Origin of the sequence: Curvibacter cyanobacteriorum (assembly GCF_028649475.1) — a bacterium.
Lineage (GTDB): Bacteria > Pseudomonadota > Gammaproteobacteria > Burkholderiales > Burkholderiaceae_C > Curvibacter > Curvibacter cyanobacteriorum.
Genome location: NZ_JAQSIP010000003.1, coordinates 170,035 through 394,950 on the forward strand (window position 1 = coordinate 170,035; position 224,916 = coordinate 394,950).

The following is a 224,916-nucleotide window of genomic DNA, read 5'->3' on the forward strand; positions in this document are numbered from 1 at the left end:
CAACTTCGGCTTGCCGATGAAGGCCGAGGACTACACCCACCGCATTGGCCGCACCGGCCGTGCCGGCCGCGATGGCCTGGCTGTGACCTTTGCCGAATTCCGCGATCGCCGCAAGATCTTCGACATCGAAGGCTACAGCAAGCAAACCTTCAAGGCCGAAGTGATCCCGGGCATGGAGCCGCAACAGCGCTTCCAGGACAGCCGTCCCCCGCGCGGTGACTTTGGTGGCCGCGGCCGTGGCGGCGAGCGTGACTACGGTCCGCGCGGCGGCAAGTTCGGCGGCGGTGGTGACCGTGGTTTCGGTGGCCCGCGTGGCGGCGACCGGGGTGACCGCGGTGGCTTCGGCGGCAACGGCGGTGGTTTTGGCGGTGGTTTCGGTGGCGGCTTCGGCGGTCAGGACCGCGGCGGCGACCGTGGCGCTCAGCGTCCGTTCCGCGCCGATGGCTTCCAGGGCCAGGGTGACAGCTTCGGCGGTCGCCGTGAACCCCATCGCGACAGCCAAGGCTACGGCCGCAAGGCCGGTTTCGGTGACGTGGGCGCCCCCCGCCGTGACCGTGAGCAGCGCGAAGCCTTCGCGGGTGCCCCGCGCGGTGATTTCGCCGCCCGCAAGCCCGCGGCTGGCCCGCGTCACGCCCCGGCAGGCGCCGGTCCGCGTCCTTACGTGCCGCACGGCAAGCGTCCGGCCCGTTGAGCCCGGCTCCGACCAGCTCGGACCGGTCGCGGCCAGGCTGAGGCCTGGCGGCTGACTGCTGTCAGACAAAGCGCAAGCCCCTTCTTGGGGCCTGCGCTTTTTTTTCGCCTGAGGGGCGCTGGGCCAGTGCGGACGGCGCCCATCGGGGGAGTCGGTTGGCGTGGCTTGGCGCAACCTTGTTCAGCGCAGACCAGCCCGGCGGAGTCCAGTGCGGCGAACGGCCTGGGGGGGGGGGGCGAGTACGCCATGTCACCATCACGCGATGGCATGGCATGGCATGGCAGCTCATGGCAAGCGCGGTCCCATCGCCTCGGGCCGGGGCTGACGGGGCTGGCGGGGCCGCACGGACGGCTGGCTTGGGTGTGCTCGGGTGGGCTTGGTGTGGGGCTCGGGCCCTGGGCTGCGGGCGGCGCGGTGGTGGGTGGGGCGGGCCGAGTGGGGGCGGTGCCTCGCCGCGTGTCAGCCGCCGCTGGCGTGCTGGCCGATCTCCGGCCAACGGTGGTGCAGCCAGATCCAGGCCACCAGGCCCAGCGACATCATCAGCAGCGAGGTCAGGGCCAGCAGCAGCGTGGACTCCATCACCAGCGGCGCGATCACCCCAGCCACCAGGCCGTTGGCCGCCGACCCGATGAAGGCCTGCATCGACGAGGCCATGCCGCGGCGTTCGGGGTGGATGTCGAGGGCCAGCAGGGTCACCACCGGCACCATCAGGGCCCAGCCGAAGGCAAAGACGGCGATGGGCGGCAGGGCCCACCACGCCTGCGCCGGGAACAGCGCGTTGGCCACCAGGTTGAGCACCGAGACGCTGAGCATGATCACAAAGCCATGTCGGATCTGGCGCTTGGGGGCGATGCGCCCGGCCAGCCGACCGCTGCACCAGGCGCCGGCCATGATGCCCGAGATGGTCAGGATGAAGAACCAGAAAAACTGGGTGGGCGCCAGGTGCAGGTGATCACCGAGAAAGGCGGGGGCCGACAGCACGTAGAGGAACATGCCATTGAAGGGCACGCCGCTGGCCAGGGCCAGCAGCAGGAAGCGTGGGCTGGCCCCCAGCTGCAGGTAGCCCGCCATCAGGTTGCGCACCTGAAACGGCTGGCGCTCGCTGGGGTGCAGGGTTTCGGGCAGCAGGCGGAAGTTGGCGGTCCACAGCAGCACGCCCACCGCCGTCAGGAACCAGAAGATGCTGTGCCAGTCGAGGTGCACGAACAGCCAGCCGCCGATGATCGGGGCGATGGCCGGGGCCACGCCGAAGAAGATCGTCACCTGGCTCATCATGCGCTGGGCTTCGGCGGGCTCGAACAGGTCGCGGATCACCGCGCGCGACACCACCGTGCCGGCCCCGGTGGACAGGCCTTGCAGTGCGCGGAAGAACACCAACTGCCCAATGCTTTGCGACAGCGCACACCCGGCCGAGGCGAGGGTGAACACGGCGATGCCCCACAGCACCACAGGGCGGCGCCCAAAGCTGTCCGCCAGCGCGCCATGGAACAGGTTCATGAAGGCAAAGCCAAACAGGTAGGCCGAGAGGGTCTGCTGCATCTCGACCGGTGTGGCGCCCAGGGCCCGTGCGATGCCCGTGAACGCCGGGATGTAGGTGTCGATGGAGAATGGGCCCAGCATCCCGAGCACGGCCAATAAGATGGCCAGCGCCCAACGCGGCGCGGTCCAAAGGGTTTGTGCGTGGGGGTGCATGGGGGTCTCGGCAGCTTTCGGGGCGGGGGGCTGGCGCGTGTCGCGCCGCAACCGGTCATTATGCGGCGAGCTGCCTTTTGGGCGTGCGGCGCGCGGCGTTGGGGACAGCGGCCAACGCGGTCTTAGGCGGGTTTGGCCCCCGGGCGGGGCGGCGCTGGGGGCCGGGTCTGGCGCGTCTGGGTGGGCAGAAGCTGGCCTGAAGGCGGGCTCAAAAGCCTTATTTTTCAGTCTTTCGGCCCCGACTGTGCAATTTCTGGCCCCTGAAGCGTCCAAGCGCTTGGCCGTTTCCCTACAATCCGCCCCTTGACCACCCGAGGCCGAGGCGCCTCATATTTTGAGAATCACATGAACAAGACAGAACTGATCGCCAAGCTGGCCCTGGACACCGACCTGAGCAAGGTGCAAGCCCAAGCCGCTTTGGACTCGGTCATTCAGACCATCACCGAGCAACTGCAACAAGGCGAAGCCGTCAACATCCTGGGTTTCGGCTCCTTCGTGGTGACCGAGCGCGCTGCCCGCACCGCCCGCAACCCGCGCACCGGCGAAGCCATCGAAGTCGCCGCCGCCAAGGCCCCGCGCTTCAAGCCGGGCAAGGCCCTCAAGGACGCGCTGGCGGCCTGATCGCTGCCGGGCAGCGAGGTCCGGCCGAGGGACTGACAAAGACCTGACGCGACCGGACTTTACTTTTGAAAGGGCTGCCTTGGGGCAGCCCTTTTGTCATCATGCGGGGTGAATCCGCGTCTGCCGATGGCCTGGCCCGGCGGGGTGCGGAAGTGGCATTCGTTCATTCGGCATGGGGGCTGCTGTGGCCCCACCGACCCAACAAGGACCGTCTCGTGAGTCAAACACCGGGAACCAGACTGAAGCTGGACCATGAGCACATCGCTTTGGTGCTGCAAGGCGGAGGCGCCTTGGGGGCCTACCAGGCCGGCGTCTTTGAAGCCATTGCCGAGTTGCCCCACGAGCCGCATTGGGTGGCGGGCATCTCGATCGGGGCCATCAACGCCGCGCTGATCGTCGGCAACCCACCCGAGCGCCGCGTGGCCCGTTTGCGGGCCTTTTGGGAGCGGGTGTCCTCGCATGTGAGCACGGTGTTCCCCTGGATGGATCCGCAGCGTGCGGCTTTTCACCAGTTCAGTGCCGCGGTTTCGGCGACCGTGGGGGTCAACGGTTTTTACGCCCCCCGTCTGTGGCCACCGGCCTGGCAGTGGCCCGGCAGCGACGGGGCCCTGAGTTATTACGACACCGCGCCGCTGCGGCAGACGCTGGAGGCGCTGATCGACTTCGACTTGATCAACCAGGGCGGCATTCGCCTGTCGGTTGGGGCGGTGAATGTGCGCACGGGCAACTCGGTGTACTTCGACAACCGGCAGCAGCGCATCGGGCCCGAGCACATCATGGCCAGCGGGGCTTTGCCACCCGCCTTCGCGCCGGTGGTGATCGATGGCGAGGCCTATTGGGATGGCGGCATTGTCTCCAACACCCCGCTGCAGTACGTGCTGGACCAGCGCGGACCGGGGCGCCTGCTGGTGGCGCAGGTGGACCTGTTCAGCGCGCGTGGTGCCCTGCCACAGACGCTGGGCGAGGCCTTGTCGCGGCAGAAAGACATCATGTATTCCAGCCGCACCCGCTTCAACACTGACCAGGCGGCCCAGTTGCAGCGCGACCGGCAGCTGATCCACAGCCTGCTCCAGCGCCTGCCCGAAGCGGTGCGTCAGGAGCCCGAGGTGCAGCAACTGGCGGCGCGCTGCCAGCAAAGCCATGTGGACATCGTGCACCTGATCTACCGCCAAAGCCGGTACGAGCAGGAGTCCAAGGACTACGAGTTCTCGCGCTCGACGGTGCTGGAGCACTGGGCGGCAGGTCGACGCGACATGCTCAACACCCTCAACCACCCCGACTGGCTCGAGCGCAGCGAGCCCGATCACGGTGTGGCGGTGTACGACCTCAACCGCGATGCCGAGGGCGTCTGGCCTGCCGCGACGCCCCGCGCGTGACGGCATTTGACGGTACGGTACAGTACCGACACGGGTCGTGGTGTTGCCGCGGCCGCACGCCCACGCAGGCTTTGACCCCAGCCCGGGCGGTCACCGGTCTTGTGTGGTGAAATCGCGGACTTTGAGCCTCTTGAGCGCCGTCGCCAGGCGCCTGGCGCCGCGAGTTCGGCACCGCCTGGCTGTCACACCATGAACCTGTTGAACCTGCAGCCCAGCACTTTGGGATTGAGTGCCGTGGTCTGGGCCCTGCTGCTGGCCATCACCACCTATGGCTTGGGCCGTGCCGCGGCCGTCAATGCCCGCGCGACCCGGGTGTGGGCGGCCACGCTGCTGTCGATGGCGGCCGCCTTTGTCTGCTGGTCGGCCGGTACCGCGGGGCGGGGCTGGATCGACTTCTTGCTGGGCAACGCCCTGGCGGTGTTGTGCAGCGTGCTGTTTCTCAACGCCATCTGGATCTTGGTGGGGCGCTCCATTCCCTGGGGCTGGTCGGTGGGCCAATTTGGGGCCGGGGTCAGTGGCGTGGGCTGGGTTTATTTTTTGGGCGCCCCCCATGGCTGGGCGGTGGTGACCATTGCCCTGGCCATCCTGGCGACGGCCATGGGCTCGATCGTGGTGTTGTTGCAGCACCGCCGCATCCGCTCCAGCGTGGCGGGCTGGACCTTGATTGGGGTGCTGCTGCTGGTCTGCGTTTTCTTTGTCGCGTCCCGCCTCGCGGTGCTGGTGTTCGGGGGCGGTGCCCTGGCCGTGCGGCCGCTGGCCGACCACCAGGTGCAGGTCATCAGCTTGTGGCTGACCCACCTGATCATTGGTGGCGCCAGCCTCGGGTTCCTCGCGGTCCTGATGCAGCAGCGGCGCGATGCGGCGTTGGCGCGCTCCCGGCTGGACCGGGTCACGGGCGTGCTCACGCAGCAGGCCTTTGCCGAGCAGGCCTTGGCTCACCTGGCGCACGCTTCGGTCTACTCGGTGCTGCGCCTGGAAGTGGATCATTTTCAGCGCCTCAGCGAGGCCCATGGGCGCGAAGCTGGCGACGCGGTGATGCAGCAGGTGGCGACGCAGTTGTTGCGGGCTTTGCGCGATCCTGATGTGGCGTGTCGTTGGGGCGCTGACTCGTTTTGTGTCCTGCTGCCCCACTGTGATGAGACCGAGGTCCATGGCGTGGCCAGCCGGATCTGCCAGTCTGTGGCCAGCCAGGACCTGGCCTTGCCCGCGCCGGTGGGCCTGGCCTGGACGCAGGCGGCGCCGGCCTCGGTGGCTTTGTCGGCCTCGGTGGGTGTGGCCACCGCTTGGGTGCCCAGTGAGGTGGCGCTCGTCACGCGCCAGGCCTTGGACGCCTTGATCCGGCGCGCCGATGAGGCCCTGTACCTGGCCCAGTCCATGGGGCGCAATCAGGTGCAGGTGGTGCACACCGGGGCGTTTGACGCGTCTTGGGCTGAGCCCTTGCAAGCCGCTGGGTCTGGCGCACTGCGCCGGGTGTTCTGACGGTTTGCCGCTGTTGGCTGAAGGCGGGGCGGTCTGGCGTTGCCTTCGACTTCAGTGGGGGGGAATCCAGGGCCTGTTTGTTTTTTGTTTGTGCGCTGGGCGTGACCTTGGCCGAGGCTGAAAAGAACAAAGCCCGCATTCGTTAGAATGGCAGACTTTGCGGTGCCTTGAGGGCTTGTGATTGATGGGTCCTGAGTGACTCGAACACTCGACCTACGGATTAAGAGGCAAAGAAACGCAAATGAACAGATGATCTTCCGGTGCAGCGAGCCAACGGCGCTCGCTTCGAGCCAGGAGATGATTTTGAGTCGGAGCGTAGAGATTCGCCGGGATGCCGGCCAGGTGGTGTCGGGGGATGCCGTCACCAACATTCAAAAGTTGGTGATACCGATGCCGGCCCGAAGTCAGGGTGGTGCGCATGCTTTTTTTAGGCATGTTGAGTGTTGGCTTGCTGCTGTCTGTAGTGTGCTCTGGGTGGCACCTGGCTGCTACGCGAGATGGCGGTACCGATCCATGGCTGTGTCACTACCAAGGCGAGGCTTACTCACTGGTCAGCGTGATCAAGATGGTCGGTGAAGTGGCGAAGGCGTGCCTGTTTGGGACCGATAGGCTGTTCTCGACGGACATGTTCTGCGACTCGCGCTCGGCCATGCCAATCACCTCGGCACATTCGACCGGCAACAGTCTTATCGGAATCGGTTTTACACCTTGGTCCGCCGAATCCCTTTCGTCAGAAGACACCGCTCCTTTGGTCAATTCCCACGCAGCAACATACGAAGACCGGGCGGTGACCCGAAGGGTGCGTTCGCTGGTGGCGAAACAGACGTAAAAGCGTGCCTGAGTGTTGGGTGTCTTGGCTGGGCTGTGCCTGTTGGATAAGCTGGCCCAGACGCCGGTTGCTTGGTTTGACGACCGTGACTAGTGGCTCGCGGCGTACTGGCTGCATCTAGTGCCTTGGTGCTTGAGCCAAGCCTGTTAGCCGGGCCTATGGCCACTCCAATCGGCGCTTGCATGGACGCTTTACACTGCCAACTGCAACATGGTGGCTGTGAGGTCTGGCTCAGGGAGAGCAAGAATATTAAGCACTATGCATAGAACGATGTAAAGGAGCCGTTATGTCAGACAAGAAAAAGATCCCAGCAATTTTTTGCAAGCAGTGGCTTGCTGATTGGAGTCAATTTTCCTTTCCTGAGGAAAATCAGCGACGCCAACCGCCAGAGAAGCTTTTAGTTTTTTCTATGTCTGCCCAGCAACTTCGCAAGTTGTCGGGTGTTTATGTTCGTAGGCGTGATGGTGCTGATGCTTCTGGCATTCAGAGACTTCATGAAAAAGACCGCTCGCAAAAGATTCGTGAATACGTCAGGAATGGGTATCCCTTTGGTGATCTATCTCAACGGCAAAAAGCTGATCCAGATTCTGACTCGCTAAAGAAGCCTGGCTGGCTTCCAACTGCTATTGTGGTAAATTTTTTAAAGTCTGGGGATGAGCGTCGAAAAAAAGTGCTCGATTCCTCTGATGCTTTAGACGTTGTCTCAACTGCAGGGAGTGCAGAGATTTATTTGCCAGAAGGAATCGATGAGGTGGGATGGGAGCCCAAAGGGCTACCGCCAATCGAGGTAATCGATGGTCAGCATCGTTTGTTTGCGTTTGGCGACGATTCGGACTTGCCGGACGATTTTGAATTGCCTGTCGTGGCGTTTCATGGTTTGGATATTGGATGGCAGGCATATTTATTTTGGTCTATCAATGTCTCGCCTAAGAAAATAAATCCTAGTCATGCCTACGACTTGTTCCCATTGTTGAGAACTCAAGATTGGCTCGAAAGAGTTTCATCTGTTCACGTTTATCGAGAAGCTCGGGCGCAAGAGTTGGTGGATCTTCTTTATCGCCATGAGAGTAGTCCGTGGCGAGGTCGTGTAAACATGCTTGGCGAACGAAAGTCTGGCTGGGTGACGCAGTCTGGCTGGGTTCAGGCGGTATATAACTCCTTCTTGAGTCCCGGCGCAGGCAGAAGCCGGAAAGGACTATTTTCTGCTAATCTTTCAACAACCCAAGGTCCTCTGCGTTGGAGTCGTCCACAGCAAGCTGCTTTTTTGATCCTCTTGTGGAAAATTCTACGCGATGCTGTTTCTGAGATTAAACATGGTTGGGCTGAACCTCTTCGGACTGTCGAAGGTGGTCAATTGGATTTTGGTGATAATCATGATTTGGCATTCTCTGGTCCGAAAACATTGTTAAATCAAGAGCAGGGTGTTCGAGGTTTTTGTCTGGTCTTGAATGATGTTCTGTTCAGGGCTTGTGCTGATTTGAAGTTGGATGAATGGATTAGTGATTCTGTCGATGTCGGTGAGACACGCTCTGAAGATGTGAGTGCATGCATCGCTGAATTAATGAAATATTCTTTCATTGGTGAAATATCTCGCGCAGTCTCTAAAATTGCCGAATTCGATTGGCGTTCCAGTGATGCGCCAGGCTTGTCAGATCAAGAGGTACTGATGAAATCGGCACTCCGTGGAACTGGTGGCTATAGTCGTATTCGTACTGAGTTACTTGGCTTCCTTGCTGGTGATGCAGGTGTTTTGGGGGTGACTGCCTCTCAAATTATTTCTAGCGAGAGGCTGTAAATATGGCAATCTCTCTGAATCCTTCTGAAGAGGCTGTTCTTCTGCAGGCGAATCGGGCAGCGGTCGTAGATGCCCTGGCGGGGATTAATTTAACTGGAAATAATCAGTGGCTGCCGCCTGGGCATCCAGCTGCGTCAGGAATTGATAATACACATAAACCAAGTGGAAGTAACCCTATTTCAGGGCCTGATCTGGCTGTGTATTTTGCTGCAGCTGCTCCTACACACTGCGCTGATGGCTGGAGTTACTTGTCTCGGGCTCTTAATGCGTATTTGCTTGGGGATGCGCATTCCTCGTGGCATTTTGCGTACTATGCCGAACTACGTGCTGCGCAATCTATATTGTCTGCATCAGGGTGCGGTGCATTTGATAAGTGGAACTGCGTAATAGACGCCGGAGGGGTTGTTCATTTGGCAGTTAAACAACCAACACACGTAATGGTTTGGCTGGCACTCGCTTTGTTTGCAAAATCCTCGGAAAGCATCAGCGCCAAAATCGCTTCTGCTACTAGTGTTTTCGGGGTGCCTATACAGGAGATCGTCAATCTTGGGTTTCCTGGGAGTGGATTTTCGGCCGGATCAGCAACATGGATAAAAGAGTGGATATATGATCTTGAGACTTCATCTGCCGATAAAAGCTTTCGAAATCGCTGTAGTTACAATCCTCATTTGGTTACGCCACACTACTCATTTATGAATGAGAGCACTGCATGGGTATCGGCGCTTTGGGATGCTCTTAGGCCAACTCCAGGCGCGGACTTCATGGAGATTGATAAATATATCATTCGAGTTGCTTTGAGAAAGATCGCCAAAATGCAGCTTGAGGCTAGTCTTGGTCTTGGTAATTTTACGGATCTGAATGTTGAAAACGAACTAAGTCTTGCATATGACAGAATAATTTCTGCCGAGCCAACTATCGGGAATATTTCCCGAGATTTTATTGTTGATGCAGTTGCTCCTGATCATCCATTGTTGACATATGCAAGTGATCCTAATCCTGCGCCTAGCACGCCGCGGCCGGCTTTGGCCCGAGCGACACTCCTGCTGCGGATCGCGACTGGAATGACAAAGAATCTTCTTCATGACGCCGGAAAAGACACAGAGTTGGAATTCTGGTTGAATGATTTAGCGAACAAGCAAGGTTTAGTTTCCGGCGCTGATGGCGTGCCGAATCCAAGATCGGATTATTACGAGGATTGCGCGATTGCTGTTCAGGATATGAATAATGTAATCGAGAGGGGTAATGCCGGGCTTGCTGATTTGATTAATAATGTTAGAATAAAGCCACATTTGCTTGCGCAAGCCGAGCGCGTTGTTCAGTGGAGTTTTGTCTCGTGAAATATATGGGGTCCAAGCGGTCGATGCTTCGCAATGGCCTGGGTTTGATGCTTGATACGCTGGTGCCCCAAAAGACAGGGTTCTACGATCTTTTTTGTGGCAGTGCCTCTGTAGCAGGTCACGTGGCTCAGAAGTACAGCATTCCTGTATTTGCGGGTGACTTGCAAAAATATGCCGTAGTCATGGCCGCGTCACAGGTCGAGCAGGTTGGGGCTTTTGATGCTGCCGCGGTGTGGTGTCAATGGATTAATCGGCGCAATGTGTGGCTCTTGGGTAAGCTTGACCAATTGGCCCCGCCACCTCAGCTTCCTGGGCTTGATGAAGAGCTGGGCAAATGGCGGGTTGCGGTTGAGCAATCTCGCGCTTATTGCGCACAGCTGCCAGAGTGCTTCCCGATCGCTAGGGCCTATGGGGGCTACTACTTCAGTCCTGCGCAAGCCTTGGCGATCGACGCACTTCGGTCAAGCTTGCCAGACAAACACGATACGCCAGCCTTGGCAGCTTTGATTGATGCAGCCAGCTCGTGTTCAGCTTCGCCTGGGCATACTGCGCAGCCTTTTAGCACTAAAGATTCTGCTTTGCCTCACCTCGCTGCTGCATGGAATCGGGATGTTTCAGACAATACCAACGTCACTTTGCAGCGCTTAGCGCTTTGCAAAGCCAAGGTGAAGGGGCAAGCCTACCAAAAGGATGCTTTGGCATTGACTGAATTCTTGACAGAGCGAGATTTGGCCTTTGTTGATCCACCCTATTCGGAGGTTCAATACAGCCGTTTTTATCATGTATTGGAAGCAATTGCATTGGGTACAGTTGGGCCGGTTACTGGGATCGGTCGGTATCCAGATTTGAGTGAGCGCCCTCAGTCGTTGTTTTCACTAATTACCCAGTCGGCTGAAGCATTTGATGCATTAATGCTTAGCATAGCTGCAGTTGGTGCTGAAGCGATCGTGACATTTCCGTCTGGAGATGCATCAAATGGCTTGTCTGGTGAGTTGGTCGAGGCGATTTCCGACCAATACTTCAACGTGAAAACGAAGAAAATAGCTTCTCTGTTTAGTACTCTGGGCGGCAACGCAGTAACGAGAACTGCACGTAAGTCAGCGACTGAACTCGTTTTGCATTTAGCGCCAAAGTGAGCATGGCCTTGTCTGCGCTTTGGTGACCAACTCTGGTCAAGAGGGCGCTTGTTGGGCTGCTGCCGGTTCAGTGGACACCAACCTAAGCTTCTTGAGCTTTCTCGAACTGTATCGGACTGACGTAGCCCAGCGTCGAATGACGCCGCCTGGGGTTGTAGAAGCGCTCGATGTAATCGAACACATCCGCCCGGGCCTGCTCTCGGCTGCGGTAGACCTTCCTGGCAATTCGTTCCGTCTTCATTGAACTGAAGAAGCTCTCCATTGCCGAGTTGGCCCACACCTCGCCCGCACGACTCATGCTGTGGAATTGCCCCCGTATGACCGGACACGGTCTATTCGCAATTGAGCGCCTGGCCGTTTGACTGGCCCAGGCGCTGACGATGTTGCCTGAATTCACGCGGTGAGCGCATCTTCAAGCCCGAATGGGGATGAACCTCATTGAAGTGCTCGAACGCCGCTGGCAACTGGTGTATTGACCCAGCACTTTCTGCACAGGTCAAGCCGCTAACGCATAAGCCTCAGCGGGGGTTTTCATTTTCAGCGCCTGGTGAGGGCGCCGATGGTTGTACCAACTGATCCAGTCAGCAATCACTCGGCTGGCGTCGGTGCGTGTCAAGGTAGTTGTCGCCTAATTCATGCGCGCCGAGGCGCTTTATCCAGTGCTGGTGCCGTCGTGCTGATAGCTTCTGAGTCCCTCTCCGGATTGAGCTTGACCACCGCAATGTGATCCCAGTTTCGGGTGTGTCTCGCCCACCTAGCCGGATGGCATTGGCGGGCCTGCTGGTACAGCTCATCGCGGCGTTTCAATATCTCCACGTCCTGCCCACTGTGGCGCTGCGCTGGCGTCACGTATCGAATCCCGCTGTGGCGGTGCTCCAGGTTGTACCAATGCACGAACCTCGCAGCCCAGGCCCGCGCGTCCCTCAGCTCCGCAAACCCGCTCTTGGGGTATTCGGGGCGGTATTTGGCCGTTCTGAACAGCGCCTCCACAAACGCGTTGTCGTCGCTCACCCGGGGCCGCGAGTAAGAGGGTTTGACCCCCAGCCAGTGCAGCATGGCCAGCACCGTTGTGGCTTTCAGCGTGGCGCCGTTGTCGCCGTGCAGCACGGGCTTGCTGTCTTTGGCGGCAATCCCTTCGGCCAAGGCCGTGCGCTGCACCAGGCGAGCCGCGTGGTCCGAATCATCTTCGGCGTGAACCTCCCAGCCCACCACCTTGCGGCTGTACAGGTCCACGATCAGGTACAGGTAACGGTGCGTGTCAAGGTAGTTGTCGCCTAATTCATGCGCGCCGAGGCGCTTTATCCAGTGCTGGTGCCGTCGTGCTGATAGCTTCTGAGTCCCTCTCCGGATTGAGCTTGACCACCGCAATGTGATCCCAGTTTCGGGTGTGTCTCGCCCACCTAGCCGGATGGCATTGGCGGGCCTGCTGGTACAGCTCATCGCGGCGCTTCAATATCGCCACGTCCTGCCCACTGTGGCGCTGCGCTGGCGTCACGTATCGAATCCCGCTGTGGCGGTGCTCCAGGTTGTACCAATGCACGAACCTCGCAGCCCAGGCCCGCGCGTCCCTCAGCTCCGCAAACCCGCTCTTGGGGTATTCGGGGCGGTATTTGGCCGTTCTGAACAGCGCCTCCACAAACGCGTTGTCGTCGCTCACCCGGGGCCGCGAGTAAGAGGGTTTGACCCCCAGCCAGTGCAGCATGGCCAGCACCGTTGTGGCTTTCAGCGTGGCGCCGTTGTCGCCGTGCAGCACGGGTTTGCTGTCTTTGGCGGCAATCCCTTCGGCCAAGGCCGTGCGCTGCACCAGGCGGGCCGCGTGGTCCGAATCATCTTCGGCGTGAACTTCCCAGCCCACGACCTTGCGGCTGTACAGGTCCACGATCAGGTACAGGTAAAACCAACGCCCAGCCACCGTGGCGCTCAGGTAGGTCATGTCCCAGCACCAGACCTGGCCTGGTGCTGTGGCGATGTGCGTGGTCGGTGGTCGTTGCGCTCTCGGTGCTCGGGATCGGCTGCGGTGGGCGTTTTGCCCAGCCTGACGCGGCACCCGCGCAAAGCTCGATTCGCTGGCCAAGTAACGGCCTTCGTCGGCCAGCAGGGGAACGATGCGCGCAGGTGGCAGGTCTGCAAAGCGCGGCTCATTGGCCACTCGCAGCAGTTCGGCGCGCTCAGCGGCACTGAGGGCGTGTGAGGGGCTGGGGCGTTGGGCATGGGGGCGTTGGTCGCACCCCAGCGTGGCTCCTGTTGCCCGGCTTCGCCAGCGCTGCAGGGTGCGTTCGCTCAGGCCGCACAGCTCGCAGGCCAGGGCCAGTCGGGCCCCGGCGTTGCAGGCCTGGGTGATGAGTTCAGACATCTGTTGACGATCTTCAAGCGAGGTCATTCGTCCTCGTCTCTGTCCTTTTGGAAGATCGTCTCTAACTTTTTTGACAGCACCAGCAAGGCTGCGGTTTCTGCCAAGGCTTTCTCTTTGCGACGCAGGTCGCGCTCGAGCTCTTTGATGCGGCGCCGGTCCTGGGCGGTTTGTGAAGGGCTGGCCCGTTGATCCTGAGGGTCGGCCAGCGACGGGGCTGCGGTTTGCCGCCACAGTTGCAGGTCGTGCAGCAGCACTCCGTTGGCTCGGCACCAGGCACTCTTGGCAGCCTCGTCCATGGCGGCTGTGGTCAGCAGGGCATCAAAGCGGGCAGCAGCGCTCCAAACCTTGCTGTCACTGCGGGGCTGGTTCAACGCATCACTGCGCCAACGCTCCAGGGTGGAGGCGCTCACTCCGACCTCGGCTGCCACTTGGTCCAGTGGGGCGCTCTCGGGTGGCAACAGCTTTGCCAACGCCTTGTTCTTGAAGTCTTGTCCGTATCGGGCCACGTCGTTCTCTCATCGTCCTCACCCCCTAGTTTCTATGGTTTTAAGGAGGCGACAAGTAATCTGACACGGGGGGAACTCGCGGTACTTGACGCAAAAGCTGGTGTACTTGTAGGCCAGTGGGTTGCCGGTGGCGTACTCCTCCCAAAGCAGCATCAGTGTGACGCCGGGTCGCTTGAGTTCTTGGTGAACGAGGGCGAAGTCGGGAGCCAGTTGGTGGCTCGCCCGGGGTACCGCCGGACGGTACAGGCGTGACTCCAGCTCAACGTCATCCAGGCCGTCGGCCACGGTGCAATCGACGCCAGCCACCTTGGCCAGCGAGACGTACTTGCCAACCACGCTCTTGGAGATCTTGAGCGCGCGGCCCACCTCGTTGTAACTCAACCCTGCCTGCAGGTGCAGGCGTAATGCCTCTCGGATACGGCGCATGGTGACTCTGTTTGTTGGCATTGACTGGAACCGCAAAAAACGGCCAGCCTATCCCGGTCAAAAATCACCTGCGCGCAACCCCTAATCGTCCACGATGGCGCTGAAACAGCGTCCACGATCAGACTGAAACGCCGTCCACGACTACGCTGAAATCCCGTCCACCATCAACCTGAAATGTCGTCCACGATGGGCTGAAATACGCATTGATGGGCTGAACCAGGTGTTCCTGAACCTTGGGCGCTGATTTGGTACTGCGGTAGTACACCGTGCGTCGTGGAATCTGGAACCACTGGCACAGCTTGACCAGGCTGACCGCAATCCCGTCTTCGGCCAATCCCTGCTGAAGGCTGAGGATCATTTCTCGTCCTCGTTGCCCAGCAGGGAGGCCAGCTTTTTTCGAGCACGCAGCTCCAACATGGCTTCGCCGTAGGCTTGCTGCAGATCGCTGAGCTGGCGTTCGTACTGCTCTTTGATCTCCAAGGGTTTGCTGCGCAGGGCGTTCTCCATGCCGCGCTTGCCCTCATCGACCCACTGTTCAACCTCAGATGGGTTGAGGTCGTAGGCCCGACTGGCCTCTGCGACCGTGGTCTTGCCTTGAATGATGTCCAGGACCAGGGCCGTCTTTCTCTTGGCCGTCCAACGCTTGATGTCGTCTTCCATCAGGGTGCTCATCTGTGTTTCCTTTCAACGATAACACCTGAGCAGGAAAGTTCTGGGTCAATACAGGGCGCCGAAGGGGGAGTTGATCGTGGGGAATTTCCCATTCGGTTGACCATCAGCTGTGATCGCCCAGTTTTTCAGCGGCCTTCTTTAAACATCTCCGCGAACAAGCTGTCCCTGTCTGCGAAGTTCTGTCGCTATGAAGGGCGCTCGATGTTCCAGATAGGTAATGTCGATGCCTTTGGCGCCTGGGCCTCGCCGGTATTCTTCAACATACCGGCGGCGCTGAGCGCAGCAATCGCGCGTGTTCAACATGGGAAGCGTCCTATCAATTTGGTCGTGGCGGTCGTTAGGTGCAGTTGCTCCACGGACGATCCGATAAAGAATGAGATCTAAGGCAAACCATCCAACTTTTGCTTCCATCGGGTCCACCAGCCCTAAGAGCGCGCCCTTATGAGCATTGACGACGCCGGCACATAGCCGGTAATTCTTCCACTCGTATACAAGGTTCCAAGCTACCGACTTCGGGATCACATGATCAACCGTTGGCCCGCCAGTCTCTTCGATATACATCGCGAGATAGGAACAGCGATGTTCGTACAAAGTCATCATGTCGTCGATTGCTTCGCGCCAGAAGGCCGGAAACTTCTCTGGCGGGATGTCAGTCTCCACGGCAGCAATTTTTTTGCGCCCACGCCCGGGGTGTTTGACTCGCGGAGGCCTGCCGACCATTTCGTCGATAGCGGATAAGCCTCGGTTTCGGATGCGCGAATCAAAGAGCGCCGGTTCCTTTGCTAGCTTCAGTCCAATCAAGACTTGGCTCCCGGCTTTGTGGGGCGTATCGCCTTGATTGTGGGCTTAGTGGCGCGCGCTTTCTTAAGGGGGGGGGAGTTAGCAGCGCGCACGACCTCACTTTTATCAAGTTTGTGCTTTTGCATGAAATAGCCCCAGGACACCCAGAAGGGATCGATGTCAGGTATTCCTGCCCGCCGAAGGCCTTTGTCTGCAGCCTCGATAGCCTTTGTCGTGGGCTTGGACTCATCCAGCACTGCCTGCGCTGCCCTTATCGCCTGCTCTCCTTCCAGCGAGCGTGGCTCCTTAAGATCGAAGGCCTCACTCACCAACCAGTTACCTATTTCGCCACGTGGAAAATAGGGGCGCTTTCGGAGAGTCACTTGCTTCTGCTCAAGGTCGAGGTCGAACCAAGTATCCTTTTCGGCATCGAACTCCGACTCGACCGATGCCAGGACCAGAGGCGAGTGCGTCGCTGTTATCAATTGAACTTTAGAGTTGTGCGAGCTTGTCAGAACATCCATCACTTTAAGCAGTGCGGGCACAATGCAGCGCTGCCACCGGGGGTGTAGGTGCCCTTCGATTTCGTCCACTAAAAAAATGATCTCGCGAGTTGGGTTCTCACTGCGTAGTTTGGCGCTTTCGACGTGCTCCTGCCAGGCCCAGGTAAGCAGATAAGCCAGCGCGATGACCCGCCGCATGCCAGCCGACGCATGTATGACCGCGACATCCTCTCCATAGGGCATTCGCAGTGTTGGATACCGCTGCGGGTCTTTAACAGAAAGCTTGCGAAGATCACCGGGGATCAGCAACTCATCTGCAGATGGAGACAGCGCTCCGAGGACCTGTTTAAGGACTTTGAAGGACATGTCGTTGCCAGCTTGCCAGAGGGCCCAATCGTCAAGCAATCCCTTGCAGAACTCGTTGCCTCGCCAGACTTCATCCGGCTTGAACAAGAATGCATTTGGCCTGTCCGGTGCATCGTCAGTCCAATAGTTACGCATCGGATCCCAAACCGAGAAGCCTCCATCGACCTGGGCATACAGGATGAGACCAGGGATTGCCGGTCGACTCTGTTTCACAGTCCATCTGGTGCGTCCTGCGTCGTAGGTACTCTTGAACTCGTAAGGCGGCTGCGTCTTTTTGGTATACCTAAAGAATATTTCCGCCTTAGATCCTGGGAGAGGAATGATCGTTTCTCGCGCCCATGTTCGGGTCAGCGTCCACCATGCTAGGTCAAGAAGGAAGCTTTTTCCGAGGCCGTTATCCCCTGTTATCAGATTCAGCCGAGGGGCAAAATCCATCGCCAACTGGGGTACTGGTCCCACATTCTTCAGACGGATGGTCTCGAGCATGCGTTGCTTCTTTCGCTAAAAATTTGGGTCGACCACTATCGGGCCAGTCCCTGGCTTGAGCCCACGTCCAGCCACGGGCAAAAGAATACATCAGATATGCGGGGCTCAAACCTCTCCGCGTCAAGACCGATGGCGCGCGGTCGAGACCCCGCCGCGCCCTCGGTCTAAATAGGCCTCTTTTAACGGCTCTGCCGACCCTGGGCAGCGCAAAGCCTGATGCTGCCCCGCGGCTGATTCCCCACCCATTTCAGATGACGGAATTCGACGGCCTTTTACGCCGGTTCGATGGGGCTGCGTGGCATCTAGCGGGTGGTGGGGTCTTGGCCGGCCAAAACGCTGGATATGAGACGCGTCTCATAAAGTGTCTCATTTCGATCCCGAAATGAACAAAGCCCGCTAGCGTTTCCGTAGCGGGCTTTGTAGTGCCTATAAGGCTTGTGAGTGGTGGGTCCTGAGTGACTCGAACACTCGACCTACGGATTAAGAGTCCGCTGCTCTACCAACTGAGCTAAGAACCCACTCTTTGTTTCTTGCTGCTTTGCTAAGTGCGCTGCAGCAAGACCGCTATTATGCACAAGAAATTGGGCTTGTAGCAAGTTCCCGGAAAATTTTTCAAAAATCTGAGTTTGATTCAGATTTGAGTCCCTGGCCCCCAGTCCCGTCGCCTGCCGGCTTGGCTTGCGCCAGGGCGCTTCAGCTCATGCCGTTGCGGCTGGCCAGCTCGACGAACAGGCCCGAGTGGTCCAGGTCGGTCAGGCCATGCTCAATGCCACTGGCGTACAGGGACTCGAACAAGGCGGTGACGGGGGCGTCAAAGCCAATGTCGGCGGCGGTGTCCAGCGCATTGCGCATGTCCTTCAGTTGCACCGACATGCGCGCCCGTGGCGCGAAGTCGCGTTCCACCATGCGCTGGCCGTGCAGTTGCAGGATGCGGCTTTCGGCAAAACCACCGCCAATCGCCTCGCGCACCTTGGCCATGTCGGCGCCGCCCTTGGCCGCGAACAGCAAGGCTTCGGCGACGGCCCCGATGGTGATGCCCACGATCATCTGGTTCGCCAGTTTGGCCAGTTGGCCTGCGCCGTGCGGGCCAACATGGGTGGCCCGGCCCAGCACCTGCAGTGCTGGCAAGGCGCGCTCAAAGTCGGCGGCCCGGCCGCCAGCCATGATGGCCAGCGTGCCTTGCTCGGCCCCCACCGTGCCGCCCGAGACCGGCGCGTCGAGGTGGGCCACGCCGCGCTCGCTGAGCCGCGCCGCATGGTCGCGGGCTTCGGCCGGCTTGATGCTGGCCATGTCCATCACCAGGGTGCCCGGGCGCATGGCGGCGGCGGCACCTTGCTGGAACAGCACGTCGCCGACCACCGCGCCGTTCTCCAGCAGGCTGATCACCAGATCGGCCTCCCGCACGGCGTCGCCTGGCCGGGTGTGGATGGTGGCGCCCAAGGGGCTCAGGCGTTCGGCCTTGCCTGGACTGCGGTTCCAGGCGTGCACGGTGAAACCGGCTTCGCACAGGCGGCGCGCGATGGGGAAGCCCATGAAGCCGATGCCCAGCACGGCGATGGTTTTCAGGGGGGCGGTAGGGGTGGGCAAGGCGTCGGTCGTCATGGTCGGCAAAAGCAAAAAAGCGGGGCCCACGCAGCGCGGCCCCAGAGAACATCACAAGGTGTCGGACAGGCGTCCATGATGGCGCAGTGTGGCTGGGGCAGTCTGTCAGTGGGCTGTCGTCCCTTGGGGCTTTCAGGGCATGCCAAACAGGTCTTCCATGGCGCGGCGCGTGAGCCAGGCCGGGGTTTGGGTGTCCATGGCGACGTCGTCCCAACTCAGGCATTGGCCTTTGGCCACCGGACGGATGACTTTGACCTGGTGGGCCAGGCCCAGGGGCAGGCCGCCGAGGCGACGCGAGGTCTCGGCCGGCAGCAGCTTGCCCCAGACGGTGTAGCCACCCTCGCCGTCGAGCAGGTCGCCGGGGCGCAGGTCACGCTTGGCGGTGGCCACCACGTCAGCGTGCCAGCCGGTGGCCACGCCCGTGGCCTCACGGCGCAGCGCCACGCTGGCCACGCTCATGCCGACCTCGAGCCCAATCAGGTGCCAGCGCTTGTAGAGCGTGAAATAGCGGCCGCTGGGGTCGGTGTGGGCGTTGTATTCCTCAAAGCAGTGCTTGATGTAGTCGGTCTCGGCCTCCACGGTGACCCACACGCCCATGCGGATGTCATAGGGGATGCGGCGGCCGTCGGTCTCCAGCGAGGAGATCACTTCGACCATGCCCTTGCGCTCCAGCACCCCGCCTTCGCTGCGCGGGCGGGTCACGAAGGGGATGTCTTCAATGCTGGCCGGTGGGTAGAGCAGGCCGTTGCTGGGCACGCCCAGGCCCGTGGCATTCGCCACGGCGCTGCTTTCGATGGCCGGCTTGGAGCCATCCAGGAAGCTGTTGAACATCTTGGGGTTGAGGCCTCCGCGCTGCGCTTGCTCGGGCGTCAGGCCGTAGTAGCCCCAGACGGTCTCCGGTGTCGATTCGCTGAAGTGCGGCAACCACTTGTGGCCGCGCCCTGCCGCCACCACCGGGAAGCCGCAGGTGCGGGCCCAATCCACCAGGTCGCAAATCAGGGCCGGTTGGTCGCCAAACGCCATGGAATACACCACGCCGGCTTCGGCGGCGCGGCGCGCCAGCAGGGGGCCGCAAAAGGCGTCGGCCTCGACCGTCACGTTGACCACATGCTTGCCGTGCGCGAAAGCGTCCAGGCAGTGTTCGACCGCGGCGATCGGGTGGCCGGTGCATTCCACCACCACGTCGATCGCGGGGTGGCGCACCACGGCCTGCCAGTCGTCGGTCAGCCAGGTCTGGCCGGTCTGCAGGGCCTGGTCTAGGCTGCTGGCTTGCGCCTGTTCGGCCGACCAGCCCACACGGGCCAGGTTGTTGCGCGCCTGGTCCGGCGACAGGTCCGCGATGGCCGCCAGGTGCACCCCGGGCGTGCGCGGCACCTGGGCCAGGTACATGGAGCCAAACTTGCCCGCACCGATCAAGGCAATGCGGATCGGGCGCTGTTCGGCGGCGCGTTGCAGCAACTGGGCGTGCAGGCTCATCAGGGGGTCTCCGGGTGATCAAGGGGGGGTTGTGGGCAAGGGGGGTAGCGGCGGCAGCGGCGGCAGTGGCGGCGTGGCCGGTTGCAGCAGCCGGCTCAGGCGGGCGGTGATGTTTTCCCGCGCCCGCTGGCTGTGTTGGTAGACCAGGGCGAGCGCGGTTTCCGCCTGGCCCTGGGCGATGGCCGCCGCCATGGCCTCGTGTTCGTCACACACCGTTTCGTGGATGGTGCTGCTGCGCAGCACCACGCCCATGGCCCGGCGCAGGTGCTGCCAATGCAAGGCCGCACTGCTGGCGATCAGCGGGTTGCCCGAGGCGTCGTAGAGGGCCATGTGGAAGGCCATGTCGGCCTCGATCATGGCGGCGATGTCGCCACTGGCAAACGCCTTGCGTCCCTGGCTGAACACCGCTTCGGGCAGTTGGGCATGGCGCTGGGCGGCCAGGCGCACGGCCAGGCCGTCGAGGGCCTGGCGCACCTCGTAGACCTGACCGATGCGCTCCACATCGAGCGGTGCGACCAACAGCCCTCGGCCTGGGGCATCGAGCAACAGGCCATCGCGTTTGAGCATGCGCAAGGCCTGCAGCACCGGCTGGCGCGAGACCACCAGGCGCGTCGCCAGTTCTTCCTGGGTCACGCGTTGGCTGGGCGCCAATGCCCCGCTGGCGATGGCGTCCTGCAAGCGCCGGTAGACCTGGTCCACCAGATCGGGCGCGCTGGACAAAGGGCTCAGTGCTGAGGCGGAAGGACGTTGGTTCATGTCTGTATACAGAATACAAAAATGTTCAAAGGGCTTCATCAGGGTTTGTCCGCAGCTCGGCGGCGCTTGGGCTGGGTCCGGGTCCGTGCCAAGATGCCGCAGCGTCGACCTGCTTGATCCACCCCGGGCTCACTGTCGCCCTCTCAGGCCTTTTTTGGAGACCCCATGGCCCCTGCTCGCCCCTCTGCCGCCGCTTTGTTGGCCCGTTTTGATCCCGATTGGCTGGACCTCATGTACAACAACCGCCGCCGGGTGCCTGAGCACGGTGCGTACTTGGCGCGCTGGGCGGCGGCGTCGCAGCAGGCCCGCACCGGGCCGGTGGCGCTGGACCAGCGCTTTGGGCCCGGTCCCCAGGAAACGCTCGATGTGTTCCCCGCCGTCCCCGGGGCCGCGCCGGACGCACGGGCGCCCGTGTTGGTGTTCATCCATGGTGGCTACTGGCGTTCGCTCGACAAGGCAGACCATTCCTTTGTCGCCCCGGCCTTCACGCGTCAGGGCGTGTGCGTGGTGGTGCCCAATTACGACCTCTGTCCGGCCGTGACCGTGCCCGACATCGCCTTGCAGATGGTGCGGGCCCTGGCCTGGACCTGGCGCCACATCGCGCAGTGGGGCGGCGACCCGTCGCGCATCACCGTGGTGGGGCACTCGGCGGGCGGGCACCTGGCGGCCCAGTTGCTGAACACCCGCTGGACCCAGGTGGGGGCAGACTTGCCGCCGAACCTGCTGCGCCAGGCCTTGTCGGTGTCGGGGCTGTTTGACCTGGAGCCCCTCATGCACACCCCCTCGCTGCGCGACGCGTTGCGCCTGACGCCTGAGCAGGTGGCGCGGGTCAGCCCGGCCTGGCAGGTGGCGCCGGCGCAAGGCACCCTGTACGCGGTGGAGGGCGGCGATGAGAGTTCGGAATTCAAGCGCCACAACCAGCTGATCCGCCGTGCCTGGGGGCGCCGCGTGGTGCCGGTGTGTGAAACCCTGCCTGGCTTGAACCACTTCAGCGTGCTCGATGCGCTGGTGCAGCCCGGTCACCGCCTGAATCAACTGGCCGGGCAGTTGTTGCAGCGCCCCGCCTGAAGGCGCTGGTGGCTGGCGCGCCCCGGCCCTGTCAGCCCGCCTGTGGGGGGCGCCGTCCGTGGCCGGCGGTCAACCCACCCGCCTGAGCGCTGGCGGGTCGTAGCGCTGCGCCACGATCTCGGCCGACGGCATGTAGTTGCGCATGGTCAGGTTGAAATTGCCTTCCTTGGGGGCGGGCAGCCAGTTGCTCACCAGCGCGTCCGCGGGGCGTTGGGCCTGGATGGCGATGCGCAGCGTGCCGTCGGCTTCCCGCTGCAGCCCGCGGGTGTTCTCGCGGATGGCCCAGCGGTTGATCTCGTTGGGCACCAAGTTGAAGTCCTGGTACAGCGTGAACGACCAGAACGCTTCGACCCGGGGCACGTCGGTCGGGCGCATCACCAGTTCGTAACGGCGGCGGCTGTTGAGCCGCTCGCCGTGCTGGTCCACCGACGCCCACAGGTAGGTGCATTCGTGTGGGGGATGCGCCACGATGCCCCACAGCGACTGCCATGCGGAGCGCATCAGGTAGTCGTTGGTTTTGGCCTGGCCGATGTGGGTCGGGAAGTAATACCACCCGTTGACCGCGCGTGCCCATGGCCTCTCCACATGCGCGCGCAAGGTGCGCAAACCATCGCGCGCGGCGCGGGCCAGGCCTCGGTTGACCGTGGCCGGGTTGGCCGACAGGTCCAGCCCGGGGCCGACACCGATGGTGCGAAACGCCTGCAGCAAGGCCGCGTCGTCAGCGTCGGGTGGGTTCTCGGTCAGCATGTGGTTGAGGGTGGCGAACGCCCGCAGCGGGTTCTGAGCCAGTCGATTGACATCGAACACCTGGTGGTCCGACGCCACAAACTCGCGCCCGGCCAGGAAGTCGCCCAGCGGGGTGATGCGGTTGCGGGCATAGAGGGCCTTGGCCTGCGCCACCTCCGCGGGGTCGTCTTGGTCGATGCGCATGCGCACCAGCACAAACAGCCAGTGCTGGGGCACCTGCAACACCCGCTGGAACCGCCCCTCGGGCAGGGTCCCTTGCCAACCGGGGGGGACCAGCACGAAGTCGCCCCACAACGGGCCACCGGCTCTCTGGCTGATGTAGGCCAGGTTGTTGGTGTAGAGGTCAGAGATCTGCACCGAGAAGTAGCGCGGGCCGGGGTCCGTCAGCGACAGCACGACCGGCCCTTGGCGCAAGTCAATGAAGGCCGATGTGTACACCGTGTCGGTGTTGAACGAACCGCCATTGCGGTAGTGGGAGGTGGCCACGAATTCGCGGGTTTGGATCCACGAGTTGAGTGGTCGTCTCACGCCCTGCGGGTCCAGTGTCCAGCGCGTGCGCAGGGTCGCGAAATAGATCAGCGGCCAGCCGTATTGGTAGGCCTGCAGGCCCAGTGAATAGGCATGCAGTTCCGTGGGGTCCATGCCCTCGGTTTCCTGGCCCTTGAGGAGGTCGATGTCCTGGCGCGGCGCACCGGTGTGGGGCGGTGTGCCGGGGTTGGCATGGGCGTGGTGACCTTGCGCCAACAGCACACCGGCGGTGGCCAGTGAGCGGGTGAGAACAGATCGGCGGTCCATGGTCTGCGCCTTCATTGGGCTTCCACCTTGGCGAACTTCATCATCTGCTCCGTCTGGTCCACCTCGGCGCGCAAGGCGTCCAGGTAGTCCTGCGGGGTGCTGGGGGTGACACGGCCGCCCAGGCTCTCCAGTTTGTGGATCAGCTCCGGCCGGGCGAGCGCCTGTTGAAGGGCCTCGCCAATGCGTTGCGTGATGGCGCGCGGTGTGCCCGCCGGCACCGACAGGCCCCCAAAGGAGGTCAGCGTCACGCCCACCCCCGACTCGGTCAGGGTGGGCACGCCGGGCATCAGGGGGTTGCGTGCGCTGCCCGTCACCGCCAGCGGCGCCAGCTTGCCCGACTTCACGTGGGGCAAGGACACCGAGGTCACCGTCACGGCGAAGTCCACTTGCTTGCCCATGACCGCATTCACCGACTCGGACGCCCCTTTGTAGGGGACATGAAGCGCCCCTGCTTTGGCCGTCTGCAGCAGCAACTCACTGGCCATGTGGGCCGGCGACCCGATGCCGCCCGAGGCGTAGGTCAGCGTGCCGGGGCTTTTGCGTGCGCGATCCAACAGGTCCTGCACCGATTGGATGCCCGTCGCCGGGCTGGTGACCACCGTCAGCTCGGAGGTCCCGATGCGGCCGATGTGCACAAAGTCCTTGAAGGCATCAAAACCGGGCTTGCGGTACATGCGCATGCTGTTGGCCATGGGCGAGCCCGAGTACACCCAGGTGTAGCCGTCGGGTGCTGATTTCGCTGCGGCCATGGCGCCCAGGTTGCCCGCCACCCCTGCCTTGTTTTCCACCACGATGGGCTGCTTCAGGAGGTCGCTCATGACCTCGCCCACGAGGCGTGTGGTCAGGTCGGGCGAGGTGCCGGCCAGGTAGGGCACGATCCATTTGATCGGGCGGGTCGGGTAGTCTTGCGCTTGGGCGGTCGCGCTGGCCAGCAAGGCCAGGCCCAGCAGGTTTCGACGGGTCAGTATCGGCATGGCTTGTCTCTGATTGTGGGGGGGTAGCGTGCGGTTGGCACGCGGGTTCAATGCGTCAACGTCCGGTCACGTTGCTGGGGTTCAGAAGCTCTTTCGCGATGGTGTTGCGCTGGATCTCGCTGGTGCCGGTGAGGATGCGGTACATGCGCAGCACGCGGAACAGAAACTCCACCCGGCTGCCTTGGACAATCCCCTCGCCCCCCAGCACCTGCACCGCCCGATCGGCCACCCGGAAGGCGGTCTCCGAACAAAACAGTTTGGCCATCGCGGTTTCGGCGCGTGGGTCGGCGCCGGCGTCCAGGCTGCGTGCCGTCCAGAGCATCAGGGCACGGGCGGCGGCCAGTTCGGTGGCCATGTCGGCCAACTGGTGCTGAATCGCCTGGAACCCCGCAATCGGTTGACCGAACTGGCGCCGTCGCAGGGCATGGGCTTTGGCGTCTTCCAGCGCGACCCGGGCCAGCCCCACCATGGCGGGGCAATGCAGCAAACGGTTCACGCTGATGCGCCCGAGCGCCAGGCCCAGCCCTTTGCCACGTTCGCCGATCAGGTTGGTGGCGGGGATGCGGCAATCGGTCAGCACGATGTTGGCCGTGTGCGACTGACCCGCCATGGTCTTGTATCCGCCTTCGATGTGAAAGCCGGCCCGCTCGCGCTCGACCAGGAAGGCCGAGGTTTCGCGTTGCCGGGGGTCCTCGGACGTGGACGCGATGATGACGGCCACATCGCAAAAGGGTGAACCGGAAATGAAGCGCTTGGTGCCGTTGAGCACCCAATGATCGCCATCGAGCACCGCCTGGGTTTGCACCGCCCCCGCATCCGAGCCCGCCTCGGGCTCCGTGATGGCAAAGCAAATGGCTTTCTCGGCACGGGCCACCGGCAAGATGATGCGCTGCATCTGCTCGGGCGTGGCCTGCTTGATCAGCGCGCCCAGCCGGGGGGGGCCCGACAACTCGCCCAGCACATGCGGTGCAAAGGGCGAGCCGGTGGCATAGATGGCCTCTTTGATCAGCACATGGTCCAGCACGCTGAAGCCCGCGCCGCCCAGGGGTTGGGGCAGGGTCATGCCGTAGAAGCCCAACTCGTGAGAGCGCCGCCAAACCTGCTGCAGCAGCGCTCGGCTGGGACTGTGGTCTTCGTGCGTGCCGTGGGCTTGCGCCAGGTCCGCCAGCTCGCCGTTCAGGAACGCCGTGACGCGTTGGATGAACTCAGCGGCCTGGGCCGAGCCCTCGAAGCCGTTGGGGACCGCCGTGGCGGAGGGGGTGGGTGATGGGGAGGTCATGGCCTGTCCTGTTCAGTTCACTCGGCGCTCACGGCCGTGCCAATAGGGCTCGCGCACGTCTTTGCGCGACAGCTTGCCGTTGCTGTTTTTCGGCAGCTGGTCGACAAAGTCCACCGAACGTGGGCGCTTGAAATCCGCCAGGCGGCTGCGGCAAAAGTCCATCATGTCTTCGGCGCTGGCCTGCTGTCCTGCGCGCAGCACCACCACCGCCTTCACGGCTTCACCCCAGTGCTCATCGGGCACGCCGATCACACACACCTCGTACACGCTGGGGTGTTGGGCCAGCACCGCCTCCACCTCGCTGGGGTAGACATTGAAGCCCCCCGACACCAGCATTTCCTTCTTGCGGTCGACGATGAACACATAGCCTTCGTGGTCCACACGGGCCAGGTCGCCGGTGCGCAGCCAGCCTTGGGCGTCGATGGCCTGGGCCGCGAGTTCGTCGGCCCGCCAGTAGCCCGCGAACACATCGTCGCCGCGCACGCAGATCTCGCCCACCTCGTCCCCCTGCACGGCCTGGCCTGCGTCGTTCAGCACCTGCACGTCGCTCTCGCCCGCCGGGCGTCCGCAGGAGGCCAGCAACTCGGGGCGCTCGCCGCTCATCGCGCGTTGGTGGTCTTCCGTGGTCAGGGTGATGACGCCGCCGGTGGTTTCTGCGGCCCCATAGCCCTGCGCCAGGACCGGGCCAAAGGCCTGCCAGGCCTCCCGGATGCGCGACGGCGACATGGGGGCCGCGCCATAGCTCACCAGCCGCAGGCTGGACAGGTCCCGGGTGCGGAGGCTGGGTTCGGCCAGCAAGGCGTGGATCATGGCGGGCACAAAGAAGCAAATGCTCACCCGGTGCTTTTCGATGGCCTCCAGCATCTCGGCGGGGTGAAAGCGCTCCATCAGCAAAATGGCCGCACCCTGGAACAGCATCGGCTGAATGAACATGCCGCTGGCGTGGGTGATGGGGCCACACAGGGCCAGCACATCGCCCGGGCCGGCATGCATGCGACCCAGGATGATCTTGCGCAGTGACGCACGGCGGTTGCCCACGGTTTGCATGGCCGCCTTCAGCTTGCCCGTCGAGCCCGAGGTGAAGTGCAGCACCGCCAGGTCCTGGGGCTGCAGGTCGATGGCGCGGTGGGCCGTGCTGTGGGGGGCCAACAGGGCTTCGTAGTCGATCCAGTCGGGCTCCTGTGCAGGGTCGACGTCAAACCCGATGTGGTGTTGCAGACCGTTCAGGTCAGCAACGGCCGCCTGGACCATGCGCCGGTGTTCGGGCCCGGCGGCAACCGCCACCGGTTCCGCATTGCTCAGGGCATCGGCCAATTCGCTGGGGGCCAGACGCGCGTTGAGCGCCACTTTCACCAGGCCCAGTTTGTAGAGCGCACATTCAAACTCCACGATCTCGGGGCGGTTCGGCGACACGATGGCCACCCGGTCGCCACGCTTCAGGCCCAAGGCCGCCAGCGCGTGGGCCAATTGGTTGGAGCGGGCTTCCAAGGCCTGGTAGGTCAGGACCTGGTCACGGAACAACACGGCTGGCTTGTCGGGCCAGAACCGTGCACTGCGTTGGAGGAAGGTGCCAAAGTTCATGGACGCACTGTAGGCAGCCCGTGCGCTGTTTAGGATGCTGGAGTCGCCGGGATTGATAACATTTGGTTATTCTTGAACCGTTCAAAGCATTCAAACCATGGCTCTATCGCTCGATGATCTGGATTACTTTCTGGCCGTGGCGAAGCACGGTCAGGTCAGGAGCGCCGCCGCGGCGTTGGGGGTGTCCCAACCGGCGCTGACCAAGGGCATTCAGCGCTTGGAGCGTGAACTGGGCTTTGCCTTGTTCAACCGCAGCCGGCGTGGCATGGCGCTGACCCCCGTGGCCGAGCGGTTCCACGAGCGCACCAAGGGCCTGCGCAGCGGCCTGGCAGAAGCCATCAAGGAAGCGGCGGACTTGCACCTGGGGTCCATGGGGGTGTTGCGCGTGGGGGTGTCGCCGCTCTACACCCAGCGCCTGTTTGTCCCCGCGCTTCTGAGGCTGCATGCCCAGCGCCCGGCGGCCCGGGTCCAGGTGCAGTTCCACCTCAACGATGCCTTGTTGCTGGCGCTGCGACAGGGGGATGTGGAGCTGACGCTCAGTGCCTTGCCCGCCACCGTGCCCGATGACCTGCAGGCCCAGGTCCTGCTGCGGGATGATTTGTGCTTGGTTGTGCGGGTGGGGCACCCCTTGCTGGCCAAGCGGCGCCTGAAGCTGTCGGACCTGGCCGAGGCGCACTGGTTGATGCCCGGTCCCAGCGTGGCCGCTCGGCGCACGGTGGAAGGCCGGCTGGCGCAGGCTGGCCTGCCGCCGCCCAAGGTGGCCGTGGAGGTCAACAACTCCGCCACGCCCCTGGTTGAACTGATCGAGCGCAGCGACCTGATCGCCCTCATGAGTGACACTTTGTTGACCCCCGAAGCCCGGACCCGCATCCTGCCCTTGCCACTGGCCGAGGCCCGCTTTTCTCGCGAGGTGGGCATCCTCCGGCGCCAGGCCGTGCCTGCCACGCCCTTGGCCGAACGGTTCATGGAAATCCTGGTGAGCCAGCGTTGATGGCCCCCTCGGGCCGGTGCCCGCTCCGGCCACTGCGGGCGACACGGCGGGCCCGGACAGGCCCGCCTGGGCGGGGCGTCAGAGGGGCGTGTCCGCCGGGGCTGGATCGGCGCCGTCGCGGTCCAACAGGCAGTCGATCAAGGCGCTCAGCGCGGGCTGCTGGTGGCGCCGGTTCGGGTAGTAGAGAAACAGCCCTGGCCGCGTGACCGACCAGTCGCCCAGCACCTGCACCAGCCGCCCCTGGGCCAGGCCTTCGTCGACCTGCCCGCGGTCAAAGGCGTAGGCCAGTCCCAGCCCTTGCAAGGCCGCTTCGATGCCGACCTCCGAGTGGTTGGTGACCAGGGGGCCGTTGACGGCCATCTCGAGGCGTTGGCCATTTTTCTCGAATTCCCAGCGGTAGGCCCGACCGTCCAGCTGCAGGCGCCAGTTGAGGCAGGCGTGCCGGTGCAGGTCGGCCGGTGTGCGTGGCGTGCCGTGTTGCGCCAGGTAGTCGGGCGACGCGACCACGACCATCTTCACGTCCGGCGTGAGGCGCACGGCAACCATGTCCTTTTCCAGCCGCTCACCGACACGGATGCCCGCGTCAAAGCGACCCGCCACGATGTCGCTCAGACCGTCATCCACCACGATGTCCAGCACCACCTCGGGGTGCGCACGGTGGAACCGACCCAGCCGGGGCGCGATGAGCTGCCGTGCCGCCATGCCCAGGGTGTTGATGCGCAGGGTGCCCCGGGTCTGACTGGCCGTCGCACTGGCCTCGGCCACCGCGTCCGCCATCTCCTGGAACAAGGGGGCGATGCGGCGATACAACTGATCGCCCGCCGCCGTGGGCGCCACGCTGCGTGTGGTGCGGTTCAACAACCGGGCCCCAAGCCGGGCCTCGAGTTGCCGGATGGTCTGGCTCAGCGCCGAGGGCGACAGGCCCAGCGACGCGGCTGCCCGCGCGAAGCTGGCCCGCTCCACCACGGCGGCAAAGGCTTTCAGTTCGGCAAAGTCGGAGCCGCGCATTCTGTATTCATTTCTACATAGATCATCAAAATTCTAGGTGATTCACTGATGACTGAATGGCTTGCATCCTCGGGGCTTCATCACCACGGAGTTCGACATCATGACCGCACTGACCCTCCCCGAGCCGCTGGCCACCTATTTCACCGCCGCCCCGTCACTGGACGGTGCCGAGGCCATCGTCCGCTGCTTCAGCCCCCAGGCCCTGGTCAAGGACGAGGGCCGATCCCACGTCGGCCACGACGCCATCCGGGCCTGGCAGCGGCAGGCCAGCAGTCAGTACCGCTACACCAGTGAGCCCTTTGCCGTGGCACCCACGGACGGCGGGTGCCTCGTCACCAGCCGCGTCACCGGCAACTTCCCTGGCAGCCCGGTCGACCTGCGGTACCACTTTCAACTGGCAGGCGGATTGATCACGTCCTTGGAGATCACGCTGTGACCGTTGATGGAGCGCCCACAGAGCGCCCACCGGGCGCAGATTGGGCGGGCGCCCGGGGGACCCCGGGGCACGCGGTGCTTCGCGATGACGCCCTGGTCATGGGGGGCGCCCTGAGTGGGGCTGGGGGCGATTCGCTGGGGCGGGCGCGCGGGCGGTGCGCGGCCCGTCAAAGCGCGAGGCACCCTAGGGCGCCTCGCGCGGGGGGCGATCACATCAGCAGGTGTTCGCCCGCGTTGTCTCCGCCCAGGATGACGTAGTTGACGCGGCGGATGTCCATCAGCTGGGTGCCGCCTGCGTAGCTGATCGAGCTTTGCACGTCCTGCTCCATTTCGATCAGGGTGTCGGCCAATTTGCCCTTGACGGGCTCGAGGATGCGCTTGCCTTCCACATGGCGGTACTCGCCCTTGTTGAAGTCGGAGGCCGAGCCGTAGTACTCCTTGTAGAGCTTGCCATCGACCTCGACGGTCGCACCGGGCGACTCTTCGTGGCCCGCCAGCATCGAGCCGATCATCACCATCGTGGCGCCGAAGCGCACGCTCTTGGCGATGTCGCCGTGCTCGCGGATGCCGCCGTCGGCAATGATCGGCTTGGTGGCGACGCGGGCGCACCACTTGAGCGCCGACAACTGCCAGCCGCCGGTGCCAAAGCCGGTCTTGAGCTTGGTGATGCACACCTTGCCCGGGCCGATGCCGACCTTGGTGGCGTCAGCGCCCCAGTTCTCCAGGTCAATCACCGCTTCGGGGGTGCCCACATTGCCTGCGATCACAAAGGTGGCGGGCAATTTGGCCTTGATGTGGGCGATCATGTGCTGCACGCTGTCGGCATGGCCGTGGGCAATGTCGATGGTCACGTACTCGGGCACCAGGCCCAGGGCGGCCAGCGTGTCCACCGTCGCGTAGTCGGCGTCTTTGACCCCCAGCGAGATCGAGGCGAAGCTGCCTTGCGACTGCATCTCGCGCACGAATTGGACGTTGTCGATGTCAAAGCGGTGCATCACGTAGAAGTAGCCGTGCTGCGCCATCCACAGGCACAGTTCCTGGGTGATGACCGTCTTCATGTTGGCTGGCACCACCGGCAGGCGAAAGCGCCGTCCGCCCAGGGTCACGCCGGCGTCGCATTCGGCGCGGCTCTGCACGCGGCACTTGCGTGGCAGCAACAGGATGTTGTCGTAGTCGAAAATTTCCATGAGAAAACCAAGCTTCAGAAGGATCGTTGAAAAACGAGTGAGCGCTTGGCTTGAGACCGGCTTCGGGCCGCCTGCCGCAGGGTCAACCCCCGCCGCCAGGCCCAAAAAAACCGGGCGCAAGAATCTTGGGCCCGGTGGCTTATTCTATCGACTCGACCCCGGCGTGGGGGCCTTTTCGCATACGGTTTCATTTATGGCCACCATACGTCCCTGCCCATCCTGCAGCCAGCCCACCAGGGCCAGGCGCTCGGGCCGGGCACCCTCGGGCAGGCGCATCGTGCGCAGCTCTTTCCAGCCGCGGTGGGGCGCCGTGGGGCCGGCCAGGCTCAGGCTGTTGCGCACCAGCTGGCGCGCGATGGGCGACCCTTCGGTGCCGGCTGGCAGGCGTTCCACCAGCAGCAACCACGCGGTCCAGGGTCCGGGGGCGCGGGTGGCGGCGGCCGCGCGGCGCGACCGGTCCTGCGGCGGCTGCCATTCGATCGATACCCCCAGGTAATCGGCCACCGCCACGCCGTGGGCCACCCGCAGGCGGCCGGGCACGGGCGCCGGGGCTGCGCGGCGCTGGGGGTGTTCAAAGGTGCGACCGGCCAACTCGGTGGGCCAGTCCAGGGCGTTGAGCCGCATCAGGCTGTCCCGGGTGGCCGCGGCCGACAGGGCCGCTTCGTCGCCCAGCGCGGCCGAGGGCACGATCCAGTCCACCGCCACGGACCCAGCCGCGGGCAGCGGGCCCGGGGCCGTCCAGCAGGCCTCACAGTCGGCGCCCATGAAGCGTTCGAGCACGCCCTGGCGCGGGCGCAGCCCATCGCTGCTGCACAGGGATTGGGCGCTGGCCACCGTGGCCAGCAGGCTGGCGCTGACCAGCAGGGCTGTGCGCCAGCGCACGAGGCGGGAGGAGAGGGGGGTCATGGTCGGGGCCTGAGAAGTTCAGACCCCATCGTCCCACAAGCCTCAAGACCCGGTGGCGCGCTGGGGTCTGGGCCCCGGTGCATCACTCCGGCTTGACGTTGGCGCGCTTGACCACGTCGCCGTACAGGGCCAGGCGGTCGCTCATCATTTTTTCAAATGCGGCCGGGGTCATCTCCTCGGGGGCGATCACGCCGCGTTGCTTGAGCGTGTCTTGCATCGCGGCGCTGGTCGCCACTTCGCGGATGCTCTTGTGCAGCAGTTGCACCACGGCAGCCGGGGTGTTGGCCGGGGCGGCAATGCCGGTCCAGGACGTCAGGTTCAGGGCCGGCTGGCCCAGCTCGGCAAAGGTGGGCACGTCCGGCAACTGGGCCACGCGGGTCGGCGAGGCCACGGCCAGCGCGCGCAGCTTGCCGGCCTGGATGTGCGACAGCACGGTCACCAGGTTGTCCAGCTGAAACTGCACTTCGTTGCTGAGGATGGCGGTGATCAGGCCCGAACCGCCCTTGTACGGGATGTGCGTGCCCTTGATGCCGGTGGTCAGTTGTAGCAGCTCGACATTGAGCTGGCCCATGCTGCCGGCGCCGGCGCTGCAGAAGTTCAGCTGGCCAGGGCGGGCCTTCACATAGGCCACGAACTCGGCCAAGTTGTTCACCGGCACGCTGGGGTGCACCACCAGCACATTGGGCTGGCGACCCAGGATGGCAATCGACTCAAAGTCCTTGATCGGGTCATAGCCGAGGTTGGGTTGCACCAGCGGGTTGGCCAGGTGGCTGCTTTGCGAGGACACCACCAGGGTGTAGCCGTCGGCCTTGGCGCGCGCCACGTACTGGCTGCCGATCGAGCCGCCGGCCCCGGGGCGGTTGTCCACCACGATGGGCACACCGAGCAGGCGCGACAGCGGCTCCGAGTAGGTTCGGGCCATCACGTCCACCGAGCCCCCGGGCGGGAAGGGCACCACCAGGGTGATCGGGCGCGAGGGGTACTTGTCGCTCTGGGCCAGGCCAGCCAGGGGCGACAGGGCGGCGCTGGCGCCTAGGCCGGCGGCCAGCCATTGGCGGCGGTTCAGGATCGGGGGGCTTGCTTGGGTCATGGCGGGGGTTCTCCGGTCTCAGGTCAAACGGTTGGGGATTCAGTCAACCAACAAAGGTCAAAGCGGGGGCTGTTGGACGCGGCCGAGTTCAGGCCGGGTCCAGGATGGTCAGGGCCAGGGCCTGGGCGCGCGGCACCAGGGTGTCGATCTGGCAGAACTCGCGCTCGCTGTGGGCGTAACCGCCCACGGGGCCGAGCGCGCACAGCGTGGGGATGCCCATCGACGAGGTGATGCCGCTGTCGGCGGCCCCGCCGGTGAACTCGCCCTCGACCTGGAAACCCAGGCGCGTGGCGTGGCGCTGGTAGCAGGCCAGCAAGGCGGGCGGCGTGGGGGCCATTGGCAGCGTGCTGTGCTGGCTCAGGATGCGGCCTTGGGTGCGCGGCAGCGATTCGGCCTCGATGATCTCGCGCACCCGCTTCAGCAGGGCGTCGAGGTCGGTGGCCGCGGTGTAGCGCAAATCGAGCTGGGCCTTGGCCAGCGGGGCCACCACGTTGGCGGCCATGCCGCCCTCGATGTGACCGACATTGAGCGTCACGCCTTCCTCGCAACCATTGAGGGCATGCAGCGCCAGGATCTTGTGCGCCAGGGCCTCGATGGCGCTGGCGCCCTGGGCCGGGTTGATGCCCGCGTGCGCGGCCACGCCCTGCACCTCAAAGACCGTCAGGCACGATCCCTTGCGCGCGGTCACCACGTTGCCGGTGATGCGCCCCGGTTCGGCGTTCAGCACCACCTGGGCGCCCTGCGCGGCCTGGCGGATGGCGTCGCGCGTGACCGGCGAGCCGATCTCCTCGTCGCAGCTGAAGAACAGGTGCACCGGCCGCGAGGCGCCGCCCACGCGAGCCAGGGCCTCCAGCACAAAGGTGTTCAGCACCAGGCCCGACTTCATGTCGGCCACGCCCGGGCCAAAGGCCTTGTGGCCCTCAACGCGGTAGGGCCGGGCTGACGCGGTGCCGGCCGGGAACACGGTGTCCATGTGGCCCAACAGCAGCACATGGCCGGCGTCTGTCGGGCCCCCCGGGGCGGCCGGCAGCCGGGCTTGCAGGCAGCGACCATAGCCTTCAAACACCTGCGTCTGCACGCTCAGGCCGGCGCGCTCGAGGTGGGCGCCGATGACGGCGGCCACCTGGTCCACCCCGGCCGCCTGGCGGCTGCCGCTGTCGATGTTGACGATCTCCTGCAGCAAGGCCTCCATGGCGGCTTGTTGGGTGCCCAGCCAGGCGATGACCTGGTCGGCGAGGGCGGTGGGGGGCGTGGCGGTGAGGCTCATGGCAAGGGGCGCTGGCAGGCGGTGGGTTTGGGTTTGAAATAAATGTTTCATAAATCATAATTCATGCAACAAGCATTGCAAATGCAGCCGCTATGCTGCGCCACTGGCTGTTTGCCGCACGCCACGAAACACCCCACGAGACGCCCATGCCCTTGACCGACCGCTTGCTGCACCACGCCGCCACCCTGACCACCAGCGAGCGCGCCTTGGCCGACGCCTTTATGCGGCGTTACCCCGAAAGCCTGCTGGATTCGGCCAGCGTGATGGCGGCCCAGGCGGGCACCAGCGCGTCGACCGTGGTGCGCCTGTTTGCCAAGCTCGGCTATGCGAGCCTGGACGAGGCCCGGCGCGAGGCCCGGGCCGAGCTCAGCGCGCGCCTGCAGACGGCCGCCCAGCGTGCCCCGGCCACCCTGAGCGGGGAGCGGTCCTTGCAGCAGTGCGTGGACGACGCGCTGCTGCACGACCAGCACAACCTGGCCGCCACCCGCGATGGCCTGGACATGGCCGTGTTCCAGCAGGTGGTGGACGTGCTGGTCCAGGCCCCCGGGCGGGTGTTTGTGCTGGCCGAGAAAAACAGCGCGCCGGTCAGCGCCTTTTTGGCGGCCCACCTCAACCTGTGCCGCCCCGGGGTGCAGGACCTGGGCCTGGGCGCGCCTGCGCTGGTCGACAAGCTGCTCTGGGTGCAGCCCGAGGATGTGTTGCTGGTCTTCACCGTGCGCCGCTACTCGACCGGCGCCTTGCACGCGGCGCGGCATTTCCGGCAGTTGGGTTGTCCGGTGGTGGTGCTGACCGACAGCCCGGCCTCGCCGATGCTGGAGCACGCCAGCCAGGCCCTGCTGGTGCAGACCGCCAACGCGTCGCCGTTTGACTCCTACACCTCGGCCTTTTTCTTGTGCAACGCCCTGGTCTCGGCGGTGGCGCAGCAGCACCGGGACACGGTGCGTCTGGCGCTGGAACGGCGCGATGCGCTGTGGCAGGACTTCCCGTCCGACGCCGTGGTCGGGCCGCGCAAAGCGCCCGCCTCGCGCCGCTGACCCCCGGCGCCCCAGGCCCGGGGCGGGCTTTCTACAATGGCGCCATGTCCCCGCAAAATTCGCTGTTCGATGCGGCCCCCGTGGCCAGCGCCCCGCCTTCTTCGCCCCTGCTGGCCCACCTCAACCCCGAGCAGCTGGCCGCCGTCACCCTGCCGCCCGAGCACGCTCTGATCCTGGCCGGGGCCGGTTCTGGCAAGACCCGGGTACTGACCACCCGCATCGCCTGGCTGCTGCAGACCGGTCAGGTCAGCCCGGGCGGCCTGATGGCCGTGACCTTCACCAACAAGGCCGCCAAGGAGATGCTGCTGCGCTTGGGCACCCTGCTGCCGGTGAACGTGCGCGGCATGTGGATCGGCACCTTCCACGGCCTGTGCAACCGCTTTCTGCGTGCCCACTGGAAGCTGGCCAACCTGCCGCAGAGCTTTCAGATCCTGGACACCCAGGACCAGCTTTCGGCCATCAAGCGGTTGATGAAGCAGTACAACATCGACGACGAGCGTTTTCCGGCCAAGCAGACCCAGTGGTTCATCTCGGGTTGCAAGGAAGACGGCCTGCGTCCCGGCATGGTCGAGGCGCGGGACGAAGAAACCCGCAAAAAGGTCGAGATCTACCAGCTCTACGAGGAGCAGTGCCAGCGCGAAGGCGTGGTCGACTTTGGCGAGCTGATGTTGCGCAGCTACGAGCTGCTGCGCGACCATGAATCGGTGCGCGACCATTACCAGCGGCGCTTCCGCCACATCCTGATCGACGAGTTCCAGGACACCAACAAACTGCAGTACGCCTGGATCAAGATGCTGTGCGGCGAGCACAACGCGGTGCTGGCGGTGGGCGACGACGACCAGAGCATCTACGCCTTCCGGGGCGCGCGCGTGGGCAACATGGCCGACTTCGTGCGCGAATTCCGCGTGCGCCACCAGATCAAGCTCGAAGAAAACTACCGCAGCTACAGCCACATCCTGGACGCCGCCAACGAGCTGATCAGCCACAACCAGAAGCGCCTGGGCAAGACCCTGCGCACCAGCCAGGGCCCGGGCGAGCCGGTGCGCGTGATCGAGTCGGCCAGCGACTTCGCGGAGGCCAACTGGCTGGTCGACGAGGTCAAGCAGCTGGTGCGTGACCAGGGCACCGAGCCTGGTTTCGAGCGCAAGGAAATCGCCGTGCTCTACCGCAGCAACGCGCAAAGCCGGGTGATCGAAACCGGCCTGTTCAATGCCGGCATCCCGTACCGCGTGTATGGCGGCCTGCGCTTCTTCGAGCGCGCCGAAATCAAGCACGCACTGGCCTACCTGCGCCTGCTGGAGAACCCCAACGACGACACCAGCTTCTTGCGCGTGCTCAATTTCCCGCCGCGCGGCATTGGCGCGCGCAGCGTCGAGCAACTGCAGGACGCGGCCAAGGCAGCGGGGTGTTCGCTGCACGACGCGGTCAGCACCCTGAGCGGCAAGGCGGGCACCAACATCGCGGCCTTTGTGGCCAAGATCGACGTGATGCGCGAGCAGACCGAGGGCATGACCCTGCGCGAGATCATCGCCCTGGTGCTGGAGCACAGCGGCCTGGTCGAGCACTACAAGGCCGACCGCGAAGGCGCCGACCGGCTGGAGAACTTGGAGGAGCTGGTCAACGCGGCCGAAAGCTTTGTCACCCAGGAGGGCTTTGGCCGCGATGCGGTGGCCCTGTCGCCCGAGCAGCAGGTGGCCACCTTGTCGCAGTCACCCGCCAGCCAGGGCCTGGACCTGAGCCGCCCGATGATCCAGGCCGACGACCCGCTGCCGCCCGACGCCGAGACCGGCGAAACCCTGTCGCCGCTGGCCGCCTTCCTGAGCCACGCCGCGCTCGAGGCCGGCGACAACCAGGCCCAGGCGGGCCAGGACGCGGTGCAGCTGATGACGGTGCACTCGTCCAAGGGGCTCGAATTTGATGCGGTGTTCATCACCGGCCTCGAAGAGGGGCTGTTCCCGCACGAGAACTCGATGAGCGACCACGAAGGCCTCGAAGAGGAGCGCCGCCTCATGTACGTGGCCATCACCCGGGCGCGCAAGCGCCTGTACCTGAGCCACTCGCAGACCCGCATGCTGCACGGCCAGACGCGCTACAACCTGCGCAGCCGTTTCTTTGACGAACTGCCCGAGGGCTCGCTCAAGTGGCTCACGCCCAAGCAGCAGGGCTTTGCCTCGCCCGGCCTCGGGGCTGGGGGCCACGGTGGCTATGGCGGCCAGGGCGCTCGCCGCGATGGCGCCTCGTCATGGGGTGGGGGCGGCCGCAGCACGCCGGACTTTGCCTCGTACACCGCAGCGGCCCCGGCCCCTTTGCCACCGCAGAAAGCAGAGCCCCCGCAAGGCCTGCGCGCCGGCATGAAGGTGTTCCACAACAAATTTGGCGAGGGCAAGGTGCTGACCGTCGAGGGCACCGGCAACGACGCGCGGGCCCAGGTCAACTTCCCGCGCCACGGGGTCAAGTGGCTGGCCCTCAGCGTGGCCAAGCTGACCCCGATCTGAGGGGGCGGCCCCGTCCGGCGGCCGCGCGGCCTGACCCAGCGGCGACGCCGTGCGGACGCCGTGGTGGGGGCGGCTGGCCTCAGGGCCGGCGCAGGGGCATGGACGGGCGGCCACAGTGCCGCCGCAGTGCCACCCTCAGCGACCGGGCGCCACCAGGTGCCACCAAGCACCGCCAAGCACCACCTGGGGCGTCGGCTCCGGCGGTCTGGGGGGTGGTGCGGGTGGTGCGGGGTGCGCTGTGGGTCAGGCCGAGGGCGGCGTGTCGTCGGCGGGGGCCTCGGGGCTCAGCGGGGCGGCAAAGCAGTCGCGGAAGGTGAACACCAGCGAGCTGAAGAACATGGCCAGCAGCACCAGCATCGAGCCCATCACCAGGCCGCTGCCAATCACCGGGCCGATCAGCCCCCCGATCAGGCTGGCCACCAACAGGCCGGCCGTCAGCACCCCCATCCAGGCGAGGCCGAACACGGTGAACGCGCCCTTGTTGCGCCAGCACGCCACCAGGCTGAAAAACAGGCTCTTGACGGGGGACAGTCGGTCCCAGTGCACGAGGGCCGGCGCATGCCAGAACAGCAGCGACAGCGGCAGGTAGCCCAGGGTGAAGACCCACATGGCGCCCAGAAAGCCGTCGTCATTGAGCAACTCGGCGCTGACGCGCCCGCCCAGCAGGTACAGCTTGGCAAACTGCCCGCCGTCGAGCACCGCGGTCAGGCCCAGCAGGCCGACAAAGCCGCCCGCGTAAAGGGCCCCCAGCACCAGCATGGCCTGGAGTTGCTCGCGCCCGGCGCGGAACGCCGTCACCAGGATGGTGGGCATCGGGAAGCGCCCGCGCGAGGCCTCGTGGCTGGCCGCCATCATGCCCAGCGTGGCGCCGGGGATCAGCATCAGGGCGATCACGCTGCCGATCACGGGCAGCACGGTGCACATGGAAATCACCGCCATGAACATCAAGAACAGGCCCGACAAGGCGATCGGTTGTCGGACAAAGGTCTTGATGCCCAGTTTGACCCACAGGAGGCCGGTGCGTGCAGGGACGATGTTCAGTTTCATGGGGGTGTGCGTGAGCGCCCGGCCGCCAAGGCCAGGCTGGATCGCGCTAATTTAACCGTTTGGATGGACTGAAGAACCGTGAGGTCTTTTCAGGGCCGCCAAGGGCGCTGCACGCGGTCGCGCAGCACGCGTTCGAAATGGGTCGGGTCGTGCGGTTTGAGCATCGAGGCTTCGCGCGGCAGGTGGAAATCCCACAGGCGCGAGATCCAGAAGCGCAGCGCGCCGGCGCGCAGCAGCGCCGGGAACAGCGCCCGCTCGGCCGCTGTGAAGGGGCGCACCGCCTCGTAGGCCTGCACCAGGGCGCGCGCCTTGGCGTCGTCGTGGCGGCCGGTGGGCCAGTCGATGCACCAGTCGTTGAGGCAGACGGCGACGTCGAACAACCAGGTGTCCACGCCCGCGAAGTAGAAGTCAAAAAAGCCCGTCAGGCGCTCGCCTTCGAACATCGCGTTGTCGCGGAACAGGTCGGCGTGCACCGGGCCCCGCGGCAGGGCGGCGTAGTCGCTGCCCGAGGCGGTGTGGTTCTGGAACGCCAGTTCGGCGCGCAGCAGGTCGGCTTGCTCGGCGGCCAGGTGGGGCAGGACCACGGGCACGGTCTCGTTCCACCAGGGCAGGCCGCGCAGGTTGGGCTGCTCGCGGTCGTAGTCGCGCCCGGCCAGGTGCATGCGGGCCAGCATGTCGCCCAGCGCCGCGCAATGCACGGGCTCGGGGGCCAGCTGGCTTTTGCCCGCCAGGCGGTTGACCACGGCCGCGGGCTTGCCACACACCGTGTGCAGCACATCGCCGTTGGGGTCGCCCTGCGGGTCGGGCACTGGGATGCCGGCCTGCGCCAGGTGCTTCATCAGGTACAGGTAGAACGGCAGTTGCTGGGCGCTGAGGCGCTCGAACAGCGTCAGCACGTAGTGGTTCAGCACCCCGTCCTGCTCGGCGCTGGCGAAGTAGTTGGTGTTTTCGATCCCGCCTTCAATGCCACGCAGGTCTTGCAGCTCGCCCAGGCGCAGGCGGCGCATCAGTTTCTGTGCCTCTTCGAAAGAGACTTCGGTAAATACAGCCATCGGTCAGGAAAAAATCAGAACTTGAACAGGTTCCACACGCGGGCGCCCAGGGGGCCGGTGCCTTCGTCACGCGCCGTCGGGCGGCTGCGCGCACCGTCGTTGGACAGCACTTCGTACTCGGGCAGGCTGCTGCCCTTGGGCTGCACCGTCACGCTTTGGGTCTGGCCGCCGTAGCGCACCTCGTCGACGCGGGTGCCGCTGTCTTCCACGGTGATGTGCTGGATGCGTTGGTCGCCTTTGAGGGCGCCCGAACGCGGCGCCGGCGCTTCGGCGCGGGCGGGGCTGTCCTCGGTGGCCGCGCTTTGGGCCAGGGCTGGGGCGCCCAGGAACAGGGCAGCCGCAGCCGCCAGAGAGGAAATGAGGGAAAGGGTGGTGGCGCGCATGGCTTTCATTGTAGGCAATGCACAATCGAGTCCATGCAAGACGAACCCCGCGACACCGCCGAATCCACCCCTCCAGCCGAGCCCGCTGTGGCTGCGGAGGCTGCTGCCCGCCCGCGCACCCTGCTGCTGGTGGACGGCTCCAGCTACCTGTACCGCGCCTTCCACGCCATGCCCGACCTGCGCGCTGTGCCGGGCGACCCGGGCAGCGCGGCCACCGGTGCCATTCGCGGCATGATCAACATGATGCAGAGCCTGCGCAAAGAGGTGCCGGCCGACTACGCCGCCTGCATCTTCGACGCCAAGGGCCCGACCTTCCGCGACGAGATCTACCCTGAGTACAAGGCGCAGCGCGCGCCCATGCCGGACGACCTGCGCAGCCAGATCGAGCCCATCCACGAGGTGGTGCGCCTGATGGGTTGGACGGTGCTGGACGTGCCCGGCGTGGAGGCCGACGACGTCATTGGCACCCTGGCCGTGCTGGGCGCCCAGCAGGGCCTGGAGGTGGTGGTGTCCAGCGGCGACAAGGACCTGTCGCAACTGGTCAACGAGCGCATCACCATCATCGACACCATGAACGGCAAGAAGCGCGATGTGGCCGGCGTGACGGCCGAGTTCGGTGTACCGCCGGCGCTGATGATCGATTTCCAGACCTTGGTGGGCGACGCCGTGGACAACGTGCCCGGCGTGCCCAAGGTGGGCCCCAAGACGGCGGCCAAGTGGCTGGCGGAGTATGGCTCGTTGGATGCGCTGATCGCGCGGGCCGGCGAGATCAAGGGCGTGGCGGGCCAGAACCTGCGCGACAGCCTGGGCTGGCTGCCCACCGGGCGCCAACTGGTCACCATCAAGACCGACTGCGCGCTCGGCGACTGGGTGCCTGACCTGCCGCGGTTCGACGCCCTGAGCCTGCGCGCGCCCGCCAACGATGCCTTGCGCGACTTTTACGAACACCACGGCTTCAAGGGGCTGGCCCGTGCCCTGGGCGGCGGCGCCAGCGCAGCCACCAGCGCGCCGGCCCCCTCGGCCGTGCCCGCCCCCGGCCCGGGCGACACGGGCGACCTGTTTGCCGAACAGCCCCAGGCCGCCGAGGCCCCGCCCCCGGAGCGCGAGCTGCGCTACGACACGGTGCTGGAGTGGGCCGACCTGGAGCGCTGGCTGGCCCGCCTGCAGAGTGCCCCGCTGGCCGCCATCGACACCGAAACCACGTCGCTGGACGCGATGCGCGCCGAGATCGTCGGCCTGAGCTTCAGCGTGCAGCCCGACGAGGCCGCCTACGTGCCGCTGGGCCACGACGCCACCGACGCGCCGGCCCAGTTGCCGCGCGACGAGGTGCTGGCCCGCCTCAAGCCCTGGCTGGAAGACGCCAGCCGTCCCAAGCTGGGCCAGCACATCAAGTACGACCGCCATGTCTTTGCCAACCACGGCATTGAGGTGCAGGGCTACGTGCACGACACCATGCTGCAAAGCTATGTCCTCGAAGTGCACAAGCCCCACGGCCTGGCGAGCCTGGCCGAGCGCCACCTGGGCCGCAGCGGCCTGAGCTACGAGGACCTGTGCGGCAAGGGTGCGCACCAGATCCCGTTCAGCCAGGTCGACGTGGCGCGTGCCTCGCGCTACGCCTGCGAGGACGCCGACCTCACGCTGGCGGTGCACCTTCACCTGTGGCCGCAGTTGCAGGCCGAGCCCCGGCTGCTCGACATCTACCAACTCGAGATCGCCAGCAGCGAGGCGCTTTACCGCATCGAGCGCAACGGCGTGCTGATCGATGCCCCCACCTTGCAGCAGCAAAGCCACGAGCTGGGTCAGCGCATCCTGCAACTGGAGACCGAGGCCTACGAGATCGCCGGCCAGCCCTTCAACCTGGGCAGCCCCAAGCAGCTCGGCGAGATCTTCTTTGACAAGCTGGGCATGCCGGTGGTCAAGAAGACCGCCACCGGTGCACGCAGCACCGACGAGGAGGTGCTCGAGAAGCTGGCCGAGGACTACCCGCTGCCCGCCAAGCTGCTGGAGCACCGCAGCCTGTCCAAGCTCAAGAGCACCTACACCGACAAGCTCGCCCAACTGGCCTTGCCCCGCGATGGGCGCGTGCACACCCACTACGCGCAAGCCGTGGCGGTGACCGGTCGCCTGTCCAGCAACGACCCCAACCTGCAGAACATCCCCATCCGCACCGCCGAAGGCCGGCGTGTGCGCGAGGCCTTTGTGGCCGCGCCGGGCCATGTGATCGCGAGCGCCGACTACTCGCAGATCGAGCTGCGCATCATGGCCCACCTCAGCGCCGACCCGGCCTTGCTACAGGCCTTCCGCGAGGGCATGGACGTGCACCGTGCCACCGCGGCGGAGGTGTTTGGCGTGGCACCCGACCAGGTCAGCACCGAGCAGCGCCGCTATGCCAAGACCATCAACTTCGGACTGATCTACGGCATGAGCAGCTTTGGCCTGGCCAAGAGCCTGGGCATCGAGACCAAGGCGGCGGCGGCCTACATTGACCGCTACTTCCAGCGTTACCCGGGCGTCAAGCAGTACATGGACGAGACCCGGGCCCAAGCCAAGGCCCAGGGCTATGTCGAGACCGTGTTCGGCCGCCGCCTGTACCTGCCCGAGATCAATTCCCCCAATGGCCCGCGCCGTGCGGGCGCCGAGCGCGCGGCCATCAACGCCCCGATGCAGGGCACCGCGGCCGACCTGATCAAGAAGAGCATGGTCAAGGTCCAGCAGGTGCTGGACCAGGAGGCCCGGGGCACGCGCATGATCATGCAGGTGCACGACGAACTGGTGTTCGAGCTGCCCGAGGGCGAGGTGGACTGGCTGCGTCAGGCCATCCCGGCCCTGATGGCGGGCGTGGCCGACCTGCAGGTGCCCCTGTTGGCCGAGGTGGGCGTGGGCCCCAACTGGGACCAGGCGCACTGAGCCTGAGACCGGGCCTCGGGCCTCGGGCCCCGGACGGAGGCTCGGAGCGCCCGGAGCGGTGCGCGCGGCAGGGCCGTGGCTCAGCGCCAGGCCTGCGCCAGCAGGTCGCGGTAGGCCACGGCGGGCCGGCCCAGCAGGGCCTCGAAGGCGGTGGCATCCCCCACGTTGTCGCTGCCCAGCATGGCCAGGGTTTCGCTGCACCAGGGCACCGAGGCGGGCAGCAGGTCGCCGATCCGCGCGCTGAGGGCGGTCAGCAGGTCGGGCAGGCGCAGCACCTGGGCCGGGCGCTGGCCGTTTTGCTCGCGCAGGCTGGCCACCAGGGCCGCCAGGCTCAGGGCCTGCGGGCCCGCACAGGTCAGCACGCCGCTGGGGCCGGGGTCGCGGCCCAGGCTGGCCACCACCGCGGCGGTCAGGTCGTGCACCGACACCGGCTGCACGCGCGCCGTCAACATGGGCCCGGGCAGCAGGGCCAGCGGCAATTTGGCCAGGTTCATGAACAGGGCACTGCTGTCCCCGCCACGGCCAAACACCACGCTGGGGCGCAGGACCAGGGCGCTCAGCGCGCCCCGGGCGTGCAGGCTCAGCAGGTGCTCGTCGGCGGCGCGTTTGGTGCGCGCGTAACGGGTCGGGCTGTCCGCGATGCCCAGCGCCGACACCTGCACCACGCGGCGCACGCCGGCCTGGGCGCAGGCCTCGAACAGGGCGATGGGCGTGTCGCGGTGCACCGCATCGATCGGGCGCGCCGCGCTGTCGCGCAACACCCCCACCGCATTGATCACACAGTCCACCCCGGCCAGCCGGGGCAGCCAGGCGCCCGGTGTGGTGTCGCGGGCGAAGTCCATCGCGACCCCGTTGGGGCTGCGGGCGGCGCGGGCCGGGGAGACCCCGCCCAGCACCTCGTGCCCGGCCTGTTGCAGGGCTGGTTGCAGGTGCCGGCCAACAAAGCCGGTGGAGCCAGTCAAAAGGATGCGCATGGGGGGCTTTCGGTCGGAAGGGGGCCCGGGCGAGCGGCTCGGGCGATTCGCCTGCATGGTGCCTGCAAGGGCCGCGGTGCGCCACCGAGTCGGTCAAAAACCCGGCGCCGGTGTCGGGTCTGTCACCCGCTCGGCCGCTCAGTCTGGGCGGGTCGTCAGTCAGTCAGGATGCCGGGGTGGCCGCCACGTGCGGGGGCGGGGGCGGCCAGTTTGGTGGGTTCGAGGCGTCCGACGCGGGGGGCAGGCTGGAGGCCAGCACATAGCGCGCACGCCCCGTTTGTTTGGCCTGGTAGAGCGCGGCGTCGGCCGCGTTGATCAGTGCGTGGGGCTGGCTTTTGGCGTCGGGCAGGCAGGCCGCCGCGCCAATGCTCATGGTCAGGCGCGAGCTGGTCAGCGACGCCACATGGGGGATGTTTTCGGTGCGCATGCGCTCCAGGCAGCGTTGGGCCACTTCGCGCGCGCCGTCCTCGGTGCTGCCCGGCAGCAGGATGACGAACTCTTCGCCACCGTAGCGGGCCACGATCTCGCCACTGCGCCGCACATCGCCCACCAACACCTGGGCCACGCGGCGCAGGCAGTCGTCGCCCGCCAGGTGGCCGTAGTGGTCGTTGTAGAGCTTGAAATGGTCGATGTCGACCAGCAGCAGCGCCAGGGGCAGTTGGTGGCGTTGGCAGCGCATCCACTCGCGCGCCATCGCGTCGTCGAAGCTGCGCCGGTTGTGGATGCCGGTCAGGCCGTCGGTCACCGACAGCGTGGCCAGGCGCTCGTTGGCGCTGGCCAGTTGCTGTTCTTTTTGCACCAGTTCGGTCACGTCGACGTGCACGCCCACGGTCATGCGCTCGGCGGTCTGGCGTTCGTGCACGCGGTACCAGCGGCCGTCGTGCATGGGCACCAGCAGGGCTGCCCCCGGTTGCCGGTGCGAGGCCAGCCGCAGGGCCGCCCAGTCGGGCCCCTGGCCCGGGCGGTCGGCGTAGTGGTGCTGCTCTTGCGAGTAACGGTTCAGTTCCTCAAAACTGCGCCCCGGTTGCAGCAGCGGGCTGAGGTCCTTGTACATCTGGCGGTACTGGGTGTTGCACAGCAGCAGCTTGTCGTCGGCGTCGTAGACGGCCAGGCCTTCGGGCAGGGCTTCGATCGCGTCCATCAGCAGCTGGCGGTTACGCAGGCCCTCGCGCTGGGCCGCCTCCAGCGCGTGGCGCTGTTTGACCATGTCGCTGACGTCCAGGCGCACCGCCACGATGTAGTTTTCGGGCGTGCGGGTCTCAAAGGCCTGCACCCAGCGCTCACCGGAGAAGGCCTGCAAGAAGGTGCGGTTGACCAGGCGCTGGCGCTCTTCAAGGCGCCGGGCCAGCCAGGCGTCTTCTTGACCGATGGCCTCCAGCACCACCTGGTGGCGCAGGCTTTCGGCAGCCATGTCGGCAAAGGCCCGCCCCACCGAGGCGGGGTAGTCGATGTGGCTGAACATGCGCTGCAGCGCGCGGTTGTAGATGACCAGCCGGTCTTGCTCGTCAAAGATCTCCAGTGCCACGGGCAGGGCGTCGAGCGCGCGCACCAGCAGGCGCCGCGCTTGCTGAGCGTCGCTGCGGGCCTCTTGCAGGGCCTGCTGTTGTCGCACGAAGTCGGTCACGTCGGTGCGCAGGCCGATCAGGCCGCCATCCGGGGTGCGGCATTCGTTGATGCGCACCCAGCGGTTCTCGCTCAGGGCCTGCAAAAAGTCCTGCCGCGGGGTGCGGTGCTCGGCCAGGCGTTGCTTGACCCAGGCGTCTTCATGGCCAATGGCCTCCAGGATCTCGCCGGCCTGGGCGGCCGTCCGGATGATGTGTTCAAAGGGCACGCCCGGCTGCAGCAGCGGGGCGATGGTCGGGTTCATCTCGCGGTAGCGGTCGCTGGCGATGATCAACCGGTCCTCGGCGTCGAACAGGGCCAGTGCGTCCGGAAAGCAGCGCAGCGCGCCTTGCAACTGCTCCCGGGCGGCACGGGCCTCGTCGCGTTCCGCGCGCAGTTGGTGCGCGGTTTGCAGGCTTTGTTGCAGTGCGCTCCAGGCGCTCAGGGTGCCCACCAGCAAGCTCACCAGGGCCAGCGCGCACACGGCGGACAGCACCGGCTGGCCCGCCATGATGAGCTGCCAGCCCGCCAGCGCCAGGGCGGCCTGGCTGAGGGCGCTGCCCAGCACCAGGGCCGTGCTGGGCCACCAGGCCGGTGGGGTCGCGGTCGACGAAGAAGGCTGGGGCATGGCTGGGGCTGATCGGGCGCCGTCGGGCGCGTCGTGGGCTGGGGTGGCGGAGGGGGACTCGCCGCAGTCTAGCAATCTGCGCGCGCAGCGTGAAGCCCCGCCCGCGGGGTGGTGGGGTGGCAGGGCTTTGCCGACCTGGCGCACCGGGGCCGCGGCGGCCCGGTAAACTTCCGGGTCCGCGATCGGACGCCCTGGCTGTCAGGGCCGTCGCCGCGGGGCGGCGCCTGTTCACGGGTGGCCCGCATTGTTGGTGCGCAGCGGGGCCTGAGGAGGGCGCTGCGCTGTTGGGTTCAAGTTCTATGACATTGGTCGCAATCATTCTCGCCACCCTGGGGGCTGGCATCGGCAGCGTTTGGGTGGCTGCGCTGCTCCTGCGGGTGGGCGTGAATTCGGGTTCGGGTGGGGTCAACGCCCAACACCTGTTGAGCCTGGCCGCGGGCGCGCTGCTGGCCACCGCCTTCATGCACCTGCTGCCCGAAGCCTTCGAGGGCAGCGTGGGCGCGCATGCGCTGTTCGCCACCTTGTTGGTCGGGGTGGTGTTCTTCTTCTTGCTGGACAAAGCCGAGCTGTGGCATCACGGCCACGAACACGGTCAAGGCCACGACCACGGCGATGGTCATGCCCATGACCATGACCATGACCACGGGCACAGCCATGCGCACCCCCCTGGGCATGGCCACGCCCACGATGGGCCGCGCGCCGGGGGCTGGTCGCTGATCACGGGCGACAGCGTGCACTGCTTTGGCGACGGCATCCTGATCGCCTCCGCCTTTGTGGCGGATGTGCACCTGGGCCTGGTGGCCGCGTTGGCCGTGCTGGCGCACGAGGTGCCGCACCACATGGGAGACCTGGTGGTCATGGGGCAGGCCAGCGGCAACCGTCGCCTGGCCTTGCTCAAGGTGTCCTTGGCGGGCGCCGTGACCATGCTGGGCGGCGTGATGGGCTTCTACCTCGTGGAGTCGCTGCCCGACTGGTTGCCGTACTTCCTGACCGTGGCCTCGAGCAGCTTCATCTACGTGGCGCTGGCGGATCTGATCCCGCAACTGCAAAAGCGCCTGACAGCCCGGCAGACCGCGGCCCAGATCAGCTGGCTGGTGCTGGGCATGGGCCTGGTCACCGCGGCCAGCCTGCTGGCGCACACCCACTGAGCCGGGGGCACGGGGTCCCTGCCACGGCGGCCCTCAGGCCGCGCCAGCCGTGTGGCGGGCGTTCGCCCTGGTGGCTGGGCCAGGGGCGCCAGTCAGGCACCGGAGGCGGGTACCGGAGGTGAATACCGACGCTGCGGGTCGCCCGGGATCGCGGGCCGGGCGCCCGTCGGGCCTCAATCGCCTGTCAATCGACCATCAATCGCCCGTCAATCGGGCGTGATGTTGCCGCTGCGGATGGCTTTTTCGTAGCGCTGGTGTTCGCTGCGGATCAGGCGGGCAAAGTCCTCGCTGCTGCCAGGCGTCACCTCGCCCCCGACCGCGGCCAGCTTGTCGCGCACGTCTTTGGACGCCAGGGCTTTTTGCAGCTCGGTGTGCAGGCGGCTGATGATGGGCTTGGGCGTGGCGGCCGGGGCCAGCAGGCCATACCAGACCGAGGCCTCGAAGCCCGGAAACCCGCTCTCCGCAATCGTCGGCACGTCCGGGAAGATGGGGCTGCGCCGGGCGCTCAGCACCGCGATCACACGCAGCCGGCCCGACTTCTGATGCGGCAGCGCTTCGAGCGCGTTCACCGCGACCAGGGGCAGTTGGCCCCCAATCACATCGGTGATCGCGGGGCCGCCGCCGCGGTAGGGCACATGGGTCAGTTGCAGGCCCGCGGCGCGCTCGAACAGCTCGACCGCCAGGTGCGGTGTCGAGCCGTTGCCGGGCGTCGCGTACTGCACGCTGTGGGGCTTGCTTTTGGCGGCCGTGATCAACTGGGCCAGGCTGCTGAAGCCCGAGGCCGGGTTGACCGCCAGCACCACCGGCACGCGGCCAATCAGGCCGATCGGGGCCAGGTCGCGTTCGGCATCGAAGGGGGCAGGCTGGTACAGCGACATGTTGGCCGCCAGCGCGTTGGCCGCCACCATCAGGGTGTAGCCGTCGGCCGGGCTGTCGATGACGCTCTTGATCGCGATGTTGCTGCCCGCGCCGGGCTTGTTCTCCACCACCACCGACTGGCCCAGTGGCCCGGTGAGCGCCTGGCCCACGGTGCGGGCCACCACGTCCACCGCGCCGCCGGCGGGGTAGCCGACCATCAGCTTGACGGGGCGTTCAGGGTAGTTGGCACTTTGCGCCTGGGCCCAGGTCGGGGCCAGCAGGGTGGCACCGAGGCCCAGGCATTGGCGGCGCGTGAAGGGGAGGCGGGGGGGCATGGCGTTTCCTTGTCTCTGCATTGAAAAGCCGGGTCGGGCCCGGCACTGTGACCGGATTCTAGGCAGAAGCGGCCGCCTCTGCTGTGCCCCCGCCAGGCCCCTTGGCGGCCTGGTCGGCCCCGTCAGGCCGCCGCAAAAGCCATGGTGCCGGCCGCGGTGTTGGAGATCGGGATGTGGTAGTTGGTGTGCACCTTGCGCACCGCGCCCGGCACCGCGCCGCGCGTGGCCAGCCACATCAGCAACTCGACGCCCTGGGTGCCGGTTTTCTCGACCAGCTCGGGGATGCTGAACTGGGTGGCCCACTCGGGTTCGTTGAACAGGCTGTCCATGAACTTGAGGTCAAAGGGCTTGTTGATGAAGCCGGCGCGTTCGCCGTCGAGTTGGTGGCTCAGGCCCCCGGTGCCGATCACCACCACCTTCTTGTCGCTGTCCCAGGCCGCAATCGCCTCGCCCACGGCGCGGCCCAGGGCCAGGCAGCGCTTGGCGCTGGGCAAGGGGAATTGCACGGTGTTGATGCAGATGGGCACGGTCAGCACCGGGCAATCGCCCTCGGGCCAGAACAGCTTGAGCGGCAGGGTGAAGGCGTGGTCGACCAGCATCTCCTGGCAGATGGTGAGGTCGAAGTCCTGCGCCACCAGGTGGTTGATCAGGTGCCAGGACAGCTCGGGTGCGCCCTTGAACGGCGGCAGGGTGGGAATGCCCCAGCCCTCATCGGCGTTCTGGTACTGGGCGGCGGCGCCGATCGCGAAGGTCGGCATCTTGTCGAGGAAGAAGTTCAGCCCGTGGTCGTTGTAGAACACCACCGCGATGTCGGGGCGCACGTCGTCAAGCCATTGGCGCACCGGCAGGAAGCCATCAAAAAAAGGCTTCCAGTAGGGCTCGTTTTGCAGGCCTTTGTGCATGGCGCCGCCAATCGCGGGCACGTGGGAAGTGGTCATGCCACCAACAATCTTGGCCATGGGGGTTCTCCGGGGTGTCAGGGTGGGAAGGGGAAGGCTGGGCGCGCGCTCAGGCGTCCAGCGTGTCGGGTTGCTGGTTCTGGGCCACCAGGCGGGCTTTGAAGGCTTCTTTGCTGAGGCCGGTCTGGGCTGCGCCCAGGTCCTGCACATCGAGGCCCAGGATGCCGGCGAACTTGGCCAGGTAGTACACATTGCCGCCCGCGGCCAGCAGGCCCAGCACGTCGCGCTCGCGGATCGCGCGGCTCTGTGCTTCGTTGAGGCCGTAGGCGCGCATGTAGGCGGCTTCGTCGGCCTTGAAGGCCTGGCGCTGTTCGGCGCTGTTGAACGAGAAGCACATCTTGTTGAGGGCATAGCCTTTTTGTGCCTGATCGCCATCAAACAGGGTGGTGCCGGGGATGGCGGGTGTCGCGGAAGTCATCGCGGTCTCCTTCGGTTGATCTGTGTCAGGCCGCGAGTATTCCGAGCTGGGCCTCAAAGATAAACAGATGGATACTCATCTAACCTATGAACAAAATCGATTGGTTGAGCTTGGACGCGCGCCTGCTGCAGCTGCTGGTCACGGTGGTCGACAGCGGCAGCGTGACCGGTGCCGCCCAGCGCCTGGGCCTGACCCAGTCGGCCGTCAGCCACGGCCTGGACCGCCTGCGGGCCATCGTCGGGCAGGCCCTGTTCGTCAAATCGGGGCGCGGCATTGTGGCCACCGCGCAAGGGCAGTTGCTGGCGCGCCGGGCGCGCGGGCTGCTGGAGGAGTTGCAGGCCTTCAGCGTGGCGGCGGGCTTCGAGCCGGCGCGCCTGACCACCTGCTTCACCATCGCGGCCAATGACCTGCAGCGCGACCTGTTGTTGCCCCCGCTGTTGCGGCGCCTGCGCGCCGAGGCGCCGGGGGTGACGCTGCGGGTCATCAAGTCGGGCGCACCAGGGCCCGCCTTGCTGCGCGATGGGGTGTGCCAGCTGATCATCACGCCGCGCCCGCCCGAGGGGTCGGACATCCTGCAAAAGCGCTTGTTCGAGGACCGCTATGTGGTGTTCTACGACGCCGAGCAGCGCGCCGCGCCGCGCCGTCGGGCCGACTACCTGGCGGCCCAGCATGTGTCGGTGCTGTACGAGCCCCGGCGCCCGCTGGACATCGACCAGACCCTGCTGAGCCAGGGCATTGAGCGCCAGTTTGTGGCTCATGTGCCGGGCCTGGCGGCCTTGGGGGCGATGCTGCGGGGCAGTGACTGGCTGGCCACCGCACCGTCCCTGCTGGCCCGCCACAGCCTGCAGGGCCTGACCCAGGCCCCGGTGCCGCTGGCCACGCCGCCGATGCCGATGTACCAGGTCTGGCACCTGCGCTCCCAGGGCGACCCGGTGCACCAGTGGCTGCGCGCCGCGCTGGAGCAGGTGGTGGCCGAGGTGCTGGTTCAGCCGGCCTGAGCCGGTGCGGCCGCGCCCTCGGCCGCGGCCAGGCCCTGGGCCTGCAGCCGATAGGCGCGCGGCGACTGGCCGGTGTGGCGCTTGAAGAAGCGGCAGAAATACGCCGGGTCCTCGAAGCCCAGGTCGAAAGCGATGCGCGAGACCGGCGCCGCGATGTGCACCAGGCGCCGGCAGGCCTCGCGCGCCAGACGGGCGTGCAGCAGCTGCTGGGCGTTGCGACCGGTCTCGGCCGCCACCATGCGGTTCAGGCGCTCGCTGGACAGGCCCAGTTGCTCGGCATAGCGCGACACCGGCCAGTGCTCGCGGTAGTGCGATTCGAGCAGCACCACCCAGCGCGTGTAAAGCGCCTGGCGGCGCGAGGGCCGCGGGCGTTCGCCGGACTCGGCCGCGCCGCGCCGGCCCAGCTGGGCCAGTCGCCAGACCACGGCGCGTGCCAGCCACAGCGGCACCGGCGCCTCGGCTGCATCGTCGGCGCTGTTTTCGGCGTGCAAGGCCTCGAACAGCGGCTGCAGGCGCGACACATCGGGCGAATCGGCGGCCAGGGGCAGGGTGCGCGGCTGGGCGAACAGCTGCTGCAAGGCCTCGCCCATGCCGGCGGCCTCGCCGTCGGCCAGCAAATGGGCGTTGACGGTCAGCACATGGCCGTCGCTGTCGGACGAGAAGCGGAACGCATGGGCCACGCCGGGCGGGATCAGCAGGGCCGCCGGGCCCTCGCAAAGGCTGCGGCTTTCGTCCAATACGGCCTCCACCCGACCCGAGCGCAGCCACAGCACCTGGTGCAAACCCTGGTGCACATGGGCATCGATTTCCCAGTCGTAGAGCCGGCTGCGCGATTCGATGGATTCGATGTGCAGCAGGGCGGCGCCGGGGCTGCCGGCCTCGCCGTACAGCGCGAAGGCCGGCAGGGTGCTGAAGCGTCGGCGGGCGGGGGCGGGCTGGCGGGGCGCGTGGGGCATGTCAGTCGGACTGCGTCAAAAGTGCAAGTATTGGCCGGCTTTCGTCCACTGTGTTTTGCCTTGGGTCAAAACAGAATGCAGCCCAGCCCCCGAGGGCAGCCCAGGAGACACCATGACCTTCAGTTTCGACCCCTATTCGCCAGCCATCGATGCCGACCCCTTTCCCTACTACAAGATCCTGCGCGACGAGCAGCCCTGCTTCTGGAGCCCCGAGGCCCAGATGTGGATCCTCTCGCGCTACGCCGACATCGTCAGCGCCGGTCAGGACTGGCAGACCTATTCGTCGGCCAGCGGCAACCTGATGACCGAGCTGCCGGGCCGCGCCGGCGCCACCCTGGGCAGCTCCGACCCACCGAAGCACGACCGCCTGCGCGGCCTGATCCAGCACGCCTTCATGAAGCGCAATCTGCTGGCGCTCGAAGCGCCCATCCGCGCCGTGGCCCAGCAGGTGTTCGGCCAGTTGCGTGGCGTCGAGCGCTTCGACTTCAAGGAGGTGTCCTCGCAGTTCACCGTCAAGGTGCTGATGGCCGCCCTGGGCCTGCCCATGGGTGACGAGGCCATCGTGGACGAGCAGACGGTGCGTGACAACGCGGTGCTGATGGTGCAAAGCGATGCGCGCACCCGCACCAAGGGCCCCGAGCACATCGCCGCCTACAACTGGATGCAGGACTACGCGAGCCGGGTGATCGCGATGCGCCGCGCCGCGCCGCGCAACGACCTGATCAGCAACTTCGCGCTGGCCGAGATCGACGGCGACCGCCTGGACGACCGCGAGGTGCTGCTGACCACCACCACCCTGATCATGGCCGGCGTCGAGTCGCTGGGCGGCTTCATGATGATGTTCGCCTACAACCTGGCCAGCTTCGAGGAGGCGCGCCGGGCCGTGGTGGCCAACCCGGCCCTGCTGCCCGACGCGATCGAGGAGTCGCTGCGCTTCAACACCTCGGCCCAGCGCTTCCGGCGCCGCCTGATGAAGGACGTCAGCCTGCATGGCCAGACCATGAGGGCCGGCGACTTCGTCTGCCTGGCCTACGGCTCGGGCAACCGCGACGAGCGCCAGTACCCCCACCCCGATGTCTACGACATCACGCGCAAGCCGCGCGGCCACCTGGGCTTTGGTGGCGGCGTGCACGCCTGCCTGGGCACGGCCATCGCGCGCCTGGCGGTGAAGATCGCCTTCGAGGAATTCCACCAGGTGGTGCCCGAGTACCGCCGCCTGCAGGACCAACTGGCCTGGATGCCTTCTTCCACCTTCCGCAGCCCGCTGGTGCTGGACCTGAGCACCCGCTGAACCTGGAGCCCCCTTATGACCACCCTGACCTACCTTGAAGCCTCGGGCACCGCCACCGCCATCGACGTGCCCGACGGCTGGAGCCTGATGCAGGCCGCCATTGCCAATGGCATCGAAGGCATCCTCGGCGAATGCGGCGGCTCCTGCGCCTGCGCCACCTGCCACTGCTACGTCGACGATCAGCTGATGGCGGTGCTGCCGCCGCCCAGCGCCGGTGAACTGGACATGCTCGACAACGTGGCCGCCGAGCGGCGCCCCAACAGCCGCCTCGCCTGCCAGATCAAGGCCAGCCCGGCCCTGGCTGGTGGCTCGCTGCAACTGCCCGAGGTGCAGGAATGACGCTGGCCCGTGGCGCGCTGCCCGAGGCCATGGCGCCCGAAGGCCATCTGGTGATTGTGGGCGCCGGCCAGGCCGGCCTGATGGCGGCCGAGGCCTTGCGCAGCGCCGGCAGCCCGGCCGCCATCACCCTGATCGGTGACGAGCCCCATGCGCCGTACCACCGCCCGCCGCTGTCCAAGGCCTGGCTGGCCGGCGAGATGGATGCGGCCCAGTTGCTGATGCGCGCGCCCGAGATGCTGGCGCGCAAGCAGATCACGCTGCAGACCGGGGTCACGGTGCAGGCCATCGATCGGGCGGCCCAAAGCGTGCGCTTGTCCGACGGCCGCGCGCTGCATTACAGCGGCCTGGTGCTGGCCACCGGCGCCACGCCTCGGCGCCTGTCATGGCCCGGCGCCGAGGCCGCCAACGTGCTGACCCTGCGCAGTCGCGACGACGCCTTGGCCATCGCCGCCGGGCTGGCCCGTTGCCAGGCCGAGGGCCTGCCCCTGGTGGTGATCGGCGGCGGCTTCATCGGCCTGGAGGTGGCGGCCACGGCGCGCAAGAAGGGCGTGGCCGTGACCGTGCTCGAAGCCGCGCCGCGCCTGCTGGGGCGGGTGCTGAGCCCGCAATTGTCCGACTGGTATGCCGCGCTGCACCGCCGCCACGGGGTGGCGCTGGAACTGGGCGTCACCATCGAGCGTCTGGTGGTGCACGACGGTCAGGCCCGGGCCGTGCAACTGGCCGATGGCCGCGAGCTGCCCTGCGCGCTGGTGGTGCTGGGGGTGGGCGTGCAGCCCAACGATGCCCTGGCCCGTGAGGCCGGCCTGGTGGTGGACCGGGGCATCGTGGTCGATGCCTGCGGCCGCACCGCCGACCCCCGCATCGTGGCCGCCGGTGATTGCGCCGCGCGCCGCCTGCCTGACGGCCGGCTGCTGCGCCTGGAGTCGGTGCAGAACGCCTCCGAGCAGGGCAAGGCCGCGGCCGCCGCCCTGCTGGGTCAGGAGCGGCCCTTCACGGCCACGCCCTGGTTCTGGTCCGACCAGTACGAGCGCAAGCTGCAGATGGCCGGCCTGTCCGAAGGGGCTGACCAGGCCGTGCTGCGCGGCCGCCTGGACGACGACAGTCCGTTCTCGGTCTTCCAGTACCGCGGCGGGCGGCTGCTGGCGGTGGATTCGGTCAACGCCGCCAAAGACCACTTGACGGCCCGCAAGCTGCTCGATGCGGGCGTGTCGCCCACGCCCGAGCAGGCGGCGGATCCGGGCTTCAACCTGGCCAGTCTGCTGAACCCGGCCTGAGTCCGCTCACTCCGGCGTGATGCCGGCTCGGCGCACCACCTCGCCCCAGTGCTTGATCTCGCTGTTCAACAGCTGGCTCAGCTCGGCCGGGGTGCCGGCTTGGGGCTTGACGCCGAGCTTCAGCAGCGCGCTTTGCACCGCGGGCTGGGCCAGGGCGTCGCGGGCGGCCGCGTTCAGCCGATCCAGCGCCTGCGGCGGCGTGCCCGCCGGGGCGGCGAGCGCGTTCCAGCTGTCCACCTCGTACTGCGCCACGCCTTGTTCTTTGACGGTGGCGACCTCGGGCAGGCCGCTGAAACGCTGTGCCCCGGTCACCGCCAGCAGGCGCAGGGCCTGCGCCTGCACCTGGGGCAGCAGCGGGCTGAGGATCTCAAAGCCCAGGTCCACTTCGCCCGCGCGCAGCGCCTGCAGCAGGGCCGGCGAGCCCTTGTAGGGCACCACCGTGGCCTCGATGCCCGCGCGTGACTTGAACAACTCGGCCGCCAGGTGCTGGGTGCTGCCCGGGGCGATGCTGCCCAGCGTCAGCCGCCCGGGCTGGGCACGCGCGTAGGCCAGCAGGTCGGCCAGGGTCTTGAAGCGCGACGTGGCGGGCACCGCCAGCCCCAGGTCAAAAAAGCCCAGGGTGCTGATGGGCGCGAGCTGGCGCGTGACGTCAAACGGCAGCTTCTTGAACAGGTGCACGCTGACGGCGCTGGCGTTGCTCATCAGCAGCAGGGTGTGGCCGTCGGGCGCGGCCTGCACCACCAGGCTGGTGGCCACAATGCCCCCCGCGCCGGGGCGGTTGTCGACCACCACGGGCTGCTTGAGCACGCTGCCCATGGCCTGCCCCACGACCCGCGCGGTCAGGTCGGCCACGCCCCCCGCCGCAAAGGGCACCACCAGGGTGATGGGCCGCTGCGGGAACGTGCTCTGTGCGCGGGCTGGGGCACTGAGCAGGCCCGGGCCTGCCAGGCTGGCCAGCGCCCCCAGCGCCACCAGCATTGGCCGGCGGCGCAGGGCCGGGGTCAGCGGGGCGCTCAAGCGCCAAACTCCTCGGTGTCGATCTCCACCTGGTTGCCGGCGTTGTAGCGCGGCCCGTGCACGGTGTGGCGGTTGATCAGTTGGTCCAGACTGGCCATTTGCGCCGCGTTCAAACGGACTTGGAGCGCGCCCCAGTTCTCTTCGAGGTGGTCGATGCGCGTGGTGCCCGGGATCGGGATGATGTGGGGCGCGCGTTGCAGCAGCCAGGCCAGCGCGAGCTGGGCCAGGCTGCAGCCGGCCTCGCGTGCCACCTCGGCCACGCCGTCGAGCAGGCGCAGGTTGGCCGCGTAGGTGTCGGGGGCGAAGCGCGGCATGGCGCGGCGGATGTCCTTGGCGTCGAAGGCGCTCACATCGCGCACCTGGCCGGTCAGGAAGCCGCGCGCCACCGGGCTGAAGGCGACAAACGCGGTGCCGAGTTCGGCGCAGGCGTCGAGCACCGCGATCTCGGGGTTGCGCGTCCACAGCGAGTACTCGGTCTGCACCGCGGTGATGGGGTGCACCGCATGGGCGCGGCGCAGCGTGGCGGCCGACACCTCGCTCAGGCCGATGCTGCGGATCTTGCCGGCGCGCACCAGGTCGGCCAGCGCGCCCACCGAGTCCTCGATCGGCACCTGCTTGTCCCAGCGGTGCAGGTAGTACAGGTCGATCACGTCGGTCTGCAGGCGGCGCAGGCTGTCTTCGCAGGTGGCGCGCAGGGTCTCGGGGCGGCCATCGATGACGCGCTTGACGCCATCGGGAAAGCGCACGCCCTGCATGCCGCATTTGCTGGCCAGGGTGAATTTCTGACGGTGCTTGGCCAGCACCTGGCCGACCAGGGTTTCGTTGGCACCAAAACCGTACAGCGCGGCGGTGTCGAACAGGGTCACGCCGAGGTCGAGCGCGCGCAGCAGCAGGCGCTCGGCGTCCTCGAACGAGGGCGGCTGGCCATAGGCATGGCTCAGGTTCATGCAGCCCAGGCCGATGGGGCTGACGTGGAAGGGGCCGAGGGGTCGGGTCGCGGTCATGGGTGGGTCCTCCAATGAAAACGGCCCCAGCGGGGGCGGGGGCCGTGAAGGGGCAGGGGGTGCTCAGGCGGCGTTGAGTTGCTGTTCCAGGTCGTGCAGCACCTTGTAGCAGGGCAGCACCTGGGCCACGCTGGAGTTGGGCTCACGGCCTTCGCGGATGGCGGCAAAGAACTCGCGGTCCTGCAGCTCGATGCCGTTCATGGACACGTCCACTTGCGACACATCGATTTTTTCCTCCTTGCCATTCACCAGGTCATCGTAACGGGCGATGTAGGTCGAGGTGTCGCCGATGTAGCGGAAGAAGGTGCCCAGCGGGCCGTCGTTGTTGAACGACAGGGAGAGCGTGCAGATGGCGCCGTTGGCGGCCTTGAGCTGGATCGACATGTCCATGGCGATGCCCAGCGTCGGGTGGATCGGGCCCTGGATGGCGTTGGCCTTCACGATCGGGCTGCCGCACTGGTAGGCGAACAGGTCCACGGTGTGGGCGGCGTGGTGCCACAGCAGGTGGTCGGTCCAGCTGCGCGGCTGGCCCAGCGCGTTCATGTTGGTGCGACGGAAGAAGTAGGTCTGCACATCCATCTGCTGGATGTTGAACTCACCGGCCTGGATCTTCTTGTGCACGTACTGGTGGCTGGGGTTGAAGCGGCGGGTGTGGCCGCACATGGCGACCAGGCCGCTGCTCCGGGCCAGTGCCACGACGTCTTCGGCGTCCTTCCAACTGTCGGCCAGCGGGATTTCGACCTGCACATGCTTGCCGGCCTTCAGGCAGGCCAAGCTTTGCGCGGCGTGCATCTGGGTCGGCGTGCACAGGATCACGGCGTCGACTTCAGGCAGGGCCAGGCTGTCGGCCAGGTCGGTGGTGACGTGACCGATGCCGTACTTGGCGGCCACTTCGCGGGTCTTCTCGAGGTCGCGGCTGATCAGCGACACCACTTCGACGCCGTCGATGTTCTTGATGCCGTCCAGGTGCTTGATGCCAAAGGCACCGGCGCCCGCGAGGGCGACTTTGATGGTCTTGCTGTTGCTCATGCTTGGTTCTCCAAAATCAGGTGACCCACGGCGGTGTTGGACGCCGGGACGTGAAAGAAACGGTGCTTGACGAGGGGCGGCTGGCTGCCGCCGTTGACGTCGTCCATCGCGCCACGCGCGATCAGCCACATCACGAGTTCGATGCCCTCGGAGCCGGCTTCACGCACGTACTCGATGTGCGGCACCTGGGACAGGCCATCGGGGTCGGCGATCAGGCGGTCCAGGAAGGCGTTGTCCCATTCCTTGTTGATCAACCCGGCGCGCGGGCCCTGCAGCTGGTGGCTCATGCCCCCGGTGCCCCAGATGTGCACGTTGAGGTTCTCATCGAAGCTGTCCACCGCCTTGCGGATCGCCCGGCCCAGGTTGTAGCAGCGGCGGCCCGAGGGCACCGGGTACTGCACCACGTTGACCGCGAACGGGATGACGGGGCAGGGCCACGCTTCGGGCTGGCCACACATCAGCGACAGCGGCACGGTCAGGCCGTGGTCCACGTCCATCTTGTTGACGATGGTGAGGTCGAAGTCCTGCTGGATCACGCTTTGCGCGATGTGGCTGGCCAGCTCGGGGTGGCCGATGACCTTGGGCACCGGGCGCGGGCCCCAGCCCTCGTCAGCGGGCTGGAACTCGGCGGCGGTGCCGATGGCGAAGGTCGGGATCATCTCCAGGCTGAAGGCCGTGGCGTGGTCGTTGTAGACCAGGAAGATGACGTCGGGTCGGTTGTCCTTCATCCATTGTTTGGAGTACTCGTAGCCCTTGAACAGGGGCTGCCAGTAGGCCTCCTCGGTCTTGCCGAGGTCAATGGCCGCGCCGATGGCGGGGACGTGCGAGGTGAAGACGGATGCAGTGATCTTGGCCATGTCAGGCTTTCTGGTGGGCGCTGCCCTGGGGTTGTCGGTGGGCCTGGGCGTCGCCGTCTTCGCCGATGTAGCGGTTGCCTTCAACCGAGCGGCCGCCCTTGATCATCATGTTGCGGTACTCCTCTTCGGTCATGCCGGTCATCGAGCCTGCCATCTGCTGGAAGCTCTTGCCGTCGGTGGCGCCAATCTTGGCCAGGAAGTAGATGTTGCCGCCCGCGGCCATGCAGCGGTTCAGGTCGCGCGTCAGCACGCCTTGCTTTTGTTCCTCGGTCATCGGCCATTCGTCCAGGTAGGCACGCTCGTTGGCCTTGAAACGTTCGCGGTTCTCGGCCTTCATCAGCGACATGCAGAACTGGTTGAGCCAGTAGCCCTTGCGGCTTTGCTCGGCGTCGAAGATGGTCGTGCCGGGCACGTCCAGGTAGGGTTTATCAAGTGCCATTCAAACTCTCCATTAAAACGGTCCAAATCGCCGCCGGGCCGCCCCAAGGCGATTTGCACCCCCTCGGGGGGCAGCGACCCGCGCAGCGGCGGAGCGTGGGGGCATTGCGATCGCCGGGCCGCCCCAAGGCGATTTGCACCCCCTCAGGGGGCAGCGGCGGAGCGTGGGGGTCATTCTTCCGGCCAGTACAGGCGCATGGGGTTGCTGACCAGCAATTTTTGCTGCAACTCAGCCGTCGGCGCAATGTGCGGGATGAAGTCCACCAGCAGGCCATCGTCGGGCATGTGGTCCTTGAGGTTGGGGTGCGGCCAGTCGGTGCCCCACAGCACGCGGTCGGGGAACTCCTCCACCACGCGCTTGGCGAAGGGGATCACGTCGGTGTAGGCATTTTGTTCGCCGTTCAGGGCCTTGGGGCCGCTGACGCTCAGGCGCTCGGGGCAGCTTACCTTGCTCCACACGTTCGGGTGCTCGCGCATGAACTTCAGGAACAGCTGGAACTCGGGGCCGTCGAGGGGCTTGCTGACGTCCGGGCGGCCCATGTGGTCGACCACCACGGTGGTGGGCAGGGCGGTGAAGAAGTCCCACAGCTCGGGCAGGTCCACCGCCTCGAAGTAGATCACCACATGCCAACCCCATTTGGCGATGCGGCCGGCGATCTCCAGCAGCTCGTCCTTGGGCGTGAAGTCGACCAGGCGCTTGACGAAGTTGAAGCGCACGCCGCGCACGCCGGCGTCGTGCATGGCCTGGATCTCTGCGTCGCTCACGCTGCGCTTGACCGTGGCCACGCCGCGGGCCTTGCCGTTGGAGTGGACCAGGGCATCGACCATGGCGCGGTTGTCGGCGCCGTGGCAGGTGGCTTGCACCACCACATTGCGGGCAAAGCCCAGGTGGTCGCGCAGGGCGTAGAGCTGGGCCTTGCTGGCGTCGCAAGGGGTGTACTTGCGCTCGGGGGCGTAGGGGAACTCGGCGCCGGGGCCGAACACGTGGCAGTGCGCGTCGACGCTGCCTGCGGGCAGTTGGAAGCGCGGCTGGCTCGGGCCGTCGTACCAGTCCAGCCAGCCGGAGGTCTTGGTGAAATCGCCTGTCGTGGGTTTGCTCATGTCAGTCTCTCGGGGTGAGCGCCGGGCCGCTGCCGAAGGGGGGCGGACCGGGCGGGCAATCAGGGGGAACGTGCGCCCAGGGCCACAGGCCCGGGGCGGTGCGCGTGGCGTCAGTCGATGTACTTGAGGCCGGCGGCGGCCAGCGGTTCGCGCATCTTGTACATGTCCAGGCCCAGCACGCCGCTGGCCAGCTTGGCGCGCTTTTCGCCTTCGAACGATTCGCGCTTTTGGGCCGCGGCCAGGGTCTCGGCAGCGCGGGCGGCGGGCACGCAGACCACGCCGTCGTCGTCGGCCACGATCACGTCACCCGGTGTCACCAGCATGCCGGCGCAGACCACGGGGATGTTGACCGAGCCCAGGGTGGCCTTGATGGTGCCCTTGCTGCTGATGGCCTTGCTCCAGACCGGGAAGTTCATCTCTTGCAGCGTGGCCACATCGCGCACACCGGCGTCGATGATCAGGGCGCGCGCGCCACGGGCCTGGAAGCTGGTGGCCAGCAGGTCGCCAAAGTAGCCGTCGGTGCACTCGGCGGTGACGGCGGCGACCACGATGTCGCCGGGCTGAATCTGCTCCGCCGCGACGTGCATCATCCAGTTGTCGCCCGGCTGCAGCAGCACGGTGACGGCCGTGCCCGAGACCTTTTGGCCCGCGTAGATGGGGCGCATGTAGGGCTTCAACAGGCCGACGCGGCCCATGGCTTCGTGCACGGTGGCGCTGCCCAGGGCCGCGAGGCCATCGGCGGCGGCGCGGTCGGCGCGGGTGATGTTGCGGTAGACAACTCCGAGTTCGTACATGTCTTGATTCCCAAGTGTGTTCAGTGGTTGAAGAGGGGGCGGAGGGGGCGGAAGGGGCGGAGGCCGGGGTGAGCGCTTGGCTCCGTGTCCCCCGCCCGCTTGGCGGGCTCCGCCTTGACCTGCGCCAAACGCTCACCCCGGCCTCTTGCGACGACAGGGCGCGCGCGCTCGCTCGAAATTACTTTCCCTTGGCTTTCAACTGCGCGTCCAGGCGCGGGAAGACGCGGCGGGCGTTGCCTTCGTAGACCTTGTAGCGGTCTTCGTCGCTGAGGTTGGGGGTGGCGGCGACGTAGCGCTTGGTGTCGTCGTAGTAGTGGCCGGTTTCAGGGTCGATGCCGCGCACGGCGCCAATCATCTCGCTGGCGAACAGGATGTTGTCGACCGGGATCACCTTGGTCAGCAGGTCGATGCCCGGCTGGTGGTAGACGCAGGTGTCAAAGAAGATGTTGTTCAGCAGGTGGTCTTTGAGCAGCGGCTTCTTGAGTTCTTGCGCCAGACCGCGGAAACGGCCCCAGTGGTAAGGCACGGCGCCGCCGCCGTGCGGGATCAGGAACTTCAGCGTCGGGAAGTCCTTGAACAGGTCGCTGGTCAGGCACTGCATGAAGGCCGTGGTGTCGGCGTTCAGGTAGTGCGCGCCGGTGGTGTGGAAGCAGCTGTTGCAGCTGGTACTGACGTGGATCATGGCCGGGATGTCGTACTCGACCATCTTTTCGTAGATGGGGTACCAGTGGCGGTCGGACAGCGGCGGGCTGGTCCAGTGGCCGCCCGACGGATCGGGGTTCAGGTTGATGCCGACGTTGCCGTACTGCTCGACGCACTTGACCAGCTCGGGGATGGAGGTGGCCGGGTCGACGCCGGGCGACTGCGGCAGCATGGCCGCCGGAACGAAGTGCTCAGGGAACAGCTGGCTGACGCGGTAGCACAGCTCGTTGCAGATGGCGGCCCAGGTCGAGGACACGTTGAAGTCGCCGATGTGGTGGGCCATGAAGCTGGCGCGCGGGCTGAAGATGGTCAGGTCCGAGCCGCGCTCCTTCATCAGGCGCAGCTGGTTGGTCTCGATCGACTCGCGCAGTTCGTCGTCGCTGATCTTCAGGTCCGAGGCCTTGGGGGCCTTGCTCGGGTCCTTCAGGGCAGCGATCTGCAGGTCGCGCCAGGCGCCCAGGGCGGCCGGGGCGGTGGTGTAGTGGCCGTGTACGTCGATGATCATTGCTCTCTCTCCAGTGTGTTCAGTTGGGTTCGGGGGCGGGCAGGCACGCGGCCAGCCCGGTGGCAGAGGCTCAGCGCGCGGGTGCCCAGACGCTGGCGGGCACCATCGCCTCGCCACGCATCAGCAGGCGGGCGGTGCGCAGCAGGGCGGCCTTGGTGACGGCCTGGCCGCCAGGCGCGTCGGCCGCGGGTTCGGTGGCCAGCTCGACGCTGAACTCGCCGGTCGGGTGTTCCACCGACACCTTCTTGCTGGCGCCCTCGGGCACCACGGCCACGCCGTCGCAGACCGAGCCCTGGAGCACGCAGGCGGTGCCCACGGTGACGGCCGCCAGCACGCCGATGGCGTCGTGGCAGACGTGCGGGATGAAGCTGCGGGTGCTCAGTGCCCCGCCGTCGCGCGGCGGCGCGATCAGGGTCATCTTGGGGTAGTTCTTGGGCGTCACGTCGCCCAGGCCCATGGCGTGGCCGGCGGCAATGCGCAGGCGTTCGATGCGGGCCTTGAGTTCGGTGTCGGCGTTCAGCTCGGCCACGCTTTCATAGCCGGTGCGGCCCACGTCGGCGGCCTTGAAGATCACCAGCGGCATGCCGTTGTCGATGCAGGTCACGGCCACGCCATCGATCACATCGCGCACGTTCCCGGTGGGCAGCAGGCCCGGCGCCACCGAACCGGCGGTGTCCAGGAAGTTGATGGTGATCGGGGCCGAACTGCCCGGTGCGCCGTCGATGCGCGCGTCGCCCGCGTACTCGACATGGCGCTGGCCGTTCGGGCCCAGCGGGGTTTGCACCGTGATGTCGCACTGCATGTCGGTGTTCAGGGTCAGCACGCGGAAGGTGCTGGTGTCCCCTTGGGCCTGCACCAGGCCGCGCTCCAGCGCAAACGGCACCACGGCGGCCAGCATGTTGCCGCAGTTGGGGGTGGTGTCCACCGTGTCCTTGTCGGGCTGCAACTGGGCAAACAGGAAGTCGAGGTCCACGCCCGGGGTGGTGCTGGGGCGCACGATGCCCACCTTGCTGGTCAGCGGGTGGGCGCCGCCCAGGCCGTCGATCTGGCGTTTGTCGGGCGAGCCCATGACCGACAGCAGCACGCGGTCGCGCGTGGGCAGGTCAGCCGGCAGGTCGGTTTCCAGGAAGAACGGCCCCTTGGAGGTGCCGCCGCGCATGAACAGACAGGGGATGGGGGTTTGCATGGCCGCGATTCTGGCCATGCCGGGGCCATCGAGCCAGCGGCTGTGGCGTCTAGCTGGTATGCCGGATTGATATAGTTTGACGAAAGTTATACATTTTTCTCGCGGTATGGACCTCAAGCAACTCGAATACTTTGTGCGCGTGGCCGAACTGGGCAGCTTCACCCGGGCTTCGATCGCGCTCAACATCGCCCAGCCGGCGCTGAGCCGCCAGGTGCGGCTGCTGGAGGTGGAGTTGCGCCAGAACCTGCTTGACCGCAACGGCCGCGGTGTCAAGCTGACCGAAAGCGGCAAGCTGCTGCTGGAGCATGGGCGCGGCATCCTGCACCAGGTCGAGGTGGCGCGCGAAGAGCTGGGCGCCGTGCGTGGTGCGCTGGCCGGGCGGGTGTCGATTGGCTTGCCGCCCAGCTTGTCGCGCCTGATCACCGTGCCGCTGACCCGGGCTTTCATGCAGCACCTGCCGCAGGCGCGCCTGACCCTGACCGAGGGCTTCTCGGTGCAGATGTACGAGGGCTTGCGCGTGGGCAACCTCGACATGGCCGTGCTCTACAACCCCAACCACTCGCCCGACCTGGACAGCCTGAGCCTGCACCAGGAGGAGCTGGTGCTGATCGCGGCCCACGACAGCCCGCTGACCCAGGCCCAGCCCTTGCCGCCCGCGCTGAGCCTGCGCGAGGTGGCCGCCTTGCCGCTGATCCTGCCCAGCAGTCCGAATGTGTTTCGCCTGTTGTTGGACGGCGAGATGGCGCGCTTTGGCCTCAAGCCCCGCGTCACCCTGCAGGTCGACGGGCTCAACGCCATCCTGAACCTGGTCAAGGAGGGCCTGGGCCACGCGGTGCTGCCCGCCTACACCCTGAGCAACTTTGACAATGCGGCGCCGTTTGCGCTGCACGCCATCCACTCGCCGCGCGTCATGAGCGAGCTGAACCTGGTGTGGTCGTCCCGGCGCCCTGCCACCGAGACCCACAAGCGGGCTTTGGACCTGATCCGGGAGGTGGTGCAGCAGGCGGTGGGCAGCGCTGCGCGCGCGCCCACCCCGGAGCGCTGACCCGCCCAGAGCGGTGAGCGCAGCGTGACCCAGCGAACGGCCGCTCATCGACGGGGTGATCGGGTGGAGGAGAACAGGGGAGGGGGCGAGGGGCTGAGTGGGGAAGGGGGCGAACGCAATGGGCGCGGATCTCGCGCTGGGGTCCGGCCCCGGGGCGCCCAGCCGGGGGCGGGGCCTCAGTTGGCGGAGATCGCCTCGCGCACGGCCGCCAGTTGCCGGCGCGACACCGACAGGCGTTCGTCCAGCCCTTGCAGGCGCACGGCCCAGCCGTCGCCCTCTTCGGCGTCAAAGTGCTTTTCGAGCGCGCGCACCGCGTGGCGGGCCACCAGGGCGTTGCGGTGGATGCGCATGAACTGGCTGCTGTAGCGGCTTTCGAGTTCGCTCAGCGAGCCGTCGAGGATGTAGCTGCGCACGGCGGTACGCACGGTCACGTACTTGAGTTCGGCCTTGAAGTACAGCACCTCGGCCAGCGGCACCCGCTCGGTGCGGCCGCGGTCCTGGATGATCAGGTGCTCGGTGGGCACCGGGGGCGGCAGTTGCCCCCGTGCGGCCTGCAGGCGACGCTCGGCCTTGGCCAGCGCGTCGCGCAGGCGCTCGGAGCGCACGGGTTTGGTCAGGTAGTCCACCGCGTCGAGGTCGAAGGCCTGCACCGCGTGCTCGGCGTGGGCGGTGACAAAGATCACCACCGGTGGGCGGCGCAGGATGCGCAGGTGGTTGGCCAGGCCCAGGCCGTCGGTGCCCGGCATGTGGATGTCGAGCAGGACCACGTCGATGGGCTCGCGGTCCAGCACCCCCATGGCGGTGACGGCGTTGGCGGCCTCCTGGACGGTGTAAGGCTGGTCGGGCTTGTATTCGCTGAGCAAGGCGCGCAGGCGGCTGCGGGCCAGGGACTCGTCGTCAACGATCAGATAGTGAAGCTCCATGGTGCTTTCGGGACGGAGGGTGGATCAATGTGGCGGTCATATCACCGCGCCCGGCTCACGCTGGAAACGTGATTCGGACATGGTAGTGGTCGTCCCGGACCCCAGCGTTGAACTCAATTTCGACGTCGTGCAACAAACGCAAGCGGTCCCTTACATTTGCCAGCGCAATCCCGTGGCCCGCCGTGCGGGACCCGTCGGTCGATGTTGCGTTTGGTAGCGTGTTCAGGATGTCGATGCGCACGCGCTGGCCGGTGAGCCGGGTGCGCACCTGCACTTCGCCCCCCTCGGTGCTGGGCTCGACGCCGTGCTTGATGGCGTTCTCCACCAGCGGTTGCAGCAGCAGCGGCGGCAGGCGCGCCCGGTCGGCGGCCGGGTCGATCTGCCACTGCACGCGCAGCCGTTCGCCAAATCGCACCTGCTCGATGGCCAGGTAGTGGCGTGCCAACTGCACCTCCTGGGCCAAGGTGGTGGTCTCGCCCTGGTCCAGCAAGGCGGCGCGGAACAGGTCGCTGAGGTCCTCCAGCAGGGTTTCGGCGCGGCCCGGCTCGGCACGCACCAGCGCGATCGCGCTGTTCAGGGTGTTGAACAGGAAGTGCGGGCGGATGCGCGACTGCAGCTCGGCCAGCCGCGCGGTGGTGGTGGCCGGGGTGCGGCCGCGGGCCCGCAGCAGCAGCGCGCCCACCAGCAGGCTGGCCAGCAAGGCGCCGGTCATGGCGCTGGCCAGCCACGGCGGGGCCTGGGTCAGGAACGGGCCCAGCGACAGCATGAAGCAGCCGTACAGCCCGGCCAGCGCGCCCAGCACCGCCCCGGCCAGGTACTGGCCCCCGGTGGGCAGGCCGGCCAGTGGCCGCTTCAGGCTGCACGCCAGCACCAGCCAGGCCAGGGTGCCAGGCAAGCCCGCCATGGTCAGCAGGCCCAGGCCGGTGACCCAGCTCACAAAGTCGTCGGCGCGGTACATCACGGCCACGCCCAGCACGGTTTCGACGAACAACAGGGCGCGCAGGATGACGCCCAGGTGGCAGGCGTCGAACACCAGCGCCGGGGCCCGGGCCGGGGTTGGCGACGGGGGCTCGGTCGGGGTGCCGCCGAAGGTCGATAAAATTTGAGAATCTTTCATTGCCACGCGCCTTTCATGCGCCTCATGGGCAGCGGCCTGACGGCGGCTGCCCGAACCGGATTATTGACCCCCATGTCCACCAGCTCCAACTCTGCAGCCCAGGCTGCATCGGCCTCCGTTAACCAGCTCGACAAAAAATCGGAGGCCTGGTCGGCCCTGTTTTCCGAGCCCATGAGCGACCTGGTCAAGCGCTACACCTCGAGCGTCTTCTTCGACAAGCGCCTTTGGCTGGCCGACCTGACGGGCTCCCTGGCCCACGCCGACATGCTGGCGGCCCAGGGCATCATCAGCGCCGACGACCTGGCCGCCATCCAGCGCGGCATGGCCCAGATCCGCGCGGAGATCGAAGCCGGCACCTTCGAGTGGAAGCTCGACCTCGAAGACGTCCACCTGAACATCGAAGCCCGCCTGACCCAGCTGGTCGGTGACGCCGGCAAGCGTCTGCACACGGGCCGCAGCCGCAACGACCAGGTCGCCACCGACGTGCGCCTGTGGCTGCGTGGCGAGATTGATCTGATCAGCGGCCTGCTGGTCGACCTGCAAAAAGCCCTGCTCGACATCGCTTCGCGCAACGTCGAAGTCATCCTGCCGGGCTTCACCCACCTGCAGGTGGCGCAGCCGGTGAGCTTTGGCCACCACATGCTGGCCTATGTCGAAATGTTCAGCCGCGATGCGGAGCGCATGGCCGACGTGCGCCGCCGCGTCAACCGCCTGCCGCTGGGCTCGGCCGCACTGGCCGGCACCAGCTACCCGCTGGACCGCGCCCGCGTGGCGCAGACCCTGGGCATGGACGGCGTCTGCCAGAACAGCCTGGACGCCGTGAGCGACCGCGACTTCGCGATTGAGTTCACCGCAGCGGCCTCGCTGGCCATGGTGCACATCAGCCGCCTGTCTGAAGAACTGATCCTGTGGATGAGCCAGAACTTTGGCTTCATCCAGATCGCGGACCGCTTCACCACCGGCAGCTCGATCATGCCGCAGAAGAAAAACCCCGACGTGCCCGAACTCGCGCGCGGCAAGACCGGCCGCGTGGTGGGCCACCTGATGGGCCTGATCACCCTGATGAAGGGCCAGCCCCTGGCCTACAACAAGGACAACCAGGAGGACAAGGAGCCGCTGTTCGACACCGTCGACACGCTCAAGGACACGCTGCGCATCTTTGCCGAGATGGTGGACGGCATCACCGTGCGCCCGCAGGCCATGGAAGATGCGGCCAAGCGCGGCTACGCCACCGCCACCGACCTGGCCGATTACCTGGTCAAGAAGGGCCTGCCCTTCCGCGACGCCCACGAAACCGTGGCCCACGCGGTCAAGGCGGCCATCACCCAGCAGGTCGACCTGTCCGAGCTGCCGCTGGCCGTGCTGCAGCAGTTCAACCCCAGCATCGAGCAGGACGTCTACGAGGTGCTGAGCCTGCGCGGCTCGCTGAACGCCCGCAACACCCTGGGCGGCACCGCGCCCGAGCAGGTGCGCGCCCAGATCGCGCGCCACCGCCAGCGCCTGGCCGCCTGAGGGCGGTGCCCCGGCACCTGCCGGGGCTTCAGACTGGCCTAAGTCGGGCCGGGCACACTGCCCGACTTCACCCTCTCCGCCTTGCGAGGCCCCGCCATGAGACTGTTGCTGGTAGAAGACGACCCCATGATCGGCCAGGCCGTGCTCGAGGTGCTGCGCGCCGAGCACTACGCCGTCGACTGGGTGCGCGACGGGGAGATGGCCCAAACCGCCCTGGCCAGCCACGCCTACGACCTCATGCTGCTCGACCTGGGCCTGCCGCGCCGCGATGGCCTGCAGGTGCTGGGCGAGCTGCGCGCGCAGCGCAGCACCTTGCCGGTGCTGGTGCTGACCGCGCGGGACGCGGTAGGTGACCGGGTCGCCGGCCTGGACGCCGGGGCCGACGACTACCTGGTCAAGCCCTTTGACACCGACGAGTTGCTGGCCCGCGTGCGGGCCTTGCTGCGCCGCCAGGCCGGCCAGGCCGGGCCGGTGTTCGAGCAGCACGGCGTGCGCCTCAACCCCGCTACCCACGAAGCCAGCTGGCAGGGCCAGCCGGTCAGCCTGTCGGCCCGCGAATGGGCCGTGCTCGAGCCGATGCTGGCGCGCCCCGGGGTGATTTTTTCGCGGGCCCAGCTCGAAGAAAAGCTCTTCAGCTGGAAGGACGAGGTCAGCAGCAACGCGGTCGAGGTCTACATCCATGGCGTGCGCAAGAAGCTGGGCGCCTCGCTGATCCAGACCGTGCGCGGCCTGGGCTACCTGGTGCCGCGCGAATGAGCGACGCCCCGCCCCGCCCCCCGGCCGGGCCGCTGGTGGCATGGCGATCACCACGCCCGCCCCGGCGCCACTCGCTGCGCGCGCGCCTGCAGGCCTTGGTGCTGGGCGCCATTTTGCTGGCCTGTGCGGTGCTGGCCACCGCGGCCTACCGCAATGCCTTGCGCGAGGCCGACGCCTTGTTCGACGAACACCTGCAACAACTGGCGCGCCAGGTGCAGGAGGGCCTGCCACTGGGCGCGCTGCACCCGGGCCAGTCCGAGGGCGGCGGCATCGAGGTGCAGGTCTGGGGTCCGGACGGGCTGCAGATCTTCCGCTCGCCCCGCTCGGTGCTGCCCGGGCGGGCGGTGCTGGGCTTTTCGGACCTGGAGGTCGACGGTGCCCGCTACCGCGTCTACACCCTGCAATCGCCGCTGCAGACCGTGCAGATCGCGCAGGACATGGGCGAACGCGACGCACGGGCCCGCGGCCTGGCGCTGCGCGCGGTGCTGCCGCTGTTGGGCATCACGCCGCTGCTGATGCTGGTGGTGGGCTGGATCATTGGCCGCACCCTGCGCCCAGTGCAGCGCATGCAGCGTCAGGTTGCACAGCGCAGCGCGGACGACCTGGCGCCGCTGCCGGACCGCGACCTGCCCGACGAGGTGCGCCCGCTGGTCGCCGAGCTCAATGCGCTGTTCGCGCGCGTGCAAACCACGCTGCAGACACAGCGCCATTTTGTGGCCGATGCCGCGCACGAGTTGCGCACCCCGCTGACCGCGCTGCGCCTGCAGCTGCAGGCCCTGCAACGGGCGCCCGACGACGCGGCCCGCGAGCAGGCCCAGCAGCGCCTGCGCGAGGGCATCGACCGGGCCATCGACATGGTGGCCCAGTTGCTGCTGCTGGCCCGCCACGAAAGCCTTGACGCGGCGGCCCAACGCGCCGCCGTGCCAGTCGACCTGCTGGCGCTGACGCGCGAAGGCGTGGCCGATGCGCTGCCGTTGGCGCGCGCGCGCGGTCTGGACCTGGGCCTGGCCGATGGGACTGTTGAAGGCCCCTGGAGCGTGCCCGGCCAGCCCGAGGGCTTGCGGGTGCTGCTGCGCAACCTGCTGGACAACGCCATCAAGTACACGCCGGGGCCGGGCCAGATCGATGTGGGCCTGCAGCGCGACCCGGTGTCGGGCCAGCCCGTCTGGTGGGTGGAGGACAGCGGGCCCGGCATCCCGGCCGCGCAACGCAGCCGGGTGCGCGACCGCTTCATGCGCGGCGACGCGGTGTCCGACATCCCTGGCAGCGGCCTGGGCCTGGCCATCGTCGAGGCGGTGGCCCGCCAGCATGGCGCGCGCCTCGAACTGGGCGACGCGGTGCGCCTGGGCGGTTTGCGCGTCAGCGTGCACTTTGCCCCCGAGGCGGGGTCGCCCACTTGAACCCGGCCCGGGCCTGGCCATGACCAGCGCCGTGGCCTTCCCCATCGCTCGTTCCCCGCGGATTGGCCATGGCCCGGGCCCGGGGTCTCAGTGCGCGGCCAGGTGGGGCAGCAGCAGGGGCAGCAGGCGCTGCACCACGCCATCGGGCAGGTCGTGCCCCATGCCGTCAATGACCTCAAGCCGGGCGCCGGGGATGCGCGCGGCGCAGTCTTCGCCACAGGCCAGTGGCACCAGCGGGTCTTGCCGGCCGTGCACCACCAGGGTCGGGCAGCGCAGGCTGGTCAGGGCCTGGGCGCGCCGTGTGTCGGCCAGGATGGCGGACATCTGCCGCACCGTGCCTTCGGGGTGGTAGCTGCGGTGGATGCCGGCCAGGATGCGGCGGCGCAGGCGCTCGGGGTCGTCCTGAAAGCCCGGGCTGCCGATCAGCTGGTACAGCGCCAGCATGTGCTGCAGGATGCTCTCGGTGTCGCCGCCGGGGCGGCGCAGCAGGGCCTGCCGCACCGAAGCGTTTGGTCCGGGCAGGCCGCGCGCGCCACTGCTGCTCATCACGCTGGTCAGGCTGCGCAGGCGCTGCGGTGCCGCGATGGCCATGCGCTGGGCGATCATGCCGCCCATGCTCACGCCCAGCACATGGGCGCGTTCGATGTTCAGCGCGTCCAGCACGCCCAGGCTGTCCTGCGCCATGTCCTGCAGGCGGTAGGGCGGACGCCCCGGCATGCGCAGCGCCTGGCGCAGCATTTGCCAGGGCAGGTTGGGCACCCCCAACTCGTCGTAGTGCTGGGACAGGCCGATGTCGCGGTTGTCAAAGCGGACCACGCGGTAGCCGGCCTGCAGCAGGCCGTCGATCAGGCTGTCAGGCCAGGCCACCAGCTGCAGGCCCAGGCCCATGATCAGCAGGATCGCGGGGCCGTCGTGCGGGCCTTCGTCGCGGATTTCAAGTTGGGTCGAGCGGGCTTGGATGCGCATGGCGTGAAGCGCCGGCAGGGCCGGCGGAGGTGAGTTGGGCGGTCGTTGGAAGGTGTCTGGCGGCGCCAATTTAACGGCTCGCAACCGCGATGAACGGCGTTTTGGACCGTTTGGAAACCGTTGCTGACCCCCGTTACAGATGCCGCGCGGACTGTTGCGCTTGGGTGCCGCCTCGGCCCCAGCGCCAACGCCGGGGCGGGCTTAAGACGGGCCTAAGGCCCGCGTCGCACAGTCTGGCCATCGCAACCGCTTCTTTCACCAGGAGAACACCATGTCCCAGAGCATCCATCTGCGTCCCTCCCGTCTGCTGCTCGCCTTGCTGGCGGCCGGCACCCTGGGCGGGGCGGGCGTGTCGGCGCTGCAGGGCTTGCAGGCCCATGCCCAGTCGGCCCCAACCGGCCTGACGGCCGCCGCGCCCGCGCCTGCGCTGGCCGCGGCCCCGGCGGCGGGGCTGACAGGCCCTGATTTTTCGCAGATCACCGAGCGCTACGGCCCCGCGGTGGTCAACATCAGCGTGGTCGGCACCGCCAGCGCCGACGACGAGGCCGACAGCAGCCAGGCCGACGCGGGTGCCGGCCTGCCCCCCGGCATGGCCGAGTTCCTGCGCCGCTTCGGCCCCCCGGGCTTGGGGCCGGGGCAGGGCAGTGGCCCGCGGGCGCGGCCCCACGACACCCCGGTGCGCGGCCAGGGCTCGGGCTTCATCGTCAGTGAGGACGGCCTGATCCTGACCAACGCCCACGTGGTCAAGGGCGCCAAGGAAGTCACCGTCAAGCTGACCGACCGGCGTGAACTGCGCGCCAAGGTGCTGGGCGCCGACCCGCGCACCGATGTGGCGGTCATCAAGGTCGAGGCCAAGCACCTGCCCGTGGTCAAGTTCGGCCGCATGGCCGACCTCAAGGTGGGCGAGTGGGTGCTGGCCATCGGCTCGCCGTTTGGCTTCGAGAACACCGTCACGGCGGGCGTGGTCAGCGCCAAGGGGCGCTCGCTGCCCGACGACAGCGCGGTGCCCTTCATCCAGACCGACGTGGCCATCAACCCGGGCAACTCGGGGGGGCCGCTGTTCAATGCGCGTGGCGAGGTGGTGGGGATCAACTCGCAAATCTACAGCCGCACCGGGGGCTACCAGGGGGTGTCGTTCGCGATCCCGATCGACCTGGCCAACCGCATCCGCGAGCAGATCGTCGCCACCGGCCACGTCGAGCACGCACGCCTGGGCGTGGTGGTGCAGGAGGTCAACCAGACCCTGGCCGACTCCTTCAAGCTCGACCGGCCCGAGGGCGCGCTGGTGTCGCGCGTTGAAAAGAACGGCCCCGCCGAGCGCGCCGGCCTGCAGTCGGGCGACGTGATCCGCCAGGTGAACGGGCAGAAGGTGGTGTCCTCGGGGGACCTGCCGGCGGTCATTGCGCTGGCCTCGCCCGGTGACACGGTGTCGCTGGACATCTGGCGCCAGGGGCAGGCCAAGGCACTGAGCGCGCGCCTGGGCAAGGCCGGTGACAAGACCACCGAGGCCGACACCGACGCCGCCGCCGCGGGCCGCCCGGCCGGGCGCCTGGGCCTGGCGCTGCGCCCCCTGCAACCGCAGGAGCACCGGCAACTGGGCTCTGCCGATGGCTTGTTGGTGGAGGACGCGCGTGGCGCCGCCGCGCGCGCCGGGGTGCAGTCGGGCGACGTGTTGCTGGCCGTGAATGGCACGCCGGTGCGCTCGGTGGACCAGGTGCGTGCGGCGGTGGCGGCGTCGGACAAGTCGGTGGCGCTGCTGATCCAGCGCGGCGAAGACCGCCTCTTTGTGCCGCTGCGCCTCGGTTGACCGGCGGCGGCAGGCCCGCGGGTGCGGGCCGCCGTGGGCCGGGTGCCGGGGCTCCGGCACGGCCCTGGCAGTCGTTTTCGCACCACCCGGGGGGCTGTCGATGGGCGTGCATTCGGCTACGCTAGGCGGCTCAGGAGGTGCTTAGCGTGACGAAGTCCAAACAGGTCGGGCGGGCCGTGGGGTGGGTGTTGGCCGGGCTGGCAGGCTGGGCCGCGGTGAGTTCACCGGCCCAGGCGCTGCAGGTCAGCCGCGTGAGCCCCCAGGGCGAGGTGGCCGAGGTGCGTCAGGTGCGCCTGCAGTTCGATGGCGCGGCGGTGCCCGAGGGCCAGCCCCAGGCCCCAGCCCCGGTCAGCGTCAGCTGCCAGGACCCCCGCGCGGCGCGCGGCAGCGGGCGCTGGCTCAGCGCGCGCGAATGGGTGTTCGACTTCGACCAGGACCTGCCCCCCGGTCAGGCCTGCACGGTGCAAAGCCTGCCGGGCTACAAAAGCCCGCAGGGCGGCGAGCTGGCGGCACCGGTCAACGTCCGCTTCAACACCGGCGGTCCTTTTGTGCAGAACGTCTTCCCCTCGACCGACGAGCGCATCGACGAGGACCAGTTCTTTTTGCTGCAGCTCAATGGGCCGGCCACCGTGGCCAGCGTGCTGGCCCGCGTGGGCTGCGCGGTCGAAGGCCTGGGTGAGCGCGTGCCGGTGCGCCTGCTGGACGACGCCCAGCGCCAGGCCTTGCTCAAAAGCCGGGGCCTGGTGCGGGCCGCCGCCGCCGATCCGCTGCGCTATGTGGCGCTGAGCTGCCAGCGCCGGCTGGCCTCGTCGGCCCAGGTCGAGCTGGTGGTGCAGCCCGGCTTGAGCACGCCGGGCGGCCTCAGCAGCCGGCAAGAAAAGCGTTTCCGATTCCAGGTCCGCGAGGCCTTCAGCGCCAGTTTCAGCTGCGAGCGCGAGAACGCGCAGGCGGCCTGCCTGCCGCTGCGCCCGCTGAGCCTGCGCTTCAACGCCCCGGTCACCCGCCGGGTGGCCGAGTCGATCCGCCTCGAGGGCGGGCCCACGGTGCTCAAGCCCCGGCTTGAAAGCGAGGCCGACAGCGGCGAGGCCCAGGTCACGGCGCTGCGTTTTGAGCCGCCGTTCCCCGAGCGCACCCACTACCGGCTGACCCTGCCGGCCGGCCTGTCCGACGTGTCGGGGCGCCCGCTGTCGAACGCGGCCACCTTCCCCCTGGCGGTGGCCACCGGGCCGATACCGCCACTGGCCAAGTTCGCGGCCTCGCCGTTCGGCATCGTCGAGCGCCTGGCCGAGCCGGGGCAGCCGGCGCTGTTGCCGCTGACCTTGCGCCGCGTCGAGCCGGCGCTCCAGTTGCAGACCCTGAGCCCCGGGCAGGTCAGTGACCTGCAGCCCCGCAGCGACGCCGACATCATCGCCTGGCAGCGCAAGGTGCAGGCCTTCGATGCCTTCTGGGTGGCCCGCAAGACGGCCCAGCGCTTGGTCAGCGGGCCCTTGCCCAAGCCGGTGCAGCCGGAGATGGCCGAGCAGGTGGAGTCGCGCAGCGTGTCGCTGCTCAAGGGGCAGACCGGTGCCAAGGCGCTGACGCTGCCGGCCGCGGCCCCCGGCGACAGCCGCCCCTTCGAGGTGGTGGGCGTGCCGCTGAGCCCGGGCTTCCATGTGGTGGAGATCGCCTCGCCGCAGCTCGGCGTGGCCCTGCTGGCGCCGGGTGAGGGCGGCGCGCGGACGATGTACGTGCGCACCACCGCCCTGGTCACCAACCTGGGGGTGCATTTCAAGCTGGGGCGCGACAGCGCGCTGGCCTGGGTCACCACGCTGGACAAGGGCACGGTGGTGGCCGGGGCGGCGGTGCGCGTGTCCGACTGCCAGGGCCGTGAAGTGGCCCAAGGCGTCACCGACGCGCAGGGGCTGGTGGCGTTTCAGCAGGTGCCGGTGCAGCCGCCGGCCTGCGCCAGCGTGGCCGGGCCCGGTGGCGAGGACGACTACCGCCAAGCCTATTTCATCAGTGCGCGGGCGCGCGGCGCCGACGGCGTCGAGGACCTGGCCTTCACCTGGAGCGACTGGACCCGCGGCATCGAATCCTGGCGCTTCAACGTGCCCACCAGCCGCGAGTCCCGCGCCGATCTGCGGGCCCACACGGTGCTCGACCGCCCCTTGCTGCGGGCCGGTGAAACTGTGTCGATGAAGCACTACCTGCGGCTCGAAACCCGCCGGGGTCTGGCCTTGCCCCCGCAGGGGCCCGCCCAGCTGACCGTGACCCACGACGGCACGGGCCAGCAGTTTCAGCTGCCGCTGAGCTGGCGCAAGACCGGCAGTGGCGGCTTCAGCGCCGAGAGCCAGTTCACCGTGCCGGGTGCGGCCAAGCTGGGCCGCTACAGCCTCAGCCTGGACGGGCGCGAAACCGGCGAGTTCCGGGTCGAAGCCTTCCGCCTGCCGCTGCTGTCGGGCAGCATCAGCCCGCTGCAGGCGCAGGCCTTGGTCAACACCACGGCCGTCACGGCGCAGTTGCAGGTGCATTACGTGGCCGGCGGGCCGGCGGCTCAGCTGCCGGTGCGGGTGTCGGCCGCGCTGCGCCCGCGCGCCATCAGCTTCCCCGACTACGAGGACTACAGCTTCAGCCCGCCACGCAGCCGTCAGGCCGGCGCCGGGCTCGGTGGCGACGAGGAAGACGCCCAGGCCGTGCAGGACCTGCGCGTGGTGGCCGACAAGCAGGCGCTGACCCTGGACCGCCAGGGCACTGGCCGCCTCGCGCTGCCGACCCTGCCGCGCAGCGAGCAGGCGCAGGACCTGCTGCTCGAGGCCAGCTACGCCGACCCGAATGGCGAGCTCAACACCCTGCGCAGCGTGTCGCCGCTGTGGCCCGCCGCGGTGATCGCCGGCCTCAAGACCGAGGGCTGGGCCTCCAGCCAGCAGCAACTGCGCTTCCAGGCGCTGGCGCTGGACCTGCGCGGTCAGCCGCAGGCCGGCGTGGCGCTCGAGGTGCGTGCCGTGTCGCGCCAGACCCGCAGCAGCCGCAAACGCATGGTGGGCGGCTTCTACAGCTACGACAACCAGGCCGACACGCGCGACCTGGGCACGGTGTGCAGCGGGCGCAGCGACGCGCAAGGCCTGCTGCTGTGCGAGACGGCGCTGAAGGTGTCGGGCGAGGTCGAGCTGATCGTGCAGGCCAAGGACGGCCAGGGCCAGGTGGCCCAGGCCGCCAGCTCGGTCTGGATCACCCAGCAGGGCGAGCTGTGGTTCGGGGGGGACAACCACGACCGCATCGACGTGCTGCCTGAAAAGCGCAGCTACCAGCCCGGTGAGGTGGCGCGCTTTCAGGTGCGCATGCCGTTTCGCCATGCCACCGCGCTGGTGGCGGTGGAGCGCGAAGGCGTCATCCACACCGAGGTGGTATCGCTGCAAGGGCGCGACCCCACGGTCAGCCTGAAAGTGCAGCCCGACTGGGGGCCGAACGTCTATGTCAGCGTGCTGGCCCTGCGTGGGCGCCTGCGCGAGGTGCCCTGGTACAGCCTGTTCACCTGGGGCTACAAGGCCCCGCGCGAGTGGTGGACCGCGTTTTGGTACGAGGGGCGTGAATACCAGGCCCCCAGCGCCCTGGTCGACTTGAGCAAGCCCGCTTACCGCCTGGGCCTGGCCGAGATCCGGGTCGGCACCCAGGCGCACCGCCTGGACGTCAAGGTCAGCCCCGATCGGGCCAGCTACCCGGTGCGCGGCAAGGCGCGGGTGCAGATCAGCGCCACGCTGCCCGACGGGCGCCCCGCTGCGGGGGCCGAGGTGGCGCTGGCGGTGGTCGACCAGGCCCTGCTGGAGCTGTTGCCCAACCGCAGCTGGAACCTGCTCGACGCGATGTTGCAGCGCCGCGCCTGGGGCGTCGAGACGGCCACCGCCCAGATGGAGATCATCGGGCGCCGCCACTACGGGCGCAAGGCCGTGCCCGCGGGCGGCGGCGGGGGCCGCGGGGCCACCCGCGAGCTGCTCGACACCCTGTTGCTGTGGAACCCGCGCGTCACCCTCAACGCCCAGGGCCAGGCCACGGTCGAGGTGCCGCTGAACGACGCGCTCAGCACCTTCACCATCGCCGCGGTGGCCGATTCGGGCGCCGCCCTGTTTGGCACCGGCAGTGCCAGCCTGCGCACCACCCAGGACCTGCAGCTGATCAGCGGCCTGCCCCCGATGGTGCGCGAGGACGACCAGTTCCGCGCCCAGTTCACCGTGCGCAACACCACCGCCCAGGCCATGAAGGTGCAGCTGAGCCCGCGCGCCACCCTGCTGACCCTGGCCCCCCAGACGGTGGACGTGCCGCCCGGCGAGGCGCGCGAACTGGCCTGGACCGTCACCACCCCGGCCGCGCTGGCGCTGAGCCGATTCGAGTCGCTGTTGTGGGAGCTGGACGCACGCGACACCCTGAGCGGCGCGCGCGACGCGCTCAAGGTGTCCCAGCGCGTGCTGCCCGCGGTGCCGTTGACGGTGCAGCAGTCCAGCCTGACCGCCTTGGACGGCCCGTTCAAGCTCAGTGTTCAGGCGCCGGCGGGCAGCTTGCCGGGGCGCGGTGGCGTCAAGCTGGCGCTGCAGGCCCGGCTCGCCGATGGCCTGCCCGGGGTGCGCGACTGGTGGGCCGCCTACCCCTACGTCTGCCTGGAGCAGCAAAGCAGCCGCGCGCTGGGCCTGCGCGATGTGCGCCGCTGGCAGGCCCTGCTGGCGCAGGTGCCGGGCTACCTCGACAGCGATGGGTTGGCCAGTTACTTCCCGCCCCGCGACGGCGAGGTGGGGCGGGGCAGTGATGTGCTCAGCGCCTACCTGCTGGCCGCCAGCCACGAGGCCATGGGCCTGGAGCCGGCGCTGGCGCTCAGCGAGCCGCTGCGCAGCGCCCTGCAGCGTGGCCTGACCGCGTTTGTCGAAGGCCGCCTGAGCCGCGAGGGCTGGAGCCCCCGCCCCGACCTCGACGCGCGCAAGCTGGCCGCGATGGAGGCCTTGTCGCGCTGGGGCCCGGTGCCCGCGCGCTGGCTCAGCAGCCTGAGCCTGACGCCGCAGCAGTGGCCCACCCACAGCGTGATCGACTGGGTGCTGCTGCTCAAGCGCCAGCCCGACTGGCCCCAGCGCCAGCAGCGCCTGGCCGAGGCCTGGCAGATCCTGCAAGCGCGCCTGGTCTACCAGGGCAGCCGCATCGGCTTCAACAACGAGTCCGAGGACAGTGGCTGGTGGCTGATGCAGAACGCCGACGTCAACAGTGCGCGCCTGCTGCTCGCCGTGCTCGACGAGCCCGCGTGGCAGGACGACTTGCCACGCCTGGCCAAGGGCCTGCTGGGGCGTCAGCAACGCGGCGCCTGGTCCACCACCACCGCCAATTTCTGGGGCGCGGTGGCGCTGGACAAGTTCTCGGCCCGCTTCGAGCGGGCGCCCGTCCAGGGCCAGACCCGCGCGACCCTGGGCGCGGCCAGCGGCACGGTCGACTGGGCCCGCGTCAGCCGGGTGCCGGCGGGCGAAGCCGCGCCCGCCGGGCCGCGCGGCAGCGCCTTGGGCGTGCCCCCGGCGGCCGAGGCCTGGCGCCACAACAGCGTGCTGCTGCCTTGGCCGTCCGAGGCCGGGGCCGCCGAGTTGCAGGTCAACCACCAGGGCAGCGGCAAGCCCTGGCTGACGCTGCAGTCGCTGGCCGCCGTGCCGCTCAAACAGGCGGTCAACGCGGGCTACCAGGTGCGCAAGACTGTCCAGCCGCTGGAGCAGGCGGTCAAGGGCCGCTATTCGCGTGGCGATGTGCTGCGCATCAGTGTGGAGCTGCAGGCCACGGCCGACATGGCCTGGGTGGTGCTCAGCGACCCGGTGCCCGCGGGCGCCAGCATCCTGGGCAGCGGCCTGGGGCGCGACTCGGCTTTGGCCACCCAGGGCGAGAAGCGCGGTGGCGCGGCCTGGCCGGCGTTCGAGGAGCGCAGTTTCGAGGCCTTCCGCAGCTACTACGAGTTCCTGCCCAAGGGCGTGACCCGGCTCGAGTACACGGTGCGCCTCAACAACGTGGGCGACTTCAGCCTGCCGCCGACGCGGGTCGAGGCCATGTACGCGCCCGAGGTCTTTGGCGAGGCGCCCAACGCGCGCCTGCAGGTGCAAGCCGCGCCATGAGGCCCTGGTTCAGGCGCGGCTGCTTGGCGCTGGGCCTGCTGGGCGCGGCGGGCCTGGCCCAGGCCTTGCCGTCGTTCGAGGAGGTGCGGCGTGCGCACCGCCCCAGCGACACCCAGCTGCTGGACCGCCACGGTGAGCTGCTGCAGACCGTACGCACCGATCCCAGCGTGCGGCGCGGCGAGTGGTTGACGCTGGACCGGGTCTCGCCGGCGCTGCGCCTGGCCCTGTTGCTCAGCGAAGACCGGCGCTTCTATGAGCACAGCGGTGTGGACTGGCAGGCGGTGTCGGCCGCCGCCTGGGGCAACCTGTGGCGCCAGCGCACGCGGGGGGCTTCGACGCTGACCATGCAGCTGGCGGGTCTGCTGGACGGTGACTGGCGCGCCGGGCCAGGCGGGCGCACGGTGGTCCAGAAGGTCGGTCAGACCGTGGCCGCCCAGTGGCTGGAGCGGCGCTGGCAAAAAGACCAGATCCTGGAGGCCTACCTCAACCTGGTGCCGTTTCGGGGCGAGCTGGTGGGGCTGGAGGCCTTGTCGCAAACCCTGTTCGGCAAGGCCGCGCATGGCCTGGACGAGCGCGAGGCGGCGATTGCGGTGGCGCTGCTGCGCGCCCCGAACGCAGGGCTGCCCGTGGTGGCCCGGCGCGCCTGTGGCGTGTTGGGCGCGACGCAGCGCCACGCCAACCCCCAGGCCCCGGCGCCCGACTGCCAGGCGCTGGACCTGCTGGCCGGGGCCGCCCTGCAGCGTCCCGCGCTCGAGCCCAGCCGCGGCTGGGCCCCCCATTTCGCGCGCCTGGCGCTGCGCCAGCAGCCGGGCGGGGGGGCGGGGCTGGCCCACCTGCGCACCCCGCTGTGGGCGCCGGTGCAGCGCGTGGCGGTGCAAAGCCTGCAGCGCCAGCTGCGTGAACTGGCGGGGCGCCAGGTCGAGGACGGCGCGGTGGTGGTGCTCGACAACGCCAGCGGCGAGGTGCTGGCCTGGGTCGGCTCGTCGGGGGCGCTGAGCCGCGCCAGCGAGGTCGATGCGGTGCTGGCGCCACGCCAGCCGGGCTCGACGCTGAAGCCGTTTTTGTATGCCCAGGCGCTGGCCGAGCAGCGCCTCACCGCGGCCTCCTTGATCGACGACTCCGCGGCCCAGCTGCCCACCGCCAGCGGCCTGTACATCCCGCAGAACTACGACCACCGCTTCAAGGGCTGGGTCTCGGTGCGCACCGCACTGGCGGCGTCGCTCAACGTGCCGGCGGTGCGCACGCTGACCCAGGTCACGCCCGATGCCTTTCACCGCCAACTGGTGCGCCTGGGCCTGCCGCTGCGCGAAAGCGGCGACTACTTTGGCTACAGCCTCGCGCTGGGCAGCGCCGAGCTGCCCCTGCTGCACCTCAGCAACGCCTACCGGGCGCTGGCCAACGGCGGCCGTTTCAGCGAGGTGCGCCTGCAACTGCCCGAGGCCGCGGCCACCGCCGCTGCGCGGCCGGGCCCGGTGGTGCTGGACCCGCGCGCGGCCTGGCTGGTGGGCGACATCCTCAGCGACGCCCAGGCGCGCAGCCGCACCTTTGGCAGCGACAGCGTGCTGGGCACACGCTTCTGGACGGCGGTCAAGACCGGCACCAGCAAGGACATGCGCGACAACTGGGCGGTGGGCTGGTCGGCCCGCTACACCGTGGGCGTGTGGGTGGGCAATGCGCGCGGGCAGGCCATGCACGAGGTCAGCGGCACCTCGGGCGCGGCCCCGGTGTGGGCCGAGGTGATGGGCTTCTTGCACGCCCAGTTGCCGAGCCGGGCCCCGCCGCCGCCGCCGGGCCTGGTCAGCACCGAGGTGCGTTTTGCCCTGCCCGAGCGGGCCCAGGCGGCCGGCCAGTGGCCCGAAGCCAGCCGCCGCGAGTGGTTTTTGCAGGGCACCGAGCAAAACCTGATGGCGGTGACCGAGGCGGTCAGCCCGGTGACGGGCCGCCTCAGTGCGCGCATTGCCGAGCCCCCTGCAGGCACCGTGGTGGCGCTGGACCCGGACATCCCGCCGCAGCACCAGCGCTTGCTGTTCCGCGCCAGCTCTCTGCCCCCGGGGGCCGGGCAGGATTCGGCCGCGGCGCGCGCCTCGGCGGGCCTGCAATGGCGGCTGGACGGCCGGGTGGTGGCGCGCGGCGGGGCCTGGCATTGGCTGCCCTGGCCGGGTCGGCACCGGGTGCAACTCAGCGATGCGCGGGGACAGTTGTTACACGAAATCACGCTCGAAGTGCGCGGCGCCGGGGTGCGCGCCGCCACGGCCAGCCCCCCCGCGCCGCCCTCGCGCGGGCGCCGCGCCGAGCCCTGAAGCCCCGTCGGAGACCCCTCGGCGCCGGAGGCGGGACACAAATCGCCTACCATCGCTGCCTTTGCGAACAATATGTAAATTGAGATGATGGACCGATTTCAGAGCATGGCCGTCTTTGTTGCCACGGTGGAAACCGGCAGCATGGCAGCGGCCGCACGGGCGCTTGAGCTCCCGGCCGCCTTGATCGGCAAACAGATCCAGCAGTTGGAAGACCAACTGGGCGCCCGCTTGTTCGAGCGCGTGGGCCCCTGGCAGCGCCTCACTGGCGCCGGCCTGCAATACCACCAACAGTGCCGCAGCATCCTGGAAATGCTGCGCGGTGCCGAAACCGAGGCCCAGGTCACGGGCCTGCAGGCCGCGGGCCAGGTGCGCGTGCACGCGCCGGTGTTCTTTGGCCAGCGCACGCTGGCACCGGCCCTGGCGGACTTTTTGGCCACCTACCCCGAAGTGCAGGTGGAACTGGTGCTGGACGACCGCGCGGCCGACCCGCTGGACCCCGCCGTGGACGCCGTGTTCCACCTGGGCCCGGCTCCGTCCGACGACGTGCACAGCCTGCCCCTGAGCGAGCAGGCCCTGGGCCTGGTGGCCGCGCCCGCCTACCTGGCGCGCCACGGCACGCCGCAGCGTGCCGAGGAACTGGTGCGCCACCGTTGCCTGGGCTTCATCGCGCCCTTGCCGCCCGAGCCGGTGTCCGAGGCGCGGGGCGAGGAGGCGGACGCCCGTGACGGGCTCGACCTGGCGCTGGCGACCGAAGACGAGGCCGACTTGGAGGCCGCGGCCGAGACCGATTTCGAGCCTGATTTCGAGGCGGACGCCGACCTGGCGCCCGAGGGGGATGCGGACCCAGAGGCAGAGGCAGCGGCCGAGGCAGCGTCGGATGCGCTGGCCGACAGCCAGTTGGCCCCCGCCATCCGCCTGCAAAGCAACAACGCGCTGGCCCTGCACGCGCTGGCCCTGGCCGGCGCCGGCATCACCGTGCTGCCCACCGCCCTGGTGGCCGACGACCTGGCAGCCGGTCGCCTGGTGGCCCTGCTGCCCGAGGCCCCTGCGGTCAGCGAGCCGCTGAGCCTGCTGTTGGCGGCCCACCGCGCCGAAACCCCCGCGTTGACGGTGTTTGTCGACTGGGTGCTGGCCCGTTTCAGGGGCGCCGAAGCGGCCAGCGAATCCGCGTCCGAAACCGCTTCCGAACCTGCGTCGGCGCTGGTGCCCGAGCCGGACCGCTCGTTCGCGCTCGACCCGCAGACCGAAGCCGAGCCCGACCCGGCGGCCTGAGCCCGGCCGGGGCCCCCCGGCACCCGCTGGCCGCCCTGGCGCCCGATGCCGTGCCGGGGGACCGGCCGGGCATCGGCCAGGCGCGATCGGTGTGATTGGTGTGATTGGTGTGACCGGTGTCACCGCTGAGGTCTGCTCGGCGGCCGCCCCGGTCCGCTGCGAAGCCGGGGGCGGGCCCGCTCCTGGGCCCCTGGACGTGGCGTGGCCTCAGGCCGGTTTGGATTCCGCCCGTTTGGTGGCGATCAGTGATTGCACCTCGGCGGCCGGCAGGCGAGGGCGGTTGGCTTCTTCTTCGCTGAGCGGCTGCACCTCCACCAGCGAGGCCTGACAGCGCCGCGTCAGCGCCTGGTAGGTGCGCGTGCCTTCGAGCTTCCAAGCGATTTCTTCCTCGCGCAGTGGCCGGATCACCTTGGCCGGCACCCCTGCCATCAGGGTGCGCGGCGGCACGCGCGTGCCAGCGGGCACAAAGGCGCTGGCCGCGACGATGGCTTGCTCGCCCACCTCGGCCTCGTCCATCACCACCGCATTCATGCCCACCAGGGCATCGCGCCGCACCACGCAGCTGTGCAGCACCGCGCCATGGCCGATGTGGCCGTTTTCTTCGACCACCGTGTCCTGGTTCGGAAAGCCGTGGATCACACAGGTGTCCTGCACGTTGGCGCCCGCGTGCAGCACGATGCGCCCAAAGTCGCCGCGCAGGCAGGCGCAAGGCCCGACATAACAGCCCGGCCCCACCACCACGTCGCCGATCAGCACGGCAGTGGGGTGGACATGGGCGCTGGGGTGGATCACGGGCACCACACCGTCGATGGCGTAACAGGGCATGAACAGGTCTCCTGGTTGGGGATGGGCTGAGCGCGGGCGCGCCCAAGGGTTTTCACTAGGGGCTTTGACTTGCGTCAGAAGAAGTCTCGATAGTATTATCGACCGACTGGACGGTCAAACATAGACCGAAACCCGACCCAGCCCTGCCGAGCCGATGGCGGCGGGCGCGGGGTCACCCAAGGAGACACGATGAGCGACGCCCTGATCCTGACCCGCCAAGACGGTGCGGTCCGGACCCTGACGCTGAACCGGCCGCAGGCCCTGAACAGCTTCACCACCGAGATGCACGCCCAGTTGCTGGCCGCGCTCGACGCGGTGGCGGCCGACGCCAGCGTGCGCTGCGTGGTGCTGACCGGGGCCGGGCGGGGCTTCTGCGCCGGGCAGGACTTGGCCGACCCCAGCGTGGCGCCCGACGCCACCCCGGGCGCCACGCCCAAGGACCTGGGTCAGGTGATCGACCGCTTTTACCGCCCGCTGGTGCAGCGCCTGCGCAGCCTGCCGGTGCCCGTGGTGGCCGCCGTCAATGGCGTGGCCGCCGGGGCCGGCGCCAACCTGGCGCTCAACTGCGACCTGGTGCTGGCCGCGCGCTCGGCCAGCTTCATCCAGGCCTTCAGCAAGATCGGCCTGGTGCCCGACACCGGTGGCACCTGGCTGCTGCCGCGCCTGGTGGGCCGCGGCAAGGCCCTGGGCCTGGCGCTGCTGGGCGACAAACTGAGCGCGGCCGAGGCCGAGCCGCTGGGCCTGATCTGGCGCTGCGTGGACGACGAGGCCCTGGCTGCCGAAGCCCTGGCGCTGGCCAACCGCCTGGCGGCCCAGCCGTCGCGTGCGCTGGTCGCCACCCGTCAGGCCATGGACCAGGCACAGGGCCTGTCGCTGGACGAGGCGCTGGCGCTGGAAGCCCAACTGCAAAGCACCCTGGGCGCCGCCCACGACTACCAAGAAGGGGTGGCCGCCTTTGGCGCGCGCCGCGCCCCGGTGTTCACCGACCGCTGAGCCAGGAGCCCGCTTTCTATGACCGAGACCTCTTCCCCGCTGAGCCCGCAGCAGACCGCCGACCTGGTGCGCGTGGGCATGCTCGCCAACGACAACGTCACCCTGGGCTTTGGCATGCAGATCCACGAGGTCACCCCAGGGGGGGCCGTGCTCAGCATGACCGTGCGCGAGGACATGCTCAATGGCCACAAGACCTGCCACGGCGGTCTCATTTCCACGCTGGCGGATTCGGCCTTTGCCTTCGCCTGCAATTCCTACAACGAACTCACCGTGGCCTCGGGCTTCAGTGTCGACTTCATGGCCCCGGCGCGAGCGGGCGACGTGCTGACGGCGCGCGCCAGCGAGGTGTCCAAGGCCGGTCGCACGGGGGTTTACGACGTCGAAGTCAGCAATCAGAAGGGCGAGCGCATCGCGGTTTTTCGCGGTCGCTCCTACACCCTCAAAGGCAAGCCGGCCGTGGCCGGCTGAAGCATCAGGAGATCCACCCATGACCGTCAAAACCCCCGCCCCCGGCGAACTCGATCCGATCGAAACCGCCAGCCGCGACGAGATCGCCGCGCTGCAACTGACACGCCTGCGCGCCACCCTGCAACGCGCCTACGACCACGTGCCGCACTACCGCCAGGCCTTTGATGCCAAGGGCGTGCACCCCAGCGACCTGAAGCAACTCAGCGACCTGTCCAAGTTCCCGTTCACGGTCAAGAAAGACCTGCGCGACAACTACCCCTTTGGCTTGTTTGCCGTGCCGCGCGAAGACGTGGTGCGCCTGCACGCCTCGTCGGGCACCACCGGCAAGCCGACCGTGGTGGGCTACACCGCCAACGACATCAGCACCTGGGCCGACCTGGTGGCGCGCTCCATCCGCGCGGCCGGTGGCCGCCGCGGCGACATGGTCCATGTGTCCTACGGCTACGGCCTGTTCACCGGCGGCCTGGGCGCGCACTACGGCGCCGAGCGCCTGGGCTGCACGGTGATCCCGATGTCCGGTGGTCAGACCGAGAAGCAGGTGCAGCTGATCACCGACTTCAAGCCCAAGATCATCATGGTCACGCCCAGCTACATGCAGGTGATCATCGAGGAGTTTGTGCGCCAGGGCCTGGACCCGGCCGACAGCTCGCTGAAGATCGGCATCTTCGGTGCCGAGCCCTGGACCGAAGCCATGCGCCGCGACATCGAGGCCAAGGCCGGCATCGACGCTGTGGACATCTATGGCCTGTCCGAGGTCATGGGCCCGGGCGTGGCCTGCGAGTGCGTCGAGAGCAAGGACGGCCCGGTCATCTGGGAAGACCATTTCTACCCCGAAATCATCGACCCGCTGACCGGCGAGGTGCTGCCCGATGGGTCGGAGGGCGAGCTGGTCTTCACCTCGCTGAGCAAAGAAGCGTTGCCCATCATCCGCTACCGCACGCGCGACCTGACGCGCCTGCTGCCGCCCACCTCGCGCGCCTTCCGCCGCATGGGCAAGATCGTGGGCCGCAGCGACGACATGCTGATCATCCGGGGCGTCAATGTGTTCCCGACGCAGATCGAAGAGATCGTGCTGCAGCACGCCAGCCTGTCGGGCCAGTACCAGATCCTGGTGCAGCGCGACGACAAGCTCGACCAGGTCGAGGTGCGTGTCGAGCTGCAACCCGCCGCGGCCGACCTCAGCGAGGCCCAGGTCCAGGAGATCGCGGGCTGGCTGCAGCACCGCATCAAGACCCTGGTCGGCATCAGCACCCGGGTGCAGGTGCTGCGCCCTGATTCGATTGAACGCACGCTCACCGGCAAGGCCCGCCGTGTGATCGACTCCCGCCCTCGTTGAGGCCACCTCCCACCTTGAAGGATTCCCCCATGTACACCCAAGCAATGGACACCATGGCCCGCGAACCGGGCGACGGCAAGAAGGTCATCCGTTCGGCCGAAGAGGCTTTGCTCGAAGAGCGCTTTGAGGCCCGCATCGACGACGGCGAGTTCATCGAAGCCAAGGACTGGATGCCCGAGCACTACCGCAAGACCCTGGTGCGCCAGATCAGCCAGCACGCCCACTCCGAGATCGTGGGCATGCTGCCCGAGGGCAACTGGATCACCCGCGCCCCGACGCTCAAGCGCAAGGCCATCCTGCTGGCCAAGGTGCAAGACGAGGGCGGCCACGGCCTGTACCTGTATGCCGCGGCCGAGACCCTGGGCACCTCGCGCGACCAGCTGCTGGACGCGCTGCACACCGGCCGCGCCAAGTACAGCTCGATCTTCAACTACCCGACGCTGACCTGGGCCGACATGGGCACCATCGGCTGGTTGGTCGATGGCGCCGCCATCATGAACCAGGTGCCGATCTGCCGCTGCTCGTATGCCCCTTACGCCCGCGCCATGATCCGCATCTGCCGCGAAGAAAGCTTCCACCAGCGCCAAGGCTACGAAGCCCTGCTGACCATGATGCAGCACGGCACCGAGGCCCAGCGCGCGATGGTGCAGGACTCGGTCAACCGCTGGTGGTGGCCGTGCCTGATGATGTTCGGCCCGCCCGACGACCAGTCGCCCAACAGCGCGCAGTCGATGCGCTGGGGCATCAAGCGCGTCAGCAACGACGAGCTGCGTCAGAAGTTCGTCGACGCCACCGTCGAGCAGGCCAAGGTGCTGGGCGTGACCCTGCCCGACCCTGACCTGAAGTGGAACGAAGCGCGCCAGCACCACGACTTCGGCACCATCGACTGGAGCGAGTTCTGGCGTGTGGTGGGCGGTGACGGCCCCTGCAACCAGGAGCGCCTGGGTGCCCGCGTCAAGGCCTGGGAAGACGGCGCCTGGGTGCGCGAAGCCGCCCTGGCCCACGCCGCCAAGCACACCCCCCTGCAGCAAGCCGCCTGAGGCCGCTCTGCGCAACCGACAGCAAGAAAGAAGAACCCCATGACAACGCAAAACGAATGGCCTCTGTGGGAAGTGTTTGTCCGCACCAAGGCCGGTCTGGACCACAAGCATTGCGGCAGCCTGCACGCGGCCGACGCCAAGATGGCCATCCAACTGGCGCGCGACGTCTACACCCGCCGCCAGGAAGGCACCAGCCTGTGGGTGGTGCAATCGAACCAGATCGTGGCCAGCGACCCGGGTGACAAGGGCATGTACTTCGACCCGATGGAAGACAAGGTGTACCGCCACCCGACCTTCTACCAGTTGCCCGATTCCGTGAACCACATGTGAGGGGCCCCTGATGCAAGCCTCCATCCAACCGGGCCGCGACGCGGCCACCCAGTACGTGCTGCGCCTGGCCGACACCTGCCTGATCCTGGGCCAGCGCATCGCCGAATGGTGCGGCCACGCGCCCATCCTTGAAGAGGACATCGCGCTGACCAACATGTCGCTGGACTTGATTGGCCAGTCGCGCGCGCTGCTGACCCACGCAGGCCAGATCAGCGGCCTGGGCCACGACGAAGACCAGCTGGCGTTTCTGCGCGAAGAACGCGACTACCTGAACCCGACCCTGGTCGAACTGCCGCGCGGTGACTTTGCCTTCACGGTGCTGCGCAATGCCATGGTGGCCACCTTCTTGAAACTGATGTGGCAACGCCTGTCGGCCTCCAGCGACGCCGAGCTGGCCGCCATCGCGGGCAAGGCCGTCAAGGAAGCGCGCTACCACCAGCAGCACGCGGCCGACTGGGTGGTGCGCCTGGGCGACGGCACCGACGAGTCGGCCCGCCGCCTGCGCGACGCGCTGGCCCAGCTGTGGCGCTACACGCCCGAGTGGTTCGAGGACGACGCCGTCGACCTGGCTGCCGCTGCCAGCGGCCTGGGCCCGCGCTGGTCCGAGCTGCAGGCCGATTGGCGTGCCGAGGTGGGGGCCATGCTGGCCGCCGCGCAACTCGCCGTGCCGGCCGATTCGGCCTACCGCAGCAGCGGTCGCCGCGGCGTGCACTCCGAGCACATGGGCTACATCCTGGCTGAAATGCAGCACCTGCAACGCGCCTACCCCGGGGGGGTGTGGTGAGCCACGCGGTGCCCACCAGCGCTGCCTTGGCCCCGGTCTGGCAGGTGCTGGGCAGCGTGCTCGACCCCGAGGTGCCGGCGCTGTCGGTGGTCGACCTGGGCCTGGTGCGCGAGGTACTGGCCCACGACGACGGGCTGGAGATCGTGCTCACGCCCACTTACTCGGGCTGCCCCGCCACCGAGCTGATCGAGCGCAACGTGCTCGAGGCCGTGGCGGCGGCGGGCTTCGGTCCGGCGCGCGTGACCCTGCGCCGCGCCCCGGCCTGGAGCACCGACTGGATCAGCGCCGAGGGGCGGCAAAAGCTGCTCGACTACGGCATTGCGCCGCCTGGCCCGGTGGACCCCACCGAGGGCGTGCCCATGCAGTTTGTGGGGCGCACACCGTCGGGCCAGCGCCTGCCGTGCCCGCGTTGCGGCAGCCAGCAGACCGAGCGCCTGAGCGCCTTCGGCTCGACCGCTTGCAAGGCGCTGTACCGCTGCCTGAGCTGCCGCGAGCCCTTTGAACACTTCAAACCGATTTGACCCGCCCGGTGACGCCACGCCTTCACAACGACAAGATTCAAGCGAGCCTTTCATGAGCGTACTCTTCCACTCCCTGACGGTGCAGGCCCTGGAGGCCGACACGGCCGACTCCCTGATCGTTTCCTTTGCCGTGCCCGAGCCGCTGCGCGCGGTCTTTGGCTTCACCCAGGGCCAGTACCTGACCCTGCGGGCCACGGTGAACGGGCAGGACCTGCGCCGTTCCTATTCGATCTGCGCCGGGGTGGACGATGCCGAGCTGCGCGTGGCGGTGCGGCGCGTCGAAGGCGGTGCCTTTTCGAGCTGGATCCACCAGTCGCTCCAGGTCGGTGACAGCCTGCAGGTGATGGCGCCGCAAGGCCGATTTTTTGTGCCCATCGAGCCCACCGCACGTCGCCACCATGTGGGCATCGCAGGCGGCAGTGGCATCACCCCGATCCTGTCGATCATGAAGACCGTGCTGGCGCGCGAACCGCAAAGCCGCTTCACGCTGATCTACAGCAACCGCACCCCGGCCTCGACCATGTTCAAGGAAGAGATCGAGGACCTCAAGAACCGCTACATGGCCCGCCTGGCGCTGCACCATGTGTTCACCCAGGAACACGTCGACGCGCCGCTGTACGCCGGCCGCCTGGACAGTGCCAAGCTGGGCACTTTCCTGGGCCAGGTGCTGTCGCCCAGCGACCTCGACCAGGTGTATGTCTGCGGGCCGTTCCAGATGAACGACGAGGCCGAGGCCGCCCTGCTGGCCGCGGGCGTGCCCGCCGAGCGCGTGCACATCGAACGCTTTGGGGTGGCCCAGTCCGCGGCGGGTGACAAGGCGGTCGGTGCGGTGCAGCATGAGGCCCGTCCCGGCGACGCCGAACAGGCCCGCGTGACCATCATCCGCGACGGTCTGCACCGCGAGATCGAGTTCCGCCGCGAGCAGCCCAGCATCCTCGATGCGGCGTCGGCGGCCGGGCTGGAAGTGCCGTTCTCCTGCACCTCGGGCGTGTGCGCCACCTGCCGCTGCAAGGTGCTCGAAGGCGAGGTCCGCATGGAGCGCAATTTCGCCCTCGACAAGGCCGACGTCGAGGCTGGCTTTGTGCTGGCCTGCCAGTCGCATCCGCTCAGTGCGCGTGTCGTACTATCGTTCGATGAACGCTGAGATGACGAAGACGAGGATGCTCTGATGGGACGAGGACGCGCGGCTGGCTACAACGACCAGCGTGAACTGATTCTGGCGCACGCCGCGCATTTGTTTGCGCGCCGGGGCTACCCATCGACCTCCATGAACCAGGTGGCCGAGGCCTGTGGCCTGTCCAAGGCCACGCTCTACCACTACTACCGCGACAAATACAGCCTGCTGGTGAGCATTGCCGAGGGCCATGTCTCGCGCCTGCAGACCCTGGTGCGCGAGGTGGAGGCCGAAGGCCTGCCTCCCGAGCGCCAGTTGCGCGAACTGATCCGCCGCATCGTCGAGGAGTACGCCGATGCGCAGGACGCGCACCGGGTGCTGACCGAGGACGTGAAGTTCCTGGAAGACGCTGACCGTGAGCGGGTGCTCAACCAGGAGCGCGATGTCGTGAACGGCTTTGCGCGGGCCGTGGGCGGCCTGCGCCGCGAGCTGCACCAGGCCGACCTGAGCAAGCCGCTGACCATGCTGTTGTTCGGCATGATCAACTGGATGTTTACCTGGATGAAGCCCGAGGGGGAACTGGACTACGATGCCATGGCCCCCATCGTGGCCGACCTGTTCCTGGGGGGCTTGGGCGCGGTCCACCCCCCCTCCAACACCACCACCACCGCGGGCTGACGCACACCGGGCACCAAGACCCTGCTTCAGTCCATCAACCCATCCATCACAGAAGGAGACAAGACCATGAAACTGCTCAAACCCATCGCCCTCGCGGCCGCCTTGCTGGTCAGCGCGCTGGCCCATGCCGACATCAACGTCGGCGTCACCCTGTCGGCCACCGGCCCGGCGGCTTCGCTGGGCATCCCCGAGAAGAACACCATCAGCCTGATGCCGCAGACCATTGCGGGCCAGAAGGTCAACTACATCGTGCTCGACGACGCCTCGGACACCACGGCCGCCGTCAGCAACACACGCAAGCTGATCTCCGAAAACAAGGTGGACGTGATCCTGGGCTCGACCACCACGCCCAACTCGCTGGCCATGATCGACGCCGTGGCCGAAGCCCAGACGCCGATGATCTCGATCGCCGCCTCGGCGCTGATCATCGAGCCGCAAGACGGCGGCAAGAAGCGCTGGGTCTTCAAGACGCCGCAGAACGACATCATGATGTCGCTCGCCATCGCTGAACACATGGCCAATTCGGGCGTCAAGACGGTGGCCTTCATTGGCTTCTCGGACGCCTATGGTGAAGGCTGGTACAAGGAATTCGTCAAGGCCGCCGAGCTCAAGAAGATCCAGATCGTCAGCAACGAGCGCTACTCGCGCACCGACACCTCGGTCACTGGCCAGGTGCTGAAGATCATGGCCGCCAAGCCCGACGCGGTGCTGGTGGCAGGCTCGGGCACGCCGGCGGCGCTGCCGCAGAAGACGCTCAAGGAGCGGGGCTTTGGCGGCAAGATGTACCAGACCCACGGGGTGGCCAACGCCGACTTCCTGCGCGTCGGTGGCAAGGACGTCGAAGGCACCTTCTTGCCGGCCGGCCCGGTCCTGGTGGCCGCCCAGCTGCCCGCCGATCACCCTGTCAAGAAGTCGGCCATGGCCTATGTGACGGCCTATGAGGCCGCCTTTGGCAAGGGCAATGTGTCGACCTTTGGCGCCCACGCCTGGGACGCCGGCCTGCTGATGACCGCCGCGGTGCCGGTGGCCCTCAAGAAGGCCCAGCCGGGCACGCCGGCCTTCCGCGCCGCGCTGCGCGATGCACTCGAAAACGTCAAAGAGCTGCCCGGTGCACACGGCATCTTCAACCTGTCGCCCACCGACCACCTGGGCCTGGACCAACGCGGCCGCGTGATGGTCAAGGTTGAAGGCGGCACCTGGAAGTACCAGCCCTGATCCGGGCCCCGAGGCGCCCCCGGCCCCGGCCTGGCGGCGACCTCGGTTCTTGTTTCCCCTTTTTCTGTCTCGCAGTGAACAGACCCGCGCCCTGGGGCGCGGGGCGGTCAAACCACGGGCCGGCCTGGTGCCGACCCTGAACCGGACTTCATCATCATGGATTTGCAGATTGCCCTGATCCTGGGGCAGGACGGCGTCGTCAACGGCGCGGTGTATGGACTGATTGCGCTGGCCCTGGTGCTGGTGTTTTCAGTCACGCGGGTGATCTTCATCCCGCAGGGCGAGTTCGTCGCCTTCGGGGCCTTGTCGATGGCCATGATGCAGGCCGGCAAGGTGCCTGCCACGCTGTGGTTGCTGATCGCTCTGGCCATCATCACCCTGGTGGTCGAAGCCTGGCGTCACCAACGCGGCCAGGCGGTGGACTGGGCCTCGACGGCGATCTGGGCCTTGGCCATGCCGGCCCTGGCCAGCGCCCTGGTCTGGCTGGCCAAGCCCGAGGCCTTGCTGCTGCAAGCGGCCGCCGTGCTGGCCCTGATCGTGCCCCTGGGGCCGCTGCTGTACCGACTGGTGTACCGCCCGCTGGCGCACGCCACGGTGCTGATCCTGCTGATCGTGTCGGTCGCTTTGCACGGCGTGCTGGTGGGCCTGGGCCTGCTGTTCTTCGGTGCTGAAGGCTTTCGCACGCCGGCGTTCTCGGACGCGCGCTTTGACCTCGGGGGCATCCCGGTCAGCGGTCAGTCGCTGGTGGTGATCGCCATGGCCGCGGTGCTGGTGGTGGCCATGTTTGTCTTCTTTGAGCGCTCCATCGTTGGCAAGGCCCTGCGCGCCACCGCGATGAACCGCGTCGGGGCCCGCCTGATGGGCATCCCGACCGAGCTGTCGGGCGACCTGAGCTTTGCGCTGGCGGCGCTGATCGGCGCGGTGTCCGGCCTGCTGATCGCGCCACTGACCACGGTGTACTACGACACCGGTTTTCTGATTGGCCTCAAGGGCTTCGTTGCCGCCATCGTCGGCGGGCTGGGCAGCTACCCGCTGGCGCTGGCCGGTGCCGTGCTGGTGGGGCAGCTGGAGGCGTTTTCTTCTTTCTGGGCCAGTGCGTTCAAGGAGGTGTTGGTGTTCACGCTGATCATCCCGGTGCTGTGGTGGCGCTCGCTCAACAGCCGTCATGTGGAGGACGAGGAATGATCACCGCACGTCAATTCACCCTGGCCTGCGTGGCCGCCCTGGCCCTGGTCTGGGGCCTGCTGCCCGAGTTCACCCTGACCGTGATGAGCTACATCGGCCTGTATGCGCTGGTGGCAGCCGGCCTGGTCATGTTGACCGGGGTCGGTGGCATGACCTCGTTTGGTCAGGCGGCTTTCGTGGGCCTGGGCGCCTACGCCACGGCCTGGGTCTGCACCTCGCCCATGGTGGCCGGCTGGTTGCCGGCCGCGTTCCCGCGGGCCTTGTTGCCCTGGGCGGGCTTGCTGCTGGGCCTGCTGGTCACTTATGGGGTGGCCTGGTTCCTGGGCTCGGTCACGCTGCGCCTGTCTGGCCATTACTTGCCGCTGGGCACCATCGCCTGGGGCCTGAGCCTGTACTACATCTTTGGCAACCTCGACGTGCTGGGCGGCTTCACCGGCATCACCGGCCTGCCGGCGCTGACCTTGGGCAGCTTCTCGCTGGCCTCGCCGCTGTACCTGGGGCCCGTGATCTGGGGGGTGTTGCTGCTGGCGCTGTGGGCGCTGCACAACCTGCTGGACTCGCGTGAGGGGCGGGCCATCCGTGCGCTCAAGGGCGGCCGTGTGATGGCCGAATCGATGGGGGTGGACACCGCGCACTACCGCATCAAGCTGTTCGTGCTGGCGGCCCTGCTGGCCGCGCTGTCGGGTTGGCTGTATGCCCATTTGCAGCGCTTTGTGAACCCGACGCCGTTCAACATCAACATCGGCATCGAGTACCTGTTCATGGCCGTGGTCGGCGGCGCGGGCTACCTGTGGGGCGCGGTGCTGGGCGCCTTGCTCATCACCTTGCTCAAAGAGCAATTGCAGGACTGGCTGCCGCGCCTGCTGGGCAGCAGTGGCAACTTTGAAATCATCGTCTTCGGTCTGCTGATGCTGGTGGTCTTGCAGCGCTTTGCCGACGGCCTGTGGCCGCGCCTGAACCACTGGAGCGCGCGTTGGCTGCGCCCCGACACGCGCCAGGCCGCGCCGTCGGCGCGACCCGTCACGCTGGCCCAGCGCACGCTGCCGCCCGCCGGTGAGGTGATCCTGCAGTCGCGCGACGTGAGCCGCCGCTTTGGGGGGCTGCTGGCCAACGACTCGGTCAACATGACGCTCAAGGCCGGTGAGGTGCACGCGCTGATCGGCCCCAACGGCGCTGGCAAGAGCACGTTCTTCAACATGATCTCGGGCGTCGACACCCCCAGCTCGGGCGAGGTGCGCTTGATGGGCGCGGTCATGCAGGGCAAGCCCTCGCGTGATTTTGCCGCGCTGGGCCTGGGCCGCACCTTCCAGCACGTGCGCCTGCTGGGGCAGCGCAGCGTGCTCGAGAACGTGGCCCTGGGAGCGCACCGCCGTGGCCGCCAAGGCTGGATCGCCAGCATGTTGCGGCTGGACCGCGCCGAGGAGGCCGCCATCCTGGCCGAAGCGCGGCGCCAGATCGAGCGCTGCGGCCTCGGTGAGCTGGCCGACCGGCCCGCTGCGTCGCTGGCCCTGGGGCAGCAGCGGGTGGTCGAAATCGCCCGCGCCCTGGCCGGCCAGCCCGCCGCCTTGCTGCTGGACGAACCCGCCGCCGGTCTGCGGCACCTCGAGAAACAGGCCTTGGCCGTCTTGCTGGACCAATTGCGCTCCGAAGGCCTGGGCATTTTGGTGGTGGAACACGATATGGAGTTTGTGATGAACCTGGCCGATCGCATCACGGTGCTGGAGTTCGGTGCCGTCATTGCCGAGGGCACGCCGGCCGAGGTGCAGGCCAACCCGCGGGTGCTGGACGCCTACCTGGGCGGCAGCGACGACCTGGCAGGAGCCGCCGCATGAGCCACGTCGACGTCAAACCCACGCTGCTCGATCTGCAGCAGTTCAGTGTCTTTTATGGCGAGGTCGAGGCCGTGCACCAGGTCCACCTGACGGTGGGCGAGGGCGAGATCGTCACCGTCATTGGTCCCAACGGGGCGGGCAAGACCACCTTGCTGAGCGCGGCCATGGGCTTGCTGCCCTCGCAAGGTGTGCTGACCCTGGCGGGCGAGCGCATCGAGCGCCCCACGGTTGAGGCCATGGTGGCGCGCGGGGTGGCCCTGGTGCCCGAGAAGCGCGAGCTGTTCGGTGAGATGTCGGTCGAGGACAACCTGCTGCTGGGCGGCTTCTCGCGCTGGCGCAAGGGCCTCAAGGACCAGAAGCAGCGCATGGACGAGGTGTTCGACATCTTCCCGCGGCTCAAGGAACGCCGTGCCCAGCTGTCGGCCACGCTGTCGGGCGGCGAGCGCCAGATGCTGGCCATTGGCCGTGCCTTGATGGCCCGCCCGCGCCTGCTGATGCTGGACGAGCCCTCGCTGGGCCTGGCGCCGCTGATCGTGCGCGAGGTGCTGCAGGTGGTGTCCTCGCTGCGCGACCTGGGCGTCTCGGTGCTGCTGGTCGAGCAGAACGCGCGTGCCGCGCTGCAGGTGGCCGACCGCGCCTACGTGCTGGAGATGGGCGCCGTGGCCCTGAGCGGCGCGGCCGCCGACCTGCTGCACGACCGCCGAATCATCGACACCTACCTGGGCCTGGGCGCCAAGCACTGAGGCCTGCGGCACTGGGCCCCGCGGGGCCGGCCGCGCCCACCCCTTTTTCGGAGAAATTTCATGACGCTTCAAAGTTTCATCGGCGGGCGCTGGATTGGCCAGCAAGCCGCCAGTCCCCTGCACAGCGCGGTCAACGGCGCCACCGTGGCCCACACCCATGCCGAGGCCCTCGACTTTGGCGAGGCCGTGCATTACGCGCGGCGCACCGGCGTGCCTGCGCTGATGGCGCTCGACTTCCAGGAGCGCGCGGCGCGCCTCAAGGCACTGGCCAAGTACCTCAACGAGCACAAAGAGTCGCTCTATGCGATCTCGGCCCACACCGGCGCCACGCGCGCCGACAGCTGGGTCGACATCGAAGGCGGCAGCGGCACCTTGTTCGCCTACGCGGCCATGGGCAGTGGCGAGCTGCCCAGCGGCAACCTGATCCACGAAGGCCCGGCCCAGTCGCTGGGCAAGAAAGGCGCGTTTGCGGGCACCCACATCCTGGTGCCGCGCGGCGGCCTGGCGGTGCACATCAATGCCTTCAACTTCCCGGTCTGGGGCCTGTTGGAGAAGTTCGCGCCCACCTTCCTGGCCGGCATGCCCTGCATTGGCAAGCCCGCCACCGCCACCAGCTACCTGACCGAGGCCCTGGTGCGCCTGATCGACCAGTCGGGCATCCTGCCGGCCGGCGCGCTGCAGCTCGTCATCGGCGGCACCGGTGACCTGCTGGACCGCCTGGAAGGCCCCGACGTGGTGACCTTCACCGGCTCGGCCGACACCGCGGCGCGCCTGCGCGTCAACGCCAACCTGGTGCGCCACAGCATCCCGTTCAACGCCGAGGCCGACTCGCTGAACTGCTGCATCCTGGCGCCCGATGTGACGCCGGACGACGAGGAGTTCGATCTCTTCATCAAGGAGGTGGCGCGCGAGATGACGGTCAAGGCCGGCCAGAAGTGCACCGCCATCCGCCGTGCCATCGTGCCGCGCCAGCACCTGGACGCCGTGGCCGAGCGCCTGTCGGCCCGCCTGGCCAAGACGGTGGTGGGTGACCCGGCCCTGGAGGCGGTGCGCATGGGCGCCCTGGCGTCCAAGGCCCAGCAGGCCGACGTGGCCGAGCGCGTGGCCCTGCTGCGCCAGGGCGCCGAGCTGGTCCATGGCGGGGGCACGGCCGACTTCGCGCCGCTGGGCGAGGGCGTGGCCGAGGGCGCGTTCTTCCAGCCCACGCTGCTGTTGAGCCGCCAGCCGCTGAGCCACGACGCGGTGCACGACGTCGAGGCCTTTGGCCCGGTCAGCACCCTGATGCCTTATGACGGTCTGGACGAGGCGCTGCAACTGGCGGCGCGCGGCCGCGGCAGCCTGGTCGGCTCCCTGGTCACCAAGGACCCGGCCACCGCCGCCCGCGTGATCCCGGTGGCCGCGGCCCACCACGGCCGCCTGCTGGTGTTGGACCGCGAGGCCGCGACCGAGAGCACCGGCCACGGCTCTCCCCTGCCCATGCTCAAGCACGGCGGCCCAGGCCGCGCGGGGGGTGGCGAGGAGTTGGGCGGCATTCGCGCCGTCAAACACTACCTGCAACGCGCCGCGGTGCAGGGCTCTCCCACCATGCTGGCCGCCATCACCGGCGAGCATGTGCGCGGTGCCAAGGTGATCGAAACCGAGGTCCACCCGTTCCGCCGCCACTTTGAAGACCTGCGCATCGGCGAGTCCCTGTTGACGCACCGCCGCACCGTCACCGAGGCCGACATCGGCGCCTTTGGCGGCCTGTCGGGCGACTACTTCTACATGCACTTCGACGACATCGCGGCCAAGGAAAGCCCGTTTGGCCAGCGCATCGCGCACGGCTACTTCGTGCTGTCGGCGGCCGCGGGCCTGTTTGTGTCGCCCGCGCCCGGCCCGGTGTTGGCCAACTATGGGCTGGACACGCTGCGCTTCGTCAAGCCGGTGGCGATCGGCGACACCATCCAGGCCCGCCTGACCGCCAAGCGCAAGATCGACCGTCAGAAGAAGGACGCCAAGGGTGTCGGCCAGGGCGTGGTGGCCTGGGATGTCGAGGTCAGCAACCAGCACGGTGAGCTGGTCGCGAGCTACGACATCCTGACCCTGGTGGCCAAGCGGGGCTGAGCGGTGGCTGTGGGGGCTTGATCGGCCCCCGGCCTGTACCGAGGGGCAGCGCTTGGTCGAGCGGCCCGCTGTCGGGGGGCTGTGTATTGAGAGAATTTGTCGGCGGTGTCAAAAATCTTCACGCGACAAATGCGGCCCAGTCGCTACTATTTGCGCTCCTAAGGAGTTGCCCCGTGGCCGATTTATCCAAGATCACCTGCATTGAAGACCTGCGCCGCATCGCCGAGCGCCGCGTGCCCCGCATGTTCTATGACTACGCCGACTCGGGGGCCTGGACCGAGGGCACCTACCGCGCCAACGAGTCCGATTTCCAGGGCATCAAGCTGCGCCAGCGCGTGGCCGTCAACATGGAAGGGCGCAGCACGCGCACCACCATGGTGGGTCACGATGTGGCCATGCCGGTGGCGATCGCCCCGACCGGGCTGACCGGCATGCAGCACGCCGACGGTGAGATCCTGGGCGCCAAGGCGGCCAAGGCGTTTGGCATCCCGTTCACGCTGTCGACCATGAGCATCTGCTCGCTCGAGGACATTGCCGAGCACACCCAGCGCCACCCGTTCTGGTTCCAGCTTTATGTGATGAAGGACCGTGATTTCATCGAGCGCCTGATCGACCGCGCCAAGGCCGCCAATTGCTCGGCACTGCAACTGACGCTGGATTTGCAGATCCTGGGGCAGCGCCACAAGGACATCAAAAACGGTCTGTCGGCACCGCCCAAGCCCACGCTCAAGAACCTCATCAACCTGGCCACCAAGCCCCGCTGGTGCCTGGGCATGCTGGGCACGCCGCGGCGCACCTTCGGCAACATCGTGGGCCACGCCAAGGGCGTGGGCGACCTGTCCTCGCTGTCGTCGTGGACGGCCGAGCAGTTTGACCCGGGCCTGAATTGGGGCGATGTCGAGTGGATCAAGAAGCGCTGGGGCGGCAAGCTGATCCTCAAGGGCATCATGGACGAGGAAGACGCCCGCCTGGCCGCCAACAGCGGGGCCGACGCGCTGATCGTCTCCAACCACGGGGGCCGTCAGCTCGATGGCGCTCCGTCCAGCATCAAGGCCTTGCCCGCGATCGCCGAAGCGGTGGGCAAGGACATCGAAGTCTGGATGGACGGGGGCATCCGCAGCGGCCAGGACGTGCTCAAGGCGCGGGCCCTGGGCGCGCGTGGCACGCTGATCGGGCGCAGCTTTTTGTATGCCCTGGGTGCCTTCGGCGAGGAGGGGGTCACCCGCGCGCTGCAGATCATCCACAAAGAGCTGGACATCACCATGGCCTTTTGCGGTCACACCAACATCAACACGGTGGACAAGGGCATCCTGCTGCCCGGCACCTACTGAGCCCGGGCCGCCCTGGTGGCGGCCCCGACACGGGCCCAGACGGGGGCGCAGAGGGGGACGCAGCTGAGGCATTGGCACCCCGCCTACCACCCCCCCGCCGGTGCGCGGTATGCTTGGCCGGGTGAGCGATCTTCCCCTTGCCCCCGCGACGGCCCAGGTGGCCGATTTGGCCGCGACTGCGGCCCCAGCGGCCGACAGCGTCGGGGCCTCGGGCACCGCCTCCAAGCCCTCGACCTCGGGCCCCCCCACCTTGCCCGCGCAGCCCGGGTCGTCGGCTTCGGCCTCGGGCCGCCAGCGCCGCATCGCCCACCTCGACATGGACGCGTTCTACGCCTCGGTCGAGCTGCTGCGTTACCCGCAGCTCAAAGGCTTGCCGGTGGTCATTGGGGGCGGGCGCCGTGGCGTGGACTCGGTGCTGGCCGCTGGTGCCGACTTGCCGCTGGAGGCGTTTCCGCGCCTGGCTGGCTACACCGGGCGCGGCGTCATCACCACCGCGACGTATGCGGCGCGACAGTTTGGCGTGGGCTCGGCGATGGGCTTGATGAAGGCGGCCCGCCTGTGCCCCCAGGCAATCCTGCTGCCGGTGGACTTTGACGAGTACCGCCAGTTTTCGCGCCGCTTCAAAAGCGTCATCACCGACATTGCCCCCTGCATGGAGGACCGCGGCGTGGACGAGGTCTACATCGACTTCACCGACGTCCCCGGTGGCCAGCGCGAAGGGGGGCGGGTGCTGGCCCGGCTGATCCAGAAAAGCATTTTTGAAGCCACGGGGCTGACCTGCTCGGTCGGCGTGGCCCCCAACAAGCTGCTGGCCAAGATGGCCAGCGAGTTCAACAAGCCCAATGGCATCTCCGTGCTGCAGGCCCATGAGGTGCACGAGCGCATCTGGCCGCTGTCGTGTCGCAAGGTCAACGGCATCGGCCCCAAGGCCGAGCAAAAGCTCGCCGCTCACGGCATCCACACCCTGGGTGAGCTGGCCCAGCGGCCACGGGACTGGTTGCAGGCCACCTTCGGCAAGGCTTATGGGGCCTGGTTGCACGACGCGGCCTGGGGCCGGGACGAGCGCCCCGTGGTCACCGAAAGCGAGCCGGTGTCGATGAGTCGTGAAACCACCTTCGAGCGCGACCTGCATGCGCGCCACGACCGTGCCGAACTGGGGCAGATCTTCACCCAGCTGTGCGAACGCGTGGCCGCCGATCTGCAGCGCAAGGGCTATGTGGGGCGCACCATCGGGGTCAAGCTGCGCTATGACGACTTCCGCATCGTGACCCGCGACCAGACCCTGGCCGAACCGACCGCAGACGCGGCCCGCATCCGCCTGACCGCCGGTCAGTGCCTCAAGCGGGTCGATCTGACGCGCCGCTTTCGCTTGCTGGGGGTGCGGGTCGGTGGTCTGCAGCGCCTGGGTGAGGATGGTTTGCCGCTGCCTGTGCCAGGCCCAGCCCCGGGCGCTTTGCCACCCCGAGCCCCCATGGACCAATTGTTCTGAGCCCACGCCCGGCGGGCTGCTGTGTGCTTTTGGACACAGGGGCTTACCCGGGGACGGTGGGTTCGGCGCCACCAGGGCGTAGCGCCCGAGGCCCGCGATCGGCTTACCCGGGGGCGGTGGGTTCGGCGCGCGTGGGGCGCTGGAGCGCGCGGCTCGCCCCAAATCCCCAAAGCACCATAGGACAAACGGGTATTTGATTGAACTGAGCGGTATGCGGCGTACAAAGGCGAGGGGTCCGCCCCGCCCACCACCGCCCCTTCAGGAGACCTGCGTTGACGTCCATCCGATTGCGTTTGCTGGCGCTGTGCTGCGCCCTGGCTGCCCCAGCCTTCCCGGTCTGGTCGGACACCGGCAAGCTGCCGCTGACCGGGGGCATCAGCACGGTCGAGGGCACTGCCGGTGGCGGCATCACCCCCTGGGCCTTGATCGGCACCCAGGCCACCGAGGACGAACACGGCCTCAGCGTCAGCGCGAGCCGCCTGCGCACCCGCGACTACGGCCTGGACACGCTGGGCCTGGCCTGGGCATGGGACGACCGGCTCGAGTTGTCGGTGGCCCGACAAGACTTTGACGCCTCGCCCGCGGTGGCCCTCAACGGCCTGGGTTTTGCAGTGACGCCCGGTCAGCACATCCGCATGGACGTGCTGGGCGTCAAGTGGCGCGTGGCCGGTGAGGCGCTGCTCGACAGCGACACCCTCCTGCCCCAGGTGGCGGTGGGCGCGCAGTTCAAACGCACCGATGCGGGCAGCCTGCGCCCGGTGCTCGATTTTGTCGGCGCCAAGACCCAGGGCACCGACCTGTATGTGTCGGCCAGCAAGCTGCTGTTGGCGCAGGGGCTGTTGCTCAACGCCACCCTGCGCTACACCAACGCCAACCAGGGCGGGTTGCTGGGCTTCGGGGCGGCGGCCCCGGGGCGGCCGTCGCGCTCCTGGCAACCTGAGGTGTCGGTGGCCTACCTGCTGCGCAAGGACCTGGCCGTGGGCGCCGAGCTGCGCCGCCACCCCAACAACCTCGAGGCCGTGGGTCGGGCCGCGGGCCTGGGCTCGGCCTTGCGCCAGGACACCTGGCGCGATGTGTTCGTGGTCTGGTCGCCGACCCGCCAGTGGACGCTGACCGCGGCCTGCGTGGACCTGGGGCGCGTGGTGCCGGGCGTGACCCGGGACCGGCGCCAGCGGGGGCTGTTCCTCGCGACGAGCTGGTCCTTCTGAGCCCCGGCCCGGTGCGACCAGTGCCTCACTCAGTCACCACCCCTGCCATTCCCCGATTGGAGTTTTCAGCATGAAATCCTGCGTTGTTCTTCTGTGCCTTTGGGGGGGCCTCGGTCTCAGTGCCTGGGCCCAGTCCAGCCCTGCCACCCCACCGACTGCGGCGTTGTCGGCGTCCCCAGCCTCGGCGGACAGCGCGCTTTACCGCAGCCTGGGGGAGAAGGCCGGCATCAGCCGCCTGATGGATGATTTTGTGAACCGGCTGGCCGCAGATCCGCGCCTGAGCGAGGCGTTTCGGGAATCCAACCTGCCCCACCTCAAAGAGCAGCTGACCGAGCAGATCTGCCAGGTGGCTGGCGGGCCCTGTGTTTACCAAGGCGTGGACATGCGCACCGCCCATGAGGACATGAACATTCGCCGCGCCCAGTTCAACGCCCTGGTCGAGGACCTGCAGGCCGCCATGGACGCCCAGGGCATTGCCTTCCGGGTGCAAAATCAGTTGCTGGCGCGGTTGGCGCCGATGCACCGCGAGATCATCGCGCGATGAGGAACTGTCGTTTGATGCAAACCAAGATGTCGATCGCTTTGAGCGGCGCCGGGCCCGTGCGGGCGCGCGCTCGGGCGCCGCAGCGTGGCCCGTCGCGGGCGGGCTGGGGGCCGTCGTGGCGCCTGCTCGGCCTGCTGGCGTTCGCCTGGGGCAACTGGGCGGCCCAGGCCAGCACCTTGCAGGTGCGCGTGGTGGACCGCGAGGGCCAGCCCGTGGCCGACGCGGTGCTCGAGGTCTTGCCCGCACAGGGGCCCGAGTCCCGGCCCGCGGGGGCGGCGGCCAGCCCGGCCCTGGTCGCCCAGGAAAAAATGCAGTTCATCCCGCGCGTCAGCGTGGTGCAGGCGGGCACCCGGCTGCGCTTCACCAACCAGGACCGCTGGGACCACCATGTGCGGGTGCTGCCCGCCAGCCTGAACCGCCTCAGCGAGGGCGGCGGCATGGAGTTTCGCCTCAGTGGCCTGGTGGACGGCCAGGCCCCCAGCAGCCAGGAACGCGCTTTTGACCAGGCCGGCGTCTACGTGCTGGGCTGCCATCTGCACAGCTCGATGCGCGGCCATGTCTATGTGGCCGAGTCGCCGTGGGTCGGCAAGACCGGTGCCGACGGCACCCTGACCCTGCAAGGCCTGCCGATGGGCCCGGCCTCGGTGCGCCTGTGGCAGGCCGACGAGGTGCAGGCCCTGGCGCCGCGCAGTGTGACGCTGGGCACGGCGCCGTTGAGTCTGGACTACCAGCTCAGCGTGGTGCCTCGCCGACGCCGTTGAGCCCGCGGTGCGGGCCCGGCGCCCTGGGGGACTGAGCCGGCCCCATTGGGAGGGCCTGGCCCGGTGTCGGTGCGGGGCGGTGCGGCAGGTCCCGGGTTTGTCGCCTGTTTGCCTGATCGGCGGGACGGAGAGCGCTAAATTGGCTGCCGTACCCCCCAACCCAGAGGCCCCTTTGCGGCCCGATCAGGAGACCCCCATGCACTGCTTCACCCTTAGCCAGACCGATCACGTGGCCCACCTGGTGCTGAACCGGCCCGAGGCCATGAACACCATGAACCCGCAGTTCTGGCGCGAGCTCGACGAACTGCTGGCCCAGCTGCACCGCGAGGGCAGCGCCCGGGCGCTGGTGATCTCCAGCACGGGCAAGCATTTCAGTGCCGGCATGGCGCTGGACACCTTCGGGGGGGCCATCACCATGGACGACCAGAGCCCCGAGGGCCGGGCCGCGATCTTCGACCTGTTGACCGACATGCAGTCCACCTTCAGCCGCCTGGAGTCGCTGCGCATGCCCGTCATCGCGGCCATCCAGGGCGGCTGCGTGGGCGGCGCGGTGGACATGGTGACGGCCTGCTGCATCCGTTACGCCAGTGCCGATGCCTTCTTCTGCATCCAGGAGATCAACATCGGCATGGTGGCCGACGTCGGCACCCTGCAGCGCCTGCCCAAGCTGATCCCGCTGGGCCTGGTCAAGGAACTGGCCTACACCGGACGCCGCCTCGGGGCCGCGCGGGCCCTGGGTTGCGGCCTGGTCAACGAGGTGTTCGACAGCGCCGAGGCCACCTTGGCGGCGGCCTTGCAGTGCGCGCGCGAGATCGCCGCCAAACCCCCGGTGGCCATCTGGGGTAGCAAGCAGGCCATCCACTATGCACGCGACCATTCGGTGGACGACTCGCTGCGCCAGATGGGCTGGTTGCAAGGCGCGATCTGGAGCAATGCGCATGTGGGCGAGGCGGTGCAGGCGCAAAAGCAGAAACGCGCAGGTGACTTCACACCGCTGTCGCCGCTGACCCCGTTCCGCGACTTGGCCTGAGGACGGGTCACCTCCGACTCACCCGCTTGATGCAAGTCAATTTCTGCGTCAAATAGACCCCGCGCGTCCAGTACGGGTGTTACATTTTTAAGCATTAAACAAAGCAGTCGTGCCCCTGCGGCGGGGGCTCAGGCTGTCAGAGTGCGTGGGGCGCTACTGGGGGAAACACCGCCCTGGCGACCGTGCAACTCAGGGGAGGATCGGTGGGAACAGGCACAGGGCCGTGACCCCGCGTCGGGGTGTGTGGGGCCTGGACACCGATTCATTGTGGGCATTCCTGTCAGTGTTGATGGCGAGGTTCAAGATGAGAGTTAATTTGCCGGTCACGCAGCAAGAGTTCCTTTTTCCGGAGGATGAGCTGCTGGTTTCCACCACCGACACCCGGGGCGTGATCACCCACTGCAACCCGGCGTTTGTGCATGTCAGCGGTTTCTCCTACGAGGAGCTGATCGGGCAGCCGCACAACCTGATCCGCCACCCCGACATGCCCGCGGCGGCCTACAAGGACATGTGGGCCACCATCGGTCGCGGGCGCCCCTGGACGGGCCTGGTCAAGAACCGGCGCAAAGACGGCAGCCACTATTGGGTGCAGGCCAATGTCACGCCCATCATGAGCCACGGCAAGCCCTCGGGCTACATGTCGGTGCGCATCAAGCCCAGCCGCGAGGCGGTGCAGCAGGCCGAGGCCCTGTACGCGCAAATGCGGACCGAGGCCGAGCAAGGGCGGGCCACCCTGGTGCTGCACGGCGGCGAAATCCGGCCCACCGGCTGGCGTGGTCTGCTGGCGCGGCTGGGGCGCCTGGACCTGCCTGCGCGCCTGGGGCTGATGCTGCTGTTCATGGGGCTGGCCACGCTGCTGCCGGATGCCCTGGGCCTTGTTGGCGCCACGGCGGTCTGGGCCCGGGCGGCGATCCTGCTGTTGGCGGGGTTGGGCATTGCAGCCTGGTTCCGCTGGCGCATCACCGCCAGCCTGGATGAGGCGGTGCGCTTTGCGGGCGACCTGTCAGGCTGCAACCTCAGCACCTCGGTGCAGGCCGACCACCCCGAGCCCATGGCCTCGCTGATCAAGCGCCTGGTGCAGATCCAGGTCAACCTGCGCGCCGTGGTGGGCGATGTGCGCAACGAAATTGAAGGCTTCACCCAGTCCGCCAGCGAGATTGCGCAGGGGGCCAACGACCTGTCGGCGCGCACCGAGGCCCAGGCCAGCGCGCTGGAGCAGACGGCGGCCTCGATGGAGGAGATCTCCAGCACGGTGCGGCACACCGCCGACACCTCGACCCAGGTGTCGGGCGAGAGCGACCGCAGCATGGAGATGGCCCAAAAAGGCGGTGTCGCGATGCAGCAGGCCGCGCAGGCGATTGGCGCCATCGAACGCTCGTCCGACAAGGTCAGCGAGATCATCGGCGTGATCGAGGGCATCGCGTTCCAGACCAACATCCTGGCGCTCAATGCCGCGGTCGAGGCCGCGCGCGCGGGCGAGCAGGGCCGGGGCTTTGCGGTGGTGGCGTCCGAGGTGCGCGCACTGGCCCAGCGCAGCGCCAATGCGTCCAAGGAGATCCGCGAGTTGATCGTGGGCTCGTCGCAGCAGGTGCATGACGGGGCCCGCCAGGTGCAGGGCGTGGGCCACACGATCGAAGAGGTGGTGAGCTCGGTGGCGCGGGTCGGCGCCCTGGTCAATCAGATCAGTGCCGCGGCGCGCGAGCAGTCGACCGGGCTGTCGCAGATCAACGAGGCGGTGGTCCAGCTCGACAGTGCGACCCAGCAGAACGCAGCCCTGGTCGAACAGTCCGCGGCGGCGGCCCAGTCGCTGAGCAGCAGCGCGCGATCGCTGGAGCGCTCGGTCAGCGTTTTTGTGATGCCCTGATGAGGTGGCCCCCGGTCCGAGGGCCTCACCTCATTGGCGCGCGGTGCGCACGTTGGCGGGCAGCGCCTGCGGGTGGCTGGTGCGGAAGGGGTTGATGTCCAGACCACCGCGCCGCGTGTAGCGCGCGTACACCGACAGCTTGATCGGTTGGCAGCGCGTCCACAGGTCCATGAAGATGCGCTCCACGCATTGCTCGTGGAACTCGTTGTGGTTGCGAAAGCTCACCAGGTAGGCCAGCAGACCGGCCTGGTCGATCTGAGGGCCGCTGTACTGGATCTGCACGCTGCCCCAGTCGGGCTGACCGGTGACCAGGCAGTTGCTCTTGAGCAGTTGGCTGGTCAGGGTTTCGGTGACCGGGGCCTCGCCGGTGGCGGCGCTCAGCAGCGCCGGCGCCGGGGTGTAGTGCTGGCACTCGATGTCCAGTCGGTCGAGGTTGAGGCCGTCGAGTTCGTGCACTGGCTCGCGGTCAAACAGCTCAGGCGACAGCAGCTTGACCCCCACGCTCGAGGGCTGGGCCGCGCCGCGCCAGGCGGCTTCGCTGAGGTCCTGGCGCAGGCGGGCCTGCACCTCGCTGGCGTCGGCGAAGCGGGTGTTGTTGAAGCTGTTCAGGTAGAGCTTGAAAGACTTGCTCTCGATGATGTTCGGGCTCTCGCACGGCACCGTGATGTGGGCCAGGGCCACCTGCGGCTTGCCGCGTGGGTTGAGCCACGACAGTTCAAACGCGGTCCACAGGTCGGCACCAAAAAAGGGCGGCGTGCCGGTGACACCGATTTCGGCGCGCTTGCCCAGGCGCGGGATCGGGAACAGCAGGCTGGCGTCGTACTGGTCGACATAGGCCGAGGCCTTGCCGAGCTGGGATTGTTCTGGGGTGTTCATGAGAAGGGATGGTGGGCTGTGGGGGGGGCGGCCTCAGGGGCCGCTGGGGCAGGGGCGTTGTGGCGCCTGGGGCGCCGGTGGCGGCGTCGGCAGGCTCAGTGAAATTCACCTTCCCGCAGCCACTTGGTGGCCACCCACTTCTCGCCCTTGAGCACCGGGGCCCCGCCATGCAGGGTCCGGCTCGACGGGTGGGCTTGCGCGTAGCTGAAGAAGACCGCATTGCCGCGGCGCGGGCCGACCTCCAGTTGCAGGTCGGGGAAGGTGGTGCCGCCGCCTTGTTCGGGGTCGTTGAGGTACATCACCAGGGTGCCGACGCGCTGACCTCCGCGCTTCAGGATGGTCGGCGTGCCGGGCTCGTGCGGGTCGAAGTAGTCGTAGTGCGGCTTGTACTCGGCGCCTGGGCCGTAGTGCAGCACCTGCAGCCCTTCCCCGTGCAGGACGGGCCAGTTCAGCAGGCGGGCGATGCGCTGCTCGATGCGCCGGATCAGCTCGCTTTCGCCGCGGCTGAAGAACATGCCGTCGCTGGTGCGGTCGACGCTGACCTCTTCACCGCCGGTCTGGGTCATCACGGTGCGCGAGCGCGCCAGGCGCGGCTCGGCGGCGGCGATCAGGGCCTCGCACTCCTCGGCGCTGAGCAGGTCGCCAAACACCACCAGCCTGGGGTGTTGGACCTGCATCAAGACGGCCACCTGGCGGTCGCCCGCGTCCAGGTACAGCGGCGAACCCTCGAGCTCGGGGCCCGGCAGGGGCTGCTGGGGCGGCACGCGGGTCGCCACCGCCTGGTGGCTGGCGAGGTCGAGCTGCTGGTTCAGGGTCTGCTCGAGCGCCAGCAGGGCCACCGCCTCGTCCCAGCCGGCCGCCTGCATGGCCTGCAGCACGCTGGCCGGGCCGTGACCGGCCTCACTCTGCTCGGTGATCCAGCGGGTCAGCTCGGGGGTGATGGATTGCTGCAAGCGCGACGAGGGGTGGGCGGCGTTCGTCATGGCAAGGTCAGGAACAGTGAGGCTGTCAATGCTAAGCGCAGTCGTGCCCTGGGTGAACAAAGCGGGGGGGCGCTGGGCCAGGCTCACGCCTGCCGGCGTCGGAACACCAGCCGATCGGGTTCGCTGCTGGCGGGCACGAAGGCGTAGCCCTCCAGTGCAAAACCTTCCAGTTGCTGGGGCAGGTTCACGCGTTGGGTGATGGCGTAGCGGGCCATCAGGCCTCGGGCGCGCTTGGCATGAAAGCTGATGATCTTGTATTGGCCGCCCTTCCAGTCCTCGAACACGCATTCGATCACGCGCGCCTTGAGCACCTTGCGCTGCACCGACTTGAAATACTCCTGCGACGCCAGGTTGACGATCACCGGCGTCACGTCGGCTTGCAGGCGTTGGTTCAGGTGCTCGGCGATGCGCGCGCCCCAGAACTGGTAGAGGTCCTTGCCTGCCGGCGTGGCCAGTCGGGTGCCCATTTCAAGGCGGTAGGGCTGCAGGGCATCAAGCGGCCGCAGCACGCCGTACAGGCCGCTGAGGATGGCCAGGTGTTGCTGGGCCCACTGCAGCGCCTCGGGCGACAGGCTGTGGGCTTGCAGGCCCTCGTAGACATCACCGTTGAAGGCCAGCACGGCCGGGCGGGCGTTGTTGGGGGTGTGGCGTGGCGACCAGGCCTCGTAGCGCGCCACATTGAGCGCGGCCAGCTTGTCGCTGAGGCTCATGAGGCTGGCGATGTCCTGCGGTGACTGTTGGCGCAGTACCTCGATGAGCTGCTGCGACTGGTCGGTGAACAGGGGCTGCGAGGGCTGAAGGCCGGCCGGCAGCGGCGATTCGTAGTCCAGGGACTTGGCGGGGGAGAGCAGGAACAACATGGGACTTTTCAGAAGGGCTCGGGTCAGGACGGCATTGTGCCCAGATCGCGAAGACCCCAGGGCGACCCGCGGCAAAGCGGGTGGGGCAAAAAAAATCGCCTCCGAGGAGGCGATTTTCATCGGGCCGAGGCCGATCAGGTGTTCTGCTCGAAGGGCAGCTTCAGTTCGCTCAGGTCACGGCGGGTCTCCACCAGCACCAGCGGGCCTTCTTCGATCACCACCACGGGCGGGCGCTCGCGCGGCACATGCACCGGCTTGGGCTCGGCGGCGATGGCGGCTTGCACGGCCGCCACCTTGTCGGCGTCCGAATTGACCCACTGCAGACCCGAGGATTCGGCGATTTGTTGCAGTTCAGCCATCGGCAGCTCAAAGGCGGTCACCTTGGGCAGAGCCTCGGCCACGGCCGGCGCGGCGGCCGGGGCCACGGGCGCCGCGACGGCGGGGGCTTCGGCCGGTGCCGGCGCAGCCACTGGGGCGGCGGCCACCGGGCTCACCGGCGCTTCGCTCGGGGCGGCCTGCACGGCATTCACCAGGGCTTCTGCCACCGGCGCAGCCGCCAGCGGGGCGTCGGCGTTCAGGGCCTGGGCGTTGTCGCCAGCACCGGGTTCGCGCGGGGCGCGCTCGCCGTTGTTGCGTTCGCGGCGGTCACGGCCGTAGCGGTCACGCGAACGGCGCTCGCGGCGCTGTTCGTCGCCTTCGGCGCCGGCCGGGCGTTGGGCGGCCTGGCCGTCAGCGTCTGGCAGCGGGGCTTGGCCTGCATCGACCTGGGCCGCTGCCGGGCGCTCGTCACCCTGGGCGGCAACCGGTGCCGCTTGGCCTTCGGCGGCGCCGTCCACCGGGCGCGGGCCACGGTCTTGGCGCGGGCCACGTTCACGGCGACCCCCTTCGGTGCGCTCGCCGCGCTCACCACGTTCGCGGCGCGGGCCGCGTTCGGGGCGGGTTTCTGCCACCGGGTTGCCCGCCTCGTCCAGCGTCACTGGGGGCGGCAGGGTTTCGGCGTTCGCCTGGGTCGCATCGAATGCGGCGCGTTGCTCGATCGGGGCGCCGTTGTCCGGGCGTTCCTGACGCGGACCGCGTTCGCCGCGCTCACGGCGACCGCCTTCGGGGCGCTCACCGCGCTCGGCACGCTCACCCCGGCCGTCACGGCGGGCTTCGCCTTCGGGGCGCTCGCTGCGCGGCGGGCGGGTGTCACCGGCTTCGCGCGGGGCGCGTGCTTCGCCGCGCTCGGTGCGTTCACCACGTTCAGGGCGGTCACCACGGCCTTCGCCACGGCGGCCATTGCGGCCTTCGCCACGCTCGCCGCGTTCACCGTTGCGACCTTCACCGCGGCCTTCGCCACGGCGGTTGTTGCGGCCTTCGCCACGCTCACCGCGCTCGCCCGGGCGGCCTTCGCGCTTGTCTTCCTTCTTGACTTCGGTCACCACCGGCGCCACGGGCGCGGGTTCGGCGGCCTTGACGCCAAACAGGCCCTTGAGCCAGCCAAAGAAGCCGGTGTCGGCCGGTGCCGCAGGGGCGGCGACCGGGGCGGGCGCAGCAGCGGCCGGGCTGGCCTTGTCCGCGCCACGGCCACGACCGACGGTCGAGGCTGCGCCTTCGGGCTTGGGCACGGCTTGCGGCGCCGGCGCGTCGGGCAGCACGCCCTTGATCACCGGGGTTTGCTTGTTGGTGGGTTCTTGCGAGCGACGTGTCACGGTGGTGGCGTCGTCGACCACTTCGGCCATCTTGTAGCTGGCTTCAATGTGGTCCAGGCGCGGGTCGTCGTGCTTCAGACGTTCCAGCTTGTAGTGCGGGGTTTCCAGCGCCTTGTTGGGCACCAGCAGCACGCTGAGGCGTTGCTTGACTTCGATCTTGGCGATCTCGGTGCGCTTTTCATTGAGCAGGAAGGAGGCCACTTCGACCGGCACTTGCACGTGCACGGCGGCGGTGTTGTCCTTCATGGACTCTTCCTGGATGATGCGCAGGATCTGCAGTGCCGAGCTTTCGGTGTCGCGGATGTGGCCCGCACCGCCGCAACGCGGGCAGGGGATGGACGAGCCTTCCGACAGCGCCGGCTTCAGGCGCTGGCGGCTCATTTCCATCAGGCCGAATTTGCTGATGGTGCCAAACTGCACGCGGGCGCGGTCTTGGCGCAGCGCGTCGCGCAGGCGGTTCTCCACTTCGCGGCGGTTCTTCGACTCTTCCATGTCGATGAAGTCGATCACGATCAGGCCGCCCAGGTCACGCAGGCGCATCTGGCGGGCCACTTCGTCAGCCGCTTCGAGGTTGGTGCGGGTGGCGGTTTCCTCGATGTCACCGCCCTTGATGGCGCGGGCCGAGTTGACGTCCACGCTGACCAGCGCTTCGGTGTGGTCGATCACGATGGCGCCGCCCGAGGGCAGGGTCACGGTGCGGGCGTAGGCCGATTCGATCTGGTGTTCGATCTGGAAGCGGCTGAACAGCGGCGCGTCGTCGCGGTAGCGCTTCACGCGCGCGGCGTGCTCCGGCATGACGTGGGCCATGAACTGCTGCGCCTGTTCATAGATGTCGTCGGTGTCGATCAGGATGTCGCCGATGTCGTGGTTGAAGTAGTCACGGATCGCGCGGATCACCAGGCTCGATTCCTGGTAGATCAGGTAGGCGCCCTTGCCGCCCTTGGCCGCGCCGTCGATGGCGTTCCAGAGCTTGAGCAGGTAGTTCAGGTCCCATTGCAGTTCCGGGGCCGAGCGGCCAATGCCGGCGGTGCGGGCGATGATGGACATGCCGTTGGGGTATTCCAACTGGTCCATGGCTTCTTTGAGTTCGGCCCGGTCTTCGCCCTCGATGCGGCGCGACACGCCACCCCCCCGCGGGTTGTTGGGCATCAGCACGACGTAGCGGCCTGCCAGGCTGACGAAGGTGGTCAGGGCCGCGCCCTTGTTGCCACGTTCTTCTTTTTCGACCTGGACCAGCAGTTCCTGGCCCTCACGGATCACATCGTTGATGCGGGCCTGGCTCGGCGACACGCCGGGCGCGAAGTACTGGCGCGAAATTTCTTTGAAAGGCAGAAAGCCGTGGCGGTCTTCGCCGTAGTCCACAAAACAGGCTTCGAGGCTGGGCTCGACGCGGGTCACGACGGCCTTGTAGATGTTGCCCTTGCGCTGTTCGCGACCTTCAATTTCGATCTCGTAGTCGAGCAGCTTCTGCCCGTCCACGATGGCCAAACGGCGTTCTTCTGCCTGGGTGGCATTGATCAGCATCCGTTTCATGATGCGTGTCCTTCCTGGACCCTCAGGTCCATGCAATCGTCAAATCTTCAACAGGCCCGAAATGAGCCAACGATGCCGGAACAGACGCTTTGAAACGAAGGGAATTGCCAAAGTAGCCGCAACACCACCGAGCCTTGGGCTCAGGTGTCGGGCGGGGGCGCGTGGATGGGGGCGAGGGAGAGGGGTTGCCGTGTGGCCGCAAAGGGTGCGGCGTCAGGTGCCCGGTAGGCGGGCACCATGGGTGATTCCATGCCATGCGACCGTGGCTCTAGCCACTGCAAGCAGGTATGAATCAGCGCCATCAGCACAATATGTCTCGCTTTGATCCGCCCGAGGCCCAGCTGACAGTCATCAGCAGGCCCTCAGGCATGGGTATTCCGTATCGGTGTTTCAAAGTGCCGGCCCATCTGGGATTGGGGCACCGTCATCACGCCCTGTGGTGCGTGATCTACTTGCCACAAGCCAGTCGGCATCGACCTTGCCAGCGCTGCGGAGGTGGGACTGGACTAAACTCCAGACGAATCAACCAGTTACAGCAAAGCGCTAGTGAAACACATTATAGAGGGCAAAGTTGGACCCCAAGTCCAGCCCGCAGCGGTCTCGGCCAGCCTGGTCGAAGTGGACGAAGAGTCGGCCGGACAGCGCTTGGACAACTTTCTGATCCGCCAACTCAAAGGCGTGCCCAAGACCCATGTTTACCGCATCATCCGCAGCGGCGAGGTGCGGGTGAACAAAGGCCGGGCGTCGGCAGACACCCGGGTGAAAGCGGGGGATCTGGTGCGTTTGCCGCCCGTGCGTCAATCTGAGCGCGCCGCCGAGAAGGAGGCTTCGCCCGCCCCGGCGCGCGAATTCCCGGTTTTGTACGAAGACGACCACGTGCTGGCCATCGCCAAGCCGGCTGGCGTGGCCGTGCATGGTGGCAGCGGGGTGAGCTTTGGCGTCATCGAGCAGCTGCGCCAGGCGCGCCCCCAGGCCAAGTTTTTGGAGCTGGTGCACCGCCTGGACCGGGAAACCTCCGGCATCTTGCTGCTGGCCAAGAAGCGCTCTGCTTTGGTGCATTTGCAAGACCAGTTCCGCGAGCGCGAAACCGGCAAGACCTACCTCGCCTTGGCGGGGGGCAGCTGGCCGGGCAACAAGAAGGTCATTGATTCGGCCTTGCAGAAATACCTGCTGCCCGACGGCGAACGGCGCGTGCGCGTAGTGGAAAAAGACCACCCCGACGCCATGCGCGCCGTGACCTTGGTCAAGGTGCAATCGCGATCGGCGCCCGTGCAGCTGGCTGGGTTGCCGGTGTTTTCGCTGTTGGAGGTGACCATCAAGACGGGCCGCACCCACCAGATCCGGGTGCATCTGGCCTCCAGCGGTCACGCCATCGCCGGCGATGACAAGTATGGTGACTTCGAGCTGAACCGGCGCCTGCAGAAGCAGGGGCTCAAGCGCATGTTCTTGCACGCGTGGCGTTTGCAGTTCAATCACCCGGTCAGTGCCGAGCGCATCAGCCTGGAAGAACCGTTGCCGCCGGAGTTGCAGCAGTTTGTCGACCAACTTCCGCCCTCCGGGGCGCCCACCACCCCGTCTGCCGCCCAACCATGACCCTCTCTGCCCCGCGTGCCCGCCAGTTTGACCTGATCGCCTTCGACTGGGATGGCACTTTGTTTGATTCGACCCAGATCATCGTGCGCTGCATCCAGGCGGCGGTGGTCGATGTGGGGGGGCAACGGCCCTCGGACGAGGCGGCGGCCTACGTCATCGGCATGGCCTTGATGCAGGCGCTGGCCCATGCGGCGCCCGATGTGCCGCCTGAAAAATACCCTGAACTGGGCCGCCGTTACCGCTACCACTACGCCAAGCACCAGGACGACATCGCCCTGTTCGAGGGCGTGCTGCCCCTGCTGCAGCAACTGCGGGAGCGCCAGCACCTGATCACCGTGGCCACCGGCAAGAGCCGGCGCGGCCTCGACGAGGCGCTGCACTCGGTGGCGTTGCGCGGGGTGTTCGACGGTTCGCGCACCGCTGATGAAACCGCGGGCAAGCCCGATCCGCGCATGTTGCACGAGCTGATGGCCGAGTTCGATGTGGCGCCAGAGCGCACCTTGATGATTGGCGACACCACCCACGACCTGCAGATGGCGGTGAACGCGGGTTGCGCCAGCGTCGGGGTCACTTATGGTGCCCACGAGCCCGCTGCTTTCCATGCGCTCAAGCCCCTGCACATCGCCCATTCGGTGGCCGATTTGCGCGACTGGCTGTTGCAAAACGCCTGAGCAAGCGCTTTGGGCACCTTGATTTGACCAGGAGGGTCCGGGATGAGTGAGCTGATTCCGTTGTGCAACAGCAACGATCTGACGTCGTCTGGCCAGGCGGTACCGTTTGACGTGGTGTACGCCGGTCAGACCTGCCGCGCCTTTGCCATTCGCTATGAGGGGCAGGTGCACGCCTACCTGAACCGCTGCACCCATGTGGCCATGGAGATGGACTACCAGCCCAACCGCTTCTTTGACGACACGGGGCAGTGGTTGCTGTGCGCCACCCATGGCGCCGCTTACGCGCCCGACAGTGGCGCGTGTCGGGGTGGGCCCTGCCGCGGTGGCCTGATCCGCATTGAGTTGTCCGAGCGTGACGGCGTGGTCCACTGGCATACTGCCTACAACCTGCACCCAGTTGAATTTTGAGATGACGGATCCCACCAAGCCAGAACCCACCGACGCCCCCGGCTCGTTCGCTGCGCCCGCCGATGCCTCCGCTCCGGTGCGTGAGCCCGCGGCGCCTGCCGCGAGCCCGGCACCGGCACCGGCCACCCCGGCGGCGGCCCTGCCGCCCGGTTGGGAGCGTGCGACGCTCGAGAAGCTGGCCTTTGCGTCCCTGCGCGAGCAGCAGGCGGCGCGCCGCTGGCGCAACTTCTTCCGCCTGGCCTGGTTGGCGGTCTTGCTGGTCGGTGGCTGGCTGGCCTTCAGCCGCACCGCGCCGGTGACCGACAAGAGCACGCCCCACACCGCCGTGGTGGAGATCAAGGGCGAGATCGCCGCGGGCGCCGACGCCGGGGCCGAATTCGTGGTGGCGGCCATGCGCAGTGCTTTCGAGGACGAGGGCGCTCAGGCGGTGGTCCTGCTGATCAACTCGCCGGGCGGCAGTCCGGTGCAGGCGGGCATCATCAACGACGAGATCCGCCGCCTCAAGGAAAAGCACAACAAGCCGGTCTACGCGGTGGTCGAAGAGTCCTGCGCCTCGGCGGCCTACTACATCGCCGCGGGTGCGGACCAGATCTTCGTCGACAAGGCCAGCATCGTCGGCAGCATTGGCGTGCTGATGGACGGATTTGGCTTCACGGGTCTGATGGACAAGGTGGGCGTTGAGCGCCGCTTGCTCACGGCGGGCGAGAACAAGGGCTTCCTCGACCCCTTCAGCCCGCAGACCGAAAAGCAGCGTGTGTTTGCGCAGGCCATGCTGGATCAGATCCACAAGCAGTTCATTGCGGTGGTCAAGGCTGGCCGTGGCAGCCGCCTCAAGGAAACGCCCGAGACCTTCAGCGGCTTGTTCTGGACCGGCGAGCAGGCGGTGGAGATGGGCCTGGCCGACCAGCTGGGCAACCTCGACTTTGTCGCCCGCGAGGTGGTCAAGGCCGAAGACCTGGTGGACTACACCCGCCGCGACAACGTGGCCGAACGCCTGGCCAAGCGCTTTGGTGCCGCCTTTGGCGAGGGCGCGGTGCGCGCCCTCAAGTCGGTGCCGGCACTGCGCTGAGCGCAGTGCCTCGGCCCCTCCGGGGCCTCAGCGCCCGATGCTGAACACCGCCGGGGTGTCCGCCGGGGGGAAGGCGCTCTTGTCCTTGCCCGCGGCTTTGCCCTGATGGGCTTGCTGGCGCCAGTTTTTCACCAGATCGCTGCGGTTGCGGCCTGAGGCCAGCGTCAGCCCCAGGCTGATCGCCAGCCGCGTGTTGGGCTGCAGGGTCTGCACCAGGGCCTGCCACAGCGCGGGGTTGCGGTAGGGGGTCTCGATGAAGATCTGGGTTTGTCCGGTGCGCAAGGCAAAAGACTCCAGTTCCTTGAGGCGCTGGCTGCGCTCGCCGGCATCCTGCGGCAGGTAGCCGACAAAGGCGAAGTTCTGGCCATTCAAGCCGCTGGCCGCCAGGGCCAGCAGCAGCGACACCGGGCCCGTCAGGGGGATGACTTCCAGCCCCAGGTCGTGGGCGGCGCGCACCACCGACGAACCCGGGTCGGCCACCGCGGGCATGCCGGCTTCGCTGATCAGCCCCATGTCATGGCCGGCCAGGGCCGGGGCCAGCAGGGGGCGGGCGTCAAACTGACCGGCTTCGTGGTCGCCTTTCTTGTGCACATGGCGCGGCAGTTCCTGCAGCGATTGCTCTTGCAGCGGGGCCACCAGGGGGTGGTGCTCGCCGATGCGCTTGAGGTAGGCGCGGGCGCTTTTGGCGTTCTCGCACACCCAGTGGCGCAGGCCGGCCGCCGTTTGCAGGGTGTGGGTCGGGATCACATCGGTCACTGGGGCCTGCTCGGGGCAGCCAAAGTCCAGTGGGGCAGGGACCAGGTACAGGCGGCCCTTGGGGGCCTGGGCTTGAGGGGTGTTCATCAGAGCAATCGGAGGCCGGCGGCCTGCAGCAGGCTGCAGGTGCGGATCAGGGGAAGTCCCACCAGGGCGGTGGGGTCGTCGTTTTCGATGGCGCTCAGCAGGGCGATGCCCAGGCCTTCGCTTTTTGCGCTGCCGGCGCAGTCGTAAGGTTGCTCGGTGCGCAGGTAGTGTTCGATCTCGGCGTCGCTGAGGTCGCGGAACTTCACTTTCACCTGGGCCAGTTCGGTTTGGGCAAAGCCGCTGTCCTGGCACACCACGGCCACCGCGGTCTGGAACACCACCGTCTGGCCTCGCATGCGGCGCAACTGGGTCACGGCGCGTTCGTGGTTGCCGGGCTTGCCCAGCGGTTCACCCGCCAGGTCGGCCACCTGGTCGGAGCCAATCACCACGGCCTGCGGAAACTGGCGCGCCACGGCCTGGGCCTTGGCCAGGGCCAGGCGCTGGGCCAGGTCGATGGGCGCTTCGCCAGGCAGCGGCGTTTCATCGACGTCCGGGGACGCCACTTCAAAGGGCAGGTTCAGGCGTTGCAGCAGTTCGCGGCGGTAGCGCGAGGTGGAGCCCAGCACCAGGGGGCGCTGGGCGGGCGTCGAGGGGGAGGGCGTGGGCGCACTTGGGTTCATGCGGGCGATTCTCTTACACTGCGCGCATGAAGAAAGAGTATTCCCTGGAACGCTTGGACCTGAAGGCTTTGGCCCAGGCCGGCGATGAGCTGTCTGGTCAGGCCCCGGTCGGCCAGTTTCAGCGCCTGGTTGAAGAGTCCGCACCGGGCACCCCGCTGACGCACGAGGTGCGTTGGAGCGCCCAGGGCGAGACCCGCCCCGTGACCGGCGGCGCCGATCAAATCTGGTTGCACCTGCAGGCCGAAGCCACCTTGAGCCAGGTGTGCCAACGCTGCCTGGGGCCGGTGGACACCGGGCTGTGGGTGGACCGTTCGTTCCGCTTCGTCAAGGACGAGGCCATGGCCGAAGCCGAGGACGATGAGTCCGAAGAAGATGTGCTGGCCCTGAGCAAAGAGTTCAACCTGCTCGAGCTGATCGAGGACGAGTTGCTGATGGAGCTGCCCGTGGTGCCGCGCCATGACATCTGCCCCGAAGAGGTGCCGATGGTGGTGGAGGACGAAGACTACAAGGCCGCCGAGGCCGAAAAACCCAATCCCTTTGCCGCCTTGGCCAAGCTCAAAAAAGGGGGGCTGGGCTAAAGCCCGGTCTTGGGATATAATCTAAGGCTTCGCGCGAATTCCTAGGCGTCTTTTTGATCTGGTTGCCGCGCTGATTGAGTTGAATTTCATCGATTTCGCACTCACTGAGTTGCTTGTGCTGGGATGCAGAGTCCCTGTGCAGGTTCATGTAACAACCCTTAAGTCCAGGAGCCTGACATGGCTGTCCAGCAAAACAAAAAGTCCCCTTCCAAGCGCGGTATGCACCGCTCGCACAATGCCCTGAACGTGCCGGGCATCGCTGTGGAAGCCACCACCGGTGAAATCCACCTGCGTCACCACATCAGCCCGAACGGCTTCTACCGTGGTCGTCAGGTGCTGAAGAACAAGTCCGAAGCCTGATCTGCTTCCGGAGCCATCAAAGCCCGATGCTACCTTTCAGTAGCGCGGGCTTTTCTTTTGTTGGCGCCCCATTTTGAGACCGTGCAAGCGGTTGATTGAGCTCTGAATGATCACACTGGCTGTTGATTGCATGGGGGGCGACCACGGTCCCCGTGTCACGCTGGCTGCTTGCCGGCATTTTCTGGATCAGCACGCGGACGCCCGCCTGCTGTTGGTGGGCAAGCCCGAAGCCATGGGTGGCTGGACCCACGAGCGCGCGGAAATCCTGCCGGCCACCGAGGTGGTGGGCATGGATGACACCGTCGAGGTGGCGCTGCGCAAGAAAAAAGACTCCTCGATGCGAGTAGCCATTCAGCAGGTCAAGGATGGCCGCGCCGAGGCAGCGGTCTCGGCGGGCAACACCGGTGCCCTGATGGCGATTGCGCGCTACCTGCTCAAAACCCTGGACGGCATCGATCGCCCGGCCATCGCGGCGCTGATGCCAAACGGCAAGGGGCAGGCCACCACCGTGCTGGACCTGGGGGCCAATGTCGACTGCACGGCCGAACATTTGCTGCAGTTCGCGGTCATGGGTTCGGCCCTGGTGTCGGTGCTCAAGAACAACGACACCCCGTCGGTTGGTTTGCTCAACATCGGCGAAGAAGTCATCAAGGGCAACGACGTCATCAAGCGGGCGGGCGAGCTGCTGCGTTCGGCCGGGCAGTCGGGTGACCTCAACTTTTATGGCAACGTCGAAGGCAATGACATCTTCAAGGGCACGACCGAGATCGTGGTCTGTGATGGCTTTGTCGGCAATGTGGCCCTGAAGGCCACCGAAGGGTTGGCCTTCATGATCGTGGGTTTCCTGCGGGAAGAGTTCTCGCGGAGCATCTTCACGAAAATCGCCGCTATTTGCGCATATCCGGTTTTATCGTCCCTCAAAAAGCGAATGGACTACCGTCGCTACAACGGCGCAGCCTTGCTGGGCCTGCGCGGACTGGTGTTCAAGAGCCACGGTTCGGCCGACGAGTTCGCTTTCGAGCAGGCTTTGAACCGGGCGTATGATGCGGCTCGGAACAACCTGCTCGACCGTGTGAAGGTCCGCATTGCCCGCGCTGCCCCGCTGTTGGTGCCTGCGTCGGGTGAACCGGACGCCAGCACGGCGGGCACCCCAGCACCATGAGACGTTATTCGCGCATTGCCGGCACCGGCAGTTACCTGCCTCCGCGCAGACTCACCAACGCTGACCTGGCCGCTGAGTTGGCCACGCAGGGCGTTGAAACCTCAGACGAGTGGATTGTGGAGCGCACGGGCATCCGGGCGCGTCACTTCGCTGCGCCCGAGGTGGGCAGCAGCGACCTGGCCTTGCAGGCCGCACAGCGGGCCCTTGAGGCCGCAGGTCTTGAGGCCTCGCAAATCGACCTGATCATCGTCGCCACCTCGACGCCGGACATGGTTTTTCCGTCAACGGCTTGCATCTTGCAACATAAGCTTGGCAACGCGGGGGCTGCGGCCTTTGATGTGCAGGCGGTTTGCAGCGGTTTTGTGTACGCGCTGACGGTGGCCGACGCCATGATCCAGAGCGGTGCGGCGACGCGCGCCCTGGTGGTGGGGGCCGAGGTTTTCTCGCGCCTGCTCGATTTCAAGGACCGCACCACCTGCGTCTTGTTCGGTGACGGCGCGGGCGCGGTGGTGCTCGAAGCCTCGGACCAGCCGGGCATCCTGGCCACCGACCTGCACGCCGACGGCAAGCATGTGGGCATCTTGTGCGTGCCGGGCCATGTCTCGGGCGGCAACGTCCTCGGTGACCCGCTGCTCAAGATGGACGGCCAGGCCGTGTTCAAACTGGCGGTGGGCGTGCTCGAAGAAGCCGCCCGTGCCACCTTGGCCAAGGCTGGCAAGACCGATGCGGACATCGATTGGCTGATTCCGCATCAGGCCAACATCCGCATCATGCAGAGCACGGCGCGCAAGCTCAAGCTGTCCATGGACAAGGTCGTCGTCACCGTCGACCAGCATGGCAACACCTCGGCCGCCTCGATCCCGCTGGCCTTGGATTCGGCCGTGCGTTCGGGTCGCATCCACCGGGGCCAGACCCTGATGCTCGAAGGCGTCGGCGGCGGTTTCACCTGGGGTGCGGTGCTGGTGCAGTACTGACGACTGAGGGCGCGGGCCCGGCACGGGGCCGCGCTTTGGTGGGCGACGCTGGCAGCGACTGCCTCACCTGGCTGCGATCGAGCGGCAGGTGCCGGCAGGGCAAGGCTGAGTGGCGCGCCTGGTTTCCTGATTGAACCCTCCCAACAACCATGACTTCATTTGCATTTGTATTCCCGGGTCAAGGCTCCCAGTCTGTGGGCATGCTGGATGCCTGGGGTGACCACCCCGCTGTTCTGCAAACCTTGCAAGAGGCTTCCGATGCCTTGGGTGAGGATGTCGCGGCCCTGATCCATGCCGGTCCCAAGGAGGCCCTGGCCCTCACCACCAACACCCAGCCCGTGATGCTGGTGGCGGCCGTGGCCGCCTACCGTGCCTGGATCGCCGAGACGGGGCTGCAACCGGCCGTCGTGGCGGGGCATTCCTTGGGCGAGTATTCGGCCCTGGTGGCCTCGGGGGTGCTGACCCTGGCCCAGGCTGCACCGCTGGTGCGCTTCCGCGCCGCGGCCATGCAAGAGGCGGTGCCGGTGGGGGTGGGTGCGATGGCGGCCATCCTGGGCATGGATTCGGCCAAGGTGCGTGCTGGCTGCCTGGAGGTCACCGAGTCCTTCGGCGCGGGCTCGGGCGAAGTGGCCGAGGCGGTCAACTTCAACGACCCGATGCAGACTGTGATCGCCGGTACCAAGGCGGGTGTCGAGAAGGCCTGTGAACACCTCAAGGCCCAGGGCGCCAAACGCGCACTGCCGCTGCCGGTGTCGGCGCCGTTTCACTCCAGCTTGATGAAGCCGGCGGCCGACAAGCTGCGTGAGAAACTCGCGGGCCTGAGCCTGGCCGCGCCCCAGATCCCGGTGGTGAACAATGTGGACGTGCTGGTGGAGACCGATCTCGACCGCATTCGCGACGCGCTGTACCGTCAAGCCTTCCAGCCGGTGCGCTGGGTCGAGTGCGTTCAGGCCATCAAGGCCCGGGGTGTCAACACCCTGGTTGAATGTGGTCCGGGCAAGGTGTTGGCGGGCATGACCAAGCGCATTGACGCTGAACTGGTGGGGGCTGTGGTGCTGGACCCGGCCACCCTGGCAGAAACCAAAGGATTGTTGGCATGAGTGAAATTCAATTTGCGGGCCAGGTGGCCCTGGTGACGGGCGCCTCGCGCGGCATTGGTGCCGCCATCGCGCTCGAGCTGGCCCAGCGTGGCCTCAAGGTGATCGGCACCGCCACCACCGACGACGGTGCCGCACGCATTGGCGAGACGCTGGCTGCCCTGGGTGGCCAAGGCGCGCGCCTTGACGTCAACGACGGCGAGGCCGTGGAGGCCCTGATCGATCGCATCGTCAAGGAGCACGGCGGTCTGCAGGTGCTGGTGAACAACGCCGGCATCACCCGCGACATGCTGGCCATGCGCCTCAAAGACGCCGATTGGGATGCGGTGCTGGACACCAACCTGAAGTCGGTGTTCCGCATGAGCCGCGGTGTGATGCGCCAGATGATGAAGCAGCGCTATGGCCGCATCATCAGCATCACCAGCGTGGTGGGCGCCTCGGGCAACCCGGGCCAGGCCAACTACGCCGCCGCCAAGGCGGGCGTGGCGGGCATGACCCGTGCGCTGGCCCGCGAGCTGGGCAGCCGAGGCATCACGGTGAACTGTGTGGCGCCCGGTTTCATCGACACCGACATGACTGCTTCGCTGCCTGAAGAGCAGCAAAAAGCACTGTTGTCCCAGATCCCTTTGGGCCACCTGGGTCGCCCTGCCGACATCGCTCACGCTGTCGCTTACCTGGCCTCGCCGCAGGCCGCGTACGTGACCGGCCAGGAGTTGCATGTCAATGGCGGCATGTACATGTAAGAAGTCTGCAAATTAAAGTCGTTTGGTCCGTGCGGCGATTGCTTCGGGAATGTTTGCCCGAGGCGGCTAAAATCACGGATCTTTTTACAACCCTCAGAGGGAACCATGAGCGATATCGAAGCACGTGTCAAAAAAATCATCGCCGAACAACTCGGCGTGGAAGAGTCTCAAGTCACCAACGAAAAGGCTTTCGTGGCCGACCTGGGCGCTGACTCTCTGGACACGGTCGAGCTGGTGATGGCGCTGGAAGACGAGTTCGGCATCGAGATTCCGGACGAAGACGCCGAGAAGATCACCACGGTGCAAAACGCGATCGACTACGCGAACACGCACCACAAGGCCTGAAGTCCTGTCGGACTGGTCTGACATCCTTTCATGTGCGGGCGGGACGGGTCTTCGGGTCTGTCTTGGCCTGTCACCGACCGCCGGCGCATGACGTCCGGCCAAACTGAGATTTTCATATGTCCCGTCGTCGCGTCGTCGTCACTGGCCTGGGCTGTGTCAGCCCGGTAGGCAATACGGTTGCCGAGTCCTGGAACAACCTGCTGGCTGGTCAGTCTGGCATTGATCTCATCACCGCTTTCGATGCCAGCGCCTACGCTTGCAAGTTCGCGGGTGAGGTCAAAGGCTTTGATGTCACCCAGTACATGCCCGAAAAAGAAGCGCGCCACATGGACCGCTTCATCCACTTGGGCATGGCAGCCGCCATTCAGGCGGTGGCGGATTCCGGCTTGCCCACGGGCGACGCCCTGAGCGATGAGCAGGCGGTTCGCATCGGTTGCAACATCGGTGCGGGCATCGGCGGCCTGCCGATGATCGAGCAAACCCACGCTGAACTGACGAACCGCGGCCCGCGCCGCATTTCGCCGTTCTTCGTGCCGGCCTCGATCATCAACATGATTTCCGGCCATGTGTCCATCAAGTATGGATTCAAGGGCCCCAACATCGCCGTGGTCACGGCCTGCACCACGGGCTTGCACGCCATTGGTTTGTCGGCCCGCATGATCGAGTACGGCGATTGCGACGTGATGGTGGCCGGTGGCGCCGAGTCCACGGTGTCCCCGCTGGGCATCGGTGGTTTCGCCGCCGCCCGTGCACTGTCCACCCGCAACGACGACCCCAAGACCGCATCCCGCCCCTGGGACAAGGACCGCGACGGCTTTGTGCTCGGCGAAGGCTCCGGGGTGCTGGTGCTCGAAGAGTACGAGCACGCCAAGGCCCGCGGTGCCCGCATTTATGCCGAGCTGAGCGGCTTTGGTCTGTCGGCCGACGCCTACCACATGACCGCCCCCAACGTGGACGGCCCGCGCCGCTCCATGGAGATGGCGTTGCGCAATGCGGGCGTCAATCCCGATCAGGTCAACTACCTCAATGCCCACGGCACCTCGACCCCGCTGGGCGATGCCAACGAATCGAACGCCATCAAGGCGGCCCTGGGCGATCACGCCTACAAGACGGTGGTCAACTCGACCAAGTCCATGACCGGGCACTTGCTCGGTGGCGCCGGTGGCATCGAAAGCGTGTTCACCGCGCTGGCGGTTTACCACCAGAAGAGCCCGCCGACCATCAACATCTTCAACCAGGACCCCGAATGCGACCTGGATTACTGCGCCAATGAGGCTCGGGATCTGAAGATTGACGTGGCCGTCAAGAACAATTTCGGCTTCGGCGGCACCAACGGGACCCTGGTTTTCAAGCGACTGGCTTGATGCCCCACCCTTGGGTGTCCGATTGAACTCCGGGCACCCGTACACCACGGCAGGCAGCGCATGTTGAGGCATGGCGCCCCTGCCGTTTCTTTTGCTGTAGAGCCGTCCCGTCTGCTGCGCCAGGTGGGGTGGGCTTGGTGCGGCTTTGCCTTGGGGGTGCAGGGGCTGTGGTTCGCGCAGTCCGGGGTGCATTGGCTGGGGCCTTTGGCCGGCGCGTTGCTGACCTTGGTGTTGGGCGCCTGGGCAGGGTGTGAGCTGCGGCGGGCCCCGACCGGGCTGCTGGCCTGGGACGGTGAAGCCTGGTCTTTCACGCCCTTGTCGGGTCAGCCACTGCATGGCGAACTGCCTTTGCGCGTGCTGCTCGACGCCCAGTTTTGTTTGCTGCTGGCCTGGCCGGCCTCGGCCGCCCGGGGCCCGCAACGCTGGTTCTTTCTGGAGCGCGCGCAAGCGCCATCACGCTGGCATGCGCTTCGCTGTGCGGTATATTCGCGCGCTGCCACCCGACCGCCGACGCGGTCGCCTCGTTCCTGAGCCTGTGGCCTTCCCTAGATTTCATGACCACCTCCCTAACTGAACCCAGCACGGCCCCCGAAGGCAGCGACCTGTTGCTGGTGCAGCGCACCGTGGCGGGCGATCAGCGGGCGTTTGAGCTGCTGGTCATCAAGTACCAGCGCCGTGTGGCCCGTTTGGTGGCCCGCATGGTTCGCGACGCGGACCTGGTGGATGACGTGGTGCAAGAGACCTTCATCCGCGCCTACCGGGCCCTGCACCAGTTCCGCGGTGACGCTCAGTTCTACACCTGGCTCTACCGCATCGCCGTCAACACGGCCAAGAAGGCCCTGGTCGACTTGCGCCGCAACCCGGTGATGAATGAAAGCGCTCTGCGCGGCCGCGACGAAGAGGATGAAACTTCTCGGGTCGAAAACGAACTAAGCACAGACGAGACCCCAGAAACGGTGCTCGCGGCCAAGGAAATCGGGGCGGCGGTGAACGCGGCCATGGAAGCCTTGCCTGAAGATTTGAGGCACGCCGTGACCTTGCGAGAGATCGAAGGCCTGAGTTACGAAGACATCGCCGAGGTGATGAACTGCCCAATTGGCACCGTGCGGTCCCGCATTTTCCGGGCCCGCGAAGCCATTTCGGCCAAGGTCAAGCCCCTGCTGACCAATCAGAGCGGCAAACGTTGGTGATGAATCATGGGATTGCATATGGACAGACAGCTTGAAAACCGCGAACTGGTTTCTGACTTGATCGATGGTCAGCTTGACTCGGCGGAATTGGCACGCGCGCTCGCGCAGTTGGAAGGCGACGACGACGCCCTGCAGTCTTGGGACGCTTACCACCTGAGCCGTGAGGTCCTGCGCGGTGAATGGGACGACACCGAGGCCCCTGGCAGTGATTTGGCGCCTGATTTCCTGGCCCGGCTGCGGGTGCGCTTGCAAGACGAAGTGATCGAGCCCCCGGTGCTGCCGGTGGCCCCTGTCAACCCCCCGTTGCAGATTCAAGTGCCGCGCCAGGAGGCGGCCAACCAGCCGGTGTTCCGCTGGCGCATGGTGGCCGGTCTGGCCACTGTCACCGCGGTGGCCGCTGTGGGCTGGGCCCTGCTCACCACCCAGGCGCCGATCGGCACCGCGCCGCAGCTGGCGCAGGCCCCTGAACTGCGTTCGGGCAATGTGCAGCAAGCCGTGGCCTTGTCCAGCGGTGAGCGCGCCGTGATGCTGCGCGACCCGCGTCTCGATGAATTGCTGGCCGCTCACAAGCAAGCGGGCGGCAGCTCGGCCTTGCAGATGCCGACAGGCTTTCTGCGCAACGCGACCTTCGAAGGCGAGGGCCGGTGATGATCAGTCCGTTGTTGAAAGGCTGCGCCTGGCGCGCCGCCTGCCTGCTGGGCGCCGGGGTGCTGAGCTGGCCCGCAGCGGTTTGGTCAGGTCCAGCGCCGGCGCCGGCGTCACCGTTTTCCATCGCCGGTAGCACGCCTCCGGCGCCGCCGCCCATCAGTGGCGCCCCGTTCTCGATGGCAGGCACCACGCCGCCGCCGGTCACCGCCCCCGTGCCGGACCGCGACCTCAACCAATGGCTGCTGCGCTTGCACAGTGCCTCCAGTCGCCGCAACTATGTGGGCACGTTCGTGGTCATGTCCGGCGCGGGCAACATGTACAGCTCCCGCATCTGGCATGTCTGTGAGGGCGACCTGCAAATGGAGCGGGTGGATGCGTTGACGGGACCGGCGCGGTCCACCTTCCGGCGCAACGACCAGGTCATCACCTTCTTGCCCGACGCCCGCGTGGCCCGTTCCGAAAAGCGGGAGTCGCTGGGCCTGTTCCCCAACCTCAAGCGCGCGGGCGACCCCGCGCTGGCGGCCCTGTACCAGGCCCAGTCGGGTGCTGTCGACCGGGTGGCGGGCTTTGACGCGGATGTGGTGCACATCCAGCCCAAGGACAACCTGCGCTACGGCTACCGCATCTGGAGCGAAAAGAAGTCCGGCCTGGCGATCAAGATCCAGACCCTGGACGCCGACGGCAAGGTGCTGGAGCAAGCCGCGTTCTCTGAACTCGACCTGGACGCCAACGTCAAGATGGACAAGCTGGCCCAGATGATGAACAACACCAGCGGCTACAAAGTGGAGCACGCCGAGTTGGTCAAGACCACGCCGCAGCAAGAAGGCTGGGCCTTGAAGAGCCCGGTCGCGGGTTTTCAGCCCGTCAGCTGCTACCGGCGCAGTCAGGGCAACCCCACGGTGGTTGGCCCGGGGCCGGCCCCCGCGCCCACCTTGCAGTGGACGTTCTCGGATGGCCTCGCGACGGTGTCGCTGTTCATCGAGCCTTACGACCGTCAGCCGCACCCGCAGGACGAGGTGCAGGTGTCCATGGGGGCCACGCAAACGCTGGCCCGCCGCTGGGGCAATGACTGGTGGTTGACGATGGTGGGCGAGGTCCCGCAGGCCACGCTGAAATTGTTCGCTCAGAACCTTGAGCGGCGCAAGTAAGTCCCCATGTCGGCTGCGAGGGCGGCCGACCGTGCGGCCGTTTCGTTCTTGTTCTATCTCATCCCGTTTGACGATCTGATCTCTGAAAGGTCCATGATGCACAACGTCTGTTGGAAGCGCCTGCGCCTGGGGGCGCTGGCCATCGCCATGGCTGCGACGTCGGCCATCACCCTGCTGCCCATCGAGGTAGCCCAAGCCCAGTCTGCCAACGCGGCACGCGCGCTGCCTGACTTCACAGACCTGGTGGAGCAGGTAGGGCCCTCGGTGGTCAACATCCGCACCCTGGAAAAGGCCTCCAGCCGGGGCCCGGCCGGGGGCGGTGTGGACGAGGACATGCTCGAGTTTTTCCGCCGGTTTGGTCTGCCGGTGCCCAACATGCCACGCCAGGGGCCGCGCCAGCAGCGCCCGCAGCAGGACGAAGAGGCCCAACCGCGCGGTGTCGGGTCGGGCTTTGTGCTGACCTCCGACGGCTTCATCATGACCAATGCCCATGTGGTCGAGGATGCGGACGAGGTGGTGGTCACCCTGACCGACAAGCGTGAGTTCAAGGCCCGCATCGTGGGCGCCGACAAGCGCACCGACGTGGCCGTGGTCAAGATCGACGCCACCGGACTGCCAGCCGTCAAGCTGGGCGACACGGCGCGTCTGAAGGTCGGCGAATGGGTGATGGCGATCGGCTCGCCGTTCGGCCTCGAGAACACCGTCACCGCAGGCATCGTCAGCGCCAAGCAGCGCGACACCGGGGACTACCTGCCCTTCATCCAGACCGATGTCGCCATCAACCCGGGCAACTCGGGTGGCCCCTTGATCAACATGCGCGGCGAGGTGGTGGGCATCAACAGCCAGATCTACTCGCGCTCGGGCGGCTTCATGGGCATCTCGTTCGCGATCCCGATCGACGAGGCCATCCGCGTCAGCGACCAACTGCGCCTCAATGGCCGGGTGTCGCGTGGCCGCATCGGGGTGCAGATCGATCAGGTCAGCAAGGAGGTCGCCGAGTCACTGGGCCTGCCGAAGGCGCTGGGGGCGCTGGTGCGCGGTGTCGAAACCGGCTCGCCCGCCGACAAGGCCGGCATTGAGCCCGGTGACATCATCGTGCGCTTCGATGGCAAGGCCATCGAAAAGAGCGCTGACCTGCCGCGCCTGGTGGGCAACACCAAGCCAGGCTCGAAGAGCACGATCACGGTGTTCCGCCGTGGGTCCAACAAGGACTTGGCCATCACCATCGCAGAGATCGAACCCGAGGTCAGCGCCCGCAAGGCGGCCGACCGCGAAGAGAAGCCCAAGGCGTCGGCCGCGGGACAGTCGCTGGGGCTGGTGGTCAGTGACCTGACCGCTGCTCAGAAGAAAGAGCTCAAGCTCAAGGGCGGCGTGCGCATCGATGCCGCCAGTGAGGCTGCAGCCCGTGCCGGTTTGCGCGAGGGGGATGTCATCCTGGGCATCGCCAACGCCGAGGTGGGTTCGGTCAAGGAGTTCGAAGCGGCCCTGGCCAAGGCCGACCGCAGCAAGACCATCAGCGTGCTGTTCCGCCGCGGCGAATGGACCCAGTTCGCCGCCATCCGACCCGCCCGCTGACCTGAGCCCGTGTGCGGTGTCCCCTTGGGGCGGGTGGGGCTGGCTTCAGGCCGCCCAGCCGACCCGGGTGCACCGCACCATCGGGCCCCGATGGGCGGGACAGGCTGACTTTTTTTGAAAGCAAAACCAATTTTTCACTAAGTTTGTACTTACTCACTACTTTTGGGGTTAATTCCTCATTTGGGTAGAATGCAGGCTGTTGACCGATGCGCTTTGGCATATCGAGAAGACCAAAAACCACGATGCGGGATGCAGACCGATGGGTCGCCACTGATCCACAGATCACCCACAAGTTGTCCAGAAACTCATCAACTGCAGTTGTTGATAAGTTGTGCATAAGTTTGCTGTTGCTGCGCTGCAACGTCCTGGTTTTGGTCTTTTTCGGGCTGTACGTCCCAGGCTTTTTGCCTACAATGAAGCTCCAACTATCGCAGTTGCCATAGATTGTTGGTTCAGGGCGCGTCGCTATCAGACGCGCCCTTTTTTATTGGGTCTCCCCCAGACAATTCAATTACTTAAGCGTTCTCGTTGATGAATCACATCAGAAATTTCTCGATCATTGCCCACATCGACCACGGCAAGTCAACGTTGGCAGACCGCTTGATCCAGCGCTGCGGCGGCCTGGAAGAGCGCGAGATGGAGGCCCAGGTGCTCGACTCGATGGACATCGAAAAAGAGCGTGGGATAACCATCAAGGCGCAGACCGCTGCGCTGCACTACAAGGCCAAGGATGGCCAGGTTTACAACCTGAACCTGATCGACACCCCGGGCCACGTTGACTTCTCTTACGAAGTGAGCCGTTCGCTGTCCGCCTGTGAAGGCGCGCTGCTGGTGGTCGATGCCTCGCAAGGCGTGGAAGCCCAAACCGTGGCCAACTGCTACACCGCGCTGGACCTCGGCGTCGAGGTGGTGCCGGTGCTCAACAAGATGGACCTGCCGCAGGCCGATCCCGACAACGCCAAGGCCGAAATCGAAGACGTGATCGGCATCGATGCGACCGACGCCATCCCCTGCTCGGCCAAGAGCGGCATGGGCATCGAGGACATCCTGGAGGCCGTGGTGGCCCGCATCCCGCCGCCCAAGGGCAACCCAACTGCGCCGCTGCGCGCGATGATCGTGGACAGCTGGTTCGACACCTACGTCGGGGTCGTGATGCTGGTGCGCGTGGTCGACGGCCGCCTGGGCAAGGGCGAGCGCTTCAAGATGATGGCCACCGGCGCCGTCTACAACGCCGACAACCTGGGCGTCTTCACCCCCACCAACGTGCCGCGCGACTCGCTCGAGGCGGGCGAGGTGGGCTACATCATCGCGGGCATCAAGGAGCTGCAGGCCGCCAAGGTCGGCGACACCATCACGCTCGAGAAGAAGCTGCCCAACAACCTGGGCCCGGCCAGCGAAGCCCTGCCGGGTTTCAAGGAAATCCAGCCCCAGGTGTTTGCCGGTCTGTACCCGACCGAGGCCAATCAGTACGACTCGCTGCGCGACAGCCTCGAGAAGCTCAAGCTCAATGACTCGTCGCTGCACTTCGAACCTGAAGTCTCGCAAGCGCTGGGCTTTGGCTTCCGTTGCGGCTTCCTGGGTCTGCTGCACATGGAAATCGTGCAAGAGCGCCTGGAGCGCGAGTTCGATCAGGACCTGATCACTACCGCGCCCAGCGTGGTCTACGAAGTGGTCAAGGGCGATGGCGAGGTCATCATGGTGGAGAACCCCGCCAAGATGCCCGACCAGGGCCGCATGCAGGAGATTCGCGAGCCGATCGTGACCGTGCACCTCTACATGCCGCAGGACTATGTGGGGGCCGTCATGACGCTGGCCAACCAAAAGCGCGGCGTGCAACTGAACATGGCCTACCACGGTCGCCAGGTCATGCTGACCTATGAAATGCCGCTGGGCGAGATCGTGCTCGACTTCTTCGACAAGCTCAAATCGGTCAGCCGTGGCTACGCCTCCATGGACTACGAGTTCAAGGAATACCGCGCCTCCGATGTGGTGAAGGTCGACATCCTGCTCAACGGCGAAAAGGTCGATGCACTGTCCATCATCGTGCACCGCACCCAGGCGCAGTACCGCGGCCGTGCCGTGGCCGCCAAGATGCGCGAGATCATCAGCCGTCAAATGTTTGACGTCGCCATCCAGGCCGCGATTGGTGCCAACATCATCGCGCGTGAAACCATCAAGGCCCTGCGCAAGAACGTGCTGGCCAAGTGCTACGGCGGGGACATCACCCGCAAGCGCAAGCTCCTCGAGAAGCAGAAGGCAGGTAAGAAACGCATGAAGCAAATCGGCTCCGTTGAAGTGCCGCAAGAGGCCTTCCTGGCCATTCTGCAGGTGGAAGAATGATGAGCATCATGTCCACCGTCACGGCCCTGATCCTGGCGGGTTTTGCCGCCTATGTGGGGGCCTGGTACCTCAACATCGGTGGCATCGAAGGCAACTTCGCGCTGCTCCTGTTCCTGGCCACTGCGGTGACCGGGGCCTACTGGGTGGCCGAGCGCCTGTACTTCCTGCCGCGCCGTCGCCAGGCGGCGCAAGCCATTGAGGCGGCCCAGCAGCAACGCCGCGACGAGCTGACCCGCATGGGCATCCAGCAGGTCGACGGTGACGTCGAGGACGCCAAGGGCAAGCTGCTGATGCAGCCCTGGTGGCTGGATTGGACCGCGGGTCTGTTCCCGGTCATCGCTGCGGTGTTCGTGCTGCGTTCCTTTTTGTTCGAGCCGTTCAAGATCCCCTCGGGCTCGATGATCCCGACCCTGCTGGTGGGCGACCTCATCCTGGTCAACAAGTTCACCTATGGCATCCGCCTGCCCGTGATCAACAAGAAGATCACCGAAGGCAATGCCCCGCAGCGCGGCGACGTGATGGTCTTCCGCTACCCGCCCAAGCCGTCGCTGGACTACATCAAGCGCGTGGTCGGGGTGCCTGGTGACGAAGTGGCCTACCTCAACAAGCGCCTGACCATCAATGGTCAAGCGGTGGCCACCTCGGCCCTGCCGGACTTCTTTGACGAAGACGCGGTGCGTTACTTCAAGCAGTTTGAAGAGCAGCTGGGTGCGCACCCGCACCGCCTGCTGAACGACCCCGATCGTCCGGCCTTCGTGCCCGGCGTGGACAACTTCCCGTTCAAGGACCAGTGCCAGTACAGCATCGAAGGCGTGCGCTGCAAAGTCCCTGCAGGTCACTATTTCATGATGGGTGACAACCGCGATAATTCCCTCGATTCGCGTTACTGGGGCTTTGTGCCGGACAGCAACATCGTCGGCAAGGCCTTCTTTGTCTGGATGAACTTCGGCAACCTCAAGCGCATCGGTTCTTTCAATTGAGCGATCAAGTGCCCCAGAGCAGGAGGAGTGCATCCATGAAACCGTCCTTCCAAGCCCTGCGTTCTTCGCAACGCGGTTTGTCCTTCATCAGCCTGGTGCTGGTGTCGGTGCTGATCGTGTTCGTCATGGTGGTGATGGCCCAGGTGGTGCCCACCGCGATCGAATACACCGCGGCCAAGAAGGCCATCGAGCGCGCCAAGGTGGGCTCGACCGTGCTGGAAATCCAGCAAATTTTCGACCGGGCCGCGGCCATTGACGACATCAGCTCGATCGCCGGCAAGGACCTGGACATTCGCAAAGTGGGTGAGAAAGTGGTGGTGGGTTTTGCCTACAGCCGTGAGATTCACCTCGTCGGGCCAGCGTACCTGGTCATGAAATACAGCGCACAGACCAACTAGGTGGACCCTCGACTTCAAAGTTTGCAGCAGCGGCTGCAACACACATTCTCCGACCCGAAACTCCTGCAGCGGGCGGTCACGCACCGCAGCTTTTCGGCCGACCACAACGAGCGCCTGGAGTTCCTGGGTGACTCGGTCCTCAACCTGGCCGTGGCCGGTTTGCTGTACCAGCGCCTGGGCGCCCTGGCCGAGGGCGACCTGTCCCGCACCCGCGCCAACCTGGTCAAGCAAGACACCCTGCACCAACTGGCCCTGGGCCTGGACCTGCCCAGCGTGCTGCGCCTGGGTGAGGGCGAGACCCGCTCGGGCGGGCAGCAACGCCCCTCGATCCTGGCCGACGCCCTGGAGGCCCTGCTGGGCGCCGTCTTCGTGGATGCAGGCTATGGCCCGGCCGAAGCCCTGGTGCACCGCCTGTTCCAAGGCGTGGAGATCAACCCCCAAATGCAAGCCATGGGCAAGGACGCCAAAACCGGCTTGCAGGAGTGGTTGCAGGGTCGCAAAATGAAAGTGCCGACCTACCGCGTGGTCGCGACCACCGGTGCGGCACACCGCCAGACCTTCGACGTTGAGTGCGAAATCCCCGAACTGGGCCTGACCGAGCGAGGCATTGGGGGATCCCGGCGCGCCGGTGAACAGGCCGCTGCTGCAGCCATGCTGCTCACCCTGAAAGCGACCCAAAAATGAATGAAGCAAGCAAGCCTGTAGCGGGTACCGAACTCGATCTGGAAGCCATGCTGGCCGCCGCCAAACCGGCCGCGGCCACGTCGGTGGAAGGTCAGCGCTGCGGCGTGATCGCCATCGTTGGCAAACCCAACGTCGGCAAGTCGACGCTGCTCAACGCCCTGGTGGGGCAAAAGATCAGCATCACCTCGCGCAAGGCGCAAACCACGCGCCACCGCATCACGGGCATCCGGACCCTGAACCAGACCCAGTACGTGTTTGTCGACACGCCGGGTTTCCAGACCCGCCACAGCACGGCACTGAACAAGTCGCTCAACAAGACCGTCATGGGCGCCATCGGCGACGTGGACCTGGTGTTGTTCGTGGTCGAGGCCGGCAATTTCACGCTGGCCGACGCCAAGGTGCTGTCCCTGCTGAAGCCGGGCATCCCCGCGCTGCTGGTGGCCAACAAGCTCGACACGGTGAACCGCCGCGCCGAACTGGCCCCCTGGCTCAAGAGCATGCAGGAACGCCACCCCTTCAACGAGTTCGTACCCATGTCGGCCAAGAACAAAGGGGACATCGAGCGCCTGTTCGGCATCTGCGAAAAGTACCTGCCCGAGCAGCCCTGGTTCTACGCCGAAGACGAGCTGACCGACCGCAGCGAGAAGTTCCTGGCCTCGGAGACCGTGCGTGAGAAGCTGTTCCGCTTCACCGGCGATGAGCTGCCCTACACCTCGACCGTGGTGATCGACAAGTTCGACGAAGAAAAGAGCAAGAACCACGGCCGCATGGTGCGCATCTCCGCCACCATCGTGGTGGAGCGCGATGGCCACAAGGCCATGGTGATCGGCGACAAGGGCGAGCGCCTCAAGCGCATCGGGACCGAGGCCCGTCAAGAGCTGGAAAAGCTCATGGACGCCAAGGTGTTCCTGGAGTTGTGGGTCAAGGTGCGCTCCGGCTGGGCCGATGACGAAGCCCGGGTGCGGAGCTTTGGCTACGAGTGACACCCTGCGGCGGCAGTCCAGCCCCCCGCACCCGCGTGGGGCGGTCTGAACCATGGCGACCAAGCGCATCGCCGACGAGCCGGCCTTTGTCCTGCACCGCTACGACTGGAGCGAGTCCAGCCTGATCCTGGAGGTGTTCACGCGCCGCCACGGTCGACAGGCCCTGGTGGCCAAGGGGGCCAAGCGGCCCAGCTCCAACTTCCGCCCGGTGCTGCTGCCTTTGCAGCCGCTGCGCCTGAGCTACAGCCTCTCGCCCGACGAGAACGCCGAGATCCACACCCTCAAGGGGGCCGATTGGGTCGGGGGGCACATCATGCCGGTGGGCGATGCGCTGCTGTCGGGCTACTACCTCAACGAGTTGTTGATGCGCCTGCTGGCGCGTGACGATCCCCACCCCGGTCTGTTTGACGCCTATGCCGCCGTGGTGCGCGTGCTGGCGTCCGAGCATGGCGAGGCCCTGCAACCCGTGTTGCGTGCCTTCGAACTGGTGCTGTTGCGCGAGGTGGGGCTGCTGCCGGCCCTCGACGCGCAGACGGCCACCTTGTCGCCCCTGCGGTCACAAAGCCACTATGTGCTGGTGGCCGAAGGCGGTTTGCGCGAGGCGCGGGCCCAGGACCGCGGCGCTTTGCCGGGGGCCTGGTGGCAGGCCTTGCAGGCCGCGCTCGAGCAAGAGCCCCCCTTGGCCCCGACCCTGCTGGCCACGGCTGAGCGCGCGGCCGAACTCAAGCCCCAATTGCGAGCGCTGCTCCACTACCATTGCGGTTCGCTGCGCACGCGGCAACTCATGATCGATTTGCAAAATCTATGAACCAAGCGACCTCTGCCACCTCACCGCTCACCGCGCTGTCGGTCAACCTCAACAAGGTCGCCCTGGTGCGCAACACCCGCCACCTGGGCATCCCCAGTGTGAGCCGGGCCGCCACCCTGTGCCTGCAAGCGGGGGCCGCGGGCATCACCGTGCACCCGCGGCCGGACGAGCGCCATGTGCGCGCCGGCGACGTGCACGAGCTGTCCGACTTGCTCAAGGTATGGCCGCAGGCCGAGTTCAACATCGAGGGCAACCCGTTCCACAACCTGATGGACTTCGTGCGCACCCTGCGCCCCCACCAGGCCACATTTGTGCCCGACAGCGAAGGTCAGTTCACCAGCGACCACGGCTGGACCTTCCCGCAGGATGCGGAGCGCCTGCGCCCGCTGATCGAGGAAACCCGGGCCCTGGGGGTGCGCGTCAGCCTGTTCATGGACCCGGTGCCCGAGGCCATGGCCGCCGCCCGCGCCCTGGGCGCCGACCGGGTCGAGCTCTACACCGAGTCCTGGGCCCGCGCCCACGGCACCCCGGACGAGGCCGCGGTGCTGGCCCAGTTCGCGGCCACCGCGCGCGCGGCGCAGGCGGTGGGCCTGGGCATCAATGCTGGGCACGACCTGTCGCGTGACAACCTGACGGCCTTTTTGCGCGGCGTGCCCGGGGTGCAGGAGGTGTCGATCGGCCACGCCCTGATCGCCGACGCGCTGGAGCTGGGCTACAGCGCCACTGTGCAGGACTACCTGCGCTGCATCCGCGACGCCCAGCCCGCCTGAGCCGATCGGAGCCGCCCATGATCTATGGCATCGGCACCGATGTGTGCGATGTGCGCCGCATCCAGGCCAGCCTGGCCCAGCACGGCGACCGGTTTGCCGAGCGCGTGTTGTCGGCCGGTGAACTCAAGACCTGGCACGAGCGCACCGAGCGCTGGCCCGAGCGGGGGCTGCGTTACCTGGCGACGCGCTTTTCGGCCAAGGAGGCCTTCAGCAAGGCGATTGGCCTGGGCATGCGCATGCCCATGACCTGGCGCTCGTGCGAGATCGCCAAGCTGCCCAGTGGCCAGCCGGTCATCGTGCTGCACGGGGAGCTCAAGACCTGGTTCGAAGCGCGTGGCCTGCGCGCCCATGTCACCGTGACCGATGAGACCGACTACGCGGCCAGCTTTGTGGTGGTGGAGCACGACCCTGCGACCAACGCCAACGCGAACGCCAACGCCAACGCCGGCTCCGCCCCAGCCTGAGACCTTGGCCCGCCCCTCTGTTTTCACCTTTTCCTTCTTTCAGACCATGACTGAACACGCACCCCTGATCCTCGATGTGGCTGGCACCGAACTGAGTGCTGCCGATCGCCGTCGCCTGGCCCACCCGCTGACGGGCGGTGTGATCCTGTTTGCCCGCAACTGGCAGAACCGGGCCCAGTTGCTGGCCCTGGCCAGCGCCATCAAGGCGGTGCGGGACGACCTGCTGATCTGCGTCGACCACGAGGGCGGGCGCGTGCAGCGCTTCCGCACCGATGGCTTCACCCACCTGCCGCCGATGCGCGCCTTTGGCGAGCTGTGGCTGCAGGACGGCAAGGGCGGGCCGGGCGCGGGCGCCATGGCCGCCACCAATGCGGCCACCGCCGCCGGCTATGTGCTGGGCAGCGAGCTGCGGGCCTGCGGCGTGGACTTCAGCTTCACCCCGGTGCTGGACCTCGACTGGGGCGAGAGCGGGGTGATTGGCGACCGCGCCTTCCACCGCGACCCGCGCGTCGTCACCCTGCTGGCCAAGAGCCTGATGCAGGGCCTGCTGCAGGCTGGCATGGCCAACTGCGGCAAGCATTTCCCAGGTCACGGCTTTGTGAAGGCCGACTCGCACACCGAGATCCCGGTCGACAAGCGCAGCCTCAAGGCCATCCTGGCCGATGACGCCGCGCCGTACCCCTGGTTGTCGAGCACCCTGACCAGCGTCATGCCGGCCCATGTCATCTACCCCAAGGTGGACGCCCGGCCGGCGGGTTTCTCCAGCCGTTGGCTGCAAGACATCCTGCGCCGCCAACTGCGCTTTGACGGGGCCATCTTCAGCGACGACCTCAGCATGGAAGGGGCACGCCGCCTGGACGGCCGCGTGGTCAGCTACACCGAGGCCGGCGTGGCCGCCTTGAACGCGGGTTGTGACCTGGTGCTGCTGTGCAACCAGAGCCTGGGCCAGGGCGAGGCCGTGGACGAGCTTCTGGCGGGGCTGGAAGCGGCGCGCGCGGCCGGTCAATGGCAACCCAGCGTGGACAGCGAATCGCGGCGCCTGGCCCTGTTGCCGCAGACCCTGCCGCAAACCTGGGACGAGCTGATGCTGCAGCCCGCCTACCAGCAGGCGCTGGCCCTGTTGCCCTGATGGCTTAGGTATCACCTGGCGCGGTCGGCGGCCCCGCTCGGGGGCCCCGCGGTTTTGACCTTGGAGTGTGACCATGTCCCTTGCTTTCAACCCCGACACGGCGGCCCAATGCCTGCTCAGCCACTGGCAAAGCGGCCAGCCCTTGGGCGCCTGGCCGGCCCATGTGCTGGCCGATGGGGCGCCGGTCGACCGCCCGCAGGGCTATGCCGTGCAGGCGGCGCTGGCCCGCCACGCGAGTGCTCGGCCCGCCGTGGGCTGGAAGATCGCCGCCACCAGCGAAGCCGGGCAACGCCACATCGGGGTCAGCGGCCCCCTGGCCGGGCGTTTGTTGGCCGAGCGGGTGCACGCCCATGGCGCCAGCCTGTCGATGGGGTCCAACCGCATGGCAGTGGCCGAACCGGAGTTTGTTTTTCGCCTGGGGGTGGACCTGCCGCCCCGTGAGCAGGCCTACGCGCAAGACGAGGTGATGGCCGCCGTGGACGCGTTGTTCCTGGGCCTGGAAGTGCCCAACGCCCGTTGGGCCGATTTTGTGAGCGCGGGTGAGGCCCGGCTGATCGCCGACAACGCCTGTGCCCACGAGTTTGTGTGGGGCCCGCAGGTCCCGGTGCCCTGGCGCGCGCTCGACCTGTCGCAGCACCGTGTGCAGGCGCAGGTCACAGGCCCGGCCCGCGCCTACCAGCGTGGCGGCATCGGGGCCAATGTGCTGGGTGACCCGCGGCGCGCGCTGACCTGGTTGGTCAATGAGCTGTCGGCCTTGGGCCTGACCCTGGCTGCGGGCCAGATCGTCACCACCGGCACTTGCATGCCGCCGCTGGAGATCATGGCGGGCGACCGCGTCGACGCCGATTTCGGCGTGCTCGGGCAGGTCAGCGTGTCGTTCACGCCCTGATTGCGTGCGCCGCTGATGGCGTGCCACCCGGCGGTGGTGCGCCCCGGCGGCGCAGGCCATGGCGCCGGTCCGGCAGGTGCCCCCTGACCGTTCGGCCGACTGGCTTGTCGGCTTTCAGCCTTGCAGTTGTTCGATGGTGTCGAGCTGGAACTCGAAGCTGAAGAAGCGGTTGCGCCCCTGGGCCTTGGCCGCGTAGAGCGCTTCGTCGGCCCGCATGATCAGGGTTTCGGGGCTGGTGCTGTCGTCGGGCACACAGGTGGTGATGCCCCCGGACAGCGTCACCAATGGGCCCGTCGGCGAGTCCGGGTGTGGCAGCTTGAGGCTGCTCAGCATCTGGGTCAGGGCGCGCGCGAAGGTCATGGCGCCTGATTTTGGGGTGTCGGGCAGGATCAACGCAAACTCCTCACCACCGTAGCGCGCCGCCACATCGGACGGGCGCTTGCAGATTTGGCCCAGCATGTTGGAGATGCGCTGCAGGCAGATGTCACCCTCCACGTGGCCCGCGCTGTCGTTGTAGCGCTTGAAGTGGTCGATGTCGCACAGCATCAGCGTCAGCGGCTTGCGGTCCCGCTTGGCTTGCCGGATCTCGGTGTAGAGCAGCCGGTCCATGCCGCGCCGGTTGACCAGGCCGGTCAGCGGGTCGCGTTCGACCAGCTCGTTGAGCTTCTGGTTGGCGAGGTTGAGTTCCTCCGTCACCGCCACCAGGCGGCGTTGCATGCCCAGCAGGCGCTGCATGGCGCGCAGCTTGGCCGCCAGCACGGTGGGGGTGACGGGCTTGACGAGGTAGTCGTCGCCACCGGCCTCGATGCCCCGCCACAGGTCTTCGTCGCGGTCCATGCCGGACAGGAAGATGATCGGGGTCCAGTTGCCGGGCTCCGCGTCGCGGATCTTTTGCGCGGTCCAGTAACCGTCATGGCCCGGCATGCGGATGTCGAGCAGCACCAGGTCCGGGCGCTTGGCGCTGAACACTTCCAGCGCTTCTTCGCCCGAGCCGGCTTGCCACACCGTCTGCACCCCCACCTGGCGCAACTCCAGGGTCAGGGCCGATCGGATGGCTTCCTGGTCGTCCACGACCAGCACGGTGAACGGGCTTCCGTAGGAGAGGGGCATGTTCGATCTCGCTTCAAGCAATCGTTCAGAAAACGCCATGCTAGGCGGATTTCAGGTCACCCCGGTGAAATTTCTGGGCTGAACACCGAGCTTTTCACGCCCCCACGCCCTTTTGAGGGGGCGGGGGCGGGTGGTGGCGCGCTTCAGCTTTCGCGGCGCAGGGCCGGGAACAGGATCACGTCGCGGATGCTGGGGCTGTCGGTCAGCAGCATCATGAAGCGGTCGATGCCGATGCCGCAGCCGCCGGTGGGGGGCAGGCCGTACTCCAGCGCGCGCACAAAGTCGTGGTCGTAGAACATGGCTTCGTCATCGCCACTGTCCTTGGCGGCCACCTGGGCGTGGAAGCGGGCGGCTTGTTCCTCGGCGTCGTTGAGCTCGGAGAAGCCGTTGCCGAATTCGCGGCCGGTGATGTAGAGCTCGAAGCGCTCGGTCACTTCGGGGCGGGCGTCGTTGGCACGGGCCAGCGGCGAGATTTCGGTCGGGTGCTCCATGATGAAGGTCGGCTGCCAGAGCTTTTCTTCGACGGTTTCTTCGAAGAACAGCACCTGCAGGCTGGCCAGGCTGCGCGTGGACAGCTTGTCCTTTTCTTCGTTCATGCCCAGCTTCTTGAGGTTTTGGATCAACCAGGCGGCATCGTCCACCTGGGCGTCGGCGGTGTGCTTGATGATCGCTTCGCGGATGGTCAGGCGCTCAAAGGGCTGGGCCAGGTCCACCGGCTTGCCTTGGTAGGTCAGCTGCAGCGTGCCGACAGCCTTTTGCGCCGCGTCGCGGATCAGGGCTTCGGTGAAGCCCATCAGGTCCTGGTAGTTCCAGTAGGCCGCGTAGAACTCCATCATCGTGAACTCGGGGTTGTGGCGCACCGAGATGCCTTCGTTGCGGAAGTTGCGGTTGATCTCGAACACGCGCTCGAAGCCGCCGACCACCAGGCGCTTGAGGTACAGCTCCGGTGCGATGCGCAGGTACATCTCCTGGTCCAGCGCGTTGTGGTGGGTCACAAACGGCTTGGCGTTGGCGCCGCCCGGGATGGGGTGCAGCATCGGGGTTTCGACTTCCAGGAAGCCGTGCTGGACCATGAATTCGCGGATGCCGCTGACCGCCTTGCTGCGCGCGGCGAAGCGCTTGCGGGCGTGCTCGTCGGTGATCAGGTCGACGTAGCGCTGGCGGTACTTTTGTTCCTGGTCGCTCATGCCGTGGAACTTGTCCGGCAGCGGGCGCAGGCTCTTGGTCAGCAGGCGCAGCTGGGTGATCTTGATCGACAACTCGCCGGTCTTGGTCTTGAACAGGGTGCCCACGGCGCCCACGATGTCGCCCAGGTCCCAGTGCTTGAAGGCGGCATAGGCTTCGTCGCCCATGGCGTCGCGCGTCACGTAGAGCTGGATGCGGCCCGTGCTGTCCTGCACGGTGGCAAAGCTGGCCTTGCCCATGACGCGCTTGAGCATCATGCGGCCCGCCACGCTGACGGTCACGGGTTGGGCTTCCAGGCCTTCGGCTTCGGAATGGCCATAGGCCGCGTGCAGGGCGTCGGCATGGTGACCGGGCTTGAAGTCGTTGGGGAAAGCCACGCCTTCGCCGCGTGCCTGGGCTTCGCGCAGCGCTTTGAGCTTCTCGCGGCGTTCGGCGATCAACTGGTTGTCGTCCTGGGCGGAGGCTGCGTGGGCTGGCGTGGCGTTTTGGTGGTCAGACATGGGCAAAAGGGTCGGTGACCGGCCCTGTGAACAGGCCGGGAGGTGGGGCGAAAGTGGGGCCACGGGGTGGCCAAACCCGCTATTTTAGTTTTTTGCTGCGCCTGTGGGGCGTCCGGTGTCTGATGAAGCGCAGAAAGTCCTGGCGCAGGGTGGGCCCAGGCCGCCTGGGGGCGCCGGCTTCCGCCCGATAATGGCGCCGACGCGGCCCTGCTCGCCGCGATGGATGGTGCCGGGATCATGCTTTACCAAATTGCCTCGTTTTTGTTGGATGTCCTTGCCGGGCTGGTCGGGGGCGCTTGCCTGCTGCGTTGCTACATGCAGCGCCAGCGCGTGCCCTTTGGCAACCCGATCGGGCGCCTGGTGTTCGCCTTGTCCGACTGGCTGGTGATGCCGCTGCGCCGGGTGGTGCCAGCGGTGGGCCGCTGGGACCTGTCCAGCGTGCTGGGGGCCTTCCTGGTCGAGTTGCTGCAGTACGTGCTGCTGTGGCTGCTGAGCGGCCTGCATTCCAGCCCGGTGTCGGTGCTGTTGCTGGCCTTGTTCGGCCTGCTGCGCCTGACCTTGACCGGGCTGACCGGCCTGGTGATCGTGTTTTCGGTGATGTCCTGGGTGCAGACCCACAGCCCGGTCTACGACCTGCTGGCGCGCTTGTGCGACCCCTTGCTGCGCCCGTTCCGGCGCGTGATCCCCTTGGTCGGTGGCGTCGACCTCGCCCCCTTGGCCCTGCTGGTGGCGTTGAACATCGGCCTCATGGTGCTGGCGAGCATCCAGACCTCGGTGCTGATGGGCTTTTGAGGGGCGCAGCACGGGCCTCGGAGCGCCTGCGGCGTCAGCGCGGCAGCCAGACCGCCAGGCCCGCCACGGCCGCGCCGGCGATCACCGCCAGCACCGAGGCTTTGTAGCGCACCAGGGCCAGCAGGGCCAGGGCCGCGATCAGCGCGGCGGGCCACTCAAAGGGCCCGGCCCAGCCCTGAGGCCACAGCCCGTGCCAGGCGAAGAACAGCGCCAGGTTCAGGATCACGCCCACCACCGCTGCCGAGATGCCCGTCAGCGGAGCGGTGAAGCCCAGCTTGCCGTGCGTGGACTCGATGAAGGGGCCGCCCAGGAAGATCAGGATGAACGACGGCAAGAAGGTGAAGAAGGTCACCACCAGGGCCCCCGCCACCCCGGCCAGCAGCAGCGCCTCGGGGCCGTACAGCGCCTGGTTCCAGGCACCGACAAAGCCCACATACGAGACCACCATGATCAGCGGACCGGGCGTGCTCTCGCCCAGCGCCAGGCCATCCATCATCTGGGCCGCCGACAGCCACTGGTAGTCCGTCACCGCCCCCTGAAACACATAGGGCAGCACCGCGTAGGCCCCCCCAAAGGTCAGCCAGGCCGCCTTGGTGAAGAACCAGGCCATCTGGGTCAGCGTGGCCTGCCAGCCCAGCCACAGCGCCAGCCCGCCGATGGCCGCGCCCCACAGTGCCAAACCCACCCCCAGCACGCGCAGCAGGCCGGGTGCGCTGAAGCGCGCATGCGCGGGCGTGGGGCTGTCGTCGTCGATCAGGGCTGGGCGCGGGGACGCTCCCGCTGCGGCGCCGTGTCCACCGGCCCCCACCGAAAACGCGGCGGGTACCCAGCGCCCCCCCAGCCAGCCCAGTGCCGCCGCGCCCAGCACAATCCAGGGGAACGGCAGCTGCAGTCCAAAAATCGCCACAAAGGCCAGCAGCGCCAGGCCTTGCAGCCAGCGGTTGCGAAGGGTGCGGTGGCCCAGCCGCCAAGCCGCCGCCAGCACGATGGCGATCACCGCGGGCTTGAGGCCGTACAGCAGCCCGCTGACCAGTGGCAGGTGCCCGTAGCGCATGCACAGCCACGACAGGCCGATCAGCAAGATCAGCGACGGCAGCACAAACAAGCCCCCGGCGACCAGGCCCCCCCAGCGCTTGTGCAGCAGCCAGCCCAGGTAGGTGGCCAGTTGCTGGGCTTCGGGGCCGGGCAGCACCATGCAGTAGTTGAGCGCGTGCAGAAAGCGCTTTTCCGAGATCCAGCGCCGCCGCTCCACCAGCTCCTCATGCATCAGTGCGATCTGCCCCGCAGGACCGCCAAAACTGATGCAGCCCAGCTTGAGCCAATACCACAGCGCCTGCCAGAAGGTCGGGGCGGGCGGGGCGCTGAGGTCGGGGGCTGCAGGCGCCGGGGCGGGCGCCAGTGGGTCGCGGGTCATGGTGGGGGGTGGGTTGGGCCCGTGCTCGGGGGGAGGGCGCCGGCCGAGGGGGCGTCAAAAACAAAAAGGCCCGAACGGGCCTTTGGGGTGGGGGCAGGGCCGTGCTTCAGAGCACGGCGTCGGCCGGCTGGCGTTGCAGCATGGCCAGCGCGCTGGCCACGGTCTTGCGCAGTTCGCGGCGGTCGCAGATGAAGTCGACCGCGCCCTTGGTCTGCAGGAACTCGGCGCGTTGGAAGCCTTCCGGCAGCGTCACGCGCACGGTCGACTCGATCACGCGCGGGCCGGCAAAGCCGATCAGTGCCTTGGGCTCGGCGATCACGATGTCACCCACAAAGGCAAAGCCCGCGCTGACGCCACCCATGGTCGGGTCGGTCAGCACGCTGATGTAGGGCAGGCCCTTCTTGGCCAGGCGGGTCAGGGCCGCGTTGGTCTTGGCCATCTGCATCAGGGACAACAGGCCTTCTTGCATGCGCGCGCCGCCGGTGGCGGTGAAGCAGACAAAGGGCACCTTCTGTTCGATGGCGTTTTCGACACCGCGCACAAAGCGCTCGCCGACCACCGACCCCATCGAGCCGCCCATGAAGTCGAATTCAAAGCAGGCAGCGACCAGGTTGATGCTGTGCACGGCACCGCCCATGACCACCAGCGCATCGGTCTCGCCGGTGTTTTCGAGGGCTTCCTTGAGGCGTTCGGGGTACTTGCGGCTGTCCTTGAACTTGAGGGCATCGACCGGGATGACCTCCTGACCGATTTCGTAGCGGCCTTCGGCGTCGAGGAAGGCATTCAGGCGGGCTCGTGCCCCGATGCGGTGGTGGTGACCGCAGGTGGGGCAGACGTTCTGGTTGTGCTCCAGGTCGGTCTTGTAGAGAACGTTCTCGCAGCTGGGGCACTTGATCCACAGCCCTTCGGGCACGCTGCGGCGCTCACTGGGGTCGGTGTGTTGGATCTTTGCCGGAAGCAGTTTTTCGAGCCAGCTCATGCTTTACTCCTTGTTGCCGGGCCGGGTCAGGCCTGACTTTGGTTCAATGCCGATCGGATCTCGCTCAGGAAGGCGCCACACGCGGTGAGCGCCTGCTCGCGCGGAAGATCTTCGATCAGCTGGATGATCTTGCTGCCAATGACCACCGCGTCAGCGACGCGGGACACGGCCACGGCAGTTTGGGCGTCGCGGATGCCGAAGCCCACGCCGACCGGGATTTTGACATGCCGGCGGATGCGGGGCAGCGCGGCCTCGACCGCGTCGGTGTCCAGGTGGCCGGCACCGGTCACGCCCTTGAGCGAGACATAGTACACATAGCCGCTGGCCACTTCGGCGACCTGGGCGATGCGCTCGTCCGTGCTGGTGGGGGCCAGCAGGAAGATCAGGTCCAGGCCGGCGGCCTTGAGGCGGGCCGCGAAATCACGGCATTCCTCGGGCGGGTAGTCCACGATCAGCACCCCGTCCACGCCGGCCGCCGCGGCATCACGGATGAAGGCATTGGCACCGTGCTGCAGGTCATAGCACTCGACCGGGTTGGCGTAGCCCATCAGCACCACGGGGGTGTTGTTGTCACGCTCACGGAAGGTCTTGACCATGGCCAGCACATGCGAGGTGCCAATGCCGTAGGTCAGGGCCTTTTCGCCGGCACGCTGGATCACCGGTCCATCGGCCATGGGGTCGGAAAACGGAACCCCCAGCTCGATGATGTCGGCGCCCGAGGCGACCATGGTGTGCATCAGGTCGGGCGTGATGTCGGCCTGCGGGAAACCGGCGGTGACGTAGGGGATCAGGGCCTTGTGGCCGCGGGCCTGGAGGGCAGCGAGGGTGGCTTGAATGCGGCTCATCGGATCACCTGCATGGCTTGTTCGGCGCCTTTGACGGATTGGCCGCGGCAGCTGGGGCGGCAGAAGAATTCGGCTTGGCTCAGGTCGGCCACGGTGCCGATGTCCTTGTCGCCTCGGCCCGACAGGTTGACCAGGATCGACTGGTCAGCGCGCATGGTCTTGGCCAGTTTCATGGCGTAGGCCACGGCGTGGCTCGATTCGAGCGCCGGGATGATGCCCTCGGTGCGGCACAGGTAGTGGAAGGCCTGCAGCGCTTCGCTGTCGGTCACGCCCACGTACTCGGCGCGGCCAATGTCCTTCAGGTAGGCGTGCTCGGGGCCCACACCGGGGTAGTCCAGGCCGGCGCTGACGCTGTGCGTCTCGGTGATCTGACCATGCGCGTTTTGCAGGATGTAGGTGCGGTTGCCGTGCAGCACGCCCGGGCTGCCCTTTTGCAGCGAGGCCGAGTGCTTGCCGCTGTCCAGGCCTTCGCCGGCGGCTTCGACGCCGATCAGGCGCGTCTTCTCGTAGGGGATGTAGGGGTGGAAGATGCCCATCGCATTGCTGCCGCCGCCCACGCAGGCGATCACCGCGTCGGGTTGCTCCGCCGCCATGTGCAGCTCTTTGAACAGCGACGGCATCTGGGTCAGGCATTCCTCGCCGATCACGCTCTGGAAATCGCGCACCATCATGGGGTAGGGGTGCGGGCCCGCCACGGTGCCGATGATGTAGAAGGTGTTTTCGACGTTGGTGACCCAGTCGCGCATGGCTTCGTTGAGCGCGTCCTTGAGCGTCTTGCTGCCCGAATCCACCGGCACCACCTTGGCGCCGAGCAGGTGCATGCGGTAGACGTTGGGGCTTTGGCGCTTGACGTCTTCGCTGCCCATGTAGACCACGCATTCGAGGCCGTAGCGCGCGCAGATGGTGGCGGTGGCCACACCGTGCTGGCCGGCGCCGGTTTCAGCGATCACGCGGGGCTTGCCCATGCGCTTGGCCAGCATGGCCTGGCCAATGGTGTTGTTGACCTTGTGGGCGCCGGTGTGGTTCAGGTCTTCACGCTTCAGGAAGATCTGCGCACCGCCGACTTCGCGGCTCATGCGGGCCGCGTGGTAGACCGGGGAGGGGCGGCCGACAAAGTGGGCCAGTTCGTAGCGAAATTCCTGCTGGAAAGCCGGGTCGTGCTGGTATTTGGCATAGGCCTCGCGCAACTCGACCAGCGCGTGGGTCAGGGTTTCGCTGGCAAAACTGCCGCCGTAAATGCCGAAGTGACCGCTGGGGTCAGGTTGTTGGTAACTGAACATGGAAAGAAGCCTTGGCAAGCTGTTCATCGGCGGCGCGCACGGCCGTGACGAACTGGAAGATCTTTTCGGCGGACTTGATGCCTTTGGACACCTCGACCCCCGAGCTCACATCAACGGCCAGGGACAAGCCCCGAGGCCGAACTTGCAAAATGCCATCGGTCACGTTTGCAGGCGTGAGTCCACCAGACAAAACGAGGTGAGAGTTGACGCTTGGAGGCAGGAGTGACCAATTGAATGTTTTGCCGCTGCCGCCGTAGCCGTCCACATGGGCGTCTAGCAGGATGGCGCGGGCTTCCTTGTAATCTGAGGCGTATTTTACGAGGTCGAAGGCCGGGGCCGACAAACCGAGGGGAATTCGGGCCGCGCGCAGCCAGGGGCGCTGACCGGGCGCCGCGGCCTGGGCGCACTCGGCCGGGCTTTCGTCGCCGTGGAACTGGATCACTGCGCCGGGCACTTGCGCGCAGGCGGCTTCGACCTCGGCGGCAGGGCTGTTCACGAACAACAGCACCGGGCTCACGAACGGGGGCAGGCGGCGCGCCAGTTCGGCGGCGCGCGCGGCGCTGACGTGGCGCGGGCTGGGCGGGTAGAGCACAAAGCCCACCGCATCGGCCCCGCTGGCCACCACGGCATCGACGTCTTCTTCGCGGGTCAGGCCGCAGATCTTGATGCGCGTGCGTGGCAGGGTGGGGGCGTGGGAGGTTGGGGTCATGGCAGCCAGTCAAAAGCGGGGGTGCGGTCGGGCAGCCCCCATTCTGGGCCATACACGGGGCCCGAAAAATACAGCCCGTCAGGTGCGAAGGTGGGTGCAGCGGCATCGCGCGAGCGGGCCGCCAGCACCTCGGCCATCCAGCTGGCGGGGCGCAGGCCCTGCCCAATCTGCAGCAGGCAACCCATGATGTTGCGGATCATGTGGTGCAAAAAGGCATTGCCTTCGAATTCGAAGCGCCAGTAGCAGGCTTCGAACTGGTGGGCCGTGTCGTGCTGCGCATCCTGCTGGGCCCGGGCCGGGCGGCGGTGGATCTGGATCTGGTAGAGCGTCTTGACAGGGGTCAGCGCCTGGCAGGCCGAGGCCCGGAACGAGCTGAAGTCATGCTCGCCGATCAGCAGGTTGGCGGCCTCTTGCATGGCGTCCTGGTTGAGCTTGCGGAACACCCAGCCCACCGAATGCGACTCCAGGCTGGGCCGCACGGGCGACTGCAACAGCACATAGACATAGCGGCGGCGCAGCGCGCAGGCCCGCGAATGGAAAGCCTGCGGCACCTGCCGCGCCCATTGCACGGCGATGTCGCGCGGCAAGAAAGCATTGGTGCCGCGCACCCAGGACGCGTCAGGCCGCAGCGCGTGGGTGTCAAAGTGCACCACCTGCATCAAGCCGTGCACCCCGGCGTCGGTGCGGCCCGCGCACAGGGTGTTGATGGGCTGGTCGACAAACTGCGACAAGGCCTTCTCGAGCGCGTCCTGCACGGTCGGCACGGTGGCCTGGCTTTGCCAGCCCGCGTAAGCACTGCCCCGGTAACTGATGCCGAGGGCCATCCGCACGGGGGGGCGGAGCTCGGTCCAGGGGCCTTTCAAGCCAGTTGCTCGAGCAGGCGCTCGGCTTTGGTCTTCAGGCTGCCGGTGGCTTCGGCAATGACTTCCTCGACCAGGGCGCGGGCACCGTCGGCGTCGCCGATGGCGTTGAACTCCTCAGCCAAGGCCAGCTTGGTGGCCAGCGGGTCCTCGGGCTGCAGGTCCTGGTCGTCGTCGAAGTCGTCGAGCGTCGGCTCCTGGGGGGCGGCGGGCTCGGCAGGTGCGGGCTCCGCGGGCTCGGCCGGGGTCGATTTTTCGAGTTCGAGCGACAGCGAGTCGAGGTCGAACTCGATCATGCCGGAGTCGCTGGCCGGGGCTTCGGGCTCGGGTTCGAGTCGCGCCGGGGCCGTGGCGTTGCTGTTCGGGAAGTCCAGCTCCTCGGTCAGGTCCACGGCCGGGCTGTCGATCTGGGGCGTCAGTTCGGCGGCCTGGGTGGCCTGGCTCAGGCTGTCCGCGAAGCTCGGTGTCGGCGGCGCGGGGGGCTCGAGGTCGAGGTTCAGGTCGGCAAACGGATCACGTTCCGGCTGGGGGGGCGGGACGCTGCTGGGGGCCTCGTCGAGGGGCAGGTCGAGATCGAGGTCCAGATCCAGGTCGAGGTCACCGCCCGCGGCCGACGGTTCGGTGGGGGCGCTGAAGGGGATCGAGTTCGACGCTTCGGCCGGTACGGGTGCGGGCACCCCGTCGGTGTAGAGCGTGTTGGTCGGGTCCAGCTCTCGACCCAGGTCGCGGATGCGGTCCCACTCGGGGCCTTGGCCCTGGGTAAGGCGGAAAGCCTCGAGTGCCAGCGCGTTGAAGGCCACCAGATCGCGGCGCTTGGCGTAGATCTCGGCCAGCTTGGCGTGGATGGCGACGCGGGTCGGGTTGGTCTTGAGGGCCTCTTTGAGGATCTCTTCGGCCTGCAGGTCGCGGCCGTAGGCCAGGTAAACATCGGCTTCGGCCACCGGGTCCACGTCACCCGCATCGAGCTGGCTGGGGGAGTAGGCCATCGATGAGGAGCCCGTGGTGGAGTCGCGCGTGTCCACGCGCTGGCCACCACTGGCGCCAAAGAACGAGTCGGGCTGCAGCCGGCTTTCGAGGAACGAGCTGTCCACATGGCCGGCGCGGCGGCGGCGCAGCCAGCGCACCAGGCCCAGCCCGCCGAGCAGGGCCAGGATGCCGCCACCCGCGGCGATGGGCAGCAGGGGGGCTTCGCCCAGGAAGCTCAGGAAGCCTGCTTCTTCAGCCGGGGCCGGCACCGGCGCCGGGGGCGGCGGTGGGGGCGCGGGCGGTGCCGGGGGCGCTGCGGCAGGGGCTTCGGGCGCTGCGGCCGGGGCGGCCACGGCCACCGTGGGCGTGGGTTCGGGTGGCGTGACAGCGGCGGCCGGCACGCTCACCGGCGCGGCCGGGGCCACCGTGGCCGTGGCTTCGGTGGGCTTGGTGGCCGGTGCCGGCGCGGTGGTCGCGGTCACGGCGCTGCTGATCTTGTTGAGGTCGCTGAGGTTCTTGTTCAGCTCGGCCAGGCGCTCGGCCTGGGCCTTGGCCTGCTTGTCTTCGGCGATCTTTTGCTCGGCCGATGCGGCACCCGCCTTGTCGGGCAGGGCGCCCTTGGACAGGGTGAGCTTGTCGGGGGCGGCGGCCTGGGGCTTTTTCTCGTCGACCTGGGTCTGTACCTTGCCGCTGGCACTGCGCTCGGCGGGGGCCACGTCCACGCTCGGGGCCTGGTTGGCCAGCTTGCGGCGGAAGTCGTTGAAGTCGCGGCTCTGGGCCTGGATCATCTGCCGGGCTTCGGCCGCGGGCACGGCCTCGGCGGCCGAGGCGTCGGGGATGTCCAGCACGGCACCGGCCTTGAGCCGGTTGACGTTGCCACGCAGGAAGGCGTCGGGGTTGGCCCGCATCAGGGCCACCAGCATCTGGTCCAGCGAGACCTGGCTGGGTTTCACATTGGCGGCAATGCGGCCCGCGGTGTCACCGGTCTTGACGGTCACGGTGTTGCCCGTGGGGGCCGGGGTGGCGGGGGCCGCCGGTGGTGCCTTGGCCACTGCGGGGGCCACCGGGCGGGCCGGGGCCGGGGCGGGCGCTGGGGCCGGGGCGGGCGTCGCCGCAGGCGGGGCCAGCACCACGGGCGGGGCCGAGCGCACGGGCGCCGCCGCGCTCTGGGCCGGGTTCACCGGGGGCGCAGGGGTTTGACGCGCGGCGGGCGGGTCAAACAGCAGGGTGTAGTCGCGCACGATGCGCCCCGAGGACCAGTTGGCTTCGAGGATGAGGTCGACAAAGGGATCGTTGACCACGCGGTCGCTGCGCAGTTGCAGCACGGCACGGCCGTCGGCGCGGCGTACCACGTCGATGTTCAGGCCCGAGAGGGCGCTGTTGTATTCAAAGCCCGCGGTGCGGAAGCTGGCCGGCGACGCGGGGGTGGCGCGCAGGCTGTCGAACTCGGCCGAGGTGATGTCGGGCAGGTCGATCTCGGCGCGCAGGGGCTCTCCCAGCGCGGACTGGACCGTCAGCCGGCCCAGCGCCAGCGCGTGGGCGTCTGCACCCCAGAGCCCGGCCGTGCTGACCAGCAGCGCTGCCAGGGCGGTGCTTTTCCACCGGTTCGTAGAAGCAGATGATGTCATGCTTGGATGTCCGGGTGCAGGTCGAACGGCAGGTCTCTTCTCAACATGGGTAACTTGGCCCGGACTCAAATAATGAAAAAGCACCATAGCATCAAGGCCTTATTCCGACAAGCTGAGGCGCCTGCTGAACAGGCCCTGCGTGATGCGAGACCCAGAACGAAACGGCTGGACGTTGTCAATTCACAACGTCCAGCCGTACTTCGCGCCTGTCGGGTCGCCGGGGGATTTAGGCGTCGAGCAGGATGCGCAGCATGCGGCGCAGCGGCTCGGCAGCGCCCCACAGCAGCTGGTCACCGATGGTGAAGGCGCCGACGTACTCGGGGCCCATGGCGAGCTTGCGCACGCGGCCCACGGGGATGGTCAGGGTGCCGGTCACGGCCACCGGGGTCAGGTCCTGGATGGTGGCTTCACGGGTGTTCGGCACGACCTTGGCCCAGGGGTTGTCGGCGGCGATCATGGCTTCGATGTCGGCCACGGGCACATCCTTCTTGAGCTTGAAGGTCAGGGCCTGGCTGTGGCAGCGCATCGCGCCAATGCGCACGCAGAAGCCGTCGACCGGGATGGCCGGGCTGTTGAAGCCTTCGCCGATGCCCAGGATCTTGTTGGTTTCGGCCATGCCCTTCCATTCTTCGCGGCTGACGCCGTTGCCCAGGTCCTTGTCGATCCAGGGGATCAGCGAACCGCCCAGGGGCACGCCGAAGTTGGCGGTTTCAGCGCCGCTCAGGCTGCGCTGCTTGGCGATGATCTGGCGGTCGATTTCCAGGATGGCGCTCTTGGGGTCGTCCAGCAGGTGCTTGACCTCGGCGTTCAGGGTGCCGAACTGGGTCAGCAGTTCGCGCATGTGCTGGGCGCCGCCGCCCGAAGCGGCCTGGTAGGTCTGGGTGGACATCCACTCGACCAGACCAGCCTTGTACAGCGCACCCACGCCCATCAGCATGCAGCTCACGGTGCAGTTGCCGCCAACCCAGTTGTTGCCGCCCTTGGCCAAGGCGTCCTTGATCACCGGCAGGTTGACTGGGTCCAGGATGATGACGGCGTCGTCCTTCATGCGCAGGGTGGAGGCGGCGTCGATCCAGTGGCCGTTCCAGCCGGCGGCACGCAGCTTGGGGAATACCTCGGTGGTGTAGTCCCCGCCTTGTGCGGTCAGGATGATGTCGCAGCGCTTGAGCGCGTCGATGTTGTAGGCGTCCTGCAGGACGGTTTCGTTCTTCGCTTGCGCGGGGGCCTGGCCACCGGCGTTGGAAGTCGAGAAGAAAACGGGTTCGATCAGGCCGAAGTCACCCTCAGCCGTCATGCGGTCGATCAGCACCGAGCCGACCATGCCGCGCCAACCCACCAAACCTACGAGATTACCTACCTTCATCACATTGCCCTTTCAGAAAAATGAAATCTTCTTGTCCCCGGCTCGTCGGGCCGGGGAGGGCGTGACGAACCGGGCTACTGCTTAGCCTTTAATGGTCGTCTTGGTAATGGCAGCCACCACGGCATCACCCATTTCGCGGGTGCTGACCTTGGTTGTGCCTTCCGAGTAGATGTCAACGGTTCTGAGGCCAGCAGCCAGCACCGATTGCACCGCGGACTCGATTCGGTCGGCGGCTTCGGCTTGGTTGAGGGAGAAGCGGAGCATCATGGCAGCGGAGAGTATTGTAGCCAAAGGATTGGCAATGCCCTTGCCGGCGATGTCGGGGGCGCTGCCATGGCTCGGTTCGTACAGGCCTTGGTTGCTCGAATTCAGGCTGGCCGAGGGCAGCATGCCGATCGAGCCGGTCAGCATCGCGGCCTCGTCGGACAGGATGTCGCCGAACATGTTGCCGGTCACCACCACGTCGAACTTCTTGGGGGCCTTGACCAGTTGCATGGCGGCGTTGTCGACGTACATGTGGTCGAGTTCCACGTCGGGGTACTGCTGGCCCACTTCGATCATGATGTCCTTCCAGAACTGGAAGGTTTCGAGCACGTTGGCCTTGTCCACGCTGGTCACACGCTTGCTGCGCTTGCGGGCCGCCTGGAAGGCGACGTGGGCGATGCGCTCCACCTCGGGGCGCGAATAGCGCATGGTGTCGAAGGCTTCTTCGGCGCCAGGGAAGTGGCCGTCCACGGCGGTGCGGCGGCCGCGCGGTTGACCGAAGTAGATGTCGCCGGTCAGCTCGCGGATGATCAGGATGTCCAGGCCCGCGATCAGCTCGGGCTTCAGGCTCGACGCGCCCACCAGCTGCTCGTAGCAGATGGCGGGACGGAAATTGGCAAACAGGCCCAGGTTCTTGCGCAGGCCCAGGATGGCTTGTTCGGGGCGCAGCGGTCGGTCGAGCTTGTCGTATTTCCAGTCGCCCACGGCGCCGAACAGGATGGCGTCCGATTCCTTGGCCAGCTTGAGGGTCGACTCGGGCAGTGGGTGGCCGTGGGCTTCGTAGGCGGCACCGCCGACGAGGGCGGTTTCGGTTTCAAACTTCAGGTCCAGCACGTTCAGGACCTTGACCGCTTCGGCCACGATTTCGGTACCAATGCCGTCACCGGGCAGGATGGCGATTTTCATGAGACAACACTTTCAAACGACCGGCTGCGCCGGCCAACAACACGAGGGCTAAAAAGGAGGTCGGCTCAGCCGACCATGGTTTGGGCCAGCCAGGGCTTCTGGGCCAGGCGTTCGGCTTCAAACGCCTTGATCTTGTCGGACTGGCGCAGGGTCAGGCCGATGTCGTCGAAGCCGTTCAGCAGGCAGTACTTGCGGAAGGCGTTGACTTCAAACGGGATCTCTTCGCCTTGCGGGCGCACGATCACCTGGCGCTCCAGGTCGATGGTGAGCTGGTAGCCCGGGAAGGCCAGCACTTCGTCAAACAACTGGGCCACGGTGGCCTCGGGCAACTGGATCGGCAGCAGGCCGTTCTTGAAGCTGTTGTTGAAGAAGATGTCGGCAAAGCTCGGCGCAATGATGGTGCGGAAGCCAAATTGGTCCAGCGCCCAGGGCGCGTGCTCGCGCGAGGAGCCGCAACCGAAGTTCTTGCGTGCCAGCAGGATCGAAGCGCCTTGGTAGCGCGGCTGGTTCAGCACGAAGTCGGGGTTGGGTTTGCGGCTGGCGGGGTCCTGGCCCGGCTCGCCGTGGTCCAGATAACGCCATTCGTCAAACAGGTTGGGGCCGAAGCCGGTCTTGCGGATCGACTTCAGGAACTGCTTGGGAATGATGGCGTCGGTGTCGACGTTCTCGCGGTCCATCGGGGCCACGAGGCCCTTGTGCACGGTGAATTTTTTCATGGCGGTTCGTTCTTATTTCTTGGCGGCGTTTTCAATCGCCGAGCCGGCTTTTTGGACGTCCTCGCCCAGGCCTCTGACAGTGTTGCAACCCATCAGAGCGACCAGGGCAGTGAGGGTCAGTGCGGTGGTGAGTCGGTTCATGGCGGAGCTCCTTCAGGCAAATTGACGGACGTCGACGAAGTGACCGTGCACGGCAGCGGCCGCCGCCATGGCGGGGCTCACCAGGTGGGTGCGGCCCCCGGCGCCTTGGCGGCCTTCAAAGTTGCGGTTGCTGGTCGAGGCGCAGCGCTCGCCTGGCTCGAGGCGGTCGGCATTCATGGCCAGGCACATCGAGCAGCCCGGTTCGCGCCATTCAAAGCCCGCGGCCTTGAAGATCTGGTCCAGGCCTTCGCGTTCGGCCTGTTCCTTGACCAGGCCCGAACCCGGCACCACCATCGCCACCTTGATGTTCTTGGCCACTTTCTGGCCCAGGCGCTTGACCACGGCCGCGGCTTCGCGCATGTCTTCGATGCGGCTGTTGGTGCAGGAGCCAATGAACACCTTGTCGACGAAGATGTCGTTCAGCGCCTTGCCAGGTTCGAGGTTCATGTAGGTCAGCGCACGTTCGATGGCGCCGCGCTTGTTGGCGTCCTTTTCCTTGTCGGGATCGGGCACCCGGGCGTCAATGCCCAGCACCATTTCGGGCGAGGTGCCCCAGGTGACTTGCGGCACGATCTGGGCGGCGTCGAGTTCGACCACCGCGTCGAAGACGGCGTCGGCGTCCGAGTGCAAGGTCTTCCAGTAGGCGATGGCCTGCTCGAGTTCGACCCCGGTCGGGGCCAGCGGGCGGCCCTTGACGTACTCGATGGTCTTGTCGTCCACGGCCACCAGACCCGCGCGGGCGCCGGCTTCGATGGCCATGTTGCAGACCGTCATGCGGCCTTCCATCGACAGCGCACGGATCGCCGAACCGGCGAACTCGATGGTGTAGCCGGTGCCGCCGGCGGTACCGATCTTGCCGATGATGGCCAGCACGATGTCCTTGGCCGTGACGCCCTTGGTGACCGTGCCCTCGACCTTGATCAGCAGGTTCTTGGCCTTCTTGGCCAGCAGGGTCTGCGTGGCCATGACGTGCTCGACCTCGCTGGTGCCGATGCCGTGGGCCAGTGCGCCGAAGGCACCGTGGGTGGAGGTGTGCGAGTCGCCGCAGACCACGGTCATGCCGGGCAGGGTGGCGCCGTTCTCCGGGCCGATCACGTGCACGATGCCTTGGCGCTTGGACATGAACGGGAAGAACGCGGCGGCGCCGAATTCCTTGATGTTGCTGTCCAGCGTGGTGATCTGTTCTTTGCTGATCGGGTCGGTGATGCCGTCGTAGCCCAGTTCCCAGCCTGTCGTCGGGGTGTTGTGGTCGGCGGTGGCGACGATGGAGCTCACGCGCCAGACCTTGCGGCCGGCCTCGCGCAGGCCTTCAAAGGCTTGCGGGCTGGTGACTTCGTGCACCAGGTGGCGGTCGATGTAGAGGATGGACGTGCCGTCTTCTTCGGTGTGAACGACGTGTTCGTCCCAGATCTTGTCGTAAAGGGTGCGTCCCATGGTGGTTCTCTGGTCTTTCGTGAGGAATTGAATTTTAGGCGGGCAGGGCCTGGGCCCGGGTCGGCGTGGCCGGGGCCACCGCGGTCACGCTGGTGGGGTGGGGCTCCGGGCGGGCGCCGGCCCGTGCGGGAGGTTCGGGTTGGCGCGGGGGCTGGCTGGCGCGCAGGTGCTCGGCCAGCAGGCGCGCCGTCATGGGCAGGGCCTGGAAGTCGCGTGCCACGATGCGCAGTTCGCGGTGGGCCCAGTCGTCGGTCAGGCGCACGGCCTGCAACTGGCCCACGCCCTGCATCAGCGCAAAGGCGCGGTCTGGCAGCACGCCAACGCCCAGACCGTTGTCGATCATGCGGTACATGGCGTCCAGCCCGGTGACCTGGATGCGCAGCTTGAGCGTGCGGCCCGCGGCGGCGGCGGCCTGCTGCATCGCCAGGCTGATGCTGCTGTTGGCGTGCAGGCCCACGATGTCGTGGTCCAGCACGTCGGCAAAACTGGCTTCGCTCTGGCCGGCCAGCGGGTGGTCGTGCGGCAGCACCAGCACCAGGCGGTCTTCGCGGTAGGGCAGGGTCTGCAGCGGCGTGCCCAGGCTGGCGCTGTCGCGCACATGGCAGATGCCAAGGTCGGCGGCGCCTTCGCTGACGGCCTGCATCACGTCGGGGCTGAGGTGTTCTTCGAGGTCGATCTTGATCTGCTCGTGCTCGCGTGTGAAGGCGCCCAGGTCCTCGGGCAGAAACTGCACGATGGCCGAAATGTTGGCGTGGATGCGCACGTGGCCGCGCACGCCATCGGCGTATTCGCTGAGTTCACCCTGCATTTTCTCGAGGCCGTAGAGCACGGTGCGGGCGTGGTGCAGCAGGCTTTCGCCGGCCGGGGTCAGGCGAACGCCCCGGCTGTGGCGGTACAGCAACTGGGTGTCGACGGTGGCTTCCAGGTCGCTCAGGCGTTTGCTGACCGCCGAGGCCGCGATGAACTCGCGTTCCGCGGCCTTGCCAATGCTGCCCAGCTCGCACACGGCGACGAAGAGTTGCAGCGAGGTGAGGTCGATTCGACGGGCGAAATTGCGCTCTGAGCTTTTCATGTGGCTTTGATTCATCTCGGTTGAAGATGAATTATCTATTTTCTACGGGTTTTTTGCCTTCCGAATTCTCCATCGACGATGGCTGCCTTCTTTTTTGTGGCGAGGTCTGGCCCTGGGCGCTGGCGCGCAGGCATGAAAAAAGCCCGCACTGGGCGGGCTTTTGAAGGGGGGCTGAGTCGGTGCCGACTTCAGCTGAAGAAGTTCTTCAGGCGGTCGGTCCAGCTGTCTCCGCTGGGCGAATGCTTGCCACCGCCTTTCTTGAGCGACTCTTCGAGTTCGCGCAGCAGCTTGCGCTGGTGCTCGGTCAGCTTGACCGGTGTCTCGACCGCGATGTGGCAGTACAGGTCGCCCGGGTAGCTGGCGCGCACGCCCTTGATGCCCTTGCCGCGCAGTCGGAACTGCTTGCCGGCCTGGGTGCCTTCGGGGATGTCGATGGCGGCCTTGCCTTGCAGGGTCGGGACTTCGATCTCGCCGCCCAGGGCGGCGGTGATGAAGCTCACCGGCACCGAGCAGTGCAGGTCGTCGCCGTCGCGCTCGAAGATGTCGTGCTTCTTGAGGCGGATCTCGATGTACAGGTCGCCCGGCGGGCCACCGTTGGTACCGGGTTCGCCGTTGCCCACGCTGCGGATGCGCATGCCGTCGTCGATGCCGGCGGGGATCTTGACCTCGAGCGTCTTCTGCTTCTTGATCTTGCCCTGGCCGTGGCACACGGTGCAGGGCTCGGGGATCACCTTGCCGCTGCCGCGGCAGGTCGGGCAGGTTTGTTGCACGCTGAAGAAGCCTTGGCGCATCTGCACGCTGCCCTGGCCGTTGCAGGTGCCGCAGGTCTTGGCGCTGGTGCCGGGCTTGGCGCCCGAGCCGTGGCAGGTGTCGCAGCTGTCCCAGCTCGGGATGCGGATCTGTGCATCCTTGCCGCGCGCGGCTTCCTCGAGGGTGATTTCCATCGCGTAGCTCAGGTCACCGCCGCGGTAGACCTGGCGGCCACCGGCCCGGCCACCGCCGCGCTGCTGGCCGAACATGTCGCCGAAGATGTCGCCAAAGGCTTCGGCAAAGCCGCCGTAGCCTTCGCCGCCCGGGCCGCGCATGTTGGGGTCCACGCCCGCGTGGCCATGCTGGTCGTAGGCCGCCCGCTTTTGCGGGTCGCTGAGCATTTCGTAGGCTTCCTTGGCTTCCTTGAATTTCTCCTCGGCAGCTTTGGCGGCATCACCCTGGTTGCGGTCAGGGTGGTGCTTCATCGCGAGCTTGCGATAAGCCTTCTTGATTTCTTCATCCGAGGCGGTCTTGCTGACGCCCAGGATTTCGTAAAAGTCTCGTTTAGCCATGGGTTTTCCGAGCCGGTTTCAACACAAACGCCGCGCAGGGCCCTGTTCAGGGCACAGCGCGGCGGGCCATGCAGAAAGGCGAGGGGCGATCAGCCCTTCTTCACTTCCTTGACTTCGGCGTCCACCACGTTGTCGTCAGCGGGCTTGGAAGCAGATTCCGCGCCAGCAGCGCCTGCGGCTTCGGCCCCCCCGGCGGCAGCCGCCTGGGCAGCTTGCTCGGCCGCGTAGACCTTCTCGCCCAGCTTTTGGCTGGCGGTCATCAGGGCGTTGCTCTTTTCTTCGATGGCGGCCTTGTCGTCACCCTTGAGGGCTTCTTCGAGGTCCTTGACGGCGGCTTCGATCTTGTCCTTGTCGCCGGCATCGAGCTTGTCGCCGTGTTCGCCCAGGCTCTTCTTGACGCTGTGCACGGTGGCTTCGCCTTGGTTGCGGGCTTGCACCAGTTCGAGCTTCTTCTTGTCCTCGGCGGCGTTCAGCTCGGCATCCTTCACCATCTTCTGGATTTCTTCTTCCGACAGGCCCGAGTTGGCCTTGATGGTGATCTTGTTTTCCTTGCCGGTGCCCTTGTCCTTGGCACCGACGTGCAGGATGCCGTTGGCGTCGATGTCGAAGGACACTTCAATCTGGGGCACGCCACGCGGTGCGGGCGGGATGCCTTCGAGGTTGAACTCACCCAGCAGCTTGTTGCCCGAGGCCATTTCGCGTTCACCCTGGTAGACCTTGATGGTCACGGCCGGCTGGTTGTCGTCGGCGGTGGAATAGGTCTGAGCGAACTTGGTCGGGATGGTGGTGTTCTTCTGGATCATCTTGGTCATCACGCCGCCCAGGGTTTCGATGCCCAGGGACAGGGGGGTGACGTCCAGCAGCAGCACGTCCTTGCGGTCGCCCGACAGCACTTGGCCTTGGATGGCCGCGCCAACGGCCACGGCTTCATCGGGGTTCACGTCCTTGCGCGGGTCCTTCCCGAAGAATTCCTTGACCTTCTCTTGCACCTTGGGCATGCGGGTCATGCCGCCGACCAGGATCACGTCGTCGATTTCGCCGACCGACACGCCAGCGTCCTTGATGGCCATGCGGCAGGGGGCGATGGTGCGCTCGATCAGCTCTTCCACCAGTTGTTCCAGCTTGGCGCGGGTCAGCTTGATGTTCAGGTGCTTGGGGCCCGATGCGTCAGCGGTGATGTAGGGCAGGTTCAGGTCGGTGGCGGCCGAGGACGACAGCTCGATCTTGGCCTTTTCGGCGGCTTCCTTCAGGCGTTGCAGGGCCAGCACGTCCTTGGACAGGTCAACGCCTTGCTCCTTCTTGAACTCGGTGATGATGTGGTCAATGATGCGTTGGTCGAAGTCTTCGCCACCCAGGAAGGTGTCGCCGTTGGTGGACAGCACTTCGAATTGCTTTTCGCCGTCGACGTCGGCGATTTCGATGATCGAGACGTCGAAGGTGCCGCCGCCCAGGTCATACACGGCGATCTTGCGGTCGCCCTTTTCCGACTTGTCCAGGCCAAAGGCCAGGGCTGCTGCGGTCGGTTCGTTGATGATGCGCTTCACATCCAGACCGGCGATGCGGCCAGCGTCCTTGGTGGCTTGGCGCTGGGCGTCGTTGAAGTAGGCCGGCACGGTGATCACGGCCTCGGTCACGGCTTCGCCCAGGTAGTCCTCGGCGGTCTTCTTCATCTTGCGCAGGATGTCGGCCGACACTTGCTGGGCCGAGATCTGCTTGCCACGCACTTCCACCCAGGCGTCGCCGTTGTCGGCGGCCACGATGGAGTAGGGCATCAGGTTGATGTCCTTCTGGACTTCTTTTTCGGTGAACTTGCGGCCGATCAGGCGCTTGATCGCGTACAGCGTGTTCTTGGGGTTGGTCACGGCCTGGCGCTTGGCCGAGGCGCCGACCAGCACTTCGCCGTCTTCCTGGTAAGCCACGATGGACGGCGTGGTGCGGGCGCCTTCCGAGTTCTCAATCACCTTGGTGGTGTTGCCTTCCATGACGGACACGCAGCTGTTGGTCGTGCCCAGGTCGATGCCGATGATTTTTCCCATGATTTACTCCTGTGTTTTGAACCTGCGGCTGGTCTGGCCGGCCGCTTGGGTGTGAATTGAATCTGTTGATGAGGTGTGGATAACTCGCCCGGTTTCAAGCCCGGTCGAGCCGTTCACCGCGTCTTTATTTGGGGGCGGCCACCGTCACCAGGGCCGGGCGCAGGGTGCGGTCGGCGATGGAATAGCCTTTTTGCAGCACGGACACCACGGTGTTGGCTTCCTGGTCGGCGGGCACCATGCTGATGGCTTGGTGCAGGTGCGGGTCGAACTTGCTGCCGGCGGGCGGGTTGATGGCCAGCACCTTGTTGCGCTCGAGGGCGGCGCTCAGTTGGCGCAGCGTGGCTTCGGCGCCTTCGCGGATCTGTTCGGGGGTGGCGTCCTTGATGGCCAGGCCGGCTTCAAGGCTGTCGGCCACGGGCAGCAGGCTTTCGGCAAAGCTCTCGATGCCGAACTTGCGCGCTTTGGCGACTTCTTCTTCGGCGCGGCGGCGGGCGTTCTCGGCCTCGGCCTTGGCGCGCAGGAACTGATCGGCCAGATCGGCGCTCTTGGCCTTCAGGGCGGCGAGTTCGGCTTGGGCCTGGGCCAGGGCTTCAACGTCGTTGGCGGCCTGAGCGGCTTCCAGTTCTTCGGGGCTCATCGGTCCGCCGGCCATGGCCTGCTGTTGGTTTTCTTTGGAATCAGACATTGTGCTTGGAGTCGATCAGTTGACGAAACGGGATGCCGCGTATCTTGGGGCGGCCCGGAACTTTTCAAGGCGTGGATTGTCCACTGCTTTCATTCCGTTCCCACGCAGCGTGAACGCTTGCGAAATTCGCAGGAGCGCTGGTATACTCGTGGGCTTTGCCTTGCCGTACTGCTACAGGCGCAGCGGACGGCTTCACCCAGAAGGAGTACTCAATGCGTCATTATGAAATCGTTTTGCTGATTCACCCGGATCAGAGCGAACAGGTTCCGGCCATGCTGGAGCGCTACAAGGGCATGATCACCGCCGGCGGCGGCAAGATCCACCGCGTGGAAGACTGGGGCCGTCGTCAACTGGCGTACCTGATCAACAAGCTGGCCAAGGCCCACTACCTGTGCGTCAACATCGAAGCTGACCAAGCTGTGATGGCCGAACTGGAACACGCGTTCAAGTTCAACGATGCCGTGCTGCGTCACCTGACCGTCGTCAAGAAGAAGGCTGACACCGGCCCGTCTTCGATGATGAAGACCGTCGAGCGTGAAGAGGCCCGCAAGGCCCAGCAAGCTGAATTCGCCGCTGCCAACTGATCTGGCCTGCGCGATTCGACTGACTGATTCATAGGGAATGTGAACCACTTTGTATTGACTGCCGTGATCGTTGAGGCCAAGCCGATGCGATTCACCCCTGCTGGTTTGCCTGCACTGGACGTGCGACTCGAAGCCGAGTCGCAAGTCGAAGAGGCAGGTCAGCAACGCAAGGTGCAAGTCGCCATGCGGGCAGTGGCCCTGGGGGCGCAAGCCGAGCGACTGGCCAGACAGTCGCTGGGCACGGTCTTGAAATTCACCGGATTTCTCGCCACCCCCCGCAACGTCAAGACGGTTGTGTTTCACATTCAGGAATTCCAGCAAGATTAAATTTCAGGAGGCCAACATGGCCACGTTCAAGAAGTTCAACAAAGACAAGCGCCCGAAGCGCAACACCCAGTCCCTGCTGTTCAAGCGCAAGCGCTTCTGCCGCTTCACCGTCGCTGGCGTCGAAGAAATCGACTACAAGGACGTTGACACCCTGCGCGATTTCATCGCTGAAAACGGCAAGATCATCCCCGCTCGCCTGACCGGCACGCGCGCCATCTACCAACGCCAGCTGAACACCGCCATCAAGCGCGCTCGCTTCCTGGCCCTGGTGCCGTACAGCGACCAGCACAAGATCTAAGGAGAACAACCATGCAAATCATTCTGCTCGACAAGGTTGTGAACCTGGGTAACCTGGGCGAAATCGTCAAGGTCAAGGACGGCTACGCCCGCAACTTCCTGATCCCTTCGGGCCGCGCTCGCCGCGCCACCGAAGCCGCCAAGGCTGAGTTCGAAGCCAAGCGCGCCGAACTCGAAAAGGCCGCTGCCGCCAAGCTGGCCGAAGCCCAAGCCCAAGGCGAAAAGCTGGCCGGTACCACCGTCAAGCTGACCCAAAAGGCTGGCGTGGACGGCCGTCTGTTTGGTTCTGTGACCAACCACGACATCGCTGAAGAACTGAACAAGCAAGGCTACAAGGTCGTCAAGGCCCAGATCCGCCTGCCCAACGGTCCCCTGAAGACCGTCGGCGACAGCACCATCAGCGTGGCTCTGCACACCGACGTGGTGGTTGAAGTCAACGTGTCCGTGTACGGCGAAACCGCCTGATCACGCAGCATCCGTGCTTCTGAGAAGCCGCCTTCGGGCGGCTTTTCTTTTTGGTGGATGGCTCGGGCCGTGTGGTCCGGGCTTGTCCCAGGCCTGTCCACGCTGGGGTCACAGCTTATCCACAGCCTTGTCCCAGACGTTCGGGGCCGAAGCGCGTACGATCAAAGGTTGTCAAGGAAAGCCATGTCCGCTGTATTTCCCCCCATGGATCCGGATTTCGAACCTGAATTCCACCCGCCGTCGCCCGACGACTTGCTGCATGACCTGCCGCCCGTGGAGTCGATCCCCCCGCTGGCGTCGTCCCCCAGCCCCGCGGCCGCGGTGGCCGATGTCGACCGCGAGGTCTCGCAACTGCGCGTGCCGCCGCACTCCATCGAGGCCGAGTCCAGTGTGCTCGGCGGTTTGCTGCTGGACAACAGCGCCTGGGACCGCGTCGGCGACGTGCTGGCCGAGGGCGACTTTTACCGCTACGAGCACCGGGTGATCTTTGGGGTGCTGGGGGCGTTGATCAACGCCTCCAAGCCGGCCGACGTGATCACGGTGTACGAGCGCCTGCAGAACCTGGGCAAGTCCGAAGAGGTGGGGGGGCTGACCTACCTGAACAACCTGGCCCAGTACGTGCCCAGTGCCAGCAACATCCGGCGCTATGCCGAGATCGTGCGCGAGCGCGCGGTGCTGCGCAAGCTGGTCACCGCCAGCGACGAGATCGCCACCGCGGCCTTCAACCCCAAGGGGCGGCCGGTGGAGAAGATCCTGGACGAGGCCGAAGCCAAGATCTTCAACATCGGTGAAGAGGGTTCGCGCAACAAGCAGGGCTTTCAGTCCATGGACTCGCTGGTGGTCGACCTGCTGGACCGCGTCCAGGAAATGGCCGACAACACCAACGACATCACCGGGGTGCCGACCGGCTTCCACGACCTGGACCGCATGACCTCGGGTCTGCAGCCGGGTGACTTGGTGGTGCTGGCCGCGCGTCCCTCGATGGGCAAGACCGCTTTCGCCATCAACATCGCCGAGCACGTGGCTGTCAACGAGGGCCTGCCGGTGGCGGTGTTCTCGATGGAAATGGGCGCCGCGCAGCTGGCGGTGCGTATCGTGGGTTCGATCGGGCGCATCAACCAGGGTAACCTGCGCACGGGCAAGCTGACCGATGACGAGTGGCCGCGCCTGACCGAGGCCATTGAGCGCCTGCGCACCGTGTCGCTGCACATCGATGAAACCCCGGGCTTGTCGCCCGGCGAGTTGCGCGCCAACTCGCGCCGGCTGGCGCGGCAGTGCGGCAAGATGGGTTTGATCGTGGTCGACTACCTGCAGCTGATGAGCGGTTCGGGGTCGGCAGCCAGTGCCGACAACCGTGCCACTGAACTCGGTGAAATCTCGCGGGGCTTGAAGATGTTGGCCAAGGAGCTTCAGTGCCCGGTGATCGCACTGTCGCAGCTGAACCGAAGCGTGGAGCAGCGCACCGACAAGCGCCCCATGATGAGTGACTTGCGTGAGTCCGGCGCCATCGAGCAGGATGCGGACATCATCATGTTTATTTACAGAGACGACTACTACAACAAGGAAAGCAAGGATCAGAATCTCGCTGAGGTCATCATCGGCAAGCAGCGTAACGGTCCGACCGGGACGGTGAAGCTGTATTTCCACAAGGCGCAGACTCGGTTCGAAACCTTGGCGATGGGGGCTTCCGACGACTTTTAAATCTGCCAACCGCCCATGTCCCAGCCCGCTGCCCGCCATCTGTTGTCTGTTGCCCACCGTCGCTTGGGGCGGCGTGGATGGGGGGTGTTGCTGGGCTTGTGTTGGCTGGCCTGTGTGTTGGTGGGCTGGCGCCTTTGGCGCCATGAGCAGGTGGTGCACCACATGCTGCACCCGGCGCGCCAGGCGCTCACCGCCGAGGAGCGCGCGCAGGCCCAGGCGCGCTTGCCGGGCTTGCGCGAGGTCAGTTTCAACACCACCGATGGCTTGACCTTGCGGGGTTGGTACGTGCCCTCGCACAGCGGGGCTGCGGTGGTCATGGTGCACGGGGCCGGGGCCAACCGGGCCTGGTTCCTCGAGGAGGCGGTGGCCTTGTCGCAGCGTGGCCTGGGGGTTTTGTTGTACGACAACCGCGCCAATGGCGAGAGCGATGGCGACACCCAGACCTGGGGTGACCACGAACAAGACGATTTGCGTGGTGCGCTGGATTTTGTGCAAGCGCAGCCCGACGTCGATCCGCAGCGCCTGGGGGCGGTGGGTTTCTCGATTGGTGCCTACACCGTGGCCATGGTGGCGGCGCAGGATCCGCGCATCCGTGCCGTGGTGCTCAAGGCGGTCTGGACCTCGCTGCCCGATGAGCTGCTGTTCATGGCGGGCCCCACGGGGCGCTTCAACGCCTGGTTGCTGGGGCAGGAGTTCAGCTGGGCGGGGGTGCGGCTGGACCGGGTCCACCCGGGCGACCTGGTGGCGGCGATCGCCCCGCGTCCCTTGTTGGTGGTGGCGGGTGACCAGGACCGCGATGCGCCCATGAGCGTGTCACGCGCGGTATACGAGGCCGCGCGCGAACCCAAGCAATGGCGCTTGATCCCGGGGGCCACCCATGTGGACTACGAGCGCCTGGGGGGCGACGCGTTGCACCAGCAGGTGGCCCAGTTCTTCTGCCGCGGCTTGGCGTCGAAGGTGCCCGCGGCGCTTTGAGCGGGATGGCCAGCGCGTCTGCTGCGCCTTTCAAGCCCCCACGGCCAATGCAATTCACGGCGCAGGCGCTGGCGTGCGCCGACGCTGGGGCTGGGGCTGGGGCGGTCGCGCCCAGGCGAAAAAAAGCCCGCCAGAGGGCGGGCTTTTTCAGGGCGGGGCGCCTGGGAGGGGCCCCGAAGGGGTCAGAGCACCTCGCTGGCGAAGTCCGCCAGGCGCGAGCGTTCGCCGCGCGCCAGGGTGATGTGCCCGCTGTGGGGCCAGCCCTTGAACTTGTCGACGGCAAAGGTCAGGCCCGACGACCCTTCGGTGAGGTAGGGTGTGTCGATCTGCGCGAGGTTGCCCATGCACACGATCTTGGTGCCCGGGCCGGCGCGGGTGATCAGGGTCTTCATCTGCTTGGGCGTGAGGTTCTGTGCCTCGTCGATGATCACGTACTTGTTCATGAAAGTACGCCCACGCATGAAGTTCATGCTCTTGATCTTGATGCGGCTGCGGATCAGTTCGTTGGTGGCCGCGCGGCCCCATTCGCCGGCGTTGCCGCCATCGCCCTTGGCCAGGAACTCGAGGTTGTCGTCGAGGGCACCCATCCAGGGGCCCATTTTTTCTTCCTCGGTGCCGGGCAGGAAGCCGATGTCCTCGCCCACGCTGACGGTGGCGCGGGTCATGATGATCTCGGTGTAGCGGCGGTCGTCCAGCACCTGGGTCAGGCCGGCGGCCAGGGCCATCAGCGTCTTGCCGGTGCCGGCGGTGCCGGCCAGGGTGACGAAGTCGACTTCCGGGTCCATCAGCAGGTTCATCGCGAAGTTCTGCTCGCGGTTGCGTGTGGTCACGCCCCAGATCGAGTTCTTGGCGTGGGCGTAGTCCTTCAGGGTCTGCAGCACGGCGGTCTTGCCGCGGATCTCGGTCACCCGGGCGTACAGGCTGGGCTCACCCGGGGCCTCGAAGTACACAAACTGGTTGATCAGCAGGTTGGGCACGATCGGGCCGGCAATGCGGTAGTAGGTGTGGGCGCCGTTTTGCCAGCTCTCCACCGACTTGCCGTTCTTGGTCCAGAAGTCGGCCGGCAAGGCCAGCGCGCCCGAATACAGCAGGTCGCCGTCCTCGAGGGTTTTGTCGTTCTGGTAGTCCTCGGCGGCCAGGCCCAGCGCGCGGGCCTTGACCCGCATGTTGATGTCCTTGGACACCAGCACCACCTCGCGCGGGCTGTTGCCCGAGGCGCCTTCGGTGCTGTGCAGCTTGCGCAGCGCTTCGACCACGCCCAGGATCTGGTTGTCGGCCTTGCCCTGGGGCAGGCTGGTGGGCAGGCTGTAGTCCAGTGGCTGGGTCTGGAAGAACAGCTTGCCGCCGGCTTCGCGGTGACCGGTGGTGTCGAGCTTCAGGCCGGCTCCGATGTCGGCACCCTGGGCGCCCGCGAGGGCGTCGAGCGACCGGCTGGTCTGGCGGGCGTTGCGCGCCACTTCGGTCATGCCCTTCTTGTGACCGTCGAGCTCTTCGAGCACGATCATCGGCAAGAAGATGTCGTGTTCCTCGAAGCGGAACAGGCACATCGGGTCGTGCATCAGCACGTTGGTGTCGAGCACAAACAGCTTGGTCGGACCGCTGTGGCGCGGCTTGCGGGCGCGCGGGGTCGGCGTGGCCAGTTCGGCCGGTGCCGGGGCTTCGGTGATGGCTTCCACCGGGGCGGGGGTGGGGCTGGCGCGGCGCTTGCCGCCGCGGGCGCTGGTCGGCGCGGCCGGGGAGGGAGTGGGCGCCGGTGCGACCACAGGGGCGGCGCTGGGCGCTTCCACGCTGGCGACCGCCGGGGCGCTCAGCAGCGACGACACCTGGGTCGAGGCCTTGCGTCGGCCGCGCGCCGGGCTCGGCGCTGGCGACGGCTCGGGGTGGGTCGCGACCTCCAGCGTGGGGCTTTGTCGGGCTTGGGCGTGGCGCTCGGTGTCCGGCGCGTCGTCGGTCTTGCCGCGGGCTCGGGGGGGGCGGCTGCTGCGGCTGGCGTTGCTGTCGTAGGCGCTGCCGGGCAGGATGGTGGCTTTTTTAGACGGGGCGGGCGGCAGAGGCATGGATGAACGGACTCCTGAAGAGCACTGACAGATAAGAAGGCGCGAGCGCGGTGCTGGCCTGGGCCGCAACCCAAAAGCAAAAAAGCCGCCAGGAGGCCTGGGCGGCTTTTTGATCGGTGTGGCGGTGCGAAACCAGCGGCATATGCGACCCATTATGCATGAGTCTGATGACGCTGCCGGCTTGGCCGGCGCGGGGTCAGGCGGCCTTCTTGAGCGCCTTCAGGGCCTTGACCGACTTCAAGACTTCATCGACGTGGCCCGGCACTTTGAGGCCGCGCCATTCTTCGACCAGCACGCCATCGGGGCCGATCAGGAAGGTGCTGCGCTCGATGCCCTTGACCTTCTTGCCGTACATGATCTTGTTCTTGACCACGCCGAACATGTGGCACATTTTTTCTTCGGTGTCGGCGATCAGTTCGAACGGCAGTTCGAGCTTGAGCTTGAACTCGTCGTGCGACTTCATGTTGTCGCGCGACACGCCGAACACGGTGGCGCCGGCCTTGACAAAGTCCTTGTACTTGTCACGGAATTGCATGGCTTCCGTGGTGCAACCCGGGGTATTGTCCTTGGGGTAAAAATACAGCACCACGATCTGGCCGTGGTGGGACGTGTTCGACACCTTGATCCCACCCGTTGCGTTCGCTTCGAATTCGGGAATGGACTTGTTGACAACGATCGCCATAGAACTTCAATCTCGTGTGACAGGTGTGACCTAAGATGGTCGGGTATGGAGGCATTGCACCTCTCTCTTTGGCCCCCCCATCCGCAACTCGAGATTTTACCCTGAAAACCGCCGCATCAGGGTGATGGCGCTTGCGCGTCCTCCAGCAGCAGGGCTGCGGCCACCTTGCGACCCTCGCCCGCGAGGATGTTGTAGGTGCGGCAGGCGGCCTGGGTGTCCATGGTTTCGAGGCCGATGCGGCGTTCCATCAGGGGGCGCAACCAGGCCGCTGGCGGGAACCGGTTGCGCAGGCCGCTGCCGAACACCACCACCTCGCAGTCCAGCGCCGCCAGTTGGGCGAAATGGCCTTCGTTGAGGTCTTCAAAGCGGGTCGCGCCCCAGTCGAATTGCTCGCCCTGGCTGCTGACCACCACACTGCCGTGGTGCTTCTGGCCATCGATGGCAATCCAACCCGGGCCGTAGCCATTGATGGAGGGAACGTCGTACTTGTCGGGTTGGAGTTTCATGGTGCGTTGGGCCAGTCAGGGGGCGCTGCACTGGGTGGGCGCAGAACTGTGGTCAAATTATAGGTTTCGCTTCTGATGACTTAACACCGGAGGGGACATTCCCGACACTATGAAAACCGTCCAGAAATCTGCCAAGCTTGCCAACGTCTGCTACGACATCCGCGGTCCCATCATGGACCGAGCGCGTCAGATGGAAGACGAAGGTCAAAAGATCATCAAGCTCAACATTGGCAATCTGGCGGTGTTCGGTTTCGATTCCCCCGAGGAAATCCAGCAGGACATGGTCCGCAACCTGCCGAATTCGGCCGGGTACTCGGACAGCAAGGGCATCTTCGCGGCACGCAAGGCCGTGATGCACTACACCCAGCAGCAGGGCATCAAGAACGTCACGCTCGACGACATCTACCTGGGCAATGGCGCCAGCGAGTTGATCGTCATGGCCACCAACGCCTTGCTCGACAACGGTGACGAGCTGTTGTTGCCGTCGCCCGATTACCCGCTGTGGACTGCTGCCGTCAGCCTGTCGGGCGCCCGCCCGGTGCATTACCGCTGCGACGAAGACAACGGCTGGATGCCCAACCTCGACGACATCCGGGCCAAGATCACCCCGCGCACCAAGGGCATTGTGGTGATCAACCCCAACAACCCGACCGGCGCCCTGTACTCGGACGACCTGCTCAAGGCCATCGTGGCCATCGCCCGCGAACACGGTCTGGTGATCTTTGCCGACGAGGTCTACGACAAGGTGCTGTACGACGGCGTCAAGCACACCGCGATCGGTTCGCTCAGCGAAGACGTGCTGACCCTGACCTTCAACTCCCTGTCCAAAAGCTACCGCAGCTGCGGCTACCGGGCGGGCTGGATGGTGGTGTCGGGCGACAAGAAGCCGGCGCGTGACTACATCGAGGGCCTCAACATGCTCTCCAACATGCGCCTGTGCTCCAACGTGCCGGGCCAGTATGCGATCCAGACCGCGCTGGGCGGTTACCAAAGCATCAACGACCTGGTCTGCGAGGGCGGACGCCTGCGCCGCCAGCGCGACCTGGCCTACGAACTGATCACCGCCATCCCGGGGGTCAGCTGCGTCAAGCCGACCGCGGCGCTGTACATGTTCCCGCGCCTGGACCCGGCGGTCTACCCGATCGAGAATGACCAGCAGTTCTTCCTCGAGTTGCTCGAGGAAACCCGCGTCATGCTGGTGCAGGGCACCGGCTTCAACTGGCCGGATACCGACCACTTCCGCATCGTGTTCCTGCCCCATGAGGATGATCTGCGTGAGGCCATCGGCCGCATCGCTCGCTTCCTGGAGCAGTACCGCAAACGCGTTCAAACCGCCGCCTGAGCCCCGCGGCCCTGACCGGACAGCCGACCATGAAGCGTTACCTCCTGGCCCTCCTGTGTGCCGCCTCGGCCTGGGCCGGGGCCGCACCGCCGGTGCCCAAGCCGGTGCAGTTCTCGCATGGTCATTGGAGCGTGCTGTGCGACAACAGCCGCACCTGCCGGGCCGAGGGTTACCAGGCCGATGAAGCCGACCCGCGGCCGGTGTCGATGTTGCTGACGCGGGCCGCCGGGCCCGACACCCCCGTGCAGGTCGAATGGCAGGTCTACAGCGAACCGGCGACCAAGGGCCCGTTGCGCCTCAGCGTGGGCGCGGTCACTTTGACCGGGCAGGGCGAAGGCGTGCAGACCGTGCCCGCGGCCCAGGTGCCGGCGCTGCTGCGCGAGATGCTCAAAGCCGACGCGGCCACCGTGCGCGGCGCCCAGGCCGCGGCCGGTGCGTGGCGCCTGTCGCTGGCCGGGCTGAACGCCGTGTTGCTCAAGATGGACGACGTGCAAGGCCGGGTCGACACCCCGGGAGCCTTGGTGCGACCGGGCAAAAAGCCCGAATCGGCCGTGCCGCCAGCGCCACCGGTGCCGCAACTCAAGGCCGCCAAGCTCGCCGCGCCCCGCGCCGCTGACGCCGGCCTGCTGCGCCCGCTGCTCGCGGCGCTGCCCACCAAAGTGATGGCCGAGGAGTGCAACGACTCGGACCTCTACCGCACGCAAAGTGAAGTCGTGCGCCTCACCGATCGCCAGGTGCTGCTGGTCACGCCGTGCCCACAAGGCGCTTACAACGGCACCAGCCTGCTGTGGCTGGCCAATGACCGTCCGCCCTATCAACTGCAGTTGCAGGACGCCAATGGCGACCTCGACCCCAAGACCGGTCGGGTGGTCAACAGCATGAAGGGCCGGGGCCTGGGCGACTGCTGGTCGCAGCAGGCCTGGCAATTTGACGGCCAAGCTTTTGTCCTGGCCCGTGAGGCCAGCACCGGCGAATGCCGTGGTTTTCCAGGCGGTGCCTGGGACCTGCCGTCTTACGTGACGCGCTGACGCCGCGCGCCCCGGTTTATTTTTTGAAACTTGAAGTGAGCTCCATGAAACCCATCCAAGTCGGCCTTTTGGGCATCGGTACCGTCGGCAGCGGGACGTTCCACGTTCTGCAGCGCAACCAGGAAGAAATTCGCCGCCGGGCGGGTCGGGGCATTGAGATCACCATGGTGGCCGACCTCGACGTGGCGCGCGCGCGCTCGGTCGTGGGCGACCAGGTGCAGGTGGTCAATGACGCCCGCGCCGTGATTGCCAACCCGGACATCGACATCGTCATCGAACTGATTGGCGGCTATGGCGTGGCCAAGTCGCTGGTGCTCGAAGCCATTGCCGCGGGCAAGCATGTGGTCACCGCCAACAAGGCGCTGCTGGCCGTGCACGGCACCGAGATCTTTGCGGCCGCCTCGGCCAAGGGCGTGATGGTGGCGTTTGAGGCCGCCGTGGCCGGGGGCATCCCGATCATCAAGGCGCTGCGCGAGGGCCTGACCGCCAACGCCATCCAGTGGATCGCCGGCATCATCAACGGCACCACCAACTTCATCCTGTCCGAGATGCGTGACAAGGGCCTGGACTTTGACGTGGTGCTCAAGGAAGCCCAGCGTCTGGGGTATGCCGAAGCCGACCCCACCTTCGACATCGAAGGCGTGGACGCGGCCCACAAAGCCACGCTGATGAGCGCCATCGCGTTCGGCATCCCGGTGCAGTTCGACAAGGCCTACGTGGAAGGCATCACCAAGCTGTCGGCCGCGGACATCCGCTACGCCGAGCAACTGGGCTACCGCATCAAGCTGCTGGGCATCACCAAGCGCGCGGCCAACGGCATCGAGCTGCGCGTGCACCCGGCCCTGGTGCCGGCCAAGCGACTGATCGCCAACGTCGAAGGTGCCATGAACGCCGTCATGGTGCAAGGCGATGCCGTGGGCACCACCCTGTACTACGGCAAGGGCGCGGGCTCTGAGCCCACGGCCAGCGCGGTGATTGCCGACCTGGTCGACATCGCGCGCCTGCACACCGCCGACGCCGCCCAGCGCGTGCCCCACCTGGCCTTCCAGCCCGACGAGATGAGCGACGCCCCGGTGCTGCCGATGAGCCAAGTGGTGACCAGCTACTACCTGCGCCTGAGCGTGTCCGACGAGGCCGGCGTGCTGGCCCGGGTGACCGGCATCCTGGCCGGCGCAGGCATCAGCATCGACGCGGTGCTGCAGCGTGAAGCCGACGAAGTGGGGGGCGAGGGTTCGACCCACACCGACCTGATCATCCTGACCCACGACACCGTCGAGGGCACGATGGACCGCGCGATCGCCGAGATGCAGGCCCTGCCCACCGTGCTGGCGCCCATCACCCGCATCCGCAAAGAAGAACTGGCCTGAGGCCCCGCAGCGCAGCCGCCTGTCCCGGGCGGCCGCGGCTGCGTCAAAATGGCGCCCTGACCGTGTCCGCGGCAGGTCGCCCTTGAATTGTTGGAACAGGAACAGACCGTGAAGTACCTGAGCACCCGAGGTCATGCCGACCGCAAGCGTTTTTGTGAAATCCTGCTCGAAGGTCTGGCGCCCGATGGCGGCCTTTACCTGCCCGAGCACTACCCGCAGGTGGACGACGCCACGCTGACGCGCTGGCGCTCGGTCTACCACGAGCAGGGTTACGCCGAGCTGGCGTTTGAAGTCCTGTCGCTGTACATCGACGACATCCCGGCCGCCGACCTCAAGGCCCTGTGCCACAAGACCTACACCGCCGAGGTGTTTGGCACCGGCGAGATCGTGCCGCTGCGCCACCTCGAAGACGGCCTGTGGCTCGAAGCCCTGTCCAACGGCCCGACGCTGGCCTTCAAGGACATGGCCATGCAGCTGCTGGGCAACCTGTTCGAGTACGAATTGGCGCGCCGCGGTGAGGAGCTCAACATCCTGGGCGCCACCTCGGGCGACACCGGCAGCGCAGCCGAGTACGCGATGCGCGGAAAGCAGGGCGTGCGCGTCTTCATGACCAGCCCGCATGGCCGCATGAGCCCGTTCCAGCAAGCCCAGATGTTCAGCCTGCAGGACGAGAACATCCACAACCTGGCGGTTGAAGGGGTGTTCGACGATTGCCAGGACATCGTCAAGGCGGTCTCCAACGACCTCGAGTTCAAGCGCAAGTACAAGATCGGCACCGTCAACTCGATCAACTGGGCCCGCCTGCTGGCCCAGGTGGTGTACTACTTCGCCGGTTACATCCAGGCCACCGAGCAGAACGCGCAGAAGGTCAGCTTCACGGTGCCTTCGGGCAACTTTGGCAACGTCTGCGCGGGCCATGTGGCCCGCATGATGGGCCTGCCGATCGAGCGCCTGGTGGTGGCCACCAACGAGAACGACGTGCTCGACGAGTTCTTCCGCACCGGCGTCTACCGCGTGCGCGGCAGTGCCGACACGCACGAGACCTCCAGCCCGTCGATGGACATCTCCAAGGCCAGCAACTTCGAGCGCTTTGTCTTCGACCTGCTGGGCCGCGATGCCGCGCGTACCAAGAGCCTGTTCGGTGAGCAGCTGTCGAGTCAGGGCCGTTTTGACCTCAGCGCCGACCCCCTGTTCGCTCAGGCCGCCAGCCGCTATGGCTTTGCCAGCGGCCGCAGCACCCACGCTGACCGCCTGGCCACCATCCGCGACAACTTCACCCGCCACGGCGTGACCATCGACACCCACACGGCCGATGGGGTCAAGGTGGCCCTGGAGCAGCGGGGTCCGGCCGAGGTGCCGATGATCGTGCTGGAAACGGCTTTGCCGATCAAGTTCGCCGCCACCATCGCCGAAGCCCTGGGCCACGAGCCCGAGCGTCCGGCCCGCTTTGAAGGCATCGAGGCCCTGCCCAAGAAGGTGCAGGTGATCCCGGCCGACGTCGCGGTGGTCAAGGCCTACATCGAGGCCCATTGCCCCTGATCGCTTGCTGGCGGCCTTGCGTTCGCCGCTGAGCCGCCCCACCAAGCCAGCGCCCGCGCTGGCTTTTTGCCATCCGGGCCCCGCCGAAAGGGGTTGCGGAGGCCCCCAACCCACCGCACCACGGCACCCCGCAGCGGGTGCCGGATGCACACCGGAGACAGACATGAAGGTCGTAGGCTTTGCAGGTTATTCAGGCTCGGGCAAAACCACCTTGCTGGAGCAGGTGATCCCGGCGTTGCGCCAGCGCGGGCTGCGCGTGTCGGTGGTCAAGCACGCGCACCACCGCTTTGACATCGACCACCCGGGCAAGGACACCTGGCGCCACCGCCAGGCCGGCGCCTTCGAGGTGGTGGTGGCCAGCGAACACCGCCTGGCCCTGATGCGCGAATACGAACAGCCCTACCGCCTGACGGTGCACCAGATGCTGGCCGAACTGTACGAGGGCGTGGACTGGGTGCTGGTCGAGGGCTTCAAGGAAAGCGATCTGCTCAAGGTCGAGGTCTGGCGCGCCCCCACGGCCGACTTTGCGGGCCACCCGGCGCGCTACCCCGATGACGATTTCATCGTGGCCATCGCCACCGATGCGCCTGAGCAGCTGCCCGTGCCCACGGGCCGCCCGCTGCTCGACCTGAACCAGCCCGAGGCCGTGGCGGCCTGGTTGGTCGACAATGGCGAGAGATTTGAATACTCGTTTGAGAACCGCACATGAACGCCCCCGCTGCCCCTGCTTTCAAACCCCTGCGCCCGCTCGATGAGGTGCTCAGTGAATTGCTGGCCTACGCGCGTCCGCTGAACGACCAGCCCTGGGCCCACGAGCCAGTGTCCACCTTCGAGGCCGATGGCCGCGTGTTGGCCGAAGAGGTGCTGTCCCCCCTGCAAGTGCCGCCGCACGACAACAGTGCCATGGACGGCTACGCCGTGCGCTGTGCCGAGGTGGTCGCCGAAGGCACGGTGCTGCCGGTGTCGCAGCGCATTGCTGCGGGCGCCGTGCCCCAGCCTTTGCAGCCGGGCACGGCCGCGCGCATCTTCACTGGCGCCCCGATCCCGCCTGGGGCCGATGCGGTACTCATGCAGGAGGACTGCGAGGCCCTGAGCGACGCGGCAGGCGCGCCCCAGGTGCGCCTCAAGGTGCTGCCGCGCCCCGGCCTGGCGATCCGCCGCGCCGGTGAAGACGTGGCCCTGGGGCGAGCCGTCCTGAGTGCTGGCCAGCGCCTGCACCCGGCCTCGCTGGGGTTGGCGGCCAGCGTCGGTCGCGCCACCCTGTCGGTGGCCCGACGCCCGCGCGTGGCCCTGTTCTCGACCGGCGACGAGCTCGTCATGCCCGGTGAGGTGGCGCCCGAGCAACTGCCCGCCGGGGCGATCTACAACTCGAACCGTTTCTTTTTGCGCGCCCTGCTGCTGCGCATGGGCTGCGAAGTCAGCGACCTGGGCATCGTGCCCGACGACCTGGCCGCCACCCAGCGCACCCTGGCCGAAGCTGCCGCGGGCCACGACCTGATCCTCACCAGCGGTGGCGTCAGTGTGGGCGAGGAAGACCACGTCAAGCCCGCCGTGCAGGCGCTGGGCGAACTGCACCTGTGGCAGCTGGCCATCAAGCCGGGTAAGCCTTTTGCCTACGGCCGGGTGGCGCAAAGCCACTTTGTGGGCCTGCCGGGCAACCCGGTGTCCAGCTTCATCACTTTCTTGCTGCTGGTGCGGCCCTTTTTGCTGCGCTTGCAAGGCGTGCAGGATGTGGCCCCCAAGCCGGTGCCGCTGCCCGCACATTTCGTCTGGGCCAAGGCCGACAAGCGCCGCGAGTTCCTGCGCGTCTGGCGCAACCCGCAGGGGGGGCTGGACCTGTTTGCCAACCAGGGCTCGGGCGTGCTGACCTCGGCCGTGTGGGGCGACGGGGTGGTCGACAACGCCCCGGGCACCCGCATCGCGCACGGCGACCTGGTGCCCTTCATTTCGTTTGCGGAGCTGCTGTCATGAGCGCTGAACTTCAACTGACCCTGCGCTACTTTGCGTCGATCCGCGAAGCCTTGGGCCGGGGCACCGAGGCCTGGGTCACCCAGGCGCCCACCCTGGGTGCGCTGCGTGACGAGCTGATCGCCCGCGGCGGCCCCTATGCCGAGGCCCTGTCACGCCAGCGCCCCGTGCGCCTGGCGCTGAACCAGGACCTCAGCGACGACAGCGCGGCCCTGGTGCCGGGCGCTGAAGTGGCGTTTTTTCCGCCAGTCACGGGCGGTTGAGGGTGATTGCCGGCGATTGCCGGCGATTGCCGGCGATTGAGGGCGATTGAGGGCGATTGAGGGCGTGCGGCCCGGGGCAGCCACACCACCCCAGGCCCGCCATCGGCTTGGGGTGCGCGCCCGGGGCCGGCCTCGAGTCCGTCAGGGGCGTCAGGGGGGGGCGGCAGGGGTGTCCGGCTCGGTGGCCGGTGGCAGCGCCGGGCAGGCCCAGTTCAGCAGCTCGGCCAGGCGGCTCACCACCCAGTCGGCTTCGCCAGCGCTGACGCCCGCGTCCGGGCTGCGCAGCCCCGCGTGCAGGCTCAGCAGGATGCCCGACTCCGACGGGGCTTGGGCGTGGTAGAGCAACTGGGCATGTTCGACCAGCTGGGTGGCCAGGTCTTCGCACAGCTCGTAGCGCTGGCGCACCACCTCGCTGGGCTCGCGCAGGCGCTGGCGCGTGTCGCTGAACACCGCGATGAAGCTCGGCGGTACCCAGATCTGGTTCTCGTCTTCCATCGAAAGGCTCATGGCGGGCTCATTGCGGTTAGGTGGGGCTCAATCGGGCACGAAGCGGCTTTTGAAGCGGGCTTCGTCCTCGGGCCGCTCGAAGGTCACCATCTGCCCCATCTTCATGTCGCTCAGGCGGCAGGCCGCGAACAGGCTGTACTTGCCCCCCAGGTTGTAGCTGGGCAGATCGATCAGCGCGTAGGGGTAGGGCAGGAACAACTGGTGCTCAAACACCACCCGGTGCTCGTTGCGCGGGGAGGGGAACAGCTTGTAGCCGTCGATGGTGATGGTTTGCGTGGCCATGGTGCTGGGGGCGTTAAAGTGCTGCCGAATGCTACCCGGATTGGCGGGGTGCTGATTGAAAGGAAATCATGGCCAAAAACAACAACGAATGGACGCTCAAGGTGATGGCCTTGCTGAAGGCCGGCAACGCCCAGGCGGCCATCGGCCAGATCAAGGTGGCCCCCACCGTGGGCGACCTGCGCCGATTGCAGGCCGCCTTGCTGGCGCCCGGCGCCCCGCGCCTGAAGAATGTGGACGAGGTGGTGGCCGACCAGATCGTCGCGCTGTCGGCCCCGCGTCTGCACCGCTCGCCTTGAGCCAGCCCCTGTCGCGGTGCCTTGTGGGGGCCCACGGCCCACTCACTGGCCCCCTTGCCTCGGGGGCTCCGGCTCAGTGGGGGCGGCGCCACACCACGCGCTCCCGCTCAACCCACCGTGGTGGCGGCGGCCCCAGCCACCCACCCCCGATCGTTACCCATTGCCTGAACCCCGATGACCGAGTCCCTGCCTGCCCGCCCTGACGGGCCCTCCGCGCCCCGTCGCTTTGGCCTGATTGCCCACCGCCTGCACCGCCAGCACGCCGACAGCGCGCTGACCCAGTGGTCGCGCGCCTGCGAGCCCCTGGTGCGCGCGCTGAGGCTGGAACTGTTCGTGGTCGGTGGCGCATTTGACGCCCTGCTGCGCGACGAGCAACTGCTGGACCACCCGGGCCTGCACCGCCTGCCCAATGGTCGCGAAGGCGGGCTGATGCGGGTGGTGTCGCGCGTGGCCGGCGGCTTGTTGCCTGGGGATGCCCTGGATGGCGTGGTGTTCCTGATGGACCCGGTGGACCCGTCGTCCACCTTTCCGGAAGCGCAGGCCCTGAAGCGCCAGTGCGTGACGCATGGCAAGCCCTTTGTGCCGACCCTCGCCGGTGCGCTGGAGTGGGTGGCGGTGGAGGCCCTCCAGGCGGGGCTGCCCGCCGAGTCGGTCGCGCCGCTGGCCCCCTTGCTGGCGCTCGAAGAACAGACCGTGGCCCTGATTGCCCACGATGCGCGCAAGCGCGACATGGTGGCCTTTGCCGACGCCCACTTTGACCTGCTGTCGCGTTATGAGGCCCGGGTGGCCACCGGCACCACGGGCGGCCTGCTCAATGAGCTGGCCTGGTCGCGCGGCTGGCCGGCCGGTCAGCCTTGGGTGACGCGCTACCAAAGTGGCCCCCTGGGCGGCGATGCCCAGATTGCCGAGCTGGTGCTCGATGGCGCCTGCGAGAAGGTGGTGTTCTTTGAAGACCCGCATGTGGCGCGCCAACACGAGGCCGACATCCAGCTGATGGAGCGCGCGGTCTGGAGCGCAGGCCACCGCTGCAGCTGCCTCAATTCACCGGCCATGGCCAGCCAGTGGGCGCAGGCCCTGCAGCGCCTGGCTTGATTCGCCCGCGCAGCGGCCAGGCGGCGGCCGTCCCGGCGCCCGGCTCACCGGTCGCGGGTCACTGGTCCTGCAGCAGGGTGAACTTGCTGACCGCCGTGGTGCCAAACGCGAAGGCCGAGTAAACCGCCTGGGCGGCGCTGGTGTAGCTGGCCTGGGTCTGGCTGCTGCCGCCGCTGGCGCTGACCACGAAGTCGTACTCGCCCGCCGTGAAGCTGGTGTAGCTGGAGGCGCTGCGCGCGGCGGTGTAGTCGCTGAGCAGCGAGCCCCCGTTGTAGGTCAGCTGGGCGCTGCCCGCGGCCGAGGCCAGGTTGACCAGGCGGATCTTGGACTTGCTGCTGCTGGTGGCGGGGAAGTTGTCGTCCGTGAAGCTCACGATGGCCAGGCTGCCGGCGCTGTCCAGCACCAGCGCGCAGGTGATGTCGTAGCCTGCGGTCAGGGTGATGGAGCTGCTCACCGAGCTGCCCCCGCTGGTGAAGGCCACTGTGCGCGTGCCGGCGGTCAGCTGCCCATACGACGACACCCCGTAGCCGCCAATCGACGAACTGGTGGCGGTGCTGCCGTCCACCGTCGGCGTGGCGGCATTGCTGGCCGAGGCCGCGTTGACAAAGCGCACCCGGGTCAGCGGGGTCGCCAAGCTGGTGGCGCTGTTCTTTTGCGGCAGGCGCACGATGTCGGCCAGCTTGGCGCTGTGGGTGGGCGCCAGCACCAGGGTGTCGATGCCCTGGTCGGCCAGCGTGATGCTGGCCACGTAGGCCCGCAGGTCGGTCTTGTCGCCGTAGCCGGTCACCCACAGGCTGTAGGTGCCTTTGGTGATGCTGCGGAAGGCGCTGGTGCTGTTCTCCGTCACGTTGCCGATGGCGGCGGTTTCGCTGTTCAGGGCGGTGGTGCTTGTGCTGGTCACATAGACGTCCACCGCGTCGCCGATCTGCAGGCCGTTGATCAGGCGCAGCTTGGCGTAGCCGCTGGACGGCGAGCTCTCGTTTTCGGTGTAGACCGTGGTGGTCAGTGAGCTTTGCGTGCCCAGTGCCACCACCGTGGTGCAGGTGTCTTTGCTCAGGGTCAGCGAGGACTCCACGCTGTTGACGGCGCTGCCCGTGCTGCGCACGCCCAGGGTGTAGGTGTCGGGGTCGGCACCGTAGTAGCTGCTGGCGGCGGCGGCGGTCACGGCGCTGGCCAGGGCGTCGGTGTCCAGGTAGGCGCTGAGCTGCGTCACGCCTTGGGTGGCGTTGACCAGGCGGATCTTGGCGCTGCCATCGCTGGCCCCGCAGGCGGCAAGCCATGGGCTGGCCCCCAGGCTGGTCAGGGCCAGCAGGCAGTGGCGGCGGCTCAAGGGGGCGGTGTCGGGGGTGGTCTGGGGGGCCAGGCGGGCAGGGCGTGTCATGCGGAGGTTTCTGAAGAGGGGGGGCACAGGGCCCGCGTCAGGGGGCGACGCGGGCAGTGGGCTGATCTTCAAGGCCCCCCGTCACCAGCGAATGTCCTCCTGGTGAGGTTTTGTGAACCCCGGGCCGACACGGTGTCGACGGGGTGAAGCTGTGTGAAGTGGCGGGGCCCGGTGGCTTCAGGTCAGCGCGCGGTCCTGCGCCAGCAAGCGCGCCTGCAGCGCGGCCGAGGCCGGGGTCATGGGCTCGCGCAGGTGGGGCAGCAGCCGGCCCTGGCCGGCCAGCAAGGCCTTGATGGGGGCGGGGTTGGGCTCCTCAAACAGCAGCTCGATCATGGGCTGCAGCGGCTGCCAGGCCTGCCGTGCCTGGGCCAGCTCGCCGGCCGCCAGCAGGGCCAGCACCTGCGCCAGGCGGGCCGGTTGCCAGTGGGCGCTGGCCGCAATCGCCCCGTGCCCGCCCAGCGCCACCGTGCTGAAGATCTGGCGGTCCTCACCGGCCAGCACCTGCCACTGGCCATCGCGGATCAGGGCCTCGGTCTTGGCGGGATCGCCCCCGCAGTCCTTGATGGCTTGGATCTGCGGGTGCTGGGCCAAGGCGCGCAAGGTGGCGAGGCTCAGCGTGGACCCGGTTCGGTACGGGATGTCGTAGACGATCACCGGCGCGTGCGCCTGGTCCGCGATGCGTTCAAACCAACGTTGCAGGCCTGCCTGCGAGGGGCGGATGTAATGTGGCGCCGGCACCAGCCAGCCGCTCAAAGGGTAGGCCGCCAGCGCGGCGACGCGGGCCAGGGTGTGTTCCAGGTGGTAGCCCGACAGCCCCATGACCACGGGCAGGGTGGTGTGGGCCAGCACGGTGTCCAGCACCGCTTGCTGCTCGGTCGCCGAGAGTGCCGCGGCCTCCCCGGTGGAGCCACACACCACCAGCCCGTTCAGGCCCTGCGGCGCCTGGCTGTAGTGCCGGGTCAGGGCGGCCAGCCGGGGGTGATCGACGGCGCCGTCCGTGTCGAAGGGCGTGACCAGGGGCAACCACAGGCCTCGAAAGGGGCGGTGGGCGGGGCGGGGAGGAGGGGTGACGGACAGCGACATGCGTGTTTCCTTGCCAAGGGCAAAACGACCGGGATGGAGCCGGCCTCGGGACACGCGATGGGGGTTTGACTGGGACCCACAGCAGGGCGCTGTGGCAGGGCGGCTCCATCACTCATCCGAGGACGGAACCGCAGCTCCGGTCAGATGAGCTGGGGTTTTTTGCATTTGTTCACGCCACAGGCCGGCCCGTGCGCAATGCGCAGCGGTGCAGGGCTGGGGTGGGGCGTGAACATCGGCGCAGTATAGACCGGGTCCGGCAAACCCGCGGGGGCGGTGCCAAAATGCAGCCCATGAGCCTGCCCCGTACCGCCATCCAAACCGCCGACTTCGATGTCTCCGCCGAACTGGCCGCGCTGCGCCAGCAAGACCGCCGTGTGGGGGCCGTGTGCAGCTTTGTCGGCACGGTGCGGGGGGGCTATGAAGGCAACAACGGCGCGCCGGTGCTGTCGATGGAGCTGGAGCACTACCCGGGCATGACCGAGAAGGCCATCGAGGCCATGATTGACGAGGCGCAGCGCCGTTTCGACATCTTCGCCGCCCGCGTGGTGCACCGGGTGGGCCTGCTGCAACCCGGTGACCAGATCGTGCTGGTGGCGGTCAGCTCGGCGCACCGGGGCCAGAGTTTTCAGGCCTGCGAGTTCTTGATGGACTACCTCAAGACGCAGGCGCCGTTCTGGAAGAAAGAGCAGACGCCGCACGGTGCGCGCTGGGTCGATGCCCGCGTCAGCGACGACGCGGCGCTGGCGCGCTGGGGCATCGACGCGCGCAATGCCTGAGCGCCGCGGCCGGCCTCAGTGCAGGTAGCGCGGTTTGCCCAGAGGGCGGGCGCCGGTGTCGGCGTCGGGTTCGGCCTCGATCTCGACCGAGGCGCCCAAGGGGTCACCCGGGGCGTCGGGCAGCAGGCCCCAGTCGGTCTGGCTCAAGGCCATCTCCAGCAGGTGCACCAGGCCGTGCAGCAGGGGCAGTTCCAGTTCCAGGTCAAAGCCGCGCGGCGGGGCCTGGTTTTCGAGCTTCTCGACGAATGACAGCGCCAGCTTGTCGTCGCGTTGTTGCTGGCTGACCTCGGTCAGCAGCAGCGGGGCACTGCCCAGCGGCAAGGTGGCATCGGCTTCGTCGAAGGGGCTGGCCAGGTCGGCCTGGGCCAGCACCTCGGCGCGGCGGCGGCGGCTTTGCTGCTCGCGCTCGTGGGCCGGGGTGTCGCTTTGCTGTCGGGTCTCCAGCTGGGCCACCGCGGTGCGCAGGTGCGGCCACCAGCCGCGCAGCAAGACCCGGGTCAGCCAGACGCGCAACTCCTCGTGCGAGGTGGTGTTGAAGCGCATCAGGATGCGGTCCTGGTCCTTTTGGTATTGCGCCGACAGCTGGTGGATGTCCATCCTTTGATTTTAGTCAGCCCCGCGTGTCGGATGGCCCTTGAAATACCCTTCCAGGGACACAAGCTGCCTGTGCATCTGGAGATCACACCCATGCGAATCGACAAATTCACCACCAAGTTCCAAGAAGCCCTGGGCGAGGCCCAAAGCCTGGCCTTGGGCAACGACCATGCCTACATCGAGCCCGCCCACCTGCTGGTGGCCTTGCTGCGGCAGGATGAAGGCCCCAAGGCCTTGTTGCAGCGTGCCGGCGTCAACGTGGGCACCCTGCAGAACGCGGCCGAGGCCGCCGTCAAGCGCCTGCCCCAGGTGCAAGGCCAGGAGCAGGTGCAGGTCAGTCGGGACCTGGCCAACCTGTTCCAGGCCACCGAAAAGGAAGCCATCAAGCGCGGCGACCAGTACATCGCCAGCGAACTGTTCCTGCTGGCCCTGTGTGACAGCAAGATCGACCTGGCCGACCAGGCGCGCAGCCACGGCCTGAACCGCAAGAGCCTGGAGGCCGCCATCACCGCGGTGCGCGGCGGCCAAAGCGTCAACAGCCCCGAGGCCGAAGGCCAGCGCGAGGCGCTCAAGAAATACTGCCTGGACCTGACCGAGCGCGCGCGCCAGGGCAAGCTCGACCCGGTGATCGGCCGCGACGATGAAATCCGCCGCGCCATCCAGGTGCTGCAACGCCGCAGCAAGAACAACCCGGTGCTGATCGGTGAACCCGGCGTTGGCAAGACCGCCATCGTCGAAGGCCTGGCCCAGCGCATCGTGGCCGGCGAGGTGCCCGATTCGCTCAAGGGCAAGCGCGTGCTGTCGCTCGACATGGCCTCGTTGCTCGCGGGCGCCAAGTACCGCGGCGACTTCGAAGAACGCCTCAAGAGCGTGCTCAACGAACTGGCCAAGGACGAAGGCCAAACCATCGTCTTCATTGACGAGCTGCACACCATGGTGGGCGCCGGCAAGGCCGAGGGCGCGATGGACGCCGGCAACATGCTCAAGCCCGCGCTGGCGCGCGGCGAGCTGCACTGCGTGGGCGCCACCACGCTGGACGAGTACCGCAAGTACATCGAAAAAGACGCCGCGCTGGAGCGCCGCTTCCAGAAGATCCTGGTGGGCGAACCCACGGTGGAGGCCACCATCGCGATCCTGCGCGGCCTGCAGGAAAAGTACGAAGTCCACCACGGCGTGGACATCACCGACCCGGCCATCGTGGCCGCGGCCGAGCTGAGCCACCGCTACATCACCGACCGCTTCCTGCCCGACAAGGCGATCGACCTGATCGACGAGGCCGCGGCCAAGATCAAGATCGAAATCGACTCCAAGCCCGAGGTGCTGGACAAGCTCGACCGCCGCCTGATCCAGCTGCAGATCGAGCGCGAGGCGATGAAGAAGGAAACCGACGAAGCCTCGCAAAAGCGCCTGGACCTGATCGCCGAGGAGATTCAGAAGCTCGAACGCGAGAGCGCCGACCTGGAAGAAATCTGGCAGGCCGAAAAAGCCCAGGCCCAGGGCAGCCAGCAGGTGCGCGAGGCCATCGACAAGCTGCGCCAGCAGATCGAGGAACTGACCCGCAAGGGCGACTTCAACAAGGTCGCCGAGCTGCAATACGGCAAGTTGCCGGAGCTGGAAAAGCAGCTCAAAGAGGCCCAGGCCAAAGAAAGCGGCAAAGGCCAGCAGGCCGACGGCAGCAACGCCCCGCGCCTGCTGCGCACCCAGGTGGGCGCGGAAGAAATCGCCGAGGTGGTGAGCCGTGCCACGGGCATCCCGGTGTCCAAGATGATGCAGGGCGAGAAAGACAAGCTGCTGCAAATGGAGGACAAGCTGCACGAGCGTGTGGTGGGCCAGGACGAGGCCATCGGCGCGGTGGCCAATGCCATCCGCCGCTCGCGCTCGGGCCTGTCCGACCCGAACCGGCCGACGGGCTCCTTCTTGTTCCTGGGCCCCACGGGCGTGGGCAAGACCGAGCTGTGCAAGGCGCTGGCGGGTTTCCTGTTCGACTCCGAGGAGCACCTGATCCGCATCGACATGAGCGAGTTCATGGAGAAGCACTCGGTGGCCCGCCTGATTGGCGCGCCGCCCGGCTACGTGGGCTACGAAGAGGGCGGCTACCTGACCGAGGCGGTGCGCCGCAAGCCCTACAGCGTGGTGCTGCTCGACGAGGTCGAGAAGGCCCACCCCGACGTGTTCAACGTGCTGCTGCAAGTGCTCGACGATGGCCGCCTGACCGACGGCCAGGGGCGCACCGTGGACTTCAAGAACACCGTCATCGTGATGACCAGCAACATCGGCTCGCACCACATCCAGGCCATGGTTGGGCGCGACTACGAGGACATCAAGGAAGCGGTGTGGGACGAGTTGAAGAACCACTTCCGCCCCGAGTTCCTGAACCGCATTGACGAGACCGTGGTGTTCCACCCGCTGGACGCCAAGAACATCGAGTCCATTGCCAAGATCCAGCTGCAGATCCTGCAAACCCGCCTGGCGCGCATGGACCTGACCTTGCAGGTGTCGCCCGCGGCGCTGGCCGAACTGGCCAAGGTGGGCTTCGATCCGGTGTTCGGGGCGCGGCCGCTCAAGCGCGCGATCCAGCAGCGCATCGAGAACCCGCTGTCCAAACTGCTGCTGGAGGGGCGTTTCCTGCCCAAGGACGTGATCCCGGTCGAGGTCGATCCGGTGGTGGCGCCCGGGGTGTTCCGCTTCGGGCCGACGGTGCATTGAGCGCCCGGCTTGAACTTTTGGCCGGCGGCCCCATCTGAGGGACAGCAGGGCCCGGTGCGCAGGCGCGTGCCGGGCCTTGTCACTTTGAAAGGACCTCATGACCGGATTCAATCAGGCCCTGGCCACCCTCAGCCGACTGTTGCTGCGCCTGCTGCTCTTGGCCGCCGCCCTGGTGCTGGTGGCCAGCCTGCTCGCGGCCATCGCTTTGCTGGCCCTGGGCTGGGCCTTGCGCGCGGCCTGGGCCCGCCTCACCGGCCGCCCCGTCACGCCCTGGGTCAGCCGCTTTGATCTGGGCCAGCAGTTTGGCAATGTGATGCGCCGCGCACCCGGCGCCACGGTGCACCGCCCGGCCCCCACGGACATCACCGACGTCGAGGTGCGCGAGGTCTACGACGGCCCCGCGGCCACCGACCCCGCCGCGCCGCGCCTGCCGCGGCGCTGATCAATACTGCGCTTGCCGCGGCGCTGATCAACAGTGCGCTTGCCGCGGCGCTGACCAGCACTGCGCCTGCCGCCGCGCTGCGCGGTTCCGTTCCGGCCAGCCACCACGGCCGCGGCTGACCCGGTGCGGCCCGCCGTTCGCTTGGTACAGGCGGTTTACGCCAGGGCCAACAACGCTTTACGCCCGCGCCGCACCATGGCAGGGCCCCGGCAAGGCGGGTGCAGGGAACTGCCCCCGAACAGGCAGGCAGGTCTGTTCGGCGCCCTGTGACTCCCTTGCCTGGGCTTTTTTGACCTTGCACGGGAGCCCCATGGCGGCCAGGCGTTTCGCGATCATGGCAACCGACCGTTACCTCGGTGTCTTCAAAGCCTTTGTCGAAGCCGGCTGGGCACCGGTGAAGCTCTTCACCGCCCCCACCGACGACCGGCTGTTCCACAACAAGGCCACCATCGCCTACGCGGCCTCACTGGGCCTGGACATCCAGCTCTCGCCGCTGGACGAGGCCGCCCTGGCCGACCTGGGTCAGCGCCAGTGCGAGTTGCTGGTGGTGGCCAGCTACCAATGGCGGATTGGCGACTGGGCCGCCCACCTGCCCTACGCCGTCAATTTCCACCCCTCACCGCTGCCGTACTACCGCGGCCCTTACCCCCTGGTGCAGGGCCTGCTGGACCGGCAGCCACGCTGGGGCGTGAGCTGCCACCGGCTGACGGCGGCGTTTGACCGCGGCGCCATCCTGGCCAGCCGCCAGTTCGATGTGGCCGAGGACGAATGCCACGAGAGCCTGGACCTCAAGACCCAGATCGCGGCCCGCCAACTGGCCGCCGCCGTGGCGCTCAACTTCGATGGCCTGTGGGCTGGGGCGCAAGCGCAGAGCGGGGGCAGTTACGTCAAGCTGTGGCGGGACGAAGACCGCATGCTGGACTTTCAGCAGCCGGTTGCCGAGCTGCAGCGCCGCCTGCGCGCCTTTGGCCGCTTTGAGTGCCTGGCCACGCTCAACCAGGTGGTGTTCCATGTGCGCCGTGCGGTGACCTGGGTCGATGGCCACCGATTCCCCCCCGGCGCCGTGGTGCACACCGACGGCCCCCGCCTGGTGGTGGCCTGCCGGGACGGCTACATCGCCTTGCTGGAATGGAGCCTGCTGGCCCCCGGGGCCTCGACCGAGACGCCTGGGCGTTGAGCCGGCGCTGCCGGTGGTTGCCCGACGCCGTTGGCGCCAGTCTGTCGTCCTGAAGGTCCGTTGAACAGCGCGGGCACGGGGCCCCTCGGCCCAGTCCTGTCCAGGGACGGCGGGGCGGTGGCTTAGACTTTGCGCATGAACGTGCGTTTTCTCGAAGCCTTTGTCTGGGTCGCCAAGCTGGGCAGTTTCAAGGCAGCGGCCGACAAGCTGCACACCACGCAAGCCGGCATCTCCAGCCGCATCGCCACGCTGGAGGAGCAGTTTGGCGTGCGCCTGTTCGAGCGCGAACGGCGCGCCATCACCCTGACCTACCAGGGCTCCGAGCTGATGCCCTACGCGCTGCGCATGATCGACCTGCAAAGCCGCATGGTGGCCGCGGTGGGGCAGACCGAGGCGTTTTCGGGCATGTTGCGCATTGGCGCCATCGAAACCGTGGTGCACACCTGGTTGCCGGACCTGTTGTCGCGGTTTGTGGCGCGCTACCCCAAGGTGACGCTGGAGCTGATCTCGGACATCACGCCGCGCCTGCGCGACGACCTGCTGCGCGGCAGCCTCGACTGCGCCTTGCTGTCCGAGGAGATCACGCCCGGTTTCATCGAAAACCGCCGCATCGCCACCTATGCCATGCGCTGGGCCACCAGCCCGGGCCTGGCCAGCCAGTTGCCGCCGGGTCGTTTGAGCTTCAGCGACATCGCGCGCCACCCCATCATCTCCTTCCACCGCGAGTCCAGCGTGTACCGCAACATTGCGCAGGGGGCGGCCGATTGCCCGGACCTGCGGGTGAGCTATTTTTCATCGCTGGCGGCCATGGTGGACCTGACCCGCTCGGGCTTCGGCATTGCCCCGCTGCCGCTCGCGGTGATCGAACGCGACGTGCTCGAAGGCCGCCTGGTGCTGCTGGACCTGGCCCCCACGCCGTCCTCGCTGCCGCTGGTGGCCAGCGTGCGCATGGACCCGGCTTCGCCGGTGGCCGAGGCCCTGGTGATGATGGCACGCGAGGCCAGCGAAGCCTTCACCGCGCGCTGCCAGTTGCCCGTGCTCGAGGCCTGAGCGCGCGCTGTTTCAGTGCGGCCGCGGGCCGCGGTGGTGCATTGCGCGGGCCACTGCGGTGCATCACAAAACCCTATTGGTTGACACCAGAATTTCCCGTTTGACCCTGCGGGGCGCCGCGTCAACACTGCGGGCATGACGTTCAGTTCTGCCTCCCCCCTGCGGCCTTTGCCACACCGTGAATTCTTTGACCTGCAACCGCTGCTGGCGCAGGGCGACTGGCAGCAAGTGCCTTCGCGCGCCGGGCTCATCGAAGAGCTGACCCTGCGCGACAGCTTTGATCCCGTGCGGCGCACGGGTTCGCGCACGGTGCTGGCGCGTTGGTCCGCGGGGGCGTGGCTGGACCGCGCCGTGGTGCACGACTTCTGCGAAGAGGTGTACCTGCTGCAAGGGGACTTGGTCGTGGGTTGCGACGCGCAAGCGCAGGGCGGTGATGCTTTCAACGCGCCCACCTACGCCTGCCGGCCGCCTGGGGCGGTGCATGGGCCTTTTGTGTCCCGTGGCGGTTGCCTGATGCTGGAGATCCAGTCCCACGAGGTGGCCCCATGAACGCGCGCTTGGCTGTCCCCAGCGCGGGCTGGCTGGCGCGCCAGCCGATTCGCCGCGGCGAGCACCGTGGCCACACCTCGGGCCTGGCGCCGGGCCTGGTGCAGGGCAACCTGATGATCCTGCCGCAGGCATTGGCGGCGGACTTTTTGCTGTTCTGCCAGCGCAACCCCAAGTCGTGCCCTCTGCTGGCCGTGTCCGAGCCGGGCGACCCCTTTTTGCCGACGCTGGGGCACGACATTGACATCCGCCGTGATGTGCCGAGCTACCGCGTCTGGCGCGACGGCGTGCTGGTCGATGAGCCCAGTGACCTGGGCGCCTGGTGGCAGGACGACTTCGTCACCTTTGTCTTGGGCTGCTCGTTTTCGTTTGAGCAGGCCTTGATCGAGGCCGGCATCCCGCTGCGCCATGTGCAGCAAGGGCGCAACGTGGCCATGTACCGCACCCAGGTGCCCACGCAGGCCGCGGGCCCGTTCGCCGGTCCGATGGTGGTCTCGATGCGGCCCATGACGCCGGCCGACGCGATCCGCGCGGTGCAGGTGACCTCGCGCTACGCCCAGGTGCACGGGGCGCCGGTGCACCTGGGGCGGCCCGACCTGATCGGCATTGCCGACCTCAGCCGGCCTGATTTTGGTGACCCGGTGGAGATCGCACCCGACGAGATCCCGGTGTTCTGGGCCTGCGGTGTCACCCCGCAGTCGGTGGCCATGGCGAGCCGGCCCCGTTTGTGCATCACCCACTCCCCGGGTTGCATGTTGGTGACCGATTGGTTGAACCACCAGCTTGCCACCGGCTGACGCCCTCGACCCTGTTTGCACCCGCTGTGGACCTGGTTCACAGCGGGCCCCGTTTCACTCACCCCCTCGTCCACTTGGAGCCTCCCATGAAACTCAAAAAAACCTCCGTTGCTGTGATCCTGGCCGCCTCGGCCCTGCTGCCGGCGCTGGTCAGTGCCCAGGCCTTCCCGGCCGGTCCCAAAGTGGCCATCCAGGCCATCACCCAGGTGGCGCCCAACCTGCCCCAGTACACGCGGGTCGACCAGCCCTTGCTGCGCGACGGCCTGAGCAAGGCCACCGGTGGCCGTGTGGAGGTGACCCTGTCGTCCTGGCCGGAGCGCAACGTCAACGGGCCCGAGGTGCTGCGCCTGGTGCGCTCGGGTCAGGTGGACATTGCGGCCGCGCCGCTGACCACCGTGTCGGGTGATGTGCCCATGCTCGACGGCGTGGATCTGGCCGGCATGAACTCGGACATCCGCCAAGCCCGCAAAGTGGCCGATGCCATGGTGCCGGTGGCCAACAAGGAACTCGAGCGCCTGGGCATCAAGCTGATCGCCACCTACCCCTTCTCGGGTCAGATGCTGTTTTGCCGCAAGCCCATGGCGAGCCTGGCCGACCTCAAGGGCCTGAAGGTGCGCACCAACGGGCCGTCCGCCGCCGACCTGGTCAAGGCCCTGGGCGGGCAGCCCGTGTCGCTGGCCTTCGGGGAGGTCTACACCGCGCTGGAGCGCGGCACGGTGGACTGCGGCATCACCGGCGCGGGGTCGGGCAACGGCGTCAAATGGACCGAGGTCTCGACCCACCTGTTCACGATGCCCCTGTCTTGGTCCACGTCGGGTTACTTCGTCAACCTGGCCTGGTGGAACAAACTCGACCCCGTGGTGCGGGCCCAGCTCGAGAAGACCCTGGCCGAAGTTCAGGAAGCCCAATGGAAGCTCGGTGTGGACGCCACCAACGACGGCGTGGCCTGCAATGTCGGCCAGGCCGACGCCTGCAAGTTGCACACCCTGGTGAAGAAGCCGATGGTGGAGGTCAAACCTGGCGCCAATGTGGTCGCCACGCTGCAGAAGGAACTGAGCGAAGACGTGCTGCCGGGCTGGATCAAGCGCTGCGGTGACCGTTGCGCCGCCGTCTACAACGAGGTGATCGCTCCGATCACCGGCATCAAGTACGCAGGGAAGTGAGATGTTTCGACGGTTGGAGTCGATCAGCCGCCACGCGATGACCGTGGCAGGCTGGTGCTATCTGCTGATCACCGTGCTGATCTGTTTTGACATCGGGGCGCGTCGCCTGCTGGGCTTCTCGACCGAGGCCACCACCGAGCTCACCGGCTACCTGATGGCGATCGGCATGAGCTGGGGCCTGGCGGGCACGCTGTTCGATCGGGGCCATGTGCGCATCGATGTGTTGGTGCAAAAGCTGCCGCTCCAGGTGCGGGTGTGGTTGCACCTGCTGTCGCTCGGGGCCTTGCTGGTGGCGTCGCTGTTCTTCGTCTACGGCGCACTGTCGCTGGCCAAGGACTCCTGGGATTTCGGGGCCACCGACCTGTCCACGCTGCGCATGCCGATGGTCATCCCGCAAGGCTTGTGGGCGGCCGGGCTGGTGCTGTTGTTGCTGACTGGCGTGGCCTTGCTGGCACGTGCCCTGCGCCAACTGAGCACCGGCCAGGCCGACGCCATGGACCGCATGCTGATGGCTCGTACCTATGAAGACGAAGCCGCCGAAACCCTGGAAGCCGTGTCCGAGGCGCAAGCCCAGATGAGTCCGCCGGTGGCCGCCGCCGCCCCCCTGGCCACCCCGGCCACCCGTCCTGTTGGAGCCCCCAAATGATCGCCATTGTTTTCATCCTGGTCATGGGCGCGGTGGTCGGTCTGGCCTCGCTGTTCGGCCCGGCCAGTGGCGCAGCCGCGGCCTCGGCCGCCAGCGTGCCCTGGTGGGCCCTGGCCGCTGTGCTGGTGGCCTTTGTGGGCTTCTTCGCGGGCGGTATCTATGTGGGCGCGGCCTTGGCCATGCTGTCCTTGCTGGCGGGTTTTGGCCTGTCCGACCGGCCGTTCTGGAACTTCATCGGCGAGATGATCTGGGGCCCTTCGACCAACTTTGTGTTGGTTTCAGTGCCCCTGTTCCTGCTGATGGGCGAGATCATGCTGCGCGCCGGTTTGTCCGAGCGCCTGTACCGGGCCCTCAACGTCTGGATGGGGCGCCTGCCCGGCGGCCTGCTGCACACCAACATCATGGCCTGTGGTGTGTTCTCGGCGGTGGCGGGCTCCAGCGTGGCGACCGCCGCGACCATGGGCTCGGTGGCCTTGCCGTACTTTGAGAAAAGCCACTACCCGCCGCGCCTGGTGCTCGGGTCCTTGGCGGCTGGTGGGGCGCTGGGCAACCTGATCCCGCCCGGCATCACCTTCATCATCTATGGCCTGATCACCGAGACCTCGGTCGGGGCGCTGTACCTCGCCGCGGTCGGCCCCAGCCTGCTGGTGGTGCTGCTGTTCACGCTCACCATCCTGTTCTACAGCTACAAGCTCAAGCTGCACGGCGAGGCTGGTGGGGCCAAAGTCGGCTGGGCTCAGCGTCTGGCCAGCCTGTCCGACCTGGTGCCCACGGCCTTGCTGATCGGCCTGGTGCTGGGCACCATCTACGCGGGCTGGGCCACGCCCACCGAGTCCGCCGCGCTGGGGGTGGCCGGGGCCATCGTGTTGTCGCTGGTGGACCGCAAGCTGAGCTGGAAGATGCTCAGCGAGTCGATGCGCTCCACCGCGCGCACCACCTCGATGATCGCGCTGATCCTGTTTGGCGCCTACTTCCTGAACTACATCCTGTCGTCGCTGGGCATCCCGCAGATGTTGGCCAAGTTCCTGACCTCACTGCCCTTGCCGGGCTGGGCGATCATGCTGGTCATCATCGGCTTTTACCTGGCGCTGGGGACCTTCATGGAAGGCATGTCGATGGTGATCACCACCATCCCGCTGCTGTTCCCCGTGGTCAAGGCCCTGGGCTACGACCCGATCTGGTTTGGCGTGGTGATCACCATGCTGGTCGAGATCGCCATGATCAGCCCGCCCGATGGCACTGTGCTTTATGTGCTGCAAGGCATGCGGCGCCAGCCCGGGCCGATCACCGATGTGTTCTCGGGGGTGCTGCCTTTCATGTTCGTTTACATGCTGGCCATCATCGTTCTGATGCTGTTCCCCGCCATCGCCCTCTGGCTGCCGACGGCCTTGATGTAGCGCCTCCAGCCCTTGCGCTCGGTCGCGCCGTGGGCGCGGCCGGGCGCCCAAATTCCCCTGTTTTTTTCACCCTCTTCTTTGAGACGAGAGCCCTAGCCATGTCCACTCCTTTGCTTTTTGCTTGCGAAAGCGCCCTCGACAACGCCGTGCCGCGCACCGAGGTGCGTGCTGTGAGCCCGCGTCAGTTCATCATCGCGGGCTGGACCGGCCGCGACAGCGCCGCCATCGCCCACCACATCCATGAGCTGGAGTTGCTCGGGGTGCCCGCGCCGTCGTCGGTGCCGCTGTTCTACCGCGCCAGTGCCAGCCTGCTGACCCAGGCCCCGCAGATCGAGACCCTGGGCGAGGACAGTTCGGGCGAGGCCGAGCCGCTGCTGTTCCGCGCTGACGGCGAGTGGTGGCTCACCGTGACCTCGGACCACACCGACCGCAAGGTCGAGACCTATTCGGTGGCCGTGTCCAAGCAGATGTGCCCCAAGCCCATCGCCGCTGCGGCCTGGCGCTGGTCCGAAGTCGCCCCCTACCAGGACGAGTTGCAACTGCGCTCGCGCATCTTCGAAGGCGGGCAGTGGGTGGACTACCAGCAGGGCACGCTGAGCTCGATCCGACCGCTGGCGTCGCTGTGTGCCGACAGCCCCTTGGGTCTGGGGGCGGCGGAGGGCTGCTTCCTGTCCTGCGGCACGCTGGGGGCGATTCATAATGCGCAAGGGGTCGGCATCCGCCCGGCCGCGCAGATGGAAATCGAGCTCCGCGACCCGCGCCGCCAACGCAGCATCGTGCACCGCTACCAGGTGCAGACCCTGCCCGTGGTGGCCTGACACGCGTGGCCCGAGGCCTGTTCAATTCAACCCCCTTTGACGCCATGACATCTACTCTTGAGTCCCTGCAGTCGCGCCTTCAGCAAGGCCTGACCTCCTGCGAAGCCGTGGTCGAGCAGGCCCTGGCCGGTGCCGCCGGCCCGGCGGCGGCCCATGTGTTCACCCGCCTGTACCCGGAGGCTGCGCTGGCGGCCGCCCGCCACGCCGACGCCCAGCGCGCCGCGGGAGTGCCGCAGGGGCCGCTGGCGGGCCTGCCGGTGAGCATCAAAGACCTGTACGACGTGGCCGGCGAGACGACCCTGGCCGGCTCGGTGGTCTGCCGTGGCGAACCCGCAGCCCAAGCGGACGCGCCCGTGGTGGCGCGCTTGCGCCGCAGCGGTGCCGCCTTGATCGGCAAGACCAACATGACCGAGTTCGCCTTTTCGGGCGTGGGCATCAACCCGCATCACGGTACGCCGCGCAACCCGGCCGATGCGGCGGTGGCGCGCATCCCGGGCGGTTCGTCGTCGGGCGCCGCGGTGTCGGTGGCGCTGGGCCTGGCCGTGGCCGGTCTGGGGTCGGACACCGGGGGCTCGATCCGCATCCCGGCCGCGCTGTGTGGCCTGGTTGGCTTCAAGAGCAGCCAGGGCCGGGTGCCGCGCAGCGGCGCGTTGGAGCTGTCGCGCAGCCTGGACACGGTGTGTGCCATGACGCGCAGCGTGAGCGACTGCCTGACGGTCGATGCCGTGTTGTCGGGCGCGCCGCTGGCGGTGGCCCGCCGCCCCCTGGCGGGCCTGCGCCTGGCCCTGCCGCAGACGGTGCTGCTCGATGGCCTGGACGACACCGTGGCCCGCGCCTACCAGCGCACCCTGTCGCGTCTGTCGGCCGCAGGGGCGCAGTTGATCGAGATCCCGCTGGCCGAGTTGGCCGAGATCCCGCGCCTCAATGCGCCCGGGGGCTTTTCGCCGGTGGAGGCCTTTGCCGTGCACCACGAGCGCCTGGCCCGGGCCCGTGACCAGTTTGACCCGCGCGTGGCCGCCCGCATGGCCTTGGGGGCCTCGGTGTTGGCGCGCGAGTACCTCGACATGCTGGACCACCGCGCCGACTGGATCGCCCGCGTCACCCAGGCCCTGGACGGCTTCGATGCCGTGCTCTGCCCCACGGTGCCGATCGTGGCGCCGGAGATCGAGCCGCTGCGGGCCTCGGACGAGGCTTTCTTCAAGGCCAACGGCCTCTTGCTGCGCAACACCTTTGCCTTCAACTACCTGGACGGCTGCGCCTTCAGCCTGCCGTGCCACGCCGAGGGCGAACTGCCGGTGGGCCTGATGCTGGCCTCGGTGCGCAACGACGATGCGCGCCTGGCCACGGTGGCCTTGGCGGTGGAGCAGGCACTGGCGCAGGCCTGATGCGGGCGGCAGCGGCCCGCCACGGGGCTGCTGGGCCGTGCGACCTCAGCCGCGGGCGGGCTCGCGCAGCGCTTGCAAGGCCGCGCGGGCCGAGGCCGCGGTGCGCGCCGCGTCGAGCTGGGTGACCTGCAGGCGGCGGTGCAGCCAGGGCAGGGCGTTGTCGGTGGGGGGCTCGCTGGGCAGCAGTTGCTGCTTGTGGGCCAGGGCGTTGGCTTCGATGCCGGCCTCCAGCGCGCCCGTGCTTTGGGGATCGAGCAGCGCTTGCAGGGTTTGATTGGCCTGCGCCAGCGCGTTCAAGGCCTCGGCCTGGGCCATCTCGGGGCCTTCGCGCAGGCGCATCAGGCGCAGCATGGACAGGTGGGCCATCAGGCGTTGGCCGTGGTCCAGCAGGGCGGTCAGCGGGCCCAGCGGCAATTGCACCCCGCGTGGCTCGAAGCTGCTGCGCTGCAGGGCCGCTGCCAACACGCCCAGCGCGTCGTAGGCCTGGCGCCGGGCCAGGCGCTGGCGCACCGCGCTGGCGGGGTCGGTGGGCCCGGACGCCTGCAGCGATTCGGCCGCGTAGTGGCGCAAGGCCCCCAGCAAACGTGGCAGGCTGCGCGGCAGGCTGCGCCGTTCCCACGACGGCAAGACAAAGCAGAAAGCCCAGGCCATCAGGGCGCCCAGCAGGGTGTCGGCCACGCGCTCGGCGATCGGGAAGCCGGTGTTTGGGTGCGCCATGTGGGCTTGCAGCAGGGCCATCACGGTGGCCGCCACGGCGGTGACCAGGTAGCGCTCGATGGCAAAGCTGTGCGCCAGCCCCACCGCCAGCAGGAACACCAGCATCAGCAGCAGGGGCGAGGACACCTGGGCCAGGCCGACCACGATCACACAGCCCAGCAGCGTGCCCATGACCCGCAGGTTGCGCCTCGACAGGGTTTGTTCGAGGTTGCCACGCAGCACCACGGCGACGCTCAACACCATCCACTGCGGGTGTGAGGCCCAGGGCAGCGCCAGGCCGATGTAGTAGGCGGCCCCCAAGGCCAGCCCCGCGCGCAGGGCGTGGCGCAGCACCGGCGAGGCCAGGCTCAGGTGCGGGCGCAGGGCCGACAGCGGCCAGCCCTCGGGGGCCACAAACAGCTGCAGTTCGGCGGCGCTCAGGGTGGGGTCGGTCTGGCTGCGGTCGAGCAGGCGGTGGATGGCGCTCACGTCGTCGCTGAGGTGGCGCACCCGGTTCACCAAGGCGGGCAGCAGGCGGGCCCGCAGGTCATCGGGTGCCAGCCGCGGGCTGGTCTGCAGTTCGCCCAGCAACTCGGACAGCGAGGGGCCGGCCGGCGGGCTCGGGTGCTGGACGCCGCGCAGGCGGTCCTGCGCCAGGTCCAGGGCATCGGCCAGGGTGCGCAGCCGTTGGGCCAGGCTGCTGCGGATCCTGTCGGCCAGCGCATCGTCGCCCAGCAGGTCCAGGTCCAGGCGGCTGGCCAGCAGGATGTCGCGCAGGTCCACCACGCGCAGCAGGATGGCGGTTTCGCGCTGGGCGCGCTCGCTCGGCGGGGCGGCAAACAGCAGGTCGCGCGCGGCCTGCAGGCGCTCGGCCAACTGGGCTTCGTCACGCACCCAGGTGTTCAGGGCCTGGGTGGCGGCGTCGACCTCGCGCCCTTGCACCATGGCCTGCGCGCGCGAGCGCAGCAACTGCGCGGTGGCTTGCAGTGCGGTGGCCAGGGTCAGGCTGCGGTAGCGCGCCTGCAGGCCCCGCAGGGTCAGCTGCGACCAGGCCAGGTAGCAGGCCGAGCCCAGCAGGTGCCAGCCCGTCAGCGCCCAGGGGGAGGTGCCGTCGGGCACCCCCATGGTGAAGACGATGGACAGGATCACGGCAAACGACACCGGTCCCGCGCGGGGCCCCCAGGCCAGCGTCATCATCGAGATGAACACCAAGGCCATGATGGCCAGGCCCAGCGCGCGCGGGTGCGGGTCAAGCGAGGCCACCACCCAGGTGCTCAAGGCCCCCAACAGGCCGGCCATCAGCACCCGCGGCCAGGACCGCGTGGGCGTGGTGGGCGTGTCCGCGAGGCTGGCGAACACCGCACCGCTGCTGACCAGTTGGGCCACGTGCAGGCTGGCCTGACTGCCAAACAGCACTTGAATCAGTCCGACCCCGAGGGCCACACTGAGGCCGTTGAGCACGTGGGCAGGCATTCGCAAAAGCCAGTTCAAAGGGGACATGGGCGGGCAGGGTCAAACAAGACAGCAGGCGGTGGGCGCGACGAGGCGCAGCATAACGCGCCCCCGGGCCGGGGGCTGCCTGGTCGGTGGGGGCCGGACGGTCGGTCCGTCTCCGGGCTCAGAGCCCGCGCAGCGCCAACATCGCCACCCCCGTGGCGGGCAGGGCGGCCAGCAGCAGGCCCAGGGGGTGAATGGCTTGCTCTTCGAAGTGGCCGCGCAAGATGGCCACCCCGGCCGGGTTGGGCGCATTGGCGATCACGGTCAGGCCGCCGCCGGTGACCGCACCGGCCACCAGGGCCACCTTGAACTCATCGCTGAGCCCAGGCACCAGCGAGCCCAGGTAGGTCAGGGCCGCGTTGTCGGTGATGGCGGTCAGCGCGGTGGCCCCAAAATACACCGTGTCGCTGTTCAGCGATAGCAGCAGGGGCTGCAACCACCACTGTTGCAGACCGCCCAGCACCACCAGACCGGCCAGGAAGAAGGCCACCAGCAGGGCTTCGCGCAGGATCAGCGGGTTCTGGTGCCGCTGGTAGGCGGTGGCGAAACCCAGGAAGAACAGGAACAGCCCGAGGAACACGGTGGGGTGGTGGGCAAACACCACCACGCCCAGCAGGAAAAGCAGGTGCACCAGCACCACCGCTGGCGGCACCGGACTCGGCTGGTCGGCACCGCGGGCCCCATCGCCCAGGCGACCCAGCTCGGCGCGGAACAGCCAGGCCAGGGCGCTGGCGTTGACGAACACCGCGGTGGCCGCTTTCCAGCCAAAGGTGCCCAGCACAAAAGCCAGGTCCCACTGCCAGGTGCTGGCCACCATCAGGATCGGCGGGGCCGCAAAGGGCGTCAGGGTGCCACCGATCGAGATGTTCACAAACAGCACACCCAGGATGGCGTAGCGCAGGCGTTGGGACAGGCCATGGCAGAACAAGGTGTCGCGCAGCATCATCGCGGCCAGGGTCATGGCCGCGGGTTCGGTGATCACCGAGCCCAGCAGCGGCACCACCGACAACACCACCCAGCAGCGCGCGGTGGCCCGGGGCAGTGGCATCAGGCCGGTCAGTTGCCGCACCAAGGCGCCAGCCACCTGCAAGATCGGGCGCGTGCCAGCGATGACCATGATGGCAAACACAAACAGCGGCTCGGTGAAGTTGCGGCTGTCCAGGTAGGCGATGGCCTGTTGCTGACCCAGCAGCGCAAACATCACCACCATCAGCACCATGGCCCAGAAGCCAAACACCACCTCCACCTCGCCCAGCAGGTGCCACAGGCCCGCATGGCGCGGCCGGGTGTGGGCCAGGTGTTCAAAGAACTTGGTCGAGAAGGTGTGCAGCAGGGCGACGGCAAACAGGGCCGCACCGATCCACTGCAGGGTGGTGGGAGTGTTCATGGCTAGGGCTTCGCAGGACGAAATGGGGCGACTGGGCGCCCTGGTAGGCGCCCAACCCGCTATTGTCGCGCGCCGCTCGGGGCCGAAGCATGGGGCCCGGCCTGCCCTGGCACTGGCTCGAGGGCAGGGGCAGGGGCAACGGGGCCGTCCTTGTGGCGTTTCGCCGGGGCGTTCGGGCCCCGCTGTGCCTTCGGCGTCTGGTCCGCCTTAGCCATGTGACAATCGCGCCCTCTTCTTGTCAATGCGTGTCGACTTTTCATGGAACTCTCCACCTGGCTGGCTTTTTTCGCGGCCGCTTGGGCCATCAGCATCTCCCCGGGCGCGGGTGCCCTGGCGGCCATGAGCGCGGGCTTGAACCACGGCTTTCGCAAGGGCTATGTGACGACCGTCGGCCTGGTGCTGGGCATCTGGACGCAGCTGATCGTGGTCGGCGTCGGCCTGGGCGCGCTGGTCGCGGCCTCGGCCACGGCGTTCTCGGTGGTCAAGTGGAGCGGCGTGGCCTACCTGGTGTGGCTGGGCATTCAGCAGTGGCGCGCGCCAGCGCGCCCGCTGGCGGCGCAGCAGGCGTCGGCCGCCAGCGTCAGCTGGCACGCCATGGTGCGCCGCGGCTGGATGATCAACGCCATCAACCCCAAGGGCACGGTGTTCCTGCTCGCCGTGGTGCCGCAGTTCCTGGACCTGCACCAGCCCCTGGTGTGGCAGTACCTGGTGATCGGCCTGACGCTCAGTTTCACGGACTTCGTGGTGATGGCGGGTTACACCGCACTGGCCTCGCAGGTGCTGGGCTCGCTGAAGTCGGCCGCCCACATGCGTGCCCTGAACCGGGTGTTTGGCAGCCTGTTCGTGATGGCGGGCGGCCTGTTGTCGGTGTTCTCGCGCAGCGAGTGAGGCCGCCGCGGCCGACTCACGCGGGGCGGCGGTGCTTGCCTGAGAAGCGGCTCGGGGCCTGACCCATGGCCGCGCGGAACATGGCCGAAAACGCGCTTTCGCTGGCGTAGCCGCTGGCGCTGGCGACCTGACTCACCGGCAGGCCACGCGCCAGCAGCGGCAGCGCATGCGCCAGCGTGACCTGCTGGCGCCATTGCTGGTAGCTCAGCCCCAGCTCGTCACGGAACAAGCGTGCCACCGTGCGTTCGCTGGCCCCCACCGAGGCCGACCACTGGGCCAGCGTGGCGCGCTCACCCGGCGCGCGCAACACCGCTTCGCACAAGGCGCGCAGGCGCTTGTCGCCCTGGCCGGCCACCGGCAGGGGCACGCCCATGCGGATCTGGGGGGCTTGCTGCAACTCGTCGCACAGCAGCGGGGCAATCAAGGCCTCGCGCCGGCTCGGCCGTGCGGCGGTGTCTGGCGCCTCGCGCTGGGGCGGGTCGGCCTGGGTGTCGAGCTGACGCACCAGCGCGCGCATCAACTCGCTGACCTCGATCACCACACAGCGCTGCCAGTGCGCCGTGGCGGGCGCGATGTGCTGGTGCAGGTACAGGGTGTGCAGGTCGGCGTCCTCGACCACGGTGATCGAGTGCGCCATGTCGGGTGGCACCCAGACGGCCCGCGACGGCGGCACGATGAAGGTGCCGTCCTCGGTGCTGAGGCGGCACACCCCGTTGAGTGAAAACGTCAGCTGGCCCCAGGCGTGGGCGTGCGGCAGCACCTCGGTCTCGGCCAGCAGGTGGCGCTTCTTGGCGCGCAGCGGGCGCTCGGGGGTGGGCTGAAAGAGGTGGGGTGTCAGGCTGCCCACCAGGTCGGCCGGGGGCTTGTTGCGCCAACCCTGCCGCGGTCGGGCCCCGGCGCGGGTCGGTGGCTGGGGGGCGGGCGCGGCTTGGGCCGGGTGGAGGCGGGTGCGGGGCATGGGCAGGGCCAGGAGCGGGCAGGGCGTGGGTCGCGGTGACTGGGTTGGGCCTGTGGGCCCAAGCCGTCCATTTCACGTGCCCGGGGCGGGGGACGTGGTCAGCGGGCATGGGCTTGTCTGATTGCCGACGAAATTTGTCTTTTCATCGCCAACCAGACGCGAGTCTGGCCCGTACGATGACCTCCGTCAAGCTCTTGGAGGTTTTACCCATGTCGACTGCGACCGCGCTGCCCAGCGCCACATTCAAGCAGGACGTCCGCCTGATTGGCCTGGTCGGCCTGGCCCACGGCATCAGCCACTTCAGCCAGTTGGTGCTGGCGCCGCTGTTCCCGTGGCTCAAGGAGGCCTTCGACGTCAGCTACACCGAACTGGGCCTGGTGCTGACGGTGTTCTTTGTCGTGTCCTGTGCGGTGCAGGCCCTGTCGGGCTTTGTGGTTGACCGGTACAGCCCGCGCCCGGTGTTGTTCGCCGGGCTGGGGCTGCTGGGCCTGGCCTTGATCGGCTATGCCCTGTCGCCCAACTACCCCACCTTGCTGCTGTGCGCGGTGCTCGCGGGCACTGGCAATGGCGTGTTCCACCCGGTGGACTACACCCTGTTCAACCGCAAGGTCAGCAGCACCCGGCTGGGCCATGCCTACAGCGTGCACGGCATCACGGGCAGCCTGGGCTGGGCCTTGGCACCGGCCCTGGTGGTGCCCTTGGCGCTGGCGTTCTCGTGGCGTGTGGCGTTGGGGGTGTCGGGCCTGCTGGCCTTGGCCGTGCTCGGCCTGCTGTGGCTGCAGCGCGAGGTGTTGAGCCTGCCCGCGGCCCCCGCGGTGGCCGTGCCGCCCGCCGGGGCCAAGCCGGCTTCGGGCGCTGGCGCCGCGGCCGGGGGCTTTGACTTCTTGCGCATCCCGGCGGTGTGGATGTGCTTCGCTTTCTTCTTGTTTTACGCCATGGCGCTGAGCGTGGTGCAGACCTTCGCCCCCGAGGCCGCGCGCCAACTGCACGACGTCCCGGTGGCCCTGATCGCGGCCTGCCTGACCATTTACATGGTGGCCAGTGCCAGCGGCATGGTGCTGGGCGGTTTCTTGGCGGCCGACCCGACGCGCTGTGAGCGCATCGTGGCCGGTGGCATCGGCGTCGCAGCCCTGGTGGCGCTGAGCCTGGCCCTGGCGCCGGTGCCGGGCTCGCTGGTGCCGGTGCTGTTCGGGGTGATGGGTTTTGCCAGCGGCATTGCGGGGCCCTCGCGCGATCTGCTGGTCAAGCGATCCACGCCCGAGAACGCGACGGGCCGCGTCTATGGGGTGGTCTACGCCGGGCTGGACATCGGGCAGGCGGTGTCGCCCCTGGTGTTTGGCCGCCTGATGGACCACGGGCAGTACACCAGTGTGCTGGTGGGCCTGGCCCTGGTGCAGGCGGTGCTGATCGCCAGCGCCTTCAATGTGCGCCGGGTGCGCCGCACCGCCACGCTGGCGGCGGCCTGAACCGGCTGCCCAACGGGCGCCCCCAGAGGCATTAGGATGCGGGCGGGCCGTCCGTGTCGGACGGTGTTTTGATCGAGGCACAGCACAACATGGCACAGCGCAACGCAGGACATCTGATCGTCGAATGTTTGATCGCCCAAGGCGTGGAAGTCGCCTTCGGCGTGCCTGGCGAAAGCTACCTGGCGGTGCTCGATGGCTTTCACCGCCACCGCGAGCAGATCCGCTTCATCACCTGCCGCCAGGAGGGCGGTGCGGCCTTCATGGCCGAGGCCCACGGCAAGCTCAGCGGCCGACCCGGCGTTTGCCTGGTGACCCGCGGCCCGGGCGCCACCAATGCCTCGATCGGGGTGCACACCGCGTTCCAGGACTCGACCCCGATGGTGCTGCTGGTGGGCGACGTGGGCAGCGACTTCCGCGACCGCGAGGCGTTTCAGGAAGTCGACTTCCAGAGCTTTTTCGGCCCCAGCACCAAGGCCATGGCCAAGCGGGTGGAGCGCATCGACGACGCGCGCCGCATCCCCGAGTACATCGCGCGTGCTTTCGCCACTGCGATGAATGGCCGACCCGGCCCGGTGGTGCTGGTGTTGCCCGAAGACATGCTGACCCAGACCGTGGACGCCGAGCCGCTGCCGCGCGTCGAAGCGGTGCAGGCCTGGAGCGACCCGGGCGCGCTGCGCGACCTGCGCCAGTTGCTGCTGCAGTCGCAACGCCCCTTGGTGATCGCCGGTGGGGGCGGCTGGACGCCACAGGCCGCGCAGGCGCTGCAGCGCTTTGCCGAGAACTGGCAGCTGCCGGTGGGCAATGCCTTCCGTTTTCAGGACACCTTTGACAACCACCACCCGCTGTACGCAGGCGACGTGGGCATTGGCATCAACCCGCGCCTGGCCGCGCGCATCCGCGAGGCCGACTTGGTGCTGGCCATCGGCCCGCGCCTGGGCGAGATGACCACCAGCGGCTACACCCTGCTGGAGGCCCCGCGCCCGCGCCAGAAGCTGGTCCACATCCATGCCAGCGCCGAGGAGCTGAACCGCGTCTACCAGGCCGACCTCGCGATCCAGTCCAGCATGAACGCGGCCGCCCGCAGCCTGGAGGTGCTGAGCGCCCCACCAAGCCTGCCATGGGCCGACTGGACCGCGGCCGCCCACGCCGACTACGAGGCCAATTTGCAGCCCCAGGCCCTGGCTGGCCTGGACCCGAACCAGCCCGGCGTGATCGACCTGCCCGCGGTGGTCGCGGTGCTGCAAAAGCACCTGCCCGCCGAGGCCGTGCTGACCAATGGCGCGGGCAACTTTGCGAGCTGGGTGCACCGTTACTTCCGCCACTATGGTCTGGCGCGTGGTCACAAGACCCAGTTGGCGCCCACTGTGGGCGCCATGGGCTATGGCGTGCCGGCGGGCATCGCGGCCAACCTGGTCAGCGGCCGGGTGGCCTTCACCATCGCGGGCGACGGCGACTTCCTCATGAACGGCCAAGAGCTGGCCACCGCCGTGCAGCATGGCGGCAAAAGCATCATCGTGCTGCTCAACAACGGCATGTACGGCACCATCCGCATGCACCAGGAGCGCGAGTACCCGAGCCATGTCAGTGGTTCCAGCCTCAGCAACCCCGACTTTTGTGCGCTGGCGCGCGCCTATGGCTATGCGGCCGAGCAGGTCACCCGCACCGAAGACTTCGAGGCGGCCTTGGTGCGCGCGCTGCAAAGCGAGCGCGGCACCTTGATCGAGATCCCCCTGAGCCCCGAAGTGATTACCACCCGCGGCACGCTGAGCGCCATCCGTGAAGCGGCCTTGAAGCGCTGAGGCGCCGGCGCGCACCCCAGCCCGTCCCCCGGCCCCCAGCGCGGCAGGCGCGGCTGGCGCTGGGCCGTGGGCTGGGCTGGCGTTCGGTGGGTGCCGGGCGCGGTGGAGCGCTTGGGGCTCAGGCGGCCTGGCCGCCCACGGTGCCCAGACCGGCTGGCAGCGACTGGCCCTGCAGCAGCGGCCGGGCCGCAAACAGCTCGGCCGCCCAGTCCACAAAGGCGCGCACCTTGGCGCTCAGGTGGCGGTTGGGGGGGTAGACCACATAGACCGGCAGCAGCGGGTGGCCCCACTCGGGCAGCAGGCGCTGCAAGCGACCTTCCGCGAGGAAGGGCTCCGCCTGGTAGCTGGTGATCTGGCCGATGCCCAGGCCTCCGAGCACGGCCTCCAGGTAGGCCGCCGATTCGTTGACACTGACCTTGTACGGGCCCGGGATCTCAATCACCTCGTCGCCCTGGTGAAATTCCAGCGGGTAATGGCGACCGTTGTGGGCGCCAAAGTACATCACCGTGTTGTGCTCGCGCTCGATCTCCAGCGGGTGGCCCGGGGTGCCGTGGCGGCGCAGGTAGTCCGGCGAGGCCACGGTGATGAACTCGAGGTTGCCGATGCGCCGCGCCACCAGCGACTGCTCGATCAGGTTGCCGCCGCGGATCACGCAGTCCACGTTGTCCGAGATCATGTCGACGATGCGGTCGCTGACCCCGAGGTCGAGTTGGATGTCGGGGTAGCGCTCGTGGAAGGCGGGCAGGTTGGGAATCAGCAGCATGCGCGCGATCGACGTCCCCACATCGACGCGCAGCCGCCCGCGCGGGCTGGACCTGGCCTGCCCCATGCTGGCCTCGATGTCGTCAAAGTCGGTCAGCAGGCGCAAGGTGCGCTCGTAGTAGGCCGCGCCATCGGCGGTCACGGTGACGCGCCGCGTGGTGCGGTTGAGCAGCTTCACGCGCAGCCGGGCCTCCAGGGCCTGGATCTGCTTGGTGACAGTGGCCTTGGGCAGGCCCAGCGAATCGGCGGCGCGGGTGAAGGTGCCGGCCTCCACCACGCGCGTGAATATGCGCATGGCCTGGATCGGGTCCATGGGCTCTCCTGTGGTCATGCCCGGGTTTGGGCTGATGCAAATTCTCACATGTTGCGGCGTGGCCATTGTTGGGCGTTTGGAAACACTGCAGTGGTCATGGAGGTGTTTATGCGCGGCCCTTCCGCCACTACAGTTGCAGCATCCCTTTTTGTTGCACTGCCATGTCCACCCCTGACCCAGCGCTTGTGAACCCCTCGCCAGACCCGTCCGCCCCGGCCCCGGCGGGCGCCTGGACCGTCCCCCAAGGCACCGACACCGAGGTCGCCCTGGGCGGCGGCCAGAGCGTGCCGGTGCGGGTTTACGGTCGCAAGAAGGCCGGCGCACCGCAGCCCGTGGTGGTGCACTTCCATGGCGGCGCTTTTGTCTCGGGCTGCCTGGACAATGGCCTCGCCGTGGCGGGCTTGCTGGAGGCCGCTGGCGCGGTGGTGGTGTCGGTGGCTTACCCGCTGGCGCCGCAGCACCCGTTCCCGAACGCGGCCGAAGTGGGCTACCAGGTGCTGCAATGGGTGTACCGCCAGCGCAAGCGCCTGGGCGGTGCCGAGCCCCGCTTCTACCTCGCCGGCGAGGAGGCCGGCGGCAATGTGGCCGCGGCTGTCAGCCTGATGGCACGTGACCAGTCCCACCCGCCGCTGGCGGGCCAGGTGCTGTTGTCGCCCATGCTCGACCCCTGTGTCGGCACCGCGTCCTTGCGCCAGGCCACCGGCTCGGCGACCGCCTGCAAATGGGTGGAGGGCTGGCTCAGCTACCTGCGCAGCCCACGCGATGCCGAGCACCCTTACGCGGTGCCGGCCAACTCGCTGCGCCTGCAAGGCCTGCCGCCCACCCTGGTGCTGGTCGGGCCCGACGACCCGATGCGTGACGAAGCCCTGGCCTATGTCGCACGCTTGCAGGCCGCGGGCCTGCAGGCCCGCGGCGAGGTGCTCACCGCGGCCGAACACTGGCCCGATGCCTTGCTGACCGAGCTGCCCCAGAGCTGCCCTTGCGCACCCGCGGTGCAGCAGCAATTGCAGCGCTTCTTCGCCGAAACGGCGAACCCGACCGGGCCTGCCCCGGTGCCTTCCTAGGCCCTGGCCGCACCGCGGCCGTCCCTCTCTTTTCTTGTTGACCCCGACCGTCTGATCGCCCTTGCACCGGGTGAGGGCGGGCTGTTGCCCGCCGGGTGGAACGGGGTTTGATGTTGGTCCCACGACCGGCCTGGGAGGGCCGGGCGTTGGCTGTGCTCGCTCTTTTTCTGCTTTGGAGGAACCCCATGAACCCGAATCAAGCCCCCCACCCGGGCCCCCACCACGAGGCGCCCGCCGCCGCCGCGCCGACCCCCAGCCCGTCCGCCGTGTCGCGGCGCCCGGTCTGGTTGTCGGCTGTGGCCCTGGCCGTGCTCGCCACCAGCGGGGCCGCCTTCCTGGGCTGGCCCAGTTCGCATGCCGATGCGCCGGCCGCCCAGGCCCCCGCCGCCACCCCGGTGTCGGTGGCCACCGTGGCCGAGCAGCCCATTGCCCTGTGGGACGAGTTCTCGGGCCGGCTCGAAGCCGTGCAGCGCGTGGACTTGCGCCCACGGGTCGCGGGTGCCGTGCAGGCCGTGCATTTCCGCGAAGGCGCGCTGGTGCAGGCCGGTGACCTGTTGTTCAGCCTCGATCCCGCGCCATTTGCGGCCGAGGTCGACCGGGCCCAGGCCCAGGTGGCCGCGGCGCAAGCGCGCCTGGCCTACAGCCAGAGCGAGTTGGAGCGGGCCAGCCGCCTGTGGGAAGACCGCGCCATCGCCCAGCGCGAATACGACGAGCGCCAGAACGCCCAGCGCGAGGCCGACGCCAACCTGCGTGCGGCCCAGGCCGCGCTGCAGAGCGCGCGCCTGAACCTGGGCTATGCCCAGGTGCGGGCCCCGGTCAGTGGCCGCATCGGACGCATCGAAGTCACCGCGGGCAACCTGGTGGCCGCGGGCGCTGGGGCCCCGGTGCTGACCAGCCTGGTGTCGGTGAACCCGATCTACGCCAGCTTTGAAGCCGACGAGCAGGTCATCGCGCAGGCCTTGCAGGGCCTGGGCCGCGGGGCCGCCGCCCGCGCCCGCATCGAGCGCATTCCCGTGCAGATGGGCACCGCCGAGAGCGGCAGCACGCCGTACCAGGGCCACCTGCAACTGGTCGACAACCAGGTCGATGCGCGCAGTGGCACGGTGCGCGTGCGCGCCGTGTTCGACAACCCCGACGGCCAGCTGATGCCGGGCCAGTTTGCCCGCCTGCGCATGGGCCAGGCCCAGTCCCGCCCCGCGCTGCTGATCAACGAGCGCGCCGTGGGCACCGACCAGAACAAGAAGTTCGTGCTGGTGGTGGGCGACGACCAGACCGCGCAGTACCGCGAGGTCACGCTGGGGGCGCCGGTGGACGGCCTGCGGGTGGTCAAGTCGGGCCTCAAGGCCGGTGAGCGGGTGGTCGTCAACGGCCTGCAACACGTCCGACCCGGCGCCCGTGTCACGCCCCAGAGCGTGCCCATGAACCCCGATAACGCCGCTGCGCAGCCCGCTGCCAGCCCCAAGGCGCCTGCGGCCTGAGGCCAGGCTTTGCCCAGAGAACCCTCATGAACCTGTCCAAATTTTTCATTGACCGGCCCATCTTCGCGGGCGTGCTGTCGGTGCTGATGCTGATCGCCGGCCTGCTGGCGCTGCGGGTGCTGCCGGTGTCCGAATACCCCGAGGTGGTGCCACCCCAGGTGGTGGTGCGCGCCAATTACCCGGGCGCCAACCCCAAGGTGATCGCCGAGACCGTGGCCACGCCTCTGGAGGAGGCCATCAACGGTGTCGAAGGCATGCTCTACATGGGCAGCCAGGCCACCACCGATGGCCTGCTGACGCTGACCGTGACCTTCCGCCTGGGCACCGACCCCGACAAGGCCCAGCAGTTGGTGCAGAACCGTGTTGCGCAAGCCGAGGCGCGCCTGCCCGAGGAGGTGCGCCGCCTCGGTCTGGCCACCGTCAAGAGCTCGCCCGACCTGACCCTGGTGGTGCACTTGCTGTCGCCCAATGGGCGCTACGACATGACCTACCTGCGCAACTACGCGGTGCTCAACGTCAAGGACCGCCTGGCCCGCGTCAAGGGCGTGGGCGAGGTGCAGCTGTTCGGCTCGGGCGACTACTCGATGCGCGTCTGGCTGGACCCGCAGAAGGTGGCCCAGCGTGGCCTGTCGGCCAGCGATGTGGTGCGCGCCATCCGCGAGCAGAACGTGCAGGCCGCCGCCGGTGTGGTGGGCGCCTCGCCGGGGCTGCCGGGCGCCGATCTGCAGTTGTCGATCAACGCCCAGGGCCGCCTGCAGAACGAAGAGGAGTTTGGCGACATCATCGTCAAGACCGGGGCCGACGGCGCCGTGACCCGGCTGCGCGACGTGGCGCGGCTGGAGCTGGGCGCGGCCTCGTACGCGCTGCGCTCGCTGCTGGACAACCAGGATGCGGTGGCGGTGCCGATCTTCGCCGCGCCGGGTTCGAACGCGATCCAGATCTCGGACGATGTGCACGCCGCCATGGCCGAGCTCAAGAAGAACATGCCCGACGGCGTGGACTACCAGATCGTCTACGACCCGACGCAGTTCGTGCGCGCCTCGATCGACTCGGTGGTGCACACCCTGCTCGAGGCCGTGGCCCTGGTGGTGCTGGTGGTGATCCTGTTCCTGCAGACCTGGCGCGCGTCCATCATCCCGCTGCTGGCCGTGCCCGTGTCGGTGGTGGGCACCTTCGCCGTGATGCAGTTGTCGGGCTTTTCGATCAACGCCCTGAGCCTGTTCGGCCTGGTGCTGGCGATTGGCATTGTGGTGGACGACGCCATCGTGGTGGTAGAGAACGTGGAGCGCAACATCGAGGCCGGCCTGAGCCCGCGCGAGGCCACCTACCGCGCCATGCGCGAGGTCTCGGGCCCGATCATTGCCATCGCGCTGGTGCTGTGCGCGGTGTTCGTGCCGCTGGCCTTCATCAGCGGTCTGACGGGCCAGTTCTACCGCCAGTTCGCGCTCACCATCGCGATCTCGACCATCATCTCGGCCATCAACTCACTGACCCTGTCGCCCGCGCTCGCCGCCTTGCTGCTGAAGGGCCATGACGCACCCAAGGACGCCCTGACGCGCGCCATGGACCGCGTGCTCGGGGGCTTCTTCCGGGGCTTCAACCGCCTGTTCAGCCGTGGCGCGTCCGCTTACAGCGGCGGGGTGACCCGGGTCATTGCGCGCAAGGGCGCCATGATGGGCCTGTACCTGGTGCTGGGCCTGCTGACCCTGGGCCTGTTCAAGACCGTGCCCGGCGGCTTTGTGCCGGCGCAGGACAAGCAGTACCTGATCGGCTTCGCCCAACTGCCCGATGGCGCCACGCTGGACCGCACCGAGCAGGTGATCCGCCGCATGAGCGAGATCGCCCTGGCCCAGCCCGGCGTCGAGCACGCGGTGGCGTTCCCGGGCCTGTCGATCAATGGCTTCACCAACAGCTCGAACTCGGGCATCGTGTTTGCCACCCTGAAGCCGTTCGAGCAGCGCCGCGACCCCAGCCTCAGCGCGGGCGCCATCGCGGGCCAGCTCAACCAGAAGTACGCGGGCCTGCAAGACGCTTTCATCGCCATGTTCCCGCCACCACCGGTGGCCGGGCTGGGCACCACGGGCGGCTTCAAGCTGCAGATCGAGGACCGGGGTTCGCAGGGCTACGCGGCGCTGGACGGCGCGGTCAAGGCCTTCATGACCAAGGCCTACCAGACGCCCGAGCTGGCCGGCCTGTTCACCAGCTTCCAGGTCAATGTGCCGCAGCTCTACGCCGACATCGACCGCACCCGTGCACGCCAGTTGGGGGTGCCGGTGACCGAGGTGTTCGACACCTTGCAGATCTACCTGGGCAGCCTGTACGCCAATGACTTCAACCGCTTTGGCCGCACCTACAGCGTGCGGGTGCAGGCCGACGCGGCTTACCGCGCGCGCGCCGAGGACGTGGGCCTGCTCAAGGTGCGTGCCACCACGGGCGAGATGGTGCCGCTGTCGGCGGTGCTGAAAATGGCCCCCAGCTTCGGCCCCGAGCGCGCCATGCGCTACAACGGCTACCTGTCGGCCGACGTCAATGGCGGCCCGGCGCCCGGCTATTCGAGTGGCCAGGCCCAGGCCGCGGTGGCCCGCATCGCGGCGGAGACCCTGCCCGCCGGTTTCAGCTACGAGTGGACCGAGCTGACCTACCAGGAGATCCTGGCCGGCAACTCGGCGGTGTGGGTGTTCCCGTTGGCCATCCTGCTGGTGTTTCTGGTGCTGGCCGCGCAGTACGAAAGCCTGACGCTGCCGTTGGCCATCATCCTGATCGTGCCCCTGGGCCTGCTGGCCGCCATGACCGGCGTCTGGCTTTCGGGCGGGGACAACAACGTCTTCACCCAGATCGGGCTGATGGTGCTGGTCGGGCTGTCGGCCAAGAACGCGATCCTGATCGTCGAGTTCGCGCGCGAACTGGAGTTCGTGGGCCGCAGTCCGCTACAGGCCGCGATTGAAGCCAGCCGCCTGCGCCTGCGTCCGATCCTGATGACCTCGCTGGCCTTTGTGATGGGCGTGCTGCCCCTGGTGCTGTCCACGGGGGCGGGCGCCGAAATGCGCCGCGCCATGGGCGTGGCGGTGTTCGCCGGGATGATCGGGGTCACCGCCTTTGGCCTGTTCATGACGCCGGTGTTCTATGTGCTGCTGCGCCGCCTGGCGGGCAACCGCCCGCTGGTGCAGCACGGTGACCTGGTCGCGCCCATCGCCCCCGGTGGCACGGCCCACCCGCCTCACCCGACCGTGGCGGCGCTGCTCCCGGCAGCGGCCGGTGCCGCGGTGCTGGCCAGCGTGCCGGCGACCCCTGATTGAAAGACCCTGCCATGCGCAAATTCTCCTCTCTGATGTCGGGCCGTGTCCTCACGCCCCTGGCCCTGGCCTTGTGGCTGGCCGGTTGTGCCAGCGCCCCCGCGGGGGCCCCCGAGCGTGCCCTGCCGCCGCTGCCTGCACAGTTCAGCAGCGTCCCGACGGTGGCCGCCACGCCGCCGCCAGCCTCTGCGGAGGCGCCCGCCGCCGTGGCCCTGGCGACCCCAGAGGCCGCCACCGGTTCATGGACCCTGGCCCCGGCGGCCGAGGCCCAGCCCCGGGGGGCCTGGTGGCGCCCCTTCATGGACCCGGTGCTCAGTGACCTGGTGACCCGGGCCGACCTGGGCAACACCCGCTTGCAAGCGGCGGCAGCCCGGCTGGCCGAGGCGCGTGCCCTGCTGGGCACGGCCGAGGCCGCGCGGCACCCGCAAGTGGGGGCCAATGTGGGCCTGCAACGCCAGGCCGGGCGCGGCACGCTGGGCGGCGAGCAGCCCAGCACCACGGCCAGCCTGGGGCTTGGTGCCTCGTACGAAGTCGATGTGATGGGCCGCCTCAGCCTGGCCAGCCAGGCCGCGCAGCAGGACGCCCGGGCCCAGGCGGCGCTGCTGCAAAGCACGCGCCTCATGGTGCAGGCCGACGTGGCCCAGACCTACCTGCAACTGCGCGCCCTGCAGTCTGAGCAGGCGCTGGTGGACGAGAGCCTGCAGGCCTTGCGCGACACCTTGCAGCTGACCACCCGGCGTGAGCGGGCCGGCGATGTGGCCGAACTGGACCTGGCCCGCGTGCGCGCCGAGGTCGCGTCCACCGAGGCCGAGTCGCTGGCCCTGCAGCGGCAGCAGGCGCTGCTGACCCACGCGCTGGCCGTGCTGGTCGGCGAGGTGGCCACGGGCTTCAGCCTGCCGGCGCCCAGCGCCGACATCAGCCTGCCGGTGGTGCCGCCGGGCGTGCCCGGCACGGTGCTGGCCCGCCGACCCGATGTGGCGGCCGCGCAGGCCGCGGTGCTGGCCGCCCAGGCCCGCGTCGGGGTGGCCCAGGCCGCGTGGTTCCCGGCCGTCACGCTGACCGGTGCCGCGGGCCAGGCCTCGCCCGAGCTCAGCGACCTGTTCAAGTGGTCGGCCCGGGCCTGGAGCGTGGGCGCCCTGATGTCCTTGCCGCTGTGGGATGGCGGGCGGCGCGAGTCGCTCCAGCAGGGCGCCCAGGCCCGGCTGGACGCGGCGCTGGCGGCCTACCGTGGCCAGGTGCTGACCGCGTTTGGCGAGGTTGAGGACCAGCTGCGCAGCCTGCAACTGCTGGCCGCGCAGTCCGAGGCCCAGGCGCGTGCGGTGGCCTCGGCCCAGCGCGCCACGGCCTTGTCGGCATCGCGGTACCGGCATGGCCTGGTGAGCCAGATCGAATGGCTCGATGCCCGCCGTGCCGAGCTGCGCAACCGCCGCGCCGAGCTGCAGGCGCGCACCGGCCAGGCGGTCGCCACCGTGGCCCTGGTAAGGGCCTTGGGCGGCGGTTGGGACGGGGATGGCCAGCGCCCCGCGGGGGCTCAGGTGTCGATGGCGCCCGCGGCCCGGCCCTGAGCCGCGCCCGCGCCGGGGCCCGTGCGGCCCGTCGGGGTCGGCTGAACAAGGCCTTCGGGCCGCGCCAATAAAAACGGGGCCCGAGGGCCCCGTCAGGTCACCGTCACCGGGGTGCGGTTTATTCGATTTCGCCCATCTGCGATTGCAGGTAGTTGGGCAGGCCGACCTTGCCGATCAGATCGATCTGGGTTTCCAGGAAGTCGATGTGTTCTTCGGTGTCGTCGAGGATCTTCTGCAGCAGGTCGCGCGACACATAGTCACGCACCGATTCGCAGTGCGCGATGCCGGCCTTGATGGTGGCCTGGGCGCCTTGTTCGGCGGCCAGGTCGCAGCTCAGGATCTCGGGCACGTCCTCGCCAACCGACAACTTGCCCAGGTCTTGCAGGTTGGGCAGGCCATCGAGCGTGAAGATGCGGTCCATCAGCCAGTCGGCATGCTTCATTTCACCGATCGATTCGGCGTATTCCTTCTTGGCCAGCTTGTCGAAGCCCCAGTGCTTCAGCATGCGGTAGTGCAGGAAGTACTGGTTGATGGCTGTCAGCTCGTTCTTGAGCTGCGCTTGCAGGTGGGCAATGACTTGTGCGTCGCCTTTCATGGCTGTTCCTTGGTTCAGTCTGTCTAGGGCCCGATTGTGGTGTATTTGGCGGGCTCGGCCAACAGATGTCACCGGTTTTTCCGGGGCAAGCGGAACTTTACAAAGTCAATTTCTTCTCATCAAATGAGAATTATTCTCATATAATCCTTTCACGCCAGCCAAGCGATGGGTTGCCTTTGACCCACGGCCTCCGCCAGCACCTCAACTTTCATGTGTGCTCGAGAGGTCGTCTTGTCTGGATTTGCGCTTTCTTCCCTGTTTCCCCTGCGCGGTGCCGCCTCGGCGCGCCGCCCCTGGGTCTTTGCCGGCAACTGCCTGTTGCTGGGTTCGTCCACCCTGTCGGTCGGTGCCCAGCCGGTGTCGATGCCCGAACCGGTTGCGCAGGTGGCCGCGCTGTCCGAGGTGGTCATCAGCGGTTCGCGCCACGAGCAGGACCCCGATGAACTGCCCATGAGCCTGGACGTGCTGCGCCAGTCAGACCTGGAGCGGCGCCAGGTGCGCGACATCCGCGACGTGGCGCGCGAGGTGCCCGGCCTGTCGGTGACGCGGGCCCCCGCGCGCTTCACGCTGGCCTCCAGCAGCACCGGTCGCGATCAGAACGCGGGCTTCAACATCCGGGGCCTCGATGGCAACCGGGTGCTGATGCTGGTCGACGGCATCCGCCAACCGCGCAGCTATGTGTTCAGCGCCAATGCCTTTGGCCGCGACTACCTGGAGCTGGGCCTGATCGAGCGGGTCGAGGTGCTCAAGGGCCCCATGTCGGCGCTGTATGGCTCGGACGGGCTGGCGGGCCTGGTGAACTTCATCACCCTCGACCCCGCCGCGCTGCTGCGCGACGGTCAGCCGCTGGGTGGCCGGGCCAGCGTGGCCTATGCCAGCGAGGACCGTGGCTGGCGCGCCGGCGCCACCCTGGCGGGCCGCCCCAGCGACACCCTGCAGTGGCTGCTGGGCGTGCACACCTCGGGCGCCCGGGCGCTGCAAAACATGGGCAGCAACGCGTCGGCCAACGTCGACCGCACCGAGCCCAACCCTGAGCAGCAAAAAGGCGAAGGCCTGTTGTTCAAGGCGGTGCTGACGCCCGGCGGCGGGCAGCGCCACACCCTGAGCCTCGAGCATGTGCGCAAGCAGGCCGACTACACCCTGCTGTCGGCGGTGGCCAAGGCGCCGTTCAGCAGCACGTCGACGGTGCATGCCCGTTCGTGGTCGCAGCTGCAGCGCGACCGCCTGAGCTGGGACGCGCGCTGGCAACCCGGTCTGGCCTGGGCGCAGGACGTGCGCACCGTGCTCAGCTACCAGGACGCCCGCTCACGCGAATTCGCCTACGAGGACCGCTACACCGCGGCAGACCGCGAGCGCGATGTGCGCTACACCGAGCGCACTTGGCAAGCCGGTGTGCAGGCGTCGCGCGTGCTGACCGAGGGTGCTCGTTCGCACCGCATCACCTACGGCGTGGACTGGGTGCGCACCTCGGTGCTCAACCTGCAAACCGGCGTCACCCCGGCGGCGGGTGAAACCTTCCCGCTCAAACGCTTCCCTGACACGGTGGAGACCAGCCAGGCGCTGTACGTGCAAGACGAGGTGATCGAGGGCCCGTGGAGCGTCACGGCCGCCTTGCGCGCCGAGCACTTCCGCTTGCAGGCCGATCAGGCGGGGTTCTCGCCCCCGTCGTCCACCCCGGCGGCGTCGTTGTCGGGTTCGGCGACCTCGCCCAAGCTGGGCGTGATGCGCCAGCTCTCGCCCCAGTGGAGCGTGTTCAGCCATTACGCAGCGGGCTTCCGGGCGCCGAACGCGGGCCAGGTCAACGCCTACTTCGAGAACACCACCCAGTACTACAAGTCGATTCCCAACCCCAACCTCAAGCCGGAGACCAGCCACAACCTGGAGCTGGGCCTGCGCGGCCGGCTGGCCGACTGGCGGCTGGATGCCGCGGTCTTCACCGGCTTCTACAAAGACTTCATCGAGGACCAGCGCCTGGTCGGCGGCAGCATGACCGCCGCCAACCCGCTGATCTACCAGTCCGTCAACATCGGTCGGGTGCGCTTGTCGGGCCTGGAGTTCAAGGGGGAGAAGGACTGGGGCGTGTGGGCCGGTGGCCGGCTGTCCAGCCCCTTCGCCTACAGCCGCGTGGTGGGCAAGGACACGCTGACCCAGCGGCCGATCAACTCGATCGACCCGCAGCGCCTGAGCGCCGGCCTGCGCTACGAACGCGCGCAATGGAGCGCTCGCCTCGATGTGCAGCACCGCAGCGCCAAGAAGGCGTCCGAGGTCGACAGCACCCAGTTGTCGGCGCAGTTCCTGCCGCCGGCGTCGACCACGCTGGACCTGTCAGGCCAATGGCGCCTGCGCCGCGACCTGCGCCTGAATGTGGCGCTGACCAACCTCAGCAACCAGCGGGTTTGGTACTGGTCCGATGTGCGTGGCCTGTCGTCGGCCTCGGCGGTCAAGGACGCCTACACCCAGCCAGGGCGTTCGCTGCGCGTGGCCTTGGTGGCTGATTTCTGAGCGCCCGCCGGGCGCCGGCCGCCCCGCTGCGGTCTCTCTTTGTTGTGTGAATTGGAGTGCTGTGATGTCTTCCGTGATCTCTGCGGGCCCGCTGGCCCAGTCCCCTTTGTCGGCGCCCGATGGGCCCTTGAGCGAGGTCGCCGCGACCCCGGCGCCCACCACCCCGGCCGCGGTGTGTGCGGCCTTCGAGGCGCTGCGCCAGGCCGGGCTGCGTGCCCGCGACGCGGCTGAGCGCCTGGGCCTCAGCGAAGGCGCCGTGCTCGCCGCCCACGCCTTGGCGGGCGCCGAGGGCGCGGTGGCCGAGCCGCCCGCGTCGCGCCTGGGCGTGCTGCCCCTGAACGGCCACTGGGTCGATTTGCTCAAGGCGCTGGAGCCCTGCGGCCCGCTGATGGCCCTGACGCGCAACCACAGCGTGGTGCACGAGAAGACCGGGGTCTACCGCCGCGTGTCGGCGCAGGGCGAGGTGGGCCTGGTGTTGGACCGCGACATCGACCTGCGCCTGTTCCTGGCCCAGTGGCATGCCGGTTTTGCGGTGCGCGAGCGGCCCCTGCGGGAAGGCCAGTTCGAGGCGCTGAGCCTGCAGTTCTTTGATGCCTGGGGCCACGCGGTGCACAAGGTGTTTGTGCGCGAGGCCACCGACCGCCTGGCGTTGGAAGCGGTGATGGCGCGCTTTGCCGCGCCCGAGGCCCGGCCCCAGTTTGCGCCGGGGCGTGCGCCGCGCCCGGTGCCCCGGCCTGACGCCGAGTGCCATGCGGACGCGCTGTGCGCCGACTGGGCTGCGCTGCGCGACACGCATGATTTTTTTGCCCTGCTCAAACGCCATGGGCTGGACCGTCGGCAGAGCTTCCGGCTCGCCGAAGGCCGCTTCACGACGCGCCTGCCGAGCGACGCCATCGCGCGCCTGTTGCACCTGGCCGCCGCCTCGGGTCTGGGCCTGATGGTGTTTGTGGGCAATGCGGGCTGCATCCAGATCCACAGCGGACCAGTGCAGCGCGTGGTGCCGCTGCAAACCGACAGCGGCCAGTGGCTCAATGTCATGGACCCCGGCTTCAACCTGCACCTGCGCGCTGATTTGCTGGACCAGGTCTGGGCCGTGGACAAGCCCAGCGACGACGGGGTGGTCAGTTCGGTGGAGGCTTTTGACGCCGACGGCGAGCTGATGCTGATGGTGTTCGGCGAACGCCAACCCGGTCAGGCGCAAGACCCCGCCTGGCATGAACTGGTGCATTCGCTGCGGCCCGGTGCGCAGGAGGCCGCATGAGCCGCGCGCCTGAGCGGACCCTGCCGGGGCCAACCGACGCCGGGTCGGGCCCCGGCAGAGCCCTCGTTTCGCGTCGGCGCTGCCTGGCCTGGGGGGCGGGCGCCTGGGCCGGGGCGGTCAGTGGCGGGGCCCAGGCGGCGCCGGCCCGACTGGTCACCCTGGGCGGCGCCTTGACCGAGGTGGTCTACGCGCTGTCGGCGCAAGGCCAGCTGGTGGGCTCGGACACCACCAGCACCTACCCCGACGCGGCGCTGCGCACGGCCAAGGTCGGTTACCTGCGTCAGCTGTCGGCCGAAGGCCTGTTGTCCTTGCGCCCGGAGGTGGTGCTGGGCACCAGCGAGGCCGGCCCGCCGGCCGTGCTGGACCAGGTGCGTCAGGCCGGGGTGCGGGTAGAGCTGGTGCCGGTGGTGCACCAGTGGCGTGAGGTGCGTGCCAAGGTCGAACTGGTCGGTCAGGTCACGGGCCGTGCGGCCGCCGCGAGCGCACTGTGGCAACGCCTGGAGGCCGAATGGGCGCAGCTGGGGCGCCTGGTGGCGCGCCGCGCGGGCCAGCCGGCCCCGCGCGCCCTGTTTGTGTTGGCCCACGCGGGCGCGCCTCAAGTGGCGGGGCGTAGCACCGCGGCCGATGCGGTGCTGGGCTACGCCGGTGCCACCAACGTGATGACGGGGTTCGAGGGCTACCGACCGCTCAACGCCGAGGCCCTGGCCGCCGCCGCGCCCGAGGTGTTGGTCACCACCCAGCAGGGGCTGGAGGCCCAGGGCGGAATCGACCGCTTTTGGCAGCGGCCCGAGTGGGCCGTGACCCCGGCCTTCGCTCGCCGCCGCCTGGTGACGCTCGAGGCCAGCCACCTGCTGGGCTTTGGGCCGCGCCTGCCCAGCGCGGTGCTGGCCCTGCACCAGGGCCTGGTCAACGCATGAGCACCGTCTGGCAAGCACGCCGCTACCCCGGCGTGTTGTGGCGCCTGGGCGCGCTGTTGCTCGCGGCCACGGTGCTGGCGGCTTTCACCGGGGCCTACCGGCTGGACCTGGCCCGGCTGGCCGCGCTGCTGGCCTCGCCCGAGGCGCGTTCGGGGCCTGATGGCCTGGTGTTCCTGCACATCCGCCTGCCGCGCCTGATGCTGGGCTTGGCCGCGGGCGCCGGTCTGGGGCTGGCCGGTGCGCTGATGCAAGGCCTGTTTCGCAACCCCCTGGCCGACCCGGGCCTGATCGGTGTTAGCAGTGGCGCCGCGCTGGCCGCGGCCAGCACCATCGTGCTGGGCACCTGGTGGTGGCCGGGGCTGTCGCGCAGCTGGGGCGGTGGGGCCCTGGTGCTGGGGGCCTTTGCCGGCGGCCTGGCGGTCTGTGCCTTGGTGTACGGCCTGGCGCGCTCCCCCAGCGGGCTGCGCGTGGAATCCTTGCTGCTGGCCGGGGTGGGCGTCAATGCCTTGGCGGGGGCCGGGCTGGGCACGCTGAGCTTTCTGGCCACCGACGAGCAGCTGCGCAACCTGCAGTTCTGGTTGTTGGGCAGCCTCGGGGGCGCCCGTTGGACGTCGGTGAGCTGGGTTGTGGCTGGGGTGTTGCTGGCCGTGGTGCCGGCTTGCCGGCTCGCGGCGGGCCTCAATGTGCTGGCCCTGGGGGAGGCGCAGGCCGTGCTGTCGGGGGTGCGGCTCGAGTCCTTGAAGCGGCAGGTCGTTGTGCTGACGGCGCTGCTGGTGGGTGCCATCACCGCCACCACCGGGGTGATTGGCTTTGTCGGCCTGATCGCGCCGCACGGTGTGCGCCTGCTCGCGGGCGCCGACCACCGGCTGCTGCTGCCGGGCTCGGCCCTGCTGGGGGCGGTGTTGGTGGTGGGGGCGGACGCCCTGGCCCGGGTGCTGGTGCAACCGGCCGAATTGCCCTTGGGGGTGCTGACCGCCTACGTCGGTGTGCCCGTGTTTTTGGCCTTGTTGCGCCGTCGCCGAGGAGCCATGTGATGCTGGGTTTGGAGCAGTTGGCCGTGTCGGTGCGGCCGCCGCAGGTGTTGCTGCGTTGCGAGGCCGCCTTGCAAGTGGGCCGTGTCACCGCCGTGTTGGGGCCCAACGGGGCAGGCAAATCCAGTTTGCTGGCGGTGCTTTCGGGGCTGAAGGCCCCGTGGCAGGGGCGGGTGACCCTGGACGGCCGGCCCTTGGGGGGCTGGTCGCCGTCGGCGCTGGCCCGGCAGCGCGCGGTCATGCTGCAAGAGCACGCAGTGGCTTTTGAGCACCCGGTCAGCGAGGTGGTGGCCCTGGGCCGCTTTGCCCACCAGCGTCAACCCAGTCGCCACGAGTCGGCCATCGTGCCGGCCGCGCTGGCGGCCATGGGGGTGGCGACCTTGGGCGCCCGCCGGTACGCCAGCCTGTCGGGCGGCGAAAAGGCGCGTGTGCAGTGGGCCCGCGCACTGGCCCAGATCTGGGAGCCGGTGGCCGCTGGCGGCGCGCGCTGGCTGCTGTTGGACGAACCCACGGCCGCCCTGGACCTGGCGCACCAGCACGCCTGCCTGGGCTGGCTGCGCGCTTGGGCGCGGGCGCAGTCGGTGGGGGTGGTGGTGGTGCTGCACGACCTCAACCTGGCGCTGCGCTACAGCGACGATGTGCTCTTGCTGCCCGGCGCGGCCGAGCCCCAGGCCCGCGCCTGGTTCGGGGCCACCGAGGCGGTGCTGACGCCCGAACGGGTGCGCCAGGTCTGGGGGGTGGCCGTGCAGGAGGCTGCGCCCGCGGCCCCCGGCCCGGGCCACCCGCCCTGTCGCCAGATGGTGTTCGGACCGGCCTGAGGCACCCCCCCCGCAGGCCTGGGCCTGGGCCCGGGCGGGGTCAGCGCCGGCGGCCGGGCTTCAGTACACCAGGCGCTCGGGGCGGATCTCTTGCAGGATGGTGGTGGCGATCTCTTCGATCGACTTGGTGGTGCTGCTGAGCCAGCGGATGCCGCTGCGCCGCATCATGGCTTCGGCTTCGTTGACTTCGGCGCGGCAGTTCTCCAGGCTGGCGTAGCGCGAGTTGGGGCGGCGCTCGTTGCGGATTTCGGACAGGCGTTCGGGGTGGATGGTCAGGCCGAACAGCTTTTTGCGGTGCGGCATCAGGGCCGGGGGCAGTTGACGGCGCTCGAAGTCCTCGGGGATCAGCGGGTAGTTGGCCGCCTTCAGGCCGTGTTGCATCGCCAGGTACAGGCTGGTTGGGGTCTTGCCGCTGCGGCTGACGCCCACCAGGATCACGTCGGCGCCTTCGAGGTCGCGGTTCGACTGGCCGTCGTCGTGCGCCAGGCTGAAATTGATGGCCTCGATGCGGTCGTGGTACTCCTGGCTCTTGCTGACATCCGAGAAGCGCCCCACGCGGTGGTGCGACTTGATGCCCAGCTCTTGCTCCAGCGGGTGCACAAAGGTGCCAAACATGTCCAGCAGCATGCCTTGGCAGCCTTCCTGGATGACGGCCAGCACCTCCATGTTGACCAGGGTGGTGAAGACGATGGGCTTGCGGCCCTCGATGTCAGCGGTGTGGTTGATCTGGCGCACCACTTGGTGCGCCTTGTCCACGGTGTCGATGAAAGGCAGGCGCACATGACGCGGCTTCATGTCGAACTGGGCCAGGATGGCGTTGCCGAAGGTTTCGGCCGTGATGCCGGTGCCGTCCGAAATGAAGAAGACGGTGCGAGTGTGCATAAAAAGAGACTCCTGAAGAGGGTGTCAGCCTGTCGCCAGACCGCGGGCGCCGCTCGCGCCTACAATCCGTCCATTATCCAAATTCTCACCATGCACCGCTCTGACCTACAAGCAGAACTAAAAAGTCGCCGGCTGTGCATGGGCGCTGGTGGCCTGTCCCCGGGGGACGGCACCGCAGACCCGGTTTCAACTTCTGGAGCTTTCCCATGTCTGCACTTTTCAGCCCGACCGCCCTGGTCGTACCGTTTGAAAACCTGAGAATGAGCGATGTCGAGGCCGTTGGCGGTAAGAACGCCAGCCTCGGCGAAATGATCTCGCAACTGCCGCAAGGCGTGCGGGTGCCCACCGGCTTCGCCACCACGGCGCATGCCTTCCGCCAGTTCCTGGCCCACGACGGCCTGGCCGACAAGATCAACGCCCGCCTGTCCACCCTGGACACCGAGGACGTCAACGCCCTGGCCAAGGCCGGTGCGGAGATCCGCGCCATGGTCGAAGCCCAGCCTTTCCCGGCCGACCTGCAAGAAGCCATCGCCAGCGCCTTCGCGACGCTGAGCGCGGGCAATGCCGCTGCGTCCTTTGCCGTGCGTTCCTCGGCCACCGCCGAAGACCTGCCGGACGCCTCGTTCGCGGGCCAGCAGGAGACCTTCCTCAACGTGGTTGGCCTCGACGATGTGCTGCACAAGATGAAAGAGGTGTTCGCCAGCCTCTACAACGACCGCGCCATCAGCTACCGCGTGCACAAGGGCTTTGCCCACGCCGATGTGGCCTTGTCGGCCGGCGTGCAGCGAATGGTGCGCTCCGATCTGGGGGCCGCCGGCGTGATGTTCACCATCGACACCGAGTCCGGCTTTGAAGACGTGGTGTTTATCACCTCGAGCTACGGCCTGGGTGAAACCGTGGTGCAGGGCGCCGTCAACCCCGACGAGTTCTATGTGCACAAGCCCATGCTCAAGGCGGGCAAGCGCGCCGTGATCCGCCGCAACCTGGGCTCCAAGCTGATCCAGATGGTGTTCGCCTCGGCGGAAGAGAAGGCCGCCAGCGGCAAGCTGGTCAAGACCATCGATGTGCCCACCGAGCAGCGCAACCGCTACTCGCTGACCGATGCCGATGTCGAGCAACTGGCCCAGTACGCGCTGGTGATCGAGCAGCACTACGGCCGCCCGATGGACATCGAGTGGGGCAAGGACGGCACCGACGGCCAGCTCTACATCCTGCAGGCCCGCCCTGAGACCGTGAAGAGCCAGCAGCAAGGCAAGGCCGAGCTGCGCTACAAGCTCAAGGGCCAAGGCGCCGTGCTGGCCGAAGGCCGTGCCATTGGCCAGAAGATCGGCACCGGCCCGGTGCGCCTGGTGCACCACATCAGCGAGATGGACAAGGTCCAGCCCGGCGATGTGCTGGTCACCGACATGACCGACCCCAACTGGGAGCCGGTGATGAAGCGCGCCAGCGCCATCGTCACCAACCGCGGCGGTCGCACCTGCCACGCCGCCATCATTGCGCGCGAGCTGGGCATCCCGGCCGTGGTCGGCTGCGGCAACGCCACCGACCTGCTCAAGGACGGCACCCTGGTCACCGTCAGCTGCGCTGAAGGCGACACCGGCCACATCTATGACGGTCTGCTCGAAACCGAGGTGACCGAGGTGCAACGCGGTCAGATGCCGAAGATCGCCACCAAGATCATGATGAACGTGGGCAACCCGCAACTGGCGTTCGACTTCTGCCAGCTGCCCAACGAAGGCGTGGGCCTGGCCCGCCTCGAGTTCATCATCAACAACAACATCGGCGTGCACCCCAAGGCCATCCTGGACTACCCGAACATCGACGCCGACCTGAAGAAGGCCGTCGAGTCGGTGGCCCGTGGCCACGCTTCGCCGCGTGCCTTCTATGTCGACAAGGTCGCCGAGGGCGTGGCCACCATCGCCGCCGCCTTCTGGCCCAAGCCGGTGATCGTGCGCCTGTCCGACTTCAAGAGCAACGAGTACCGCAAGCTGATCGGCGGCAGCCGCTACGAGCCCGAAGAAGAAAACCCGATGCTGGGTTTCCGCGGCGCGGCGCGTTACATCAGCGCCGAATTCGGCGAAGCCTTTGCCATGGAGTGCGAAGCCCTCAAGCGCGTGCGCAACGACATGGGCCTGACCAATGTGCAGGTGATGGTGCCGTTCGTGCGCACCCTGGGCCAAGCCGACCGCGTGACCCAGTTGCTGGGCGCCCATGGCCTGAAGCGCGGCGAGAACGAGCTCAAGCTGATCATGATGTGCGAAGTGCCGAGCAACGCCATCCTGGCCGACGAGTTCCTGCAGTACTTCGACGGCTTCTCGATCGGCTCCAACGACCTGACCCAGCTGACGCTGGGCCTGGACCGCGATTCGGGCCTCGAGTTGTTGGCAGCCGACTTTGACGAGCGTGACCCGGCCGTCAAGGCCATGCTGAGCCGGGCCATCAACGCCTGCAAGGCGCAAGGCAAGTACGTCGGTATCTGCGGCCAAGGCCCCAGCGACCACCCGGACTTCGCGCAATGGCTGGCCGATGAAGGCATTGCCTCCATCTCGCTGAACCCGGACAGCGTGATCGAAACCTGGAAGCGTCTGGCGGGCGTTTGAGCCCCGCTGAGCGGGCCCGGCACCGGCCCGCTCGCCCGTTCTTCGCGCCGGCCGCCGGGGTAAGACCTAGGCCGTCAAGGGCCGGGCAGGTGCGATGATCCAGGGATGTCCGACCGAGCCTTGTCGGTGCGCCCCGAAGGCGCACCGGTTCCCCCCCACAACACCAACCGCCACTGGTGGCTGCGCGCCACCTTGCTGCTGTTGTGGGCGGGCATTTCCTTTGGCGCCTGCTTCTGGGCGCGCGACCTCGCCCAGGTGGCTTTGCCGGGCTGGGGAGGCTCGCTCGGCTACTGGCTGGCGTCGCAGGGCGCGGTGCTGGTGTTCATCGGCATCGTGGTGCTGTACGCCACCGTCATGAACCGACACGACCGCGATGACCGGGACCGCCCGCGGCCCCCAGGCGGAGCGCCCGATGCCTGATGCGTCACGTGGCCTGAACACCCCGGGTGCGCGGCAGGCCTACGAAATCCGCTTGTTCAAGATCCTCGCGGCCTACGTGGTGGGCCTGCTGGGCTTTTTGCTGCTGATGGGCTGGGCCGAGCAGCAAGGCCTGTCGCGGCGCTGGATCGGGCCCATCTTCTTGTTCTCCAGTGTGATGGTGTGCGCGGGCATCGGCATTTACTGCCGCACCACCGACGCCGAGGACTACTACGTCGCCGGCCGGCGCATCCCCGCCTTCTTCAACGGCATGGCCTCGGCCGCCGACTGGATGAGTGCGGCGTCCTTCATCAGCCTGGCCGGGGCGCTGTACCTGCAGGGCTTTTCGGGCTCGGAGGCCCAGCCGGGCGGCTTGGCCTATGTGCTGGGCTGGACGGGCGGGTTCTGCCTTGTCGCGATGCTGATCGCGCCCTACCTGCGGCGGGCCCAGCTCTACACCTTGCCTGACTTTTTTGACCGCCGCTTCGGTGGCCGTTGGCCCCGGGTGATTGCCGCGCTGGCGGCGGTGGCGTGTTCGTTCACCTATGTGGTGGCGCAGATCTACGGCGTGGGCCTGATCGCTTCGCGCCTGACCGGCGTGCAGTTCGAGATCGGCATCATGCTGGGCCTGGGCGGGGTGCTGCTGTGCTCCTTCCTGGGCGGCATGCGCGCCATCACCTGGACCCAGGTGGCGCAGTACATCATCTTGCTGCTGGCCTTTTTGATCCCGGTCTCCTGGCTGGCCTACAAGCAACTGGGCAACCCGCTGGCGCCGCTGGTGTATGGGCAGCAACTGGCCAAGATCGAGGCGCTGGAGCAGCAGCTCATGGCCTCGCCCGCCGAACAGGAGGTGGCCGCCATCTACCTGCGCCGGGCGCGCGAATACGAGTCTTACCTCGAGAACATCGACGCGGCCCTGATCAAGGAGCGCAAAGCCGCCCAGGACCGCTTGCGCCAACTGCGCCAGCAGAACGCCGATGTGTCCCTGATCGTGGCCGCCAGCCGCGATGTGGCCAATGTCCCCCACGACGCGGCCACCGCGCGCGAGCAGTGGACCCGCGCCATCCAGGAAAGCCGGGAGCGGGCCCTGCCGCTGGCCGGCATGCCGCCGCACAGCCGCCCCTTTGCTGGCGACCCGGATGGCACCCCGGCCGAGCAACAGACCTACGACTTCGCGCGGCGCAATTTTCTGGCGCTGATGTTCTGCCTGATGATGGGCACGGCGGGCCTGCCGCACTTGTTGACGCGCTACTACACCACGCCTTCGGTGGCCGAGGCCCGCACCTCGGTGGCCTGGTCGCTGGTCTTCATCGCGCTCTTGTACGTCAGCGCGCCGGCGCTCGCGGTGCTGGTCAAGTTCGAGGTCATGAACAACCTGGTTGGCAGCACCTTTGAGTCGCTGCCCCCGTGGATCGTGCAGTGGTCCAAGGTCGATCCGGCCCTGGTGTCGGTCAGCGACGTCAATGGCGATGGCCTGTTGCAGTTTGGCGAACTGCGCCTGGGCGCCGACATCGTCATGCTGGCCATGCCCGAGCTTGGTGGTTTGCCCTATGTGCTGTCGGGGCTGGTGGCGGCGGGGGGGCTGGCGGCGGCCTTGTCGACCGCGGACGGCCTGTTGCTGACCATCAGCAACTCGCTGGTGCGCGACCTGCGCCTGTTCCGGGCGCCCCCCAAGGCGGGTTCCGAGGAGCGCCGGGTGATCCTGTCCAAGTTTGTTTTGCTCGCGGTGGCCATGCTGGCCGCTTTTGTGGCCGCGCTCAAACCGTCGGAGATCCTGCCCCTGGTGTCGGCGTCGTTTTCGCTCGCGGCCTCGGCCCTGGTGCCTGCCATGGTGCTGGGCATCTTCTGGCGTCGCACCAGCCGGCAAGGCGCCATCGTGGGCATGCTGGCGGGCCTGGGCGTGACCGTCTACTACCTGTTGTCCAACTCGCCCACCTTGCGCGCCTTGTTGGGCCTGCCGCCTGGGCCCAGCCTGTGGCTGGGCATCCAGCCGGTGTCGGCGGGGGTGTTCGGCGTGCCGGTGGGCCTGGCCGTGACCTGGCTCATCAGCTGGCTGGGCCCCCGCGAGACCGGTCCCGCGCTGGACGTCCACGCCTGAGTCCGCCGGCGGGCGCGGGGCGCTGGCGCCCCCGCCATGTCGTTGGGAGCGCGGGCGCCCTGTGCCCTGTACCGTGTACCGTGTACCCGCAGCGGCCACGGGGCGGGGCCCATCAGCGGGGCGGTCGCTGCAGGCCGCTTGGGGCACTGGATAAACCCCAATTCAAAACCGGTGATGCCCGTGACAAGCTGGCGCCCCCGCTGGGCTGCTACGCTTGTGCCCTGGCTGGACTGGTTTTTCAACTCATCTGACACCCTGACATGATTTACGCCAAGACCGAAGCCGGGCAGCTGCTGTTCAAGCGGCGCGACCCCACCTTGTCGCCCCGGCAGCGATCGGCGTTCATCCTGTTCGATGGTCAGCGGCGCCTGGAGGAAGTCTTGCGCGCCACGGCTGCGCTGGGCATCACGGTGGCCGATGTGGATCACCTGGTGGCCGCGGGGGCGCTGGCGCCAGTGGGGGGGGCGGTGGCGGCCTTGCCGCCCTCACCACCCGAGCCGGCGGTTGCACAGACGCAGGAGGTGGTGATCGACTTCCCCTTGTCGGGGCTGGATGCGGTGCCTGAGCGCAGCCCGCGGCAGCGCTACATCGAGGCCTATCCGATTGCGGTGGCCTTGACGGCGTCATTGGGTTTGCGGGGGTTTCGCCTCAACCTGGCGGTGGAGGGGGCGGCCAACCTCGAGGAACTGCAGGCGGTGGCGCCGCGCATCCGCGAGGCGGTGGGGCCACAGGCCTATGCCCCGCTGGAGCGCGCTTTGAAGGGCTGAGGCGGCCACTGCGCCTCAGCCGCTGACACGGGCCCCGGGGCGGGGCCCGCAGGCCTCACAGCACGGCGAGCAGTTCGACGTCGAACTTCAGCGTGGCGTTGCCAGGGATCACGCCACCAGCGCCGCGGGCGCCGTAGCCCAGGTGGGCCGGGATGATCAGGGTGCGCTTGCCGCCCACCTTCATGCCTTGCACGCCCTGGTCCCAACCCTTGATGACCATGCCAGCGCCCAGGCCGAACTCGAACGGCGAGTTGCGGTCCAGGCTCGAATCAAACTTCGGGCCTTGGGCGCCGTTCTTGTACAGCCAGCCGGTGTAGTGCACACGCACCTTGCGGCCTGCCACGGCTTCGTCGCCGGCGCCCACCACGGTGTCCACGATCTCGAGCTCGCCGCCGGTGTCAGCGCTTTGCACACCGAGCAACTCGACGTCGAACTTCAGGGTGGCGTTCGGCGGGATCACGCCGCCGGCGCCGCGGGCGCCGTAGCCCAGTTGCGGCGGGATG

199 protein-coding genes, 1 tRNA gene and 3 pseudogenes (2 of these 203 cut by a window edge) are annotated in these 224,916 nt (G+C 67.4%); 118 read left to right on the forward strand and 85 right to left on the reverse strand.

All coding sequences use genetic code 11. The features are described 5' to 3' along the window. Positions 1-691, forward strand: the final stretch of a protein-coding gene (locus PSQ40_RS07395) for a DEAD/DEAH box helicase (RefSeq protein ID WP_273950191.1). 1,259 nt of this gene lie to the left of the window's left edge; the window shows 691 of its 1,950 coding nt (coding positions 1,260-1,950); the start codon falls outside the window, past its left edge; it ends in the stop codon at positions 689-691. Positions 692-1,150: 459 nt separating this feature from the next. On the opposite strand, the gene PSQ40_RS07400 is transcribed toward PSQ40_RS07395, so the two are convergent. Further along, positions 1,151-2,383: a multidrug effflux MFS transporter gene (locus tag PSQ40_RS07400; protein WP_273950193.1), complete on the reverse strand. Its 1,233-nt coding sequence runs from the start codon at positions 2,381-2,383 to the stop codon at positions 1,151-1,153. 345 nt (positions 2,384-2,728) lie between these two features. On the opposite strand from PSQ40_RS07400, the gene PSQ40_RS07405 reads away from it, so the two are divergent. The 6 genes from PSQ40_RS07405 (at position 2,729) to PSQ40_RS07430 (ending at position 10,956) form a co-directional block, all read left to right on the forward strand. Continuing rightward, complete coding sequence (locus PSQ40_RS07405) at positions 2,729-3,004, forward strand: HU family DNA-binding protein (RefSeq protein WP_273950195.1); 276 nt, start codon at positions 2,729-2,731, stop codon at positions 3,002-3,004. Positions 3,005-3,219: 215 nt separating this feature from the next. Then, positions 3,220-4,380, forward strand: a complete 1,161-nt coding sequence (locus PSQ40_RS07410; protein ID WP_273950198.1) for a patatin-like phospholipase family protein — start codon at positions 3,220-3,222, stop codon at positions 4,378-4,380. 189 nt (positions 4,381-4,569) lie between these two features. Beyond that, complete coding sequence (locus PSQ40_RS07415; RefSeq protein ID WP_273950200.1) at positions 4,570-5,859, forward strand: GGDEF domain-containing protein; 1,290 nt, start codon at positions 4,570-4,572, stop codon at positions 5,857-5,859. A gap of 1,115 nt (positions 5,860-6,974) precedes the next feature. Further along, the gene (locus PSQ40_RS07420; protein WP_273950202.1) at positions 6,975-8,483 is read left to right on the forward strand and encodes a DGQHR domain-containing protein; all 1,509 of its coding nucleotides are present in this window, start codon (positions 6,975-6,977) and stop codon (positions 8,481-8,483) included. 2 nt (positions 8,484-8,485) lie between these two features. After that, a complete protein-coding gene (locus PSQ40_RS07425) occupies positions 8,486-9,820 on the forward strand; it encodes a hypothetical protein (protein WP_273950204.1) in 1,335 nt (444 codons plus the stop codon). 47 nt (positions 9,821-9,867) lie between these two features. Continuing rightward, entirely contained in the window at positions 9,868-10,956 is a 1,089-nt protein-coding gene (locus PSQ40_RS07430) for a DNA adenine methylase (protein ID WP_273950206.1), read from the forward strand. 82 nt (positions 10,957-11,038) lie between these two features. On the opposite strand, the pseudogene PSQ40_RS07435 reads toward PSQ40_RS07430, so the two are convergent. From PSQ40_RS07435 to PSQ40_RS07495, 13 genes and pseudogenes are all read right to left on the reverse strand, one after another. Then, a pseudogene (locus tag PSQ40_RS07435) lies at positions 11,039-11,257 on the reverse strand (IS3 family transposase); the annotation flags it as partial. 195 nt (positions 11,258-11,452) lie between these two features. Next, a complete protein-coding gene (locus tag PSQ40_RS07440; RefSeq protein WP_273950208.1) occupies positions 11,453-11,572 on the reverse strand; it encodes an integrase core domain-containing protein in 120 nt (39 codons plus the stop codon). A gap of 17 nt (positions 11,573-11,589) precedes the next feature. Continuing rightward, positions 11,590-12,204 (reverse strand): annotated as a pseudogene (locus PSQ40_RS07445) (transposase); the annotation flags it as partial. Positions 12,205-12,235: 31 nt separating this feature from the next. After that, a protein-coding gene (locus PSQ40_RS07450; protein WP_273950210.1) for an IS3 family transposase occupies positions 12,236-13,815 on the reverse strand; the annotation gives its coding sequence in 2 pieces (ribosomal slippage) (positions 12,236-13,374 and positions 13,374-13,815; 1,581 coding nt in all). 18 nt (positions 13,816-13,833) lie between these two features. Next, positions 13,834-14,241: a hypothetical protein gene (locus tag PSQ40_RS07455; protein ID WP_273950212.1), complete on the reverse strand. Its 408-nt coding sequence runs from the start codon at positions 14,239-14,241 to the stop codon at positions 13,834-13,836. 118 nt (positions 14,242-14,359) lie between these two features. Beyond that, positions 14,360-14,599 (reverse strand): hypothetical protein, encoded by a 240-nt coding sequence (locus PSQ40_RS07460; protein WP_273950214.1) that lies wholly within the window; start codon positions 14,597-14,599, stop codon positions 14,360-14,362. Next, complete coding sequence (locus tag PSQ40_RS07465; RefSeq protein WP_273950216.1) at positions 14,596-14,913, reverse strand: DUF1153 domain-containing protein; 318 nt, start codon at positions 14,911-14,913, stop codon at positions 14,596-14,598. Before PSQ40_RS07465 ends, PSQ40_RS07460 begins: the two co-directional genes overlap by 4 nt. 138 nt (positions 14,914-15,051) lie before the next feature. Beyond that, a complete protein-coding gene (locus PSQ40_RS07470) occupies positions 15,052-15,714 on the reverse strand; it encodes a hypothetical protein (protein ID WP_273950218.1) in 663 nt (220 codons plus the stop codon). Next, positions 15,711-17,048 (reverse strand): AAA family ATPase, encoded by a 1,338-nt coding sequence (locus PSQ40_RS07475; RefSeq protein WP_273950220.1) that lies wholly within the window; start codon positions 17,046-17,048, stop codon positions 15,711-15,713. The genes PSQ40_RS07470 and PSQ40_RS07475 overlap by 4 nt, the downstream gene beginning before the upstream one ends. A gap of 442 nt (positions 17,049-17,490) precedes the next feature. Next, positions 17,491-17,566 (reverse strand) — tRNA-Lys (locus PSQ40_RS07480). Between the two features lie 175 nt (positions 17,567-17,741). Next, positions 17,742-18,650, reverse strand: coding sequence for an NAD(P)-dependent oxidoreductase (locus tag PSQ40_RS07485; protein WP_273950222.1), 909 nt, complete (start codon positions 18,648-18,650; stop codon positions 17,742-17,744). Positions 18,651-18,782: 132 nt separating this feature from the next. Continuing rightward, entirely contained in the window at positions 18,783-20,126 is a 1,344-nt protein-coding gene (locus PSQ40_RS07490; RefSeq protein WP_273950225.1) for an NAD(P)H-dependent oxidoreductase, read from the reverse strand. Between the two features lie 18 nt (positions 20,127-20,144). Beyond that, on the reverse strand, positions 20,145-20,882 hold the full coding sequence (locus PSQ40_RS07495) for a GntR family transcriptional regulator (RefSeq protein ID WP_273950227.1): 738 nt from the start codon (positions 20,880-20,882) through the stop codon (positions 20,145-20,147). 165 nt (positions 20,883-21,047) lie between these two features. Here PSQ40_RS07495 and PSQ40_RS07500 point away from each other — a divergent pair, with 165 nt between their 5' ends. Next, a complete protein-coding gene (locus PSQ40_RS07500; RefSeq protein WP_409338562.1) occupies positions 21,048-21,950 on the forward strand; it encodes an alpha/beta hydrolase in 903 nt (300 codons plus the stop codon). 69 nt (positions 21,951-22,019) lie between these two features. Here PSQ40_RS07500 and PSQ40_RS07505 read toward each other — a convergent pair whose 3' ends face one another. The 4 genes from PSQ40_RS07505 to PSQ40_RS07520 are packed head-to-tail and all read right to left on the reverse strand — an operon-like array spanning position 22,020 to position 27,326. Next, positions 22,020-23,492, reverse strand: coding sequence for a DUF1254 domain-containing protein (locus tag PSQ40_RS07505; protein WP_273950230.1), 1,473 nt, complete (start codon positions 23,490-23,492; stop codon positions 22,020-22,022). 11 nt (positions 23,493-23,503) lie between these two features. Then, the gene (locus PSQ40_RS07510; protein WP_273950232.1) at positions 23,504-24,466 is read right to left on the reverse strand and encodes a tripartite tricarboxylate transporter substrate binding protein; all 963 of its coding nucleotides are present in this window, start codon (positions 24,464-24,466) and stop codon (positions 23,504-23,506) included. Positions 24,467-24,521: 55 nt separating this feature from the next. Next, a complete protein-coding gene (locus tag PSQ40_RS07515) occupies positions 24,522-25,745 on the reverse strand; it encodes an acyl-CoA dehydrogenase family protein (RefSeq protein WP_273950234.1) in 1,224 nt (407 codons plus the stop codon). A 12-nt stretch (positions 25,746-25,757) separates the two neighbouring features. Beyond that, positions 25,758-27,326 (reverse strand): AMP-binding protein, encoded by a 1,569-nt coding sequence (locus PSQ40_RS07520; protein ID WP_273950236.1) that lies wholly within the window; start codon positions 27,324-27,326, stop codon positions 25,758-25,760. Positions 27,327-27,423: 97 nt separating this feature from the next. Here PSQ40_RS07520 and PSQ40_RS07525 point away from each other — a divergent pair, with 97 nt between their 5' ends. Further along, complete coding sequence (locus PSQ40_RS07525; RefSeq protein WP_273950238.1) at positions 27,424-28,317, forward strand: LysR family transcriptional regulator; 894 nt, start codon at positions 27,424-27,426, stop codon at positions 28,315-28,317. A 78-nt stretch (positions 28,318-28,395) separates the two neighbouring features. On the opposite strand, the gene PSQ40_RS07530 is transcribed toward PSQ40_RS07525, so the two are convergent. Beyond that, positions 28,396-29,325, reverse strand: coding sequence for a LysR family transcriptional regulator (locus tag PSQ40_RS07530; protein WP_273950240.1), 930 nt, complete (start codon positions 29,323-29,325; stop codon positions 28,396-28,398). Between the two features lie 100 nt (positions 29,326-29,425). Between PSQ40_RS07530 and PSQ40_RS07535 the strand changes: the two genes are divergently transcribed. After that, positions 29,426-29,761, forward strand: a complete 336-nt coding sequence (locus tag PSQ40_RS07535; RefSeq protein WP_273950242.1) for a nuclear transport factor 2 family protein — start codon at positions 29,426-29,428, stop codon at positions 29,759-29,761. Between the two features lie 208 nt (positions 29,762-29,969). Here the strand turns inward: PSQ40_RS07535 and PSQ40_RS07540 are convergent, their stop codons facing one another. The 4 genes from PSQ40_RS07540 to PSQ40_RS07555 all read right to left on the reverse strand — a co-directional run bounded on the left by PSQ40_RS07540 (position 29,970) and on the right by PSQ40_RS07555 (position 34,210). Continuing rightward, positions 29,970-30,947 carry a GMP reductase gene (locus PSQ40_RS07540; RefSeq protein ID WP_273950244.1) on the reverse strand — a complete coding sequence of 326 codons (978 nt, stop codon included), beginning with the start codon at positions 30,945-30,947 and terminating at the stop codon, positions 29,970-29,972. A 144-nt stretch (positions 30,948-31,091) separates the two neighbouring features. Beyond that, positions 31,092-31,853 carry a hypothetical protein gene (locus tag PSQ40_RS07545; RefSeq protein ID WP_273950247.1) on the reverse strand — a complete coding sequence of 254 codons (762 nt, stop codon included), beginning with the start codon at positions 31,851-31,853 and terminating at the stop codon, positions 31,092-31,094. Positions 31,854-31,935: 82 nt separating this feature from the next. Beyond that, positions 31,936-32,943, reverse strand: coding sequence for a Bug family tripartite tricarboxylate transporter substrate binding protein (locus PSQ40_RS07550; protein WP_273950250.1), 1,008 nt, complete (start codon positions 32,941-32,943; stop codon positions 31,936-31,938). An 88-nt stretch (positions 32,944-33,031) separates the two neighbouring features. Continuing rightward, positions 33,032-34,210 (reverse strand): M20 family metallopeptidase, encoded by a 1,179-nt coding sequence (locus PSQ40_RS07555; protein ID WP_273950252.1) that lies wholly within the window; start codon positions 34,208-34,210, stop codon positions 33,032-33,034. A gap of 146 nt (positions 34,211-34,356) precedes the next feature. On the opposite strand from PSQ40_RS07555, the gene PSQ40_RS07560 reads away from it, so the two are divergent. Both PSQ40_RS07560 and PSQ40_RS07565 read left to right on the forward strand, forming a co-directional pair. After that, a complete protein-coding gene (locus PSQ40_RS07560) occupies positions 34,357-35,244 on the forward strand; it encodes a MurR/RpiR family transcriptional regulator (protein WP_273950255.1) in 888 nt (295 codons plus the stop codon). A 44-nt stretch (positions 35,245-35,288) separates the two neighbouring features. Continuing rightward, positions 35,289-37,739, forward strand: a complete 2,451-nt coding sequence (locus PSQ40_RS07565) for a UvrD-helicase domain-containing protein (protein WP_273950257.1) — start codon at positions 35,289-35,291, stop codon at positions 37,737-37,739. A 243-nt stretch (positions 37,740-37,982) separates the two neighbouring features. Here the strand turns inward: PSQ40_RS07565 and PSQ40_RS07570 are convergent, their stop codons facing one another. The 3 genes from PSQ40_RS07570 to PSQ40_RS07580 all read right to left on the reverse strand — a co-directional run bounded on the left by PSQ40_RS07570 (position 37,983) and on the right by PSQ40_RS07580 (position 40,221). Further along, positions 37,983-38,786 (reverse strand): BPSS1780 family membrane protein, encoded by an 804-nt coding sequence (locus PSQ40_RS07570; RefSeq protein ID WP_273950259.1) that lies wholly within the window; start codon positions 38,784-38,786, stop codon positions 37,983-37,985. Positions 38,787-38,875: 89 nt separating this feature from the next. After that, positions 38,876-39,838, reverse strand: coding sequence for a homoserine kinase (locus PSQ40_RS07575; protein ID WP_273950261.1), 963 nt, complete (start codon positions 39,836-39,838; stop codon positions 38,876-38,878). Between the two features lie 14 nt (positions 39,839-39,852). Further along, positions 39,853-40,221, reverse strand: a complete 369-nt coding sequence (locus PSQ40_RS07580; RefSeq protein WP_273950262.1) for a hypothetical protein — start codon at positions 40,219-40,221, stop codon at positions 39,853-39,855. Positions 40,222-40,254: 33 nt separating this feature from the next. Here PSQ40_RS07580 and polA point away from each other — a divergent pair, with 33 nt between their 5' ends. Further along, a complete protein-coding gene (gene polA / locus PSQ40_RS07585) occupies positions 40,255-43,128 on the forward strand; it encodes a DNA polymerase I (RefSeq protein ID WP_273950264.1) in 2,874 nt (957 codons plus the stop codon). Between the two features lie 80 nt (positions 43,129-43,208). On the opposite strand, the gene PSQ40_RS07590 is transcribed toward polA, so the two are convergent. Continuing rightward, positions 43,209-44,102 (reverse strand): NAD-dependent epimerase/dehydratase family protein, encoded by an 894-nt coding sequence (locus PSQ40_RS07590; RefSeq protein WP_273950266.1) that lies wholly within the window; start codon positions 44,100-44,102, stop codon positions 43,209-43,211. A 163-nt stretch (positions 44,103-44,265) separates the two neighbouring features. Next, positions 44,266-46,332, reverse strand: coding sequence for a diguanylate cyclase domain-containing protein (locus PSQ40_RS07595; RefSeq protein ID WP_273950267.1), 2,067 nt, complete (start codon positions 46,330-46,332; stop codon positions 44,266-44,268). A 299-nt stretch (positions 46,333-46,631) separates the two neighbouring features. Between PSQ40_RS07595 and PSQ40_RS07600 the strand changes: the two genes are divergently transcribed. Beyond that, positions 46,632-47,480 carry a ZIP family metal transporter gene (locus PSQ40_RS07600; protein ID WP_273950268.1) on the forward strand — a complete coding sequence of 283 codons (849 nt, stop codon included), beginning with the start codon at positions 46,632-46,634 and terminating at the stop codon, positions 47,478-47,480. Between the two features lie 206 nt (positions 47,481-47,686). Here the strand turns inward: PSQ40_RS07600 and PSQ40_RS07605 are convergent, their stop codons facing one another. The 3 genes from PSQ40_RS07605 to PSQ40_RS07615 form a co-directional block, all read right to left on the reverse strand. Further along, a complete protein-coding gene (locus tag PSQ40_RS07605) occupies positions 47,687-48,673 on the reverse strand; it encodes a Bug family tripartite tricarboxylate transporter substrate binding protein (RefSeq protein ID WP_273950269.1) in 987 nt (328 codons plus the stop codon). 122 nt (positions 48,674-48,795) lie between these two features. After that, the gene (locus PSQ40_RS07610) at positions 48,796-49,632 is read right to left on the reverse strand and encodes a class III extradiol dioxygenase family protein (RefSeq protein ID WP_273950270.1); all 837 of its coding nucleotides are present in this window, start codon (positions 49,630-49,632) and stop codon (positions 48,796-48,798) included. 49 nt (positions 49,633-49,681) lie between these two features. Further along, a complete protein-coding gene (locus PSQ40_RS07615; RefSeq protein ID WP_273950271.1) occupies positions 49,682-50,050 on the reverse strand; it encodes a protocatechuate 4,5-dioxygenase subunit alpha in 369 nt (122 codons plus the stop codon). An 86-nt stretch (positions 50,051-50,136) separates the two neighbouring features. Here PSQ40_RS07615 and PSQ40_RS07620 point away from each other — a divergent pair, with 86 nt between their 5' ends. Further along, positions 50,137-51,048 (forward strand): LysR family transcriptional regulator, encoded by a 912-nt coding sequence (locus tag PSQ40_RS07620; protein ID WP_273950272.1) that lies wholly within the window; start codon positions 50,137-50,139, stop codon positions 51,046-51,048. Here the strand turns inward: PSQ40_RS07620 and PSQ40_RS07625 are convergent. Next, on the reverse strand, positions 51,036-52,004 hold the full coding sequence (locus tag PSQ40_RS07625; RefSeq protein ID WP_273950273.1) for a helix-turn-helix domain-containing protein: 969 nt from the start codon (positions 52,002-52,004) through the stop codon (positions 51,036-51,038). The genes PSQ40_RS07620 and PSQ40_RS07625 overlap by 13 nt on opposite strands. Before the next feature lie 112 nt (positions 52,005-52,116). Between PSQ40_RS07625 and PSQ40_RS07630 the strand changes: the two genes are divergently transcribed. From PSQ40_RS07630 to PSQ40_RS07640, 3 genes are read left to right on the forward strand one after another with little or no spacing between them, the layout of a single operon-like run. After that, complete coding sequence (locus PSQ40_RS07630; RefSeq protein WP_273950275.1) at positions 52,117-53,295, forward strand: cytochrome P450; 1,179 nt, start codon at positions 52,117-52,119, stop codon at positions 53,293-53,295. Between the two features lie 15 nt (positions 53,296-53,310). Next, positions 53,311-53,634 (forward strand): 2Fe-2S iron-sulfur cluster-binding protein, encoded by a 324-nt coding sequence (locus PSQ40_RS07635; RefSeq protein WP_273950278.1) that lies wholly within the window; start codon positions 53,311-53,313, stop codon positions 53,632-53,634. Then, positions 53,631-54,908, forward strand: coding sequence for an NAD(P)/FAD-dependent oxidoreductase (locus tag PSQ40_RS07640; RefSeq protein ID WP_273950279.1), 1,278 nt, complete (start codon positions 53,631-53,633; stop codon positions 54,906-54,908). The genes PSQ40_RS07635 and PSQ40_RS07640 overlap by 4 nt, the downstream gene beginning before the upstream one ends. Before the next feature lie 6 nt (positions 54,909-54,914). Here the strand turns inward: PSQ40_RS07640 and PSQ40_RS07645 are convergent, their stop codons facing one another. The 9 genes from PSQ40_RS07645 to PSQ40_RS07685 form a co-directional block, all read right to left on the reverse strand. Next, positions 54,915-55,886, reverse strand: a complete 972-nt coding sequence (locus PSQ40_RS07645; protein WP_273951147.1) for a Bug family tripartite tricarboxylate transporter substrate binding protein — start codon at positions 55,884-55,886, stop codon at positions 54,915-54,917. A gap of 35 nt (positions 55,887-55,921) precedes the next feature. Continuing rightward, positions 55,922-56,929, reverse strand: a complete 1,008-nt coding sequence (locus tag PSQ40_RS07650) for an aldo/keto reductase (RefSeq protein ID WP_273950281.1) — start codon at positions 56,927-56,929, stop codon at positions 55,922-55,924. A gap of 63 nt (positions 56,930-56,992) precedes the next feature. Next, entirely contained in the window at positions 56,993-57,958 is a 966-nt protein-coding gene (locus PSQ40_RS07655; protein ID WP_273950283.1) for a Gfo/Idh/MocA family oxidoreductase, read from the reverse strand. After that, positions 57,955-58,815, reverse strand: a complete 861-nt coding sequence (locus tag PSQ40_RS07660; protein ID WP_273950285.1) for a class III extradiol dioxygenase subunit beta — start codon at positions 58,813-58,815, stop codon at positions 57,955-57,957. Before PSQ40_RS07660 ends, PSQ40_RS07655 begins: the two co-directional genes overlap by 4 nt. Before the next feature lies 1 nt (position 58,816). Next, a complete protein-coding gene (ligA, locus tag PSQ40_RS07665; protein ID WP_273950286.1) occupies positions 58,817-59,254 on the reverse strand; it encodes a protocatechuate 4,5-dioxygenase subunit alpha in 438 nt (145 codons plus the stop codon). Between the two features lie 170 nt (positions 59,255-59,424). Continuing rightward, positions 59,425-60,354: an amidohydrolase family protein gene (locus PSQ40_RS07670; RefSeq protein WP_273950288.1), complete on the reverse strand. Its 930-nt coding sequence runs from the start codon at positions 60,352-60,354 to the stop codon at positions 59,425-59,427. 110 nt (positions 60,355-60,464) lie between these two features. Beyond that, positions 60,465-61,148: a 4-carboxy-4-hydroxy-2-oxoadipate aldolase/oxaloacetate decarboxylase gene (gene ligK / locus PSQ40_RS07675; protein WP_273950290.1), complete on the reverse strand. Its 684-nt coding sequence runs from the start codon at positions 61,146-61,148 to the stop codon at positions 60,465-60,467. 178 nt (positions 61,149-61,326) lie between these two features. Beyond that, positions 61,327-62,355, reverse strand: a complete 1,029-nt coding sequence (locus PSQ40_RS07680) for an amidohydrolase family protein (RefSeq protein ID WP_273950292.1) — start codon at positions 62,353-62,355, stop codon at positions 61,327-61,329. A gap of 70 nt (positions 62,356-62,425) precedes the next feature. Further along, a complete protein-coding gene (locus tag PSQ40_RS07685) occupies positions 62,426-63,541 on the reverse strand; it encodes a 4-oxalomesaconate tautomerase (protein ID WP_273950294.1) in 1,116 nt (371 codons plus the stop codon). A 106-nt stretch (positions 63,542-63,647) separates the two neighbouring features. Here PSQ40_RS07685 and PSQ40_RS07690 point away from each other — a divergent pair, with 106 nt between their 5' ends. Then, positions 63,648-64,586, forward strand: a complete 939-nt coding sequence (locus tag PSQ40_RS07690) for a LysR family transcriptional regulator (protein WP_273950296.1) — start codon at positions 63,648-63,650, stop codon at positions 64,584-64,586. A 176-nt stretch (positions 64,587-64,762) separates the two neighbouring features. On the opposite strand, the gene PSQ40_RS07695 is transcribed toward PSQ40_RS07690, so the two are convergent. Continuing rightward, on the reverse strand, positions 64,763-65,509 hold the full coding sequence (locus PSQ40_RS07695) for a LytR/AlgR family response regulator transcription factor (RefSeq protein ID WP_273950298.1): 747 nt from the start codon (positions 65,507-65,509) through the stop codon (positions 64,763-64,765). 55 nt (positions 65,510-65,564) lie between these two features. Further along, entirely contained in the window at positions 65,565-66,626 is a 1,062-nt protein-coding gene (locus PSQ40_RS07700) for a histidine kinase (protein ID WP_273950300.1), read from the reverse strand. 72 nt (positions 66,627-66,698) lie between these two features. Between PSQ40_RS07700 and argH the strand changes: the two genes are divergently transcribed. From argH to PSQ40_RS07715, 3 genes are all read left to right on the forward strand, one after another. Continuing rightward, entirely contained in the window at positions 66,699-68,138 is a 1,440-nt protein-coding gene (argH, locus tag PSQ40_RS07705) for an argininosuccinate lyase (protein WP_273950302.1), read from the forward strand. Between the two features lie 96 nt (positions 68,139-68,234). Further along, positions 68,235-68,894, forward strand: a complete 660-nt coding sequence (locus PSQ40_RS07710; RefSeq protein WP_273950304.1) for a response regulator transcription factor — start codon at positions 68,235-68,237, stop codon at positions 68,892-68,894. Further along, entirely contained in the window at positions 68,891-70,294 is a 1,404-nt protein-coding gene (locus PSQ40_RS07715) for an ATP-binding protein (RefSeq protein ID WP_273950306.1), read from the forward strand. Before PSQ40_RS07710 ends, PSQ40_RS07715 begins: the two co-directional genes overlap by 4 nt. Before the next feature lie 87 nt (positions 70,295-70,381). Here PSQ40_RS07715 and PSQ40_RS07720 read toward each other — a convergent pair whose 3' ends face one another. Continuing rightward, entirely contained in the window at positions 70,382-71,260 is an 879-nt protein-coding gene (locus PSQ40_RS07720) for an alpha/beta fold hydrolase (protein WP_273950308.1), read from the reverse strand. Positions 71,261-71,531: 271 nt separating this feature from the next. Between PSQ40_RS07720 and PSQ40_RS07725 the strand changes: the two genes are divergently transcribed. The 4 genes from PSQ40_RS07725 to PSQ40_RS07740 all read left to right on the forward strand — a co-directional run bounded on the left by PSQ40_RS07725 (position 71,532) and on the right by PSQ40_RS07740 (position 82,743). Then, entirely contained in the window at positions 71,532-73,067 is a 1,536-nt protein-coding gene (locus PSQ40_RS07725; protein ID WP_273950310.1) for a Do family serine endopeptidase, read from the forward strand. A gap of 146 nt (positions 73,068-73,213) precedes the next feature. After that, positions 73,214-79,171, forward strand: coding sequence for an alpha-2-macroglobulin family protein (locus PSQ40_RS07730; protein WP_273950312.1), 5,958 nt, complete (start codon positions 73,214-73,216; stop codon positions 79,169-79,171). After that, a complete protein-coding gene (pbpC, locus tag PSQ40_RS07735; RefSeq protein ID WP_273950313.1) occupies positions 79,168-81,471 on the forward strand; it encodes a penicillin-binding protein 1C in 2,304 nt (767 codons plus the stop codon). Before PSQ40_RS07730 ends, pbpC begins: the two co-directional genes overlap by 4 nt. A gap of 84 nt (positions 81,472-81,555) precedes the next feature. Then, a complete protein-coding gene (locus PSQ40_RS07740) occupies positions 81,556-82,743 on the forward strand; it encodes a LysR substrate-binding domain-containing protein (protein WP_273950315.1) in 1,188 nt (395 codons plus the stop codon). Positions 82,744-82,950: 207 nt separating this feature from the next. On the opposite strand, the gene PSQ40_RS07745 is transcribed toward PSQ40_RS07740, so the two are convergent. Continuing rightward, the gene (locus tag PSQ40_RS07745; RefSeq protein WP_273950317.1) at positions 82,951-83,568 is read right to left on the reverse strand and encodes a phenylacetic acid degradation protein PaaY; all 618 of its coding nucleotides are present in this window, start codon (positions 83,566-83,568) and stop codon (positions 82,951-82,953) included. A gap of 189 nt (positions 83,569-83,757) precedes the next feature. Between PSQ40_RS07745 and paaG the strand changes: the two genes are divergently transcribed. The 21 genes from paaG to PSQ40_RS07850 all read left to right on the forward strand — a co-directional run bounded on the left by paaG (position 83,758) and on the right by PSQ40_RS07850 (position 106,137). Then, the gene (gene paaG, locus PSQ40_RS07750; RefSeq protein ID WP_273950319.1) at positions 83,758-84,561 is read left to right on the forward strand and encodes a 2-(1,2-epoxy-1,2-dihydrophenyl)acetyl-CoA isomerase PaaG; all 804 of its coding nucleotides are present in this window, start codon (positions 83,758-83,760) and stop codon (positions 84,559-84,561) included. 18 nt (positions 84,562-84,579) lie between these two features. Continuing rightward, complete coding sequence (gene paaI, locus PSQ40_RS07755; protein WP_273950321.1) at positions 84,580-85,029, forward strand: hydroxyphenylacetyl-CoA thioesterase PaaI; 450 nt, start codon at positions 84,580-84,582, stop codon at positions 85,027-85,029. A gap of 19 nt (positions 85,030-85,048) precedes the next feature. After that, on the forward strand, positions 85,049-86,365 hold the full coding sequence (paaK, locus tag PSQ40_RS07760; RefSeq protein ID WP_273950323.1) for a phenylacetate--CoA ligase PaaK: 1,317 nt from the start codon (positions 85,049-85,051) through the stop codon (positions 86,363-86,365). 29 nt (positions 86,366-86,394) lie between these two features. Further along, entirely contained in the window at positions 86,395-87,405 is a 1,011-nt protein-coding gene (gene paaA, locus PSQ40_RS07765; protein ID WP_273950325.1) for a 1,2-phenylacetyl-CoA epoxidase subunit PaaA, read from the forward strand. Positions 87,406-87,444: 39 nt separating this feature from the next. Then, positions 87,445-87,735 carry a 1,2-phenylacetyl-CoA epoxidase subunit PaaB gene (paaB, locus tag PSQ40_RS07770; protein ID WP_273950327.1) on the forward strand — a complete coding sequence of 97 codons (291 nt, stop codon included), beginning with the start codon at positions 87,445-87,447 and terminating at the stop codon, positions 87,733-87,735. 10 nt (positions 87,736-87,745) lie between these two features. Continuing rightward, positions 87,746-88,519: a 1,2-phenylacetyl-CoA epoxidase subunit PaaC gene (gene paaC / locus PSQ40_RS07775; protein WP_273950329.1), complete on the forward strand. Its 774-nt coding sequence runs from the start codon at positions 87,746-87,748 to the stop codon at positions 88,517-88,519. Between the two features lie 8 nt (positions 88,520-88,527). After that, positions 88,528-89,040 carry a 1,2-phenylacetyl-CoA epoxidase subunit PaaD gene (paaD, locus tag PSQ40_RS07780; protein ID WP_273950331.1) on the forward strand — a complete coding sequence of 171 codons (513 nt, stop codon included), beginning with the start codon at positions 88,528-88,530 and terminating at the stop codon, positions 89,038-89,040. A 52-nt stretch (positions 89,041-89,092) separates the two neighbouring features. Further along, positions 89,093-90,184 (forward strand): 1,2-phenylacetyl-CoA epoxidase subunit PaaE, encoded by a 1,092-nt coding sequence (gene paaE, locus PSQ40_RS07785; protein ID WP_273950333.1) that lies wholly within the window; start codon positions 89,093-89,095, stop codon positions 90,182-90,184. A gap of 24 nt (positions 90,185-90,208) precedes the next feature. Further along, positions 90,209-90,832, forward strand: a complete 624-nt coding sequence (locus PSQ40_RS07790; RefSeq protein ID WP_273950335.1) for a TetR/AcrR family transcriptional regulator — start codon at positions 90,209-90,211, stop codon at positions 90,830-90,832. A gap of 66 nt (positions 90,833-90,898) precedes the next feature. Next, on the forward strand, positions 90,899-92,047 hold the full coding sequence (locus tag PSQ40_RS07795; RefSeq protein ID WP_273950337.1) for an ABC transporter substrate-binding protein: 1,149 nt from the start codon (positions 90,899-90,901) through the stop codon (positions 92,045-92,047). A gap of 156 nt (positions 92,048-92,203) precedes the next feature. Continuing rightward, on the forward strand, positions 92,204-93,232 hold the full coding sequence (locus PSQ40_RS07800; protein ID WP_273950338.1) for a branched-chain amino acid ABC transporter permease: 1,029 nt from the start codon (positions 92,204-92,206) through the stop codon (positions 93,230-93,232). Then, positions 93,229-95,064 (forward strand): branched-chain amino acid ABC transporter ATP-binding protein/permease, encoded by a 1,836-nt coding sequence (locus PSQ40_RS07805; RefSeq protein ID WP_273950340.1) that lies wholly within the window; start codon positions 93,229-93,231, stop codon positions 95,062-95,064. The genes PSQ40_RS07800 and PSQ40_RS07805 overlap by 4 nt, the downstream gene beginning before the upstream one ends. Beyond that, positions 95,061-95,807, forward strand: a complete 747-nt coding sequence (locus PSQ40_RS07810) for an ABC transporter ATP-binding protein (RefSeq protein ID WP_273950342.1) — start codon at positions 95,061-95,063, stop codon at positions 95,805-95,807. Before PSQ40_RS07805 ends, PSQ40_RS07810 begins: the two co-directional genes overlap by 4 nt. Positions 95,808-95,867: 60 nt before the next feature. After that, on the forward strand, positions 95,868-97,910 hold the full coding sequence (gene paaZ / locus PSQ40_RS07815) for a phenylacetic acid degradation bifunctional protein PaaZ (RefSeq protein WP_273950344.1): 2,043 nt from the start codon (positions 95,868-95,870) through the stop codon (positions 97,908-97,910). 173 nt (positions 97,911-98,083) lie between these two features. Then, positions 98,084-99,241: an alpha-hydroxy acid oxidase gene (locus PSQ40_RS07820; protein ID WP_273950346.1), complete on the forward strand. Its 1,158-nt coding sequence runs from the start codon at positions 98,084-98,086 to the stop codon at positions 99,239-99,241. Positions 99,242-99,557: 316 nt separating this feature from the next. After that, positions 99,558-100,730, forward strand: a complete 1,173-nt coding sequence (gene dinB / locus PSQ40_RS07825) for a DNA polymerase IV (protein WP_273951148.1) — start codon at positions 99,558-99,560, stop codon at positions 100,728-100,730. Between the two features lie 281 nt (positions 100,731-101,011). Then, complete coding sequence (locus tag PSQ40_RS07830) at positions 101,012-101,938, forward strand: DUF3034 family protein (protein ID WP_273951149.1); 927 nt, start codon at positions 101,012-101,014, stop codon at positions 101,936-101,938. 70 nt (positions 101,939-102,008) lie between these two features. Then, positions 102,009-102,482, forward strand: coding sequence for a group I truncated hemoglobin (locus PSQ40_RS07835; RefSeq protein WP_273950348.1), 474 nt, complete (start codon positions 102,009-102,011; stop codon positions 102,480-102,482). Positions 102,483-102,496: 14 nt separating this feature from the next. Next, a complete protein-coding gene (locus PSQ40_RS07840) occupies positions 102,497-103,243 on the forward strand; it encodes a cupredoxin domain-containing protein (protein WP_273950350.1) in 747 nt (248 codons plus the stop codon). 196 nt (positions 103,244-103,439) lie between these two features. Then, a complete protein-coding gene (locus PSQ40_RS07845) occupies positions 103,440-104,273 on the forward strand; it encodes an enoyl-CoA hydratase-related protein (protein ID WP_273950352.1) in 834 nt (277 codons plus the stop codon). 304 nt (positions 104,274-104,577) lie between these two features. Beyond that, positions 104,578-106,137 (forward strand): methyl-accepting chemotaxis protein, encoded by a 1,560-nt coding sequence (locus tag PSQ40_RS07850; RefSeq protein WP_273950353.1) that lies wholly within the window; start codon positions 104,578-104,580, stop codon positions 106,135-106,137. A gap of 30 nt (positions 106,138-106,167) precedes the next feature. On the opposite strand, the gene queF is transcribed toward PSQ40_RS07850, so the two are convergent. The 4 genes from queF to PSQ40_RS07870 all read right to left on the reverse strand — a co-directional run bounded on the left by queF (position 106,168) and on the right by PSQ40_RS07870 (position 112,080). Then, positions 106,168-107,013 (reverse strand): NADPH-dependent 7-cyano-7-deazaguanine reductase QueF, encoded by an 846-nt coding sequence (gene queF / locus PSQ40_RS07855; RefSeq protein ID WP_273950355.1) that lies wholly within the window; start codon positions 107,011-107,013, stop codon positions 106,168-106,170. A 95-nt stretch (positions 107,014-107,108) separates the two neighbouring features. Beyond that, positions 107,109-107,996: a prolyl hydroxylase family protein gene (locus tag PSQ40_RS07860; RefSeq protein WP_273950357.1), complete on the reverse strand. Its 888-nt coding sequence runs from the start codon at positions 107,994-107,996 to the stop codon at positions 107,109-107,111. Between the two features lie 83 nt (positions 107,997-108,079). Next, complete coding sequence (gene yaaA, locus PSQ40_RS07865) at positions 108,080-108,856, reverse strand: peroxide stress protein YaaA (RefSeq protein ID WP_273950360.1); 777 nt, start codon at positions 108,854-108,856, stop codon at positions 108,080-108,082. A 134-nt stretch (positions 108,857-108,990) separates the two neighbouring features. Beyond that, positions 108,991-112,080, reverse strand: coding sequence for an Rne/Rng family ribonuclease (locus PSQ40_RS07870; protein WP_273950362.1), 3,090 nt, complete (start codon positions 112,078-112,080; stop codon positions 108,991-108,993). A 546-nt stretch (positions 112,081-112,626) separates the two neighbouring features. Here PSQ40_RS07870 and PSQ40_RS07875 point away from each other — a divergent pair. Genes PSQ40_RS07875 through PSQ40_RS07890 form a run of 4 tightly spaced genes read left to right on the forward strand, consistent with a single transcriptional unit; the run spans position 112,627 to position 115,821 of the window. Beyond that, entirely contained in the window at positions 112,627-113,673 is a 1,047-nt protein-coding gene (locus PSQ40_RS07875) for an RluA family pseudouridine synthase (protein ID WP_337961822.1), read from the forward strand. Further along, positions 113,670-114,344 carry an HAD family hydrolase gene (locus PSQ40_RS07880; protein ID WP_273950364.1) on the forward strand — a complete coding sequence of 225 codons (675 nt, stop codon included), beginning with the start codon at positions 113,670-113,672 and terminating at the stop codon, positions 114,342-114,344. Before PSQ40_RS07875 ends, PSQ40_RS07880 begins: the two co-directional genes overlap by 4 nt. 42 nt (positions 114,345-114,386) lie before the next feature. Further along, positions 114,387-114,752, forward strand: coding sequence for a Rieske (2Fe-2S) protein (locus PSQ40_RS07885; RefSeq protein WP_273950366.1), 366 nt, complete (start codon positions 114,387-114,389; stop codon positions 114,750-114,752). Position 114,753: 1 nt separating this feature from the next. Then, positions 114,754-115,821, forward strand: coding sequence for a S49 family peptidase (locus PSQ40_RS07890; RefSeq protein WP_273950367.1), 1,068 nt, complete (start codon positions 114,754-114,756; stop codon positions 115,819-115,821). A gap of 27 nt (positions 115,822-115,848) precedes the next feature. On the opposite strand, the gene PSQ40_RS07895 is transcribed toward PSQ40_RS07890, so the two are convergent. Next, positions 115,849-116,664, reverse strand: a complete 816-nt coding sequence (locus PSQ40_RS07895; protein WP_273950369.1) for an SAM-dependent methyltransferase — start codon at positions 116,662-116,664, stop codon at positions 115,849-115,851. Beyond that, positions 116,664-117,284, reverse strand: a complete 621-nt coding sequence (locus PSQ40_RS07900) for a Maf family protein (protein WP_273950371.1) — start codon at positions 117,282-117,284, stop codon at positions 116,664-116,666. Before PSQ40_RS07900 ends, PSQ40_RS07895 begins: the two co-directional genes overlap by 1 nt. Before the next feature lie 26 nt (positions 117,285-117,310). On the opposite strand from PSQ40_RS07900, the gene PSQ40_RS07905 reads away from it, so the two are divergent. From PSQ40_RS07905 to PSQ40_RS08015, 23 genes are all read left to right on the forward strand, one after another. Beyond that, entirely contained in the window at positions 117,311-117,862 is a 552-nt protein-coding gene (locus PSQ40_RS07905) for a YceD family protein (protein ID WP_273950373.1), read from the forward strand. A gap of 177 nt (positions 117,863-118,039) precedes the next feature. After that, positions 118,040-118,222, forward strand: coding sequence for a 50S ribosomal protein L32 (gene rpmF, locus PSQ40_RS07910; RefSeq protein WP_273950374.1), 183 nt, complete (start codon positions 118,040-118,042; stop codon positions 118,220-118,222). A 106-nt stretch (positions 118,223-118,328) separates the two neighbouring features. Then, positions 118,329-119,384, forward strand: coding sequence for a phosphate acyltransferase PlsX (gene plsX, locus PSQ40_RS07915; RefSeq protein ID WP_273950376.1), 1,056 nt, complete (start codon positions 118,329-118,331; stop codon positions 119,382-119,384). Next, on the forward strand, positions 119,381-120,358 hold the full coding sequence (locus PSQ40_RS07920; RefSeq protein ID WP_273950378.1) for a beta-ketoacyl-ACP synthase III: 978 nt from the start codon (positions 119,381-119,383) through the stop codon (positions 120,356-120,358). The genes plsX and PSQ40_RS07920 overlap by 4 nt, the downstream gene beginning before the upstream one ends. A 149-nt stretch (positions 120,359-120,507) precedes the next feature. After that, a complete protein-coding gene (gene fabD / locus PSQ40_RS07925; protein WP_273950380.1) occupies positions 120,508-121,458 on the forward strand; it encodes an ACP S-malonyltransferase in 951 nt (316 codons plus the stop codon). Further along, entirely contained in the window at positions 121,455-122,198 is a 744-nt protein-coding gene (gene fabG, locus PSQ40_RS07930; RefSeq protein ID WP_273950382.1) for a 3-oxoacyl-ACP reductase FabG, read from the forward strand. The genes fabD and fabG overlap by 4 nt, the downstream gene beginning before the upstream one ends. A 105-nt stretch (positions 122,199-122,303) precedes the next feature. Beyond that, the gene (gene acpP, locus PSQ40_RS07935; protein WP_019575021.1) at positions 122,304-122,543 is read left to right on the forward strand and encodes an acyl carrier protein; all 240 of its coding nucleotides are present in this window, start codon (positions 122,304-122,306) and stop codon (positions 122,541-122,543) included. Between the two features lie 116 nt (positions 122,544-122,659). Beyond that, on the forward strand, positions 122,660-123,907 hold the full coding sequence (fabF, locus tag PSQ40_RS07940; RefSeq protein WP_273950385.1) for a beta-ketoacyl-ACP synthase II: 1,248 nt from the start codon (positions 122,660-122,662) through the stop codon (positions 123,905-123,907). A gap of 123 nt (positions 123,908-124,030) precedes the next feature. Then, on the forward strand, positions 124,031-124,438 hold the full coding sequence (locus tag PSQ40_RS07945; protein WP_273950388.1) for a hypothetical protein: 408 nt from the start codon (positions 124,031-124,033) through the stop codon (positions 124,436-124,438). A gap of 23 nt (positions 124,439-124,461) precedes the next feature. Continuing rightward, positions 124,462-125,097 carry an RNA polymerase sigma factor RpoE gene (rpoE, locus tag PSQ40_RS07950; protein ID WP_273950390.1) on the forward strand — a complete coding sequence of 212 codons (636 nt, stop codon included), beginning with the start codon at positions 124,462-124,464 and terminating at the stop codon, positions 125,095-125,097. A gap of 18 nt (positions 125,098-125,115) precedes the next feature. After that, positions 125,116-125,745 carry a sigma-E factor negative regulatory protein gene (locus PSQ40_RS07955; protein WP_273950392.1) on the forward strand — a complete coding sequence of 210 codons (630 nt, stop codon included), beginning with the start codon at positions 125,116-125,118 and terminating at the stop codon, positions 125,743-125,745. Next, on the forward strand, positions 125,745-126,893 hold the full coding sequence (locus PSQ40_RS07960; RefSeq protein WP_273950394.1) for a MucB/RseB C-terminal domain-containing protein: 1,149 nt from the start codon (positions 125,745-125,747) through the stop codon (positions 126,891-126,893). Before PSQ40_RS07955 ends, PSQ40_RS07960 begins: the two co-directional genes overlap by 1 nt. A 93-nt stretch (positions 126,894-126,986) precedes the next feature. Then, a complete protein-coding gene (locus tag PSQ40_RS07965; protein ID WP_273950397.1) occupies positions 126,987-128,468 on the forward strand; it encodes a Do family serine endopeptidase in 1,482 nt (493 codons plus the stop codon). Between the two features lie 531 nt (positions 128,469-128,999). After that, positions 129,000-130,808 carry a translation elongation factor 4 gene (gene lepA / locus PSQ40_RS07970; protein WP_273950398.1) on the forward strand — a complete coding sequence of 603 codons (1,809 nt, stop codon included), beginning with the start codon at positions 129,000-129,002 and terminating at the stop codon, positions 130,806-130,808. Then, positions 130,808-131,788, forward strand: a complete 981-nt coding sequence (gene lepB / locus PSQ40_RS07975; RefSeq protein ID WP_273950400.1) for a signal peptidase I — start codon at positions 130,808-130,810, stop codon at positions 131,786-131,788. Before lepA ends, lepB begins: the two co-directional genes overlap by 1 nt. A 35-nt stretch (positions 131,789-131,823) precedes the next feature. Next, the gene (locus tag PSQ40_RS07980; RefSeq protein WP_273950402.1) at positions 131,824-132,186 is read left to right on the forward strand and encodes a DUF4845 domain-containing protein; all 363 of its coding nucleotides are present in this window, start codon (positions 131,824-131,826) and stop codon (positions 132,184-132,186) included. Further along, complete coding sequence (gene rnc / locus PSQ40_RS07985; RefSeq protein WP_273950404.1) at positions 132,187-132,870, forward strand: ribonuclease III; 684 nt, start codon at positions 132,187-132,189, stop codon at positions 132,868-132,870. Continuing rightward, the gene (gene era, locus PSQ40_RS07990) at positions 132,867-133,853 is read left to right on the forward strand and encodes a GTPase Era (RefSeq protein ID WP_273950406.1); all 987 of its coding nucleotides are present in this window, start codon (positions 132,867-132,869) and stop codon (positions 133,851-133,853) included. Before rnc ends, era begins: the two co-directional genes overlap by 4 nt. 52 nt (positions 133,854-133,905) lie before the next feature. Then, the gene (recO, locus tag PSQ40_RS07995; RefSeq protein ID WP_273950408.1) at positions 133,906-134,661 is read left to right on the forward strand and encodes a DNA repair protein RecO; all 756 of its coding nucleotides are present in this window, start codon (positions 133,906-133,908) and stop codon (positions 134,659-134,661) included. Further along, entirely contained in the window at positions 134,658-135,431 is a 774-nt protein-coding gene (locus PSQ40_RS08000) for a pyridoxine 5'-phosphate synthase (protein ID WP_273950410.1), read from the forward strand. Before recO ends, PSQ40_RS08000 begins: the two co-directional genes overlap by 4 nt. A 17-nt stretch (positions 135,432-135,448) precedes the next feature. Further along, the gene (gene acpS / locus PSQ40_RS08005; RefSeq protein ID WP_273950413.1) at positions 135,449-135,895 is read left to right on the forward strand and encodes a holo-ACP synthase; all 447 of its coding nucleotides are present in this window, start codon (positions 135,449-135,451) and stop codon (positions 135,893-135,895) included. 46 nt (positions 135,896-135,941) lie between these two features. Continuing rightward, positions 135,942-137,024: a beta-N-acetylhexosaminidase gene (gene nagZ / locus PSQ40_RS08010; RefSeq protein WP_273950416.1), complete on the forward strand. Its 1,083-nt coding sequence runs from the start codon at positions 135,942-135,944 to the stop codon at positions 137,022-137,024. A gap of 73 nt (positions 137,025-137,097) precedes the next feature. Next, positions 137,098-137,913: a 2-keto-4-pentenoate hydratase gene (locus PSQ40_RS08015; protein ID WP_273950417.1), complete on the forward strand. Its 816-nt coding sequence runs from the start codon at positions 137,098-137,100 to the stop codon at positions 137,911-137,913. Between the two features lie 114 nt (positions 137,914-138,027). Here the strand turns inward: PSQ40_RS08015 and PSQ40_RS08020 are convergent, their stop codons facing one another. Both PSQ40_RS08020 and lysS read right to left on the reverse strand, forming a co-directional pair. Continuing rightward, positions 138,028-139,023, reverse strand: a complete 996-nt coding sequence (locus PSQ40_RS08020) for a GGDEF domain-containing response regulator (RefSeq protein WP_273950418.1) — start codon at positions 139,021-139,023, stop codon at positions 138,028-138,030. A 143-nt stretch (positions 139,024-139,166) separates the two neighbouring features. Beyond that, positions 139,167-140,708: a lysine--tRNA ligase gene (gene lysS / locus PSQ40_RS08025; protein WP_273950420.1), complete on the reverse strand. Its 1,542-nt coding sequence runs from the start codon at positions 140,706-140,708 to the stop codon at positions 139,167-139,169. Between the two features lie 237 nt (positions 140,709-140,945). Between lysS and PSQ40_RS08030 the strand changes: the two genes are divergently transcribed. After that, positions 140,946-141,500 carry a YggT family protein gene (locus tag PSQ40_RS08030; RefSeq protein WP_273950422.1) on the forward strand — a complete coding sequence of 185 codons (555 nt, stop codon included), beginning with the start codon at positions 140,946-140,948 and terminating at the stop codon, positions 141,498-141,500. A 34-nt stretch (positions 141,501-141,534) separates the two neighbouring features. On the opposite strand, the gene chrA is transcribed toward PSQ40_RS08030, so the two are convergent. The 16 genes from chrA to grpE all read right to left on the reverse strand — a co-directional run bounded on the left by chrA (position 141,535) and on the right by grpE (position 160,120). After that, positions 141,535-142,914, reverse strand: a complete 1,380-nt coding sequence (gene chrA / locus PSQ40_RS08035) for a chromate efflux transporter (RefSeq protein ID WP_273950424.1) — start codon at positions 142,912-142,914, stop codon at positions 141,535-141,537. A gap of 106 nt (positions 142,915-143,020) precedes the next feature. Continuing rightward, complete coding sequence (gene accD / locus PSQ40_RS08040) at positions 143,021-143,893, reverse strand: acetyl-CoA carboxylase, carboxyltransferase subunit beta (RefSeq protein ID WP_273927236.1); 873 nt, start codon at positions 143,891-143,893, stop codon at positions 143,021-143,023. Positions 143,894-143,919: 26 nt separating this feature from the next. Further along, the gene (gene trpA, locus PSQ40_RS08045; RefSeq protein ID WP_273950426.1) at positions 143,920-144,738 is read right to left on the reverse strand and encodes a tryptophan synthase subunit alpha; all 819 of its coding nucleotides are present in this window, start codon (positions 144,736-144,738) and stop codon (positions 143,920-143,922) included. Continuing rightward, positions 144,735-146,018, reverse strand: a complete 1,284-nt coding sequence (trpB, locus tag PSQ40_RS08050) for a tryptophan synthase subunit beta (RefSeq protein WP_273950428.1) — start codon at positions 146,016-146,018, stop codon at positions 144,735-144,737. Before trpB ends, trpA begins: the two co-directional genes overlap by 4 nt. Then, positions 145,996-146,727, reverse strand: coding sequence for a phosphoribosylanthranilate isomerase (locus PSQ40_RS08055; protein WP_273950430.1), 732 nt, complete (start codon positions 146,725-146,727; stop codon positions 145,996-145,998). The genes trpB and PSQ40_RS08055 overlap by 23 nt, the downstream gene beginning before the upstream one ends. Further along, positions 146,724-147,557 (reverse strand): tRNA pseudouridine(38-40) synthase TruA, encoded by an 834-nt coding sequence (gene truA / locus PSQ40_RS08060; protein ID WP_273950431.1) that lies wholly within the window; start codon positions 147,555-147,557, stop codon positions 146,724-146,726. The genes PSQ40_RS08055 and truA overlap by 4 nt, the downstream gene beginning before the upstream one ends. A 29-nt stretch (positions 147,558-147,586) precedes the next feature. Next, positions 147,587-150,181: a FimV/HubP family polar landmark protein gene (locus PSQ40_RS08065; protein ID WP_273950433.1), complete on the reverse strand. Its 2,595-nt coding sequence runs from the start codon at positions 150,179-150,181 to the stop codon at positions 147,587-147,589. A gap of 226 nt (positions 150,182-150,407) precedes the next feature. Further along, the gene (asd, locus tag PSQ40_RS08070; RefSeq protein WP_273950435.1) at positions 150,408-151,544 is read right to left on the reverse strand and encodes an aspartate-semialdehyde dehydrogenase; all 1,137 of its coding nucleotides are present in this window, start codon (positions 151,542-151,544) and stop codon (positions 150,408-150,410) included. A gap of 81 nt (positions 151,545-151,625) precedes the next feature. After that, positions 151,626-152,714: a 3-isopropylmalate dehydrogenase gene (gene leuB / locus PSQ40_RS08075; RefSeq protein WP_273927229.1), complete on the reverse strand. Its 1,089-nt coding sequence runs from the start codon at positions 152,712-152,714 to the stop codon at positions 151,626-151,628. Positions 152,715-152,779: 65 nt separating this feature from the next. Further along, positions 152,780-153,430, reverse strand: coding sequence for a 3-isopropylmalate dehydratase small subunit (gene leuD, locus PSQ40_RS08080; RefSeq protein ID WP_273950437.1), 651 nt, complete (start codon positions 153,428-153,430; stop codon positions 152,780-152,782). Positions 153,431-153,442: 12 nt separating this feature from the next. After that, a complete protein-coding gene (locus PSQ40_RS08085; protein ID WP_273950438.1) occupies positions 153,443-153,571 on the reverse strand; it encodes an entericidin A/B family lipoprotein in 129 nt (42 codons plus the stop codon). Between the two features lie 12 nt (positions 153,572-153,583). Next, a complete protein-coding gene (leuC, locus tag PSQ40_RS08090) occupies positions 153,584-155,005 on the reverse strand; it encodes a 3-isopropylmalate dehydratase large subunit (RefSeq protein WP_273950440.1) in 1,422 nt (473 codons plus the stop codon). A gap of 34 nt (positions 155,006-155,039) precedes the next feature. After that, positions 155,040-156,077 (reverse strand): LysR family transcriptional regulator, encoded by a 1,038-nt coding sequence (locus tag PSQ40_RS08095; RefSeq protein ID WP_273950442.1) that lies wholly within the window; start codon positions 156,075-156,077, stop codon positions 155,040-155,042. A gap of 188 nt (positions 156,078-156,265) precedes the next feature. Beyond that, on the reverse strand, positions 156,266-157,399 hold the full coding sequence (dnaJ, locus tag PSQ40_RS08100; RefSeq protein ID WP_273950444.1) for a molecular chaperone DnaJ: 1,134 nt from the start codon (positions 157,397-157,399) through the stop codon (positions 156,266-156,268). An 89-nt stretch (positions 157,400-157,488) separates the two neighbouring features. Continuing rightward, positions 157,489-159,435 (reverse strand): molecular chaperone DnaK, encoded by a 1,947-nt coding sequence (gene dnaK / locus PSQ40_RS08105; RefSeq protein WP_273950445.1) that lies wholly within the window; start codon positions 159,433-159,435, stop codon positions 157,489-157,491. A gap of 124 nt (positions 159,436-159,559) precedes the next feature. Then, entirely contained in the window at positions 159,560-160,120 is a 561-nt protein-coding gene (gene grpE / locus PSQ40_RS08110) for a nucleotide exchange factor GrpE (RefSeq protein WP_273950448.1), read from the reverse strand. 212 nt (positions 160,121-160,332) lie between these two features. Here grpE and rpsF point away from each other — a divergent pair, with 212 nt between their 5' ends. From rpsF to PSQ40_RS08140, 6 genes are all read left to right on the forward strand, one after another. Continuing rightward, complete coding sequence (rpsF, locus tag PSQ40_RS08115; protein WP_273950450.1) at positions 160,333-160,704, forward strand: 30S ribosomal protein S6; 372 nt, start codon at positions 160,333-160,335, stop codon at positions 160,702-160,704. Positions 160,705-160,734: 30 nt separating this feature from the next. After that, positions 160,735-161,031 (forward strand): primosomal replication protein N, encoded by a 297-nt coding sequence (priB, locus tag PSQ40_RS08120; RefSeq protein ID WP_409338571.1) that lies wholly within the window; start codon positions 160,735-160,737, stop codon positions 161,029-161,031. A 16-nt stretch (positions 161,032-161,047) separates the two neighbouring features. Further along, positions 161,048-161,329 (forward strand): 30S ribosomal protein S18, encoded by a 282-nt coding sequence (gene rpsR / locus PSQ40_RS08125; protein ID WP_011794373.1) that lies wholly within the window; start codon positions 161,048-161,050, stop codon positions 161,327-161,329. Positions 161,330-161,340: 11 nt separating this feature from the next. Beyond that, complete coding sequence (gene rplI, locus PSQ40_RS08130) at positions 161,341-161,793, forward strand: 50S ribosomal protein L9 (protein ID WP_273950454.1); 453 nt, start codon at positions 161,341-161,343, stop codon at positions 161,791-161,793. Between the two features lie 183 nt (positions 161,794-161,976). Further along, the gene (gene dnaB, locus PSQ40_RS08135) at positions 161,977-163,494 is read left to right on the forward strand and encodes a replicative DNA helicase (RefSeq protein WP_409338563.1); all 1,518 of its coding nucleotides are present in this window, start codon (positions 161,977-161,979) and stop codon (positions 163,492-163,494) included. Between the two features lie 15 nt (positions 163,495-163,509). Beyond that, on the forward strand, positions 163,510-164,469 hold the full coding sequence (locus tag PSQ40_RS08140; RefSeq protein WP_273950458.1) for an alpha/beta hydrolase: 960 nt from the start codon (positions 163,510-163,512) through the stop codon (positions 164,467-164,469). A 182-nt stretch (positions 164,470-164,651) separates the two neighbouring features. Here PSQ40_RS08140 and PSQ40_RS08145 read toward each other — a convergent pair whose 3' ends face one another. The 3 genes from PSQ40_RS08145 to PSQ40_RS08155 form a co-directional block, all read right to left on the reverse strand. Then, positions 164,652-166,526 (reverse strand): PhoH family protein, encoded by a 1,875-nt coding sequence (locus tag PSQ40_RS08145; protein ID WP_273950461.1) that lies wholly within the window; start codon positions 166,524-166,526, stop codon positions 164,652-164,654. Positions 166,527-166,722: 196 nt separating this feature from the next. After that, on the reverse strand, positions 166,723-167,208 hold the full coding sequence (locus PSQ40_RS08150) for a peroxiredoxin (RefSeq protein ID WP_273950464.1): 486 nt from the start codon (positions 167,206-167,208) through the stop codon (positions 166,723-166,725). Positions 167,209-167,324: 116 nt separating this feature from the next. Continuing rightward, positions 167,325-167,714 carry an Mth938-like domain-containing protein gene (locus tag PSQ40_RS08155; RefSeq protein ID WP_273950465.1) on the reverse strand — a complete coding sequence of 130 codons (390 nt, stop codon included), beginning with the start codon at positions 167,712-167,714 and terminating at the stop codon, positions 167,325-167,327. A 109-nt stretch (positions 167,715-167,823) separates the two neighbouring features. Between PSQ40_RS08155 and PSQ40_RS08160 the strand changes: the two genes are divergently transcribed. The 7 genes from PSQ40_RS08160 (at position 167,824) to PSQ40_RS08190 (ending at position 175,221) form a co-directional block, all read left to right on the forward strand. After that, on the forward strand, positions 167,824-169,056 hold the full coding sequence (locus PSQ40_RS08160; RefSeq protein ID WP_273950466.1) for a pyridoxal phosphate-dependent aminotransferase: 1,233 nt from the start codon (positions 167,824-167,826) through the stop codon (positions 169,054-169,056). Positions 169,057-169,085: 29 nt separating this feature from the next. Then, on the forward strand, positions 169,086-170,084 hold the full coding sequence (locus tag PSQ40_RS08165) for a DUF1176 domain-containing protein (RefSeq protein WP_273950467.1): 999 nt from the start codon (positions 169,086-169,088) through the stop codon (positions 170,082-170,084). Between the two features lie 44 nt (positions 170,085-170,128). Further along, positions 170,129-171,451 (forward strand): homoserine dehydrogenase, encoded by a 1,323-nt coding sequence (locus PSQ40_RS08170; protein ID WP_273950470.1) that lies wholly within the window; start codon positions 170,129-170,131, stop codon positions 171,449-171,451. Positions 171,452-171,559: 108 nt separating this feature from the next. Next, on the forward strand, positions 171,560-172,990 hold the full coding sequence (gene thrC / locus PSQ40_RS08175) for a threonine synthase (protein ID WP_273950472.1): 1,431 nt from the start codon (positions 171,560-171,562) through the stop codon (positions 172,988-172,990). Positions 172,991-173,153: 163 nt separating this feature from the next. Further along, a complete protein-coding gene (gene mobB / locus PSQ40_RS08180) occupies positions 173,154-173,699 on the forward strand; it encodes a molybdopterin-guanine dinucleotide biosynthesis protein B (protein WP_273950473.1) in 546 nt (181 codons plus the stop codon). After that, entirely contained in the window at positions 173,696-174,961 is a 1,266-nt protein-coding gene (locus tag PSQ40_RS08185; protein WP_273950474.1) for a molybdopterin molybdotransferase MoeA, read from the forward strand. Before mobB ends, PSQ40_RS08185 begins: the two co-directional genes overlap by 4 nt. Continuing rightward, on the forward strand, positions 174,958-175,221 hold the full coding sequence (locus PSQ40_RS08190; protein WP_273950476.1) for a MoaD/ThiS family protein: 264 nt from the start codon (positions 174,958-174,960) through the stop codon (positions 175,219-175,221). Before PSQ40_RS08185 ends, PSQ40_RS08190 begins: the two co-directional genes overlap by 4 nt. Before the next feature lie 150 nt (positions 175,222-175,371). Here the strand turns inward: PSQ40_RS08190 and PSQ40_RS08195 are convergent, their stop codons facing one another. Continuing rightward, positions 175,372-175,716 carry a hypothetical protein gene (locus tag PSQ40_RS08195; RefSeq protein WP_273951151.1) on the reverse strand — a complete coding sequence of 115 codons (345 nt, stop codon included), beginning with the start codon at positions 175,714-175,716 and terminating at the stop codon, positions 175,372-175,374. A 39-nt stretch (positions 175,717-175,755) separates the two neighbouring features. Continuing rightward, entirely contained in the window at positions 175,756-176,010 is a 255-nt protein-coding gene (locus PSQ40_RS08200) for a hypothetical protein (protein ID WP_273950478.1), read from the reverse strand. Between the two features lie 68 nt (positions 176,011-176,078). Between PSQ40_RS08200 and PSQ40_RS08205 the strand changes: the two genes are divergently transcribed. After that, on the forward strand, positions 176,079-176,306 hold the full coding sequence (locus PSQ40_RS08205) for a hypothetical protein (RefSeq protein ID WP_273927205.1): 228 nt from the start codon (positions 176,079-176,081) through the stop codon (positions 176,304-176,306). Between the two features lie 174 nt (positions 176,307-176,480). Next, complete coding sequence (locus PSQ40_RS08210; protein WP_273950480.1) at positions 176,481-177,398, forward strand: methylglyoxal synthase; 918 nt, start codon at positions 176,481-176,483, stop codon at positions 177,396-177,398. Positions 177,399-177,456: 58 nt separating this feature from the next. On the opposite strand, the gene PSQ40_RS08215 is transcribed toward PSQ40_RS08210, so the two are convergent. Together PSQ40_RS08215 and dapA are read right to left on the reverse strand one after the other, a co-directional pair. After that, positions 177,457-178,779, reverse strand: coding sequence for a DUF4397 domain-containing protein (locus PSQ40_RS08215; protein ID WP_273950482.1), 1,323 nt, complete (start codon positions 178,777-178,779; stop codon positions 177,457-177,459). A 177-nt stretch (positions 178,780-178,956) separates the two neighbouring features. Then, entirely contained in the window at positions 178,957-179,862 is a 906-nt protein-coding gene (gene dapA / locus PSQ40_RS08220) for a 4-hydroxy-tetrahydrodipicolinate synthase (protein ID WP_273950484.1), read from the reverse strand. Positions 179,863-180,152: 290 nt separating this feature from the next. Between dapA and PSQ40_RS08225 the strand changes: the two genes are divergently transcribed. Next, the gene (locus PSQ40_RS08225) at positions 180,153-180,638 is read left to right on the forward strand and encodes a molybdenum cofactor biosynthesis protein MoaE (RefSeq protein ID WP_273950486.1); all 486 of its coding nucleotides are present in this window, start codon (positions 180,153-180,155) and stop codon (positions 180,636-180,638) included. Positions 180,639-180,653: 15 nt separating this feature from the next. Here the strand turns inward: PSQ40_RS08225 and PSQ40_RS08230 are convergent, their stop codons facing one another. Further along, a complete protein-coding gene (locus PSQ40_RS08230) occupies positions 180,654-181,235 on the reverse strand; it encodes a hypothetical protein (RefSeq protein ID WP_273950488.1) in 582 nt (193 codons plus the stop codon). 90 nt (positions 181,236-181,325) lie between these two features. Here PSQ40_RS08230 and clpB point away from each other — a divergent pair, with 90 nt between their 5' ends. The 11 genes from clpB to PSQ40_RS08285 all read left to right on the forward strand — a co-directional run bounded on the left by clpB (position 181,326) and on the right by PSQ40_RS08285 (position 193,359). Then, positions 181,326-183,938, forward strand: a complete 2,613-nt coding sequence (clpB, locus tag PSQ40_RS08235) for an ATP-dependent chaperone ClpB (RefSeq protein ID WP_273950490.1) — start codon at positions 181,326-181,328, stop codon at positions 183,936-183,938. A gap of 97 nt (positions 183,939-184,035) precedes the next feature. Continuing rightward, the gene (locus PSQ40_RS08240) at positions 184,036-184,380 is read left to right on the forward strand and encodes a hypothetical protein (protein ID WP_273950492.1); all 345 of its coding nucleotides are present in this window, start codon (positions 184,036-184,038) and stop codon (positions 184,378-184,380) included. A gap of 334 nt (positions 184,381-184,714) precedes the next feature. Continuing rightward, positions 184,715-185,557: a formyltransferase family protein gene (locus tag PSQ40_RS08245; RefSeq protein ID WP_273950494.1), complete on the forward strand. Its 843-nt coding sequence runs from the start codon at positions 184,715-184,717 to the stop codon at positions 185,555-185,557. A 135-nt stretch (positions 185,558-185,692) separates the two neighbouring features. Beyond that, on the forward strand, positions 185,693-186,607 hold the full coding sequence (locus tag PSQ40_RS08250) for a LysR family transcriptional regulator (RefSeq protein WP_273950496.1): 915 nt from the start codon (positions 185,693-185,695) through the stop codon (positions 186,605-186,607). Positions 186,608-186,742: 135 nt separating this feature from the next. After that, complete coding sequence (locus PSQ40_RS08255; RefSeq protein ID WP_273950498.1) at positions 186,743-187,156, forward strand: cupin; 414 nt, start codon at positions 186,743-186,745, stop codon at positions 187,154-187,156. Further along, complete coding sequence (locus PSQ40_RS08260) at positions 187,153-187,950, forward strand: putative hydro-lyase (protein ID WP_273950500.1); 798 nt, start codon at positions 187,153-187,155, stop codon at positions 187,948-187,950. The genes PSQ40_RS08255 and PSQ40_RS08260 overlap by 4 nt, the downstream gene beginning before the upstream one ends. 86 nt (positions 187,951-188,036) lie before the next feature. After that, positions 188,037-189,113: a TRAP transporter substrate-binding protein gene (locus PSQ40_RS08265; RefSeq protein WP_273950501.1), complete on the forward strand. Its 1,077-nt coding sequence runs from the start codon at positions 188,037-188,039 to the stop codon at positions 189,111-189,113. A 1-nt stretch (position 189,114) separates the two neighbouring features. After that, complete coding sequence (locus PSQ40_RS08270) at positions 189,115-189,759, forward strand: TRAP transporter small permease subunit (protein ID WP_273950503.1); 645 nt, start codon at positions 189,115-189,117, stop codon at positions 189,757-189,759. Then, the gene (locus tag PSQ40_RS08275; RefSeq protein WP_273950505.1) at positions 189,756-191,156 is read left to right on the forward strand and encodes a TRAP transporter large permease; all 1,401 of its coding nucleotides are present in this window, start codon (positions 189,756-189,758) and stop codon (positions 191,154-191,156) included. Before PSQ40_RS08270 ends, PSQ40_RS08275 begins: the two co-directional genes overlap by 4 nt. Before the next feature lie 98 nt (positions 191,157-191,254). Further along, positions 191,255-191,974 carry a DUF2848 domain-containing protein gene (locus tag PSQ40_RS08280; protein ID WP_273950507.1) on the forward strand — a complete coding sequence of 240 codons (720 nt, stop codon included), beginning with the start codon at positions 191,255-191,257 and terminating at the stop codon, positions 191,972-191,974. A 44-nt stretch (positions 191,975-192,018) separates the two neighbouring features. Then, the gene (locus PSQ40_RS08285; RefSeq protein WP_273950508.1) at positions 192,019-193,359 is read left to right on the forward strand and encodes an amidase; all 1,341 of its coding nucleotides are present in this window, start codon (positions 192,019-192,021) and stop codon (positions 193,357-193,359) included. Between the two features lie 45 nt (positions 193,360-193,404). On the opposite strand, the gene PSQ40_RS08290 is transcribed toward PSQ40_RS08285, so the two are convergent. Both PSQ40_RS08290 and PSQ40_RS08295 read right to left on the reverse strand, forming a co-directional pair. Further along, positions 193,405-195,528 carry an FUSC family protein gene (locus PSQ40_RS08290; RefSeq protein WP_273950509.1) on the reverse strand — a complete coding sequence of 708 codons (2,124 nt, stop codon included), beginning with the start codon at positions 195,526-195,528 and terminating at the stop codon, positions 193,405-193,407. Positions 195,529-195,673: 145 nt separating this feature from the next. After that, positions 195,674-196,939, reverse strand: a complete 1,266-nt coding sequence (locus PSQ40_RS08295) for a putative Na+/H+ antiporter (RefSeq protein WP_273950510.1) — start codon at positions 196,937-196,939, stop codon at positions 195,674-195,676. A gap of 258 nt (positions 196,940-197,197) precedes the next feature. Here PSQ40_RS08295 and PSQ40_RS08300 point away from each other — a divergent pair, with 258 nt between their 5' ends. Beyond that, entirely contained in the window at positions 197,198-197,827 is a 630-nt protein-coding gene (locus tag PSQ40_RS08300; protein WP_273950512.1) for a LysE family transporter, read from the forward strand. Between the two features lie 16 nt (positions 197,828-197,843). Here the strand turns inward: PSQ40_RS08300 and PSQ40_RS08305 are convergent, their stop codons facing one another. After that, a complete protein-coding gene (locus tag PSQ40_RS08305) occupies positions 197,844-198,785 on the reverse strand; it encodes an AraC family transcriptional regulator (RefSeq protein ID WP_273950514.1) in 942 nt (313 codons plus the stop codon). 209 nt (positions 198,786-198,994) lie between these two features. On the opposite strand from PSQ40_RS08305, the gene PSQ40_RS08310 reads away from it, so the two are divergent. Beyond that, the gene (locus tag PSQ40_RS08310; protein WP_273950515.1) at positions 198,995-200,251 is read left to right on the forward strand and encodes an MFS transporter; all 1,257 of its coding nucleotides are present in this window, start codon (positions 198,995-198,997) and stop codon (positions 200,249-200,251) included. An 89-nt stretch (positions 200,252-200,340) separates the two neighbouring features. Then, positions 200,341-202,050 carry a thiamine pyrophosphate-binding protein gene (locus tag PSQ40_RS08315; RefSeq protein WP_273950517.1) on the forward strand — a complete coding sequence of 570 codons (1,710 nt, stop codon included), beginning with the start codon at positions 200,341-200,343 and terminating at the stop codon, positions 202,048-202,050. A gap of 118 nt (positions 202,051-202,168) precedes the next feature. Here the strand turns inward: PSQ40_RS08315 and PSQ40_RS08320 are convergent, their stop codons facing one another. Then, the gene (locus PSQ40_RS08320) at positions 202,169-203,125 is read right to left on the reverse strand and encodes a LysR family transcriptional regulator (RefSeq protein WP_273950519.1); all 957 of its coding nucleotides are present in this window, start codon (positions 203,123-203,125) and stop codon (positions 202,169-202,171) included. Positions 203,126-203,286: 161 nt separating this feature from the next. Here PSQ40_RS08320 and PSQ40_RS08325 point away from each other — a divergent pair, with 161 nt between their 5' ends. The 4 genes from PSQ40_RS08325 to PSQ40_RS08340 all read left to right on the forward strand — a co-directional run bounded on the left by PSQ40_RS08325 (position 203,287) and on the right by PSQ40_RS08340 (position 210,525). Next, a complete protein-coding gene (locus PSQ40_RS08325; RefSeq protein WP_273950521.1) occupies positions 203,287-204,189 on the forward strand; it encodes an alpha/beta hydrolase fold domain-containing protein in 903 nt (300 codons plus the stop codon). 185 nt (positions 204,190-204,374) lie between these two features. Further along, positions 204,375-205,667 (forward strand): efflux RND transporter periplasmic adaptor subunit, encoded by a 1,293-nt coding sequence (locus PSQ40_RS08330; RefSeq protein ID WP_273950523.1) that lies wholly within the window; start codon positions 204,375-204,377, stop codon positions 205,665-205,667. Between the two features lie 26 nt (positions 205,668-205,693). After that, on the forward strand, positions 205,694-208,963 hold the full coding sequence (locus PSQ40_RS08335; RefSeq protein ID WP_273950525.1) for an efflux RND transporter permease subunit: 3,270 nt from the start codon (positions 205,694-205,696) through the stop codon (positions 208,961-208,963). 11 nt (positions 208,964-208,974) lie between these two features. After that, complete coding sequence (locus tag PSQ40_RS08340; RefSeq protein ID WP_273950527.1) at positions 208,975-210,525, forward strand: efflux transporter outer membrane subunit; 1,551 nt, start codon at positions 208,975-208,977, stop codon at positions 210,523-210,525. A gap of 118 nt (positions 210,526-210,643) precedes the next feature. Here the strand turns inward: PSQ40_RS08340 and bfr are convergent, their stop codons facing one another. Next, on the reverse strand, positions 210,644-211,120 hold the full coding sequence (bfr, locus tag PSQ40_RS08345; RefSeq protein ID WP_273950528.1) for a bacterioferritin: 477 nt from the start codon (positions 211,118-211,120) through the stop codon (positions 210,644-210,646). 231 nt (positions 211,121-211,351) lie between these two features. On the opposite strand from bfr, the gene PSQ40_RS08350 reads away from it, so the two are divergent. The 5 genes from PSQ40_RS08350 to PSQ40_RS08370 all read left to right on the forward strand — a co-directional run bounded on the left by PSQ40_RS08350 (position 211,352) and on the right by PSQ40_RS08370 (position 217,649). Then, positions 211,352-213,622 carry a TonB-dependent hemoglobin/transferrin/lactoferrin family receptor gene (locus PSQ40_RS08350; RefSeq protein ID WP_273950530.1) on the forward strand — a complete coding sequence of 757 codons (2,271 nt, stop codon included), beginning with the start codon at positions 211,352-211,354 and terminating at the stop codon, positions 213,620-213,622. 64 nt (positions 213,623-213,686) lie between these two features. Continuing rightward, a complete protein-coding gene (locus tag PSQ40_RS08355) occupies positions 213,687-214,883 on the forward strand; it encodes a hemin-degrading factor (protein WP_273950532.1) in 1,197 nt (398 codons plus the stop codon). Then, a complete protein-coding gene (locus tag PSQ40_RS08360) occupies positions 214,880-215,800 on the forward strand; it encodes a heme/hemin ABC transporter substrate-binding protein (RefSeq protein WP_273950534.1) in 921 nt (306 codons plus the stop codon). Before PSQ40_RS08355 ends, PSQ40_RS08360 begins: the two co-directional genes overlap by 4 nt. Further along, a complete protein-coding gene (locus PSQ40_RS08365; RefSeq protein WP_273950535.1) occupies positions 215,797-216,834 on the forward strand; it encodes a FecCD family ABC transporter permease in 1,038 nt (345 codons plus the stop codon). Before PSQ40_RS08360 ends, PSQ40_RS08365 begins: the two co-directional genes overlap by 4 nt. Beyond that, entirely contained in the window at positions 216,834-217,649 is an 816-nt protein-coding gene (locus tag PSQ40_RS08370) for an ATP-binding cassette domain-containing protein (RefSeq protein ID WP_273950538.1), read from the forward strand. Before PSQ40_RS08365 ends, PSQ40_RS08370 begins: the two co-directional genes overlap by 1 nt. A gap of 60 nt (positions 217,650-217,709) precedes the next feature. Here PSQ40_RS08370 and ppsR read toward each other — a convergent pair whose 3' ends face one another. Continuing rightward, positions 217,710-218,531 (reverse strand): posphoenolpyruvate synthetase regulatory kinase/phosphorylase PpsR, encoded by an 822-nt coding sequence (ppsR, locus tag PSQ40_RS08375; RefSeq protein WP_273950541.1) that lies wholly within the window; start codon positions 218,529-218,531, stop codon positions 217,710-217,712. A gap of 206 nt (positions 218,532-218,737) precedes the next feature. Between ppsR and ppsA the strand changes: the two genes are divergently transcribed. The 4 genes from ppsA (at position 218,738) to PSQ40_RS08395 (ending at position 224,413) form a co-directional block, all read left to right on the forward strand. Next, positions 218,738-221,131, forward strand: coding sequence for a phosphoenolpyruvate synthase (gene ppsA, locus PSQ40_RS08380; protein ID WP_273950543.1), 2,394 nt, complete (start codon positions 218,738-218,740; stop codon positions 221,129-221,131). 105 nt (positions 221,132-221,236) lie between these two features. Then, positions 221,237-221,551, forward strand: a complete 315-nt coding sequence (locus PSQ40_RS08385; RefSeq protein ID WP_273950545.1) for a DUF4212 domain-containing protein — start codon at positions 221,237-221,239, stop codon at positions 221,549-221,551. Next, positions 221,544-223,646 carry a VC_2705 family sodium/solute symporter gene (locus PSQ40_RS08390; protein WP_273950546.1) on the forward strand — a complete coding sequence of 701 codons (2,103 nt, stop codon included), beginning with the start codon at positions 221,544-221,546 and terminating at the stop codon, positions 223,644-223,646. The genes PSQ40_RS08385 and PSQ40_RS08390 overlap by 8 nt, the downstream gene beginning before the upstream one ends. 260 nt (positions 223,647-223,906) lie before the next feature. Further along, entirely contained in the window at positions 223,907-224,413 is a 507-nt protein-coding gene (locus PSQ40_RS08395) for a hypothetical protein (RefSeq protein ID WP_273950548.1), read from the forward strand. 55 nt (positions 224,414-224,468) lie between these two features. Here PSQ40_RS08395 and PSQ40_RS08400 read toward each other — a convergent pair whose 3' ends face one another. Beyond that, positions 224,469-224,825 (reverse strand): FKBP-type peptidyl-prolyl cis-trans isomerase, encoded by a 357-nt coding sequence (locus PSQ40_RS08400; RefSeq protein WP_273951152.1) that lies wholly within the window; start codon positions 224,823-224,825, stop codon positions 224,469-224,471. Beyond that, positions 224,823-224,916: pseudogene (locus PSQ40_RS08405) on the reverse strand (FKBP-type peptidyl-prolyl cis-trans isomerase) (its annotated part continues 251 nt past the right edge of the window); the annotation flags it as partial. The gene PSQ40_RS08400 and the pseudogene PSQ40_RS08405, both read right to left, overlap by 3 nt.

What these genes read in the sequence shown, in the direction of transcription:
- PSQ40_RS07400 (WP_273950193.1), bottom strand. Translation starts at nt 2,383, where the DNA reads ATGCACCCCCACGCACAAACCCTTTGGACCGCGCCGCGTTGGGCGCTG.
- PSQ40_RS07405 (WP_273950195.1), top strand. Translation starts at nt 2,729, where the DNA reads ATGAACAAGACAGAACTGATCGCCAAGCTGGCCCTGGACACCGACCTG.
- PSQ40_RS07415 (WP_273950200.1), top strand. Translation starts at nt 4,570, where the DNA reads ATGAACCTGTTGAACCTGCAGCCCAGCACTTTGGGATTGAGTGCCGTG.
- PSQ40_RS07420 (WP_273950202.1), top strand. Translation starts at nt 6,975, where the DNA reads ATGTCAGACAAGAAAAAGATCCCAGCAATTTTTTGCAAGCAGTGGCTT.
- PSQ40_RS07425 (WP_273950204.1), top strand. Translation starts at nt 8,486, where the DNA reads ATGGCAATCTCTCTGAATCCTTCTGAAGAGGCTGTTCTTCTGCAGGCG.
- PSQ40_RS07430 (WP_273950206.1), top strand. Translation starts at nt 9,868, where the DNA reads ATGCTTGATACGCTGGTGCCCCAAAAGACAGGGTTCTACGATCTTTTT.
- PSQ40_RS07455 (WP_273950212.1), bottom strand. Translation starts at nt 14,241, where the DNA reads ATGCGCCGTATCCGAGAGGCATTACGCCTGCACCTGCAGGCAGGGTTG.
- PSQ40_RS07460 (WP_273950214.1), bottom strand. Translation starts at nt 14,599, where the DNA reads ATGATCCTCAGCCTTCAGCAGGGATTGGCCGAAGACGGGATTGCGGTC.
- PSQ40_RS07465 (WP_273950216.1), bottom strand. Translation starts at nt 14,913, where the DNA reads ATGAGCACCCTGATGGAAGACGACATCAAGCGTTGGACGGCCAAGAGA.
- PSQ40_RS07475 (WP_273950220.1), bottom strand. Translation starts at nt 17,048, where the DNA reads ATGCTCGAGACCATCCGTCTGAAGAATGTGGGACCAGTACCCCAGTTG.
- PSQ40_RS07485 (WP_273950222.1), bottom strand. Translation starts at nt 18,650, where the DNA reads ATGACGACCGACGCCTTGCCCACCCCTACCGCCCCCCTGAAAACCATC.
- PSQ40_RS07490 (WP_273950225.1), bottom strand. Translation starts at nt 20,126, where the DNA reads ATGAGCCTGCACGCCCAGTTGCTGCAACGCGCCGCCGAACAGCGCCCG.
- PSQ40_RS07495 (WP_273950227.1), bottom strand. Translation starts at nt 20,882, where the DNA reads ATGAACCAACGTCCTTCCGCCTCAGCACTGAGCCCTTTGTCCAGCGCG.
- PSQ40_RS07500 (WP_409338562.1), top strand. Translation starts at nt 21,048, where the DNA reads ATGGCCCCTGCTCGCCCCTCTGCCGCCGCTTTGTTGGCCCGTTTTGAT.
- PSQ40_RS07505 (WP_273950230.1), bottom strand. Translation starts at nt 23,492, where the DNA reads ATGGACCGCCGATCTGTTCTCACCCGCTCACTGGCCACCGCCGGTGTG.
- PSQ40_RS07510 (WP_273950232.1), bottom strand. Translation starts at nt 24,466, where the DNA reads ATGCCGATACTGACCCGTCGAAACCTGCTGGGCCTGGCCTTGCTGGCC.
- PSQ40_RS07515 (WP_273950234.1), bottom strand. Translation starts at nt 25,745, where the DNA reads ATGACCTCCCCATCACCCACCCCCTCCGCCACGGCGGTCCCCAACGGC.
- PSQ40_RS07520 (WP_273950236.1), bottom strand. Translation starts at nt 27,326, where the DNA reads ATGAACTTTGGCACCTTCCTCCAACGCAGTGCACGGTTCTGGCCCGAC.
- PSQ40_RS07525 (WP_273950238.1), top strand. Translation starts at nt 27,424, where the DNA reads ATGGCTCTATCGCTCGATGATCTGGATTACTTTCTGGCCGTGGCGAAG.
- PSQ40_RS07530 (WP_273950240.1), bottom strand. Translation starts at nt 29,325, where the DNA reads ATGCGCGGCTCCGACTTTGCCGAACTGAAAGCCTTTGCCGCCGTGGTG.
- PSQ40_RS07535 (WP_273950242.1), top strand. Translation starts at nt 29,426, where the DNA reads ATGACCGCACTGACCCTCCCCGAGCCGCTGGCCACCTATTTCACCGCC.
- PSQ40_RS07540 (WP_273950244.1), bottom strand. Translation starts at nt 30,947, where the DNA reads ATGGAAATTTTCGACTACGACAACATCCTGTTGCTGCCACGCAAGTGC.
- PSQ40_RS07545 (WP_273950247.1), bottom strand. Translation starts at nt 31,853, where the DNA reads ATGACCCCCCTCTCCTCCCGCCTCGTGCGCTGGCGCACAGCCCTGCTG.
- PSQ40_RS07550 (WP_273950250.1), bottom strand. Translation starts at nt 32,943, where the DNA reads ATGACCCAAGCAAGCCCCCCGATCCTGAACCGCCGCCAATGGCTGGCC.
- PSQ40_RS07555 (WP_273950252.1), bottom strand. Translation starts at nt 34,210, where the DNA reads ATGAGCCTCACCGCCACGCCCCCCACCGCCCTCGCCGACCAGGTCATC.
- PSQ40_RS07560 (WP_273950255.1), top strand. Translation starts at nt 34,357, where the DNA reads ATGCCCTTGACCGACCGCTTGCTGCACCACGCCGCCACCCTGACCACC.
- PSQ40_RS07565 (WP_273950257.1), top strand. Translation starts at nt 35,289, where the DNA reads ATGTCCCCGCAAAATTCGCTGTTCGATGCGGCCCCCGTGGCCAGCGCC.
- PSQ40_RS07570 (WP_273950259.1), bottom strand. Translation starts at nt 38,786, where the DNA reads ATGAAACTGAACATCGTCCCTGCACGCACCGGCCTCCTGTGGGTCAAA.
- PSQ40_RS07575 (WP_273950261.1), bottom strand. Translation starts at nt 39,838, where the DNA reads ATGGCTGTATTTACCGAAGTCTCTTTCGAAGAGGCACAGAAACTGATG.
- PSQ40_RS07580 (WP_273950262.1), bottom strand. Translation starts at nt 40,221, where the DNA reads ATGCGCGCCACCACCCTTTCCCTCATTTCCTCTCTGGCGGCTGCGGCT.
- polA (WP_273950264.1), top strand. Translation starts at nt 40,255, where the DNA reads ATGCAAGACGAACCCCGCGACACCGCCGAATCCACCCCTCCAGCCGAG.
- PSQ40_RS07590 (WP_273950266.1), bottom strand. Translation starts at nt 44,102, where the DNA reads ATGCGCATCCTTTTGACTGGCTCCACCGGCTTTGTTGGCCGGCACCTG.
- PSQ40_RS07595 (WP_273950267.1), bottom strand. Translation starts at nt 46,332, where the DNA reads ATGCCCCAGCCTTCTTCGTCGACCGCGACCCCACCGGCCTGGTGGCCC.
- PSQ40_RS07600 (WP_273950268.1), top strand. Translation starts at nt 46,632, where the DNA reads ATGACATTGGTCGCAATCATTCTCGCCACCCTGGGGGCTGGCATCGGC.
- PSQ40_RS07605 (WP_273950269.1), bottom strand. Translation starts at nt 48,673, where the DNA reads ATGCCCCCCCGCCTCCCCTTCACGCGCCGCCAATGCCTGGGCCTCGGT.
- PSQ40_RS07610 (WP_273950270.1), bottom strand. Translation starts at nt 49,632, where the DNA reads ATGGCCAAGATTGTTGGTGGCATGACCACTTCCCACGTGCCCGCGATT.
- PSQ40_RS07615 (WP_273950271.1), bottom strand. Translation starts at nt 50,050, where the DNA reads ATGACTTCCGCGACACCCGCCATCCCCGGCACCACCCTGTTTGATGGC.
- PSQ40_RS07620 (WP_273950272.1), top strand. Translation starts at nt 50,137, where the DNA reads ATGAACAAAATCGATTGGTTGAGCTTGGACGCGCGCCTGCTGCAGCTG.
- PSQ40_RS07625 (WP_273950273.1), bottom strand. Translation starts at nt 52,004, where the DNA reads ATGCCCCACGCGCCCCGCCAGCCCGCCCCCGCCCGCCGACGCTTCAGC.
- PSQ40_RS07630 (WP_273950275.1), top strand. Translation starts at nt 52,117, where the DNA reads ATGACCTTCAGTTTCGACCCCTATTCGCCAGCCATCGATGCCGACCCC.
- PSQ40_RS07635 (WP_273950278.1), top strand. Translation starts at nt 53,311, where the DNA reads ATGACCACCCTGACCTACCTTGAAGCCTCGGGCACCGCCACCGCCATC.
- PSQ40_RS07640 (WP_273950279.1), top strand. Translation starts at nt 53,631, where the DNA reads ATGACGCTGGCCCGTGGCGCGCTGCCCGAGGCCATGGCGCCCGAAGGC.
- PSQ40_RS07645 (WP_273951147.1), bottom strand. Translation starts at nt 55,886, where the DNA reads ATGCTGGTGGCGCTGGGGGCGCTGGCCAGCCTGGCAGGCCCGGGCCTG.
- PSQ40_RS07650 (WP_273950281.1), bottom strand. Translation starts at nt 56,929, where the DNA reads ATGACCGCGACCCGACCCCTCGGCCCCTTCCACGTCAGCCCCATCGGC.
- PSQ40_RS07655 (WP_273950283.1), bottom strand. Translation starts at nt 57,958, where the DNA reads ATGAGCAACAGCAAGACCATCAAAGTCGCCCTCGCGGGCGCCGGTGCC.
- PSQ40_RS07660 (WP_273950285.1), bottom strand. Translation starts at nt 58,815, where the DNA reads ATGGCCAAGATCACTGCATCCGTCTTCACCTCGCACGTCCCCGCCATC.
- ligA (WP_273950286.1), bottom strand. Translation starts at nt 59,254, where the DNA reads ATGGCACTTGATAAACCCTACCTGGACGTGCCCGGCACGACCATCTTC.
- PSQ40_RS07670 (WP_273950288.1), bottom strand. Translation starts at nt 60,354, where the DNA reads ATGAGCAAACCCACGACAGGCGATTTCACCAAGACCTCCGGCTGGCTG.
- ligK (WP_273950290.1), bottom strand. Translation starts at nt 61,148, where the DNA reads ATGTACGAACTCGGAGTTGTCTACCGCAACATCACCCGCGCCGACCGC.
- PSQ40_RS07680 (WP_273950292.1), bottom strand. Translation starts at nt 62,355, where the DNA reads ATGATCATCGACGTACACGGCCACTACACCACCGCCCCGGCCGCCCTG.
- PSQ40_RS07685 (WP_273950294.1), bottom strand. Translation starts at nt 63,541, where the DNA reads ATGCAAACCCCCATCCCCTGTCTGTTCATGCGCGGCGGCACCTCCAAG.
- PSQ40_RS07690 (WP_273950296.1), top strand. Translation starts at nt 63,648, where the DNA reads ATGGACCTCAAGCAACTCGAATACTTTGTGCGCGTGGCCGAACTGGGC.
- PSQ40_RS07695 (WP_273950298.1), bottom strand. Translation starts at nt 65,509, where the DNA reads ATGGAGCTTCACTATCTGATCGTTGACGACGAGTCCCTGGCCCGCAGC.
- PSQ40_RS07700 (WP_273950300.1), bottom strand. Translation starts at nt 66,626, where the DNA reads ATGAAAGATTCTCAAATTTTATCGACCTTCGGCGGCACCCCGACCGAG.
- argH (WP_273950302.1), top strand. Translation starts at nt 66,699, where the DNA reads ATGTCCACCAGCTCCAACTCTGCAGCCCAGGCTGCATCGGCCTCCGTT.
- PSQ40_RS07710 (WP_273950304.1), top strand. Translation starts at nt 68,235, where the DNA reads ATGAGACTGTTGCTGGTAGAAGACGACCCCATGATCGGCCAGGCCGTG.
- PSQ40_RS07715 (WP_273950306.1), top strand. Translation starts at nt 68,891, where the DNA reads ATGAGCGACGCCCCGCCCCGCCCCCCGGCCGGGCCGCTGGTGGCATGG.
- PSQ40_RS07720 (WP_273950308.1), bottom strand. Translation starts at nt 71,260, where the DNA reads ATGCGCATCCAAGCCCGCTCGACCCAACTTGAAATCCGCGACGAAGGC.
- PSQ40_RS07725 (WP_273950310.1), top strand. Translation starts at nt 71,532, where the DNA reads ATGTCCCAGAGCATCCATCTGCGTCCCTCCCGTCTGCTGCTCGCCTTG.
- pbpC (WP_273950313.1), top strand. Translation starts at nt 79,168, where the DNA reads ATGAGGCCCTGGTTCAGGCGCGGCTGCTTGGCGCTGGGCCTGCTGGGC.
- PSQ40_RS07740 (WP_273950315.1), top strand. Translation starts at nt 81,556, where the DNA reads ATGATGGACCGATTTCAGAGCATGGCCGTCTTTGTTGCCACGGTGGAA.
- PSQ40_RS07745 (WP_273950317.1), bottom strand. Translation starts at nt 83,568, where the DNA reads ATGCCCTGTTACGCCATCGACGGTGTGGTGCCCGTGATCCACCCCAGC.
- paaG (WP_273950319.1), top strand. Translation starts at nt 83,758, where the DNA reads ATGAGCGACGCCCTGATCCTGACCCGCCAAGACGGTGCGGTCCGGACC.
- paaI (WP_273950321.1), top strand. Translation starts at nt 84,580, where the DNA reads ATGACCGAGACCTCTTCCCCGCTGAGCCCGCAGCAGACCGCCGACCTG.
- paaK (WP_273950323.1), top strand. Translation starts at nt 85,049, where the DNA reads ATGACCGTCAAAACCCCCGCCCCCGGCGAACTCGATCCGATCGAAACC.
- paaA (WP_273950325.1), top strand. Translation starts at nt 86,395, where the DNA reads ATGTACACCCAAGCAATGGACACCATGGCCCGCGAACCGGGCGACGGC.
- paaB (WP_273950327.1), top strand. Translation starts at nt 87,445, where the DNA reads ATGACAACGCAAAACGAATGGCCTCTGTGGGAAGTGTTTGTCCGCACC.
- paaC (WP_273950329.1), top strand. Translation starts at nt 87,746, where the DNA reads ATGCAAGCCTCCATCCAACCGGGCCGCGACGCGGCCACCCAGTACGTG.
- paaE (WP_273950333.1), top strand. Translation starts at nt 89,093, where the DNA reads ATGAGCGTACTCTTCCACTCCCTGACGGTGCAGGCCCTGGAGGCCGAC.
- PSQ40_RS07790 (WP_273950335.1), top strand. Translation starts at nt 90,209, where the DNA reads ATGGGACGAGGACGCGCGGCTGGCTACAACGACCAGCGTGAACTGATT.
- PSQ40_RS07795 (WP_273950337.1), top strand. Translation starts at nt 90,899, where the DNA reads ATGAAACTGCTCAAACCCATCGCCCTCGCGGCCGCCTTGCTGGTCAGC.
- PSQ40_RS07800 (WP_273950338.1), top strand. Translation starts at nt 92,204, where the DNA reads ATGGATTTGCAGATTGCCCTGATCCTGGGGCAGGACGGCGTCGTCAAC.
- PSQ40_RS07805 (WP_273950340.1), top strand. Translation starts at nt 93,229, where the DNA reads ATGATCACCGCACGTCAATTCACCCTGGCCTGCGTGGCCGCCCTGGCC.
- PSQ40_RS07810 (WP_273950342.1), top strand. Translation starts at nt 95,061, where the DNA reads ATGAGCCACGTCGACGTCAAACCCACGCTGCTCGATCTGCAGCAGTTC.
- paaZ (WP_273950344.1), top strand. Translation starts at nt 95,868, where the DNA reads ATGACGCTTCAAAGTTTCATCGGCGGGCGCTGGATTGGCCAGCAAGCC.
- dinB (WP_273951148.1), top strand. Translation starts at nt 99,558, where the DNA reads ATGGACGCGTTCTACGCCTCGGTCGAGCTGCTGCGTTACCCGCAGCTC.
- PSQ40_RS07835 (WP_273950348.1), top strand. Translation starts at nt 102,009, where the DNA reads ATGAAATCCTGCGTTGTTCTTCTGTGCCTTTGGGGGGGCCTCGGTCTC.
- PSQ40_RS07840 (WP_273950350.1), top strand. Translation starts at nt 102,497, where the DNA reads ATGCAAACCAAGATGTCGATCGCTTTGAGCGGCGCCGGGCCCGTGCGG.
- PSQ40_RS07845 (WP_273950352.1), top strand. Translation starts at nt 103,440, where the DNA reads ATGCACTGCTTCACCCTTAGCCAGACCGATCACGTGGCCCACCTGGTG.
- PSQ40_RS07850 (WP_273950353.1), top strand. Translation starts at nt 104,578, where the DNA reads ATGAGAGTTAATTTGCCGGTCACGCAGCAAGAGTTCCTTTTTCCGGAG.
- queF (WP_273950355.1), bottom strand. Translation starts at nt 107,013, where the DNA reads ATGAACACCCCAGAACAATCCCAGCTCGGCAAGGCCTCGGCCTATGTC.
- PSQ40_RS07860 (WP_273950357.1), bottom strand. Translation starts at nt 107,996, where the DNA reads ATGACGAACGCCGCCCACCCCTCGTCGCGCTTGCAGCAATCCATCACC.
- yaaA (WP_273950360.1), bottom strand. Translation starts at nt 108,856, where the DNA reads ATGTTGTTCCTGCTCTCCCCCGCCAAGTCCCTGGACTACGAATCGCCG.
- PSQ40_RS07870 (WP_273950362.1), bottom strand. Translation starts at nt 112,080, where the DNA reads ATGAAACGGATGCTGATCAATGCCACCCAGGCAGAAGAACGCCGTTTG.
- PSQ40_RS07880 (WP_273950364.1), top strand. Translation starts at nt 113,670, where the DNA reads ATGACCCTCTCTGCCCCGCGTGCCCGCCAGTTTGACCTGATCGCCTTC.
- PSQ40_RS07885 (WP_273950366.1), top strand. Translation starts at nt 114,387, where the DNA reads ATGAGTGAGCTGATTCCGTTGTGCAACAGCAACGATCTGACGTCGTCT.
- PSQ40_RS07890 (WP_273950367.1), top strand. Translation starts at nt 114,754, where the DNA reads ATGACGGATCCCACCAAGCCAGAACCCACCGACGCCCCCGGCTCGTTC.
- PSQ40_RS07895 (WP_273950369.1), bottom strand. Translation starts at nt 116,664, where the DNA reads ATGAACACCCCTCAAGCCCAGGCCCCCAAGGGCCGCCTGTACCTGGTC.
- PSQ40_RS07900 (WP_273950371.1), bottom strand. Translation starts at nt 117,284, where the DNA reads ATGAACCCAAGTGCGCCCACGCCCTCCCCCTCGACGCCCGCCCAGCGC.
- PSQ40_RS07905 (WP_273950373.1), top strand. Translation starts at nt 117,311, where the DNA reads ATGAAGAAAGAGTATTCCCTGGAACGCTTGGACCTGAAGGCTTTGGCC.
- rpmF (WP_273950374.1), top strand. Translation starts at nt 118,040, where the DNA reads ATGGCTGTCCAGCAAAACAAAAAGTCCCCTTCCAAGCGCGGTATGCAC.
- plsX (WP_273950376.1), top strand. Translation starts at nt 118,329, where the DNA reads ATGATCACACTGGCTGTTGATTGCATGGGGGGCGACCACGGTCCCCGT.
- PSQ40_RS07920 (WP_273950378.1), top strand. Translation starts at nt 119,381, where the DNA reads ATGAGACGTTATTCGCGCATTGCCGGCACCGGCAGTTACCTGCCTCCG.
- fabD (WP_273950380.1), top strand. Translation starts at nt 120,508, where the DNA reads ATGACTTCATTTGCATTTGTATTCCCGGGTCAAGGCTCCCAGTCTGTG.
- fabG (WP_273950382.1), top strand. Translation starts at nt 121,455, where the DNA reads ATGAGTGAAATTCAATTTGCGGGCCAGGTGGCCCTGGTGACGGGCGCC.
- acpP (WP_019575021.1), top strand. Translation starts at nt 122,304, where the DNA reads ATGAGCGATATCGAAGCACGTGTCAAAAAAATCATCGCCGAACAACTC.
- fabF (WP_273950385.1), top strand. Translation starts at nt 122,660, where the DNA reads ATGTCCCGTCGTCGCGTCGTCGTCACTGGCCTGGGCTGTGTCAGCCCG.
- rpoE (WP_273950390.1), top strand. Translation starts at nt 124,462, where the DNA reads ATGACCACCTCCCTAACTGAACCCAGCACGGCCCCCGAAGGCAGCGAC.
- PSQ40_RS07955 (WP_273950392.1), top strand. Translation starts at nt 125,116, where the DNA reads ATGGACAGACAGCTTGAAAACCGCGAACTGGTTTCTGACTTGATCGAT.
- PSQ40_RS07960 (WP_273950394.1), top strand. Translation starts at nt 125,745, where the DNA reads ATGATCAGTCCGTTGTTGAAAGGCTGCGCCTGGCGCGCCGCCTGCCTG.
- PSQ40_RS07965 (WP_273950397.1), top strand. Translation starts at nt 126,987, where the DNA reads ATGATGCACAACGTCTGTTGGAAGCGCCTGCGCCTGGGGGCGCTGGCC.
- lepA (WP_273950398.1), top strand. Translation starts at nt 129,000, where the DNA reads ATGAATCACATCAGAAATTTCTCGATCATTGCCCACATCGACCACGGC.
- lepB (WP_273950400.1), top strand. Translation starts at nt 130,808, where the DNA reads ATGAGCATCATGTCCACCGTCACGGCCCTGATCCTGGCGGGTTTTGCC.
- PSQ40_RS07980 (WP_273950402.1), top strand. Translation starts at nt 131,824, where the DNA reads ATGAAACCGTCCTTCCAAGCCCTGCGTTCTTCGCAACGCGGTTTGTCC.
- era (WP_273950406.1), top strand. Translation starts at nt 132,867, where the DNA reads ATGAATGAAGCAAGCAAGCCTGTAGCGGGTACCGAACTCGATCTGGAA.
- recO (WP_273950408.1), top strand. Translation starts at nt 133,906, where the DNA reads ATGGCGACCAAGCGCATCGCCGACGAGCCGGCCTTTGTCCTGCACCGC.
- PSQ40_RS08000 (WP_273950410.1), top strand. Translation starts at nt 134,658, where the DNA reads ATGAACCAAGCGACCTCTGCCACCTCACCGCTCACCGCGCTGTCGGTC.
- acpS (WP_273950413.1), top strand. Translation starts at nt 135,449, where the DNA reads ATGATCTATGGCATCGGCACCGATGTGTGCGATGTGCGCCGCATCCAG.
- nagZ (WP_273950416.1), top strand. Translation starts at nt 135,942, where the DNA reads ATGACTGAACACGCACCCCTGATCCTCGATGTGGCTGGCACCGAACTG.
- PSQ40_RS08015 (WP_273950417.1), top strand. Translation starts at nt 137,098, where the DNA reads ATGTCCCTTGCTTTCAACCCCGACACGGCGGCCCAATGCCTGCTCAGC.
- PSQ40_RS08020 (WP_273950418.1), bottom strand. Translation starts at nt 139,023, where the DNA reads ATGCCCCTCTCCTACGGAAGCCCGTTCACCGTGCTGGTCGTGGACGAC.
- lysS (WP_273950420.1), bottom strand. Translation starts at nt 140,708, where the DNA reads ATGTCTGACCACCAAAACGCCACGCCAGCCCACGCAGCCTCCGCCCAG.
- PSQ40_RS08030 (WP_273950422.1), top strand. Translation starts at nt 140,946, where the DNA reads ATGCTTTACCAAATTGCCTCGTTTTTGTTGGATGTCCTTGCCGGGCTG.
- chrA (WP_273950424.1), bottom strand. Translation starts at nt 142,914, where the DNA reads ATGACCCGCGACCCACTGGCGCCCGCCCCGGCGCCTGCAGCCCCCGAC.
- accD (WP_273927236.1), bottom strand. Translation starts at nt 143,893, where the DNA reads ATGAGCTGGCTCGAAAAACTGCTTCCGGCAAAGATCCAACACACCGAC.
- trpA (WP_273950426.1), bottom strand. Translation starts at nt 144,738, where the DNA reads ATGAGCCGCATTCAAGCCACCCTCGCTGCCCTCCAGGCCCGCGGCCAC.
- trpB (WP_273950428.1), bottom strand. Translation starts at nt 146,018, where the DNA reads ATGTTCAGTTACCAACAACCTGACCCCAGCGGTCACTTCGGCATTTAC.
- PSQ40_RS08055 (WP_273950430.1), bottom strand. Translation starts at nt 146,727, where the DNA reads ATGACCCCAACCTCCCACGCCCCCACCCTGCCACGCACGCGCATCAAG.
- PSQ40_RS08065 (WP_273950433.1), bottom strand. Translation starts at nt 150,181, where the DNA reads ATGACATCATCTGCTTCTACGAACCGGTGGAAAAGCACCGCCCTGGCA.
- asd (WP_273950435.1), bottom strand. Translation starts at nt 151,544, where the DNA reads ATGAAGGTAGGTAATCTCGTAGGTTTGGTGGGTTGGCGCGGCATGGTC.
- leuB (WP_273927229.1), bottom strand. Translation starts at nt 152,714, where the DNA reads ATGAAAATCGCCATCCTGCCCGGTGACGGCATTGGTACCGAAATCGTG.
- leuD (WP_273950437.1), bottom strand. Translation starts at nt 153,430, where the DNA reads ATGAAAAAATTCACCGTGCACAAGGGCCTCGTGGCCCCGATGGACCGC.
- PSQ40_RS08085 (WP_273950438.1), bottom strand. Translation starts at nt 153,571, where the DNA reads ATGAACCGACTCACCACCGCACTGACCCTCACTGCCCTGGTCGCTCTG.
- leuC (WP_273950440.1), bottom strand. Translation starts at nt 155,005, where the DNA reads ATGGGACGCACCCTTTACGACAAGATCTGGGACGAACACGTCGTTCAC.
- PSQ40_RS08095 (WP_273950442.1), bottom strand. Translation starts at nt 156,077, where the DNA reads ATGAAAAGCTCAGAGCGCAATTTCGCCCGTCGAATCGACCTCACCTCG.
- dnaJ (WP_273950444.1), bottom strand. Translation starts at nt 157,399, where the DNA reads ATGGCTAAACGAGACTTTTACGAAATCCTGGGCGTCAGCAAGACCGCC.
- dnaK (WP_273950445.1), bottom strand. Translation starts at nt 159,435, where the DNA reads ATGGGAAAAATCATCGGCATCGACCTGGGCACGACCAACAGCTGCGTG.
- grpE (WP_273950448.1), bottom strand. Translation starts at nt 160,120, where the DNA reads ATGTCTGATTCCAAAGAAAACCAACAGCAGGCCATGGCCGGCGGACCG.
- rpsF (WP_273950450.1), top strand. Translation starts at nt 160,333, where the DNA reads ATGCGTCATTATGAAATCGTTTTGCTGATTCACCCGGATCAGAGCGAA.
- rpsR (WP_011794373.1), top strand. Translation starts at nt 161,048, where the DNA reads ATGGCCACGTTCAAGAAGTTCAACAAAGACAAGCGCCCGAAGCGCAAC.
- rplI (WP_273950454.1), top strand. Translation starts at nt 161,341, where the DNA reads ATGCAAATCATTCTGCTCGACAAGGTTGTGAACCTGGGTAACCTGGGC.
- dnaB (WP_409338563.1), top strand. Translation starts at nt 161,977, where the DNA reads ATGTCCGCTGTATTTCCCCCCATGGATCCGGATTTCGAACCTGAATTC.
- PSQ40_RS08140 (WP_273950458.1), top strand. Translation starts at nt 163,510, where the DNA reads ATGTCCCAGCCCGCTGCCCGCCATCTGTTGTCTGTTGCCCACCGTCGC.
- PSQ40_RS08145 (WP_273950461.1), bottom strand. Translation starts at nt 166,526, where the DNA reads ATGCCTCTGCCGCCCGCCCCGTCTAAAAAAGCCACCATCCTGCCCGGC.
- PSQ40_RS08150 (WP_273950464.1), bottom strand. Translation starts at nt 167,208, where the DNA reads ATGGCGATCGTTGTCAACAAGTCCATTCCCGAATTCGAAGCGAACGCA.
- PSQ40_RS08155 (WP_273950465.1), bottom strand. Translation starts at nt 167,714, where the DNA reads ATGAAACTCCAACCCGACAAGTACGACGTTCCCTCCATCAATGGCTAC.
- PSQ40_RS08160 (WP_273950466.1), top strand. Translation starts at nt 167,824, where the DNA reads ATGAAAACCGTCCAGAAATCTGCCAAGCTTGCCAACGTCTGCTACGAC.
- PSQ40_RS08165 (WP_273950467.1), top strand. Translation starts at nt 169,086, where the DNA reads ATGAAGCGTTACCTCCTGGCCCTCCTGTGTGCCGCCTCGGCCTGGGCC.
- PSQ40_RS08170 (WP_273950470.1), top strand. Translation starts at nt 170,129, where the DNA reads ATGAAACCCATCCAAGTCGGCCTTTTGGGCATCGGTACCGTCGGCAGC.
- mobB (WP_273950473.1), top strand. Translation starts at nt 173,154, where the DNA reads ATGAAGGTCGTAGGCTTTGCAGGTTATTCAGGCTCGGGCAAAACCACC.
- PSQ40_RS08185 (WP_273950474.1), top strand. Translation starts at nt 173,696, where the DNA reads ATGAACGCCCCCGCTGCCCCTGCTTTCAAACCCCTGCGCCCGCTCGAT.
- PSQ40_RS08190 (WP_273950476.1), top strand. Translation starts at nt 174,958, where the DNA reads ATGAGCGCTGAACTTCAACTGACCCTGCGCTACTTTGCGTCGATCCGC.
- PSQ40_RS08195 (WP_273951151.1), bottom strand. Translation starts at nt 175,716, where the DNA reads ATGGAAGACGAGAACCAGATCTGGGTACCGCCGAGCTTCATCGCGGTG.
- PSQ40_RS08200 (WP_273950478.1), bottom strand. Translation starts at nt 176,010, where the DNA reads ATGGCCACGCAAACCATCACCATCGACGGCTACAAGCTGTTCCCCTCC.
- PSQ40_RS08205 (WP_273927205.1), top strand. Translation starts at nt 176,079, where the DNA reads ATGGCCAAAAACAACAACGAATGGACGCTCAAGGTGATGGCCTTGCTG.
- PSQ40_RS08210 (WP_273950480.1), top strand. Translation starts at nt 176,481, where the DNA reads ATGACCGAGTCCCTGCCTGCCCGCCCTGACGGGCCCTCCGCGCCCCGT.
- PSQ40_RS08215 (WP_273950482.1), bottom strand. Translation starts at nt 178,779, where the DNA reads ATGACACGCCCTGCCCGCCTGGCCCCCCAGACCACCCCCGACACCGCC.
- dapA (WP_273950484.1), bottom strand. Translation starts at nt 179,862, where the DNA reads ATGTCGCTGTCCGTCACCCCTCCTCCCCGCCCCGCCCACCGCCCCTTT.
- PSQ40_RS08225 (WP_273950486.1), top strand. Translation starts at nt 180,153, where the DNA reads ATGAGCCTGCCCCGTACCGCCATCCAAACCGCCGACTTCGATGTCTCC.
- PSQ40_RS08230 (WP_273950488.1), bottom strand. Translation starts at nt 181,235, where the DNA reads ATGGACATCCACCAGCTGTCGGCGCAATACCAAAAGGACCAGGACCGC.
- clpB (WP_273950490.1), top strand. Translation starts at nt 181,326, where the DNA reads ATGCGAATCGACAAATTCACCACCAAGTTCCAAGAAGCCCTGGGCGAG.
- PSQ40_RS08240 (WP_273950492.1), top strand. Translation starts at nt 184,036, where the DNA reads ATGACCGGATTCAATCAGGCCCTGGCCACCCTCAGCCGACTGTTGCTG.
- PSQ40_RS08245 (WP_273950494.1), top strand. Translation starts at nt 184,715, where the DNA reads ATGGCAACCGACCGTTACCTCGGTGTCTTCAAAGCCTTTGTCGAAGCC.
- PSQ40_RS08250 (WP_273950496.1), top strand. Translation starts at nt 185,693, where the DNA reads ATGAACGTGCGTTTTCTCGAAGCCTTTGTCTGGGTCGCCAAGCTGGGC.
- PSQ40_RS08255 (WP_273950498.1), top strand. Translation starts at nt 186,743, where the DNA reads ATGACGTTCAGTTCTGCCTCCCCCCTGCGGCCTTTGCCACACCGTGAA.
- PSQ40_RS08260 (WP_273950500.1), top strand. Translation starts at nt 187,153, where the DNA reads ATGAACGCGCGCTTGGCTGTCCCCAGCGCGGGCTGGCTGGCGCGCCAG.
- PSQ40_RS08265 (WP_273950501.1), top strand. Translation starts at nt 188,037, where the DNA reads ATGAAACTCAAAAAAACCTCCGTTGCTGTGATCCTGGCCGCCTCGGCC.
- PSQ40_RS08270 (WP_273950503.1), top strand. Translation starts at nt 189,115, where the DNA reads ATGTTTCGACGGTTGGAGTCGATCAGCCGCCACGCGATGACCGTGGCA.
- PSQ40_RS08275 (WP_273950505.1), top strand. Translation starts at nt 189,756, where the DNA reads ATGATCGCCATTGTTTTCATCCTGGTCATGGGCGCGGTGGTCGGTCTG.
- PSQ40_RS08280 (WP_273950507.1), top strand. Translation starts at nt 191,255, where the DNA reads ATGTCCACTCCTTTGCTTTTTGCTTGCGAAAGCGCCCTCGACAACGCC.
- PSQ40_RS08285 (WP_273950508.1), top strand. Translation starts at nt 192,019, where the DNA reads ATGACATCTACTCTTGAGTCCCTGCAGTCGCGCCTTCAGCAAGGCCTG.
- PSQ40_RS08290 (WP_273950509.1), bottom strand. Translation starts at nt 195,528, where the DNA reads ATGCCTGCCCACGTGCTCAACGGCCTCAGTGTGGCCCTCGGGGTCGGA.
- PSQ40_RS08295 (WP_273950510.1), bottom strand. Translation starts at nt 196,939, where the DNA reads ATGAACACTCCCACCACCCTGCAGTGGATCGGTGCGGCCCTGTTTGCC.
- PSQ40_RS08300 (WP_273950512.1), top strand. Translation starts at nt 197,198, where the DNA reads ATGGAACTCTCCACCTGGCTGGCTTTTTTCGCGGCCGCTTGGGCCATC.
- PSQ40_RS08305 (WP_273950514.1), bottom strand. Translation starts at nt 198,785, where the DNA reads ATGCCCCGCACCCGCCTCCACCCGGCCCAAGCCGCGCCCGCCCCCCAG.
- PSQ40_RS08310 (WP_273950515.1), top strand. Translation starts at nt 198,995, where the DNA reads ATGTCGACTGCGACCGCGCTGCCCAGCGCCACATTCAAGCAGGACGTC.
- PSQ40_RS08315 (WP_273950517.1), top strand. Translation starts at nt 200,341, where the DNA reads ATGGCACAGCGCAACGCAGGACATCTGATCGTCGAATGTTTGATCGCC.
- PSQ40_RS08320 (WP_273950519.1), bottom strand. Translation starts at nt 203,125, where the DNA reads ATGGACCCGATCCAGGCCATGCGCATATTCACGCGCGTGGTGGAGGCC.
- PSQ40_RS08325 (WP_273950521.1), top strand. Translation starts at nt 203,287, where the DNA reads ATGTCCACCCCTGACCCAGCGCTTGTGAACCCCTCGCCAGACCCGTCC.
- PSQ40_RS08330 (WP_273950523.1), top strand. Translation starts at nt 204,375, where the DNA reads ATGAACCCGAATCAAGCCCCCCACCCGGGCCCCCACCACGAGGCGCCC.
- PSQ40_RS08335 (WP_273950525.1), top strand. Translation starts at nt 205,694, where the DNA reads ATGAACCTGTCCAAATTTTTCATTGACCGGCCCATCTTCGCGGGCGTG.
- PSQ40_RS08340 (WP_273950527.1), top strand. Translation starts at nt 208,975, where the DNA reads ATGCGCAAATTCTCCTCTCTGATGTCGGGCCGTGTCCTCACGCCCCTG.
- bfr (WP_273950528.1), bottom strand. Translation starts at nt 211,120, where the DNA reads ATGAAAGGCGACGCACAAGTCATTGCCCACCTGCAAGCGCAGCTCAAG.
- PSQ40_RS08355 (WP_273950532.1), top strand. Translation starts at nt 213,687, where the DNA reads ATGTCTTCCGTGATCTCTGCGGGCCCGCTGGCCCAGTCCCCTTTGTCG.
- PSQ40_RS08360 (WP_273950534.1), top strand. Translation starts at nt 214,880, where the DNA reads ATGAGCCGCGCGCCTGAGCGGACCCTGCCGGGGCCAACCGACGCCGGG.
- PSQ40_RS08365 (WP_273950535.1), top strand. Translation starts at nt 215,797, where the DNA reads ATGAGCACCGTCTGGCAAGCACGCCGCTACCCCGGCGTGTTGTGGCGC.
- PSQ40_RS08370 (WP_273950538.1), top strand. Translation starts at nt 216,834, where the DNA reads ATGCTGGGTTTGGAGCAGTTGGCCGTGTCGGTGCGGCCGCCGCAGGTG.
- ppsR (WP_273950541.1), bottom strand. Translation starts at nt 218,531, where the DNA reads ATGCACACTCGCACCGTCTTCTTCATTTCGGACGGCACCGGCATCACG.
- ppsA (WP_273950543.1), top strand. Translation starts at nt 218,738, where the DNA reads ATGTCTGCACTTTTCAGCCCGACCGCCCTGGTCGTACCGTTTGAAAAC.
- PSQ40_RS08385 (WP_273950545.1), top strand. Translation starts at nt 221,237, where the DNA reads ATGTCCGACCGAGCCTTGTCGGTGCGCCCCGAAGGCGCACCGGTTCCC.
- PSQ40_RS08390 (WP_273950546.1), top strand. Translation starts at nt 221,544, where the DNA reads ATGCCTGATGCGTCACGTGGCCTGAACACCCCGGGTGCGCGGCAGGCC.
- PSQ40_RS08395 (WP_273950548.1), top strand. Translation starts at nt 223,907, where the DNA reads ATGATTTACGCCAAGACCGAAGCCGGGCAGCTGCTGTTCAAGCGGCGC.